The following is a 225086-nucleotide window of genomic DNA, read 5'->3' as shown; positions in this document are numbered from 1 at the left end:
AAAAGTTAGGTCATCATCGACGTTCCACCGCTACGTCGTTGACAAGAGGAACACTGACTTTGAGAATAGCCTTATCTTGGGTCAATACCAACGCCCGACGTTTCAGCGATGAGTTGATAATTAACATGGTTCAGTGGGAAAACCAGCTTCAGCAATTCACACGGCTAATGGAGACCTGCGGTACAGGCAGCCCAAGGAAGCCAAAGGGCCAGATGTCCTTTTCAGAAATTGCGCTTGGCGCAAATTTCAAACCTCGTGAAGCAATAAAGGCTCTTTCCGAACCTCCTGACACGTATCACTCTTTCCGGGAAGTGCTGTTTCTAGGCCTTTGCGGGTGGGTCACGTCTCCGTCTGATAGTTCCTACGGCCTCCTGCTGATGCGGCACGGGGTTATGGATCATCTTTCTGAACTTCAGGAAAACAAGGCGCTCAGCCACCTCAGCGATTTCGATGCTGATTTCGTCGCGCGGTATGTATTGGCGGGACCCGACTTTCTGTCGGATATTTTCCTCCCTCTTGGGGGCTATCGAGCTCTGTCCACTTCGATCTCACGAGACTATTTGCAAGATTGGTACTTTGGGCAAACTGATAATATTCGCAGACTCGCTTCCGCTTGCGGAGTTCTGCATTTTGCCCAAACGAATTTTCCAGACAGAAAGAAGTATCATCCAATCAGCCAGCAACGTGTTGCGGTCGCCCTTACAAAACTGAACAATGAGAGATCCGTGAGATCAACCCTTCTCAAACGCTGGGGTGACAATGGCGATTCGCTTGCACTGCTGTATGCTGCGTCAACGATAAGGCGCGGGGACAGCACCTTGTTAGATGCGGTTCTCTCCTCCGAGGTGCGGGCGAAGCAGTTTTTACCCCTGCTAGGTCAATGGTTCGGTCGCGCAAGATACTTTTGCGATGTCGTCCTAGCTAAGCTTGAGACCGAACATGATCATTATCAGACCAACCTCACTCTCCTCGAGCCATTCGAACCTCAAAAGTTCCGTGCTCCAAAATTTTCGGAACAGCACGAGAGCTTAGTACGAAGTGCGTTCATGCGGAAAAAAGCCTCTACAGTATAGACTTAGCGTCATCATAGTGTCCGACTAGGGTTAGGACACCATGTCCGAAGGCCGCTAGGCAAATACCTTTCAGGACTTCGTTGGACGACATTAGCCTCCGTGTTCAACACATCACACGGAGAAAACGATGACTAAATCGCTGACAAACCTGATCGCCGAAGACCGCAAGTGCGTCGATCCAGCATTTCCCACGACGGGCTACCTTCGCATCAAACAGATTCTCGGCCCGGAGGGGCCTCTGCCAATTAGCCGTTCTGGCTTCTGGGCGGGAGTGAAAGACGGCCGATTTCCTAGGCCGCGCAAGATTTCCGCGAGGGTGACAGTTTGGCGCGCGGAAGACATCTATGCACTGCTCGACCGCATCGAACACGGGGAGCTGTAAGATGGGTGTCGTTTCGCAAGTAAACAAAGGGCTTCAGATACCATCTGCATGGAGGAGAATTTTCTGCGCCCCAAGCAGTCTCAATCACTAGCCTGCTTCGAATACATCATGGAACGGCTCGGTGAGAGCAGTGAAGCTCTCAGAACGCTTGAGGACGATTACCGCAGACGACTGAACCGCATACTCGCCGATCTTTATGGGATCAGTTTAGAACTGATCGAAAATGAACAAGCATGGGAGCTCTTTCGTGAACACGATTCATGGGCTGGGATGGCTTTGCCCGCTGACGCAAAACGTCATGCACTGAGATACGTATTGAAGTGGGCTTGCAATCAATCGCGCGCAGGAAAACAAAAGGCTAACTTCTACCTTCGTGCCCTGAAAGCTGTCGCCAAAGAGGATACGAAGCCAGCAGACCTTCCTCAGAAAATTGAACGAGCCGGCGGCCTCAAGAAAGCAGCTTCGGCAAAGGTCATGGCTCCGAATAAAACAGAAGTCGCCATGTCTGACCGAGCTAAGCGCCCGCAGTTGCCCGACCACGCCGAAGGTGAAAACAAGAAGCAGATTATCGGGGCATTCTCTGAGGCGAAACAATTCCAAGCAATGATTGTGGGTGATCTCAACGCGACCCTGCAGCAGTGGGCCACAATGAAAATAGGAACCCGGTTCGTTCTCACCGGGGTCCTCGTCGAAATGAAAGCGCCGGCCAAAATCACGGTGGAGGCGCTTGAAATTCTCTAGCTATATGAGCTGGCGGCACGTGCTTTGATGCGTGCCGCCCTCTTTGTTTCTTCATCCTGCCGCATGAGGTCTCTTTCATAAGCGCTATAGCGCGTAATTTCTGACGGTGCTTTCGGCAAGACCAGCATTTCACCGGCGTCAATCCTTTTGCGGCGCAACGACTTTGTGGCGTAACCGATGACATATGCAGGATCCTTCTCGACTTCCCGTACATCGACCTGAAAAAATGCGTGTCCTGCACCGTGAATGCGCTCTTGATTATCTTCGACGTACGTCTGCAGCCCCTTCTTCATGCGACTGACCGGCGGCTGAAGTGCAATCGCATGACCATGAAGACCATCGTTCTGAACAATATTGAAAAGGTGATCACGGTTGAAACCTCCACCTTTTGGAACTGGGCAATCGTGTGCGTAAATCCACAATGGCTTCTCCAACGCGCCGACCTTAGCGGGATGGCGAAACGTGTAGTTAAGCAGCTTCGCGTAGAGCCTCTCAATCTCATCGATCATTATGCGCTTTTTCGTTTCCTCCGAACCGCCTATCGGATTGAACGTGAACGTCATCAGGTACAATTTGAATCCTAAAGCGATGCGCCACATCCCCATATCGATGTAGGCGTCGTTGAGGTTGGCATGTGTGTATTTCATGTTGTCGTCCATGTCGTTTGTTTCGATGATGTCGGTGTTGCGATGTCGGGTGCCAGTCGGCGTCTTCGGCTCAGGCAGTTGCCAGCGCCTTCATGCCTCCCACAGGCACAGTTCCCCATATGCTGGTGCTCATTTGCACCGTCACCGAGTCTCCGGATGTGGTCAGGCGATTGGCTTCGTAGGAAACGGCTGCGTCTCGATACTGACGTTGTAGTGACGCCTGATAAGGGAGATGCTTCTCAGCAGATCGGGCTGTCGAAACATAATTGGCTTCGATATGGCCCTTTACCGGACAGGCGAACTCGATCGTCTGCCGTCGCGGCGCATCTGAGTTTGTCGGATAATCCGACAGATTTTCGGTCTTTTCGCACCCTGCGAAGGGTTGCCCTGCTATCAAATTTCACGGTTAGGCAAAGGGTTCGGGTCTGGCGCCGCATGCGTGTCGTTGCCCGGAGAAAGATCTAACATATTGACAAGTCTGTATTTATTCGATACTTTGAGGCTGCCTACGATGCGCAAAGCCGCTTTCGAAAGGCAGCGAACCCAATCATTGAGCGCCCCCCGTGGCGCTCTTTTTTGTTTCAGGAAACCAACATGAATTTCGCGTCGTATCCTGCGCCTTCAGCCCCCAACATTTCGTTGCCCCGGGTTTCCATCCTCGGTCAGCCACCCCTGCAAGCCAGTGTGGTCGCCGCATCAGCCGACCACGACATAGATGCATATTCAAAGCACTCTCAACAATCACCGGCCTCAATCATGGTAGGATTGGATGATAAGGGAAAACCTCATGCGTCATGGTTCGCAGCCAGCCACGCCGACGCTGCAAGGCGAGCTGCCGACCTCATGGGCATGGCCCTCATAAGAGTCACCAAAGACATCGCCGCAATCGCTGCCGCCCTGCCGCAGGGCAAGCTGTTCGAGAGTGGCAAGGCGTTCGTGCCGTTCGTGAAGCGCTCGACGTACGACCTGTTGGCGGCGCACCTAAGCGACGACTATTTGGCCGCCGCCGCGCAACGCGTCGACGCCGCCGCAGCCAGCGCCGACTACGCCAAGGCCAGCAAGGGTGAAGTCACGCCGCGCAGCTACCCCGGCCATTGGTCGAAGATCGCTGTCGGCGACATAGTACTCGCCTCTGAAGGCCATGACGATGGTTGGTGGGAGGCGACGGTTGTCGGCGTGCAGGACAGCGATAACTACCTGCTTGCTTGGAGCGACTGGCCGGAGCTTGATCAGTTCATTCGTCATGTCACCCAGCTCGCACTGCTGCACCCAAAGTTCACGAGCGAGGCGTCGGAATGATCCCGGCTGCCACTGACCGAACCGCCGGTGGCCACTCCGGCCGGCACGATTCACAGTCGACGGCGCCCCCGACCCAGCCGCCGCTCGCCGCATCTGCACCCTCAATGACACGTTGCGCCGGACCTTCGTCGGCGGGCGCATCGTTATCACGGCGGGCGTCCAAGCGATGACTGAAGCCGACCGCGCCGAGCTGTGGCGCCGAGTGCAGTCATACGACCAATTCGATGCCGGTAATGATCCTTACGGCGAACACGACTTCGGTCGCGTCAATGTCGGCGGCGCAAGCTACTACTGGAAAATCGACTACTTTGATGCCGATCTCACCCATGGTTCGCCCGACCCAATCACACGCCGGGTCATGACCATCATGCGCGAGGACGAGTATTGATCATGCTCGCCGTGAAGCCCAACTCAACAAAACCAAGGCTGCGACATTCTCGCAGCCTTTTTCATTTGGCGCTCGGTTTGCGACCCGACCGCAACGGCGGCGGCTTTTCAGAGCCGTCTTCGAACTCTTGGAACAGCGCACCCAACGGCACCTCTAAGGCCGCCGCAATTGCCTCCAACACGCTGATTGTCATGTTTTCCTCACCACGCTCGATACGCCCCACGTACGAGCGGTCGATGTCGGCTTCGTGTGCCACTCGTTCCTGCGAGAGCCCGAGTTCCACCCGCAGCTTGCGGACGTTCCAGCCTATGAGTTTCCGTGCATCCATGATGACGCGAAAAGGCCATACAGAACGCTTGACAATCGACGGACTGACAGTCCCATATTCTACAACTTGCAGTGAATCGACGTGTACGCCGCCCGCGCCTGCGCTCGAGAATTTTAGGATTAATTCATGACCCCCTATTTTGATGGAATGCGCCGCTACTTCATCTTCAGCGGAAGATCGACCAGATCGCAGTATTGGCTCTTCTCACTCACTGTCATCGTGCTTGGCAGCATCGCTGTGATCCTCGACGCCGCCGTGCTTGGATCACCCAAACCGGCGGCATTCACGGCGCTTGTCTACATCGCCCATTTGATCCCAAGCCTCGCCGTTACGGTTCGCCGCCTGCACGACGCCGACAAGTCGGGTTGGCTGGCGCTGCTCCTGCTCGTGCCGCTGGTGAACTTGGTTTGCTATGTCGTGTTCGGCTTCCTCGCTTCCACGCCGGGTGCCAACCGGTTTGGTATGGCCGTCGGCGGCAATGGTTCACAGCAGGCCACAGGCGCCCCGGTAGCGCGAGACGCTGCATCGGGTGCGTCAACTGTCGAGCAGCTTGAAAAGGTCGCCTCATTGCGCGCCGCAGGCGCAATTGATGGCGCTGAATACGACCGGCTCAAGGCCGATGCGATCAAGGGTGCCCGCCAATGAAAATCGCGACAGGCATTATCGCCGTCATGCTCGGCCTGTTGGTTCTGCTTCAGTCCTGCACCATCGGCGCAGGCTCAAGCTTGCTTGGAGATCAGGCCACGGCTGATGCCGGTGCCGTTGGCATCATCGCTGGATTCTTCCTATTCGTCGGCGGCGCCTTTTCGTTCGGCTTGCCGATGATCGGCGGGATCGTGTTTTTGGCCGCCGCACTGGTCGCCTTCACCGGCGTCGAACAGTTTCCTGACCTTCAGGTCTGGGCCGTGCTGGCGCTGGTCCTTGCGGCGATGGCGCTGTTTGCGTGGTGGTCGGATAGAAAGAAACGGCAAGCCTCGTCGGCGAAGAGGATCGAAGCTGGTCAGCAGGAGGCAGGGCAATGACAGTGTTCGGCGGTTACGAGAGAAGCATCGACCGGCTTATGGTTATAGCACTTGGCGCGATAATGGCGTCGGGGCCTATGGCCGTGCCAGCCAACGCACAGGGCGACCTCAAGCTGACGAACGAGCAGCGATGGAAGATCCTTGATTGCTACACTGACATGACATGGGACTCTTCGGCCTGCCGCAAGGCGGGAGTGACAAAGCGCGGCGAATTCTTTTACGGGCCGCTCGGCACGAATGATCACCAAGACCCGGCTTTCAACCCCGAACTCGATGAGCTCTTAGTAGATTGCCGCGGCGTCAACGACGGGTACTGCGCCAAGGAAGAGGCCGACCCCGCTGAACCTGCCGCGCAAGCTAAACAACCCGACGCACCTGCCGAAAACGAATGGCGGTTCCACTCCAACTATGTGAAAGGCGGCACCTTATGCACCTTCGGTATTCGAAGCGGAGAAGTCGTCGTCGGCTTCACCGCCGTCAACACCAGCGAATACCGGGGATTTGCTGTAGGGCTTATCAAAAAATCGAAACGCGCAGCGTGGCGTGTCGATGACAACCTGCCGTACGCTGTTGATGGCGACATAGGAGGCGGTGGGGCTTGGCTGACCCAGCCGTTGCGGCCAGAGTTTTTGTCCGATGTCGCCGCTGGCCGAGAGTTGGCTGTCACCAGTGCTGATGGAGAGCGGATCGTTCTGAGCCTCAGCAACGCGGCCGACGCGATTGAAAGCTTCGATGTGTGTCGCAATGGTGGCGAGCCTAATGTCAGCGGAATAAAGCCGTCCACCGGCGCGCCAACTACTACGGATGCGGCGCAGCAGGCAGGCAGCAGTCACTACACCTGCGCATTTCGCATTCGCGACGTGGATGGTGCGAACGTCCCACGCGGCATGATGAGTGATCGGGCCTATCTGCGCAGCTTCGAGGTCACCCGCGTCTCCATCACCTTCAACGCTGATAGCAAGCAATTCTTCATTGGTGACCGGCCGGTACAGGGCGCCGAAGTAGCGCCGCCAAGCCGTGGTTTTGCGGAAGGATCTGCGGCTATGACATACACCGATTTCGCCACGGCTATTGGCCTTGCGTCATCAGCAGCGATGGCCCGGGGGCTGACAGGAAAACAGCAGAAAGAATGGGAAACTGTTATGAAGCAGTTCGGCGGCGGTGCGGCAAAGCTTATGGCCCCTAATCGTAAGGTCATCTTCAACGCGGATGGCAACGGCGCTTTGAATTTCTTTGACCTGATTGCTACCGGCGAGCCAGCAAATTTCAACTCCGTTGCATGCAGCAGGCAATAAGCTGCGATGGAAATCCCGGCAATGTCCATCCAAAGGCGTGAGGCCGCAAGTCTTTACGACCGTATTCGGCGAATTGAGAACATTCAGGGAAATGTCGAAAGACGACAGCCCTATGCGCACGACCAGTGCTTTGTAGATACAGCCTGCTGCTTGCACCCCGTTGGGTAGAGTCAATGTATCGAGCCGCAAAGCCGGGACGTTGATCAGTTTTGGGTTAGAGGCGGTTCCGGCCCTGCGTGTGACCGGCAGGCGGCACCTCAACTATCAATCTCAATGCTCAGCCAGTAGCTTGCAGGTATGCACCTCCGCTCAACTATTGTCCATGATCGGTGCGGTGATACAAGATGACCGGACATGTTTGCTTTCAGTACCGAAACTGAACGCGTACACCGTGTTCGTCTTCGATGTCCAGTGACGCATAGTTTATGACAACGTTTTTGAGATAGACCGTCGACGACCTATTGTGACCGCTACTAGCATAATAGCACCCGAGACCCGCACTAAATTCAAGTGTGTAATCTTCGTCAAACTGAATATAGCGGTCGTGAGCGTGCGAAGAGCTTGTCGCTACCTTGTTTGACCGCGCAATTAGCAATTTCGAGATGTCTATATGTTGACCTAGTGCATTATTCACGTCAGCTGCCGCCAAGTGGTCCTTTAGACCTGCGCCCACGTATATTTTCACATGGCCGGTAAACGCGCCAAATGCTGAACTGTATGCAGAGAAAAGTTCTGTAATCGAGGAAAGAGCGTCTCTTCCGAAGTATCGATCGTAGACTTGCACTCTTCCGACGTGGTGGACATATTCAAGGCAGTGATCTGACAGACGAGAATTGCCACCTTCGGTCAGACTCCAGTCTCTGACGACGTTCGATTTGTATTGCCCGAGAATGACCTGATATCCGATATTATTGTAGTTGTGGGCAGTGATGCCGAACCGAGTAAATTCAGCCAAGTCAGATTGAGGAAGTTCGCGTTTATAAACGAAGTGCTTCGAGCATTTCAGAGCCAATTCAACATATTCAGGCTTTGCTGCGGTAAAGCGAGGATTTAGGTTTTTCGTAAGAGCAGCACTTGGTACCGGCACCAAAAGTTGATCACGCAGAAGGCCCGTGAGAAGTTGCCCCTTAGTGGATGACGGATCAACATCCTCTTGAACAATTGCAAGTAATTCCTCAGCAAGCAGTGCGTACTGGACGAACTGCGACGGCGGCGCGCCTGAATCAATCAGAACATCGCGTACGAATGTCTCTTCAGACGCGACTAGCGGTATCATGCGAGGCGATTTTCCATAAGCGTGCGGTAGACCTGTATTGTCTGATCGAAGAAACCATCAGGCCAATTTGATTCGAACTCTCCAAATTCATTGAGCGAAATTCGGCGTATTTTGGCATCCTCTGAAATATATATTATCTGAACGTCGTCATGGGAAAGACCGTGGTATTTTCCTGCCCGAACATTACTTATATGCAGCTGCACACCGTGTATCACGTGCTCACTGTGAGTTTCGAGCACAACCCTTTTTTCGCCTCTTGCCGTTTCCTCACAAAGGATTTCACCTATGCGCGTCTGCGACCAAGGATACAAATGAAGCTCCGGCTGCTCGACAATCATCATAGTGTTATCGGGCATCGCGGCCAGCTGCACAAGAATTGGCGCTGCTTGTGAAAAGCCTACACCTACGTCAACGACGGAATCACTTTTGCTCGATCCTTGAGCAGTTTTTGTCCGAAGATCGATCAAATCGCGCCAACTGTTGATTTCAATTTCCGTTCCCAGTCGCAATCGTCTGAACCATTCATCGAGGCGACCAAAATCGTCCTTGATCCGAGAGTTTCGTTTGCCTGCCTTAACAGCACGTTGCCGTAAATAGTGATAAACTGCTGCGGTATGAGCACCTGTTGGCCCCACGGTCTGCCGCTCATCGGTCAGCGTCATGGATCGTACAGGCTTTTCACGAAGTGAGGCTAGAGCGAATGTATTTTCCGTCAACGATGTGAACAAAACGCTATGCACACGCGAAAGAAGAACGCGCTCTAAGGTGAACATAAACTGTATTACATCTTCCGGTATAGGATCGCGCTCATAGGATAGGGACATTCCGCGCTTATTGTCCCGCTTCGCTTGCACTCCACCAGTCTTAAGATGTTTGCATAGCTTACGGTACGTGAGATTTTCGCTAAGTCCGTGCCTGTAACGCTTCGATACCAAGTCAAACATTGCTTCCGAAAGGCTCATCCGGAAGCTTTCATCCGTTTTGTTCATTCGGCGAAAGCGGACCCAGTGTTCGCAATGTTCGTAGTCATCTATGACAACCCTAGAACTATCCTCTGACATAAACAATGCGTAAGAAACGACGCGCCCATGGCCGGTTTGCGGATCATTTTGGTGATTAATCTCTATGAAAACAGTAGATATATTTCGTGCAAAATACGCAACAGGCAGTTTAACTGCGAATGCGAACGTTATTTGACCATTTATATCATGATTTTTGGAGTATTCGACGAAATTACCTATGTCGACGTACTGACCTTGAGCGATAAAACCAGCGTGATCCGCCGGATCACCATAGGTTTGCTTAAAGGCGAGGAGGCCCTTGATTAGCGACGACTTTCCAGAGCTGTTCGGCCCGACTAAAATCGTTAGAGGTTTCGACAGGTCGAGAGTGGCATCTTCATATCGCTTAAATGATTTGTAGCGAACCGCATTGATCAACGTTCATCCCCCAATCGGATCTATGTAAAAAAGCTGGCTGATCATTTTTGTCAATAAAATCTTCGGGTGCCAATCTAGCAGACGATTGTTGCATCGAACTCAATCGCCGTTCGCACAACGGTCACTTAAGGGTATACCCTTGCGTGACATGCTGACCGTTACACCTCAAGCCGTAACATCCGGGTTGACGGCGGCTATTTGTGACAAGGTAGCGTTGGGCCTAAACCTTGAGGTTACACATGGCCCGCATCGGTTACGCACGCGTCAGCAGCATCGACCAAGACTTACAGGCACAGCACGACCGCCTTCAGCGTGAAGGCTGTGAGATTATTAGATCGGAAAAAGTATCGGGCGGCAGCCGGGAAGGTCGCGCCGAACTCGCAACCGTAATTGAGTTCGTACGCCAAGGCGATGAAGTGGTCGTCACCCGGCTCGATCGCTTTGGGCGCGATACTCGCGATGTACTTAATATAATTCACGAATGCCAAGAGCGTGGCGCGTTCGTGACCATCCTCGACCCACACGTCTCAACACGCGGAGAAATGGGCCATGTCATTATCACCGTTTTGGGCATGGTGGCTCAGATGGAGCGTAGGTTCATCAAAGAAAGACAGCGCGAGGGCATCAGTCGAGCGAAGGCTGCAGGTATCTACAAGGGCGGCAAAATCCGTATCGACCACGAAAAAATTCGCGACCTGTCTGCCTCGGGTGTCAGTGTAACGAACATCGCGAGGGAGGTCGGTTGTTCTCGGATGCAGGTGTATCGCGTTAAAAATTCGAATGAATAGCACGTCGTGAAGTTCGCCCCCGGGCTTAAGCAACTGCAGCATATTCGACGACTTCTTTCAACCATACACGCGTTTCGGCACCTCGTTCTACATGCCCACACTCCGCATCAAGCATGCGAAAAACTTCGGCTTTCAGAAAAGCGCGATCGGCCCATCCATCTTGAATAACATTACTGATGTATTCTGGGAGCGCGCTAGCCACCTCATCTGGCTGCAAGTCGATACCCTTTGAGGTTCGATACCAGACTGCGAAATGGCCGAGCCATGAAAGAAAGTCCGCATCAAGAATGTCCCGCTCATATCTCTCTCTGATTTTGAAGACCTTATCCCAAGTTTCGGCGTGTGAAGCTAATCCGCCTTGGAAATCAATCTCCCATCGAGGATACCGAATTCCGTTGATGTTATTGCCCATAAAAGGTTGGCTATTCGCCAAACTGATTCCGAAGGTGGGGCCACTGTAGGGGTCGGAACAGGGCCGCCTCATTCCGTCATCGTTGTACAAAATGTCGGCGGTACCTTTGAAATCCGAATTGCATTCGGAGCACATGGGCGGCAAGTTTCGAAGATCCGCGCCAGCAAACGGATACTTCGATACCAGCATATAGTGATCTAAGTCGTGCCTCGGGGCTCCGGGCGCCCGAAAATACCCCAAACCGCAAAAAGGGCAGATTTTCGACTTTTTAAATGTCTGATAAATCTTGTGATACTGGCTATCGCGTAACGAGAATGGTCCCGTTTTGATTTCGGATAGGAGATCAAACAGGAAGCGGAATAGACTTGTTATCGCCTGCCTGACAGGCTCAGGAAACTCTCCGATTTGTATACACACTACGCCATTAGAAAGTATCGTCGGCAAATCGGTTTGAGATTCGAGAGCCTCCTTTAGCCTTCCGCGGTCCAGATCGCCCAGCTTACGAAACTCGCGCCAGACCGTCTTTAGCCGATCACGAAGCCCGGGGCGACCTTGCAATGTAGCGCGATAAGCTTGAGGGATACATGACGGCCATTTAGGCGCCGCTCTTCCAGCAGCAATTTCGTCCATTCCATGCCGAAGAATATCGACAACGGCAGCGTTCAGCCAATTCTCTTCCAATGCTTCTGAGGGATAAGCAAACAACATCAGTTCTTCAGCTTACGTAAATGCTCTGCAACAAAGGCTTTTTCCACCGAAGGGCCAAGCTCGTTGAGCCCCTGTTGAACTTCCTCAATCTTCGATGAGTTAAGAAGCTCCTCAATGCGCTTCTCAGCAATTTTAGATATTGAGGGACGCACCTTGAAACAGGTCTCGAGAATCCGATCAAATGTAGCGCCGAAGGTCTCAATTGAGGGCTCTTCAACGAAAATCTTGCCGTCTTTTCTATCGAAAATCAGCACTTGTTCGCGCGGCATATCAGACGGGACGAAAGGCGCATGAGATGTCAGTAGAAGCTCCTGCCTGTTTCGGTTGCCAGTCAGCTCCTGCAGTCTTTGCACGAATTTCACTCGCCACTGCGGATTGAAGTGAGACTCAGGTTCATCCCACAGAAAAAGTGCATTAGGCTCGGAAATCATCGCATAAGTGCCGAGGATAAGGGCTTGCTGATGTTCTCCATCGGAGAGCGAAACGTAGTCGACTGGGGTCGTCCTTGACCCCGCAGGCCAGAAGCGAACCTCTTCAAAGCCAAATACCACGTGTTCTTGTTGAGGCTCTGGAAGCCTTGATGCAAAGCGACGCTCTTTCACCGCTCGCTCGAACCGCTTTCTTGCTGTTCGCGGTATAGCAAGGTCGTTTAACAATGCCAGTTTATGAAGTGCTTTGTATAAAGAAAGCGCATCTGGCCAGAAATGAGAAAATGCGTCACGTGTTGCGGCATCTATAAAAAAGTCGAAGGTATATGTTTCAGTTTTGTTGTCTTCCGTCCAACAAGTTGCAATGCGTTTTAAAGCATCGATCGTCCTTTCCAATTCCTCGGTGAGCTGTATCCCCTTTCGGCCTGTTACCTTTTTCTGGCGAGCGGGTGCTTTGGAAACAGCGGAATGGGCAAGGCGAACAATACACCGGCAAGATGCCAAATCCGACAGTCCAGCGTGACGTAATATTTCTTCGCGTGCCGATGATTTGCCGAGCATGAGGTTCGCGAACAAAACTTCCAAATTTGTCCCGTAGTCGATTAGCATTAGGCGGTTATCGGGAAGGTTTTGTTCTCCGGTTGCTTTAAGCGCCGCACGTGCGACGTCGTTGGCGTACCCACTTCGGCTGACGAGGAATGGCGAGCTGAGAGTTTCGTTGTCGCCGGACGTGTATCCGACCACTACGGACGGTAGATATCTACCGAACTCCGCCGAGCTAGAAAGAAGAGGCTTCACATGGCCCGTGCGAAATAATTCGATTCCGCTCAAGCCCTTACCCTTTCGAGCACGCCGTAGAGTCACAATCTCCTCGTGGTCGCCGCCATCAGACCTTATAGAATAGGAAACTTCGAAAGCGATTTCTTGATTGGCTGACGATCTCTCCTCCGAAGGGCTGTGCGCGTTCCATGCGGCCTGAAAGATCTCTGCGACAATTTGTAGGAACTGAGATTTACCCGAGCCATTTGGGCCGATTAGGCACATGGGGGCCAGTGCTGACGAGCTCTCTTCTTCACGCCCAAACCAAACGTCTAACCCGTCGAATACTCCTCCACCGGCAGCCGCACTATCGATTTTTATGCGGTGCAATCTCATTTGCCCGACAACCTCACCAACCTCATCTGAGCGCTATCCCGGTCAAAAACTTGAGCTAGCGAAGCGTCAGGTTGCATCAAACACTCGAAGATAATGTCTCGCATTGCATCATAGGGCACTGCAAGACGTTCATGGAGTTCGGCAAAAGTGATACCATCCTCTGGCCAAGTCTTGAGGTCCTCCTGCAATTTGTCGATTGGGTTCATTGTTGTAGCCCTTTTCTTGGCAGGAGGCGGAGGTGAGCGCTTCTCAATCACACTGCGCGCAGTCTGAATCCTCCCAAGTACGTCACTAATCGGTTCCTCGCTTGCGTCCTGCGGGAGAAGCTCACCGCGCAAAGCTCGAGATAAGATACTGCTCTCGAAGGCGGAGATAAGCTCGGAGGCAGATCCATACTCACATGTCACTTTTCTTGCCCACTCAAAGGCGGCGTCTATTAAACGCACCACCTCACGCTGCTCTTCAAGGCTTGGCAGTAACAAATTGAACGCAGCAAGCTTTGCAGCATTGATGTTGGACTGACTTACCCCGTCGCTTTTTACTTTCCGAGCGTACCTCCGTCCTTGAGGGGCGTTGAGGCAATATGCGAGATACTCGGGAATGATACGATCTCCACATCGGACTCTTATGATGTAACCGGCGAATATTGCTTGGCGAGTACCGCGGTAAACAGCTGTTTTGCCTACGAGCTCGGGGCTGTTTGTTCTGTTAAATAGGACGTCGCCATCACGAAGCTCATACTTTGATATTTCCTGTTTGTCTGACGTGAAAACGAGATCAGACCAATCCAGCAAACCGTTCTGTATATTCCCCATGCGCAAGACTGGCACTATGCCGTCGGGCTGTGACTTGGCGGAGGTGCCATAGTCAAATTGCTGTGCGACATCACTTAGGCGCACTTGAGCACCGAGATTTGTTCTATTCTCTTGACGCCATTTAGCGGTGAGCTGCCCGGAACAACCCGTCTCGAGAATATGCGAGCAATATTCCTCAAGCATTCTTGGCAGTTGATCGATAGCCGCACGAGCGCGGAGTATGCCGTCAAACAACCGATCCAGTTTTGCAACGATTCTACGCTGCTCCTCTAGAGGCGGAGTTGGCAACATTATTTGCTTTAAGTTCCTACCTGCAATTCTTTGCCGTGTTGTACCGCCGGCTTGTCTCCCGATTGCGTCTCTAATTGGCGGGCTGTTTACCGCATACATCAGCCATCTCGGTACTGCACCGTTAAGCTTCTCACCCGGTCGCCACACCAATACGTCAACAACTGTTACTGCTGCTTGCTCAAGTTGCGGCAAGATGCAGGCGCGCCCTAGTGGATTTGGCATGCGGGCGATCAGGACATCACCAGACGCCAGAAACGTGCAGCCCAGCTCTTGAGCTACGTCAAGGCTCATGAATCTTTTTGATTTCCCAACAAACTGTCCGTCGCCGATATCAGCGAGTTGGATCAACCGAACGGTTCCGTTGGCATCCTGATTCTTGCTTTCCACCCAATCCCCATCGGAAACAATACCGTCGGGACCTGCCAGCTCCTCGATAGAGGCATATGACCAGCCGAGTGGTAGGGCAGATAGGTGCGAGTTTTCCGTCGTGATGACCTCAGTCATGTGAATTCACGGGCTCTGCGAGCTCCTCCGATAAAGCTTCCACTTCGCTGACTGCAGTTTTTAGGTGGGTCAAAATAGCACCAACTATTGCTTCAGCGCTACCGAACCTCTCATGTTGGTCCGCTGAATCAGATTGGAGCCAAAATATATCGAGGTCATCATCGCGGTCTGCAATTTCATCGCGGCTGAACTTACGGAATCGACCGCTGATCGTATCAGGCTGACGACTGGACCGGCCGTAAGCGTCGTCGCCGTAGCATTTTTCAAATTCCTCGAAGTGGTGAGCGCCAAGTTGATTGGTCTTGCCGAACGTAGGCAAATTAGTCCGAAGATCGTAAAACCAAGTCGCCTTCGTGCCGTCGGAATTCGCTTGCCTCCGGTTGAAGAAAATCACATTTGTCTGGACGCCTGCACTCGTGAAAGTTCCGCGCGGAAGTCTCAGGATGGTATGCACTTCACACAATTCCATAAACTCGCGGCGTATCGAGCGACCGACACCCTCCTCAAACAACACGTTGTCTGGGAGCACGACGGCGGCCCGACCTCCCTCCTTCAAGCTGCGATAAATGTGTTGAAGGAAAACAAGTTGCTTGTTGGCGTTCGGATAGGAAAATTCTGACCGGACTGAGCGTTTGCTTCCGGCTTTATTTCCGAACGGGGATTCGCGAGAATTACGTCAGCCTCTTCGAGGCTTTGCCCATCGTCTGTGAGAGCATCGCCGTAGATAATTTCTGCTTGCAGTCCATTGAGGAACGTATTCATCAAGCAAATGCGCCGAGTATTTTTCTCAATTTCGGCTGCTTGATAGCGTGGAGGACGGTCTGCGTACATCGCGCGCGAGGTTGTCGACCGAATATACTGATCGGCAGCAATTAGAAAACCGCCACTACCGGCTGCTGGATCCTGTATAAGTTCTCCAACAAAAGGCTTGATCAATCAGAATCATCGAGTTCACCAGAGGCCTCGGCGTAAAATATTGCCCAGCGCCAGATCTCACGTCTTGGGAACTCTTTTCAATGAGCCCCTCATATATGCGGCCTACATTATCCTCGGAGACATCATGCCAACTGAGCTTTGAGATGCCGTCAATGACTGCTTTAAGATTCTCTTGATGTGAGAACACCGTTGTCGGAAATGCGTAGATTGAGCGGATTATTTCACTTTCTGCCGAAGTTCCTAAGTGGGTTAGCATCTCTTGGTAGAACCCTAAGAGATTCTCCTCTGGGTGCTGAGAGAGATTGGCCCAGCGGTATCCTTTTGGCAGCAGCTCCTCAAATTTATTCTCGGCAGCAATTTTCAGAAAGAGCAGGTATGTGAGCTCTGAAACGTATTGATGGTAACTGATGCCGTCACCTCTAAGGATATGGCAGAGGCTCCAAATTTTTTGAACAAGGTTGTCGTGCTTCATACTTCTTGTAGCCCAATCTCACATAGCCGAACGCGCGAGCGGTTCACGCGGTCTATCAGCCTAAGGTGCCCAATGCCACAGTTTCGCGAAACTGTGGCATGGACCATTTACCGAGGCTTCTTTACCGGCTTCCCATTTGCATCAGTCCGGGCCTACACTCATCCGTAGCATCAGCTGGTACCTCCAACTCAATCATATTCTCTCGACGTGCCCTGACATCGTCTAACGCCCTTGCGTCCAACGTGAACCGCCATCCGAAAATGAAGAGTGTGACAGTTTGCTAGTTCGCGCTTCGTCAAGTAAGTCCGCCCACCATTGCATCATCCGTACGCGCTCCTCCCAGTAGGTGGCGCGGTTGTAAACTCGACGGACCTTGGAACCATCCAAATGCGCAAGTTGGGCCTCGATGGCATCAGGCTTGAATTCGCCCGACTCGTTCAGGATGCTACTTGCTGAAGAGCGAAAACCATGTGCCGTATGCTCATCACCGCCGACCCCCATTCGCCGCAATGCCGAGTTCATAGAGTTTTCCGAAAGAAGCTTCTTTCCAGACATCATCGACGGGAACACGTAAACGCCCTCGCCGTACAGCTCCTGCATTTGCATGATTACTTCAACCGCTTGACGTGATAGCGGAATATGATGCTCACGGCGCATCTTCGCCTTCGCTGCGGGTATCGTCCAAATAGCACTGTTAAGATCGAGCTCGCCCCACTCCATCGAACGCGTTTCTCCGGGACGCGCAAAGCACAGCGCCTGAATCTTCAGTGCCGCCACCAGCGACGGCCACCCTTCGTAGCCGTAGATCGCTCGCATGACACCTCCAAGTTCGCGGTGTGTGGTGAAAGCTGGGTGGCTGGTAGGCACGTGACGCTGAAGCGCACCGCGTAGTGCCGACGTCGGATCCGCTTCGGCCCGCGCCGTTGCGATGGCGTAGCGGAAAACACGCCCTATCGTCGAACGTGTGGCCAACGCGCTTTCGATCCTACCGCTTTTCTCGATGCTCGTGAGCACCGAAAGAACGTCCTTCGCTGTAATCTGCGTGATCGGGTATGGCGCGAGTTTGGCTGCAAGAACCGTCAACATCCAAGTATTTTTAGCAATGGTGGGTTCTGCTCGCCTATCTCGGCGGAGCTTGTCGATGAATTCTTCAGCGATCAGGCCAAACGTGTTGCCAGCAGCCGCCTTTGCTTCCAGTTGCTGCCGCTTTTTCGCGAGCGAGGGTCGTGCCCCTCGGCCAGCTTTCTTTAGCGTCGTCTTTGCGACCACGCGCCTCGGCCAGCCCCACGGCAGGATACATGCCAAGCGTTAAGGTCTTTCGCTTGCCAAAGTAAGAGTAGTCAAACCGCCACGACTTGCCGCCTGCCTTGGAAATGAAGAGATAAAGGCCGCTCCCATCTGGCAATTTACGGGACGCATCTGATGCCTTCGCATTACGAACTTGGATGTCAGTCAAAGCCATTTTTCGGTATCGGCCCTCGCGTAGTTCGCACAATACCGAGTTTTTTACCGTGAAACCCGCTGGATGTCACGCGCGACAAAACGCAATATAGACAATCGACTAGCTACAGACATCGCATCAACAGCCATTCCATCCATTGTTTTCGTTCAGTAAAATCGACAATCTTGGATGACCTTGGACGAATGGCGCGTCTGAGGGAAGAAGGGCAGCTGGAGCGGGTGAAGGGAATCGAACCCTCGTATTCAGCTTGGGAAGCTGCTGCTCTACCATTGAGCTACACCCGCCTGTGCCGAGCAGGTTTCCAACAACGACCCGGTTCTGTCAAGGCCGCCGCCTGTGACTGATCCTGCAGGCAGCGGTCGTACGGGGTTTAGCCGCGGAAATGCTTTGAAAGCTTCAGGCCTTGGGCCTGGTAGTTCGATCCGAGGCCGGAGCCGTAGAGGCCCTGGGGGCTTCCAGCATGTGCTCGTAGACGAGGCGGCCGACGATCTGGGCGTCTTCGAGGATGAAGGGAACTTCGTGACTGCGCACTTCGAGCACGGCACGGCTGCCGCGGCCGCCTGCGGCCTCGTGGCCGAAACCGGGATCGAAGAAGCCGGCGTAATGGACGCGGAATTCGCCGACGAGCGGATCGAACGGGGTCATCTCGGCCGCGTAGAGCGGCGGGACATGCACGGCCTCGCGGGAGACCAGGATGTAGAACTCGTCCGGATCGAGGATCAGCTCGTTGCGGCCGCGGCTGTAGAGCGGCTCCCAGAAATCGAAGATGTCGTGCTGAGCCTTCTTGTCGACGTCGACGACGGCCGTGTGGTGCTTGCCGCGGTAGCCGATCAGGCCATCCTTGTCGCCGGCGAGATCGATGGAGAGCGCGATACCGCCGCCGGAGACGTTCGGCTTGGAGGCCGCGACCAGCGTTTCCGTGTCATGCAGGTTGAGCAGTTCCGGCTCGGTCAGCAGCGCGTTGCCGATGCGAAAGCGGATCTGCGACAGGCGTGAGCCCTGGCGTGCGACGATCGGGAAGGTGCGCGGCGAAATTTCCAGGTAGAGCGGGCCGGAATAGCCTGCCGGGATCTTGTCGAATTCCTGGGCGTAATCGGTGATGACGCGGGTGAAGATGTCGAGGCGGCCGGTCGAGCTCTTCGGGTTTGCCGAGGCGGACATTTCGGCCGGCAGGTCGAGGCGTTCCATCAACGGCACGATATAGACGCAACCGGTTTCCAGCACGGCGCCTTCGGAGAGATCCACGACATGCAGCTTCAGCCGATCGAGCTTGTCGGACACGAGGCTGTTCGGACCGGGCATGAAGGAGGCGCGGACGCGATAGGCCTTGGCGCCGAGACGCAGGTCGAGGCTTGCCGGCTGGATCTGGTCGCCATCCAGTTGCCGCTCGGATTTCAGCCGTCCGCTATCGAAGAGCGCCGCAATCGCGCGGTCCGCCAGAATTCCCGTCATCCTGTCCATCGTCATCGTCCCGTCTAACAAGTGCAACACAAAAACAAAATCGCGACCGTTGACGCAAGCAGAGAGCGGGATTAAGGCAGTGTTATCCCGTGGTGATTTGGCCGGTCGGCTTGCAGCCACGTTAAACAAGTGGCTAAAAAGACCGGGTTCGAGAACCGGTCTGCTTACGCGACCGGTTTTTTGTATCACGAAGGTGGTCAGTACATGAGCAAGATCCCGAACAAGAATTGGCGCCCCGCAACCACGCTCGTGCATGGCGGCACGCTGCGTTCGCAATATGGCGAGATGTCGGAAGCGATCTACCTGACGCAGGGCTTCGCCTACGACTCTTCCGAATCCGCCGAGGCGCGGTTCAAGGGAGAGACCGACGGCTATATCTACGCCCGCTACGGCAGCCCGACCAACGACATGTTCGAGAAGCGCATGTGCGCGCTGGAAGGTGCAGAAGAAGCCCGCGCCACCGCATCCGGCATGGCCGCCATCACTGCCGCCCTGCTCTGCCAGCTGCGCGCAGGCGATCACATCGTCGCAGCGCGCGCCCTGTTCGGCTCCTGCCGCTGGGTGGTCGAGACGCTCGCACCGCGCTACGGCATCGAATGCACGCTGGTCGATGGTCGCGACCTCGCCAACTGGGAGAAAGCGATCAAGCCGAACACCAAGGTGTTCTTCCTTGAAAGTCCGACCAACCCGACACTGGAAGTGATCGATATCGCCGGCGTGGCTGCGCTCGCGAACCAGATCGGCGCGCGTGTCGTGGTGGACAACGTGTTCGCCACGCCGCTCTTCCAGAAGCCGCTGGAACTCGGCGCCCATGTGGTCGTCTACTCGGCCACCAAGCATATCGACGGCCAGGGCCGCAGCCTTGCGGGTGTCATCCTCTCCGACCGCGAATGGGTGACCGAGCATCTGCAGGACTATTATCGCCATACCGGCCCGGCCATGTCGCCGTTCACTGCCTGGACGCTGATCAAGGGGCTGGAGACGCTACCGCTGCGTGTTGCGCAGCAGACGGAGAACGCGTCGAAGATCGCCGACTTCCTGGCCGAACAGCCACAGGTCGCCAAGGTGATCTATCCCGGCCGCAAGGACCATCCGCAGGCGGATATCATCGCCAAGCAGATGACCGGCGGCTCGACGCTCGTATGCTTCGAGCTGAAGGGCGGCAAGGAAGCGGCCTTCAAGCTGCAGAACGCGCTGGAAGTGGTCACCATTTCCAACAATCTTGGCGACACCCGCAGCCTGATTACCCATCCGGGCACGACGACGCACAAGAACCTGACGGACGAGGCGCGGACCGAACTCGGCATCTCGCCGGGCACCGTGCGCTTCTCGGCCGGCATCGAGGATGCGCAGGACCTGATCGACGATTTCGCCAAGGCGCTTGCCGCGATCTAGCAACCCCACAGGTTCTCAAAATGGTGGATCCCCGATATGCGGGATTCACCATATCAGTTATCCCTAATTTCAAGAACGGTTCACGCTTTGGCGCCTAAGCCGTGAGTTTTCTTGACGTTTGGGGCGCCCTGTACAATATCCGACACGAGTGAGTTGAGGTGTTGTCCATGTATCGCGCCCGGACAAGAGACATAGAAGTCGCCGTAGAGCCGTTCTATCTGGAGGAGCAATCCAGCCCGGAAGACAGCCGCTATGTCTGGGGCTATCGCATCGTGATCGAGAACCACTCGATGCTGACGGTTAAGCTCGTGCATCGCTACTGGCACATTACCGACGAGAACGGCCTGGTGGATGAAGTGGACGGCCTTGGCGTCGTCGGAGAGCAGCCGAGCCTGAAGCCCGGCGACAGCTACGAATATTCCTCCGGTTGCCCGCTCGATACGCCATCAGGCATGATGTTCGGTCACTACGACATGCAGACCGATGAAGGCGAGGTGTTCAAGGTCGACATCCCCGCCTTCTCGCTGGATTCCCCGGGCATCATCCGCGTCCTCAACTAAGAACGCTGAAAAGACGCCCGGCCTCGGCTCTTTTTAGGCCGCCACGAATTCCGATACATCGTAGCGATAGGTCGTCGAGCAGAATTCGCAGGTGACGGCAATCTCGCCGTTTTCCTGGGTTTGCTCGATCTCTTCCGCCGTGAAACCGGAAAGCACGCCCTTGATCTTCTCACGCGAGCAGCTGCAACGGTCGAAGACCGTCTGCGGTTCGTAGACCCTGACACCGCGCTCGTGGAAGAGGCGGAAGAGCAGCCGTTCGATGGCGACCTGCGGATCCGTCAGTTCATCGGTGTCGATCGTCTCCACCAGCGTGCGGGCCTCGTTCCAGGCGTCGTCGGCGAGATCGGTGTCGCGCTCGTCGCCATCGCCGCCATGCAGGTCCGGATGGCGCATGCGCTCCGGCGCCTGCGGCAGGAACTGGGCGATCAGACCGCCCGCCCGCCAGTTGTGGCGTGGCTTGCCGTCCTCGTCACGATCGAAAAGCTCGGCAACACCGAGGCGTACGCGCGTCGGGATCTGTTCCGACTGGCGGAAATAGACACCGGCGATCTCCTCAAGCGACGAGCCGTCCAGCGGCACGATGCCCTGATAGGGCTGCATGCCCTGGCCCTGGTCGATGGTGAAGGCGAGCACGCCCTGGCCGAGCAGTTCCGGCGGCGAGACCTTGCCATCCTTGATCGCAGCCTCCAGCGCTTCCTCGTCGAAACGGGCATAGGCGCGCAGCGCGTCCGGCGTCGAAAAATCGGCGACCAGAAGATCAACCGGACCGTCACCCTTCGTCTGGATGGTAAACTTGCCGTCGAATTTGAGCGAGGTTCCGAGCAGGGCAGTGAGCACGACGGCCTCGGCGAGCAGCCGAGCAACCGGGCCCGGATAGTCATGCCGGCCGAGGATCGCGTTCAGAAGCGGGCCCATCTGCACGGCGCGGCCGCGCACATCGAGCCCCTCCACCTGGAACGGCACAACGCGATCATCACCGGCAAACTGGAGATCCTTCAGTTCCACAGTCGCTTCCGCCATCATTCTCTCCTTCGCGCCGATCACCTGGGGTCTCGCCCCCGACCTTTACACAAACGGCAAGGCAAGCGGAACCGCTGGCCGCCGGAAAGGTATCGGCAATGTGTGTTGAAGCGCCGATTACACGAGTAAGGCGCAGACTGAAAGCCGACAGATGGTATCGGCTTCAGGTCAGTTCAAGATCGGGTGATTTCGCCGCTCAGACGACGCCGAAGCACCAGGCCAAGATCGACTTCTGTGCATGAAGGCGGTTTTCCGCTTCGTCGAAGACGACGGACTGCGGCCCGTCGATGACCTCATTGGTGACTTCCTCGCCGCGGTGCGCCGGCAGGCAATGCATGAACAGCGCATCATCATTGGCACGCTTCATCAGCGCCTCATTGACCTGATAGGGCTGGAAGATGTTGTGGCCGCGAGCCTTGTGCTCCTGGTTCATCGACACCCAGGTGTCGGTGACGACGACATCGGCGCCATCGACCGCACGCTCGGCATCATGGCACAGCATGATGTTGCCGCCATTGTCGCGCGCCCAGTTGAGGATCTTGTCGTCGGGCTCCGAGCCCATCGGCACCGCCATGTTCATGCGATAACCGAAACGCGCCGAACCTTCGACCAGCGAATGAAGCACGTTGTTGCCGTCACCGGTCCAGGCAATCGTCTTGCCCTCGACAGACCCGCGATGTTCCTCGAAGGTCATCAGGTCCGCCATGATCTGGCAGGGATGGGTGAGGTCGGTCAGCGCATTGATGACCGGCACGGTCGCATGCTCGGCCATTTCCATCAGGCGCGCGTGATCGGTGGTGCGGATCATGATGGCGTCGACATAGCGGGACAGGACCTTGGCGGTGTCGCCGATCGTCTCCGCCCGGCCCAGTTGCATTTCCGTGCCCGACAGGAACAGGGTCTCGCCGCCGAGCTGGCGCATGCCGACATCGAACGACACGCGGGTACGGGTGGAGGGTTTCTCGAAGATCATCGCCAGCATCTTGCCGGCGAGCGGCTTGTCGGCGGTGCCTGCCTTGGTGGCCTGCTTGCGCGTCTTGGCGTCATCCAGCATGACGCGCAGGTCGGCCGACGAGACGGCGGAAAGATCGAGAAAGTGCTTCGGTGATGCCATTGACTGGTTCCCTATCCGAGGGAACCGGAAAAGGTACCCTCTCTGATATCCGCTTAAGCGGTTTTCTTGAGCTGTTCGGCGGTGAGCGCTTCTGCAGCGCGCTCGATGCGTCGCAGCCCCTCGCGCGCTTCTTCCGCAGTGACGGTGAGCGGCGGCAGAAGCCGAACGACGTTGTCGCCGGCGGGTACCGCCAGCATGTGTTCGTTGCGCATGCCCGCCACGAGTTCGGCCGCCGGCGGCTTGGCCTTGATGCCGAGAAGCAGGCCTTCACCGCGGATGTCTTCAATCACTTCCGGGAAACGATCCTTGAGCGCGGCAAGGCCTTGGCGGAAGACGAGCGCGACATCGCGGACGTTTTCAAGGAAGCCATCCGCCAGAACGATATCGAGCACGGCATTGCCGCAGGCCATGGCCAGAGGATTGCCGCCATAGGTCGTGCCGTGAATGCCGGGTTTCATGCCGGACGCCGCCTCAGCGGTCGCGAGGCAGGCGCCGAACGGGAAGCCGCCGCCGATGCCCTTGGCGATCGCCATAATGTCGGGCGTGACACCGGACCATTCATGAGCGAAGAACTTGCCCGTGCGGCCAACGCCGGTCTGGACCTCGTCGAGGATCAGCAGCAGGCCCTTTTCATCACAGATGCGGCGCAGCTCGCGCATGAATTCTTTCGGCACGGGACGTACCCCGCCCTCGCCCTGGATCGGCTCGATGAGGATGGCCCCGGTGTTTTCGTTGATCGCCGCATTGAGTGCATCGAGATCGCCGAACGGCACCTGATCGAAGCCCTGGGCCTTAGGACCGAAGCCTTCCATGTATTTTTCCTGGCCGCCGGCGGCGATCGTCGCGATCGTGCGGCCGTGGAAGGCACCTTCAAAGGTGATGATATGAAATTTTTCCGGGTGGCCCTTAGAGAAATGGTAGCGGCGCGCCGTCTTGATGGCGCATTCCAGCGCTTCAGCACCCGAATTGGTGAAGAAGGCCTTGTCGGCGAAGGTCGCTTCCGTCAGGCGACGGGCGAGACGCTCCTGCTCGGGGATCTCGTAGAGGTTCGACAGATGCCAGACCTTCTCGGCCTGCGACTTCAGCGCATTGACGAGATGAGGATTGGCATGACCGCAGGAAGTCACCGCAACGCCGGCGCCGAAATCGAGATATCGCTCGCCGCTTTCCGTCACGAGCCAAACGCCCTCACCGCGCTCGAAGCGCAGGGGAGCCCGGGCAAAAGTGTCGAAAAGCGCAGATTCAGCCATGGCGACATCACTCCTGAGGCAGTCAATGTCCCTTTGGAAAAGGACATTCCAAAAATCAAAATGCCGCCCTCGGGGCGGCGTGGGCACTATCATCGCTCGGGGTCATAATGTCAACAAAACTCGCGGAAAATCAGGGCTACCGGGGCTTTGCGACACCACCGTCGGCTGTGACAAAAATGACTCTCCAGGGAAGCAAGTTGGGGAAAACCGAGAAATCGATTCAGGTCGATTCGCCCGACTCTTGCCACGGAGTCCGCCTGCTACTAGGTTAAAGATCAATTACTAGACTGCATGCGGCGGAACTAGTCACCAAAAGCATAGATATAGTGCCTGTTGCGGAATGAGTTCCGTAGCAACGGTGAGGGATTCTGCATGCCTAAACGTTCAAACGGCGGAGAACGGGCATGAACTGGACGGACGAGCGCGTTGAAAAACTCAAGAGACTTTGGTCGGAAGGCCTGAGCGCCAGCCAGATCGCGGCACAACTTGGCGGTGTAAGCCGCAATGCCGTGATCGGCAAGGTCCATCGCCTGAACCTTCCGGGCCGAGCGAAAGCCGGCGGCACCGTTTCTACCAACCGCGCTGCAAAGCGCCCGGCTGCAGCGCCGCGCCCGCAGACTTTTGCAGCCCGTCCGGCCACCCGCACGGTGGCTCGTCCGGTCGGCGCAACGGCGCTCAAGGAAGAGGTCGAGTTCGAGGCTTCGCAGGAACTGGTCTATCGTCCGGCATCCAACGTCGTGCTGCCGATCTCGCGCAAGCTGGCCCTGACCGAACTCACCGAACGCACCTGCAAGTGGCCGGTCGGTGATCCGCTGACCGATGACTTCCACTTCTGCGGCTGCGAAAGCCCGGACAATTCGCCCTACTGCACCTATCACGCCAAGCTGGCCTATCAGCCGGTTCACGATCGCCGCAAGGCTGCGGCAGCCCGGGCCTGATCCGAGCGATACGAGGATGAGATCGAAAGCCGCCAGCGCATATCGCAGGCGGCTTTTTTGTTTGATCCACGACGTCGGGGACACTTGATGATGCCGTTCGGTTTCTTCCGCCGGAAGCAAGAGTCCGGCGCCAGACATGCACCCGATGCGATCGACCTGCTGCAGGCGCATATCGACGCTCTTTGGCAGCGGACATCCAGATCTCCTCTGGCTCGGATCGAGCGCAGCCCGCGCGGCGACGGCTCGCTCTATGTTGAACATCGTGACGACACCTACGAGATCGCCTGCGAAGAGCGTGGCGTGGAATACTGGCGCGAACGCAACCTCTCGCCCGATGACGCAGCCTTCATCCTGATCTTCGCTCAGGCGTCCTTCATCTATGGCAAAGAAGAAGCCGAGGTGCGCCGTTCAGGGCATGGGACCCTCGGCTACTCGCGTTGGAACTGGATGTATCCGACGATCCAGACCATGGCGGGGATTTCAGAAGATTTCGGCGATCGCGTCCACTCGAACTACAGGCAGGTTCTGCAGCGAGCGCCGCTCGGCAAGGACGAAATCGCCAGCAACCGCTTCCCGATACCGCCTGACTGCCTGCCCGAAACTGACTGAGCTTATGCCTTGCGCGCATGGCGGCCATGCCAGCCAACCCTTGCCCATCAGAGACGGATTTCCTATTTAGGTGGTGTGAGGACGACCTCCCCCAGAATGGGCATCATCACCGGGACGACCCGGCAGAACCCACGGGGTCAGAGAATATGCGCACCGCACGCGACCGCATTCGTCACGCCATCAGCTTCGAGATCATTGGACTTGCTCTGTTCATTCCGTTCAGCGCATTCGTCTTCGGCGTACCGCTCGATCATATGGGTGTCATCGGCGTCGTCTCGTCGACGCTCGCGACGATCTTCAATTATGTCTACAATCTCGGCTTCGACCATCTGATGCAGAGGCTGCGCGGGAGCACGGAGAAGACGCTTCCCATCCGCGTCGTCCATACCGTCCTGTTCGAGCTTGGGCTACTGGTCGTGCTTTTGCCCTTCATCGCCTGGTATCTCGGCGTGACCCTCTGGCATGCGCTGGTGATGGATATCTCGTTTGCGCTCTTCTACCTGGTCTATGCCTTCGTCTTCAACTGGACCTATGACCGGGTGTTCCCGCTGCCGGAATGGCAGGAGAAGGCTGAAGCGTAGTCGGCCGTCCGCAGAAACAATTCAGCCCGGGAGCGACGACCTCTCCCGGGCTGAATTCATTGGAAATACGACTTCGAGGGATCAGGCTTCCATCGAATAGCCGGCACCGCGGACGGTGCGGATGACATCCTGCATGTTGGAGAAGTTCAGCGCTTTGCGCAGGCGGCCAACATGGACGTCGACGGTACGTTCGTCGACATAGATGTCGTGGCCCCAGACGCCATCCAGCAGCTGCGAGCGGGAGAAGACGCGGCCCGGCGAGGTCATCAGGAATTCCAGCAGTCGGAATTCCGTCGGGCCGAGGCGCACTTCGCGGGTCTTGCGGTGAACGCGATGGGTCTCGCGGTCGAGCTCGATATCGCCGCAGCGCAGGACGCTGGACAGGACTTCCGGCTTGGCGCGACGCAGCATCGCCTTGACGCGGGCCATCAGTTCCGGCGTGGAGAAGGGCTTGACCACATAGTCGTCGGCGCCGGTGGCAAGACCGCGCACGCGCTCACTTTCCTCACCGCGTGCCGTCAGCATGATGATCGGCAGGCGCTCGGTTTCGGGCCGCATGCGCAGGCGACGGCAGAGCTCGATGCCGGAAACGCCCGGCAGCATCCAATCGAGGAGCAGCAGATCAGGCGCCCGTTCCTGCAGCCTGATCTCGGCTTCGTCACCCCTGAGGATTGTCTCGACCTCATAGCCTTCGGCCTCAAGGTTATAACGGAGGAGGACGCTCAGCGCCTCCTCGTCTTCCACGACAGCAATTCTTGGCTGCATTTCGTTTCTGCTCCGTCACATTACCTGGGCCCGGGGGCCTTGGCGGGGACCTTGGAAGGCCCCTACCAGCACTTAGTCGGCGAGCGCGCCGACCGTGTTCGAGGTGTCGTCCTTCGGACGTTCGCCCTCCGGCTGCGCGCCGGTCGTCATGTAGTAGATGGTCTCGGCGATGTTGGTCGCGTGGTCACCGATGCGCTCGATGTTCTTGGCGCAGAACAGGAGATGGGTGCAGGTGGTGATGTTGCGCGGATCCTCCATCATATAGGTGAGGAGTTCGCGGAACAGCGAGGTGTACATCGCGTCGATCTCTTCATCGCGGGCGCGGATGGCTTCCGCCTTTTCGGCCGAACGGCTGGCATAGACGTCGAGCACTTCCTTGAGCTGCACCATGGCGAGGTCGGAGAGATGCTCCAGACCGCGAGCGAGCTTGCGAGGAACGCCGGTGCCCTGGACGGCGATGACGCGCTTGGCGGTGTTCTTGCCAAGGTCGCCGACGCGTTCCAGATCGGCTGCAATACGCAGCGAACCGATGATTTCGCGCAGGTCGCTTGCCACCGGCTGGCGGCGCGCGATGGTGACGATCGCCTTGTCGCCGATCTCGCGCTCGGCGTGATCGAGGATCACGTCGTCGGAGATGACCTTCTGGGCGAGAGCCGCATCGGAATTGACCAGAGCGCGCACGGCATCACCGCACATCTGCTCGGCCAGACCGCCCATTTCGGAAATGCGGCGGCGCAGGTATTTCAGTTCTTCGTCGTAAGCCGACAGGATATGCGATGAAACCATCTTCTTGTCCTCAAGATCCGTAGCAGGCGACCGTGCTGATCGAGCGATCAGCCGAAGCGGCCCATGATGTAATCCTGGGTGCGCTGGTCATCCGGATTGGTGAACATCTTGTCCGTATCGTTCTCCTCGACCAGCTGGCCGAGGTGGAACATGGCTGTACGCTGGGAAACGCGTGCTGCCTGCTGCATGGAGTGGGTGACGATGACGATCGTGTAATTGGCGCGAAGCTCGTGGATGAGTTCCTCGACCTTGGCCGTCGCGATCGGGTCGAGCGCCGAACAGGGCTCGTCCATCAGGATGACTTCCGGCGAAACGGCAACCGCGCGAGCGATGCAGAGACGCTGCTGCTGACCGCCCGAGAGACCGGTACCGCCTTCATGCAGGCGATCCTTGACTTCCGACCAGAGGCCGGCGCGCTGGAGCGATGCCTCGACGATCGCGTCCATGTCTGCCTTGTTGCGGGCGAGACCGTGGATGCGCGGGCCGTAGGCGATGTTCTCGTAGATCGACTTCGGGAACGGGTTCGGCTTCTGGAAGACCATGCCGACGCGGGCGCGAAGTTCCACGACGTCGATTTCCTTGTCGTAGATATCGTCGCTGTCCAGCGTGATCTTGCCGGTCACCTTGCAGTTCTCGATCGTGTCGTTCATGCGGTTCAGTGTCCGCAGGAAGGTCGACTTGCCGCAGCCCGACGGGCCGATCAGCGCGGTAACGGTGTTTTCGCGGACGTTGAGGTTCACGTCGAAAAGCGCGCGCTTCTCGCCGTAATAAACCGATACGTCCTTGCCAATCATCTTGTACGCAACGTCATTCATCTTCTTGTCCAGAGCCTTTTCAACTGCTGCTTCTGACAACATATTCATTGTGTCGATCTCCTACCACCGGCGTTCGAAGCGCCGCCGCAACAGAATTGCACCAACATTCATGACAACCAGGAACAGGAGCAGGATAATGATCGCTCCCGATGTTCTTTCGACGAACGCGCGTTCCGCCTCGTTCGCCCACATGTAGATCTGAACCGGCAGGGCCGTGGACGGGTCCATCGGAGTCGTCGGATAGTTGGCGACGAAGGCGACCATGCCGATCAGGAGGAGCGGCGCAGTTTCGCCGAGCGCGTGCGCCAGGCCGATGATCGTGCCGGTGAGAATGCCCGGCATGGCAAGCGGCAGGACGTGATGGAAGATGGTCTGCATCTTCGAGGCGCCGAGGCCGAGAGCTGCCGCGCGGATCGACGGCGGAACCGCCTTCAGCGCCGCGCGGGTGGCGATGATGATCGTCGGCAGGGTCATCAGGGTGAGCACCAGGCCGCCGACCAGCGAGGCCGAGCGCGGCAGGCCCATGAAGTTGATGAATACCGCAAGACCGAGCAGACCATAGACGATTGAGGGCACGGCCGCGAGATTGTTGATGTTCACCTCGATCAGGTCGGTGAACTTGTTCTTCGGGGCGAATTCCTCGAGGTAGATCGAGGCAGCGACGCCGATCGGCAACGAGAGCACCAGCACGATCAGCATCATATAGAAGGAGCCGATCAGGGCGACGCCGACGCCGGCCGCTTCCGGACGGCTGGAGTTGCCGTTGACGAAGATGCCGCCGTTGAAATGCTTGGCCAGCGCACCGCTTTCAGCAAGCTGGTTCATCCAGCCGACCTGCTGGTCGGAAATCTTGCGGTTGTTCTCCGGAACGGTGAGGTCGATCTGGCCCTTCCAGGCGCTGTCGATGTCACCGGCGGCAAGAAGCGAAACCGTCTGGGTCGTGCCGATGATCTGCGGGTTGGCGATAACCATGTCGCGCAGCTGGCCACGGACGCCGTCCGAGATCATCTGGTTGACGGCACGCAGGCCCTGTCGATCGTTTTCGGCAACGCCGAGCACCTTGGCCAAGGCGTTGCGGGCGACGACCGGATAATTGGCGGTCATTAGCTTGGTCGGATCGGTGGCACGCTCATTGTCCTTGTCGATGATCTGCTCGGAGAACTCGACCGGAACGGTGATCATAGTCTGCTGGAATGCGGTGTAGCCTTTGGAGACCACCGAGTAGAGCAGGATGAACAGGAAGAGGATGCCGAAGGAGAGCGCTGCGATGCCATAGGCACGGAAGCGGCGTTCTGCGGCGTAGCGGCGCTTGATGCCGATGTCGCGACGGGCGGGCTTCGCCAGGACGCCGGCGGGGAGGAAACCACGTCGGTCATTCGTACTGCTCCCGGTATTTGCGCACAATGAAGAGCGCGTAGATGTTGAGGCAAAGCGTGATGGCAAACAGCGTGATGCCGAGTGCGAAGGCGACGAGCGTCTGCGGCGAGGTGAATTCAAGGTCGCCCGTCAGCTGGCTGACGATCTTGACGGTCACCGTGGTCATCGGCTCGAACGGGTTGAGCTGCATGCGGGCGGCAACACCTGCGGCCAGAACCACGATCATGGTCTCGCCGATGGCGCGAGAGGCCGTCATCAGAAGCGCGCCGACGACACCCGGCAGAGCAGCCGGCATGACGACCTTCTTGATCGTCTCCGACTTGGTGGCGCCGAGACCGAGCGAACCGTCACGCAGGGCACGCGGCACGGCGGTGATGATGTCGTCCGACAGCGAGGAGACGTAGGGGATTAGCATGATGCCCATGACGAAGCCTGCCGTCAGAACCGACTGAGCCTGGATGAAGTTGGCGAAATCGCCGGTGGCGATGCCGTTGATGCTGGACGAAAGATCACGCAGGAACGGACCGACGGTGGTCAGTGCGAAGAAGCCGTAGACGATCGTCGGGATACCGGCCAGAACCTCAAGCAGCGGCTTGGCGATGGAGCGAACCTTCGGCGATGCATATTCGGCCATGTAGATCGCCGAGAACAGGCCGACCGGAACGGCGACGAGCATGGCGACGAAGCCGATGTAAAGCGTGCCGAGCAGGAGCGGGATCAGACCGAACTGGCCTTCCGACGCTGCAGCACCGGCAGCGGCAAAGCGCGGATCCCAAACCGTGCCGAAGAAGAATTCCCAGGCGGGAACGCGGCCGAAGAAATGGCCGGCTTCCGTCAGCATCGACAGGACGATACCGATCGTGGTGACGATCGCGATCGACGAAGCGAGCACGAGAGCACCAAGAACCACCCGTTCCACCCTGTTGCGGGCGCGGAAGCGGGGCGAGATGCGGGTATAAGAGAAACCGGCACCGGCGAGAGCGACGATCAGCACGAGGGCGGTCATCACCCGGTTGCTGATCTTGGTCATCGCGTTCAGATCACCAGCGGATTCGACCATATAGGGCTCGGGATCACCCGCCAGCGGCAGGCCCTTGGCACCGAGCGCTGAGCGCAGCTCGGCAGGGTTGGCGCCGACGCGATCGATTTCCTCGAGCGTCAGGACATCCATGCCGCGGGCGACGGAGCTGATCATGCCGAAAGCGAGGCCCTGCTCCGCCTCGGACTTGGCCTTCACGTCTGCCGGAAAGCCGTCACGGATGGTGGAATTGATGTAGAGCGGGCTGGCGATAAGCCAGGCGGCCAGAAGAATGGCCGCGGGCAGAACGGCGCAGAGCGCAACGAACGTGCCGTAATAGCCGGGTCGGGAATGCAGCTTGAGGACACGCCGCCGGCGATTGCCAGCGCGTGACGCGTCCCGACGACGTAACAGACGATCGCAATGATCGCCAAAATCAACAAGATCAATGGTGTGCTCATCACAATCCCCCGGCCTACCGCCATCGGCGGCAGCCACTACCGCACAAATCCCATCACCGGAACCGAATTATTCGCAAATGCCCAACTTAGGACTTGCCCTTGAGGCCTGCCTTGCGAGGGCAGCGGCCGTGAGGCCGAGAAACCGGCGCCGCCAAGGGCGGCGCCGGATCGTTCATTACATGGTCTTGCCGGCTTCGAAGTCCTTGCGGACTGCTTCGCGCTGGTCGTCCGGAGCGGCAACCAGGCCGTATTCGGCGAGCGGGCCTTCCGGGCCAACCATGTCGTCAGAGATGAAGAATTCTACGTATTCCTTCAGGCCCGGGATAACGCCCAGGTGAGCCTTCTTGACGTAGAAGTACAGCGGACGGGAAACCGGATAGGTGCCGCCGGAGATGGTTTCGGTCGACGGAACGACGTCCGAAACGGTCGCAACCTTCAGCTTGTCCATGTTGTTTTCGTAGAAGGCCAGGCCGAATACGCCAAGACCGGTCTTGTTGGCAGCAATACGTGCCAGGGTCTCGGTGTAGTCGCCGTCGATGTCTACAGCAACGCCGTCCTTACGGATGGCAACGCACTTGGCAGCAGCCTGCTTGGCGTCGGTGATGGCAGCCTTGATGACGTCAGTGGCGCCGGCTTCCTTGCAGCCTTCAGCCATGATCTTTTCTTCGAAGACTTCGCGGGTGCCGTGCTTGGAGCCCGGGATGTAGGCAGCAATCGGACCCTTCGGCAGGGTAGCGTTGATGTCCGACCAGTTCTTGTAGGGGTTGGCAACGAGCTTGCCGTCTACAACAACTTCAGCTGCGAGAGCCTTGTAGAGGTCCTTCGGCTCGATCTTCATGTCGCCGTTGGAGCTATCTGCAGCGAAGACGATGCCGTCGTAACCGATGCGGATTTCCTGAACGTCGGCAACGCCAGCAGCCTTACAGGCTTCCAGCTCGTCCTTCTTGATGGCGCGCGAAGCGTTAGCAACGTCGATCGTGCCTTCGCCAACGCCAGAGCAGAACGCCTTCAGACCACCGCCGGTGCCGCCGGACTCGACGACCGGAGCCTTGAAGTTCGGGAAGGTCTCGGCAAAGGTCTCAGCAACGATCTTCGCATACGGAAGAACGGTGGAGGAGCCGGCAACCTGAACCTGGTCGCGCGCAGCGGCAGCGCCAGCAAAGGCTACAGAGGCGACGAGGGCCGCTGCGGAAAGTTTCAACATGTTCATCGAAGTTCTCCCATGATGGGGTTTGTGAAAGCGTTTATCGCCGGCTTTCGCGCTTGCCGGCTTCGGCCCGCTCGTCATAGCGGCCGTTGGCCCTAGCTTTTATGTCACTTCGATGAAACATTTGTGACAAATTAAGTATCTGTTTTTGCTTTATAAATACTCAGCACAGCTGTGCAGCATCAATATTATATGTCAAAATCTTACGGTAAACTCGGAACCAGTCCCCAAACGCGACTTCACGATCAAGCGAGCGCGATGCCTCGTCAGGATATGTTTGACGATAGCAAGCCCCAGCCCCGTCCCCTTCTTGGAACGGCTGTCTGCAACACTAACCCGATAGAAACGCTCGGTTAGACGCGGAACGTGCTCGGCGGGAATACCCGGGCCACGATCGACGACGCTCACCTCGGCCGGCTGAGAGCCGCCACCGCGCAGATAGACATCGACGAACTTGCCCTCCTGTCCGTATTTGCAGGCGTTCTCGATGAGATTTTCGATGACCTCGATCAGCTCGTCCCGGTCGCCCATTACCTCGACGCCGTTTTCTGGCAGGTGAAGGCGGATTTCCACGCCGAGATCTTCAGCTAGCGGCAGCAGGGCGTCGCGGACATGGCCGATCAGTGGCTTCAGGTCGACACTTTGGTCGGGCGCGATATGGGATTTGAGCTCCAGCCTCGAGAGCGACAGGAGGTCGTCGACGAGGCGGCTCATACGAGTGGCCTGGTCGAACATGATGCCGAGGAAGCGGTCCTGGGCCGTGGGATCGGATTTCGCCGGCCCCTGCAGGGTTTCGATGAAGCCTCGCAATGACGCCAAGGGCGTGCGCAATTCATGACTGGCATTGGCGACGAAGTCGGAACGCATGCGGTCGATACGACGCAGCTCGGAAATATCCCGGAAGGAAAGAAGATAAAGCCTCTGCGAGACACCGGCAGGATCGGCATCCATCGGCGCGATCCTTACAATATAGACGCGCTCGGACGGAAGCCGTTCGGAATGCTCGATCTGGTTCGCCTCGCCGGTCGCGATCGTCTCGTTGACCATATCGAGAATGCCGGGAGAGCGCAGCCGGGCGGAAAGATGCGCATCGAGAGGCAGCGAGCCCAAAGCCCGTTCGGCGGCCTTGTTCTGCGACAGCACGATCGCCTCATCGTTGAGTACCAGGACAGGCATGTCGAGAGCGGCGAGTGCCGCGGCGATGGGCGGCAGCGGATCCACCGCAAGCTCTTCCTCATCTCCCTCTTCCGGCAACGGCTCCGGCGCCGGGACGACGATCGGCCTACGGGAGAGGCAGGCGATCACGATCACCAGCCAGCAGGACAGCACCGCGTACCATGGAACTCCGCCCACAAGCGCGATCAGGGCCACCAGCGACACGAGCAGCAGGATGGAGCGCTCGTGTCGAGCGGCTGCGATAATTTTTCCCGCGATGTCGCGCAGCTTCTCTTTCATGATATCCCGCCCGAATCCCGGCACTTTTTCCCGATGAACAGTTGGTCATATAAGCCTTACATGACACCTATGCATCATAGACTATGGAAAACTCGTGCTTCCGCACAGCCGTGCACTAGATAAGCAAAACCAGCGACTTCACGTCACATTCAAGAGGAGAGAAGAATGCCGGGCGCCAGCGAAAGCAGAGCAGTCGACCTTAAGATCAACGGCAAGCAGCGACGCTTCGACATCGACGATCCGAAGCTTCCGGACTGGATCGGCGACCGCGATCTCTCCTCGGGCGGCTATCCGTATGAGGACAAGCTGAAGAAGGACAAGTACGAGAAACAGCTTGAGGCGCTGCAGGTCGAACTGGTCAAGATGCAGTTCTGGCTGCAGGCCAGCGGCAAGCGGCTGATGGCCCTGTTCGAGGGCCGCGACGCCGCCGGCAAGGGCGGCACCATCTTCTCCATCCGCTCTTATCTCAACCCGCGCTCCGCCCATGTCATCGCGCTCGCCAAGCCGACGGAGCGGGAAGCGGGACAATGGTATTTCCAGCGCTACGCCTCACATTTCCCGACCAAGGGCGAGATCGTGCTCTACGACCGCTCCTGGTACAACCGCGCCGTCGTGGAACCCGTCATGGGCTTCTGCACGCCCGCTCAGTACGACAGCTTCATGAAGGCGACACCGCGGTTCGAGAAGCTGATCGTCGAGGATGGCGTCCATTTCTTCAAGTTCTGGCTGGATATCGGCCAGGAAATGCAGCTGAAGCGGTTTCACGACCGCAGGCATGATCCTTTGAAAATATGGAAGCTCTCTCCGATGGATATCGCCGCATTGACCAAGTGGGACCAGTATACGGAGAAACGCGACCGGATGCTGGAAGAGACCCATTCGAAGGATGCGCCATGGGCGGTCGTGCTTGCCAATGACAAGCGGCGCGCGCATTTGAACGCCATCCGCCATATCCTGCTTTCGCTCGACTATGAAGGCAAGGACAGGCAAGTCATCGGCGAAATCGACGACAAGATCCTGGGCTTCGGACCCAAGTTCCTCAAATAGCCCGAGATCACCTTCCGGGGCGTGGGATCACTGCCCCGGAAGCGCGCGGACCGAATAGATGAAGACAGGGCGATCACTACCCTGGAGGCCGGTGTTGAACACGAGGCGGCCCGGAGCATTCGGCGCCATGCTCCGGTCGAAGCTGACCTTGAACAAAGCATCGAGCTTTTCCTGCGTCGCCGTGAAGCGATGCCGCGAGCAGGTACCGAGGCTGCCGAAATCGCAGCGAACCGAAATCTGCGACGGCTGGTTGGTGGCCGACTGGATGGTCAGCGCCAGCGTCGAACTCTTGCCCGCGATTTCCCGCAGGATCTCAGCAGGTACTTCGATGGCGATATCGCCACCCGCTTCGGGCGTGGCGGAGGTGATCTTGAGCGCTTCGCCTTCCGAAGCAGGCGCGATCTGTGCCTGTGCCTGCGCGCCGGCGCGGAACGTCGTATGCTCCTCGGGGTCGAAGATATCCGCCCATTCTTCCGAGAAACCGCCCCGCGAGGTCAGCGCCGAAGGGCCTTGCCCCGACTGCTGCAATGTGGGCGGCCGCTGGGCGGATTCGATCGCCTCGTCGATGATCGACTGCACCATGCCGGATTGGTAGAAAATCCAGCATCCGAGTGCCACGACGCCGAGCGTGACCAGCCAGGTAATCAGATGAGACAGGAAGCCGCGACGACGACGCGGCTTGGCGGCGCGTTCAGCCGGAACGTCGAGCGATGATCTTGAGCCACGGCGCGCCTTGCGCCCCTTATCCTTTGCCTTGCCTGCAACGGGCGCCACCTCCGTCGGCCCGCTCTCGGCGCGCTCCGCGGCACCCGGTATGTCGACGCTGAAAGGGACGGCTTGGGCCTGCGAGGCCTGAGCTTCGGACCGGGTCACGCCTCCGAGGGCACCGGCATCGACGGCGGCGGGACGTGCATCAGCCTGCCGAGGCGCATCGACCATCACGGCAGGAGCAGGCGCGACTGGCTCGGGAGCGACACCGCGATCGGCATGTACGTCCCGAGCGCCGGCAACAGGCGCATCAGAAGGAACGTCGACGCTCGGCGCAGGACCACCGGCAGCCTGGCGCGGCGCATCCAGATCTGGCTGCGGCCAAGCGGCTTCCTCACCGCCGGCTGAGCTGACTGGGCAAGGCGATCGATTTCCTCGTTTTCGATTTCGCTGATCTTGTCTTCCAGCCGCTTGCGCTGCTGCATGATCACCAGATTGTCGGTGACGCCCTGCTTGCGCAGCCCGGCATCCAGTGCCTGGCGGGCGGACTGGTAGATGCGCGCGCGCACCTGACCGTCGCCCCGCTCCGAGCGATCCAACGCATTCCTGATGGCTGTCTCCAAGCCGCTCACTGCCGGTCCTTCCGGTTTCTCATGACTTTTCAGCGCGAATTAATTTCTCGGTAACGTCTCAATCGCCGAACTGCAAGAAGGCGAAACCCCTCGTCCCGCGTTGAATTGGCCGAAATATGTCCGTCATCCGGCAGGTGGACAAGCCGAAAAGACGCCTTTCCACGCAAGCCACGATCTGTTACTCCATCTTACGTAAAGGTAATTCGGGAGGTTTCCTTCATGCTGCCAGCCGTTCTGAAGAACGGGTTGCGGCTGCCTGTCATAGGCTCGCCGCTGTTCATCATTTCGCATCCGGAACTGACGCTCGCCCAATGCAAGGCAGGCGTGATCGGCGCCTTTCCGGCGCTCAACGCCAGGCCCGAAAGCCAACTGGACGAGTGGCTGGCCGAGATTACGGAAGAGCTGGCCAGGCATAATACGGCCCATCCCGAAAGACCGGCAGCACCCTTTGCCGTCAATCAGATCGTCCACACCTCAAATCGTCGCCTTGAGCACGACCTGATGATGTGCGTGAAATACAAGGTTCCGGTCGTCATCTCCTCGCTCGGCGCCGTGCCGGAGGTCAATGATGCGATACATTCCTACGGCGGCATCGTGCTGCATGACGTGATCAACAATCGCCACGCCAATTCCGCCATCCGCAAGGGGCGGACGGCCTGATCGCCGTTGCAGCAGGCGCCGGCGGCCATGCCGGCACACTTTCACCCTTCGCGCTGGTGCAGGAAATCCGCGAATGGTTCGATGGCCCGCTGCTTCTCGCGGGCGCAATCGCGACGGGCGGAGGAGTTTTAGCCGCACAGGCCATGGGCGCCGACATGGCCTACATCGGCACTCCGTTCATCGCCACGCGTGAGGCGCGTGCCACCGAGGGTTACAAGGAGATGATCGTCGGGTCCAATGCAGCCGACATCGTCTATTCCAACTATTTCACCGGCGTGCACGGCAACTATCTGAAAGGCTCGATCTCGGCCATGGGCATGGACCCAGACAAGCTGCCTGTCGCCGATCCGACGAAGATGGATTTCGACGCAGCCGTCTCCGGCCCGAAGGCGTGGAAGGAAATCTGGGGAGCGGGTCAGGGTGTCGGCGCGATCAAGGCCGTCGGCAGCGTGGAGGATCTCGTTTCGCGCATGGAGCGGGAATATGATGAAGCACGGCAGCGGCTCGCCATTTAAAGCCGAGCGGCGAGCTCTGCAGGAAAAACGAGACCATCTTTCAAAACCGGCTTGAAATCGCCATTCGTTGCCTGTATCAGCGCATCACTCGCAGCGGGCGCTTCGCCGTTGCTGACGGGCCGCTTTAGCTCAGGTGGTAGAGCACATCATTCGTAATGATGGGGTCGCAGGTTCGAGTCCTGCAAGCGGCACCATTTTTCCTCTTCAAGACAGATAAGTTTATTAGGCGCGAGTAGCCGCAGATCGGGTTGTCATCTCGAAGCCGTTGCGGAGCTCAGTTCACTCGTCTCGGTGCCTATCGTCATCATATTGCCGCGCCAGTCGAAGGACCCGCTGAGCCAGCTTCGGATCCAGATGGCAGGGCCGAGCGTGTCGCGGGCGATCATGGCCGGCAGGGTCCAGACGGAGAGCTGCCAGTTCTTGGCGAGGATCAGGGCCAGTTCCGGCGTATAGACGGCAGCGAAAACCGCGGCGGTTACGATGCCGAGGGAGACATCCGTGGCCGATGTTGCCACGGAGGCGAGCGCAAGCGTGAGAGGCGGCATGACGCCGAGCAGGATTTCCGGCGTGAAGAAGGCCGGGAAGGTCACGCGCCGAAGCCTTGCCCAGCGCGCCTGGCGCGACCAGATTTGGCTGAGCTTGCGCCGGCCGAGCGGCTGTTCGAACGGCGAGGCAACGAGATGCACGCGGCGGCCGAGACGGCGGACAAGCTTGGTCGCGGCGGCATCTTCGGCGATCTCGGCGCCGAGTGCGGCAATGCCGCCTTCGGCATCGAGCATGGGCTTATACCAGAGCATGCTCTTGCCCTGGGCAAAGCCGAGACCCAGCGCCTCGCCGACATATTGCCAACGGGCCTGCTGGGAATTGAGGAAGGCGCATTCCACCTCGGCCCAGAAGCCGTCGGGCCGCGAGCCGAGCGGCGTCGAGCAGACAAGGCCGGTATCGGGACGGCGGGCCGCCATCAGGTGGGCGATGTAGTCACATGGCATCAGGACGTTGGAATCGGCCAGCACGACCCAGTCGTGCCGCGCCGCCTGCCAACCCTTGACGCAATTGTTGAGTTTGGGATTGGCGCTAACGCGATCATCTCCGACCAGGATCTGCGCGACGACATGGGGGTGGCTTTCCATCGCCTTGCGGATCGCGGAGATGACCGGGTCCCTGGCGTCGGCGACGCAGAAGATCAGCTCATAGTCCGGCCAGTCGAGGACGAAGGCCCGTTCCAGCGTCAGAGGTGTGAAGTTCTCGATGCCGCAGGCGGGTATGACAAGCGAGACCGGCGGCTTTTCGGCAAATTCTGGCGCCGGATGGCCGTTGCGTGACAGGCGCCACATCGCAATGCCGATACTGATGCCGTTGGCGAGGATGAGCGCGCATGCAGCAAGGCCGAAAATAAGCGACAACGACATAAGCGAACGTCCTTTCGCCTCGACGCAAAGATTGAGAATCGCTTTCACGTAGCGCGGATCGTCGGGCTTGGCGCAGGAGGACACCATGCAGACGTGTCAGCCGGATGACAGGCGAAAGGCGGGCTAGCCCCGATGGGGCGTAACCCTCCGCGTGCCTAGTCCGAGATCAGGCGCCAAACCTCGTCGGCGATGGCGAGGGAAGCGGTAAGCCCTGGAGATTCAATGCCATAGAGTGCGACGTATCCTCCATGGCCGGTCTCAAGCGGCCCCTGGATGACAAAGTCGCCACCACCGCCGCCGTCCGGTCCGACTGTCTTCGGGCGGATCCCGGCATAGGCGGGCTGGAGCGCATCGTTCTTCAGATACGGCCAATAACGGCGAGATCGCCGCGTAGAATTTTTCGGCGCGCGCAGGGTCGACGTCATAGTCCAGCGCCTCGGCCCATTCGACATCCGGGCCAAAACGCGCCTGACCGGCGAGATCGAGCGTCAGATGCACGCCGAGACCACCCTGTTCCGGCACCGGATAGATCAGCCGACTGGCCGGAGACCTGCCCGAAAGCGAGAAATAGCTGCCCTTGGCAAGATGCCTTTGCGGCATCGTTGCGGGATCCAGCCCATGCAGACCCATGGACACGGACCAGGCGCCGAGACCGGCCGCATTGACGACCACGCTGGCCTTGGCCCGAAAGGGATCGCTGCCGCCGACGGAAAGCAGAATTTCATCCCCGGCCAGCTCGCCTTCCAGGACGGGAGAGTTGACCACGACCGTGCCGCCATGGGCTTCGATATCGGTGATATAGGCTTCCATCAGACCGTGACTGTCGATGATGCCGGTAGACGGCGACAGCAGTGCCGCATAGCCCTCGATCTGCGGCTCCAGCGTTCTCATCTCGCCCGCGTCGATCAGGCGGCAGTCTTCGACGCCGTTGGCGGAGGCTTGGGCGAGCAGCTTTTCCAGATAGGCAACCTCCTCGAGGCTGGAGGCAACGACGAGCTTGCCGCATTGCCGATGCGCCACATGGCGCTCGCGGCAATAGGCGTAGAGATCGTGCTTGCCGCGGACGCACAGCTCGGCCTTGCGGCTGCCGGTCGGATAGTAGAGCCCGGCATGGATCACTTCGCTGTTGCGTGAGGACGTGATGCTTCCCGTCAACGGTTCGCTTTCGAGAAGCACGACATCCCGCCCGGCGATGGCGAGCCGGCGCGCGATGGCGAGGCCCACGACACCTCCGCCGATCACCACACAATTGAGCTCGATCAAATCATCCATGCGATCCCCGTACCCTTTGCGCATCGGTCAGGCTTCGATTGTGTTCACCACCCTGGTCATGAATGCAAGGCTGTGCCGTGGAGCCGAACCTCGGCACTCGCCCGTGGGCGCGCAAGCGGATCTCTGTGGACACATTCGGGAGCTTTTCAAAAGCAAAATTTGAACTTAGCGAAACATTCAGGTCTTTACACCAAGGTCAAACTCGCGACGATGGCTGAACGCTTCTCGCGTGATCCTGAAGCGCTGTCTTGATGGGGGAGGCTTTGTTTGATGGCTGAACGGTTTAACGCAGAAATTCGCGAGTTCATTTCAGAGAATTTTCTTTTTCGCGCCGATGCGGAACTCGACAATGACCAATCTCTGCTCGAAAGCGGCGTCATCGATTCCACCGGCGTGCTCGAAGTCATCGCATTTCTGGAGCAGACTTACGGCATCTCTGTTGCAGACGAAGAAATCGTTCCGGAAAATCTCGACAGCATCAACAACATGACGCGTTATCTGGCGGCGAAGCTGCCCGCAGCGTCCGCTTAGAGGGCGGCGCTGGGCCATGCGACTGGAGGACCATCTTCGCGACAGCGCCAGGCGCTTCGGCACGAAGACGGCCCTGATCACGGCCGAGACACAGCTGACATACCAAGAACTCGACCGCCTGTCGGATCGCCTTGCGGGGCGCCTCGCCCAGACCGGTCTCGGCGAAGGCGACCGACTGCTGATCGTTGCCGAAAACTCGGCCGAGGTCGTCGTCTGCTTCTTCGCCGCCTGGAAGGCCGGCGCGGTGCCCTGCCCTCTCTATTCGTCGATCAAGGCCGATAAGCTAAAGGCGACCATCGCCAATACCGGGCCCAAGGTCATTCTCGCCCAGGCACGCTTCGTACCGGTGATCGACAAGGCTCTCGAAGGGTCAGGGGATGGCGTCCGGACAATCGCGTTCGGTGCTGCATCCGTGAATTCCGAACGAGACTGGTGCCGCTACGAACAGATGGTCACGTCGTGTGAGCAGCTCGCGCCTTTGCCCCGTGGCGACGACAGCTCCCTCGCGCTGCTGATCCACACCTCGGGCTCGACCGGCTTGCCGAAGGGCGTGATGCACAGCCATGCCAGCCTTCTGGCGGCCTGCGGCTCGATCGTTGCTTATCTGGAGAATACGCAGAAGGATGTGGTGCTGAGCGTGCTGCCGCTTTCCTTCGGCTATGGCATTACCCAGGTCGTCACCATGGTCATGGCCGGCGGCACCGTGGTTCTGGAAAAGAGCTTCGCCTTTCCGCGCAAGATCCTTGCCCGTCTCGTTGAGACGCGGGCGACGGGTTTTCCGCTCGTGCCTGCCATGGCGGCGCTGATTGCCGGCATGCAGGATCTGCAGCCCGCCTTCCTGCCCGACCTGCGCTACATGACCAATGCCGCCTCCGCCATGCCGCCTTCGGTCGCCCAGCGCCTGCGCGAACTCTTGTCGGAGACGCAGCTTTTCCTGATGTATGGCCAGACGGAATGTATCAGGGCGACCTATCTGCCGCCTCAGGAAGCAGATCGTCGGCCGCTTTCGGTCGGACGTGCAATTCCGGGAACCCAGGCCTATGTGGTCGACGAGGCGGGCAATCCGGCACCAGCCGGCGTGACCGGCGAACTCGTCATCGAAGGGCCGCATGTGATGCTCGGCTACTGGCGGGACGAGGCCGCGACACCTGAAAAGGTCACGCCCGTCGACGGCGGCCGACGGCTGCAGACCGGCGACCTGTTCAGAACCGACGAGGACGGCTTTCTCTATTTCGTCAGCCGCCGCGACGACATTATCAAAACGCGTGGTGAGAAGGTCAGCCCCCAGGAAGTCGAGGCGGTTCTCTACGCCATGCCCGGCATCCGTGAGGCGGCTGTCGCAGGCGTGGACGATCCCATCTTCGGGCAGCTGATCCGCGCCTATATTGCACTGGAGCCGTCCGCAGAACTGACGGAGAAAGAAATCATTCGCTACTGCGCCCAGCACCTCGAAGACTACATGGTGCCGAAGAGCGTCGAGTTCCGCGACGCGTTGCCGAAGACCAGCACCGGCAAGATCAGACTGACCGCAGAAACACCGGCTCCCAAACCATCCGGCCCAAAAAGCAAGGAAACCGCTGCATGACGAACGCTCCCGCCGCGAACAAGACCGAACCGTTTTCCGCCCGAGCGCTGGTTCTCGATGCCGAGGCTGAGATCGAACGGATCTGCGAATGGCTGCGCCTGACCGTGCTGAAGGACCTGCGCAAGCGCGGCGCCGTTCTGGGCCTTTCCGGCGGCATCGATTCCAGTGTCACGGCGGCGCTTTGCGCCCGCGCGCTCGGCACCGGCAAGGTCACCGGCGTGTTCATGCCCGAGCATGACAGCGATCCGGACAGCCTGAGGCTCGGCCGCGCCTTGGCCGAGGCCGTCGGGGTCGAGACGGTGCTGGAAGACATCGGTCCGTCGCTTGCCGCACAGGGATGCTACACGCGCCGCGACGGCTTCATCCGCCAGATTGTGCCGGAATTCGGCGAAGGATGGGGCTGCAAGGTGGTATTGGAAGATGCGCTCTCCAACCGCGGCTACAACATTTCCTGGCTGGTCGTCGCCGATCCGGACGGCAGCCAGAGCCGCCACCGCATGCCGCTCGACGTCTATCTCGGCATGATCGCCGCCGCCAACATGAAGCAGCGGACGCGCAAGCAGATGGAATATTACCATGCCGACCGGCTGAACTTCGCGGTTGCCGGCACGCCGAACCGGCTGGAATACGACCAGGGTTTCTTCGTCAAGAACGGCGATGGCGCGGCCGACTTCAAGCCGATCGCGCATCTCTACAAGACGCAGGTCTATCAGCTTGCGGAGGCGCTCGGCGTGCCGGAAGAAATCCGCCGCCGCCCGCCGACCACCGACACCTGGTCGCTGCCGCAGGGCCAGGACGAGTATTACTTCTCCCTGCCCTACGATCGGATGGATATCTGCCTCTATGCGCTGAACAACGGCATTTCCCGCGAGGACACGGCCAAGGCGGTCGATCTGACGCCCGACCAAGTGGACGCTGTGTGGCGCAACATCGCTTCGAAGCGGAAGGTTGCTGAATACCTGCACGCCCAGCCGGTGGCGATGGCTGACTGAACCGGAAACCTCAGTCGAAATCGTCGCCGATCAGGCGCGTCCAGTTTTCTCCGGCCAGGCCGCTGATCAGCCCCTGGCCGGCCTTGATCGGTTCGAGAAGGCTCTTGTCCTTGGCGTGGGCGACGAAGAAGGCGCGGCCATAGAAGAGCGTCTTGCGGCTGATGAGTTCCGGTGTCAGCCAGGGATGGCCGGCGCCGCGGATCGCGACGCAGCCGGCGGCATCCGCACGGGCAAACAGATCCTCGACCATCTCGCCCGCCACGTTCGGCGCGCAAAGCGCCTGCAGCAGCCAGCCGATACCGCCCGGCCGGCCGTAATAGGCGTAGCAGCCCACCAGTTCGCCGCTGCGGGTTTCTGCGATCCGCCAGCAGGGATCGCCGAACTGGCGCTTGGCCTGGGCCTGATCCATGAACCAATCCAGCGTTTCGCGGTCCCATTGCGGACGAAGGGGAAAGCGGTCGCCGAGCTTCAATACCGCCTCGGCAAAATCGTCGCGCGACGCATCCCAGAAATTTACCCGTCCCGGGCCTGACGCCGCTGGCGCACGGAAGGCCTTCAGCCCTGCCCGCTCGATGATGCTGTCGGTGAGTGATGCCACAGGGCGGATAAACCGTGCGGCCTTGAGCCCGCGTTCGGCGACCTGGATCGCGGTACCGGCCGGGCGCAGGATGCGGATCCAATTGAGGCTGTAGGCAATGTCGAGCGGCAAAGCGAGCTTCTGCCACATGCCGAGCGCCAGCGAATTTGCGGTCTCGGTAAGCGAAATGTCCTGAGGGCCTGCGAGAAAAGAGCGAAGTAACCTTGCACCGGCAAGCGGGTTCTGCTCCGGCTGGTCGACCATCATGGAGCCGGCAAAGGCTGCGCGTAGCGGACGACCATCGAGTTCCAGGCGCGATGGAAAGACGCCGATGAACCCCTCGATCTCGCCATCGGCTCTGACGAAAACCTTGGACCGGATCTCTTCGTCGTACCAGGGGTGATCAAAGAAGATTTCGCGGAAATAGCTGACCATCGATGGTCGGGTGGGCTGAGAACGGCGAAAGGTCTTCTGGAAGAGATGCACGACCGAAGGCAGATCTTCCGGTTCGAGATCGCGTACTCCGCCCGCCTTCTGCACCATGATCATTCATCCTTTCGGCAATCCTTGCCGTCCGGCGAGCCTGCCAGAAAGGACTTAATCAAACGAAAAGAGGCCCTCGCGGGCCTCTCTCGATCTAAGCAGATGTAACTACATCCAGTAAGGCGGGACGCCGTAGTAGTCATAGATCGTCCGGTCCTTGGCGCGGTAGAAGCTATCGTCCTCGAGATCGTGGTATTTCGGCGCACCGGTAATCTGGTCCTTGGTAAGGTCGATGCGATAGCCGTCCAGCTCTTCGTCATAGCGAAGCTTTTCCCAGGGCAACGGATAATAGTCGTCGCCGATACCCAGGAAGCCACCGAAGCTCAGAACGGCGTAGGCGACACGACCGCCGCGCTTCTCAAGCAGCATGCGCTCGATAGAGCCGATGCGCTTACCGTCGGCACCGTAGACTGCCGTACCATCCACCTTGTCACTGGCGATCAGCGACTGAGTTTCCTTGACATAGGGGTCCTGCCCCGCACGCGGTTCCTGATGCAACATGACGCACCTCCTTTGGGTTAGTCGTTCTGTCACATGTAAAAACTCTTCGCAGCGACGATCGTTCCCAAGGCGTTATATTGACGTTTACGTCAAGGTTATATAACCCATCTATGAAACAGCCGCTTTTCGGCGACCTGTGGATGACTTAGACTGCGACCATGGTGGAGGGAGGACTTCGCCATGGCATTGCGGTAGATACGTGCGAGCAAGGAGGAGAGCGCTCTCATGAAGGAAACGGCGGCGAAAGCCATCAGCAGCCCGGCAAAGATCTGGCTTGCATCCTATCCACCCGGCGTTCCGGAGATGATCCCGCCGCTTGTCCATCATTCGCTCGGGCACCTTTTCGAGGACAGCTGCGCGCGTTACGCGAACCGTCCTGCCTTCACCAGCATGGGCAAGAGCCTTACCTTCAAGGATCTGGAAGCAGAAAGCCGCAAGGTCGCAGCATGGCTGCAGGCTCAAGGCCTTTCAAAAGGCGACCGCGTTGCCGTCATGCTGCCGAACATCCTGCAAAACCCGGTGATCGTCTACGGGATCCTTCGCGCGGGCTTCGTCGTGGTCAACGTCAACCCGCTCTACACGCCGCGTGAACTCGCATACCAGCTAAAGGATTCCGGCGCGAAAGTGCTGTTCGTCCTCGAAAACTTCGCCCATACCGCGCAGCAGGCACTGCCTGAGACCGACGTCACCAAGGTCATCGTAGCAACGATGGGCGACATGCTTGGTCTCAAGGGCCATATCGTCAATCTGGTCGTCCGCCGGGTCAAGAAGCTCGTGCCGGATTGGTCGTTGCCCGGGGCCGAAAGCTTCCGCAAGGTGATATCAGAAGGCGCGCGGCAACCGCTTTCGGCCCCGGATGTGAAGCCGGACGACATCGCCTTTCTGCAATATACGGGCGGGACAACGGGCGTCTCCAAGGGCGCAATGCTGACCCATGCCAACCTGCTGTCCAACAAGGAGCAGATGGCGGTCTGGCTCGACTCGGCCTTCCTCGAAAAGCCGCGGCCCGAACAGCTGCAGTTCCTCTGCGCCCTGCCGCTCTACCACATCTTCGCGCTAACGGTGAATTCGCTGATGGGTGTCGCGACCGGTAGCAACAATATTCTCATCGCAAACCCTCGCGACATCCCGGCCCTCGTCAAGGATCTGGGCAAGTACCGGATCAACATATTCCCCGGTCTCAACACCCTGTTCAACGCGCTGATGAACAATGCGGAATTCCAGAAGCTCGACTTCTCGTCGCTTACACTCGTTTTTGGCGGCGGGATGTCCGTGCAGCGGCCGGTGGCCGAGCGTTGGCTTGCCATGACCGGCTGCCCGATCACGGAAGGCTACGGGCTTTCAGAGACCTCCCCCGTTGCGACCGCAAACCGCTGCAACAGGCTCGACTTCTCGGGCATGATCGGCATGCCGATCTCCTCGACGGATATCACGATCCGCGATGATGACGGGGTCGACCTCGATCAGGGCGATGTCGGCGAAATCTGCATCCGTGGTCCGCAGGTCATGGCCGGTTATTGGAAGCGCCCGGACGAGACGGCCAAGGTGATGACCGCGGATGGTTTCTTCCGTACCGGCGACATGGGCTACATGGATAGCCAAGGCCATATCAAGATCGTTGACCGCAAGAAGGACATGATCCTCGTCTCCGGCTTCAACGTCTATCCGAACGAGGTAGAGGAAGTGGCGGCCATGCATCCGGGCGTGCTTGAATGCGCCGCGATCGGCGTTCCGGACCAGCATTCCGGCGAGGCGGTAAAACTGTTCGTCGTCAAGAAGGATGCAGGCCTGACCGAAGCCGATCTGAAGGCCCATTGCATTGCCAACCTGACGAACTACAAGCGCCCCCGTTTCATCGAGTTTCGCGATCAGCTGCCGAAATCCAATGTCGGCAAGATCCTGCGGCGCGAGCTTCGGTAAGCGTTGCATCGTGGCGACAGGTCGGCAGCAAGCGCGGCTGATCCCGGGCGAGCGGCGCCATTAAAGGTGGACGCCGCCACCATGCTCCGTTAGCGATCAGATCGGAGCCGGGGAAAGCTGTTGGAGTTCGCTTGCAAGACCGTGCCGGATTTTCGTTTCGCCTCATCGCCGTCGTAACCCTGCTGGCCGCGCTTTCGAGTTGCGCCGGACGGCCGGAAGGCGTCTTGATTCCGACGACGGGCGCAACCGTCGCCGGCACCTCGAAGGTCGACGTCCTCGTTGCCACGACCCGCAAGACGAGCGAGGCACCCGGCGTGCTGTTTTCCGGCGAGCGCGGCAAGGAGCCTACGCTTACCGAGATTGCCGTGTCGATCCCGCCCGACAGCGTTCGCGAGGTCGGTCAGGTTCAGTGGCCGAAAAAACTGCCCGCCGATCCGGCGAAGGAATTTGCCACGCTTTCCGTCACGCCGATGACGCCGCAGACATCAAAAAGCTGGCTGAAAGGTCATCTGACCAAAAGCAGGCGAGTGATGGTCTTCGTCCACGGGTTCAACAATCGCTATGAAGACGCTGTCTACCGCTTTGCGCAGATCGTCCATGATTCCGGCGCCGACGTAGCGCCGGTGCTTTTCACATGGCCGTCGCGTGGGAGCATTTTCGCCTATAACTACGACAAGGAAAGCACCAACTATTCCCGCGATGCGCTGGAAACCATGCTGCACCGGCTGGCGAAGGACCCGGCTGTCGGCGAAGTGACGATCATGGCGCATTCCATGGGATCCTGGCTGACGGTCGAGGCCTTGCGCCAGATGGCGATCCGCGACGGACGCGTCGCGCCGAAGATCCAGAACGTCATCCTCGCTTCTCCCGATCTCGACGTCGACGTCTTCGGTCGGCAACTCGCGGAACTCGGGGCCAAGCGGCCGCACTTTACGCTGTTCGTATCACAGGACGACCGGGCGCTCAGCCTGTCCCGTCGGATCTCCGGCAATATCGATCGGCTGGGCCAGGTGGATCCGACCGTCGAGCCCTATCGAACCGAGTTCGAAAAGGCCGGGATCGTGGTCCTTGACCTGACCAAGCTGCAGGGTGGCGACCGATTGAACCACGGCAAGTTCGCGGAAAGCCCGGAAGTCGTGAAACTGATCGGCAACCGCCTGATTGCCGGACAAACCGTGACTGACAGCGATGTCGGGCTCGGTGAGCGGATCGGAGCGGTAGCACTGGGTACTGCGCAAACCGTGGGCGGAGCTGCGAGTGTCGCGGTCAGCACACCAATCGCCATATTCGACCCGGCGACACGCCGCAGTTATAACGACCAGGTCGGCCGGCTCGGCCAGGCGATCGGCAATACGGCAGAGACGGCAGTCGGACAGTAGCGCGAACAATTGGCTGGCCGATTACGCAAAAGACGCATGACCAGCGCTTGATTTGGACAAGAAAGCGAATAGGTTTCCGTTCATCATTCTGCAGAATGCGAGGAAATCATGCAGACCATCGTTCAAGAGCTCAAGTCCACCGCAGACGCAACCAAGGCGACCGACATCCGTGCCGCCTTTGCCAAGGATGGCAGCCGCTTCGAGAAATTCAGCGCCCGCTTCGATGATCTGACGATGGATTATTCGAAGACGGCAGTGAATGAGGACATCCTCGCCCTCTTCGAAAAGCTGGCCGATGCGGGCGGTGTGGCAAAGAAGCGTGAGGAGATGTTCTCCGGCGTTGCCATCAACTTCACCGAGGACCGCGCGGTCCTGCATACCGCGCTGCGCAACCGGTCCAATACGCCGGTTCTGGTCGACGGCAAGGATGTGATGCCCGATGTGAACGCGGTTCTGGCTGCGATGGGCAAGTTCGCCGACGGCATCCGCTCCGGCAGCCTGAAGGGCGCGACCGGCAAGAGGATTACCGACGTCGTCAATATCGGCATCGGCGGCTCCGACCTCGGCCCGGTCATGGCGACACTGGCGCTCGCCCCCTTCCATGACGGCCCGCGTGCGCATTTCGTCTCCAATGTCGACGGCGCCCATATTGCTGATACGCTGAAGACGCTCGACCCCGAAACCACCTTGTTCATCATTGCGTCGAAGACCTTCACCACGATCGAGACGATGACGAACGCGGCTTCCGCCCGCAAGTTCATTGCCGACAAGCTGGGCGATGCGGCCGTACAGCATCACTTCTGCGCCGTTTCCACCGCGCTCGACAAGGTTGCCGCCTTCGGCATCGACGCCGAACGCGTCTTCGGCTTCTGGGATTGGGTCGGGGGTCGCTATTCGATCTGGTCGGCGATCGGCCTGCCCTTGATGATCGCCGTCGGACCGCAGAATTTCGGCCATTTCCTCGATGGCGCCCATGCGATGGACAACCATTTCCGCACGGCCCCGGTGCGCGAAAACCTGCCGATGCTGCTCGGCCTGATCGGCTTCTACCATCGCAACGTTCTGGGCTATCCGACCCGCGCCATCCTGCCCTATGACCAGCGCCTGCTTCGCTTCCCGGCCTATCTGCAGCAGCTCGATATGGAATCGAACGGCAAGGGTGTCACCATCGACGGCACGCCGGTCGAGGGCAATTCCGGCCCGGTCGTCTGGGGCGAGCCCGGCACCAATGGCCAGCACGCCTTCTACCAGTTGATCCACCAGGGCACGAGCATCATCCCGGCCGAGTTCATGATCGCCGCCAACGGTTTCGAGCCCGAGCTTCGCCACCAGCACGATCTGCTGATCGCCAATTGCCTGGCGCAGTCGGAAGCGCTGATGAAGGGCCGCACCTTCGAAGAGGCCAAGGCACAGCTCACCTCCAAGGGTATGGACGACAAAAAGGCGGACTTTATCGCGCCGCATCGCGTGTTCACCGGCAACCGCCCGTCGATCACTTTCGTGCATGACAAGCTGACGCCCTTCGCCTTTGGCCGTCTCGTGGCTCTCTATGAGCACCGCGTCTTCGTCGAAGGCGTGCTCTTCCGCATCAACTCCTTCGACCAATGGGGTGTTGAGCTCGGCAAGGAACTGGCCACCGGCCTGCTGCCGGTCGTCGAAGGCAAGGAAAGCGCCGAAGGCCACGATTCTTCCACGCAGGGTCTGGTGAAGACGCTGGCCGGGCTGAAGAAGTAAGGCTCATAACCGAACCGAAGAAAAAGCCCTCGGGAACGACGTTCCCGAGGGCTTTTTTATTATGGGCTGGATCGGACTAGAGTCCGATCTCGTTCGCAAACGGCGGGTTCGCCCCCGCCCTGGACACTGTCACCGCCGCAGCCTTGGCGCCCAGCGCCAGTGCCTTGGCGATCTGGTCTTCGGTTAGGCTCCCCACCTGCGCCTTGGTCAGCAGGTTCTGCATTTTCAGCGACGCAAGAATGCCGGCATCGAACGTGTCACCGGCACCGACCGTATCGACCACCGTTACCTTTTCGCTCGGCACCGTGACCTTGTGATTGGCGGTATAGCCGACGGCGCCTTCCGCTCCGCGGGTAACGACGACGAGCTTGGCGCCGTGATGCAGCCAGTGGCGGGCAAGCGTATCTTCGTCACCTTCCAGCCCGAACCAGGCGAGATCTTCATCCGAGAATTTGACGATATCCGACATTGCCGCCATGCGGCGGATGCGGGCGAGATGAGCCGCCTTGTCCTTGATGAAGCCCGGACGGATATTCGGGTCGAGCGAGATCACACGCTTTGCATGCTCGCGCGCCATCAGCGCCTCGTAGGTCGAACCGCAGGGCTCCGGGATCAGGCTGATCGCGCCGAAATGCAAAGCCTCGCAATCGTCGCCGAGTGCCGGAAGGTCCGCCTCGGTGATCATCCGGCCGGCGGTGCCTTCGTCGTAGAAGGCGTAAGTGGCGTGGCCGTCGACCAGCTTGACAAAGGCGATCGTGCAAGGGCGGGATGCCAGTGCGCAATAGCTGAAGTCGACATTGCTCTTGCGCAGCGTGTCGCGCAGGATATCGCCCATCATGTCGTCGGCAAGGCCGGTGAAGAAGCCGGTGTCTACCCCAAGGCGGCCAAGGGCTATCGCCGTGTTGAAGACGGCACCGCCGGCATAGGGCGCAAAGCCCGTTTCACCGAGGGTCGTCTCACGCGGAAGCATGTCGATAAGGGCTTCGCCGCAGCACAGGATCATGGATTTCCTCCCAAGGAATTTTGCCTGTTTTAAACAGGAATAAGCGAGCTTTTGTCCGTTGACCAGAGCAAAAGCCCGCTTCTTTTATCGCTTACTTCGGCAATTCGCTGATGCCGCCGTTGCGGGCCGACCATGCAAGCGGCGCATCGAGGAAGGCCTCGACTTCCGACAGGGTCTTCTCGTCGAACAGTTTCTGGTCGCGGGCGACGGCCAGAACGTTGCGCCAGGTGGCAATGTGGTGGAACTGGACCTTGCCATCGGCAAAGCGCAGCGCGCCTTCATCGAAGATCCCGTAGTAGAACAGCGCCATGCCGTGATCGACGACACCGCCGGCCGCACGGATCGCGTCGATGAACTTGAACATCGAGCCGCCTGCCGTCGTCAGGTCCTCGATGACCAGTACGCGCGACCCTTCCGGCATGTTGCCTTCGATCTGCGCATTGCGGCCATGCCCCTTCGGCTGCTTGCGTACGTAGATCATCGGCAGCGACAGACGGTCGGCCAACAGAGCGGCGAAGGGAATGCCCGCGGTCTCGCCACCGGCGATGCAGTCGAACTTCTCGAAGCCCGCGTCACGCAGCAGGGTCGAGGCGGCGAAATCCATGATCGTCGAACGGACGCGCGGATAGGAGAGAAGCTTGCGGCAGTCGATATAGACCGGGCTCATCATGCCTGAGGCAAACTTATAGTGCTTCTCGGCATTGAAATGCACCGCACCGATTTCCCACAGCATCTTGGCCATCAGTTCGGCCATTACGTTACGGTCCGGAAATGTGGTCTGAATCATGCGCCCGCTCCTTGCTCGCTCTTTTTCAACGCAAGTCCGGACGCAAAACCGCTACGCACTTTTGCTGGACATTGCTTTAAACCACGCGCCGCAATAGCAGCATGGCAGGGGCTTAGCCAGAGAAAGAGCAAGGCCGCCCAAAGTTTTCGCGGGCCAAGGCCTCAAGCGGATGTGCGCGTCTCGGGAACGGCGGGAATGGATCTTAGATAGGACGCAAGTTCCACCCGATCGCGCCCCGACCGCTTGGCCTCATAGAGCGCACTGTCGGCAAGGCTCAGCACCGTCTCGAAGGGCTGGCCTTCCGGCAGGCCGACGGCAACGCCGGCACTGACCGTGCAGCGCAGGACAGCGCCAGCCGCCACGATGTCGCGGGCGGCGAAACGCTTCCGGATTTCGTTGGCGATGCGCTCTGCCCTACCAGGCATGATCTCGCTGACGATCATGGCGAATTCCTCGCCACCGAGCCTTGCGACGCAGGCGGCCGGCGTCACCTCGGCCAGCATGTCCCTGGCGAAGAGCCGCAGGACCTCATCGCCGGTGGAGTGGCCGTATTCATCGTTGATCGTCTTGAACCGGTCGATGTCGAAAACGATCACCGCCGTGGAGGCGCCGAAACGCCTCTCGCCATATTGGGCGAAGAGAGCCCGTCGATTGAGCAGGCCGGTCAGGGCATCCGTCATCGCCTCGCGCCGATGAAGGGCTGCCATCCGCCACTGGTGCAGGGCGAGCGACAGGGCACCGATACCGGTCATGCCGGCAATACAGATGCCGATATTGAGATTTTCCGCCCAGTTGGCTGGCGCGCGGCCGAGGGTCATCTCACCCTCGGCGAGCAGGACGGAAGCGCATAGTGCAAACGAAAGGCCGCTTACCGCGTAAAGCAGCACCATGCCGCCGAGCGGACCGGGGGCTTCGGCGCGCGCCGTCCAGTACTGGCCGGCGGTGCCGATCAAGAGGAGCGCAGTCAGGATGTTCATCATGATCAGGCCGAGGCCATCCAGGCCCGCCAAGAACAACGGCAGACCGAGCGCCAGGCAGGAGACGAATATCCCACCGGCCAGACGCCACGGTTTCTCGCCCGTGCGGAACTGGACCGATGCCGCATAGATGGTCGAGAAGCCAGCCATCAGGAAAGTATAGGCGATGATTGCAGGAACGATGCCGGACCGGGCGGTATAGGAACTGTATGCCACGATGCCAGCAACGACGAGGCACAGTGACGCTACCAGCGTCAGCAGGAAGGAATCCGTGCGACGGGAAAGCCAGGTCCCGAGCAACGTCACCATCAGGCACGCGGCCGACACACCGAGGGCAAGCAGAAGAGACTGATAATCCAGCATCATGCCTGAAATTCTCTTCAGTGATTTATTTTTAAAAAGGGCAATCAGAAAATAAGAACGAAATCTCTCCAAAGTTTTAGCATCGGAGAGATCCCATAGTAGTCGAAATTATATTTGAGAGTAAATCAGCCTTTAAGCGTATCGACGACTTCCCAGTGGATCGGGAAGCCCGGATCGAAGACCGTAATCAATCCCGCACCGGTGTCACGCTTAGCCGGGAATTCGACCTTGCTCTCCCGCTTTTCGAGCGTGATCGTCTCGGCGTTCGGCGCGACGCCATACCAGGCCGGGCCGTTCAGCGAGGTGAAGGCCTCCAGCTTGTCCAGCGCACCGTCGTCCTCGAACACATGGGCGAGGCAGTTCATCGTGTTGATCGAGGTATAGATGCCGGCGCAGCCGCAGGAGCATTCCTTCAACGGGTCGACATGCGGGGCGGAATCAGTACCGAGGAAGAAACGGCCGTCGCCGGAAGTTGCTGCAGCACGCAGCGCCAGGCGGTGGCTCTCGCGCTTGGCGACCGGCAGGCAATAATAATGCGGGCGGATACCGCCGACGAGGATGTCGTTGCGGTTTATGATCAGGTGATGGGTGGTGATAGAGCCGGCGAGGTTCTTGTCGGCCGACTTGATATAGTCGATGCCGTCCGACGTCGTGACATGCTCCATCGTGATCTTGAGCTCCGGCAGGCGGCGGCGCAGCGGATCGAGCACGGTTTCGATAAAGACGGCTTCGCGATCGAAGATATCGACCGACGGCGTCGTCACTTCGCCATGGACGCAAAGCGGCAGGCCGATCTTCGCCATGCGCTCCAGAACCGGCATCGCCTTTTCCATATCGCGCACACCGCCATGGGAATTGGTGGTGGCGCCCGCGAGGTAAAGCTTGACCGCCGTGATCAGGCCGCTCGCCTTGCCGGCTTCCACATCATCCGCGCTGGTGTGCTCGGTGAGATAGAGCGTCATCAGCGGCTCAAAGCTGTGTCCCGCCGGGAGTGCCGCCATGATCCGCTCGCGATAGGCCGCGGCATCCGCAGTCGTGACGACCGGCGGTACGAGGTTCGGCATGATGATGGCGCGGGCGAAGTGCCGGCTTGTGTCTGCGATGACGCCCGAGAGAACCGCGCCATCGCGCAGATGGAGGTGCCAATCGTCCGGGCGGCGAATTGTAAGCGTTTTCATGCAGCTGTTCCGATGAGACTTTTATTCGGCTTATCACCAAAGCGCGCGCGGAGACAATTGCGGAACGCAGAAACATCCAATCAAGGGAATTCAGGAGGGCGCAAGCTCACGAAATCGTGCAGGCATTTCGTGATGCCAAATGGGCTCCGCGAAAAGATTCTGCGGAACCAGCGCCGAGATCGGGCGTTCGTTAAACAATCTGAAAGAGATTTTGAGTCGGACGGAGCACACCATGAAATCCCGGACATCGAAAGTCAACAGGGGTTTTGCGATTACCACAGGCGCCGCTGTCGTGCTTTGCGCGCTGACAGTTTCCCCGGGTGCCGAGGAGCGCATGACCATCAACGTCGCTACGGCAATGCAGAGCGAATGCGATCGCCTTGCCGGTAGCCCCTTCGATCAGCAGCGCAACGGCGAGTTTTCGCCGGTCAATATCGCTGAAATCGGCGGTGGCGCCGCGGATGCATGCCGCATGGCTTTCGAGGCGACAGGCAATCCTCGCTTCGCCTACCAGCTCGGCCGCGCGCTTAATAAAGACGACCAGCCGGATCAGGCGATGAGCGCGTACGATGCTGCCGTCAAGGATGGTTATGCCGCCGCCATGGTGAATTATGGCATGCTGATGGGTCGCCTCGGTGACGAGACCGCAGAGTTCGGCCTCTATCAACAGGCAGCCACCAACGGCAATGTTCTCGCCGCCTATAATCTCGGCGTTGCCTATCGCGACGGCCTCGGCACCCAGCCCGATGTCAACAAGGCGCTGAACTGGTTCGAGAAGGCTGCGGCCGAAGGTGATGACACCGCCGCCTTCAACATCGGCGCCATCTATGATGAAGGCCAGCTTCTGCCGGCCGACGACCAGACGGCCGTCGCGTGGTACGATCTCGCAGCCCAGCGCGGCAATACCGACGCCATGATCAATCTCGGCATCATGTACGAGACCGGCGAAGGTGTACCGGCCAATGCCGAGAAGGCTGCCGACATGTATCGTCAGGCCGCCATGAAGGGCGATGTTTTCGGCGCCTACAAGTTCATGCAGTTCCAGGATATGGGCGTCGTCCCTGCTCCGTCGCAGGAAGGCATCGAAGGCGTGAACTCTCTGGTCCTCAAGCAGGGCGACATGGAAAATCCGGCCAAGGTCGGCCGCGAAATCTAAGCCCTGGTCGAAGCAGGCGACTTTAAATGATGTCGCCTGCCGACGGGCCCCAGACATCCGTCATGGCAAAACCATCCGCCAGTGGATCGAATGGGTCTAGCGCCACCTGATGAAGCCCGAATGTAAAGCCACGGCCGGCGATCGTTGGAACGATTGCCGGCTTTCCTGCGACCTGCGTTTCGCCGGCAAGTCCCACTTCGAACTGCGTGCCTATGATCGAGCGGGACAGAAATGTGTCGCCGACCTTCACCTTGCCGCGCGCATGCAGCGCCGCGAGGTTGGCGGAATTTCCGGTGCCACAGGGAGAGCGATCCGCCCTGCCCGGCCACATGGTGGTGCAGGTGCGAACGGTACCGTCTGCCTCCGTGTCGCGGAACATCACATAGGCGACGCCGAAGATTGCCGGAATTTCCGGATGGACGACCCCGATCTGCCGATTGATCAGATCCTTCAGCACCATTCCCGCCTGCACGAGCGCCGCCGCATTCTTCTTCTCGATGGTCAAGCCGATCTGCGAGACATCGACGAGGCCGTAGAAAATGCCGCCATAGGAAATGTCGAGCGTGATCTCACCCCATTCCGGCGTCTGCAGCTTCACGTCCAGCTGATGGACGAAGGACGGCACCATGGTGAGCTTGACTTTCTCGCAACGCCCGTCGCGGCAGGTGGCAACCGCCCTCACGAGACCGGCCGCAGTTTCCAGCGTCACGACCGTTTCCGGTTGCTTCATCTCGACGATGCCAGCCTCAAGCAATGCGGTGGTGGCGCAGATCGAATTCGATCCGGAGCTCGCATGCGCCTGATCGGGCTGAAGGATGATGAAGGCAGCATCCGCCTCCGGGTGCTTGGCCGGCAGGAGAAGGTTGACCGAGCCGATCGGGGTTCCGCGTGGCTCAAGGCAGAGAAAACGGCGCAGCTCCTGCCCCTTGGGATCCGAATTCATCCAGGCCAGCTGGTCGGCGACCGTATCGCCCGGGATTTTCGGAACGCCGCCAATCGCCACGCGGCCGATCTCGCCTTCCGCATGGACATCCAAAAGCTGGATCGTGCGTTTCCATCTCATCTGCCGGGACTCCACATGCTTGAAGACGCGACCACACGAGGCCGCAATCAGAATGACTCAATCTGTCTTCTGGATAGCGCAAGCATGTCATCCTGCCTATCGGCCCGACAGAGATAGTTGTCGATCCGATAACGCATCTACGAGTGCCGATTTATTCCAAGGCTTGATCGATGTGCTGGCGTCGGTGACACAGGCCACAGCACGCGGGAACGCAAGGCGCCGGACGACATCATTTTAGATGAAAGGAAAGAATGGCGCACCCGAAGAGATTCGAACTCCTGACCCCCAGATTCGTAGTCTGGTGCTCTATCCAGCTGAGCTACGGGTGCGTCTGCAACGGTGTGTTCCGCTTGCGTGGCGATCCTCTAAAGGCTGCCGGGAAAGATTGCAAGCGCTTTTCCGCTGTCTCATGTCATTTTGCTGTCACGCAGACATCAAGAGACTGTTTTATTTATAATTTTTCCATCATGCTCTGACGCGGTAATCGTCCAGCGCTACCGGACGGTCAGGAATTTCGATGCGGAACTGGGTGCCGGGGCCCGGCTTTTCGACCAGCGCGATCGTGCCGCCATGGGCAAGCACGAGCTCGCGGGCGATCACGAGGCCAAGGCCGGTGCCACCGGAGCGCGCCGAGCCACGGAAGGCAGAGAACAGGTTCTCTCGTGCCTTGCGCGGCATGCCCGGACCGGTGTCATCGATCGTGATGCTGACGACGCTGCCGAGCCGGTGGCCCGAGACTGTGACCCGGCGCAAGGCCTGCGGGTCGTCGGGATCATGGGCCAGCAAAGCCTGGACGGCATTGCGGCAGAGATTGTGGACCACGCGAAAGATCTGCTCGCCGTCACAGTCGACTTCCAGGTCCGTGGAAATCTGATCTGCAAACTCGACGCCCGAGATCGGGATCGATCGCCAGCATGTCCTTCACTTCCTGCGTCAGCTCGGAAAGATTGATGCGCCGGCGACGAGGTGCCGCTTCCGATGCCTGACCATAGGCCAGCACTTCGCTCGTATAACCCACCGCGCGATCGATGGTGCGCAACAGCTTCGGGGCGAAGCTGCGGACCATCGGATCCTCGACATCCGTCAGGCGGTCGGACATGAGCTGGGCGGAGGCGAGAATGTTGCGCATGTCGTGGTTGATCTTGGAGACGGCCAGCCCGAGATCGGCAAGGTTCTTCTGCTGCTTCAGCGTCCGCTGGAGTTCTATCTGCATCGCCGCAAGGTGGCGACCCGCAACCGCAAGCTCGCCGCGCGAGCGGTCGGCGGTGAACACACGCGCCGGATCGTCCGGCTGTTCGGAAAAGAGCTGCATACTGTGGGTCAGACGCCGGATCGGCAGGATCATCATGCGGTTGATGGCGACGAAGATGAGCACCGCCGTGATCAGCGAGATCAGGAGAGAGATGAGGAACATCATCTTCGAATACTTGAGCATGTCCTTGCGCAGCGCGTCGTCGGTCATGACCAGCTCGATGATCATGTCGCTTTCGCCGATCGGCCCGAAGACACGCATGACCCGGCCACCACCTAGGACCATCGTGTCCAGCGCGTCGCGCATGGAGCTGACGAAGGACGTGTTTGCCAGATCGTATTGGGCATCGATCTCAGGCGGGACCTCGGTCGCGGCGAGCAGGCGCGAGGTGCCGTCCTTGCGCAGGGCGATGACCTTGGTTCCGGTGGCAAGCAGAGTATCGTTCTGCACGGCGCGCGGCAGTTCCGCGGGCTGCAGGCCATCGATGACGATGCCGGCGGCGGCGGCCGTGTCGAGACGGTCGCGCAGCCAGTTCATTCGCATGCTGGCGATCGAGGGCATGAAGATCAGGATTTCCGCCAGCATGACGAAGATGACCGTCAGCCATAGCAGGCGCCCGGACAGGCCGCGGAACAGCGTCGGCATCGGTTCCGGTCCCGTCGCGTCCGGCCAGCTTCCCTGGCGGTCCGAGGTGTGAACCTCGCTATCCATTAGGATCTCCACTTCCATGCCAAGGACTTCACGAAATCCCGTGTGCAGCGCACATTTTAGCGCGTCACCAAAATATGAACAGTCCAGGAGACCACGCAAAAAGGCGGAAACCTGGGGTCTCCGCCTTAAATTTCGTTAATGTTGGGGCTTTGGATCAGAATTCTTCCCAATCGGACGCATTTTTTTCCGCGACGGCCGCGCTGCCACCGAACGCCCGACCGAGAGCCGCCGTCATCTTTCTCGCCGGGGACGGCTGGGGGCGATGCACGACATTGACCGCGACAGGCCGCACCCCGCGACCAGCATCATCGCCGATCCTGAAATGCGCAACGAGACGATAGAGGGCGTCGGCCTCGGAAGACAGCTTGCTGGTGGCCGCCGAGCTTTCCTCGACCATCGCCGCGTTCTGCTGCGTCACCTGATCCATCTGGTTGACCGCCGTATTGACTTCGGCCAGGCCCGTCGCCTGCTCCCGTGAGGCAACGGCGATCGAATGGATGTGATCGTTGATGCGGCTGACACGGGATTCGATTTCCGAAAGTGCGGCGCCCGTCTTCTGAACCAGCTCCACCCCGCCGGCAACCTCCTGGCCGGACTTGGCGATCAGGCCCTTGATGTCTTTCGCGGCGCTGGCCGAACGCTGGGCAAGTTCGCGCACTTCCTGAGCGACGACCGCAAAACCCTTGCCGGCTTCGCCCGCGCGGGCCGCCTCGACACCGGCATTGAGCGCCAGGAGGTTGGTCTGGAAAGCGATCTCGTCGATGACGTTGGTGATCTGCGCGATCTCGCGGGACGCCTGCTCGATACGACCCATCGCCTCGATCGCATTGCGAACGACAGCGCCGGACTGAACCGCACTCTCCTTCGCCTCGCCAACCATCACGGTCGCCTCGTTGGCTCGTTCCGTCGACGTCTTCACGACAGAGGTGATCTCGTCGAGTGCGGCGGAGGTTTCTTCCAGCGCGGCCGCCTGCTGTTCGGTACGCTTCGACAGGTCGTTGGAGGCGCTGCTCAGTTCGGCGGAGCCGTCATTCATCGCGCCGGTCGCATTACGGACCTGGCCCATGGTGGTGCGCAGCGTTTCCATCGTGCCGTTGACGTTCTGCTGGAGTTCGCCGAACGCGCCCTTGAAGTTGCCGCGCATGCTGTCGGTTAGGTCACCGTCGGACAGGCTGCGCACGACACGCCGCGTCTCGGAGACGCCCGCATCGACGCTTGCGACCAATTGGTCGATGTTGCGGGCGACGCGGTCCAGGCTCTCGACGCCCCATTGCTTGTCGATCCGGCGGGTGAAATCACCCTCGGCAGCGGCGGAGACGACAGCGGACATGCGGGTCTGCAGATCGTCGTTCTTCGCCTTCATGCCGGCCTCGACACCTGTCATGCGCGCCACTTCCTGGCCGTTGATCTTGAACACTTCGACTGCGGCCGCCATGTCGCCGATTTCGTCCTTGCGGCCGGCGAAGGGGACTTCGGCATCGTAGTCACCCTGGGCAAGGCGTCCCATGGAGGATGTCAGCTTCAGGATCGGCTGGCTGACTTGACTACGCCCGAGATAAAGGCCGAAGGCGAGCCCGCCGCCCACGCCGAGGATTGCGACGGCAAGAACGGAGTAGAAGATCATGTTCTCGAAGGACACCATCTCGGCGCTGATCCTGTCGAGATCGGCGCGGTCGGCGGCCACGACGGCATCGATATCCGCCTGGTAGGCCTTGCGGTTGGCGCGATTGGCCTCGTTGTTGCCCTGGACATTGGCGGCCTGTGGGCCTTCATTCGCGCCGAGGCGAACGGTCTCGCTGCGGAAAACCTTGAAATCTTTAAAGCCGGCCGTCAGCTTGTCGAACTGCGCCCGCTGCGCCGGAGGCACGACCGCCGACCAGTCGGCAATCAGTTTCTCCATTTCGCCGAGGCTCTTCGTGACGCCATCACCGAAAGGCTTGGCTGAAGCCACATCCTTGGCGGCATATATGCCGCGTGCATCCATGACGACCGCAGTAACGAGCCTGTTCAGTCGCTCGCCTTTATAGACTCGATCCGCGATATCCGCGTAAGCGGTCTGCTTGTCATGGTACTGCGCGACAGTAAATACAGACAAACCGGCAATTACGCACGCAACAAGGCTCATCAACCCTACGAGAAGGTTGATCTTTGCTCCAATTTTCACGACTATTCCCCTCCGAAGACGCAGCCATCGAACATAAAAACTTGCGCTTATTCTTTGGCTATCGTGAAAATTAGCATGAAGTTGTTAACAACCCCTGAGCACAACCCGCGCATAAGCGCTTGCGCAAGAAAGCAACGACGTTGCGCCACCAGCAAGAATACCTCAGAGATTTTTCAGGATCCTGGCCTCAACGGCAGCTACCCGAGAAATTCCTTCCCCGCGAACGCAACCAATGGATTTCTCGATCAGATTATTATTATTAATAATTGCATTCGATTTTTCTTAAATACGAATGCCGATTGGGCACGAGCGCCGCGAAAACGGTCAGGAGATTGACTTTCGGCCTGAACCTGACCTATATGCCCGCGCGCTCAAGCGGCAGGTTGCCTTTGCATTCCCGCACGCCGCGCATTTTCCGAAACGCTTTGCCTCGGAAGAGGCATACCCAAGAAGGGCCGCACACCGCGGTATTAAATAAATGAAGCGTACCTACCAGCCGTCCAAGCTTGTTCGCAAGCGTCGTCATGGCTTCCGTGCCCGCATGGCCACCAAGGGTGGTCAGAAGGTTCTTGCTGCTCGTCGCGCACGCGGCCGCGCTCGTCTGTCGGCCTAACGGCCGAATTGCCCGACCGGGGCATGACGACGACTGATACAAAGCGAAATACTGTCGGGCGGCTGAAAAGCCGGCCGCAGTTTCTGGCCGTTAGGGCGGGAGAAGCCCGCCGCGGCAAAGCGTTTCTTCTCGAGGTGCTCGACAGGAAGCAGCCGGATGAACCGCCGCGTGTCGGCTTCACCGTCACCAAGAAGCACGGCAACTCAGTCGAGCGCAACAGAATGCGCCGGCGCCTCCGCGAAGCCGTCCGCACCTCCGCCGGGTTTGCAATGAAGGACGGACACGACTATGTGATTGTCGCGCGCAGGGACGTTCTCACAATTTCCTTCCCGGAACTTACGGAACGGCTTGTCGAGCGCATCGAAGGCAGGCAGAAACCCAGGCCAGCCTCAGGAACACCCTCCAGGAAAGCATGATGGAAAAGAACCGCAATTACTTCATCGCGATCGGCCTATCGGTATTGATCGTCCTTGCCTGGCAGTTCCTTTATATGAACCCGCGCATGGAAGCGCAGCAGCGTGCCGCCGAAGCCCAGCAGGCGCTTGAGCAGCAGCAGGCGCAGAACCAGCAATTTACGCCGGAAAGCCCCGGTGCCGCGACGACGAGCGGAAACCTGCCCGGCGCGAACCAGGCACAGGCAACCGCCACCCGCGAACAGGCGCTGGCCAAATCCGAACGTGTCCAGATCGACACGCCCGCCGTCCTCGGCTCGATCAACCTGACCGGCGCACGCTTCGATGACCTCAAGCTTCGCGAGTATCACGAGACCGTCGACGACTCGAGCCCGATCATCACGCTCTTCTCGCCCTCCGACACCAAGGACGGCTACTTCACCGAACTCGGTTACGTCGGCAGCGAGACCAGCGGCCAGGCGCCGGGCCCCGGCACCAAGTGGACGCTCGCAAGCGGCGACAAACTGACCGCCCAGACGCCGGTTACGCTGACCTTCACCAATGACAAGGGCGTGGTGTTCAACCGCACGATCTCGATCGACGATCACTACATGCTCACCGTGACGGACAAGGTTGAGAACCCGGGCACGGAAGCGATCACGCTTTCCTCCTACGGCCGCGTGACCCGCAACAACAAGCCGGCAACACCTTCCGTATGGGTTATCCATGAAGGCTTCCTTGGCGTTCTCGGCGCCGACGGCAGCCTCAGCGAGCACACCTATTCCAACATCGAGGAAGAGGCGCTCACCAATCCGAAGGCGACCGGCGGCTGGCTCGGCATCACCGACAAGTACTGGGCCGCGACGATCGTGCCGCCGCAGGCGACGCCGTTCGAATCCCGCTTCACCCATTTCACAGATGGCCAGCCGCGCTATCAGGCCGACTACAAGGGCGATGCAGTGACCATCCAGCCCGGCCAGTCGACCGAGCTGAAGAACCTCGTCTTCGCCGGCGCCAAGGAAGTGCCGCTCGTCGATGCCTATGCTGAGAACAATGCGATCCCGCATTTCGACCTCTTGATCGACTGGGGCTGGTTCTACTTCATCACCAAGCCGATGTTCCAGCTGATGGACTTCTTCTTCCGTCACGTCGGCAATTTCGGTGTCGCCATCCTTCTGACCACCGTCGTCGTCAAGCTGATCTTCTTCCCGCTGGCCAGCAAGCAGTATGCATCCATGGCCAACATGAAGCGCATGCAGCCGAAGATGGAAGAGCTGAAGGCCAAGCACGGCGACGACCGCATGGCCATGCAGCAGGCCATGATGGCGCTCTACAAGGAAGAGAAGATCAACCCGATCGCCGGCTGCTGGCCGGTGCTGTTGCAGATCCCGGTCTTCTTCGCGCTCTACAAGGTCATCTACGTCACGATCGAAATGCGCCATGCGCCGTTCTTCGGCTGGATCCAGGACCTTTCCGCGCCGGATCCAACCTCGCTGTTCAACCTGTTCGGTCTGCTGCCCTACGACGTCCCGCATGCGCTGATGATCGGCGTATGGCCGATCGTCATGGGCATCACGATGTTCCTGCAGATGCGCATGAACCCGACGCCGCCGGATCCGACCCAGGCGATGATCTTCACCTGGATGCCACTCGTCTTCACCTTCATGCTGGCATCGTTCCCGTCCGGTCTCGTCATCTACTGGGCTTGGAACAACACCCTGTCGGTTTCGCAGCAGGCGCTGATCATGAAGCGACACGGCGCCAAGATCGAGCTCTTCGACAACCTCAAGGGCCTGTTCAAGCGAAAACCCGCGGCGACAAAATAGTTTATCGAGAACCCCGGCATTGTCCGGGGTTTTCTTTGGCTGCGATCCAATCCTGCTCCCAGTTGCCACTTGCCCGGGGAGGCACCGACGAAAACTTGACATTGCCGCCCAAAACCCGGATTCGGTTGGCTTGATCAGGACGTGAAGACAAAAAGAGCCGATGACCCTCAACCCGAAGCCACTATTCGGCAACCCCTGGATCTTCATCCGCGGCGTGCCCTCGATGAAATTCCTGCCGCCGGAAGGCCCGACTGAGATCGCCTTTGCCGGCCGGTCGAATGTCGGCAAGTCATCGCTGATCAACGCGCTTGTCGCCCAGAAAGGTCTGGCGCGTACGTCCAACACTCCGGGGCGCACGCAGGAACTCAACTATTTCGTGCCGGACGGCTATTCCGGCGCAGAAGGCGACCTGCCGCCGATGGCGATGGTGGATATGCCGGGCTATGGCTATGCCCAGGCGCCCAAGGAGCATGTCGACGCGTGGACGAAGCTGGTCTTCGACTATCTGCGCGGCCGCGCAACGCTGAAGCGCGTCTATGTGCTGATCGACAGCCGCCACGGCATCAAGAAGAATGACGACGACGTTCTGGACCTGCTCGACAAGGCAGCCGTCTCCTACCAGATCGTGCTCACCAAGACGGACAAGATCAAGGAACCGGCGGTGCCGAAGCTAATTGCCGAGACGCTCGAAAAGATCCGCAAGCGCCCGGCCGCCTTCCCGGAGGTCATCTCCACGTCGTCCGAGAAGGGCAAGGGTCTCGACGACCTGCGCGAAGCGATAGCGAGAGCGGTCTTCGAAAGCTGATCCGCGGCAATAAAAATCCGGCCACCCACGGGGAGTGGCCGGACCAGATGCAAGCCGGATGGTCGGGCGGACAACCAGAGCTTACATCTTGGGAAGCAGAACCTTGTCGACGACATGAATGACGCCATTCGACTGCTTGACGTCGGCGATCGTCACATGCGCCACGCCGCCCATCTCGTCAGTGAGCGTGATCTTGCCCATGCTTTCCTTGGCCTTGAGGATGCAGCCACCGACAGTCTTGACGTCATGGGTGCCCTTGTCGTCCTTGATCATCTTCTCGATGGTCTTGGACATCGCGTCGGCAGCCACGACGTGGCAGGTCAGTACCTTGGTCAGCTGCGCCTTGTTTTCCGGCTTCAGCAGGGTTTCGACGGTGCCCTTCGGCAGCGCCGCAAAGGCTTCGTTGGTCGGCGCAAAGACCGTGAACGGTCCCTTGCCCTGAAGTGTTTCGACCAGGCCGGCCGCCTTGACGGCGGCAACCAGCGTCGTGTGGTCCTTGGAGTTCATCGCGTTCTCGACAATGTTCTTGTCTTCAAACATGGCGGCACCGCCGACCTTCGGATTGGCCGCGTGGGCTGCGACGGCGACACCGGATACGGCGGCTGCGATGGCGAGCGTGCGAAGTGCTGATTTCAACATCGATCTGTCCTCTTCCTCTTCAGGATGTGGATCACCCCGGCGCGGTTGCGCGCCTCCCAAGGCACCACTCCTCCCCGTCAATCGGGAACACAGCAAGGGACGGAGCGCGGAGAGAAAGAGTTTCAGGACATTGCGGAAGAAATAGCAGGCTGCTGATTTCACTCAGATATTTCGACTAAATATCCTGCGCCTTACCTGAAGCGATGACCGGGCCTGTCGGCTGGCCGGTGGGAGACCCGCCAAAAGGCTCGACACTGACGGCAAAGGTGACGCCCTCCCTGAGGCGTGGACGCATGTCGGCGGGAATATCGACGGCGCCCTCCCCCGCCTGCGGCAGAATGCCGAGCGAGATCGGCGGCTGACCGCCATCGGGGACGAGCCAGAGTTCAAGGGAACGGGCCGCATCGGCAGAGGCTGCGACGGGAATGACCTGCATCCTGCCGCTTCCCGTATCGTAACGCGCCATGAGACCGACAGGTGAACTATCGCCGCCGCTCATCTGCGCGACAAGCACCCGAGATGGCGGCTGGCCACCGATCCATCCCGATTGAAGCGATGCATAGGTGATCAGCGCCGCCAGCGACGCGAATGCCAGCCCGCGCCACAGGAGAAGAGAATTCCACCAGCGACCAGCTGACGCCAGCTCCTGGCCAAAACTTCTGGTGGGGAAAAGCCTCGCCTCTATCCTGCCGAATGCCTGGGGCGGCGGCGCCTCATCCGTATAATCTCCGTTGAATCCGGAGAGATTATCCGACCAGTTCGCAACCATCGCCGCGAATGGCTTGTCCCGCAACATACGCTCCTCGACGCGGCGCCGATCGGCCTCCGACAGAACACCCAGCACGTATTCGCCGGCCAGAAGCTGGTCGCGGGAGCGATCTCCTTCGCTTTGATCCGGGTTGCTCATCTGTCCAGGCACTCTCTCAGTTTCAGAAGGCTGCGGCGCAGCCATGTACGCATCGTATTGATCGGCACGCCGTGACGCTCGGCCAATTCCTGGTATGTCAGTCCTTCGACATAGGCACTGCGAACTGCGGCGGCCCGATCAGAATCCAACTCCTCCATGCACCTGTCAATGCGCTTGCCCTCTCCCGTCAGCACCGCGTCTTTTTCCGGATCGGCGGACGGATCCTCTATCTGCCAATCCTCATCCAGAGGATCGGCAAACGGCCGGCGCGCGCGCAGCACATCGATCGAGTGGTAGCGGGCGACCGCCACCAGCCAGCCGATCGGGCTGGTGCCCGTGGCGGCAAAGCGATCGGCACGCTGCCAGATCTTGACGAAGACGTCCTGCAACGCATCTTCGGCCTCGCCGCGATCCTTGAGGATACGAAGGCAGACGGAAAAAAGTTTCGGCGCGACATGAGAATAAAGCTGCGCGAACGCGGCGCGGTCACGAAGTGCCACCCGCCCGATCAGGGCGGCGATGTCGCGATCTGTTGCCAAGTGACCCTCCCGACCAGTCGACCGATGGCATGCACGCAGCGATCGAACCAGTTACGTTCGAAACTTGCCACCGGATTGTTTGATCTGTCAAAAAGATACGTTAAAAGGCCCCACCTTTGATGCAGGGAAATTCCATGACCATGTCAGACAGCGAACTCCAGGCCCAACTCCTCGCCCAGGCTCTGCCTTACATGCAGCGCTACGAGAACAAGACGATCGTGGTGAAATACGGCGGCCACGCGATGGGCGATTCGACCCTCGGCAAGGCTTTTGCCGCCGATATCGCGCTTCTGAAGCAGTCCGGCGTCAACCCGATCGTCGTCCATGGCGGCGGCCCGCAGATCGGCGCTATGCTGACCAAGATGGGCATCGAATCGAAATTCGAAGGCGGTCTTCGCGTCACCGACGCCAAGACGGTCGAGATCGTCGAGATGGTTCTCGCCGGCTCGATCAACAAGGAAATCGTCGCGCTGATCAACCAGACCGGCGAATGGGCGATCGGCCTTTGCGGCAAGGACGGCAACATGGTCTTCGCCGAAAAAGCGAAGAAGACCATCGTCGATCCCGACAGCAATATCGAGCGTGTTCTCGACCTTGGTTTCGTCGGTGAAGTGGTCGAAGTCGACCGCACCCTGCTCGACCTGCTCGCCAAGTCGGAAATGATCCCGGTCATCGCACCGGTCGCCCCCGGCCGCGACGGCGCGACCTACAATATCAATGCCGACACCTTTGCCGGCGCGATCGCAGGCGCGCTGCATGCGACCCGCCTGCTGTTCCTGACCGACGTTCCGGGCGTCCTCGACCGCGACAAGAACCTGATCAAGGAACTGACGGTCGCCCAGGCCCAGGCGCTGATCAAGGACGGCACGATTTCCGGCGGCATGATCCCCAAGGTCGAGACCTGCATCGACGCGATCAAGGCCGGCGTCCAGGGCGTCGTCATCCTGAACGGCAAGACCGCCCATTCGGTCCTGCTCGAAATCTTCACCGAGCACGGCGCCGGCACGCTGATCGTGCCCTGATCAGACTTCAGCCCGCGGCGGAAAACACCGCCGCGGCATCCTCCTTCAGCTTGTCGATCATTGCGCGATAGGGACCCGGGCCGTAGCTGACCCGGCCGACGCCGAGTTCGGCCAGCCGCTTCGGCGAAGGAACGCCGGCAAACATCATGATGTTGACCGGCAGCGACGAAGCCTTGCAGAGCCTTTCGATAAGCCGCTCGTCCGCCAGGCCCGGCGCAAAGAAGCCTCTGGCGCCGGCCGCCGCATAAGCCTCGGCCCGTTCGATTGCCTTCTCGATCAGCCCCGCGTGCTTTTCCCTGTCACTCTCCTGCAGGAACAGATCGGTGCGGGCATTGATGAAGAAAGGGATGTCGCGGCTATCCGCCAACGCTGTTATAGCCCGGATGCGTTCGGCCTGTTTCTCAATCGGATAGACGCCGTCACCGCCCACAATTTGGTCCTCGAAATTGATGCCGATGGCACCCGCATCCATGACCTGCGCGACATTCTTTGCAACGTCGGCAGCCTCTTCCGCATAACCGCCTTCGAAGTCCACAGTGAAGGGCAGTTCGACCGCAGCGGTGATCGATCTCACCGTGGCAAGCAACACTTCCATCGGCAGGTTTTCGCCATCCGCATAGCCTTGCGCAGCAGCAACCGACCAGCTTCCAGTCCCCAATGCCTTGGCGCCCGCTCCCGCCACGGCCTTCGCGGTTCCGGCATCCCAGATATTGTAGATGATGACCGGATTGCCCTTCTGATGCATCGCGGCGAATGCCGCCGCCTGGTCCTTCTGAGACATGCTGTGTCCTCCCGTTGCTGTGTTGTCAGTCTATTCGGACTTTTGCCGTCACGTCGCCGAAAAATCCGGCGCCGACGTCGACTAATTCGAGTTCAGGAAAATAGCAGACCGAAGATGCCGCAGACGATCAGCAGGCAGCCGGCCACTTCCATCCTGTTGATCCGCTCGTGGAACAGGAAATAGGAGGCCATGAAGGTGAAGATCAGTTCGATCTGGCCCAGCGCCCGCACATAGGCCACCGGCTGCAGCGCCATGGCGGTGAACCAGCACGCCGAGCCGAAGACGCTGGCGAGCCCCACCAGCGACGACGTGCGCCAGGTCCTGATCACCTGGACGATCTCGTTCTTGTCCTTCCAGACCATCCAGATCAGCATGAAGACCGTCTGGAAGGTGGTGACGCAGGCAAGCGTCGTTGCCGCCTGTATGATCGGGTTCGGGCCGTTGAGAGACAAGGAAGCGCTGCGATAGGCGACGGCTGAAATGCCGAAGACAGCGCCGGAGGCTATGCCGATAAGCGCCGTCCGGCTGGCGAGCGCCGAAACGGTGTTTTTCCAGGACAGAGGCATGCGTGCCATGGAGATCAGCATCACGCCGAAAACGCCGACGATGATCGCGCCGACCGCGCCGATCGTCAGCTTCTCGCCGAGCAGGATCAGTCCGAAGATCGCCGCCTGTACCGGCTCGGTCTTGGAATAGGCCGTGCCGACGGCGAAATTCCTTAGCGAGAAGAGGTGGACCAGCATGATCGTGGCGAAGATCTGCGCAAGGCCACCGAGCACGGCCCAGAAGGCAAAAGTCCAGTTCAATGCCGGGAGGGCGAAGCCGCCGATCCGGTTGAGCAGCACGACATAAAGGATGGCGACCGGAAAGCCGTAGCCGAAGCGCACGAAGCTCGCGCCGCGCGTGCCGAGGGCGCCCTGCAGGTGCTTTTGCAGCGCAGACCGTAAGTTCTGCAGAAAGGCGGCGGCAATCGTGATCGGGATCCATAGTTCCATGATCAACGGCGGTATCATGCACGCCGATCGTCCGCCAAGCCAGATCAGGTGCCGAGCCGTCGCCTTTTTCCGTTTTCTTTGGCCGCCAGCCGGTGCATAAGCAGGGCATGGACAAGAAACCCAAGACCGCTCCCGACGCCGCCGATTTTTCCCATATCCGCGACTGGGTCTTCGACCTCGACAACACGCTCTATCCGCATCACGTCAATCTCTTCGCCCAGATCGATGCGAACATGACATCCTATGTGGAAGAGCTGCTACAGCTTGACCGGGAAGAGGCGCGCGTCCTGCAGAAGAGCTACTATCACAAGCACGGCACGACGCTGCAGGGGCTGATGCTGAACCACGGCATCGATCCGGACGGATTTCTCGAGCGGGCGCATGCGATCGACTATTCCGCGCTGCTGCCGAACCCGGAACTCGGCGAGGCGATCAAGGCCCTGCCCGGCCGCAAGTTCATCTTCACCAATGGCAGCGTTCCCCATGCGGAAGCGGCCGCCCGCGCGCTCGGCATCCTCGACAATTTCGACGACATCTTCGACATCGTCGCTGCAGGTTATGTGCCGAAGCCGGCAGGCGAGACCTATGACAAATTCGCCAGCCTGCACCGGGTCGATACGGCCCATGCCGCGATGTTCGAAGACCTGCCGCGCAACCTCGTCGTCCCGAAGACGCTTGGCATGCGCACCGTGCTGCTCACCCCGCGCAATCTCGACGAGGTGCTGATCGAGCGCTGGGAAACGCTGTCCGATGAGGACGATCACATCGACTATATGACGGATGATCTCGCCGGTTTCCTCAAGGGCCTGCGCGTCGCCTAAGCGCGCTCATCTCCTGCTTCCGGAAAAGTCCCCCTCTGGCCTGCCGGCCATCTCCCCCACAAGGGGGAGATAACCCGCGGCAACCTCTCACCCAACTAATCGCAGTTGGCTAGGCTGGGTTAAGCCCTCCCCTTGTGGGGGTCCGCAAGGACGGGTCGAGACCAGTGGCTCGACCCAGGTCGGTTGGGAGGGGTCTTGTTTCTCAGCACGTAGTCCCGCCGCATTACAAAGAATTCATCCACATTACGGGAGTTTAAGTGGTCGCCGGGGCTTGGCGGCCATACCTTGATGTCATCGCAACAAGGGAAAGGAACCCGTCGATGACCGCAAAGAAGATCGTTTTGGCGACCCTCGGTGCCGTTTTGGTCGCAGGAGCAGCCATCCCGGCATTCGCCGCACCGGAACGGCCTGATCGCGGCCCGGGTCGTGGCCCCCACGGCATGATGCGTGGTGCGATCATGCAGGACGTCACCTTCGTACGCCTGCTGAAGACCGCCGATACCAACAAGGACGGCAAGATCTCCAAGGAAGAGATGGCGGCCCGCCAGGAAGCCCTCTTCGGCGAGATCGACGGCAACAAGGACGGCAATATCACCCGCGGCGAGCTTCTCGACTATCGCATCGCCAAGCGCGAGGAGTTCCGCAAGAACAATCCCCGTCCGGAAATGGCCGAGAACGACGATGATGGTCCAGACAGTGATGGCCCGCGTGCCGAGCGTCCCGACCGGGATGGTCCGCGCCATGAACGCGCAGACCGTGACGATCGCCGCGACGGTTTCCGCCACAAGGCCCGCTTCGAACGTCATGGCGACGGCCCGCGCATGGGTGGTGGACGGTTCTTCCGCATGATCGACGAGGATCGTGACGGCAAGATCACCAAGGCCGAAGCATCCGCCGCCGGCGACAAGCTGTTTGCCCGCATGGATACCAACAAGGACAACACGATTTCCATCGACGACTTGCCGGACCGCCCCTCTAGTTCCTCGCCCCCCATTACGGAACTAGTACCGGCCGTCGTCGGAAAAGGGCCCGCTTCCTGGATTTCAGGGAGCGGGTCCTTTCATTTTCAGCAGCGCTTATTTCTCGTAGAAATCCTGGATGACCTTCCAGGCCTCGTCCGCCGTTTCGACGAAGTTGATGAGGCCGATATCCTCCGGCGCGATCGTGCCGAAATCGGCAAGCGCCTCGAAATTGATGATGCTGCGCCAGAACTTTTCGGCAAACAGGATGAGCGGAATGGGCTCCATGCGCTTGGTCTGGATCAGGGTCAGCGCCTCGAACATCTCATCCAGCGTACCGAAGCCGCCCGGAAACACCGCAACCGCCTTCGCACGCATCATGAAATGCATCTTGCGGATGGCGAAGTAGTGGAAGTTGAACGACAGTTCCGGCGTCACATAGGGATTGGGCGCCTGCTCGTGCGGCAGCATGATGTTGAGGCCGATCGTCGGCGCCCCCACTTCGGTCGCGCCGCGATTGCCCGCTTCCATGACGCCGGGGCCACCGCCGGTCACGACCACATATTCCTTGTGGTCGAACTTTGCCGAATACTCTCCGCAGAGTGCCGCGAACTTGCGTGCTTCCTCGTAATAGACCGAGGCCGCCTGCAAGCTGTTGCGCTGGGTCTCGTTCTTGGCCGCCCAAGGCGCCTGCCCGGGGGCTGGAATACGCGCGCCGCCGAAAAGGACGACGGTGGAATTGATGCCCATTTCCGACAGGATCATCTCGGCCTTGGCGAGCTCCAGCTGCAGCCTGAGCGGGCGCAGTTCCTTGCTGCAGAGAAAATCCTCGTCGGCAAAGGCAAGACGGTAGGAGGGCGACTGCGTCTGTGGCGTCTTGGGCTGGGCGGCGGCCGCATGCTTGTCCGCGGTGCTGTCCTTCAGCGGGTCCCAGCCTCGCTTCTCCTGTACCTGCCCTTGGCCGCGAACAGCGGATTTACTCTTTGCCATGCCTTGCTTCCTTCCCGCGCCGACTGTTGTCGACGCCAATGCACATTGACGCTTGAGTGGCGGTCGCTTAGAGCAAATGGAACCGATTGACCACCTCCCCAGCCATCACGATACCGCGTGACGTTTAAGGATATTCCATGAGCAGCTTCGACTTCGCCGCCCTCGAAAAGACCATCGAGACCGCTTTCGACAACCGCGACAGCGTCAACGTCTCGACCAAGGGCGAGGTTCGCGATGCCGTCGAAGAATCGCTGAACCTGCTCGACGGTGGCCAAGCCCGCGTCGCGGTTCGCGGCGAAGACGGTACATGGACCGTCAACCAGTGGCTCAAGAAGGCTGTTCTGCTCTCCTTCCGCCTGAACGATATGGAAGTCGTCAAGGGCGGCCCGGGCGCCTCCACCTGGTGGGACAAGGTTCCGTCGAAGTTCGAAGGCTGGGGCGAAAACCAGTTCCGCTCCGCCGGTTTCCGCGCCGTGCCCAATGCCGTCGTGCGCCGCTCGGCCTATATCGCCAAGAACGTCGTGCTGATGCCATCCTTCGTCAATCTCGGCGCCTATGTCGATGAAGGCACGATGGTCGATACCTGGGCCACCGTCGGCTCCTGCGCCCAGATCGGCAAGCACGTGCATCTCTCCGGCGGCGTCGGCATCGGCGGCGTCTTGGAGCCGATGCAGGCCGGCCCTACCATCATCGAAGACAATTGTTTTATCGGCGCCCGCTCGGAAGTCGTTGAAGGCTGCATCATCCGCGAAGGTTCCGTGCTCGGCATGGGCGTCTACATCGGCAAGTCGACCAAGATCGTCAATCGCGCCACCGGCGAAGTGACCTTCGGCGAAGTGCCTCCTTACTCGGTCGTCGTCGCCGGCTCGATGCCTTCCGGCAATGCCACGATGCCGAATGGCCTTGCCGCGCCGCATCTCTATTGCGCCGTCATCGTAAAGACGGTCGACGAGAAGACGCGTTCCAAGACTGGCATCAACGAACTGCTGCGCGACTAAGCGAGGCCCTGTTCGATGTCTGTTGTCGATCCGATTGCGAACCTGCAAACGCTGATCCGCTGCCCTTCCGTCACCCCGGCGGAAGGCGGCGCGCTTAGCGCACTCGAGGCCATGCTCACCCCGCTCGGCTTTACGGTCGAGCGGATGATCGCCACGGAGCCGGGCCTGCCGGACATCGAGAACCTCTATGCGCGGATCGGCACCGACGGGCCGCATCTCATGTTCGCCGGCCATACGGATGTCGTGCCCGTCGGCGACGAGGCTTCCTGGAGCCATCCGCCCTTTGCCGCCGAGATCGCCGATGGCGAAATGTTCGGCCGCGGTGCTGTCGACATGAAGGGCGGAATCGCCTGCTTCATCGCCGCCGTCGCTCGCCACATCGAGACGCATGGTGCGCCAGAGGGATCGATTTCCTTCCTGATCACCGGCGACGAGGAAGGCCCCTCCGTCAACGGCACGGAAAAGCTTCTGAAATGGGCCGCCGAAAAGGGCGAGCGCTGGGATGCCTGCCTCGTCGGCGAGCCGACCAACCCGGATGTGCTCGGCGACATGATCAAGATCGGCCGTCGCGGCTCGGTCTCGGGAAAGGTCACCGTCCTTGGCGTGCAGGGCCATGCCGCCTATCCGCATCTCGCCGACAATCCGGTGCGCGGACTGCTGCCGCTGGCAGGCTCCCTGATGGACCCGCCCTTCGATGCCGGTACGCCGGAATTCCCGGCCTCCAATCTGGAAGTGACCTCGGTCGATGTCGGCAATCCGGCGACCAATGTCATTCCGGCCAAGGCAACCTTCTCGTTCAACATCCGCTTCAACGACACCTGGACCGCCGAGACCGTGAAGGCCGAGATCATCCGCCGTCTCGACGCAGCTGCCGGCGATGAGGCACTGCGGCCCGATCGCGATCCGACCCGCTACGAAATCACCTGGGCCGAGCGTCCGAGCCATGTCTTCCTCACCCGCAACAATGCCCTGATCGGCTCGCTGTCTTCCGCCGTCGAGGCGGTGACCGGCAAGCAGCCGAAGCTTTCGACGACCGGCGGCACGTCGGACGCACGCTTCATCAAGGATTATTGCCCGGTGGTGGAATTCGGCCTTGTCGGCCAGACCATGCACATGGTGGACGAGCGCGTCGCCCTTGCCGACCTCGAAACCCTGACCCAGATCTACGGAACCTTCATTTCCCGCTGGTTCGGCGATGCCATCCCTTCATGAGCTAAAACATTCTCTCGGCGGCATCTGGCTGCTCTTCAAAGGCGATGCGCGGGGCCTGAGCGCCTTCGACATTTCCGACCGTGGAGTGCTGCGCTCCTTCTGGGCCTTCGTCTGGTGCCTGCCGGCACTCCTGTTACTGTGGCTCGACCAGCGAAACGAGCATCTGGCGGCCTTTCCGGATAGCCGGGAAACGACCGCGAGCTTTCTCGCCAAGTCTCTCGTCGCAGGCATTGCCGACTGGTTGCTGCCGCTCGCCGGCGTGTTCGTGGCGCTTGCGCTTCTGCGCAAACGTGCCCTGTTTCGTACGCTGGTGGTGATCTGCAACTGGGGCTCGGTGGCGGCGGTCTATATAGGAGCCGCGGTGCTTCTCGCCATCATTTTCGCACCGGACGCAACCGACGACCGATGGTGGGTGGTCAGTGCCTACAGTCTTTATGCGTTGCTTGTGCTGTACATTGCAGTCCTGTTCATCGCGACCTGGCGCATTTTGCGTATTGTCGTCGGTGGCAACCCGTTGGGACGGCTGACGATCATCGTCGCCATGAGCCTTGCCTGGGCGCTGCTGGAACCGATCGAAAAACAACTCGGCATCTATGTGCCCTGATCATACATAATCTGAACACGCCCCAAGATAGTCCGCGAGATCTCAATTGCCTTCATTTGCCGAGATAAAGCTCTACATTTCCGGCCTCTGGCTGATGGTCAAAGGCGATCCGCAGGGACTCCGCCTACTCGACCTGACCGATCGTGGCATGATGCGGTCGTTCTGGGCCTTCGTCTGGTGCCTGCCGGCCATGTTCGTCTACTGGGCCGGGATGCGCTTCGCCTTCCTCGCCGCCGGCCCCGAGGGCGCCAAGGCCGGAGCACCGTTCTTCCTCCGGCTGTTTCTCATCGAGGCGGTCAACTGGGTCCTGCCGCTGGTCCTTGTCGGCGGGCTATGCCTGCTGCTCAACGCCGAACGCAAGTTCACGGCGATCGTCGCATCGACAAACTGGCTGTCGGTTCCGGTCGCCTATGCCTATGCGGTGCTGACGGCGCTGCTGTTCCTGCTGCCCGGCGCTGCAGGCTTCATCGCCCTGCTGCAGATCATACTTCTGGCCTCGACGATCTTTGCCGTTTCGCGCATCCTGCGCCATATCTGCGGTCCGCAGGCGCTGGTTCTGACCGCCTTCATGCTGGTGCTGATGATCCCGAGCCTGATCATTTCGGATCTGCTCAGATCCTATCTCGAGGTCTCGCCCTACTGAGCGTCGCCCGGATAGTCGACCTTCAGGAAGTATAGCCCTTCCGGCGGCGCCACCGGGCCGCATTCCTTGCGGTCGCGCGCTTCGAGCGCCGCCCGCACGTCGTCCGGCGTCATCTTGCCGTCACCGGCGAGTTTCAGCGTGCCGGCGAAGGAGCGGATCTGGTTGTGCAGAAAGCTCTGGGCGCTGGCGCGGATCTCGATCAGGTCACCCGTCCGGCTCACATCCAGGCGATCGAGCGTGCGGACCGGGCTCGTGGCCTGGCAATGGGCCGAGCGGAAGGTGGTGAAGTCGTGATGGCCGACCAGCATCTGGGCTGCCGCATGCATCGCCTCATGATCGAGCGGCTTCGGCACCCACCACGCATGGCCAGCCTCGACCGCCAGCGGCGACGGACGGTTGATGATGCGATAGAGATAGTGCCGCTTCACCGCTGAAAAGCGCGCGTCGAATGTGCCGTCCACCTGCTGCACGTCGATGACCGAGACACGCTCGTTCGCCATCATCAGATGGGCGTTCAGCGCATTGCGCAGCTTGAAAGGCTGCCAGTCGCGCGAAAGATCGGCATGGATGACCTGGCCGAAGGCATGCACGCCGGAATCCGTTCTGCCAGCACCACGGATCGTCACCGTCTCGCCGGTGAGCGACAGGATGCCGTTCTGCAATGCGGCCTGCACCGAGTGGCCGTTTTCCTGCATCTGCCAGCCGACATAGGCGGTGCCGTCATATTCGACGGTCATGCGGAAGCGCGGCATCAGGCGGATCCGAGCGGCAGTTTCGTGCCTTTCGGCAGCGATGTTCCGCGCAGGAACTCGGCAGCATCCAGCGGCTTGCCGCCCGCCTTCTGCAGGCGTGTCAGCTTCACCGCACCATCGCCGCAGGCGGCCGTCAGCGCATCGTCGAGAAACTCGCCGGCTTCGCCATGCCCTTCGCCCATCGTCGAAGACAGCACCTTGATGCGTTCCGGCTTGCCGTTGATCTCTGCCTCGAACCACGCGCCCGGGAAGGGCGACAGGCCGCGGATGTGATTGTGCACGTCCCGCGCGGGTCTGGAAAAATCGATGCGGGTTTCCGCCTTGTCGATCTTGGCGGCGTAGAGCACACCCTCTTCCGGCTGCGGCGTCAGCGGCAGATCATCGGCCTCAAGCTTTTCCATCGCCTCGACCATGGCGCGCGCACCGACGAGCATGAGCTTGTCGTGCAGCTCACCGGCCGTCATCTGTTCGGAAATCGCGACTTCTCTCGTCAGCGCCATCGGGCCGGTGTCGAGCCCTTTTCCATCTTCATGACGATCATGCCGGTCTTTTCGTCACCCGCCATGATCGCCCGCTGAATCGGCGCGGCACCCCGCCAGCGCGGCAGGAGCGAAGCATGGCCATTATAGCAGCCGAAACGCGTGCCTTCGAGGATGGCGACCGGCAGCAGCAGGCCATAGGCGACGACCACCGCGACATCCGCGTTGAATGCACGAAACGTCTCCCGATCTTCCTCGGCCTTGAAGTTGAGCGGCGTCAGCACCGGGATCCCCAGCAGCTCGGCAGCCTGATGCACGGGCGACTTGGTGAGGTCGAGACCGCGGCGACCGGCCGGGCGCGGCGGCTGGGTGTAGGCCGCAACGATCTCATGGCCCGCCTGCTTCAGGTTCTGCAGCGTCGGCACGGAAAATTCCGGCGTGCCCATGAAGATGATGCGAAGAGACATGGACCTTCCACGCTTCAAAAGCGCGCCTTCCGGTTTCGGATCGCCGCAGCGCCGTGTTAGATCGCCTTGCCCTTGGCAGCCTTGGTGAACTTCTTGATCACCATCTCGCGCTTCAGGCGCGAGATGTGGTCGATGAAGAGCACGCCGTTCAGGTGGTCGATCTCGTGCTGCACGCAGGTTGCGAGAAGGCCGTCGGCCTCCATCATGTGTTCCTTGCCGTCGCGACCGACATATTTGACGTTGACGATCGCCGGACGCTCGACTTCGGCGTAATATTCCGGGATCGAAAGGCAGCCTTCCTCATAGACCGAAGGCTCGTCCGAGAATTTCAGGATTTCCGGGTTGATGATGACCTGAGGATTTTCTCTTCGTCCTCGCGCGACACATCGATCACGAGCATGCGCTTGGCTATGCCGATCTGGATTGCGGCAAGGCCGATGCCCGGCGCATCATACATGGTTTCCAGCATGTCGTCGGCAAGCTTTAGAACATCCGCGTCGACGGTCTCGATCGGGGTCGAAACCTGGCGCAGAAGCGGGTCGGGAAGAATGATAAGCGGCTTGATCGTCATTCCGCCCCCATAGCGCATCTTTTGCGGCATGAAAACAGGCAAGACATAGCTTTGCCGACATATGTTCACGTTTTGATCTTTCCATCCGCTCACGTTCTGCTAGATTGCCCGCATGATAGAGCCTTTGACCGCCCTTTTCCCGTCCGGTGACCCGTCGCAAACCCTGATCCTGGCCGGCGCCGCGGTCCTGTTTCTGCTCCTTGTCGCGATCCTCGTGCTGCGCCTGGGCGGCGGGCAGAGGGACGAGATGATGCGGCGCACGGCCGACGCCGAAGCGCGTCTCGCCGAGCTGGTGCGCATGCAGGGCGAGATGCACGGCCGCGTCGCCGCCATGGCGGAGACCATCACCACCCGCCAGAGCGAGCTGAACCAGGCCGTCAACCAGCGGCTCGACGGCATGACGCACCGGCTGGGCTCGACGATCACCGAGCAGACGAAATCGACCCATGAGAACCTGCGCAAGCTGCAGGAGCGGCTAGCCGTCATCGACGCGGCGCAGAACAATATCCAGACGCTGGCCAAGGATGTCGTCGGACTACAGGCGATCCTCTCCAACAAGCAGACCCGCGGCGCCTTCGGCCAGGGGCGGATGGAAGCGATCGTCGCCGACGGGCTGCCCCAGGGCGCCTATTCCTTCCAATCGCCGCTGTCCAACGGCACCCGCCCCGACTGCGTGATCCGCATGCCGAATGGCGCGCCGCCGCTCGTCATCGACGCCAAGTTTCCGCTGGAAGCGTGGAATGCGTTTCGCGAGGCAGCCTCGCCCGAAGCACGCCGCGCAGCCGGCCAGCAGTTTCGCCGCGACATGGAAGTCCACATCAAGGACGTGGCGGAGAAATACCTGATCGCAGGAGAAACGCAGGACACCGTCCTTCTCTTCGTGCCGTCGGAATCGATTTTCGCCGAGATCCACGAGCATTTTGACGCCGTGGTGCAGAAGGCGCAACGCGCCCGCGTCGTCATCGTTTCGCCGTCGCTGCTGCTACTATCTATCCAGGTCATCCAGGCGGTGCTGCGCGACCAGCGGATGCGCGAGCAGGCGCATCTCATCCAGGGTGAAGTCGGCCTGCTGATGGAAGATCTCGGACGCCTCGATGACCGGACACGCAAGCTGCAATCGCATTTCCTGGCCGCAGAAAAGGATGTCGAGCAGATCCTGACGTCAACGGAGAAGCTGACGCGCCGCGGCAACCGGATCACCTCGATGGAACTGGAAGCGCCGACCAGCCCGGATCCGGCAGCGGAGGCGCCTGCACAGAAGTCGGTCGAAAGCCGCACCGGTCTTCTGCGACTGCGGGTGGTTGACGAAGAGTAATGCTGTCGGGCAGTGTCCCGCAGCTTCATTTCATCAAACGGCAGGCTGCACATGATCACTGTCTTCGGCTCCATCAACATGGATCTCATCGCCAATACGGCAGTCCTGCCGAAACCCGGCGAGACGGTGCCCGGTACGAGCTTTGCCACTGCCGCCGGCGGCAAGGGCGCAAACCAGGCGCTTGCAGCACGCCGCGCGGGCAGTGAGGTAAAAATGTCCGGCGCCGTCGGTGGCGACGGTTTCGCGGAACCGGCGCTGCAATTGCTGAAGGACGCCGGCACCGATCTCTCGCTCGTCCAGACGGTTTCGGAACCGACCGGCACGGCGCTGATCCTCGTGGGCGGCGACGGCGAGAACATGATTGCCGTGGTTCCGGGCGCGAACGGCACCATAACAGCTGACGACGCGACGAAGACCGTCGCTGCCATGTCCTCCGGCGATATTCTGATGCTGCAGATCGAAACGCCGGTCGCAGCGGTCGAAACGGCTTTGAAGGCGGCACGGGAAAAAGGCGTCGTCACCTTGCTCAACACCGCGCCCTTCACATCCGATGCGGCGCGGCTTGCGAGCCTCGCCGACATCGTCGTTGCCAACGAGACGGAATTCGACCTGCTTGTCGGTACGCCGTCTGCAACGGCGCAAGATCGCATCGAGGCGCTGCGCAAATTCCACGGTGAGCGAAAGCAGACCTTTGTCGTAACGCTTGGCGGCGACGGGGTGGTCGCCATCCACAATGGTGAGATCATCACGGCGCAGGGCCTTAAGATCGAACCGGTCGACACTGTTGGCGCGGGCGATACGTTCTGCGGCTATCTGGCCGCCGGCCTTGATCAGGGACGAAATTTCGCCGAGGCACTCAAGAGAGCTGCCGTGGCCGGCTCACTCGCCTGCCTCAAGCGCGGCGCACAGCCTTCGATCCCGCTTGCTTCGGATGTCGACCAAGCGATCTGAGACATACCCTCAAAAGACCCGATTCCACCGCCGGGACGCAGCAGGCCGTTAAAGGCGGCCCACCCGTTCCGTCAGCAGCTCGAAGAAACCATCGGCGTCGACATTGCGCATGAAGGTTGCGTTCGGCTTGCGGTCCGTCACGCCCCACCAATCGGCAACCGTCATGCCGACGGTCAATTCGGACTGGGTCTCGATCTCGACATTGCAATGACGGCCGGAAAACAGGTCCGGCTTGAGCAGGTAGGCGATGACGGTCGGATCATGCAGCGGTCCGCCATCCGAGCCGTATTTTTCGATATCGAATCGTTCGAAGAAGGCGAGCCATTCGACAAGGACTTGCGCCGGGCGCGTGCCGATCGCGGCGATCTTCGCCACGCGCGCCTTTGTCGTCAGCAGTTGATGGGTCACGTCGAGCGGCATCATCACGGTCGGGATGCCGGCGTCGAAAACGATCTTGGCGGCTTCCGGATCGACATAGATGTTGAACTCGGCCGCAGGCGTGATGTTGCCGCCCTCGAAAAGGCCGCCGCCCATCATCACCAGCTCCTGGATACGACCGGCGATATCCGGCGCCTTGGTGAGCGCAAGCGCGAGATTGGTCAGCGGCCCGAGCGTGCAGATCGTCACCGTGCCGGCCGGTTCGCTACGCATCGTCTCGATGATGAAATCCACTGCGTGGGCGGGCTGTGCCGCCATTGTGGGCTCCGGCAGCTCGGCGCCGTCCAGCCCTGTGCGGCCATGGACGTGCTCTGCCGTTACCTGCGGGCGGTTCAGCGGCTTCAGCGCGCCCTCGTAGACCTTGGCATCCGGCTTGCCGCAGAGTTCGCAGACAATACGCAGATTGCGGCTGGTGAAAGAGAGCGGCACGTTGCCGGCAACGGCGCAGAGGCCGAGGACCTCCAGCTGCTCCGGGCTTGCAAATGCCAGCATGATGGCGGCGGCATCGTCCTGGCCCGGGTCCGTGTCTATGATGATCTTGCGCGGTGCCATGACGTCTCCCTCAACTTTACCGGAGTGGTGTAGCTACGGCGTCTTTTTGTCAAGCCGCCGACATTGCAGTCCGGATGGCGCGTCGCGGTCATCCGGATTGCCTTGCGATCAAGACAGGCAGCCCCCATATGAATGGCTCGTTCCGATGTGCCGCCAGGGCATCGGGTTGGTCGCTTGATGCAAGGACTGAACGATGAGCAGAATGACGCCGTTCGCGAGCCCGCTATTGCTGGGCTTCGACGCGATGGAAAAGACGCTGGAGCGCCTCGCCAAGGCGAACGAGGGTTATCCCCCTACAACATAGAGCAGAATCCGCGCGGACGTGCCGGATGGCGAGGAAAAGCTGCGAGATCACCCTTGCGGTAGCCGGCTTTTCGGAGGCCGAACTCGATGTCACGACCGAAGAAAATCAATTGATCATCCGTGGACGGCAGATCGACCAGCCGGAGCGCAACTATCTCTATCGGGGTATCGCAGCACGGCAGTTTCAAAGGGTTTTCGTGCTCGCTGACGGTATGGAAGTGGGCACCGCATCGTTAAGGAACGGTCTCCTTTCCGTCGATCTCACCCGCCCGGAACCCCAGCGCATAGTGCGAAAAATTAACATTTCCGTCTCAGAGTAGACCATCAGCATCAACGCTGATGCCCTCAATTCCGGAGGCTGGAATGCTACTGAAAGAAGCGAATACTCATTTGACGCAGTCGGAACTTGCCCATCTCGGCAGTGGCGAAGTCGGATACATTCGCAAGATGCGGTCTGAAGAAGTCACCCGCTGTTTCCCGGAAGCTCCCGATATCGATCCAAGCCTCGACCTATGGGCCCTGTTCGGCGCCGACGGCACGCCGATCCTCCTCACCGACAATCGTTCGAGCACCTTCTTCAAGGCTCAGGAAGACGATCTGAAAACGGTCAGCCTGCACTGACCGCCGATCGATCTAGACCTTTCTGAAGGTCAGGTAGGCAGAAGACCGCCCTTCGCGACGCGCCTTGTTCTCGTAGCGCGTCCCCGGCCAGCCCGCATAGGGCGTCAGCCAGTCAGACGATTGCCGCGCGGTCCATTCGAAACCGCCATGGTCGCGGCAATGGATCAGCGTCCAGTTCACATAGGTATCGATGTCCGACGCGAAGCAGAAAAGCCCTGCCGGCTTCAGCACGCGATGGAACCGCTCCAGGTTGACCTGCGAGACGAAGCGGCGCTTCCAGTGCTTCCGCTTCGGCCAGGGATCGGCGTAGAGCAGATCGATCTGATCGATCGAGCCGTCCGGCAGCCAGTCCAGCACCTGCGTCGCATCGTCGTCATAAAGACGGATGTTCTTCAGGTCGTGCTCTTCGACCTGGCCAAGCAGCTTCGCCATGGAATTGACGAAGGGTTCGACGCCGATGAAGCCGGTCGCACTATCCTCCTTCGCGCGATGGACGAGATGCTCACCGCCGCCGAAACCGATCTCCAGGCGCAGGCGTTCGACCGGGATGGGGAAAAGCTCGCGCAGATCGGCAGGTGGTGCCGAGGCAAGATCAAGCTTCAGAACCGGCAGCAGCGAAGCCAGTCCCTCGGCCTGACGCTCCCGCAGCGGCTTCCCCTTGCGGCGCCCGTAAAAGGCTTCGGTTGCCCGGGTCGGGTGCTGATCGTTGCTCATCCAAGTCTTCCGTACAGAATGGCAGGCAAAACAAAAGCGGGCGCCTGCGAAAGGCACCCGCTTTAACGCGTCAGAACCGGATCGGTAAAGCCCCGATCCGAAAAGCCTTACTCGGCAGCCGCCAGGAGGTCTTCCTTCATGGCGTCCTTCATCGGCTTGACCAGATCGGTCTTTTCCCAGGAGAAGGAACCATCGCGGCCCGCCTTGCGACCGAAATGGCCATAGGCAGAGGTCTTGGCATAGATCGGCTTGTTGAGGTCGAGGTGACGACGAATGCCGGTCGGCGAAAGGTCCATGACCTTGCGGATCGCGTTCTCGATCTGGCCTTCCGTCACGTTCTTGCCGGTCTGGTGCAGATCGACATAGATCGACAGCGGCTGGGCGATACCGATCGCGTAGGAGATCTGGATCGTGCAGCGATCGGCAAAGCCGGCGGCAACGACGTTTTTGGCGAGGTAGCGGGCAGCATAGGCGGCCGAACGGTCAACCTTGGTCGTGTCCTTGCCGGAGAATGCGCCACCACCGTGGGGAGCCGCACCGCCATAGGTGTCGACGATGATCTTGCGGCCGGTCAGGCCCGCGTCACCATCCGGGCCGCCGATGACGAACTTGCCGGTCGGGTTGATGTACCACTTGCAGTCCTTGGCGATCGGCAGATCGCCCAGCGCTTCGCGGATATAGGGCTCGACGACCTGGCGAACCTTCTTTGAATCCCAGCTGGCATCGATGTGCTGGGTGGAAAGAACGATCGAGTCGACCTCGACTGGCTTGCCGTTTTCGTAACGGACAGTCACCTGGCTCTTGGCATCGGGGCCGAGCTTGCCGGCATCGCCCTCGCCCTTCTTGCGGGCGGCAGCGAGCAGCTGCAGGATCTTGTGGGAATAATAGATCGGAGCCGGCATGAGGTCCGGCGTTTCCTTGCAGGCGTAGCCGAACATGATGCCCTGGTCGCCGGCACCCTCGTCGCCCTGCTTGTCGGCAGCGCTGTCGACGCCCTGGGCGATGTCGGCGGACTGCGAGTGCAGGAGCACGTCGATCTTTGCCGTCTTCCAGTGGAAGCCGTCCTGCTCGTAGCCGATGTCACGGATCGCCTTGCGGGCGGCGGACTTGAACTTCGACGGGTTGATGACGTCGTTGCCGTTCTTGTCTTTCTTCATCAGGCTCGGCGGCAAACGGACTTCGCCGGCGATCACGACGCGGTTGGTGGTCGCGAGCGTTTCGCAGGCGATGCGAACCGTCCACGGATCGACGCCGGTCTTGGCGGCTTCGCGGTAGACGAGATCGACGATTTCATCGGAAATACGGTCACAAACCTTGTCCGGATGGCCTTCCGCCACAGACTCGCTGGTGAACAGGTAATTGGCGTGCATGCGGGATTCCTCTCAAAGAATAGACGACAATTCTTTAGTGGCTTCCCACGTCAAAGACAAGCGTACAACGACATAAATATATCTTTATACGTAAAATCGGCCGTCTTTTGCGCCTTTTGCGCATAAAAAAAGCGGCCTCGATGAGGCCGCCTCCTACTCCTCCCCAGATCGAGCTCCCGCCTACTCGACCTCGGCTTCTGCGGCCAACGCCTTCACGAGATCAACGAGCCGGCGGCGAACCTTCGGATCAGCGATCTTGACGAATGCGCGGTTGAGCTGGAGACCTTCCGACGACGAAAGGAAGTCGACGACATAGTTCGAGCTCGAGGCTTCCGCCACACCCGCACCGTTTCCGGACTGGTCGCCCGGCGCATCCTCGAAGAAGAAGGACACCGGTACGTTGAGAATGCTCGAAATATTCTGCAGGCGGCTGGCGCCGACGCGGTTCGTGCCCTTCTCGTATTTCTGGATCTGCTGGAAGGTAATTCCCAAGCTTTCTCCGAGCTTTTCCTGGCTCATGCCAAGCATGGTACGGCGCAACCGGATCCGACTCCCGACGTGAATATCGATCGGGTTCGGTTTCTTCTTATTTTCAATCATAATGGGGGTCCTGACGAAGTTGTTGTTTCAATTCTCAACCCGGTCTGCGTATGGAGAATACGCTTCACGCTCAGGGACGACAGAACCAAAACATGAAGCATATGGCGAGACAGTAGGCATTCTCACTATGCAATTTTGGGGGTTTTTGGTCAATTCTTGCGCGTTTTAAAACTTAAGCGCGAAATTGCCCCAATTGCCGACATTACTATAAACAACAACCAGAAGTTACGCTGTTTCGTTTCACCTGCTGAAACCCCAGGAACACCACCTCCTATGGTAGCATCAATCACGCCCTTTTGATTGTAGTTCAAGCCGCTTACTACCCTGCCGAATGGGTCCACGACGGCGGAAATGCCTGTATTGGCGCCACAGAATCAGAAACAGCCCCGTTTCCACGGCACGGAGCCTTGCCTGCTGAAAGTGCTGGTAGGGCCCTGGGGTGGCGCCGAACCAGCCATCATTCGTCACATTAAGCAGCGCTGCGGCGCGCTCTACATCGCGGCCGATCTCGTTCGGGAAGATAGCCTCGTAGCAGACCAGCGGATAGAACAGGGCGCCGCCGGGCAGCGTCAGCAATGAGCGGCTAGGAGCGGCGGTGAAACCTCCCGGCATGGCGATTGCGTCGGTCACGCCCATGCTCTTCAGCAGGTTCTCATAGGGAACATATTCGCCGAACGGCACGAGATGGACCTTGTCGGCCGCGGATATGATCTGGCCGTCGCTGTCGATGACATAGATGGAATTATAGAAGCGCGGCGCCATGCCGGCGCCCGCGTTTTCCGAACGCACGGCACCGACGATCAGCACCTGGCCGTCCTGCAGCACGTCGGCAATGCGCGCCAGGGCATCCGGATTTTCGGTGAGGATGAAGGGAACTGAGGTTTCCGGCCAGACGATGATATCGGGGCGCTTGCCCTCGCCTTCTCCCTGCTCCTGCCCCTTCCCTTGCGGCGGCAATGCCGACAGCCGCAGATGCTCCTCGAAAATCTCGGCGCGGTTAGTATTGTCGAGTTTTTCGGCTTGGTCGATCAACGGCTGAACGAGCCGGACCGTCTTGCGTTCTCCCACGGCCGCCGCAAGGGCCGCATCGGCGCCGTGCAGACGCCAGGCACCGTAGGAGAAATGGGCCAGCAGCAGAAGCGCCGCGAGACCGAGGCCGGCGACCTTGCCCTTGCCCGTTCCGATGAGAGCCGGCGCCGAGAAGACGAAAACGGCGAGAACGCTGACACCGAATATGCCGATCGCCGCCGCCGACTGCATCATGAGAGGTGTCGGCATCGCTCCGTAGCCGACGGCATTCCAGGGAAAACCGGTCAGCACGAAGCCGCGGAGCCACTCGGCGAGACCGAAGGCAGCCGCCAGGGCCGCGATGCGTCCCAGGCCATCGGACCAGAGAATGCGCGCCAGTGCCGCCGCAAGCCCGTAGAAAAGCGCGAGAACTGCGGGCAGGCCCAGCACCGCCAGAGGCAACGCCCAGGCGAAATCGTCTGCCTCGACGAGCAGCGCATTGCCCAGCCACCAGAGGCTCGCGACGAAATAACCGAAACCGAAGAGCCAGCCGATGAAGAAGGCCGAGCGCAGGCGGCTCAGGACGCCGCCGCCAGGATTGCCGGTCGATCCATCGATCAGCCAGACCAGCAGCGTGAACGACACGAAAAGCGCCGCGAAAAAGCCGAAAGGCGGCAGGGCGAATGCGCCTACCGCTCCGGCAATGAATGCAAGGGCCACCCGGGGCATGCCCGACAGTAGCATGACCCTACCCGCCAGCCGCTCCATGGATGCCCCCTTTTGTCCCGAATCAGCAGGGGAGTGTTTCAAAAAAGCCCGCGATGTCGCGGGCTTTGCAGGATCCGATCAGCCTTCCGGCCTTGCTCCCCGGTCTTCCGAGGGCGCCGGAAGCAGCCCGGCAGGGACGGCCGGAGCCGGCAACGCCTCCTCGCCCTTCACCTGACGGCGACGGGCGAGTGCACGCTTGCGGAGTATCCGCACGCGCTTGATACGACGGGGATCAGCCTCGAGGATCTGGAATTCGAAGCCTGGGACGGCCTGGACGACCTCGCCCCGCACGGGGATGCGTCCCAATGCGGAGAAGATCAGTCCGCCGAGCGTGTCGACGTCTTCGAGACGATCGCGAATGTCGAAGTCCGACCCGATCGCCTTGGCGATCTCCTCGAGCTCGACGCGCGCATCGGCGACAAAGATGTCGTCACCGGTCTTGGAGAACATGACCTCGTCGGAATCGTGTTCGTCCTCGACATCGCCGATGACCATTTCCACGATGTCCTCGTGGGACACGAGGCCGTCGGTGCCGCCATATTCGTCGATCACGAGGGCAAGCTGGGTGCGCGCCGCCTGCATGCTGCGCAAAAGATCAGATGCCAGCATGGACGGCGGAACGAAGAGCAATTTGCGGATCAGCCCGGCTTCCGCGACCGTCTGTTCCAGGTTCACACGACCGAGATCGAAGGCCGCTTTCGGCGTCCGGGCAGGTTTTTCGGATTTCTCTATAGTATTTGCAACCTGCGCTGGTGAATTGGCCCTGGAGCTGGTCCGGCGTTTGTTGCGCGCCTGCTTGGCGAGGTAGGACAAAAGGTCGCGGATATGTACAAAACCGCGAGCATCATCGAGATTATCAACGTATACGGGCATGCGGGAGCGCCCGGTTTCCTCGAAATGGATCATCAACTCGCCGATGGTCATGTTCATGTCCACCGCTTCGATGTCGGCGCGGGGCACCATGATGTCCTCGACGCGGACTTCGCGGAAGCGCAGGATGTTGTGCAACATCGCGCGCTCGTCCGGCGAGAAGGCATTGCTGATATTGGTATCGGCCATCAGCGCGTCGGCGAGGTCCTCGCGGAGCTGTTCGCCTTGCGACGGTCGCAGCAGGCGCAGCGCCCGCGACCAGAAGGAATTGCCGGATCTGGATGAGTGTTCGGATCTCGCCGAACTACTGCCCTCGTCCGACGAGGGTGAGTCCGAACTGTCCTTGCCCTCTCGGGCGACATTGCTCGAATAATCGTTCATTGTTCCAAACTACATTATCGGGTCCTGCCCCGCATAGGGGTCAGATAGGCCAAGCACGGCCAAAATACGAGTCTCAAGTGCTTCCATCTCCTCCGCCTCGTCCTTCTCCATGTGGTCGTAACCGAAGAGATGGAGAAAGCCGTGGACCAGAAGATGGGTCAGATGATCGTCGAAACTCTTGTCGAGATCAACCGCCTCGCGCTCGACAGTTTGTCTGGCGATGACGATATCGCCCAGCATCGGGCCTGGCATGCCGCCGGGTTCGAGCGGAAAAGCGGGGAAAGACAAGACGTTGGTCGGCTTGTCCTTGCCGCGCCACTCGGCGTTGATTTCCCGGATGGAATCGTCGTCGGTAAAGACGAGCGACAGTTCCGGAGCCATGTCGGGAAAGGGCTGGGCTTCCTCGCGGGCAAGAAAATCGGCGGCGGCACCCAGCACCCTGCCGCTCAAAGCCTCCAGCACGGCCTCATCCGGCCAGCCGTCGTCTTCCACGCTGATCTGTATGTCTAGCTCGGGCATGAGTTCTGTTTCCGACCAGATTACCGGTCGGAAGCTTCCTCGCTTTCCTCGTGGACGGCATATTGCGCGTCATAGGCCTTGACGATGCGACCGACCAGCGGATGGCGCACGACATCGGTGTCCTTGAAGCGCACGACCGAAAGGCCTTCGACGCCCTTGAGGATCTGCAGCGCCTCGACAAGGCCAGACTTCACACCGCGCGGAAGATCGACCTGGCTCGGGTCGCCGGTGATGATCATGCGGCCGTTTTCGCCCAGACGCGTCAGGAACATCTTCATCTGCATCGATGTCGTGTTCTGCGCCTCGTCGAGGATGATCGCGGCATTGGAGAGCGTGCGACCGCGCATGAAGGCGAGCGGCGCGATCTCGATGACGCCGGCGGTGATCGCCCGATCGACCTTGTCGGCGGGGATCATGTCGTAGAGCGCGTCATAGAGCGGCCGCAGATAGGGATCGACCTTTTCCTTCATGTCACCCGGCAGGAAGCCGAGGCGTTCGCCCGCTTCGACGGCGGGGCGAGTCAGGATGATCTTGTCGACGGCACCGCGCTCGAGAAGCTGGGCAGCGTGGGCGCAGGCGAGATAGGTCTTGCCGGTACCGGCCGGGCCGACGCCGAAGACAAGTTCGGCGCGTTCCAGGGCGCGCATATAGGCGTCCTGGGTGGGTGTGCGGGCCTGGATGGTCTTCTTGCGGGTGGAAATCTGCGCCATGGATAGTTTTGCCTTGCGCTCCAAGGTCGGAAGCGTCAGCTGGTCGTCTGCGGCCTGCGCCATGCGGATTGCGCCTTCGACATCGGATGCTTCCACGGAACCGCCCTTCTGCAGTCGCTCATAAAGGAAATCGAGTGCGCGTCTTGCCTGATTGGTGGCAACGACATCACCGGAGATGGAAACGGAATTGCCTCGTGGGCGAGCGTCAATGCCGAGACGCTGTTCAAGAAGCTTGAGGTTCTGGTCGAACTGACCAAAGAGCTCGCTGGCTAACCTGTTATTCTCGAACGTCAAGACGAAGTGGTTGGCATCGGTCGCTGCGGATCGGGGTTGACGCGCTGTGGAAGAAACCAATTCTTGTGCGTTCAAGTAAACAAGCTCCTCACTTGCTGATCAGACCCTGATTAAACTCTCTGCCGGTTCGGCAAACAAGCTGTTCGGGCCAGTTCCGGTGATTCGTACACTGATAATCTCACCGATTTGCGATGTTTTTGCATCAACATTCACAGACTGGAGCCAAGGCGAGCGTCCGATCACCTGTCCCGGCATGCGGCCCGGCTTTTCCAGCAGCAGATCGATGGTCTTTCCAACGCAGGATGTGGCGAATTCGGCCTGCTGTTTCAAGAGCAGCGCCTGCAATCGCTCCAGACGTTCGGTCTTCACCTCCTCGGCCACATGATCCGGCAGATCCGCGCCCGGTGTGCCGGGGCGGCTCGAATATTTGAAGGAGAAGGCCGAGGCGTAATTCACATCTTCGACGATCTTCAGCGTGTCCTCGAAATCCCGATCCGTCTCGCCGGGGAAGCCGACGATGAAATCGCCCGACATGGCGATATCCGGCCGGGCCGCGCGGATGCGCTCGATCAGGCGCAGATATTCCGCGCCGGTGTGGCGGCGGTTCATGGCTTTCAGGATGCGGTCGGAGCCTGCCTGCACCGGCAGATGCAGATAGGGCATGAGATTGCGCAGATCGCGATGGGCCTCGATCAGGCGATCATCCATGTCGCGCGGATGGCTGGTCGTGTAGCGAAGCCGGGCAAGACCCGGGACATCGGCCAGACGGTAGAGAAGATCGGCAAGCCCGAGCTCCCTACCCTTTTCGTCTGCAGAGCGCCAAGCATTGACGTTCTGGCCGAGCAGCGTGATCTCACGGACACCGGCATCGACCAAGCGCTTGGCCTCATCGATGATCTGGCTGACCGGACGGGACACTTCGGAGCCGCGCGTATAGGGCACGACACAGAAGGTGCAGAACTTGTCGCAGCCTTCCTGCACGGTGAGGAAGGAGGTGACGCCGCGCGAGCGGATGACCTTCTTTTCGGTTGCGGGAAGATGGGCGAACTTGTCCTCGACCGCATATTCGGTATCGACGACGCGCTCACCGGCGCGGGCTTTTTTCAGCGCATCCGGCAGGCGGTGATAGGTCTGCGGGCCGATGACCACGTCGACGGCCGGCGCGCGGCGGATGATCTCCTCGCCTTCGGCCTGGGCGACGCAGCCTGCGACGCCGATCATGAATTCGCGGCCCTCGGCGGCACGGGTCTTCTTCATCTCGCGCAAGCGGCCGAGTGCGGAATAAACCTTCTCCGCCGCCTTTTCGCGGATGTGACAGGTGTTGAGCAGAACGAGATCCGCCTCATCCATGTCTTCCGTCGTCACGTATCCCTCGCCCGCCAGGGCATCGCCCATGCGGGTGGAATCGTAGACGTTCATCTGACAGCCGTAGGTCTTGATGAAGACCTTGCGCGCATTGCTGCGCGTGTCGGGACAGTTGACCGGCTCTTCGGTCGGTGCGGAAAGGAGACGTGTTCGTTCATGGCTGGCTCATACAGCAAGACGGGCGCGAGTTGAAGCATTTCATATGAGGCCGAATAGCCTGAGCGGTCACAGCTGTCGTGCGAAGCATCGTGCCTGGTTCAGCCGCTCGCAGGCATCTTTCGTCTGCGCCACCGGCGCCAGACCACGAAGGCCAAGCTTTCCACGATCATCAACACGATCAGCAGTTCAAGCGCCAGCTCCGAGACATTGCCGTCGAAGGAAAAGCGCGCGCAGACATAGCCGATGAAGAAGAAGAGCGAGTTCCAGACGGCGACGCCGAGACCAGCCGCCAGCGCAAACGGACCGGGCTTTACCTTGAGGAGACCCGCAATGGCCGGAGCGACCAGCCTGACGGTCGGCACGAGCTGGGCGGTGAAGGACAGTGCTGCCTGATTGGTACGGAAATAGGAGATCATCTTCTGCACCTTGTCCGACGAGGTTCCGAACAGGAGCGCAAAGCGCGTGAGGAAGCGGAACGAGCGCTCTTCGGACACGCTCGCGGCGCAGAAATAATAGATAGACCCGCCGATATAGCTGCCGGCGATCGCGGCGATCAGGGCGGCGGCGGGCGACCATGCGCCCGATTCCGCGCCGATGCCGACGGCCGCCATGATGGCGTAGGAGGGAAAGATCGGGATGATACGTTCCGAAAAACGATGAGAAAGACCCCGAACAGGCCGTATTCCGCCGACCAGTGTATCAGCTGTCCAAGTGGATCCATGATGCTTCCAGATGCCGTCAAATGCTTGAGATGCTGCCATGGCTGGACTTCAGGCCCGGCTGCCTTGAGGAAAGCCGCTCAGCCGCAAATGGCGAACGACACCTCTCACTCAATATAGGTTCACTTTATGCTGGCGCCATCGGCGTCCCCGTCATTCGCGTCGTATTCGCGCTGACGCAGATGGCGGATCAGCATGCGGCGCAGCTGGGCGGTGACGTTCTGGCTCAGATGCTTGCGGTTGTCGCCCGCCTTGAAATCGATCGTATCGCCGAAGGCGACGTCAACGTCGAGTGCGCCTTCCTTCATCACGCCGAGAAGATGCGGGGCAAGCTCGATATCCCCCGGCCACGCGGCAAGCGGGCGGTGGAAGCGCCCCATCGCCATGCCGTGAACGCGGGTATAGGCGAGCGTCACGGGCTGGACATGCACCAGATTGCCAGGCGTTGCGGGTGCAGCCGCCGCAGCAGCGCCGAACAGCGACGACTTCACCTCCATCAGGCGGTTGCCGTCGGACGTCGTGCCCTCCGGAAAGAGGACGACAATTTCGCCGGCATTCATGCGAGCGGCAATCTCGTTGACCTGATCACCGGTGCGGCGCTTTTCCTCGCGCACCACAAAGATGCATTTCTGCAGCTTGGCGAGGGTGCCAAAAATCGGCCAATCCGCCACCTCCGCCTTGGCGATGAAAATCACGTCGGCGACAGCGCCGAGGACGAGAATGTCCTTCCACGACACATGGTTGGCGGCGAGCATCAGCGGGCGGCGCCGCTCTAGATGGCCGTGGGTGCGGATGCGGATGCCGAGCAGCCAGCAGGCCGAACGATGCCAGAGCCGCGGCACGTAGCGGCGGATCTTGAGATCGAAGGCAAGCCCCACGAGCTGGAACGGCAAGAGGACCAGCGTGACCGCCACGAGACAGACGATGATCAGGCCGATCCGGATGTTGGTGATCACCGCAGGTCGTTCCTACTCGTCGTCCTTGTCGAGCGGGATGCCGTAAAGCTCCAACCGATGTCCGACCAGACGAAAGCCGTGTTCGCGGGCGATCCGCTCCTGCAGCGCCTCGATTTCCGGCGAGTTGAACTCGATGACATGGCCGGTGTTCAAGTCGATCATGTGATCGTGATGCTCTTCCGGCACGGTCTCGTAGCGGGACCGGCCGTCACGAAAATCGTGACGCTCGATGATTCCCTCGTCCTCGAACAGTTTTACCGTTCGGTAGACGGTCGAGATGGAGATGCGCGGATCAACCTTGGACGAGCGGCGATACAGCTCCTCGACGTCCGGATGGTCGTCGGAATCCTGCAGGATCCGGGCAATCACCCGGCGCTGCTCCGTCATGCGCATGCCCTTCTCGGCACACAATTCTTCCAGTGTCTTGGAAAGGTCCGTCATGACGTCCCGGCCCCCTTGAATGTTCGTTGAAAGTAGGGACTAGCGAAGAACTCGGCTCATGACAAGCGCCGCCGTCCGCCTGCCATCGGCCCCTGTGTAATAGGCCGGCCGCTCGGCGATCCGGGCAAAACCGAGCTTGCCATAGAGCGCCACCGCCGCCGCATTTTCCGCCTCGACTTCGAGAAACATGCTGTCTGCCCCGCGCGACGAAGCCTCACGCAATGCCGCCTGCATCAACCGCCAGCCGAGACCCTGGCGACCGAATTTTTCGGAGACCGCGACCGTCAGAATTTCCGCTTCCCCGCCGCCTCGCGGCTCAGGACAGAATCCGGCCATGGGCCTCGAAAAGAAGGCATTGGTCTGGCGGGCGACAAAGCCGAAGACGGTTTCCTGCATCAGGAGGTTCTGGAACTCGCCGTCGCTCCACTGGCGCGGGAAGCGGAACCCGTGCAGTTCCGAAATCTCGCGGCAATCGGCCCCTTCCATGGGCACGACCTCGAAGAACGGCTTCCAGCTCAGATAGTCGTCGAACATCGCCTACACTCTTGCCAGCGCAAATCCGGTCTGCGGCTTGGCATCCGGTCCGCGCAGATAAAGCGGCTTCGGCCTGCCCTCGCCCGCATCCTTGGCCGCTCCAATGCGTGCCACGGTGCCGATATCGAAACGGTCCGGCGTTGCCGGCTTGTCGGAGGCCTCGCCGGAGATGTTACCGCTCCACGAGCCTGTCGCCTGCGCCGAGATGGATGCCACGAGCTGACGGACACCATCGGCAGAAAGTGCCGCCGCTTCGTTGAGCGCCAGGCCTTCCGGCGAGAAAGCCTGAGCGTAGATTTCCTCGCGCTTGGCATCCATGGTCACGACGACAGGGTTGCCGGGATTGCCTGCCAGATAGCTGCCCGCAAGCGTTTCCAGCGTGGTGACGCCGACGCATTCGATGCCGAGCGACAGGGCAAAGCCTCGGGCCGCCGCCACGCCGACACGGATGCCGGTAAACGATCCGGGGCCGATGACCACCGCGATGCGGCCAACGCCATGGAGATCGACCGAGGCCTCTTCCAACGCGTGGTCGATGACGGCCATCAGGCGTTCGGCATGGCCCTTGCCGATCTCCTCGGAAACGGCGGAGAGCAACTTGTTCGACGAACCGTCGTAGACAGCCGCAGAACAGTCAATTCCCGCGGTGTCGATGGCCAGGGTGATCATGGATGCATTCGCCGGACGTCAGAGCGCCTCGACGGCCTGCACTTCGGGAACGAAGTGCTTGAGCAGGTTCTGCACGCCGTGCTTCAGCGTCGCCGTCGACGACGGGCAGCCGGAGCAGGCGCCCTTCATGTTGAGATAGACGGTGCCGTCCTTGAAGCCCTTGAAGGTGATGTCGCCGCCATCCTGCGCAACGGCCGGACGAACGCGGGTCTCCAAGAGTTCCTTGATCGTGGCGACGAGGGTTTCGTCACCTTCCTCGAAGAACTCGCCTTCCTCATCCAGATCTTCCGCCATGGACGAGCCACCGCCCATGATCGGCTGGCCGGACATGAAGTGTTCCATGATCGATCCGAGGACCGCCGGCTTCAGATGCTGCCATTCCGAATTGGACTTGGTGACGGTGATGAAGTCATAGCCGAAATAGACGCCGGTGACGCCAGGCACGTTGAACAGGCGCGCGGCGAGCGGCGAAGCGTCGGCTTCGTCGGCATTGCGGAACTCAGCCGTGCCTTTTTCGAGAACCACCTTGCCGGGGAGGAACTTCAGCGTCGCCGGGTTCGGCGTGGTTTCCGTCTGAATGAACATGGGTCGTGCTCCTGGCCGGCGAGCGGCACTAAGTTTAGAATTCTTCCAAAGAAGATAAACTTTCTCATCTTTGGGTTCAAGTGCGCCTTTGCAATCTCCCGGTCAATAGCGAGATCATGCCAGTGCGTCGATTTCCTCGTCGGACAGTGTATCAGGCAGAACGGTGACGGGGATGGGGAAAGCCGTGCCGCGACCGCCGATGGCGGAAACGAGCGGACCCGGGCCTTCCTTGGCCGAACCGGCGGCGAGAACGAGGACGGCGATGTCGCGATCCTCCTCCACCAGCGCATTGATCTGCTCGGTGGCGCTGCCTTCACGGATCACGATTTCGGGATCGATACCGATCGCCTCACGCACCTTCTGGGCGGACTTGGCCATCACGGCTTCGGCCTGTTCCATGGCCTCGGCGCGCATGATCTGCTCGACGCCGAGCCATTGCTGAAAGTCGCCTTCCGGGATGATGTAGAGAAGCACGAGGCCGCCATTGGAATTCTTGGCGCGGCGACCGGCATAGTGGACCGCCTTCTCGCATTCGGGCGTGCCGTCGATGACGGCCATGAATTTGCGCCTGTGTCCTTCCAGCCGCGAAAGTCTCTTGGAAACCATGGCGTCCCCTCATTGCCCGTATTTTCGGCCCATATGCCCGACCGAAGCGGTCGCGTCGCGGACCTTATACCAACCCGCAAAAATGAAAACCCGCCGCACCGGGCGGCGGGTCTCACATTCATTTCAATTGAAGATGCGGCATTTCAACTGAAGATCCGGCTTTTCACCGATCGCTCAGCGCAGGAAGCCGATGATGTCGAAGACTTCGTCCATGACCTTGCGGGCACGGGCGCCGGCCCGTTCACCGCCATCCTTGAGGATCGCGTCGATATGGGTCGTGTCGTCGAGAAGACGGCGCATTTCAGCGCTGATCGGGGCCAGGACCTCGACGGCGAGATCGGCAAGCGCCGGCTTGAAGACCGAGAACTGCTGGCCGCCGAATTCGGCAAGGACGTCCGCCTTGGTCTTGTCGGCCAGAGCCGCATAGATGCCGACGAGGTTGTCGGCTTCCGGGCGACCGGCCAGGCCTTCCAGTTCGCTCGGCAGGCCCTCCGGATCGGTCTTGGCCTTGCGGATCTTCTTGGCGATCTCTTCCGGCTCGTCCATCAGGTTGATGCGCGACAGGTCCGACGGGTCGGATTTCGACATCTTCTTGGTGCCGTCGCGCAGCGACATGACGCGCGGCGCCGGGCCACCGATCAGCGGCTCGACCAGCGGGAAATAACCGTGGATAGGCTCTTCGCCGACGACCATGTCGACGCCGGTGCCGGTCGTGCGGATCTTCTCCTGGAAGTCGATATTGAACTTCTGGGCGATGTCGCGGGCAAGTTCGAGATGCTGCTTCTGGTCGTCGCCGACCGGAACGTGGGTCGCGCGATAGACGAGGATGTCGGCGGCCATCAGGCTCGGATAGGCGAGCAGGCCGAGCGAGGCGTTTTCGCGGTCCTTGCCGGCCTTGTCCTTGAACTGGGTCATGCGGTTCATCCAGCCGATGCGGGCGACGCAGTTGAACACCCAGGCAAGTTCGGCATGCTGCGGCACGGCCGACTGGTTGAATACGATGTGTTTTACCGGGTCGATGCCGGAGGCGATGAATGCGGCGGCGATCGAACGGATCTGGCCGCGCAGGTCGTCATGCACGAGTTGGGCAGTGATGGCATGCAGGTCGACGACGCAGTAGATGCAGTCGTTGTTTTCCTGCAGGGCGACGAACTTGCGGATCGCGCCGAGATAATTGCCGAGATGGAGATTGCCGGTGGGCTGCACTCCGGAAAAGACGAGCGGCTTGAAGCTATTCATAATGTCCTCGAACAGGCGGTTGGAAGGCCCCAGGCCCTGGATTCCGCGATACCGAGAGGTGTGATGATCTCCGGCGGCCGCGGCCCGCGGGCCATGTAGCTAACGCCGCGCTCTAAGCACAGCCGGCGGGGCGGAATCAAGTGGCAGTTTCATCGGCATGCTGGATGAGATCCCAGAGATTGCCATAGAGATCGGCAAACACGGCGACCGTGCCATAGGCTTCGTGCCGCGGCTCCTCGATGAAGCGGACGCCCTTTGCCTGGAACGCGCCGTGATCGCGGGAAAAATCATCGGTCTTCAGGAAGAAGCCGACGCGACCGGCCGTCTGGTTACCGATCGCGGCCACCTCCTCGTCGCCATCGGCGCGGGCGAGCAGGAGTGCAGCACCCTGCCCGCCTTTCGGCCTGACCACGACCCAGCGCTTGCCCTCCGGCAGCGGCCCGTCGAAGGTGCAGTCGAAGCCCAGCACGTCGCAATAGAAGGCCTTGGCGCGGTCGTAGTCATCGACGATGAGGGTGACGAGAAAGATCGAATTGCTGGACATGAAAACTCCGGGGCTTCAAAGAGTCTGAACGGTAGTGATACGAGATGCGGAATATTGGGCAGAGTCCGCCCTTGGCGATCTTGGCATTTCGAATTTCGGCCGGGACACGTCGGGTGCCTCGAATTGAATTTTTATATGTGACACTCGGCGTGTCCCGTTCGGTGTGTTTTTCCACGCAACTCCGGTCCGTCTAGGGCGGCAGGTCTTATGTCCTTGCGGACTGCCGGCCGGTTTGTGTGCGACACACGCACGCCTCCTCATAAAAGGAGAGGCAGACCATTTTCTGCGCAGCCCCGGGTGTCCCGCTTGCATCACTGCGGTCCATCCGATCACCGATCCCACCTCGCCGGCAATGCTGACCGGTGTAGCCGAAGCGGAACGGGAGGATTGTAGGCATGGGGCAAAAGGGCGGGGATGAAGTGGGGGAAGATTTTCTGCGGCGCCTTCCTCTCCCTCCTGCGGGAGAGGAAGAAAAATCAGCATCTTAGCTCGAAGAGGTAAGTGCTAGATTTTTCAGGAGAGGGGCAAGTTCGTCCTCTGCAACCAGGCCCCTCTCTTGGAATTTCTAGCACTTAGCTGAAGCTAAGATGCTGAAATTCCATTCTCCCCCGCCAAGGGGAGAAAGAGCCGGCCCTACCGTACACCCCTTACAAGGACGAGATCTTGTCTGTCAGGGCGACCCAGCCGCCGGGTTCCATGATCAGGGCGGCGACGTCGTATCTGCCGAGGACCGCGAGTGCCGAGCGGCGGGTGAAGAGTTCGGCGACAAGTTTCGTCGCCGGGCCGGCGTCGCGGTGGAAATAAAAGCTCTGGCGGGCTTCGTGCACCACCCGGTCGAGTTCGGCCGATGGCAGGCGGCTGGCCGGCGGGTTATGGGCTTCGAGCGCTTCACGGGCGGCGGACAGGCCCTTGCCTTTCAGGCGCGGGGGCGGTCGTGTTCGCGCAGCATCTCATTGGCCTGCCGTAGATTCTTGCCGGTTAGGCGCGGCGGCTTGCGGCGGGCGAGATAGTTGTCGCGGTCGAGAAATTCTTCGGGATCGAGCCGGTGCATGCGGCACCAGGCCCGGAACTGCTCCTGGTAGGCGAGCCAGTGGATCTCCAGCGCAAGACTGGCGCAATCGCGGGCATGGAAAGCTTTGTCGAAGGTCTTTGCCGCAGACGTCGCACCATTTACGGCACCGGTGACGGCCGAAGTGATGATTTCGCCAAGCACCGGGATCGAGCCCGTCACAAGCTTGGTGCCCTCGATGCCCGACTTGTGGACTTTTACCTTGATGACTTCCCTGACCAGCTCCGACAGTGAGACGCCGGTCTGCGGACCGGGATCCAAGGCATCGATTTCTTTCGCCAGGATTTTCAGCTGGGTGAGATGCGCGGCTGTCGACCCGGTCGTGTTGGCCTGCTTGGCGATCGAAAGCGCGTTGACCGGGAGATGGCCCATGGAGGCGGCGACCGCCACCGAGCCGGCAATGCCGACGCCGTTGCCGCCGACTTCCTTGATCCGCCGGCGCTGCAGGTATTTCAGCGTTGCCGGGCTTTCCGTCGTGATGTCGCCCTTGCTGTGCCCATGAGCAACGAAACGGGGATTGGGGGAACCTCGATCTTGGCATTGCCCTTGGCCTTGTAGCCGTTTTGTGCGCCTTGGGCTGCATGCTGAGCAAGCCCGGCATAACCGACGCTCTGGCCGCCGTTCGCCGTGCCGAAGGCGACGTCGAGGCAGGTCATGACGATGTCGGTGATGGCGAGCGGCGCATCCTTCTTGTCGTACTTGCCCTTCTTGTCCGCAGCCGCCGCGACGGCGTCCTGGCCCCGCGAACTTGAAGCGCGCGAAAAGGGATTGGAGAGGGAAATGTCCTTGGAAAATCCAAACATGGTAACAGCCTCTTATGGAGGAGCTGGCACCAGTCGGGCAGTGCCACATCCGTATGAAATCATCTGATGTACCGCTGAACTATGGCCAGCCTCCGAAGGTGCGTCAACCTTGAGTTTTGCAACAATTTTCTAACAAAGAAAAACGGCGGTATACGCCAAATAGAAGCGTTACCCGCCACAGACTTGGTTAACGACTATTAAGACTTAAGATCAAGAAATCCCAATTTAGAGTAAATTGCTCCTTATTCACGTCACTTTTCAGAAAGAAATACCCCGACACACAAGTCGACCTGTTTTGAGGACAGGTCCTTTCCCAGGGGATTTCCATGCGCATCTTTTTCGCGTCGCGCTGGCCTGCCTTTTGGCATTCAGTTTGAACGTCAACGCCGAGGCCGCAGGCAAGAACGACAAACGCCGCGGCACCAGCTTCAAGCACGACTATTCCGCCTTCTATACCGTCCAGCGCGTCAGCGTTCGCACCGGCTGTTTTCCCGAAAAGCTGGAGGCGATCCTTGCCCATATCGCCAAGCAGACCGGCCACAAGCCGATGGTGACATCCGGCCACCGCCCGCGCTCCGGCACGTCACAACATAGCCGCTGTTACGCCGCAGACATCCGCGTGCCGGGTGTCTCAGAAAAACGCATCCTGGCGGCCGCCCGCACCGCGCCGGGCATCGGCGGCATCGGCCGCTACTGTAACGGCATCGTGCATGTGGATATCGGCCCAAGCCGGACCTGGGCCCATTGCGGCAAGAAGGGCAAGGGAAGCCTTGCGAACCTGAAGCGCAGGAACAAGAGCAAGGGCGGCGAGAGCTGATCAAGGCGGCGTTAAGCCGCCTTCGCCCTTATGCCGAGGCCTTCGGCTTGCGCTTGAGATTGCGGCGGATCATGCCGAGATCGGCGCCGCCGATCAGGAATGCCACGCTGAAATAGACGACCATCGCAATGGCGATGAGCACGCCGAGTGCGGCAACCTGGCTCAAGAGATGCGAGCCGGGTGACAGCCAGGGGCCGGCATAGGGCAGAGCGTAGATCAGCGCCGCGGCCATGATACCGGCCGAGACAATCAGCAGCACCGTGCGCTTTGCAAGCTGCCATTCCCAGGCGAGATGGCCACGCCAGACGAGCGTGGTGAACAGAAGAACGGTATTGATCCAGCCGGCGGTCGCCTCGGCGGTCGCGATGCCGCGTTCGGCCAGAAGCGGGAAGAGCGAAATGGCGAGGCCAGAATTGACGACGACCGCGAGCATGGTGAAGCGCATCGGCGTCCTGGTGTCCTCGCGGGCGTAGAAGCCCGGCTGCAGCGCCTTGATCATAACGAAGCCCGGGAGACCGAGGCCGTAGATGGCCAGAATGCCGGCGACGACCGCCGTATTTTCCGCCGAGAACGCGCCGCGCTCATAGAGCACGCGAATGATCGCATCCGACAGGACCCAGAGGCCGGCGGCGGCCGGCAGCGTCAGGAACAGGACGAATTCGATCGAGCGGTTCTGGATATTGGCCGCCTCCTTCAACTGTCCGCCCTTCAGCGCCCGAGACAGTTCCGGCAAGAGCACGACACCGACGGCCACGCCGACGACGCCGAGCGGTAGCTGGTAGATGCGGTCGGCATATTGAAGCGCCGCGATCGCGCCTTCCTTGCCGGACGCGATTGCCTGGCCGATGATCTGGTTGATCTGGGTGACGCCGCCGGTGACGGCGGCCGGCACAGCAAGCCAGAGCAGGCGCTTGACGTTGGGCGTCATGCGCGGGCGGCGGAAGCCGATATTGATGCCGGCATGGCGCACGCCGATATAGACGACGGCAAGCTGCAGCACGCCGGCGACCAGCACGCTCCAGGACAGGTACCAGGCGATATCCCGCGGATCGGCGCCGACCCACAGGCCGTATAGGAGCGCTGCGATCATTACCACGTTGAGGAAAACTGGGGCGATGGCGGCGGCGAAGAAATGATGCAGCGAATTGAGCATGCCGCTCATCATCGCCGTCAGCGACATGCACATGAGATAGGGGAACATGACAGCCGCCATGCGGATGGTCAGCGAAGTCTTTTCCGCATCGTCGGCAAAGCCGGGGGCGATGATCCAGCGGACCAGCCACGGCATCATCAGTTCCATGACGATCGTGATGATCAGAAGCGCCGAAAACAGGACGCCGAAGACTTCCTCGGAAAAGCGTTTTGCGCCCGCGACGCCGTTCGCCTCGATCTCCTTCGAAAAGAGCGGCACGAAGGCGGCGTTGAAGGCGCCTTCGGCAAACAGACGACGGAACAGGTTGGGAAAGCGGAAGGCGGCATAGAAGACGTCAGCCATCGGCCCGGTGCCGAGCGCTGCCGCCATGGCGGTCTCACGGGCAAAGCCGAAGATGCGACTGCCGAGCGTGGCCCCGCCGACGGTCGCGAACTTCTTGACGAGGCTCATCGGTTGCCACCCAGGTCCATGATCATGCGCTTGCCTTGCTTTTGCGGGGTGCCGGCGGTTCCGAGCCTGTCGGGACGATGCTCGCCCGCATGCCGTCCAGCGTCTCGAACTCGTCGTCCGACATCACTGCCTTGAGGCGCGCAGCGATGCTGTTCTGGCGGTTTTCGTTGGTGATCTTCTGGCCGACGAGATCGGTGACGTAGAAGGTATCGATGACCTTCTCGCCGAACGTGGTGATGCGCGCCGACTGGATGTCGAGCGAGAGGTCGGCCAAACCTGCCGTAACATCCGCCAGGAGGCCGGTGCGGTCGAGGCACTCGATCTCGATGACGGTGAACTTGTTGGACAGGCCGTTGGAGATGATGACCGAGGGCGGGATGTCGAAGGCCTTGGTCTTCTTCTTCGCCTTGGCGCGGGTCGCGATGACTTCCGGCAGGCGGCGCTTGCCGGAGAGCACGTCCTCGATCATGCGGCCGATCGTACCGGCACGGCGAAGCTCGTCCTCGTCGACTGCAAATTCGCGGTTGATGAGAATGGTGTCGAGCGCGCGGCCGTCGGTCGTCGTATAGACCTGGGCATCGGCGATGTTGGCGCCGGCCGCGGCGCAGGCGCCGGTGATGATCGACAGGAGGCGCGGATGGTCGGGCGCAAGCACCGTAATCTCGGTGATCGCGCGGAAAGCTTCGGTGCGCACCATGGTGGCAAGCACATGGCCGGCACGGTCGGTATCGCGGATGAAGCCCGCGTGGCGGACCTGATCTTCCAGCGAGACCGCCAGCAGATAGGGCTGGTAGTGCAGCTCCGAATAGGTCTTGGCGTCCGCCTCGTCCCAGTCCGACAGGGCTGTGGCGAGTTCACGCGCTGCGGCGGTGGCGCGTTCGCGGCGCGGCGCTTCGGAAAAGCCGCCGGAGAGAAGCAGTTCGGTCTCGTAATAGAGCGTGCGCAGCAGCTGGCCCTTCCAGCCGTTCCACACGCCCGGGCCGACGGCGCGGATATCGCAGATCGTCAGCACCAGCAGCAGCTTGAGCCTGTCCATCGAGCGCACGGCGTCGGCAAAATCTGTAATCGTCTTGCGGTCATGCAGGTCGCGCGTCTGGGCGGTCATCGACATGATGAGATGCTGTTCGACCAGCCAGGTGACGAGCTCGGTCTGCTTGGCATTCAACCCGAGCCTCGGGCACAGCTTCTTGGCGATGCGGGCGCCGGCGGTCGAGTGATCCTCCTGCCGGCCCTTGGCGATGTCGTGGATGAGGACCGCGACATAGAGCGCGTCGCGCTCCTCGATGCCGGGCATGATCTTGTTGGCGAGCGGATGGACCTCGCTCGCCTCGCCCTTGTCGATCTCCGACAGGGCCTCGACCGAGCGGATCAGGTGCTCGTCGACCGTATAGTGATGATACATGTTGAACTGCATCATCGCGACGACCTTGCCGAATTCAAGGATGAAGCGGCCAAGCACGCCGGCCTCGTTCATCCGCCGAAGCATCAGGGCCGGATCGCGGCGGGATGTCAGCATGGAGAGGAACAGGCGGTTTGCCTCCTCGTTCTCGCGCACCTCGGCATTGATCAGCGACAGCGACCGGGTCATGCGCTTCAAGGCGTCCGGGTGAAGTTCGAGCCCGTGGATATCCGCGACATGGAAGAAGCGGATGATGTTGATCGGGTCGCGGGTGAAGACATCCGGTGCGGCAAGCGTAATGCGGCCGCGATCGGTGACGAAATCGACCGTGCCGGGGATCTTGTGCAGGCGCTTGGTGAAGCGTGACATGACGCGGTTGGCGAGACCGGGTGCTGCCTTGGCCTGCTGTTCCTCCAGTGCCGCGCAGAAGATGCGCGTCAGGTCGCCGACATCCTTGGCGACCAGGAAGTAGTGCTTCATGAAGCGCTCGACGGCCGACAGGCCCGGGCGGGAATGGTATCCGAGGTTCGCCGCGATCTCGCGCTGGATATCGAAGGACAGACGCTCCTCCGCCTTGCCGGTGAGGAAATGCATGTGGCAGCGCACGGCCCAGAGGAAATCGTCGGCCTTTTCGAACTGCCGCAATTCGGTGCGGGAGAAGACGCCGAGCTTGACGAGTTCGGCCGTATCCTTGACCCGATAATAATATTTGGAAATCCAGAACAGGGTCTGCAGATCGCGCAGGCCGCCCTTGCCTTCCTTGACATTGGGCTCGACCAGATAGCGCGTGTCGCCCGCCTTCTGGTGGCGGAAGTCGCGTTCGGCGAGCTTGGCGGCGACGAATTCCGCACCGGTATCGGCAACGATATCCCGGTCGAAGCGGGTCTCCAGCTGGCCGACCAGATGCTCGGAACCGCAGATGTGGCGGCTTTCGAGGATCGCGGTGCGGATGGTCATGTCCGTGCGCGACAGGCGGATGCATTCCTCGATGGTGCGGGTCGCGTGGCCGACCTTGAAGCCCATGTCCCACAGGACATAGAGCAGGAATTCCACCGCCTTGCGCATGGCGTCCGAATTCTTTTCCGGCAGGAGGAAGAGAAGGTCGATATCAGAACCCGGCGCCAGCGTGGCGCGGCCATAGCCGCCGACGGCGGCAACCGCGATGTCGCGGCCTTCGGGATGCACGGCGGAGACGACCGTCTCGTGCAGGATGGAGATGATCTGGTCCTGCAGCCAGGAAATGCGTTCGGCGCAGTTGAGGCCGCTGCCATCGCGGTTGAGCAGCTCGCGCGCCTTTTCGCGTCCCTGCGTGCTTGCGCGGCGCATGACGGGCAGGATCGCGGCCCGCAATTCCAGATGCGGCCGGTCCTTCTTCATCAGCGCGCGGCACTCGGCCTTCAGGGCATCGATGTCGAGAAGTTCGGAGAAATCAATTTCGTGTCTGGCCATGTGTTCCTGCCGGTGCCAGTTTGCCGGGGAGGCTTTAGCGAATTTGGGGCACCTTTGCCACCGATTATGACGATCGGGTGTTTCAAAGTTGTTGCCGCGCGGCTTTGAGGTCAAGAGCGTCGGCTGACGCGGTGAGCTCCGGCACACTACCCTGAGCGCGCCCACGCCATTGGCGGGGGCTCATGCCGGTGACGCGGCGGAATTCTCGGTTGAAGTTGGATTTGGTCGAGAAGCCGACGTCGAGCATGATCGAGGTGGCGGACTGCTTGGTCTCGTCTAGCAGGCGGCAGGCTTCAGTGACGCGGCGGTTGTTGACGAATTGCGAGACGTTCTGCCCCGTTGCCCGATTGATGGCCGATGAGAGGTCGCGGGCCGGGATGCCGGCCTTGCGGGCGATCTTTGCGAGGCTGAGGTTTTCGTCGCTGAACAGGTCTTTCTCGTTCAGCGCTGCAGTGGCGCGGGCCACGAGGTCGTCGTCGCGAGGATCGGGTTCTGTTGTCTCGGCAATGCGTGTGGGCGCAGCATCGGCTTGCGGCCAGAAGTAATAGACCGCGACGACGGCGAGTGCGGCAATATTCATCACCGTGACGACGAGGGCACGCTGCCGGCACCGTGGAGCCGGGTATAGATGGCGAGCACAGCGTCGGTAGCGGCGAAGAGGAACATCAGACCGGCAGTCAGTCTTGCCGCGCGAAGGGCCGGTCGCATGCGCTGGAGGCTCGCCTCCGCCATGAGTTCGGCGCCTCCCGTCCGCGTCAACTGCAACAGGACCAGACCGTAGACGAGGAAGATCACGAGCAGCAGCGGATCGATGAGATCCTGCACGAAAGCCACGGCGATGGCGACCGCGAGCGGCGCCCAGAGATGGAGCCAGGGACGGGACGGTGGAAAGCCCGCCAGTTCCCGGAACGCCAGAAAGGCGAGCGGCGGCATGACGGAAGCCGTGACCGGCTGGACGAAGGCAAGGCCGGTGACGCCATAGCCGAAATGCAGGCCGACGATCAGCCCCTGCAGCGCATAGAGGATGAGGAAGGCCGCGAAATAGCGGCGGCTTCCGGGCGCTTCCACGCCCTTCAGGCTGTTGTGAAGAACCAGCACAAAGATCAGGCCCGCAAGAAGGGGCAAGGGAACGGTCAGCAATGGAGATCCCGCCGGATGCGGCAAAAGGCCTAAATCATGTTTCGGAACGGACTATATCATGTTCGAGGTCGAAGGGCAGACGGATTGGCGCTCTCATCCGCTCCATTCTCAACACGGCTGGAGACCGATCGACATGCCATTTCCCTTGCTCATTCCCCTCGTCTCGCCCGTCCTGGCACTTGCGGCCATGGGACTTTCCCTGATCCCTTCCGCCATGTTTCCTTTCGAGGCGGGAGCACCGTCGATCAAGATCTCTGCCGAGATGACGCCTTCCGCTGCCGAAGCCGCAGACAAGGTGGGTGTCCGCCGAATCCTGGCTCCCTCGGAGGAACGTGGCGAAGATATCGAGGTGACGGTCTGGTATACCGCCCGAACCGGCGGAGAGCCAGTTGTGCTTGGCGAGAGCGTATTCTTTGAAGGAACGTCGGCACAGCGCAACGCCCCGATGGCAGAGGGAAATTTCCGATCATCCTGCTCTCCCACGGCGCGGGCCTCGCGGGAAACCCGCTGGCCATGAGCTGGATCGCCGCTCCGCTGGCGAGCAGAGGCTTTGTCGTGGCCACTCCCACGCATCCGGGGAATTCCGGAAAGAAAAGATCGGCGGCGGAGACGATGAAAATCTGGTTGCGGCCCGGCGATCTGAGCGACACGCTCGATGCGATCGGGAAAGACCCGACTTTCAGCGCCCACATTGATCTGGGCCGGATTGGAACCTTTGGCCTTTCCATGGGTGGCGGCACGGCGCTGGCGATCGCGGGTGCCCGGATAGATCCGGGGCTTCTGGCTGGTTATTGCGATACCGATATGCGCAACGCCTCGCTTTGCGACTGGGTGAAGCAAAGTGGTGTTGACCTTCATGAGATGGACATGCAATCTGCCGGCCGCGACAACAGGGACGATCGGATCAGCTTTGCCATGACGATCGATCCGGCGCCGGTCGATGTGTTCGATGCCGAAAGCTTTGCAGGGATCGCGATCCCGGTCTCGATCATCAACCTCGGCGCACCCGGAGAAATTCCGGCGACTGCGGATGCGTTCGGGCTGGCCAAAACCATTCCGACGTCGAGCTATACGACGATCGACGACGCCAGCCATTACAGCCTGTTTGCGGAATGCAAGCCGGGCGCTGCCGAAATGGCTGCCGCGGAGCAGATCGGCGATCCGATCTGCATGGATGGCGGCGGGCGGTCACGGCATGAGCTTCACACCCAGATGATCGATATTACCGTGGCGGCCTTCGCTCAGGCGCTGAAGACGGAGGCGGCAAATCCATAAGATACGGATTTCCCCCGATCCGCTATTTCGCCGTAAGCTGCTTCTTCAGCGCATAGAGCGCATCGAGTGCTTCGCGCGGGCTCATGTCGTCGGGGTTGATGACCTTCAGGGCTTCCTCGACCTTCGACGGGCCGCGCTTGACGTCATCCTTGCGCACGGCGACCTGGAAGAGCGGCAGGTCGTCGATCAGCTGGCTTGCAGGGTTCTTGCGGTCGGAATCCTCCAGCTTGGTCAGGACGTCGCGGGCGCGGGCGACGACGCTATCGGGAAGCCCGGCGAGACGAGCGACCTGGATGCCGTAGGAGCGATCGGCGGCACCGGGGCCAACCTCGTGCAGGAAGATCACCTCGCCGTCCCATTCCTTCACCTTCATCGTGGCGTTGGAAAGCCGGTTCAGCTTTTCCGACAGCACGGTGAGTTCGTGGAAGTGGGTGGCGAAGAGGCCACGGCAGCGATTGCCTTCATGCAGATGCTCGACCGCCGCCCAGGCGATGGAGAGGCCGTCGAAGGTGGCGGTACCGCGACCGATTTCATCCAGGATGACCAGCGAACGGTCGGTCGCCTGATTGAGAATTGCCGCCGTCTCGACCATTTCGACCATGAAGGTGGAACGGCCGCGGGCGAGATCATCCGACGCGCCGACGCGGGAGAAAAGCCGGTCGACGATGCCGATATGGGCGGATGCGGCCGGGACGAAGGAGCCCATCTGGGCAAGGATGGCAATCAGCGCGTTCTGGCGCAGGAAGGTCGATTTACCGCCCATGTTCGGGCCGGTGAGCAGCCAGAGCGCACCGAACTCGCCGCCGTCTTTCGGCGACAGATCGCATTCGTTGGCGATGAACGGGCCGGAGGACTGGCGGCGCAGCGCCTGCTCGACCACCGGATGGCGGCCGCCTTCGATGGCGAACATGCGCGACGCATCGACCGTCGGGCGGCGGTAGTCCCATTCCTCCGACAGCATGGCGAGGCCGGCTGCGACATCGACCACCGACAGCGCGCGGGCACCGGCCTTGATCGCTTCGCCTTCGGCAGTGACAGCCGCAACCATGCGATCGAAGGCTTCGAGTTCGATGGTCAGCGCCTTGTCGGCGGCGTTGGCGATGCGGCTTTCGAGATCGGCAAGTTCGGTGGTGGTGAAGCGCATGGCATTCGCCATGGTCTGGCGATGGATGAAGCGGGCCTTGGCTTCCGGCGTATCGGTCATCGGCCCGGCATTGCCGGCCGTTACCTCTATGAAATAGCCGAGCACGTTGTTGTGCTTGATCTTGAGCGACTTGATGCCGGTCTCGTCGGCATATTGCAGCTGCAGGCCGGCGATCACCTTGCGGGACTGGTCGCGCAGCGCGCGGACCTCGTCCAGTTCGGCATGAGCGCCATCGGCGAGGAAACCGCCGTCACGCTTCAGCAGCGGCAGGTCTTCGGCCAGCATTTTGCCGAGCAGGGATCTGACCGTGACCGGCAGAGCCTTGAGGTCTGTCAGCGCTGCAGAAAGCTCGTCCGGCAGCATGGAGCGCTCGAGGAAGCTGACGACGCCGCGGGCGGCTTCGAGGCCGGCGAGGATGGCGCCGAGATCGCGCGGGCCGCCGCGGTCCAGCGCCAGCCTGGAAAGCGCGCGCGGCATGTCCGGCACATGCTTGAGCGAGGAGCGGAGATCCGAGCAGAGCGACGGCTCGTCGCGCAGGAAGGAGATGGAATCGAGCCGGCCGTTGATGCGGTCGGGATCGGTCAGCGGCGACATCAGCCGTTCAGCGAGCAGGCGGGCGCCGCCGCCGGTGACGGTGCGGTCGATCGCCTTCAGAAGCGTGCCTTCGCGCTCGCCCGACAGCGTTTTCGTCAGTTCGAGGTTGCCGCGGGTGGCGGGGTCGATGAACAGCGTCGAAGCGCCGCTCTCGCGCTCCGGCCGGCCGAGCGGCGGGCGCTCGGCAATCTGCGTCTTTTCGACATAGGAAATGGCCGCCGATGCCGCCGCAAGCTCGGCGCGGGAAAATGTGCCGAAGCCATCCAGCGTGCCGACGCCGAAATAACGGGCGATGCGGCCCTCCGACGTGGCGCTGTCGAACAGAACCGAAGGCTGCGGCACAGCGACGCGGCCGAGCACGTCGAAGACCGGTTTCAGCTCAGCATCATGGAAGAGCGTGTCCGGCATGATCAGTTCGCGCGGCTCGATGCGCAGGATGTCGGCAAGCAGGCGCGACTGCTCCGTCTCTGCCACCCGGAAGACGCCGGTGGAAATGTCGATCCAGGCGAGTGCCATCAGCGGCTCGGCCGCACCCTTGATGCGGGCAAGCGTCATCAGGTAGTTCGATTCCGAGGCGACGAGCAGCTTTTCCTCGGTGATCGTGCCGGGCGTGACAAGGCGCACGACATCGCGCTTCACCACCGACTTTCCGCCGCGTTTCTTCGCTTCCGCAGGGTCTTCCACCTGTTCGCAGACGGCGACGCGGAAGCCAAGGGCGATCAGTTTTTGCAGATAGTCGTCGGCCGCATGGACCGGCACGCCGCACATCGGGATATCCTGGCCCATGTGCTGGCCGCGCCGCGTCAGCGTGATGCCGAGGGCGCGCGACGCCTCGATCGCATCCTGGAAGAACAGCTCGTAGAAGTCGCCCATGCGATAGAACAGGATCGATCCAGGGTTGTTGGCCTTGATCTCGATGAACTGTTCCATCATCGGCGTGGCCGACGCGCGGCTCTCTTCCGAGGCCAGCTGGTCGGTTGTCAGGGCTTGGATGGAGAATCTTTCGAACTGGGTCACGGAACCGATTTTTGTTGCGCATGGAAAGTCGCGACACTATCGGTGATGACCCTTTGAAGACAACATCCGCAGCGGCCTCGCAGAAGGCTGCCCACAAGAAGCTGGAGAGGACACGCCCGTGAACGACAAGACAGGCCGCACGCGCACATCGGTAACCGAACAGGAGGCCCTCGATTTTCACGCCGACGGCCGTCCCGGCAAGCTGGAGATCACGCCGACCAAGCCGATGGCGACCCAGCGCGATCTGTCGCTCGCCTATTCGCCGGGCGTTGCCGTGCCGGTGCTGGCGATCGCTGCCGATCCTGCCAAGGCCTACGACTACACGACGCGCGGCAACATGGTGGCCGTCATTTCCAACGGCACCGCCATCCTCGGCCTCGGTAATCTCGGCGCATTGGCGTCGAAGCCGGTCATGGAGGGCAAGTCGGTTCTGTTCAAGCGCTTCGCCGATGTCGATTCCATCGACCTTGAAGTCGACACCGAAAATGTCGACGAGTTTATCAACTGCGTGCGCTATCTCGGACCGTCCTTCGGCGGCATCAACCTGGAAGACATCAAGGCGCCGGAATGTTTCATCATCGAAAGCCGCCTGCGCGAGCTGATGGACATCCCGGTCTTCCATGACGACCAGCACGGGACCGCGATCATTGCCGCAGCCGGCCTGATCAACGCGCTGGAACTGACCGGCCGTGACCTGAAGACCACCAAGCTCGTCTGTAACGGCGCCGGTGCGGCGGCGATCGCCTGCATCGAGCTGATCAAGGCGATGGGCTTCAACCCGGCAAACATCATCCTCTGCGACACCAAGGGCGTCATCTACCAGGGCCGCACCGAGGGCATGAACCAGTGGAAGAGCGCGCATGCGGTGAAGAGCGACAGCCGCACGCTGGAAGAGGCGATGAAGGGTGCCGACGTGGTGTTCGGTCTGTCGCAGAAGGGCGCGTTTACGGAAGACATGATCCGCTCGATGGCCGACAAGCCGATCATCTTCGCCATGGCGAACCCGGATCCGGAAATCACGCCGGAGGAAGTCGCCCGCATCCGTGACGACGCGATCATGGCGACCGGGCGTTCGGATTATCCGAACCAGGTCAACAACGTGCTCGGTTTCCCCTACATCTTCCGCGGTGCGCTGGACGTGCGGGCCCGGCAGATCAACGATGCGATGAAGATCGCCGCCGCCCAGGCGCTGGCCGATCTCGCCCGCGAGGACGTGCCGGACGACGTCGCCGCTGCCTATCAGGGTAACCGCCCGCGCTTCGGCGCTCAGTACATCATTCCGGTTCCATTCGATCCGCGATTGATTTCGGCCATTCCGGTTGCCGTCGCCAAGGCCGCGATGGAAAGCGGCGTCGCGCGTCGTGACATTACCGACCTTGCCGCCTACGGGCACGAGCTTTCTGCCCGCCGCGACCCGATCGCGGCAACGACGCAGGGCATCTACGAGCGCGTCCGCCGCTTCCCGAAGCGGGTCGTGTTTGCGGAAGCCGAAGAAGAGCAGGTCATGCGCGCCGCGATCTCCTTCTGCAACCAGGGCCTCGGCACGGCGATCCTGCTCGGCCGCGACGACGTGATCCGCGCGACGGCGGAAAAGGCCGGCATCGATCTCGACCGTCCCGGCATCGAAGTCGTCAACGCGCGTATTTCCAACCGCGTCGATGCCTATGTCGACCATCTCTACGGCCGTCTCCAGCGCCAGGGCCTGCTGCTGCGCGACGTGCAGCGCCTGATCCACAACGACCGCAACCACTTCGCCGCGACAATGGTGGCAACGGGTGACGCCGATGCGATGGTGACGGGCACGACCCGCAACTACGCCACGGCGCTTTCCGACGTCCGCCGCTGCATCGATGCCAAGCCGGGGCATCGCGTCATCGGCGTTTCGATCGTGGTCGCCCGCGGCCGGACGATCTTCGTCGCCGATACCGCGGTCCACGACATGCCGAATGCACAGGATCTGGCCGATATCGCGGTAGAGGCAGCGCGTGTTGCCCGCCGCATGGGCTATGAGCCACGCGTTGCCATGCTTGCCTATTCCACCTTCGGCCAGCCAGTCGGCGAGCGCTCGGAACGGGTGCGGGAAGCGGTGAAGATCCTCGACGGCCGTCGGGTCGATTTCGAGTATGACGGCGAGATGGCCGCCGACGTGGCTCTCAACCCGAGCCGCATGGAGCAGTATCCGTTCTGCCGCCTTTCGGGCACCGCCAACGTGCTCGTCATGCCGGCGATCCATTCGGCCTCGATCGCGACCCGCATGCTGCAGGAAATCGGCGCTTCGACCGTGATCGGCCCGCTGCTCGTCGGTCTCGACAAGTCGGTGCAGATCACACAGATGGGCGCCAAGGATTCGGAAATCGTCAACATGGCGGCGATCGCCGCCTACAATGCCGGATCGTAAGCTCGCTTGAATGCAATCCCCAAGTGGACTAAGTTCAGTGAACTAAGTCCACTTGGGGATTTGCCATGAAGACTGTCAATATTCACGAAGCGAAGACCCATCTGTCCCGCCTTGTCGAAGAGGCGGCTAATGGCGAAGGCTTTGTCATCGCCAAGGCCGGCAAGCCGATGGTGAAGGTGGTGCCTTTGGACGAGGCGCCGAAGCAGAAACGTCGCATCGGCTTTCTCGATGGGCAGTTCTCGGTGCCGGACGATCTGGACACGATGATGGCCAAAGAAATCGAGGAGATGTTCTACGGCAAATGAAGCTCCTTCCGGATTCTCATCTGCTCGTCTGGCTGGTTGGCGTATCCGCGAAGCTTCCGAATGCGGCTCGGCTACTGATCGAAGATCTCGGAAAACCAGCTATTCTTTAGTGCCGCGAGCATTTGGGAGCTGACGATAAAATACGCATCGGGAAGATCGGACTACACATTTCCGCCGGCAATCCTACGTGAGGCTCTTATCGGCAACGGATTTCAAGAATTGCCGATCACGTCGGAACACGGGCTAACAGTGGGTCTATTGCCGCCACTTCATAAAGATCCCTTCGACCGTATCCTTATTGCGCAAGCAATGAGCGAAGGCATGCTGCTCATCACCTCGGACGAAACGATCGCCCAGTACGACGGCCCGATCAGGCTGGTCCGTTAGTTCGAGAAGCGGTCAAAGTCCGTGCCGAAGTGGTTGATGTAGCGGCCGGCGATCGAGGAGATCGGCAGAACGATCAGGACATCGGTGGTGTTGAAGGCCTGGTCGACGACGGCGCCGTCGCCGATCATCGCGCCGAGGCGCAGATAGCCCTTGACCAGCGGCGGCATGGCCGACAGCGCCTGACGCGCATTGATGCCTTCCGACGGCATGAGGTCCATCTGGCGATAGAGCTCCGGCCGGGCCGAAACCATCCAGTCCTGCTTGACCAGCGAATTGTGGTGCAGGAAGGACAGGGCAAGCGCATGTTCTTCCGGCCGAACGCCGGGGAAAGAGGCGCAGCCAAACATGGCGTTCATGCCGTGCTTGACGGAATAGAGCCAGTTGCCCTGCCAGAGAAGCTCGACCGTCCGCTTGGTGCGATAATCGGGCAGCACGCAGGAGCGGCCAAGCTCCATGAACTGCTTGTCGGGATGACGCTCGAGGAGCGGCTTGATGTCGAATTCCGAGGCTGAATAAAAACCGCCATTCGCCATCGCGACTTCCTGCCGCAGCAGGCGGTAGGTGCCGACGATCTGCTCCTCGATCTCGCCCTCGATCGCATTGTCGACGACGAGAAGATGGTCACAGATCGCATCGTAGCTATCGAAATCCCGCTGCAGGCGCATGGCTTCCTGAGGCAGTCTTGCACCCATTTCCTCGACGAACACGCGGTAGCGCACGGACTGCGCAGCAACGATCTCGCGTGCGTTGCGCGCGAGCCGTGTCTCAAGCGAGCCGATGCGACCAAATACGTCGCCACTGGTGGTCGAAGGCGCCGTCTTCGAGGGAGTTTCGAGTGTCAAATTGCGGTTCAGGAGTTCGATTGCCATGGTGATTCACCCGTCCCGTTGGATCACCGTCTATAATCACGCTTCTACGACAGTAACGTGACGTCAGCTGTCACAATAGGAGCGTGTTCCCGAGCCGTCAACGGGCCTGACGCCGCATATGCCGATCAAGGAGTATGGCCCTGATTTCCTCGGAGAGCAGTGCCGGGTTCACCGGCTTCTGAAGGATTTTGCGCGCACCGGCCTGCAATGCAAGGCGTGTCGACTCTTCCCGGCTGTCGCCTGTCAGCACGATAAAGGGCCGCGACGGGCCACCGGCACCATTTTCCTGGACGCGGAATGCAGCAAGAATGTCCAATGGGTCGCCGCCTGGCATGTTCATATCGGTGATAATAAGGTCGGTACGCGCATCCGCCTGATGCAGCGCGTCGCTGAAACCCGGAACATCGGCCACCCAACGAACCCGGTGGCCTTCCCTTTGCAGCATCGCCCGGACGAGCATCGCGCTGACCGGATCATCCTCTGCAAGCACGATGTCGAGCGTCTGCCTGTCCAGATCCTCCCCAACCGTTTCGGAAGCCACTTGCGCGCGGCCAGTCTCTCTGTCGGTTTGATCCCGCGGCGCCACATTGCCGAACCCTCGCAGCCGCCCACTCAAGACATCGACCAGTGATTTCTCCCTCAACGGGCGGATCAGCCAGGCATCGAACAGCTCCTGCGGCTGCGATGCCCTCTCCTCAGGATTGACGAGGAGGATGCGGTGAAGCGGCTTGTGCAGTGGTTCGCAGGCATAGCTTGCGGCAAGGCGGTGGTCGACGATCAGGTCGGTGAACGGCATCGGACCGGCCGTCGAACGGTCGATCAGCGAATGCAGTTCCTCGGATGTGGCGAGATGCCGGCAGCGGCCGCCCAGAGCTTCGATGGTCGCAATCGTCGCCTGGGCCGCCGGTCCGTGAGGAGCAAGAAGCAGGACGCGCGAACGGCGGAGCAGAATGCTGCGATCGGTTTCGCCGGCAGGAGCATCCTCCGCGCGCTGAACCGGGAAGCGGATGGTGAAGACACTGCCTTCGCCAACGCGGCTCCTGACCGACAGCGAGCCACCGAATTCGGCAAGGATGCGCGCGGTGATGCTCAAACCCAGCCCCGTCCCGCCGCTGCGGCTGTCGGACGAGCCGAACTGTTCGAACTCGCCGAAGATGCGGACCTGATCTTCCTCGGTCATACCCGGGCCGGTGTCGCTGACGGCAATCTCTACATTGCCCTCGACAATCAAGCCACGGACGAGAACGCCGCCCTCGACAGTGAACTTGACCGCATTGCCAATGACATTGAAAAGGACCTGGCGCAGGCGGGCGGGATCGAAATCGAGCAGTTCCGGAAGATCGGCGGTGAAGGTCGCGGCGATCTCGATGCGTTTTTCGTGGGCCCGCGGAGAGAGCATCTCGACGACGCTTTCGAGCAGCTGCCGCAGGTTTTCGGCACGGGTATTCAGCCTGAAACGTCCGGCCTCCATGGTTGAGAGGTCAAGGATGTCATCGACCAGCTGCGCCAGCATATGGCCGGACTGGCGAATACCGCTCAGGTAATTCTGCTGCTCGGCCGTGAGCTTCGTCTGGCTGAGCAGGTGTGTCATACCGAGAATGCCATTCAGTGGCGTGCGAACTTCATGAACGACAGTGGCAATGCGGCGCGACTTGGCGGCACTGGCGGCTTCCGAAGCGGAAAGCCGATCCCTCAGTGACGAACGCGGCCAGCGCTTCAGGCCGACGAGCAGGTTGCGAAGAGGACTGGATCCCTTGTCATCAAGGATTTGCGGCGGCGCGACCACGGTTTCGCGCAGCAGCTCTGCCGGCTCTTTCGAGGCAGGCTGCGCGAATGCCTTTGCGATGATATCCTGCAGATCGGCGATGGTGCGCATGGGGAAAGACTACATGGCCTTTCCTTCGCAATCCTTAGGTCACGCCCCTAACAATGTCTTAATCGGGCTTTCGGGCACCAACCAGTTCATCGAGAATCACAAGTCCAGCGCCGATGGTGATGAAACTGTCCGCCAGATTGAAGACGGCAAACGACCAGCTCTCGGTATGGAAGAGGATGTAGTCGATGACGTGTCCATAGACGAGGCCATCGATCAGGTTGCCAATGGCGCCGGCGATGATCAATGCAAACCCGGTATGGGCGAAGGTCCGCGATGTCGGTGTGCGGCGCCACAGCCAGATGACGAAGGCGACGATGACGATGCGCATGCCGATGATGAATTCGCGCTCCATGCCTGAGAGAAGCGAGAAGGCGACGCCGAGATTATAGGTGCGAAACAGCGCCAGGAACGGCATGACCGGCACCGCCTCATGCATCGGCAGATAGTTTTCGACCGCAATCTTGATCGCCTGATCCAGGATGACGGCAATGATGATGACGACCACGGCCGTCAGCGGCCGCGAGAGATAGGCCACGCGTTCTGTCATTTCTTCTCGTCCAGGGTCAGGAGATGGCGGCGAGCCTCAAACAGCATCACGGCGGTGGCGACGGCAAGGTTGAGGCTGTCTGCCCTGCCCTGCTGGGGAATGCGGACGGTGCGGTTGGCAGCCTTCGCCAGATCATCCGGCAGGCCGGACTGTTCGTTGCCCATCAGGATAACGACCGGCTTCCTGGCATAATCGACGGTTCGGTAGTCGACGGCACCGGCGAGATGGGTCGCCACAACCTCGACGCCGGAGCGCTTCTGCCAGGCCTGGAATTCATCGGCAGAGCATTTGACGACAGGCAGGGCGAAAACCGAGCCCATGGTGGCGCGGACGGTTTCCAGCGAGAAGGGATCGGTGCAATCGCCGACGAGGATGACTGCCGAGGCGCCGGCCGCATCGGCGGTACGAATGATCGTGCCGAGATTGCCGGGATCGCGCACGCGGTCGAGGGCGACGATGGTCTCGCCCTTTTCCGGCGCAAGTTCATCGAGCCGCTTCCAGCGCTGCTCGAAAATGCCTACGACCATCTGCGGATTGTCGCGGCGGGTGACGGACGAGAGCACCTTTTCGCTGACTTCGAGAACCAGGCCGCCATTGGCGACGGTGCGGGTCGCAGCCTGCTCGACCAGCGGCTTGCCCTTGGCAGCCTTGGCATAGATCAGAGTGCGGATTTCCCAGCCGAGTTCCAGCGCGTCGATGACCAGCTTCAAGCCTTCCGCCATGAAGATGCCGGCGGCCTCGCGGTCCTTCTTGTTGGTGAGGGACTTGATGTCCTTGATGATCGGGTTGGCGAGCGAGGTGACTTCCTTCACCTGGCCGACCTTACGTGCACCGGGCTTTCTGTAATCGTCTGTCATTCTGAAACCCAGCGGCTGAAGAGAGATGTGGAAAGAGCGCGACCTCGGCCCTGGCCGTCCAGGCCCGTCTCGCGCAGCACGAGTTCACCCGATTCGATGGTTCCGCCGGCGCCGCGCATGGTCTCGCGCATCAGCTCGTGAATGGAATAGAAGCTTGCGCGGATCGAATAGGCCGTCAGCACGAGGCCGACCGAATTCTTCGACAGAAGCTCGCGGCAGACATCGAGCATGAGCGGCAGGTGTTCGAAAAGCTCCCAGACCTCGCCATTCGGGCCGCGGCCGAATTTCGGCGGGTCGGTGAGGATGATGTCATAGGTCGATCCGCGCCGTTCCTCGCGCAGGATGAATTTCATCGCGTCCTCGCAGATCCAGCGGATCGGCGCCTTGTCGAGCCGGGACAGTGCCTGGTTCTCGCGCGCCCAGCCGATCGCCTTCTTGGAGGCATCGACATGGGTGACTTCCGCACCTGCAGCAGCGGCAACCAGCGAGGCGACGCCGGTATAGCCGAACAGGTTGAGGACCTTGAGGGTGCGGCCTTTGGCCTTCGCTTCTTCGACGCGGTCCTTCACCCACAGCCAGTGGACGATCTGCTCGGGGAAGAAACCCATGTGGCGAAAGGCGGTGAAGCGGCCGAGAAAATCGATGTCGAGCAGCGTCAGCGGCCAGGTTTCGCCCAGCGCCTCGCGCGGAAATTTCCAGCGGCCCATGCCGTCCTCATCGGTATTGCCGGTGAAGACCGCCTCGGCCCGCTGCCAGATCTCGGGCGAGAGCGACGGCTGCCACAGCGCCTGCGCCTCGGGGCGGACGACGTGATAGGGACCGTATTTTTCGAGCTTCAGCCCGTTGCCGCTGTCTACGAGATGAAAATCGCCGGCATTTTTCGATTCCAGGATGAGCGGGACGTTTTCCTTCGGAAGATCGCCGGTGCGCGCCATCAGCGGGCGTGTGGGCGAGGCCTGCTCAGGTGCCGGCTTCTGTTCCCTGCTCCGGGTCTCCTTAACCCTGGCCTGTTCGGCCGCCCTCGCCTGCTGCGGGCCGCCGGCGGTTTTGGGCTTGCCTGGCGTGGCCTTTCGGTCGCCGGCATGGGGCGCCCCGCGCGGGGGCTTCTGCCCGCTCCGCTTGTCTCTATTCTTCAAAGGCTGATCCTTGGCTTTCATGACGAGCCAGATAGCACCTGACGCGGCTTCGGCAAAGCCCGTGCTGGCTAAGAGCGCGTTATCGTCCTATCTGAGTTCGATCGGCCAGAAGGCCGGCCAAGGGAGAAGCATGGAAATCGTCGGCGAAGAACGGATCGAAGCGCCCCGCGAGGCCGTGTGGGCCGCGCTCAATGACACCGAGGTGCTGAAACGCTGCGTTCCCGGCTGCCAGTCGCTGGAATGGACGTCGCCGACCGAGCTCCTGGCGCAGATCAAGCTGAAGCTCGGCATATTGTCGGTGGGGCTCACGGTCGAAATCGCCCTCTCGGATATCCGGCCACCGGAACACTATACGATCCATGCCGTAGGCAAGGGCGGCGTTGCCGGTTTCGGCAAGGCATCGGCGGATATCACGCTGGTCGAAGATGGCGACGCGACGATCCTGCACTATCGCACCGGCGCGGAGATCGGCGGTCGGGTGGCGCAGATGGGGTCGCGTTTCATCGGATCGGCCGCGCAGAAACTCGCGGCGCGGTTCTTCTCGCATCTCAATGAGGTGGTGCAGCAGAAGATCCGACAGCCATAGGCCGATTGCAACGGCTCAGGCCCAGGTCAGCCCCTTGGTGCGGCGATTGCCTTGTGCTCGTTCTGCCACTTCACCGCTTCCTTGGCCTCGACACGGGCCTGGCGGCGATAGCGCCCCTGCTTCCACCAGGTCACGCCCGCGCCGATGCCCATGCCGACGATCAGCGTGACGAAGATGAACAGGAAGAACGGTGCGGTGACCGACAGCACGCTGTCCTGCGGCGCAAACGGGTTGAGTGCGAGCGTGATCGGCTGGCGATTGGCGACCGCGAGCACGATCAGGATGATGCCAAGCGGCACAAAAACGACGAGCGACACAATGCGCTTCAGCTTTGCCATGGTTTTCTCCGGCAGTATCATTCTCGGGTGACAGATCGGGCCGGATGCGAGCCTTTCAAGGCCTCAGGCCTTATCAATCCTCTTCGTCCGCCATTCCCGGGTTCAGCCGCTCGCGCAGCTCCTTGCCCGTCTTGAAGAAGGGAACCCACTTCTCTTCGACGAATACGCTTTCCCCGGTGCGCGGATTGCGACCCGAGCGGGACGGACGGTTCTTGACCGAGAAGGCGCCGAAACCGCGCAGCTCGACGCGATTTCCGCCCGCAAGTGCATCCGTGATCTCGTCAAGCACCGCGTTGACGATGTTCTCGACGTCTCGATGGTAGAGATGCGGATTGCGTGCTGCAACGATCTGTACCAATTCTGACTTGATCACGTTTGCCCCCTGAAAAAATTAGATTTTCACCGTTCCCCAACCTGCCAAACGGAGACAAGACCGTCAAGGAACAACTTGCTCGGCCCCCAAGCCTCGATCGCATCCGGGCTGATGGGCAGCGTTATGCCTGCATAGCGGAAGACGCCGGCCAGCGCATGGGCAAACCAGAGCGATGACGAGCTTTCGGTATCCTTCCATTCGACGATCGGCAGATTGCGCGACACATCGCGCGTCTCGAGATAATCAAGAATCTCGTCGTCGCCGCCGAGCGTGTCTACCAGCTTGACGCCGAGCGCCTGGCGGCCGGTAAAGATCGTGCCATCGGCGAGCTTCAGAACTTCGTCGCGCGGCAGCTTGCGGCGATCAGCGACCAGATCGACGAACCAGCCGTAGCTGTCCATGATCATGTTGCGGATCATGGTCTTTGCCTCCTCGCTGGCCGGATGGAAGGGCGACGGCTCGGCCTTCAGGGGCGAAGACTTTATCTCTTCCAATGAGATACCGACCTTCTTCATCACCTCTTCAATCTGCGGATACTGGAAGATGACGCCGATCGAGCCGGTGATCGAGCTTTCGCCCGCGACGATCGTGTCGCCTGCGGTGGCGATCATGTAGCCGGCAGAGGCAGCCAGTGTGCGGATGTCGGAGACGACCGGCTTCTTTTCAGCGACCTTGCGGATCGCCTTGAAGATGCGCTCGCCGCCATAGGTCGTGCCACCGGGTGAGGAGATCGAGACGATCAGTGCCTTGGCCTGGCTGCTCTCGGCGATGCGATCCAGTCTTTCCAGCAATTCACGGTCATCCGTGATCATGCCGGCGATGCGCACGCGAGCGATGTGAGGCGCAGCCGAACCCGTCTGGTCGCTCATCAAAAAGGCGTAGGACACAAAACCGATGGCAACCAGAAAGATGAGTGCCGCGATGCGCCAGAAGCTGAGCTTGCGGCGCAACTGACGCCGATCCGCGATTGCCATAGGGTCCATGAACGTTCCTTCGAATGTCTTTTTCGCTTTAAATAGTAACCGCCGAACCGATTGCAGCGGCTCTTATCACGTTTTTATGTTGTCCATTATTGTTTGTTGAAGGATAAAAACCATATTTGAGGCCGACGACCACGGCCGCTCGCCCTATTGCGCGAGCCCGGACGGGTGTCGGAAAGGACCGAACGAACTTCAATGTTGCAGCATATCCGAAATACAGGCGGCTTCCTCGCATCGATGCAGGCGCCCGCCAGCGCCTACGATGCGGCGCTGGCTCATTCATCTCGCGTCGGCAGGCTCAGGGTTCTGCTGCCCGTGGTGGCGGCTGTGATTTCGCTGCTGTTTATCGGTGTCGCCATTATCCGCACATACCTGCCTGAGAATGTCTCGATTGAGAGCGCCAGGATCGAAGACGGCAAGATCGTCATGGAGAGACCGGCAATCTCGGGCCGCAACAGCGACGGCATCAGCTATTCCATGCTGGCCCAGAAGGCGCTGCAGGATATCGAGGACCCCAATCTCATCACGCTTCAGGATGTCACGGCTGCCGTTCCCATCAATGACGAACTGATTGCGCGCGTGACCGCAAAGAGCGCCGACTTCAATCGCGGCGCGGACGCGCTCAAACTGACCGCACCTTTCGACGTCAACATGAGCAACGGCATCACCGCCCGGTTCCAGTCGGCCCAGCTGGATATCCCTGGCGGTACGATGAATACGGCCGATCCAGTGAATATTTCGATGACCGAAGGCTCCATTGTTGCAGATTCCATGAAGATCACCGATAAGGGGCATACTCTCAATTTCACCGGCAAGGTTCGAGTGCATGTCGAACCCACCGCCATCCGCAACAAAGGCAAGTAGAGCCCGGTTGTCATGACGCATCGCTGCTTTTTCCCCCGCATGTCCGTCGTGACCGCGGCTGTATTTATTTCCTGTTTAAGCTTCTCCGCCCACGCCCAGACCACGACCAGCCAGGTGGAAGGCCTCAAGCTTTCCGGCGACGAGCCGATCCAGATCCAGAGCGATCAGCTTGAAATCAAGGATCAGGAGAAGAAGGCATATTTTACCGGCAACGTGAACGTCGTGCAGGGCACGACGACGCTGAAGGCCGGCAAGATGACCGTTCTCTACAAGGGTGACGGCGGCGCCGTGACGGCTGGCAATGCCGATATCGACAAGATCTTTCTCGAAGACACCGTCTTCCTGAGCTCGGGCACCCAGCAGGCGACCGCCGAAAAGGGCGAGTTCGACATGGCAAGCCAGACCTTCATGCTCTCCGGCAAGCAGGTCGTGCTGTCGGAAGGTCAAAACGTCTTCAAGGGCTGCAAGCTGACGGTGCAGATGGCGACCGGCCAGGCCAAGCTCGACAGCTGCGGCGGACGCGTCGAGATCATGCTCGACCCGAACTCGCGCAAACAGCAACAGAACTGACACGTGAAGCTTCCTTTTCTCCCCTCCTCGGCCGGGAAAACGCCCGCGCCCGAACCGTTCATGGCACGCGACAAGGCGCGCTATGAAGGGACACTCGTGGCGCATGGCCTTTCCAAGACCTATGACACGCGGCGTGTGGTGAACGGCGTTTCGCTCGTCGTCCGCCGTGGCGAGGCTGTCGGCCTGCTCGGACCGAACGGCGCCGGCAAGACGACCTGCTTCTATATGATCACCGGCCTCGTGCCGGTCGACGAGGGCATGATCGCGATCAACGGCAACGAAGTCACCCGTATGCCAATGTATCGCCGCGCCCGGCTCGGGGTCGGCTATCTGCCGCAGGAAGCCTCGATCTTCCGAGGACTGACGGTGGAGGAAAACATCCGCGCCGTTCTCGAAGTGCACGAACCCAATCGGGACAAGCGCGAGGCGAAGCTCGACGAGTTGCTGGAGGAATTCCACATCAGCCAGCTGCGCAAGTCAGCGGCGGTGGCACTTTCCGGCGGCGAGCGCCGGCGCCTGGAAATCGCTCGCGCTCTCGCAACTGATCCGGCCTTCATGCTGCTCGACGAGCCATTTGCCGGCGTCGATCCGATTTCGGTTTCCGACATTCAAAATCTCGTTCGTCACTTGACGGCACGCGGTATCGGGGTACTGATTACGGACCATAATGTTCGAGAAACGCTCGGGCTGATCGACAGGGCCTACATCATCCATGCCGGCGAAGTGCTGACGCATGGCCGGGCCTCTGACATCGTCAACAATTCCGATGTCCGTCGCCTTTATCTGGGCGACAAGTTCAGCCTCTAGGCGCCGATCCAAGCAAAGCGGCGCCATCGCAAAATCCCTTTCGCGCCGCTTGACCAAACCCAATAAAAAAGCAATTCTTGTGCCAGATGCAGTTCTGGCCGGCCGATCCCGCCTGGAAAATGCAAAAAAGTGCTGCCATGATCGCAGCGCTCTTGGGATTTCGGGAGTTTAGCGTCCACCATGGGTTTATCCGCCAGCCTTTTCCTGCGACAAACCCAATCGCTCGTTATGACGCCGCAGCTGATGCAGTCCATCCAGCTGCTGCAGATGACGCATTTCGAACTGAACCAGTTCATCGCCCAGGAACTGGAAAAGAACCCCCTGCTTGAAATCGCGCCAAGCGACGGCGAGAATGGCCAGGATTTAGGCCATTCACCCAGCCCTGATGCAGCCGACAACTCCGCTGCCGAACTCGATAGCTCTGCCGGAGCCGGCGAGTGGAACGAAGATACGGGCCTCGTGATCAACGAAACCTTCGGCGAAGGCCTGGACAGCGGTTTCGAGAACGTATTTCCCGACGACATCACGGATCGCCGCGCCGATGCGCCGGAACTTCTCGGTCAATGGAAGTCGATGCCGGGAGGAGATGCCGGCGAGGATTACGACCTTGAGGATTTCATCGCCGGGGACGTCGGGCTACGCGATCTCATCCACCAGCAGATTCCATTTCTTTTCAAGGATGCGCAGGACCGTCTGATCGCGCAGCAGCTGGCAGATCAGCTGGACGATGCGGGTTATCTGCAGGCAGACCTGACCGAATTCGCCGAAAGGCTCGGCACCGATGCTGTGCATGTCGAGTGCGTGCTGTCTTCATTGCAGACGCTCGATCCACCCGGCATCTTCGCCCGCACGCTGAGCGAATGCCTGGCGATCCAGCTTCGCCACAAGAACCGCCTCGATCCCGCAATGGAAGCCCTCGTCCGGCATCTGGACCTGTTGGCCAAGCGCGACTTTGTCACGCTTCGCAAGATCTGCGGTGTCGATGACGAAGACCTCATCGACATGTTGGCGGAAATCCGCAAGCTCAACCCCAAGCCGGGCGCCGATTTCGGTGGCCACGTCGCCGATGTCGTGGCGCCCGATATCGTCGTGCGTCCCGCCTTGAGCGGCGGATGGGTTGTGGAACTCAACCCCGATACGCTGCCGCGGGTATTGGTCAACCAGACCTACTTCCAGCAGGTTTCGAAGGGATGCCCGAAGAATGGCGAGGATTACGCCTTCCTTTCGGATTGTCTGCAGAACGCCAACTGGCTGACGCGCAGCCTCGACCAGCGGGCAAAGACGATCATGAAGGTCGCCACCGAGATCGTTCGCCAGCAGGACGCGTTCCTGATGCACGGGGTCGACCACCTGCGGCCGCTCAACCTGAAGACCGTCGCCGAAGCAATCAAGATGCATGAATCGACGGTCAGCCGGGTGACGTCGAACAAATACATGCTGACGCCGCGTGGTCTTTTCGAGCTGAAATACTTCTTCACGGTATCGATCGGCTCGGCCGAGGAAGGTGGCGACAGCCATTCCGCGGAAGCAGTTCGTCATCGGATCAAGGCATTGATCGCGCAGGAAGCTCCCGACGCGGTTCTGTCCGACGACGACATCGTGATCAGTTTGAAACAGGGTGGCGTCGAGCTGGCAAGGCGCACCGTCGCGAAGTATCGCGAGGCGATGAACATCCCGTCCTCGGTGCAGCGACGCCGGGAAAAACGCGCACTCGCCAAAGTCGCGGCAGCGTGAATTAGCAATTAGAAATATCTACGGTTCGGCGCGTTGACATCCCATACGAGGGCCTATAGAAGCCCGCCTCGACCGGAAGGATGCGACCGGAAACTCCGCGCACACGGGACAAAAGCGCAATTTTGCCTCAGCGGGCTCGAACGGCTTGGATGCTGGAGCGGCTTGGCGTAGACTGGAACATGCAAGTCACGACAAGAAGGAATAAATCCATGAGTGTTCGTGTTTCCGGTAAACATATGGAAATCGGCGATTCTTTCCGCCAAAGGATCGAGGACAACATCGGTGCGGCGGTCACCAAATATTTCGACGGAGGCTATTCAAGCCAGGTGATCGTGGAGAAATCCGGACCGAGGTTTTCCGCTGATTGCAAGGTGCATCTCGATACCGGGATCGTTTTGCATGCAGCTGGCGAAGCGAACGACCCTCAGGTCAGCTTCGATGCGGCAGCAGAGCGGATCGAGAAGCGCCTGCGCCGTTACAAGCGGCGCCTGAAGGATCACCACGCAGGCAATCAGACCAATGGGTTTGACGAGGTTGCCTACACGGTGATGGATGCAGTACCGGATGAAGGTGACGAGGTGCCGGAGGATTTTGCACCGACGATCGTCGCCGAAAGCACGAAGCCATTGAAGACCATGTCGGTGGCAACGGCCGTGATGGCCCTCGATATGACTGACGAACCTGTGTTTCTCTTCCGGAGCCCCGGCGACGAGAAGCTGAACATCGTCTACAGACGCCGTGACGGCAATATTGGCTGGATCGACTCCACCAATATGAAGAACTAACAACTTCGGGAAGCGTCGGAAACGGCGCTTCCCCTGCCCTGCGGCACAAAGGATCAAGAGAATGGCGTTGGCAGATCTGCTGCACCAAGATGCGATTATCCCTGCCCTTAAAGTGAATTCCAAGAAGCAGCTGTTGCAGGAATTGGCCGCGAAGGCATCCAAACTGACGGGTGTTTCCGAGCGCGAGATTTTCGACGTCATCCTGCAGCGAGAACGCCTGGGCTCCACCGGCGTCGGGCACGGCATCGCCATCCCGCACGGCAAGCTCAGCAGCATTTCCTCCATCAACGGCGTGTTTGCGCGCCTTGAAAGCCCAGTCGATTTCGAGGCGCTGGACGACGAGCCAGTCGATCTCGTGTTTCTTTTGCTGGCCCCGGAAGGCGCCGGCGCCGACCACCTGAAGGCGCTGTCGCGCATCGCACGCGTGCTGCGCGACCAGGATCTTGTCGCCAAGCTGCGACAGACGGATTCCGCCTCGGCGATCTATGCTTTTCTCAACGAAGAACAGGCCAACCACGCCGCCTGACCGGCACGCGATGGTTTAAGCGGATTTCATCGCACCCTCGCTCCGGGTGCGATATGCCCTCGTCATATCACTATTCGAGAATATATCCGCTTTCGGGCGCGTTCCGCCCCTTTGCTTTCTGAAATGGCGCCACATGTCTTCCGGATGCGTGGAGGCAAAACATGAACGAAGAAGCGCGCATCCGAATAGCCGCCAATGACAAACTGCTGAAAGCCGTGATCACCCTTCTGGCGATCAAGGACCCTGACCTGCTCGACGAGCTGGACACGATCTTCGCCCTTGCGGCCGACGAAGGACATAGTCTTGCCGATGCAGACCGACGAACGCGGCTGCAGCTGAAGCAGGAACTCGAATTCATCCGTTCACTGGCGAGTTCGGCTCTCGAAACCGCTCACTGAATTCCTGCTGGATGAAGCTCATTGAATATTGGACGGGCGCCTTAAAGCGTGAGCCGCGAACCGGTGGGTCGCGGCTCACGCTTTAGATCATTGCCCTACGCGCGTTGCGGGTAAGACGTTAGTTACCCGCCGCGCTGTCTTCGTTCGCGGCCGGGGCGGCATCGGTCTTCGGGCCTCCTTGGCGACGCCGACCATGGCCGGACGCAGGACGCGGTCACCGATGGTAAAGCCCGCCTGAACGACCTGGATGACCGTGTTGTTCGGCACGTTCGGGTTCGGAACCTCGAACATGGCCTGATGGAAGTTCGGATCGAACTTCTCGCCCTCGGGCTCGATCTTCTTCACCCCGTGGCGCTCCAGGGCCGAAAGCATCGAGCGCTCGGTCATCTCGACCCCTTCGAGCAAGCTCGTCAGCGTGGCGTCGGCCGCAGTGCGGGTTTCGACAGGCACGGCATCGATGGCACGGCGCAGGTTGTCGGACACGGCCAGCATGTCACGCGCGAAGCCTGATACGGAATAGGACTTGGCATCCTTCACATCGCGCTCGGTGCGGCGGCGCAGATTGTCCATTTCGGCCGCGAGCCGCAGGAAGCGGTCGCGCAGCTCGGCATTTTCGGCCTTCAATACGTCCAGCGGATCCGGCTCTGCGGCCACCGCCTCTTCGGCATTCTGATTGGCCGCGTCATCAAGAGCGGATGCCACTGCTTCTGCCGAGGTTTCGGCGGAGGCTGCGTCGGGTCCATTCTTCTTGGTTTCGTCGGTCATGACGTTCTCCGATTGGTCTTGTCTGGAAGTTGGGCTCGATATCGATGTTTGCCACCGAAAAATCAAGGCTAAGCGCGTATTCCGCTGCGATTAGGTTCAACTGCGTGATAGGCGGGCGAGCAGTTGGGCGGTATAGTCCACCATCGGCACGACGCGGGAATAGTTGAGCCTCGTCGGACCGATCACGCCGACGGCGCCGACGATGCGGTCCTCTCCGTCACGATAGGGCGCGACGATGAGCGAGGAACCAGAGAGCGAAAACAGCTTGTTTTCCGAACCGATGAAGATCCGGACCCCCGGCCCCGCCTCGGCGAGTTCCAGGATCTCGATCAGGCTGTCCTTCTTTTCCAGGTCGTCAAAGAGCAGCCGCAGGCGATCGAGATCGCCGATTTCGCCGAGACCTTCGAGAAGGTTGGCACGGCCGCGGACGATGAGCTGCGTCGGCTTGCCCTCTTCGTTATCGCCCGACCAGACGGCAAGGCCGCGCTCGATCAGATCCTGCGCCAGCGCGTCGAGTTCCGTCTGAACCTCTTGCTTCAGCTCCTTCAGCTGGCCCCGCAGTTCCAGCAGGGTCTTGCCGGTCAGATGGGCGTTGAGGAAATTCGCGGCCTCCGTCAGCTGGGAAGAGGTAACGCCCGCCGGAAGCTCGATGATGCGGTTTTCGACCTGATTGTGCTCACCGACCAGCACAGCAAGCGCCTTGGTCGGCTCCAGCCGGATAAATTCCACATGCTTGAGCACCGGATCGCTTTTCGTCGTGATCACAAGGCCCGCACCGCGGGAGAGGCCAGACAGCATCAGGCTCGCATCCGCCATCAGGTTTTCGAGAGGCTGGTCGCGATCGGCCGGTCGGATCTGGCGGTCGATGCTGGCGCGATCCTCCGGCGACAGGCTGCCCGTCTGCATGAAGGCGTCGACGAAGAAGCGCAGACCCGTCTGGGTCGGCAGACGCCCGGCGCTGATATGCGGGGAATAGATGAGCCCGAGCTGTTCCAGGTCGCTCATGACATTGCGGACGGAGGCCGGCGAAAGTGAGGTGGCAAGCAGCCGCGACAGGTTGCGGGAGCCGAGCGGCTCGCCGCTTTCCAGATAGCTTTCGACGATGCGCCGGAAGATTTCGCGCGAACGCTCGTCGAGCATCGAAATGCCATCCCTGCCGGCCGATCCCGAAATTGCCATCTATTCTTCACCACAGTCTTGATGCCTTGCCGAAATATAGTCAGTCGCATCAGCCTTCGCAAAAGGGAAAATCTTTGCAAAAGGCGCCCCTGCGCCTTAGAAGGCATGAACTTGAAATTCAGGGAGTATTCCATGCGGCCTTCAGGCAGACAGACAAACCAGATGCGCAAGGTCTCGTTTGAGCGCAATTTCTCCAAGCACGCGGAAGGCTCCTGTCTCGTCAAGTTCGGCGATACGCATGTGCTGTGCACGGCGAGCCTCGAAGAGAAGACGCCACCGTGGCTGCGCAATACCGGCAAGGGCTGGGTAACGGCCGAATACGGCATGCTGCCGCGCGCCACCGGCGACCGGATGCGGCGCGAAGCCGCTTCCGGCAAGCAGGGCGGCCGCACGCTGGAGATCCAGCGCCTGATCGGGCGTTCTCTTAGAGCTGTCGTCGATCTCGAAGCGCTCGGCGAAAAGCAGATCACCATCGACTGCGACGTCATCCAGGCGGATGGCGGCACGCGCACGGCCTCCGTCACCGGCGGCTGGATCGCGCTGCATGACTGCCTGAAATGGATGGAAACCCGCTCAATGATCAAGCTCGACAAAGTTCTGAAGGACCATGTCGCGGCGATCTCCTGCGGCATCTTCGCCAACCAGCCGGTGATCGATCTCGATTATCTGGAAGACTCGGCCGCCGAGACCGACGCCAATTTCGTCATGACCGGCACCGGCGGCATCGTCGAGGTTCAGGGTACGGCGGAAGGTAAGCCGTTCACCCAGGAGGAACTGCTGACGCTGCTCGGCCTTGCGAATGACGGGATCAAGGAACTGGTGGAAATGCAGAAGGCGGCGATTTCGGGCTGACCGAAGCCCGGCGGACCTTACGGAAAATCGTTGCCGGTACCGGTGACGATCGTGTTATTCGGTTCGTTTCTGTTGTCGAGCGCATCCGGAAGGAATGACCGACTGCCTTTAGGCCGCGGCCGGAACGACCACCAGATGCTCGCGGCGATCATCACCAGTGCGACAACCAGGCCTATGGCGACAGATATCCAAGCTGCCATGGGCGAACCTCCAGTGAGCGACGCAACCAATCCTAACAGAAGGGCTGGTCATGATCGACGGAATTCTCGAAACGGCCGTCTATGCCGACGACATCGATGCAGCGGAAGCCTTCTATGGCGGGCTGCTCGGGTTGGAAAAAGTGCTTCGCGCCGGTGATCGGCATGTGTTCTTCCGCTGCGGGCCGGGGATACTGTTGATCTTCAATCCTGCCGAGACAGTCAAGCCGCCGTCCGACGATGCCTTGCCGGTTCCGCCGCATGGTGCGACCGGACCCGGCCATGTCTGCTTCCGCATGGATGGCGAGGCGATTGACAGGACGGTGGAAAAGCTCAACAAGGCAGGGATTGTGATCGAGAGCGATTTCCGCTGGCCGAACGGCGCCCGCTCGATCTATTTCCGCGATCCGGCCGGCAACAGCCTGGAATGCGCAGAGCCGAAACTCTGGAACATCGAATAGGAATTTCATGCGCAAGCTCGACACAAAGACGATCGTCGTCGCCAGCCACAATGCCGGCAAGATCCGCGAGATCGCCGAACTGATCGGCCCGTTCGGCTTTTCCGCCAAGTCGGCGGCCGAGCTGAAGTTCGAGGAGCCGGACGAGACGGGCACGACCTTCGAGGAAAATGCGGCGATCAAGGCGCTCGCCTCCGCAAAGGCATCCGGCCTGCCGGCACTTTCCGATGATAGCGGCATCGTCATCGATGCGCTGGACGGTGCGCCGGGCGTCTATACCGCCAACTGGGCCGAGCGCGAGGACGGTTCCCGCGATTTCCAGATGGCGATGCAGAAGGTGGAAGACGCGCTTCAGGAGAAAGGTGCGACGACGCCCGACAAGCGGACCTGCCGCTTCGTCAGCGTGCTGTGCCTCGCCTGGCCGGATGGGCATACCGAGATGTTCCGTGGCGAAGTGGAAGGCACGGTGGCATGGCCGCCGCGCGGTACCGCCGGCTTCGGCTATGACCCGATCTTCCAACCGCAAGGTTACGACGTCACCTTCGGCGAGATGTCCGGCGAGGAGAAGCACGGATGGAAGCCGGGCGACGCCGAGGCGCTGTCGCATCGCGCCCGCGCCTTCAAGCTGTTCGTCGAAACCTGCCTCGAGGCCTGACCTTCCTTGAACGCCGTCGTCAACCTTTCGCGCGATACGCTGCTTCCCGATACCGGTGAACCCGGTTTCGGGATCTATGTGCACTGGCCCTTCTGTGCGGCCAAGTGTCCCTATTGCGACTTCAACAGCCATGTCCGCCACCAGCCGGTGGATCAGGCCCGTTTCACCGCCTCCTTCCTGAAAGAGATGGAGACGATGCGGAAGATGAGCGGTCCGAAGACGGTGACCAGCATCTTTCTCGGCGGCGGCACGCCATCGCTGATGGACCCGGCGACGGTCGAGGCGATCCTGAACGGCATCGCCAACACTTGGCATGTGCCCGACGGCATCGAGATCACCATGGAGGCCAACCCCTCCAGCGTCGAGGCGGAGCGTTTTCGCGGCTATCGCGCGGCGGGCGTCAACCGTGTGTCGATGGGCGTGCAGGCGCTCAACGATGCGGACCTGAAATTCCTAGGCCGTCTGCATGACGTGGCCGATGCGCTGAAGGCGATCAAGCTGGCGCGCGAGATCTTTCCGCGCATGTCCTTCGATCTCATCTATGCCCGGCCGAAACAGACCGTCGAGGCGTGGGAAGCCGAACTCAAGCAGGCGATCTCCTATGCGGTCGATCATTTGTCGCTCTATCAGCTGACGATCGAGGAAGGCACGCCCTTCTACGGCCTGCACAAGGCGGGCAAGCTGATCGTGCCCGACGACGACCAGTCGGCCTCGCTCTACGAGGCGACGCAGGAGATCACCGCCGCCCACGGCATGCCGGCCTACGAGGTTTCCAACCACGCGCGGCCCGGCGCCGAGAGCCGTCATAACCTCACCTACTGGCGCTATGGCGACTATGCCGGCATCGGCCCCGGCGCCCATGGAAGGCTTACCCGTGGCCGCAACAAGATCGCGACCTCCACCGAGCGGCGGCCTGAAACCTGGCTGGAACAGGTCGAGGCTCAGGGCCACGGCATGATCGACCAGGAAGTGCTGGGCTATGACGAACAGGCCGACGAGCTGCTGCTGATGGGCCTTCGCCTTACCGAAGGCGTCGATCTCGCCCGCTGGCAGGAACTTTCCGGCCGCGATCCCGATCCGGTGCGCGAGCAGACTTTACTGGAACACGGGTTTATCGAACGCCTCGGCAATTCGCGCCTGCGCTGCACGCCGAAAGGCATGCTGATCCTCGACGCGGTGGTTGCCGATCTGGCGTGCTGACTATGGTTTCACCGCCGTGACATGCAGCCAGTTGATCGGCTGATCGTCATAGCCGCCTCCCTTGCCGCCCTGCACCGCGATCGAGCTCCATGGCAACGTTTCATAAGCGGCGCGCAGCCACGCCTCTGACGGATAATTGTAATAGCGACCCAATCTGTCATGTCCTTCGGCGACGCCGCCCTTGTAGCTCGCATAGAAGATACCGCCCGGCCTGAGAGCCCGGTGGATGCGGGCGAGGATATCGGGAAGTTGAGCGCGCGGCACATGCAGCAGGCAGGCATGAGCCCATATGCCGTCGAAGGCCCCGACATGGTTGATATCCTCGAACAGTAGCACCGGGACGTCGATACCAAGCCGCTTGGCCGCCACGGCGGCCAGTTCCGGCGTGCCGTCCGTCGGCGTGACGCGATAGCCGCGTTCGAGCATGACGCCGCTGTCGCGGCCATTGCCGCAGCCGAGCTCCAAGATTTCGGCATTTTCCGGCAGCAGGCCAAGAAAATCGCCCAGACGCCGGGCGCTCGGCGTCAGCCAGTAATCCGCATAGGTTACGGCATTCTCGGCATAGAAGCGGATGGTCGGGTCGTCGTCACCTTCCATCCCCACCCGCCTATTTCTGCGAGAGAAGCAGCTTGGTGCCGAAGCCGACGAAGACGGTTGCTACACCGAGATCGATCTTCTGCTTGGCCTTCAGATAACCCGCCGCAACGCGTGGATGGGTGATCAGCGAGACGAGGCAGGTGTAATAGATGGTCGAGACGACCACCATGACGCCGATTGCCGCCGCGCCGTAGAGAAACGGCGTTCCGGCCGGCATGGTAACGGCAAACAGCGAGGCGACGAAGAGCGCCGATTTCGGATTGGCGAGATTGGTGGCAAGGCCCATGCGATAAGCAGTGCCCAGCGGGATATCGACCTTTGCCGGCACGAGATCCGGCGTCTTTCGCGCCTTTCGGATATCCATGAACACCCGCAGACCAAGCCCGACGAGATAAAGCCCGCCGGCGATCTTCAGCGCCACATAGGCGAAGGGTGCCGCCTGAAAAAGCACGTTGATGCCGAGCCAGCCGGCAACACCCCAGCAGAACGTGCCGGTGATCGTGCCCATGGCCGCGACGATCGCCACCTTGCGCGGTGCCGTCAGGCAATAGCGGATGACGAGAAGCGTATTCGGCCCTGGCGTGACGCAGGCCACCGCCCAGATGGTGGCGACGGAGAGAAGAAACATGAAAGCCCTCATGCGATAGCCATGAAGGAATGCGCCTTGCCGGCGGCTTGCGTCAAGACGCCGCGACAGAATTACGAAAGATCTACGGAGAGAGAGCCGATACGAAAAGGCCGCCCCGCAAGCAGGACGGCCTTCAACCTAGTATCCGACGATATCAGGCGTTGTTTTCGTTGATCAGGCGCTTCAGGAGTTCGACCTCGTGGCCGAGCTTCGTGTCGTCGCCGATCAGTTCCTCGATCTTGCGGACGGCGTGCAGGACCGTCGTGTGGTCGCGTCCGCCGAAGCGACGGCCGATTTCCGGGAAGGAACGCGGCGTCATGGTCTTGGCCAGATACATGGCAATCTGGCGCGGCTTGACGATCACGCGGGTGCGGCGGTTCGACACCAGTTCCTGGCGCGAGACATTGTAGTGGCGCGCGACGATGCGCTGGATGTCCTCGATGCGGACACGCCTTGCCTCGCCGGCACCGACCAGATGGGCCAGAAGCTCGTCGACGCGGTCGATCGACAGCGACGGCTCGAAGGAGCGACGGAACAGAAGCTGGTTGAATGCGCCTTCCAGTTCACGACCACTGCTCGCAACGTTGCGGGCGACGTGAGACAGGATTTCGGCCGGGATGTCGAGCGACGGATCGTCCTGCTTGGCAGCACGGAGACGGCCCTTGAGCATCTCGAGACGCATTTCGTATTCCGGCGATTCCAGTTCGATCGCCACACCGCCCTGCAGGCGCGAACGGACGCGCGGATCGAGCGATTCCAGTTCCCACGGTGCACGGTCGGCGGCGACCACGACCTGCTTGGCGCTGTCGAGCAGCGTGTTCAGGAGGTGGCAGAACTCGTTCTGGATCATCTTGCCCTGCAGGAACTGCATGTCGTCGATGATCAGGAGATCGATATTGCGCAGTGAATCCTTCAGCGTCAGCGCATCATTGTCGCGGATCGCGGTGGCGAAACGCCACATGAAATATTCTGCCGTCAGATAGACGACGCGTGGCGAACGGCTGCTGCCAACGGCGGCATTGGCGATCGCCTGCAGAAGATGGGTCTTGCCGAGACCGACATTGGAATGGATGAAGAGCGGGTTGAAGCGCACGGCGCCGGCGCCGGCTTCAGCGATCGTCTTTGCAGCAGCAAGCGCCACACGGTTGGACGATCCCTCGATAAAGGTGTCGAACGTGTAACGGCTGTCGAGCGGCGAGCCGAAAAGCGGACCGGACTGGGCGGTGCTGCGCGCCACAGCTGCGGCAGGTGCCGGAAACGCGGCGATCTTGCCGATTTCGCGGGCCGGCTGGCTGCGATTGACGTTGGCCGCGACATTGGTTTCGGCTGCCGCCGGGCGTTCCTCGACGAGCCCGGCCGGGCGAACGTTGCGGCTCGCGCTGCGCACCAGGATCTCTACCTTGAGGATTTCCTTGTCTTCCGCCTGCAGGATCGACGTGATCAGGTCGAGATAGCGGTTGTTGATCCAGGACTTAAGGAACGTGGTCGGAACCGTGAGCCGAACGACGCTCTTGGAAACCGAATGGAGCTTCAGTCGAGCAAACCAGCTTGCATAAACATCCTGACCTACCTGTGCCTTCAATCGCGCACTGAACCGCTCGAAAAGAGCATCATGCTTCATTTCCGCTGTTTCCCCTGCCGCTTGGGAGCAAACTGAATCGAGATCCCTGCCGCGCGTGGTCTTCGTTACCAACTGCACGCGCCGATACGGTATTCATATGCATTATTTGCCGCCTTTTTCGAAAAAGCCTGGCGAAGTTCTTCCGCCAGACAAACCTTGTTCAATGTCCCGCCTGTCGTTCCTCACCGACAAGCGCCCTAAATAAATGTTCCCCGTGTCCGGCTCCATCCGCCAGAATGAAGCCGAACTGTGCCGGGCCGCCTCGTGAACGGCCGACAGGTGCGGGTGACCCCACCATGGCGCCTCATCCTCGTCATGAGCCGCCTTATTCCAATGTCCCCTCGCTTGCCGTTACCAGCCAGCTGGGCGCAAAACGGCTGCATCCGAAAAACAGGATTTTTCGGTATACAACCTGCAGTTTATGGAGAACGGGAATTGCGATCCCGCCGCAAGGGGCATAAAGCACCGTTCACGCCTTCTTGGAAAAGCGTTCTGCGGAAGCTTTTGAAGATGTCCCCGCGCCCCTTGCTGGAGGCCATTTAGGCAGGATCACTTGGCAAGATCAACAGCGTTTTTACCCAAACTTAAGGCACGGCCGTTGACTCTTGCGGCGCGATTTGAATGCGGCGAAAGCTGTCATAAAGAATCGTAGTTGAATCAATGGGATTCAAATTTGGCCATCTCTGGCGAGCATGATTCACAGGAAAAATAAAAATTCGCTTGACTCGAATCCGGCTACCGGGCGCCGGCCAAAATTCCGAAAAAGATTCAAAAATGGCCCATAAGCAACTGATTAGGTTGAATATTCCATGTCACGCACTCGACATGAAATTGTTAATAAGCCGGGCAACGATCTATGAATAAGGCAGAATCACGAAAAGCCCGGTCGTGAGACCAGGCTTTTTGCAGATCAAAATTTCGTTAGCCGGATTAGGCCGACAGGGCCTTCACACGAGCAGCCAGACGGGACACCTTGCGGGATGCCGTGTTGCTGTGGAGGACGCCCTTGGTAGCAGCGCGAGCGATCTCCGGCTGCGCGGCCTTCAGTGCTGCTGCAGCAACCGTCAGATCACCGGTTGCGATCGCTTCCTCAACCTTACGGATGAAGCCACGGACGCGCGAACGGCGAGCCTTGTTGACTGCGGTACGGCGAGCGATCTTGCGGGTCGCCTTTTTCGCCGAAGTTGTATTGGCCATTTCATGCCTCTCTACGAATTCGAACCAACACTCCACCGTTGCCGCCGGTCATGCGACCCTTTATCCAGCAATTCGGGAGCAATAGAGGAAGCCGTGAAGAGGCTTTCCCAACTGTGGCCGGGCATATAGCGGGAATACCCGCACCAGTCAACGCGCTTTTTGGGCATTATCTGTTGGAGAAGCTGGGTTTGCGCTTCTCCACAAAGGCGGCCATGCCTTCCTTCTGGTCGGCGGTGGCAAAAAGCGAGTGAAACAGGCGCCGCTCGAAGCGCAGGCCTTCGGCAAGCGTCGTCTCGAAAGAGCGATTGACCGCCTCCTTGGCCATCAACACCGCCGCCCGCGGGAAGGCCGCGATCTTCTCTGCTGCGGTGACCGCCTCGTCCATCAGCTTTCCGCTCTCGACCACACGCGATACGAGTCCCGCACGCTCTGCCTCCGCCGCATCCATCATCCGGCCGGTGAGCACGAGATCCATGGCCTTGGCCTTGCCGACGGCGCGCGTCAGCCGCTGCGAGCCGCCGAGGCCGGGGATGACACCGAGCGTAATCTCTGGCTGGCCGAATTTCGCGGTGTCGGACGCGATGATGAAGTCGCACATCATGGCAAGCTCGCAGCCGCCGCCGAGCGCAAAGCCGGAGACGGCGGCGATCAGCGGCTTGCGGAAGGCGGCAACCGCATCCCAGCCGGAGATGAAGTCGCCGACATAGGCATCGACGAACGAGATCGACTGCATTTCCTTGATATCGGCACCGGCGGCGAATGCCTTTTCCGAGCCGGTGAGCACGACGGCGGCAATCGCCGGATCCTTGTCATAGGCTGCCAGTGCAGCGGTCAGTTCGGCCATGACCGTCGAGTTCAGGGCGTTCAGCGCCTGCGGGCGGTTCAGCGTGACGATGGCGACGGCGCCGCGCGTTTCGGTCAGGATCGTTTCATAGCTCACCGGGTGTTCCTCCTCATATGATTGTCGCCGGGACGTGTCCGGCCGTTATTTCTGGCAGGCGGCACAATAGAAGGTCGACCTGCCGGACTGGGTAATGCGCGAAACCGTACCGCCGCATCCCGGCGTGCGGCAAGCCTCGCCCTCGCGATCGTAGACGGAAAAGGAATGCTGGAAATAACCGAGCGAACCGTCGGTCTGGATATGGTCGCGCAGCGAGGAGCCGCCGGCGGCAATCGCATCGGCGATGACGGCCCGGATGGCATCTGTCAGCGCCAGAAGTTCCTTCTTCGGCCTTCCGGTCGGCGTGACCAGCGTGCCGGACTGGCGCTTGGGCGACAGATGCGAGCGCCACAGCGCCTCGCAGACATAGATATTGCCGAGGCCCGCGATCACCGTCTGGTCGAGCAGCGCGCCCTTGAGCGGCTGGTTCTTGCCTGCAAGCCTTGTCGCCAGATAGTCGGCGTCGAGCGCATTGCCGGTCGGCTCCGGCCCGAGTTCGGCAAAGGCCGGGTAGAGATCGAGCTCGCTGCGCTTCCACAGATGCATGAAACCGAAACGGCGCGGGTCATTGTAGATCACCTTGCGCGGCCCGGCCTCGCCGGTGAGATTAAAGACGACATGGTCGTGCTTCTCATCCTTCGAGCGAGGATGATGGAAATCGCCCTGCACTTCTTCCTCGATGCGGAAGGAGCCGGACATGCCGAGATGGCTGATGACGGTCAGGTCGTCTTCCAGGTCTATAAGAAGGTATTTTGCCCGTCGGCCGAGCGAGACAATGCGGCGGCCGGCGACACGATCGGCGAAGTCCTGCGGGAAGGGAAAGCGCAGGTCGGGGCGGTTGAGATCGAGCCTTTCGAGCCGGGCGCCCTCCATGACCGGGGCAAGCCCGCGTCTGACCGTTTCGACCTCTGGCAATTCGGGCATGGGTACCTAACTTCCTGTTTCAACAACGCCGCCATTGTTCTATAGACCGGGCAGACAAATATCACCCTCGGACCATCAACCGCGGGGCCATCACAATCGGGACCATGCACCACATAGCGATCCGGCACTGGTTTCGCTATGGTCCGGGCCTGAGGACAGACTTTAAGGAGTACTCGATGACCGAAGCCCGAACCGGAGCCGACGGCGGAATGGAAACCTCCTATGGTTTTCGCCAGGTCGCGGATGGCGAAAAGCAGGGTCTCGTCAACGACGTCTTCCACAAGGTGGCCAAGCGCTACGACATCATGAACGACGTGATGTCGGCCGGCATGCACCGCGTCTGGAAGGATGCGATGATCGCCGCGCTGAACCCGCGCAAGGATGAGGGCTACAAGACACTCGACGTGGCCGGCGGCACCGGCGACATCGCGTTTCGCATCGTCGAGGCATCCGGCCGCAAGGCGCATACGACCGTGCTCGACATCAACGGCTCAATGCTCGCCGTCGGCGCCGAGCGCGCGGAGAAGAAGAAGCTGTCCGGCAATCTCGATTTTGTCGAGGCCAATGCGGAATCCCTGCCCTTCGAGGACAATTCCTTCGACGCCTATACGGTCGCCTTCGGCATCCGCAACGTGCCGCGCATCGATGTCGCGCTGTCTGAAGCCTATCGCGTGCTGAAGCGCGGCGGCCGCCTGCTGGTCTTGGAATTTTCCGAGGTCGAGATGCCGCTTCTCGAGCGTTTCTATGAAGAATGGTCGTTCAAGGCCATTCCTCAGTTCGGCAAGATGATCACCGGCGATGCCGAGCCCTATCAGTATCTGGTGGAATCGATCCGCAAATTCCCCAACCAGGAGAATTTTGCCGCGATGATCCGCACCGCAGGCTTCTCCCGCGTGACTTATACCAACTATACCGGCGGCATCGCTGCCCTGCATTCCGGCTGGAAACTCTGACCGCATGAGCACGATCGGCGCCTATTTCCGGCTCGCCCGTGTCGGCTGGGTCCTTGTTCGCGAAGGCGTGGTCTCGGCCCTGCCGACCGAGGACATGCCGCCTGCCGTCGGCTTCGTCAAATCGCTGGTTGCGCCGCTGACCCGCTTTCGGGCCAAGAAACAGGCCCGCAGCGAGCGGCTGACCCGTGCGGTCGACCGGCTCGGCCCTTCCTATGTGAAGATCGGCCAGTTCCTTGCCACCCGTCCGGATGTCGTCGGCGTCGACTGGGCCGTCGATCTTGCCATGCTGCAGGACCGGATGGCCTTTTTCCCGACGGCGGCTGCGAAATCCGCGATCCAGACCTCGCTCGGTCGGCCGATCGAGGATCTCTACACATCCTTCGAGGAGCCGATCGCGGCCGCCTCCATCGCGCAGGTTCATCCGGCAATCGTCAACGGTAAAAAGGTTGCCGTGAAGGTCGTGCGTCCGGGTGTACGTCAGCGTTTCGCCCATGACATCGAGGGCATGTATGTGATCGCCCGCATGCAGGAACGCCTGATGCCCTCCAGCCGTCGTCTGCGGCCGGTGGAAGTGACGCGCACGCTGGAACAGACGACCAAGATGGAAATGGACCTACGGCTGGAAGCGGCCGCCCTTTCCGAGATCGCCGAGAACACCAAGGACGACCCGGGCTTCCGCGTGCCGACCGTCGATTGGGAGCGCACCGGCCGCGACGTCATCACCATGGAGTGGATCGACGGCGTTAAGATGAACGACATCGAGGCGTTGCGCGCTGCCGGACATAACCTGGAAAAGCTCGCCGAGGTCCTGATCCAGTCCTTCCTGCGCCACACGCTGCGCGATGGCTTCTTCCATGCCGACATGCATCCGGGCAATCTGTTCGTAGAGCGGGACGGCACGATCGTCGCCGTCGACATGGGCATTACCGGACGGCTCGGAAAGAAGGAGCGGCGGTTCCTTGCCGAGATCCTGTTCGGCTTCATCACCCGCGACTACATGCGCGTCGCCGAGGTTCATTTCGAGGCCGGCTATGTGCCCGGCCATCATGACGTCTCCGCCTTCGCCCAGGCGATCCGCGCAATCGGCGAGCCGATCCACGGTCAGCCGGCCGAGACGATCTCGATGGCGCGCCTGCTTGCCCTGCTCTTCGAAGTGACCGACCTTTTCGAGATGCAGACGCAGCCGCAGCTGATCCTCTTGCAGAAGACCATGGTCGTCGTCGAAGGCGTGTCGCGCATGCTCAACCCGCGCTTCAACATGTGGAAGGCGTCGGAGCCGGTCGTCGGCGACTGGATCCGCGACAATCTTGGCCCGAAGCGTGTTCTCTCCGACCTGAAGGATGGCGCCAAGGCCGCGGTGAAGCTTGCCGAAGCGCTGCCGGAGATCGCCGCCAAGACCGAGACGCTGCATCGCGAACTCGTGAATATGAGCGAGAACGGACTGCGTTTCGATGCCGACACGGCCGAAGCGATCGGCAGGTCGGAGGCACGCCACAGCCGCAGCGGCCGTGTGGCGCTGTGGATTATCGCGATCGCGCTCGTCTATATCGCGCTCACGGTCTGATCATGTCCCGAATAATGCCTGACGCGACGCATTTCAGGCATTGTGAAACCGTTCTCCTGCAATAGTGTGAGCCGCATGGGAACACACATATCCGATCCGAAAATCCATATCGAACTGAATGGCCAACCGCTGGGTTTTGCTGAGCTTCTCGTCATCGGCGAGGGCCGGGCGAAGGTTAGCGCAGACCCTGACGGCATGGGTCGTGTGCGGGCGGCCCGCGCTGTGCTGGAGCAGGCGATTGCCGACGGCATGCCCGTCTATGGCGCGACCACCGGGGTTGGCGCGATGAAGGACATCGCCTGGTCGAACGAGGAACTCGACCAGTTCAATCTCGGCCTCGTACGCGCTCACCATTTCGGCACGGGCGAGCCCTTCCCCACCTCGGTCGTGCGCAGCGCCATCGCGCTTCGGGTCAATACGGCCCTGACCGGCTACGTCGGCTGCACGACGGAACTGGTGGACAGCTATCTGGAGCTTCTCGCCGCTGACGTGATCCCGATCGTGCGGCGTACCGGCTCGATCGGCTGTGCCGATATCGGCCTGATGGGCCAGATCGGCGCCGTGCTGACCGGCGTCGGTGAAGCGGTCTATCAAGGCAAGCGGATGCCTGCGGCGCAAGCCTTCGCCGCAGCCGGGATCTCGCCGCAGAAAATGGCGCCACGCGACAGCCTCGCCTCACTCAGCGTCAATTCCGTCAGCTTCGCCGCTGCGGCACGCACCATGCGTGCGGCGGCGGGGGCGCTGCGCGTGCTTCTCGCCACCGGACTTTCAGCGGCGGGTGCGATGGGTGCTTCCCGCGATCCCTGGCTCGCCGTCACCCATGTGGGCACGGCGCGCGAGGCGATGATCGGTTCCTGGCTGCTCAACGCGTCCCAGGGATGGGACTGGCCGAGCGGCACCCATGTGCAGGATCCGCTCAGCCTGCGCATGATCCCGCAGGTTTTTGGCGCGGTCTTCGAAAGCGTGCTCACTTCCGGTCACAAGATCCTGGCGGCGACGGGACGCTCCGACGACAACCCGGTGATCGCGGAAGGCCGCGTGCTGACCTCCGGCGGATCGCTTCCGCTCGATGTCACCGTGCTGATGGAATCGGCCGTGCTGTGCATGGCCCATGCGGCGCGCAATTCGTTCAATCGCTGCGTCCTGCTCGGCAACGGCCAGCGGCGCGACCTGCCGGTCAATCTCGTGCCCTATGGCGCGATCGCCACCGGCTTCGGCCCGATCATCAAGTTGGCCGGCGAGATCTTTTCCCGGGTTCTGTCGATGAGCAATCCCGTCTCGGCGCAGTCGCTCGTCGTCGCCGGCGGCATGGAGGACGAGGCGGCCTTCCTGCCACTTGTCATCGAACGCTTCGAGCGTCAGGTCCGTGCGATCCGGCGCCTCGCCGGCCTCGAGGCGCTGCTTGCCGCGCAGGCCATGGACATCCATGGCGACCAGCCGGGCGGCGCGGTGGGACTGATCTACGAAGTGGTGCGCAAGCATGCGGCCTTCTACACGCTCGATCGGGCGCTTTCGGCCGAAGTAGAGGCGATCGAGGAAGAACTCGCTTCCGACGAATTCCTCGAACGACTGATCGCGATTTCGCCGATCCATGCGATCGACGACTTCTTCGCGCTCGGAGGTTACGGCCTGCAGGGTGTCGAGGCATAACTCCGTTTTGATCGAAAGCGCCGGTTTTCCAGCGCTTTCGCCACAGCGGCAACGCAACCGGGCCTTGATTCCGCCAGCTTCTTCCTTCCTTCTTGAAGGAATACTTTCCTTTACTCGTCTCTTTCGGGGAGATTGCCCATGGCGCTTGGCGCTTCGCAGCGGCTGAATGACGGCGTTACTGCCGTCGAGACGATGACCCGGTTCGCGCTTGCCGTGCTGGCATTGGCATCCGGCGTCTATACCTATCTGGGTGTGCGTTCGATCCTTGACGGCTCGCCGACCGCAGTCTTCTTCGCCGCAATCATCTACTCCGCCTCGGTCTCGGTCGGCATCTATGCCTTCTGGTCCTATATGGCGCGCTTCTATCCGCATGTGACATCCCATACCGGGCGCGCGGCGATGCTCTGCGTCATGGCGGCGGGTTCGGCGATGATCATCGCCATGTCGAGCTGGCTCAATGCCGCCGCCCTTGCAGGTTCGGCGGCGGTCGAACAGCATCTGGCGGAAACGGTCGAGGAGTACACGGCCGATCTAGACCGGGCGCATCAGAACGCGCTCTCCGCCCAGAGCCTGTTGCCGGACATCCAGCGGGCCGCAGAACGCTTCTCCCAGCTTGCCGCCGTCGAGCGGCAGTCGGGTTCGCTGACCGGCACGACCGGCTCCGGCAGCGTCGTGCAGCTGCTCACCCAGATGTCGGGCCAGATGCGTTCGCTCGAGGCCAGCATCAACGGCTCGCGCGAACAGGTGAGCGAACTTTTCGAACAGGGACAAAAGCGGCTGGAGACGATGCGATCGCTCGTCTCGGCACCCGGCCTGATCTCGCCGCGTTCCGACCAGTTCGGCAACGAAGCCGTCGCGCTGACCGGCATCATGACGTCGCTGGCACAGACCTCGATCGCGCCGTCCATCCGCCGCGCCGCCGACGACCTGTCGCTCGGCTTCATTGCGCCGGTTGCCGATGGCAGCGACGCCAATCTGGTCAATCGCCAGGAACAGGTGATGGAGACGATCCGCACCTCGGTCGCCGCCCAATCGAAGGCGCTGGCCAAGGCGGCTGACGAAATCCTTGCCAATCCGCCTGTCGGGGAGCGCCGCTTCGTGCCTCTCTCCTCAGCTGAAGCCGTGCTGACTTACGCGCAGGATTTCATTCCCGCCTGGGCCGGTGCGATCTCGATCGACCTTCTGCCGGGCGTGCTCGTCTTCATCCTCGCCGTCGTTCACGGCGCCATCCGCAGGCAGGAGGAGAGATTGCCCTTCGCCGACCGCATCACCGCCGGCGAATTGCTGCGGGCACTGGAAGTCCAGCGGGCGCTCGCCGCCAATGGCGTGGATCTGGAGAAGGCCCTAGCCGACGCCGAGAAAAAGGAGGCCGCAGCGGTCACCAAACCGGAGATCGGCGACACCAAGGCCGACAAAGTGAAGGCCGAGGAAACCGACAGCTCGGACGAGCCGAACAACATCACCAATCTCGACGCCCGATCGCGCGGCAGGGACCGGCTGCATGAAGATCGGTGACGCGTTGCGCCGCATCGACGACGGCATGGTGATGCGCTGTGCCTTCTACACCCTGCTTGCGGCATCGGCGACGTTTCTGGTGGTCGATGTCCGCGAGATGGTGGCAACGAATGCCGAACTGCCGGGCTTCGACCCTATGCACGAAGACCAGCCCGTGCTGCCGCCTGCCCTGACCGACGGACGGCCCGCGGCACCTCCCGTCGAGCCGGCGAGCCCGAGCGAAGTGCTGCGCCAGCCGATCAAGTTCGAACTGAAGCCCGGCGGCGTGATGATGGCGGAAGGGACGATCGATCCCGGTGCCGCTGCTCGCTTCGCTGAGGAGATCGAGGCGCGTGGGGAATATGTGAAGCGCATCGACCTCAACTCGCCGGGTGGCTCTGTTGACGATGCGATCGCCATGTCGAAGCTGATCCGCGAGAAGAAGCTTGAGACCAAGATTGCAGCGCGGGCGCTTTGCGCCTCGTCCTGCCCGATCGTGTTTGCCGGAGGGGCCGAGCGCGTGGCGGAAAAGGATGCCGTGATCGGCGTGCATCAGGTGTTCAACGGCAGCCGCGAGCGGCCGTCGGCGGAACAGGCCATGTCATCGGCCCAATCGACCACCGCACGCGTGGCGCGGCATCTGGAGGAAATGGGCATCGGATCGGGTCTGTGGCTGCATGCGCTGGAGACGCCGCCCGACCGGCTCTATTACCTGACGGAGAAGGAGATGACGGATTTCAGGCTTGTCACCAAGCCTATCTCGCCGGCACAGCAGAAGGCCGGGAGCTAATCGTCAGATCCTAGCCAGCCTGCGCGAGCCGAGTGCGGCAAGCAGTGCCAGAAGCAGCATGCCTCCGGTGAAGGCCGCGACAGCCCACCAGCCATCGGCGCTCCAGAAATGGCCGCCGAGGGAGCCGGCGACGCTGGAGCCCAGATAATAGCCGAGCAGGTAGAGCGATGAGGCATGGCCCTTGGTGCCGCGGGCAAGACGTCCGACCAGCGCGCTCGCCACCGAATGGGCGATGAAGAAGCCTATCGTGATCAGCACGATGCCGAATATGATAATCGGCAGCGGTGCAAAGATCGTTGCGATGACGCCGAGCAATGCCAACAGCACCCCTGCCGGCATGACAAGGAAATGGCCGAAGCGGTCGCCCGCCTGTCCCGCGATCCAAGAGGCCGCGACGCCGAAGAGATAGACCGTGAAGATCAGGCCGAGCTGGGTCTGGTTCAGGTGATAGGGCTCGTTCAAGAGGCGGAAGCCGATATAGTTGTAGATGGTGACGAAGGAGCCCATCAGCAGGAAGCTGACGGCAAACAGAAGCGCCAGCGCCGGATGCCTGACATGCCCGCTCCAGGCCGTGACATGGTAGCGGGCGGTCGAGCGCCGCGGCGTGAAATTGCGCGATGGCGGCAAAAGCACGAGGAACGCGATGGCTGCGGCAATGCCCATAAGCCCCATGCCGGCCATGGCGCCGCGCCATGAAACATATTCCGTCAGCATGCCGACGATGACGCGGCCCGACATGCCGCCGAAGGCATTGCCGGCGATATAGAGCCCCATCGCGGCGCCGAGCCCCTTCGGATCGATCTCTTCCGACAGATAGGCCATGGCGACGGCCGGCACGCCGCCGAGCAGCAGGCCTTCCAGCGCGCGGATGGCCAGGAGCGCGTTCCAGCCCGGAACGAGGGCGCAGGCAATGGTGCAGAGGAAGCGCCGAGCAGCGAGACGAACATCAGGCTCTTGCGGCCAAAACGCTCCGAGACGGCGGCGGCGCAGAAGATCGCGACCGCGAGGAAGCCGGTCGACAGGGAGAGCGAGAGCGAGCTTGCCGCCGGGCTGACCGAAAACTCTTCCGCGAAGATCGGCATCAGCGGCTGGACGCAATAGAGAAGCGCGAAGGTGGAGAAGCCGGACATGAAGAAGGCGAGGCTGGCGCGCTTATAGGCCGGCGTGCCCTTGACCAGAAACTGCCTCTCCTCCGGTTCCGGCTGTTGCACTTGAACGGAGGGATTTGAGGACGCGGTGGCGACCTTCAGCGAGGCGGTGGAGGGCATGTCTTGAAAACCTTTCGATACGAGAAAGGTAGCCAATCGGTGCATATCAGTCCAATATATGGGGCAGGCTTTCCTGATAGGTTCTACAGATACCGATGGAACTTAGGCACATCCGCTACTTCCTCGCCGTCGCCGAGGCGCATAATTTTACCCGGGCGGCGGAGAAACTTGGCATCGGCCAGCCGCCGCTCAGCCAGCAGATCCGCGATCTTGAGACGGAGGTCGGCGCGCAGCTGTTCCACCGGGTGCCCCATGGCGCGGAGCTGACGGAAGCGGGCCAGGCCTTCATGATCGATGCCCGGATAGCGCTTGCTGCAGCAGAGAATGCCAAGCTCGCCGCCCAGCGCGCCGCTCGTGGCGAGACGGGCAGGCTGGCGCTCGGCTTCACGGCATCAGCCGCGTTCAACCCGGCGGTTACCGGTACGATCCGCCGGTTCCGCGCCGAGTGGCCGGGCGTGTCGCTCTCGCTCTTCGAGATGAATAGCAAGCTTCTGGTGGAAAAACTGGCACGCGGCGAGATCGACGCCGCCTTTATCCGGCCCGGGCTGGAGGACCCGCAGGAAATGCGGCTGAAGCGCATGGAGGACGAGCCGATGCTGGTGGCGCTGCCCGCCAACCACCCACTTGCCGCTTCCGCCAGCATCCGGCTTGCCGAACTTGCTGAAGACCCGTTCGTGCTGTTCCCGCGCTTCGTCGGTCTCAGCCTCTATGACGATATCGCCAAGGCCTGCCGAGAGGCGGGGTTCGAGCTTTCCGTCTCCCAGGAAGCGCCGCAGATCCCTTCCGTCGTCAATCTCGTTGCCGCCGGGTTCGGGGTGTCGATCGTACCGGCTTCGATCGCCAAGATCGCTATCGAAGGCGTCGTCTTCAAGCCGATCGACGGGCCGCCGCTGATCGCGCGGTTGGGGATCGCCATGCTGAAAAGCCAGCGGTCCCCGGTCGCGCTCAACATGGTGGCACTGGCCTGATCAGCCCTTGATTTCCCGCTCGCAGAAGGTGATGCGGTTGTTGAACGGGTCGATGACCGTCACTTCAAGGCCCCAGGGCGCCTGTTCGAGACCCGGCCGCATATAGGAGTAGTTCTTGCCGATCAGCTCTTTCTGGAAGGCTGCGGCACCCGTGATCGGTACGAAGGCGCGGGCACCGGGCGAGGCGTCGCCCGCATGCTCCGAGAGATGCAGCAGCATGCCGCTGCGCGACACCTGGCAATAGAGGGAGCGTTTGGGCCGAAGCGGTGTTCCCAATCCACCGTGAAACCGAGGAAATCCCGGTAGAATTCCATTGCTTTCGCCACATCGAAGATTCGGAAGATCGGAATGGGCGGCTGGATGGAGATCTGATCTTTCCGTTCGGCCGGATCCGCCGCCTCGATCTTTGCAGCCAGAATATTCCAGTCGTCATAACCGAACTGGGCCGCGACGACTTCGAGAGCCTTGCTGTGGGGGATTTCAATCGCCTGTTCGGCCAGCGCTTCGCGCAGGCTCTTGGCCATCAGTTTCGCATCGCGGAAATCGCGCATGACATCATCCTTTCAATGGACGAACGATAAAGGGTCTCAACCCGATCAGGGCCCGCATTGCTGATCCGTTCGTCATCATTGGCCGGATGGCTTGCGATGAAGGTCGGGTGGATGCATTCACCATGGCGCTTGCGCGCTGCGGGCGGCTGGCCGCATCCGGCCATGGGCGAATGCTAGCGCAGCGCCGGGAGCCGCGCAAGCGCCCTCCTCGTTCACCACGCGGGCGGAAAGGCGATTGCAAGTTGAAGGGTGAAACCTTAGCTTCCGGCCAGTTTCGCAAGTGAGCAAAGTCATCTGAGCAAAGTCATGGAACTGAACGGCAAGCGCATTCTTCTGATCATTTCCGGCGGCATCGCGGCCTACAAGAGCCTCGACCTGATCCGCCGGCTGCGCGAGCGCGGCGCCGAGGTCCGGTCCGTCATGACCACGGGCGCGCAGGAATTCGTGACGCCGCTTGCCGTCGGCGCGCTGTCCGGCGGGCATGTCTATACCGATCTCTTCTCGCGCGAGGACGAGCAGGATGTCGGCCATATCAGGCTGGCGCGCGACTGCGACCTCGTGCTTGTGGCGCCGGCGACGGCGGACCTGATGGCGAAGATGGCCCATGGGCTGGCGGACGATCTGGCGAGCGCCGTGCTTCTGGCCACCGACCGGCCGGTGCTGATCGCGCCTGCGATGAACCCGAAAATGTGGAATGCCGCGCCGACGAAGCGCAATGCCGAGATGCTCAAGGGCGACGGCATAGCCTTCATCGGCCCGATGGTCGGCGAGATGGCCGAAAGCAGGGAAGCGGGTATCGGACGCATGGCCGAGCCACTGCAGATCGTCGATGCGGTGATCGCTCTGTTCGACAGCGCGCCGAAGCCGCTCAAGGGCCGCACGGCGATCGTGACCTCCGGCCCGACCCATGAGCCGATCGACCCGGTGCGCTATATCGCCAACCGCTCCTCCGGCAAGCAGGGACATGCGATTGCCGCCGCGCTGGCGAAGCTCGGCGCCGAGGTGACACTGGTCTCCGGCCCGGTGACGATCCCCGGTCCGGCCGGTGTGACGACCGTGCGTGTAGAAACGGCAAGCGAAATGCTGGATGCCGTCGCCTCTCGCCTTCCCGCCGATATCGCCGTGATGGTGGCGGCAGTCGCCGATTGGCGGGTTGCGAGCGAGGCCGGGCAGAAGATCAAGAAACAGCCGGGCGAGGCTCCCGCTCCGCTGCAGCTCACCGAGAACCCGGATATCCTGAAAACGGTCGGGCACCATGATAAGCGCCCCGCGCTGGTCGTCGGCTTTGCCGCCGAGACGGAGAATGTCGAGGCGAACGGCCAGGCCAAGCTGGAGCGCAAGGGCGCCGACATGATCGTCGCCAATGACGTTTCGCCGCAGACCGGCATCATGGGCGGTGACCGCAACCGCGTGAAGATCATCTCCACCGACGGCATCGATGAATGGCCGGATCTTTCCAAGGATGAAGTGGCCGACCGGCTGGCGGCGCTGATTGCGGCCAAGCTTTCTAACTGACGGAGGAGGCATGGGATGAGCCTGTTCACGCGGAAAGGGTTTGATGCCTTCGTGACGGCGCTGCCCGGCACATTCCTTGTCGATCAGTGGGGCTCGCATGTCGCCAAGGTCGGCGAGAAGGTTTTCACCCTGCTCAATGAAGGCGGTGATGCCCGCGTCGTCGCAAAATGCACGGAGGAGAGTTTTGAAATCTGACCGCGCTCGAAGGGATCAACCAGGCGCCCTATTTCGCCAAGCGCAAATGGGTGGAGATCCATGCGAGCGCACCGCTGTCGCAGGACGAAGTGGCGCATTATCTCACCCGGTCCTACGAACTGGTCGCGGCCGGGTTGACGAAAAAATTGCGGCAGGAATTCGGGATTACGCTTCCGGCGAAATGACGGCCGTTCGCTTTATGCTGCTTGCGACAGAAGCTTCGGCTGGAACAGCAGTGCCTGCATGCCGTCGGGGCAGACGCGAACTGCGCTGCCGTCGGGGATTTCCACCCAGGTATCGGCCTCATCGTTCAATGGCTCGGAGACCAGACAATAGCCGCTCTTGGCGCCCGCCGTGCCGCCCATCGGCGCGGCATAAAGCGTCGGCGGCTTGTGATCGGTCGCATAGCGCACTGCATAGAGCCGCTTGCCGTCGGAGAAACAGGCGGTGAACCGCACCAGAGCCTCGCCGGATTTTTCCATCGACAGCACCTCGACCGTCGCGATCGCCTGTTCCATCGCGCTGAGGGGTCGGCATCGAGGCCGAATTGCAGGGCAAGCATGAAGATCAGCTCGCTATCCGTCGTTCCCGTGCGGGAGCCGAAAAGCTCGTCCGACAGGAGGCTTTCGAGAGGGCGGCGGATGCGCTCGAAATTGGCGATCTGGCCGTTGTGCATGAAGGACCAGTGGCCGTGCACGAAGGGATGGCAATTGTCGCGGCGCGTGGCACCCGTCGTGGCGGCGCGGACATGGGCGAGAAACAGCGGCGAGCGGATCTGCCGGGCGATGCTTCTCAGATTGCAGTCGGACCAGGCGGGGAGAACATCGCGGTAGCGGCCCGGCTCCGGCCGGTCGCCATACCAGGCGATGCCGAAGCCGTCGCCGTTGGTCGCCGTCTTGGCGCGGGTGGCGCAATGGGATTGCTCTATGAGCGAATGGGCAGGAGACGAGACAAGCTCTTCCAGATAAAGCGGCTCACCGCGATAGGCTGCCCAACGGCACATCGGTCCAGTTTCTCCGAACGATGCCGGCGCAACGAAGCCGGCTGTTAAGGAAGGGTGGAATTATTCGGCTAATGAATGGTTAAGCTATCAGTATTCGCGACAAAATTGCGACGGTCATGACCCCACATTTTGCAACGCATAGTAAACTGTGGCGCATCCGCAACGGCTGCATCGCGTTGGGACGAAACCGTACAGAAGGCCCGATTTGCGGCCATTCCGTGGCGGCGAGGGTTGCCGGCGGCCTAGCGCGGACTAGATACCCTGTCATGTCGCAGCAAGCACAGTCCAGGCCAGGCCCGACCTCGGCCGGCCTCACATCGTCCGAAACATCGCTTTCGGACCTTCTCAACGATACCGATCGCTGGGCCCTCTTTCTTGATATCGACGGAACGCTGATCGACCTTGCGGAGACGCCTGATGGCATTGTGGTGCCGCCTGATCTGCCCGGCCATCTCGACGCCGTTTCGAAAAAGCTCGGCGGCGCGCTGGCGCTGGTGACGGGACGTGCCCTGCCCTATGCCGACAAGCTGTTCAAACCGTTCGAGTTTCCGATCGCCGGCCTTCACGGCGCCGAGCGCCGGATGGCGGATGGCACAATCGATCGCGTCAGCGTCACGCCCGAATTCGAAGCTCTGAAAACACGTCTCGCGACTGAGACCGCCGGATGGGACGGTGTGCTGATCGAGGACAAGGGTGCGGCCGTCGGCGCCCATTACCGGCAGGCGCCGGAGCGTCAGGCGGATCTCGAGCGCCTGATGGAAAAGGCGGCGACTGAGGCCGGCGACGAATTCAAGCTGCAGCGCGGCAAGATGGTGATCGAGCTTCGCCCCGCCCGCGCCAGCAAGGGGAGGCGCTGAAAGCCTTTCTGAGCGAGACGCCTTTGCGGGCCGCCTGCCGATCGCGATCGGCGACGACCTGACGGACGAGGCGATGTTCAAGGCGGCCAATGCGCTTGGCGGTCGCTCGGTGCGGATCGGTGAGGCCAGCCTTCCCGATGGAAGCCCGACGGAGGCAACCATGCTTCTCTCCTCCAGTGCCGAGTTGCGTGACATTCTGGCCGGTCTCTCCCGTTGACGGGGCCCGACAAGGGCCCAGCAACGGGTACAGCCGCACTATTGATACCTGAAAGGAATTTGCCTTGAGCCGCCTCGTGGTCGTTTCGAACCGTGTCACCGTCCCGAAAAAGGTCGGTGACGCCCCCGCAGGCGGGCTCGCCGTCGCCCTGCAGGCCGCTCTCGAAGAGCGCGGCGGCATCTGGATGGGTTGGTCGGGCAATACCAGTGGCGAGCGGGATCCGGAAAAAATGGATATCCGCGAACACGGCAACATCACCTATGCACTGACCGACCTGACGGACAGCGATATCGAGGAATATTACCACGGTTTTGCCAACCGGGTGCTCTGGCCTATCTGTCACTACCGACTGGATCTCGCCGAATACGGCCGCAAGGAAATGGCCGGCTATTTCCGCGTCAACCGCTTCTTCGCCCACAAGCTGGCGCCGCTTCTCAAAGAAGACGACATCATCTGGGTGCATGACTATCACCTGATCCCGCTCGCCGCAGAACTCAGGCAGATGGGTTTCAAGAACAAGATCGGTTTCTTCCTGCACATCCCCTGGCCGCCGGCCGACGTGCTGTTTGCCATGCCGGTGCACGAGCAGATCATGCGCGGGCTGTCGCAATATGACCTCGTCGGCTTCCAGACCGATTACGACCTCGACAATTTCGGCGGCGGTCTGGTGCGTGAGGGGATCGGCGAGCGGCTCGAAGGCGGCAAGAAATTTTCCACCTACGGCCGCACCTTCAAGGGCGGCGCCTATTCGATCTCGATCGAGACCAAGCCTTTCGCGCAGTATGCGGTGAAGGCTGCGCGCAATCCGATGGTGAAGAAGGCCCGCGAGAGTATCGAGGGCCGGGATCTCATCATAGGTGTCGACCGGCTCGACTATTCCAAGGGCATTACCCAGCGCATCGACGCGTTCGAGCAATTCGTGCGCCTGAATCCCGCCTATCAGAACCAGGTGACCTATCTGCAGATCACCCCGAAATCCCGCTCGGAAGTGCCGGAATACGAGCAGATGCAGCGGACGGTCGCCGAACAGGCGGGCCGGGTGAACGGAGCGCTCGGCCAGGTCGACTGGACGCCGATCCGCTACGTCAACCGGTCGATCGCACGGCCGCTGCTTGCCGGTCTTTACCGGCTGGCCAAGATCGGGCTCGTCACGCCTCTGCGCGACGGGATGAACCTTGTCGCCAAGGAATATGTGGCGGCGCAGGATCCGGAGGATCCGGGCGTTCTGGTGCTCTCCCGCTTTGCCGGTGCTGCCCGCGAACTGCAGGGCGCGCTGCTGGTCAATCCCTACGATATCGAGGGAACGGCCCATGCGATCGCCCGCGGCCTCAGCATGTCGCTGGAAGAGCGCAAGCAGCGCTGGCAGGCGATGATGGACCATCTTACCGAATACGACATCAATCGCTGGTGCGACGATTTTCTCAAGGATCTGACATCGGACTGAGGCGCGTCATATTACTTGAGTGACAGCCGCGGACCGGGTTGGTTGGCGGCTTCTCAGCAGCCTGTTCAAACCGGAGAGCCATCATGAAGATCAGCGCGCGCAACCGCTTCAAGGGCAAGGTCGTCGACGTCAAGAAGGGCGCGACCACGGCCCATGTCCGTATCGACCTCGGCAACGGCCTGATCGTCACATCCTCGATCACCAACGAGGCTGTGGACGAGCTCGGCCTCGCCGTCGGTGGCGACGCCTATGCGGTCATCAAGGCATCCGATGTCATGGTAGCCGTCGACTGAGATTGCAGACGGGGCGGAGTGTGTCCGCCCCCATCGTTCGCCTATAGAGTCTGAAAATCAGGCATAGACCTTGAGTGTGTGCTGCTTGAGCGGCTCGGCGAGGATTTGCCTATGGATCTCGGCCAGTTCCTGCAGATAGGGCTGGGCGAAATGGGCGTCGAGCGCCGCCTGATCCCGCCAGGTTTCGCGGATGAAGAAGGTGCCCGGCGCATCGACATCTTCCAGCACGACAAACTGGATGCAGCCTTCCTCCCGGCGGGTCGGCTCTACGATCGCAAGCGTTGCCTCGCGCAACTGGTCTTCCTTGCCCGGCTTGGCGCGGAAGGCGAAAATGGCTTCAATCATGTGATGGCTCCTGATCGATAAAATATTGGCCCTGGGGATATGGGGCCAAGAGGCGGGACGACAGTGTCGCGCCATCGATGGGAGCCAAATTATCCGGCGCATTCAAGGGACGGGAGGTTGCAAATCGCCTCTGGTCATCAGGCCTTGGCGCCGCGCTCACGCCTTCTGGCAGTAATGGGCAGTCGGCGCAGTCTCATCCGTCTGGAAATCGCCGGGCTGGGGCGGCGCGATGGGCTTGAACAGGGTGCGATCCGGTTTCAGATCGAGAAGCGGCGTGCCGTCGAGGCAATCCAGCCCGCGCACCAGCAGCACATTGCCCTCAACACCCTCTAACTTCACGATCGAGGTGCCGATCGGGTTCGGCCTGACCGGGGAGCGGAGCGAAAACGTGCCATGCACCTTGCCATTGCTCGCCGGGCTCTGCAGCACGAGATCGCGGCGGGACTGATGCAGCCAGTAGAGGATTTCCAGCCGCTCGAAGACCTCCACACCCTTCAGGGCCGGCACCCATGGCTCGTAGATCTCGATGCGGCAGATCGGCCCGTCATGACGGCCCTGGCGCGGCGTTTCCATGCGCGATGTCCAAGGGGTGGAGATGCGGCCGATAAAAGTGAGACCGGCATCGGTCGGTTCTGGCGCCGAGACCTGAACCTCGTTCTCGCGGACTTCGTTTTCGCGCACCATCATCATTCTCCCGTGTTGAGACGCGGCGATGAGACCTGGAAACTGCCGCCCGGCAGCACGCCCATCACCACATCGATATCATAAAGCCGTTTGACCGTCGCAGGCGTCAGCACCTCGGCCGGTGGTCCCAATCCCGCAAGCCTCCCCTCGTGCAGCAGCGCCACCTGATCGGCGACCATGAAGACATGGTCGGGATTGTGGGTGGAGAGCACGATCGCCATGCCCTCCGCCGCCAGTCGGCGGACATGGGAGAGCACCCGCATCTGGTTGCCGTAATCGAGGCTGGCGGTCGGCTCGTCCATGACGAGAACCTTCGGCTCCTGCGCCAGCGCGCGGGCAATCAGCGTCATCTGCCGCTCGCCGCCGGAGATTTCCGTATAGGGACGATCAGCCAGATGGGACATGCCGAGCCGGTCGAGCGCATCCGCGGCGATCTCGCGATCCCGCCTGCCCGGCGCGGAAAAGGGCGCCACCCTTGCCGCCCGGCCCATCAGCACAACGTCACGCACAGTGAAGGGAAAGAGAGCCGCATGGGCCTGTGGAACATAGGCGATCCGTTTCGCCCGCTCCGCGCGGCTGAGCGTCGCGAGGGAGGCGCCATCGAACAGCACATCGCCCGCCTGGGGCGGCAGAAGCCCGAGCATGGTCTTGAACAGCGTCGTCTTGCCAGCACCGTTCGGCCCGAGCAGCGCCAGAACCTCGCCGGGACCGAGCGTCAGCGAAACGCTGCTGCCGATGGTGCGGGCGCCATAGCCGAAGGAGAGGTCTCGCAGCTCCAGCATCAGGATCAGCCCCGCTTTCCCGATGCCAGCAGCCAGAGGAAGAAGGGCGCGCCGACGACGGCGGTGAGAATACCGAGCGGAATTTCCGTGAGGGCGATGCTGCGGGCGAGCGTATCGACGATCAGCATATAGCCGCCGCCGAGCACGATGGAGGCAGGCAGAAGGCGACGGAAATCCGGCCCGACGAGCAGCCGGGCGATATGGGGGATGACGAGCCCGACCCAGCCGACGATGCCGGCGATCGAGACAGAGGCGGCGGTGATCAGCGTTGCGCCGACGATCAGCGCCAGCCGCGTCACGCGCGTATCGACGCCCAGCGTCTGCGCTTCCTCGTCACCCAGCGTCATCACGTTCATGCGCCAGCGCAACAGAAAGAGCGGCAGAAGGCCGAGGACCATGGCGGGCAGGATGGAGGCGACATCGGCACGGTTGACCGCCGTCAGGCTGCCGAGCAGCCAATAGGTGATCGCCGGGAGCTGGTCATAGGGATCGGCAAGGATTTTTATCAGCGAGATGCCGGCACCGACGACCGCCCCGATCGCCACGCCTGCCAGCACCAGCGTCAGCACCGGATCACGCCCGCGCACCGCTGCGCCCACCGCATAAACCGCGCCGACGGCCAGAAGCCCGCCGCAAAAGCTCATGGCCTGGATCACCGGCACCGGCATGCGTAGAAAGATCGCCAGAACCGCGCCGAGGCTTGCGCCGGCGGAGACGCCGAGAATATCCGGCGAGACGAGCGGATTGCGGAACAGGCCCTGATAGGTGGCGCCGGCCGCCGCCAGTGCCGCGCCGATCAGCAGACCAGCCATGACGCGCGGCAGCCGGACGTTCCAGATCACCGTCTGCTGGATCGGATCGATATTTCCCTCGCCGCCCGTAAGACCTGCGGCCAGTGCCCGCAGGATGGTGCCGGGCGGCACCCAGTATTTGCCGATCGCCAGGGACCCCAGCGTCAGCAGCACCAGGCCGGTAACGCCAAGGGCGATCAGCTTCCAGTTTGCGCGCTCCATATCCGCTTCAGGTCTCATCCGGGATTAGCTGTGGCGCCCTTGAGCAGCGTGTCAAGCTGGGCGTCGGTCACGTCGACCTGATAGAAGAGCTTGAAGAAGGTTTTGACATCCGCCCTGAGATCGCCCGGAAAGGCCTTTGGATAGAGCAGCGCTTCCAGCCAGCGAATGCCGATCAGGCGATTGATGCCAGGAGGCGCATCGAACCAGCCGAAGGGCAGCGACGGCGTGGCAAACACCTTGCCATCCTTCACCGCTGTGACGCTGGCCCAGGACGGATCGCTTCTCACGCTGGATGCAAATTTGGGGCTCGCGGCGAGAATGACCTGCGGGTTCCAGCCGAGCACCTGTTCGAGCGAGACATTGGTGAGCCCGCCCTTGCCGGCGGACGCCGCGACATTGGTGGCACCGGCCGCTTCCAGGATTTCCAGATTGATGGAGCCGGCAAGCCCGGTCTCCAGTCCTTCCGGCCCACGTCCGTAATAGACCTTGGCGCGTTCGCCGGCCGGTACTTTCGCCAGTCCTTCATCGAGGGATTTCAAGGTGTTTTCCGCATAGGTGGCCAGTTCCTCGGCACGCGGCTTGACGCCCAGCAGATCACCCACCTGCCGCAAAGTCTCAGCCGAGTTTTTGAAACTGCCGTCGATCAGCACATAGGGAATGCCGGTCTGCTGCTGCACCTTGTCGGCAAGCGAGATATAGGTCGGGTTGACGCTGCCGACATCGATGATGAGATCGGGCTTAGCCGCGATCACCGCCTCCATATTTGCCGTGCCGCCCTGTCCGGTCAGCCGGCCGAAGGTCGGCAGGTCACGGACGGAGGGCGCGAGAAACTCCTTCTCGGCCGCGCCCGGCTCGCGCACCCAGCCCGTCAGCTTGTCCGGTGCCAGCACATAAACCAGAACCGAGGCAGGCGGCCCGGCCGTCAGCACACGGGTGACATTGTCCGGGATTTCCACTATCCGCCCGCCGGCATCGGTGAAAGGCCGGGCAAATACGGTGGCGGAGCAGAAGGACAGGAAGGCGATCGCGACGGCGCTGACCAGCTTCAGCATGAGGAGCCTCCAGGTGAATTGAAGCGCAGTATGGCATGACGAGATATCCGATGGAATATGTCGCCTCGGCACCACGCGCCGTTTCTCGTGATCGCCGCATGGAAGGTTCTTCCCTCCATGATCTTCCCATGACGACGATCAGCCGGTACCCATTGGGAACATGATTTGAGGAGCCGCCATGCTGATCACCGCCCCCGTCACTGCAGAGCACATTGCCCATGCGGAGGCGGTCATCCGACCGCATATACGCCACACGCCGGTGATGCGGGTCGACATGCAGGCCTTCGGCGGCCAGCCGATGCCGGTCGACCTGAAGCTCGAACTGCTGCAGCATTCCGGTTCGTTCAAGGCGCGCGGCGCCTTCACCAACCTTCTGACACGCGACGTACCGGAAACCGGCGTGGTCGCGGCCTCCGGCGGCAATCATGGCGCAGCCGTCGCCTATGCCGCCCATAAGCTGGGCGTGCCGGCGCATATTTTCGTGCCCAGCGTTTCGTCCAAGGCGAAGATCGACCTGATCCGCTCCTACGGGGCAGAACTCGTCGTCGGAGGTGACCGCTACGCGGACGCGCTGGCCGCCAGCGAGGCCTATGTCGAAAAGACCGGAGCGCTCGCTATCCACGCCTTCGACCAGCCCGAGACGCTGGCCGGTCAGGGCACGCTCGGCAAGGAGATCGAGGAAGACCTGCCGCATATGACCACGCTTCTCGTGGCCGTCGGCGGCGGCGGCCTGATCGGCGGCATTGCATCCTGGCTGCGCGGACGGGTGAAGATCGTCGCGGTGGAATCCGACGGCGCCCCGACGCTTTATGAAGCGTTCAAGGCAGGCCACCCGGTGGATGCGCCTGCGGGCGGTATCGCGGCGGATTCTCTTGCGCCGAAAAAGGTGGGCCGGCTGATGTTTCCGGTGGCGCAGGAATTCGTCGAGCCGCCGGTTCTCGTAACCGACGCCGACATCCTGAACGCCCAGAAGGCATTGTGGTCCGGCGCGCGGCTGGTGGCCGAGCCGGGCGGAGCCGCCGCCTTCGCCGCGCTGCTTTCCGGCAAATATGTTCCGAAGCCCGGCGAGCGGGTCTGCGTGCTGGTCTGTGGATCGAACACGACCGCCGTCAACTTCGGCTGAGACCGCTTCCTCGTCGCTTTTCGGGCGGTAAGGCTCCACCATGTTCCAGCTCACGCAAGCCGCCACATTCGAGCAGATCGTCAAGAAGAGCCGCTTTTTGGCGATCGCGCTTCCCGTCGCAACCGAAGAGGAGGCGAAGGCGGCACTGGCGGCGCATGGCGATGCCGGCGCCAACCACAATTGCTGGGCATGGCGGATCGGCGCGGCCTATCGCTTTTCCGATGACGGAGAGCCGAGCGGCACGGCGGGCAAGCCAATCCTCGCCGCGATCGACGGCCAGTCGCTCGACCATGTCGTCGTCATCGTCACCCGCTGGTTCGGCGGCATATTGCTGGGCAGCGGCGGGCTGGTGCGCGCCTATGGCGGCACGGCGGCCGCCTGTCTCAAGGTCGCACCGATGGTGGAACTGAAGCCGACCATCGAGGGCATGGTAAGCTTGGAGTTTTCCGACCTTGCGCGGATGAAGGCCAGGCTTCTGTCCGTCCCCGATCTGACGATTGCCGAAGAAGCGTTTACCGCGACCGGCGCCGACCTGATGCTCCACATACCGGAGGCGGAAGTCGGTACGGTGTCGCAACTGGTGACCGATCTTACGAGCGGTCGAGCCGAATTGGTTATCGACTGAGGTCAATCACGCCGCCTTGGCGACGTGATATTCCTTGATTGCGGCCATCTTGATCGACGGGTAGCGTTCCGCCTCGTAACGCAGCGAAAACGCATCCTGCGCCAGGAAGACCGGATCGCCGTCGAGATCCCGGGCGATATCGCCGCGCTTGACGGTGACGAACTTTTCCAGATCCGCCTTGTTGTCCGACGAGACCCAGCGGCAGACCGAGAAGCGCGACATTTCGAAGGTGACCGGCAGCGAGTATTCCGCTGACAGACGCTCCTTCAACACGTCGAGCTGCAGCGCGCCGACGACGCCGACGATGGCGGGCGAACCGTCTTCCGGCTGGAAGAGCTGTACGACGCCTTCTTCCGCCATACCGAGGCGCACGCGGCGCAGGATTTCCGGCGAGAAGTTCGGGACCCCTGGAAGACCAGCGCCTCGCCTTCGGTCAGCGTATCGCCGATCCGGAGCGTGCCGTGGTTCGGAATGCCGACGACATCGCCGGCAAAGGCGGTATCGGCCAGCTGGCGCTGCGAGGCAAAGAAGAATTGCGGCGCGGTGAGGCCGAGCTGCTTGCCGGTACGCGCCAGCCGCGCCTTCATGCCGCGCTCCAGCTTGCCGGAGCAGATGCGGGCAAAGGCGATGCGGTCGCGATGGTTGGGGTCCATGTTCGCCTGGATCTTGAAGACGAAGGCCGTCATCTTGTCTTCGGCGGCATGAACCGTGCGGATATCGGCAACCTGGTCGCGCGGCGGCGGGGCGAAATCGCCGAGCGCGTTGATGAGATCGCGGACGCCGAAATTCCTCAAGGCCGAGCCGAAGAAGACCGGCGTCATATGACCTTCGAGGAAGGCCTGACGATCGAATGGGCGGCAGGCCTCGATGGCGAGCTCCACTTCGTCGACAAAAGCGCTGCGCTCGTTTTCCGGCAGTCGGTCGGCGACGGCCTGCGGCCCGTTGACCTTGGTCGGCACCACTTCCGTATCCGACCCTCGCACGGTGTTGTCGGCCAGATTGTAGGAACCGCAGAAGCTCTTGGAGCGACCGATCGGCCAGGTGATCGGAGCGGTGTCGAGCGCCAGCTTCTCCTCGACCTCGTCGAGGATCTCGAAGATGTCGCGGCTTTCGCGGTCCATCTTGTTGACGAAGGTGATGATCGGGATGTCGCGCATGCGGCAGACTTCGAACAGCTTCAGCGTCCGCGGCTCGATACCCTTGGCAGCATCGATGACCATGACGGCCGCATCCACCGCCGTCAGCGTGCGATAGGTATCGTCGGCGAAGTCTTCGTGACCGGGCGTATCCAAGATGTTGAAGACATTGCCTTCATATTCGAAGGTCATGACCGAGGTGACGACGGAGATGCCGCGCTCACGCTCGATCTTCATCCAGTCCGACCGGGTCTGGATGCGATCCTTCTTGGCCTTGACCTCACCGGCGAGCTGAATGGCACCGCCGAACAGCAGCAGTTTTTCGGTGAGTGTGGTCTTACCTGCATCGGGGTGGGCAATGATCGCAAATGTGCGGCGGCGGGAAACCGCCTCTGCCAGTGTTTCGGCCATGGGAGCAACAATCCTTCGAGTTGCCGCGTATCTAACGACTTAGTGGATAACTTTCAATTCGTGTTTGACCCCCAAGGCACAGGACGGGCTAATGCGCCCATGAACGTTCACTCCGCCTCCGCTCCCCTGCTCAACCTCATCCGCCTTGCCAATGGCGACGGCCTCGACCTTCCCGCTTACGAGACTTCCGGCGCTGCGGGCATGGATATGCGCGCCGCCGTGGCCGAGGGCGAGCCCCTGACGATCGCGCCAGGCAAGCGGGCGCTGGTGCCGACCGGCTTCATCTTCGAGATCCCCGCCGGTTTCGAGGCGCAGATCCGTCCGCGCTCCGGCCTTGCCTTCAAGAACGGCATTACCTGCCTCAACACGCCCGGCACGATCGACAGCGATTACCGCGGCGAAGTGAAGGTGCTGCTGGTCAATCTGGGTGATGAGGATTTCGTCATCACGCGCGGCATGCGGATCGCCCAGATGGTGGTGGCGCCCGTGACCCAGGTGCAGGTGGCGGAGATCAGCGAGACGACCGAAACAACCCGCGGTGCCGGCGGCTTCGGCTCAACCGGCGTCTGACGCCGTCCTCCATCCTGCTTTCCCGCTGCCGAAAACGGCTTGAGCCAGCTGAACCGCCGCGACCAGGCCGGGCAGTTTCCTTGCAACTGTTTTCGCCAAATCCCGGGTGCCCGCGCAATGATGACGCTCTGGTCATAGAGTGATCGCAGCCCTATTCTCCCGACAAGAACGAAGGCATTCTAAGGGAGACGGTCATGACGGACACGAAGAAACCCGGACGCGGCAAGGTCTATGCGTCGATCACGGAGACGATCGGCGATACGCCGATCGTGCGGCTCGACAAGCTGGCGAAGGAAAAGGGTGTGAAGGCCAATCTTCTGGCCAAGCTCGAATTCTTCAATCCGATCGCTTCGGTGAAGGACCGCATCGGCGTCGCCATGATCGAAAGCCTGGAAGCACAGGGCAAGATCACGCCCGGCAAGTCGACGCTGGTCGAGCCGACATCCGGCAATACCGGGATCGCGCTTGCCTTTGCCGCCGCCGCCAAGGGCTACAAGCTGATCTTGACCATGCCGGAGACGATGTCTGTCGAGCGCCGCAAGATGCTGGCCCTGCTCGGCGCGGAACTGGTGCTTACCGAAGGCCCGAAGGGGATGAAGGGTGCGATCGCCAAGGCCGAGGAACTTGCCGCCTCGCTGCCCGACGCCATCATTCCGCAGCAGTTCGAAAACCCGGCCAATCCAGAAATCCACCGCAAGACGACGGCGGAGGAGATCTGGAACGATACGGACGGCGCGATCGACATTCTCGTTGCCGGGATCGGCACGGGCGGTACGATTACCGGCGCCGGACAGGTGCTCAAGGCCCGCAAGCCCGGCCTCAAGGTGATCGCCGTCGAGCCGGAAGAATCGCCCGTTCTTTCCGGTGGCGAACCCGGCCCGCACAAGATCCAGGGCATCGGTGCGGGCTTTGCGCCAAAATTCTCGACACGCATGTCTATGACGAGGTCGTCACCGTCAGCGCGCCTGAGTCCATGGATATGGCACGGCTCGTCGCCCGGCTCGAAGGCGTGCCGGTGGGCATCTCTTCCGGCGCCGCACTCACCGCCGCGATCGAAGTGGGCAGCCGCCCGGAAAACGCCGGCAAGACCATCGTCGTCATCATCCCCTCGTTCGCCGAGCGCTATCTTTCGACTGCGCTGTTCGACGGCCTGGGCGAGTAGCCCCCGGATACGCCGCAGCAGCGGCTTGTGATCCCCAAGCGCGCCCTTCATCCAAAAGCGGCGCGCTTCCTCCATGCGACATCCGCCTTTCCAGCAGCCAGCATTGCCGCTCAGTTGGAATGCCTCACCAACTGGAACCCACCACGCCGACCGGACCCCACTCCCCTTACGCTGCGGCAATCGCAAGCCGTTCGCTCGCCATGCGATAGGAGATCGCCTCGGCCAGATGCAGGCGCCCGACTGTCGGCTTGCCGTCGAGATCCGCGAGCGTCCGCGCGACTTTCAGGACGCGATGATAGCCGCGGGCGGAAAATTTCAGCTTTTCCGCCGCATCCCGCAGCAATTGCAGGCCGGATGGATCGGGCTCGGCAAAGCGCTCGATCATCGCCGTCGAACACCGCGCATTGGTGAGTGGGCCACGCGCTTCTGCCGTCTCATAGCGATCCCGCTGCAACTCTCGCGCCGCAAAGACCCGGCGGGCGACGTCGGCACTGCTTTCGGCCGGAGCCGGGCGAATGAGGTCGCTCGCCGATACCGCCGGCACGTCGATGCGGATATCGATACGGTCCATCAGCGGCGCAGAGATGCGGCCCTGATAGTCGGCGGCGCAGCGCGGGCCGCGGGCACAGGCGTGGCCCGGCTCGCCTGCCATGCCGCAGCGGCAGGGGTTCATGGCCGCGACGAGCTGAATATTGGCCGGATAGGAAACACGATGGTTGGCGCGGGCGATGACGCATTCGCCGGTTTCCAGCGGCTGGCGCAATGCATCCAGCACCTGCGGCGAAAATTCGGGAAACTCGTCGAGAAACAGCACGCCGTGATGCGAGAGCGAGGCTTCGCCCGGCCGCGCGCGCAGGCCACCGCCGACAAGGGCCGCCATGGTGGCTGAATGGTGCGGCGCGCGATAGGGCCGACGATCCGAGAGCTTGCCGCCCGACAATTGTCCGGCGATCGAATGGATCATCGAGACTTCCAGCAACTCGGCAGCCGAGAGCGGCGGGAGGATGGACGGCAGCCGCGCCGCCAGCATTGATTTTCCGGAGCCCGGCGGGCCGACCATCAGGAGGTTATGACCGCCGGCGGCCGCCACTTCCAGCGCCCGCTTCGCGCTTTCCTGGCCCTTTATCTCGGCGAGATCCGGCAGATTGGCGGGCAGAGCGCGGATCGCCGGCTGCGGCCGGGACATGACCTGCGTGCCGCGAAAATGATTGGCAAGACCGATCAGGCTGCGGGGTGCCAGAAGATCGATATCCGGCCCGGCCCAGGCCGCTTCCGGACCGCTGTCGGCCGGGCAGATCAGTCCCTTGCCGAGCGCATTGGCGCTGATCGCCGCCGGAAGCGCGCCGGCCACGGCCGCCAGCGTGCCGTCGAGGTTCAGTTCGCCGATCACCACATAGTCTGCGATCGCATCCGCCGGGATGGCGCCGAGGGCTGCCATGAGGCCGAGCGCAATCGCAAGATCGAAATGCGAGCCCTCCTTGGGGAGGTCAGCGGGGGCCAGATTGACCGTCACCTTCTTCGGCGGCATGGCGAGACCCGAGGCATGGAGGGCCGCCTGCACCCGCTCGCGGCTCTCGGCCACCGCCTTGTCCGGCAGGCCGACGATATGCATGCCCATCTTGCCCGGCCCGACCATGACCTGGACGTCGACGGAGACACCTTCTATCCCCTGGAATGCAACGGTACTGACGCGTGAAACCATGCGAACCGCTCCCAAACATCATGTCCGGAACGCAGCCTTGCCCCCTTGGCCTGCCTTCGCGCCAGCACAACCATAAGCTGACATAGTGCCATATTTTTAACAAGAACAAAAATCGAACATACGGAATAAAAAAATGGGCGCCCGGAGCGCCCACTGTCTATTCCTTGATACGCGAAACCTTAGTTCCTGGCCTCGATCGCATCCCACATAAGGCTTGCGACATCGGCGCCGCCGAATTTCTGCACCTCGCGGATGCCGGTCGGCGAGGTGACGTTGATCTCCGTCATATAGTCGCCGATGACGTCGATGCCGACGAAAATGAAGCCGCGCTCGCGCAGCGCAGGTCCGATGCGGGCGCAGATTTCCTTTTCGCGTGTCGTCAGTTCGGTCGGCTCGGCGCGACCGCCTACATGCATGTTGGAGCGGCTGTCGGTTTCAGCCGGCACGCGGTTGATTGCGCCGACCGGCTCGCCGTTGACCAGCAGGATGCGCTTGTCGCCCTTGCGCACCGCCGGCAGATAGGCCTGCGCGATGAAGGGCTCGCCGCGATACATCTGGCTGAACATCTCGATCAGCGAGGTGAAGTTGCGGTCGTCGCGAGTGGAGTGGAAAACGCCGGCGCCGCCATTGCCGTAAAGCGGCTTCAGGATGATGTCACCCATTTCCTGGCGGAAGGCGGCGATCTCGGTGACGTCACGGGAGATCAGCGTGGCCGGCATCAGGTCGGCGAATTCGGTGACGAAGATCTTTTCCGGCGAATTGCGCACCCAGGCCGGATCATTGACGACCAGCGTCTTCGGATGGATGCGCTCGAGAAGATGGGTCGAGGTGATGTAGCCCATGTCGAATGGCGGATCCTGGCGGAGCAGCACGACATCCATCTGCGAGAGATCGACACGCTGCTTTTCCCCGAGCGTGTAATGGTCGCCCTTGATGTCGCGGACCTGCAGCGGCTCGACCGCCGCGAAGATCTTGCCGTCGCGCATGGTCAGGCGATCGGGCGTATAGTGGAAGAGCTCGTAGCCGCGGGACTGCGCCTCCAAGGTCATTGCGAAGGTGGAATCGCCGGCAATGTTGATGCCGGAAATATGGTCCATCTGAATTGCGACCTTGCGAACATGCGCCATGTTTTATGCCCCCGGGGAAAAATGCCCGCCTGATGTAGGATAGGGGCCGGCCGAAAGCAATGCGGGCGGCGCAATCAGAGCCGCAATCGAGGCCGCTGCCGGATCAGGCGGCGAGGCCGAGTGCGGGCTTCGGTCGAAGCGCCTTCTTGAAGCGGAACATGGCGACAATCGGCGACGGGAAAGGCTTGCGCAGGAAGGCGATCTTGCGCACATAGGTTTCGACATGCCAGGTGGCCCAGGTGCCGCCTTTGAAATAGCCGATGTCACCCTTGCGCAATACGCGCTCGGTGCCGTCCTCGGCGGTCACATGGACCTCGCCTTCCAGGATGACGACCGTCTCGTCCCAGCCAAAATACCAGCGAAAGCTGCCGGCGGTGCAGTCCCATACGCCGGTCACAGCACATCCATCCTCCGCCTTGGAATGGGCGCCGGAGCGTGCCTGGGGATCACCGGACAGGATCCAGCTCGGTTCGATGGGAAGTGGCTCCATCACGATACTGTCCGGACAGGCGCCGACGAATACCGGCGCAGGCTGAGGCGCAGGCATGACGTGCTGTGCACGCGCGCGATATCCCACTGCCATGGCTGCCGCCGCGACGATCATGTGCCAGCTCATACTATCCTCAAGAGAAACAAGTCCAGTTTCGCCGGGATGTAGCAGAAAGAAATCACCAGTGCATTCAAGCGATCGTTAAAATATTAGCGATCGGCCAATGACGGCAATCAAGCCACCGGCTGTATCTTTCCAGCCACAGGAGCTGCCGCTGTCGAGGCGCGGCCTTCCAGCCGCTTGCCGGTCTCGGCGTTAAAGAAATGCAGGCGCGAGGCATCGATCGACAGATGCAGTTCCGGGCCAAGTTCGGCCTCGGAAGAAACCGCCACCGTGACGGGCTGATCCCCGATCAGACCATGGACGAGCCGCTGGGAGCCGAGTTCCTCGGCATATTCCACCTTGAACGGCAGGCTGTTCTCGCCGGCCGGTGCGAGACGGATGTCTTCGGCACGCAGGCCGACCGTGACGGCGCCGGAGGCCGGAGCAAAGCCGTTGAGGCCGAGCAGGCCGGGGCCGATTGCCAGGCGATCGCCGTGGACCTCGCCCTTGACGAGGTTCATGGCCGGCGAGCCGATGAAGCTTGCGACGAAGGTGGAGGCCGGGGTGTGATAGACGTCGAGCGGCGCGCCGACCTGCTCGATCTTCCCGCCGTTCAAAACGACGAGACGATCGGCGAGCGTCATCGCCTCCAGCTGGTCGTGGGTGACGTAGATTGAGGTTGTGCCGAGGCGGCGCTGCAGGCGCTTGATCTCGCCGCGCATGGAAACACGCAGCTTGGCATCGAGGTTGGACAGAGGCTCGTCGAACAGGAAGACGGCCGGCTTGCGGACGATGGCGCGGCCCATGGCGACACGCTGGCGCTGACCGCCGGAAAGCGCGCGCGGCTTGCGATCGAGATACTGGGCGATCTCCAGCATGCGAGCGGCTTCCGCCACGCGCTCGTCGATCTCGGCCTTCGGCGTCTTGCGGTTCTTCAGGCCATATTCCAGGTTCTGCCGCACCGACATATGCGGATAGAGCGCGTAGTTCTGGAAGACCATGGCGATATCGCGATCGGCCGGCTCCACCTCGTTGACCACGCGGTCGCCGATCTTCACCTTGCCTTCGGAAATCGCCTCGAGGCCGGCCACCATGCGCAGAAGCGTGGACTTGCCGCAGCCGGAGGGGCCGACGAGGACGATGAACTCGCCATCCCGAATATCGAGATTGATGTCGGATACGGCACGGACGCCGCCATTATAGATCTTGCCAACGCTGCTGATGTCGATCGCGGCCATTGTCTTGTTCCTTACTTGTCGCTTTCGGTCAGGCCCTTGATGAACCAGCTCTGGAAGAGCACCACGATAGCCACGGGCGGAAGCATGGCGAGAACCGCCAGCGCGAAAGCCTCGTTGTAATCGGGGATCTGCGAGCCGACCCAGACCTGCAGGATGGATTTGATGCCGCGCATCAGGGTGAAGAAGCGCTCATCGGTCGTCATCAGCATCGGCCAGAGATACTGGTTCCAGCCGTAGACGAACATGATGATGAAGATCGCCGCGATCATGGTGCGGGAGATCGGGATCAGGATGTCGATGAAGAACTTGAACGGGCCGGCGCCATCGATGCGCGCGGCCTCCAGCAGCTCTTCCGGTACCGACTTGAAGAACTGGCGGAAATAGAAGGTGCCAGTCGCCGAGGCGAGAAGCGGCACGATGAGGCCCGTATAGCTGTTCAGGAGGCCGAGATCCGACATGACCTGGTAGGAGGGCATGATGCGCACTTCGAGCGGCAGGAGCAGCGTGGTGAAGATCACCCAGAAGGAAAGCGTCGCCATCGGGAAGCGGAAATAGACGATGGCATAGGCGGCCATCATCGACAGCACGATCTTGCCGAGCGCGAAGCCGACGCCGAGGATCAGCGAATTCATCACCATGCGGGCGCCGGTGATCTCACCGGTAAAGCCGCCGCGCTGGGTCAGCACCTTCTCATAGGTTTCGACGAAATGGCCACCCCAGGAGAGCGACAGGCCGTTACTGTGAATGTCGGCCGCCGTATGGGTGGAGGTCATGAAGGCCACCACGACCGGCGTGCAGAGAAACAGTGCGCCGAGGATGAGGACGAGGTGATCGGAAAACCGGGTGCGATACATGGCCATCCCCTCTCAATTGTAATGGACGCGCTTCTCGATGAAGCGGAACTGGAAGATGGTGAGAACGAAGACGACGATCATCAGGATGACGGACTGGGCCGAGGAGCCGCCGAGATCGTTGCCGCGGAAACCGTCATTGTAGACCTTGTAGACCAGCGTGATCGGGTTGTTGGCCGGCTTGTCCTTCACCATCACGTCGATCAGGCCGAACGTATCGAACAGCGCATAGGTGACGTTGATGATCAGGAGGAAGAAGGCGGTCGGGGCGAGCAGCGGCAGAGTGACGGTCCAGAAACGACGCAAGCCGGAACTGCAGTCGATCGTTGCCGCCTCGCGCACCGAGACCGGCACATTCTGCAGGCCCGACAGCAGAAAGATGAAGTTGTAGGGGATCTGTTTCCAGACCGCAACGACGACCATGGCGAAGGCCGTGTCGTAGTAGTTCAGGCCCACCTGCATGTTCCAGCCGACATAGGACATCATCTTGACGAAGGTGCCGATATGCTGGTCGAAGAACATCATGCCGATCAGGCCCGCGACAGGTGCGGCGATAGCATAGACGGCAATCAGCAGCGTCTTGTAGGTCGAGCTGCCCTTGATGATCCGGTCGGCCTTGACCGCAAGCAGCATGCCGATCGCCAGCGAGAAGAACGTGACGAGCAGGGTGAATACTGCCGTGAACAGCGCGATCGACTGGTATTCGGAGCTGAACAGCGCGTCGGTATAGTTGCTCATGCCGACAAAGGTCGAGCCGAAGCCGAACGGGTCCTCGATATAGAAGGACGAGCTCAAGGCCTGGACCGAGGGCCAGTAGAAGAAGACGAAAATCACCGCGAGCTGCGGAAACAGGAAGACATAAGGGAGGATCGGCGACGTGAACTGCACGCGCTTCATCTCTTCTGCCTGGGCGGCAGGCTTGCGCGCCTTGGCGCCGAACCCGAGACGGGACAGGAAGCCGCCGGTCTGCGGCTGCGACGTCGTATAGGCCACGACACTCCCCTTTTCTTATTTGTGCAAAAGGCCCGCCCGCCTTCGAAAGGCGGACGGACCGTTACAGGAGGCGTTATCAGCCGGCGGTCTTGGCGAAACGGGCGAGGAGGTCGTTGCCTTCCTTCTCGATGGTTTCGAATGCCTTCTGGACCGTGGTCTCACCCGCGAAGATCTTGTTGTATTCGCGTTCCATGATGGAGCGGATCTGCGGGTAGAAGCCGAGGCGGTAGCCCTTGGACCATTCGCCCGACGGCAGCATCAGCTGCTTGATGCCGACTTCGGCAACCGGCTGCTTCTCGTAGTAGCCTTCCTTCTTGGCCAGCTCGTAGGCGGCCTCGGTGATGGCGACGTAGCCGGTGGCCTGGTGGTAGAACTTCTGGATTTCCGGCGAGGTCAGGAACTGGAAGAAGTCGGCGACGCACTTGTTTTCGGCTTCCGGCTTGCCGGCCATGGCGAAGAGAGCTGCACCACCGATGAAAGTGTTGGTGCCGGCGCCCTTGATGCCCGACCAGTAAGGCAGGAAGTCAGCCGAGAAAGGCATGGTCGCGGTCTTCTGCAGGCCGCCGAACGAACCGGACGAGCCGATCCACATGGCAACCTTGCCTTCTTCGAACGGCTTCTGGTTGTCGTTCCAGCCGGCGCCGTAATATTTGAAGTAGCCGTTGTCCGACCAGGACTTCAGCTTTTCGAACATCATGACCAGGTTCTTGTCGGTCAGGTTCATCTTGGTGTCGACAACTGTGTCGTAGCCGTTGTTGTTGGTGGCGAACTGGATGTTGTGACGCGAGAAGAAGTTCTCGGTGAACTGCCAGGTCAGCTGCGAAGCGGTCATGGCGATGTAGCCGGCTTCCTTGAGCTTCGGAGCAGCAGCTTCGAATTCTTCCCAGGTCTTCGGCACGGCGACGCCAGCCTTTTCGAAGGCCTGCGTGTTGATGTAGGCGATCGGAGCCGAAGAGTTGAACGGCATGCCGATGAACTTGCCGGTCGGATCGGCGTAGAAGTAACGGACGCCTTCGATGAAGGCTTCGCGGTCGAACTTGTAACCTGCGTTGTTGATCAGATCTTCAGCGGCAACGGTCGCGCCCTTGGCGTTGATGATGGTCGCGGCGCCGGCGTCGAAGACCTGCAGGATGTTCGGCTGTTCGCCCGAACGGAAGGCGGCGATGCCGCTGGCAAGCGCTTCTTCGTAGGTGCCCTTGGAGATCGGCGTCAGGGCGCAAGCCGTCTGCGCGGCGTTGAACTTCTGCGACACTTCGTTGATGACTTCACCGTTGCGGCCGCCCATGCCGTGCCACCAGGTGATGTTGGTTGCTGCGAGCGAGGACGTTGCAGACATAGCAACTGCCATCGCGGCCATCGAAATCTTCTTGATCATGGTTTCGTCCTCTCCGCCTTGGTTGGATCGAGGATCGAAATAGGGCCTGCCCGTGACAGGCTCTTAACAGTTCTGTTTCAGATTTGTGACGCGTGCACAGCTTTGCAAAAACTTCACAAGCTCGTCAGAAAGCATCGGGAAAATGGCGCGGAAGACGGCGGGGAAGCATGGCGATGATATCATAGCGGAAAGACAGAAGATGCGCGTCGCGGCGCCTGGAAATCCAGATCTCGCTCGCTGCTCTTATGCGCCTTTGCGCATCGAAGCCGACGGCGTCGATCGCATCGCCTTCGCGAACACGCGCCTTCACTTCGACGAAGACGACCAGAGCCTTCCTGCGGGCAACGATATCCACCTCGCCGACCCGTGTACGATAGCGGATCGCGAGAATGCGATAGCCCTTCATGACCAGTTAAAGTGCCGCCCAATATTCGGAAAGATGGCCGCGACGCTCCGCGCGCCGCCGCTTCTGCTGCCTGCCTTCCGGCATGGAGCCGCTAGCCGCCATCCCTGCCCTTCATGTCGGTGAGCCGCTGGTAGAGATCCCGCTTGGCAAGGCCGGTCAGGCGGGCAGCCTCCGCCGCGGCCTTGGCCGCCGGCATGGATTCCGAAAGCTCGGCGAGAAGCGCATCCACGTCGATCGCCGTCGAGATCTCATCCGCAGCCGGCGGGCCGACAAGGAAGACGATCTCGCCTTTGACCGTGCGCTCGTCAAAGGCTGCGGCCAGTTCGCCGAGGAAGCGCGGCTGACCTCCTCGAAGGCCTTGGTGAGTTCGCGCCCGACGCAGGCCGCACGGGCCGGCCCCAGAACATCGGCAGCAGCTGAAAGTGTCGCGGCGATACGATGGGGGCTTTCAAAGAAGATCAGCGTTGCCGGGATCTTCGACAGTTCCGTCAGCCGGTCGCGGCGCGCCTTGTCCTTGACCGGCAAGAAACCGGCAAAGAGGAAGGCATCGTTCGGCAGGCCGGACGCGACGAGTGCCGCGAGCGGCGCCGAGGCGCCGGGAATGGGCACGACGCGATGGCCGGCTTCGATCGCCAGCTGGCCGAGGCGGTAACCGGGATCGGAGACGAGCGGCGTGCCGGCATCGGAGACCAGGGCCACCGACTTGCCCTCCTCCAGCGCCGCAAGCAGCCTCGGCCCCATCTCGTCGGCATTGTGCTCGTGATAGGCATAGGGCTTGTTGGCGATGCCGTAACGATCGAGCAGCACACGGGTGACGCGGGTATCCTCACAGGCGAGCACATCCGCCCCGCCGAGCGTTTCCAGCGCGCGCAAAGTGATATCGCCGAGATTGCCGATCGGCGTCGCGACCAGATAGAGCGCAGGCTCGAGCGGGCGCGATGGTACGAAAGTGTTGGCCACGCGATAGCCGCGCGGCGCCTCAGATTGTCCGGCCAAGGGCATACATGCTCAATTGAGTGATCATGCCCCTTTATGGTCAAGCCCAGCCGGGCCCGCAAGCGGCGAAAGCCCAAGTTTTCTGTGAGAAGCGCGCCGGAGAGCATTGAAATGACGCAGCCGCCTCCCGTTCGCCTCTTGCTTTCAAAGGCCGATTGCTGCCATTTTGCCCGTCCACATCATACGGCTTGCAAAAAGCCGAAGAATATCCGGCGGCCTGCCTCCCGGGACGCCAAGGTCGAAAGCGATTGAGTCCATGCGTATTACTCTTGAGCGTTCCAATCTTCTGAAATCGTTGAACCACGTCCATCGCGTGGTCGAACGCCGCAACACCATTCCGATCCTCTCCAACGTCCTGATGCGCGCCTCTGGCGCCAATGTCGAGCTGAAGGCGACCGACCTCGACCTGGAGATCACCGAGTCCGTGCCGGCCATGGTCGAGACGGCAGGTGCGACGACGGTTCCCGCGCATCTGCTCTACGAAATCGTCCGCAAGCTGCCGGACGGTTCGGAAGTGCTGCTCGCCACCAATCCGGATGGCGGCTCGATGACGGTCCAGTCCGGCCGCTCGAAATTCTCGCTGCAATGCCTGCCGGAGACGGACTTCCCGGATCTGACCGCCGGCTCGTTCAGCCACACGTTCAAGCTCAAGGCGACCGACCTCAAGATGCTGATCGATCGCACCCAGTTCGCGATCTCGACCGAGGAAACCCGCTATTACCTGAACGGTATCTTCTTCCACACGATCGAAGCCGGCGGCGACCTGAAGCTGCGCGCCGTCGCGACCGACGGCCACCGCCTCGCCCGCGCCGATGTCGAAGCCCCTCGGGCTCCGAAGGCATGCCGGGCATCATCATCCCGCGCAAGACGGTGGGCGAGCTGCAGAAGCTGGTCGATGATCCGGAAGCACAGGTCACCGTCGAGGTTTCCGACGCCAAGATCCGCCTGACGATCGCCGACATCATCATGACGTCGAAGCTGATCGACGGCACATTCCCGGACTACCAGCGCGTCATCCCGACGGGCAACGACAAGGAAATGCGCGTCGATTGCCAGACCTTCGCCAAGGCCGTCGACCGCGTCTCGACCATCTCGTCGGAGCGTGGCCGCGCGGTAAAGCTCTCGCTGACCGACGGCCAGCTGATGCTTACGGTCAACAACCCGGATTCGGGTAGTGCTACGGAAGAAGTCGCCGTCGGATACGACAACGACCCGATGGAAATCGGCTTCAACGCCAAGTACCTGCTCGACATCACCGCGCAGCTTTCCGGTGACGACGCGGTCTTCATGCTGGCCGATGCCGGCTCGCCGACGCTGGTCAGGGACATGGCCGGCGACGACGCCCTTTACGTGCTGATGCCGATGCGCGTTTAGAACAATCGAGGCGGCCGGAAGTTCCGAGCCGCCTTTTTTGTGCCACCTTCCGAATGCGACATTCTGAATTGCATTTGCGCCATCCATCTTGCCTTTGCGGGATAGAAGGCAAGATAGGCATTAAGAACTGGGAGAGGATCACTAGATGGAATTGCGCCTGAAGGAACGGCTCGGCCGTAAGTTCGACGAGGAAATCCGTTTCTTCAAAGGCTGGATCGACGGACCGAAACAGGTCGGAGCGATCATTCCCACATCCTCCGTCACCGCCAAGCGGATGGCGAGCGTCATCGACACGACGTCGGGGCTGCCGGTTCTGGAACTCGGTCCCGGCACCGGCGTGATTACCAAGGCGATTTTGACGGGCGGAACGAAGCCGCAGGATCTGGTATCGATCGAATATTCGACGGATTTCTACCAGCACCTGCTGAAGGAATTCCACGGCGTCAACTTCATCAACGGCGACGCCTTCGATCTCGACCGGACCCTCGGGGCCTTCAAGGATCGCAAATTCGACAGTGTGATCTCTGCAATCCCGATGCTGAGCTTCCCGATGGAGAAGCGTATCGAGCTTCTGGAAGACCTGCTCGACCGCATGCCTGCCGGACGGCCGGTGATGCAGATCACCTATGGCCCGGTCTCGCCGATCATCGCCAACCCGGACCGCTACAAGATCAAGCATTACGACTTCGTCGTGCGCAACATCCCGCCGGCGCAGCTCTGGACCTATACGCGGGGCTAACTTCTTGATGCCGCGCGTGTCTTTCTCCCGAGATCGCTGAGCATTTTTCGGGAGAGAGACCGTCCTTCACACCAGCGTCAATCGAGTGCCTTAGTCGGACAGGATCTGCTGCAGACGGAGACTTCTCGCGACATGACCTTCGGCCTCTACATTACCCACCCGCAAGTCCGCATCGACCCTGACGTGCCGGTGCCGCAATGGGGCCTGTCCGATCTCGGTCGGGAACGCACCGAGAGGGCTGCTGCACTGGGATGGGCGAAGCAGATCGGCCGCGTCATTTCCAGCGACGAGACCAAGGCGATCGAGACGGCCGATATCCTGGCAGAGGCGGCGGGCGTGCCGATCGAGATTATCGAGGGCATGCACGAGAACGATCGCTCCGCGACCGGCTTCCTGCCGCCGCCGGAATTCGAAGCGGCGGCTGACTGGTTCTTCGCCAACCCGAGCGAAAGCTTCAAGGGCTGGGAACGCGCCGCCGACGCGCAGGCCCGGATCGTTGCGGCGGTCGACGCCATTCTTGCCGACCACGACCCGACCGTGCCGATCGCCTTTGTCGGCCATGGCGGTGTCGGCACCCTCCTGAAATGCCACCTGCGTCAGATCCCGATCTCGCGCGCCGAAGACCAGAAGGGCGGCGGCGGAAATCTCTATCGCTTCACCCTTGCGGATCAGGCCGTCTCGTGCGACTGGACCCCTATCGAAACATGGCAGGGAGACTGAAGCACATGCAAGCGCGTGACCGACTGATCGTGGGCCTCGACATCCCAACCATTGCAGAGGCCGAAAAGATGGTCGCCAGCCTGGGCGATACCGTCTCCTTCTACAAGATCGGCTATCAGCTCGTCTTTGCCGGCGGGCTGGAATTCGCCCGTGACCTGGCAAAGGACGGTAAGCAGGTCTTTCTCGACATGAAACTGCTCGACATCGACAACACGGTGGCGAAGGGCGTCGAGAACATCGCAAAGATGGGCATGACCATGCTGACGCTGCACGCCTATCCGAAGGCGATGCGCGCCGCCGTCGAAGCTGCCAAGGGCTCCGATCTCTGCCTCCTGGGCGTCACTGTCCTCACCTCGATGGATGCTGCCGACGTGACCGAGGCCGGTTATGCGCAGACACCGGACCAGCTTGTCCGCACCCGTGCGGCCCAGGCCCGCGAAGCCGGCATGGGCGGCATCGTCTGCTCGGCGGAAGAATCGCGCGCCGTGCGCGAGATTGTCGGCTCGGGCATGGCAGTCGTCACTCCAGGCATTCGCCCGGTCGGCGCCGATGCCGGCGACCAGAAGCGCGTCGTGACGCCGGGTGACGCCCTGCGCAACGGCTCGACCCATCTCGTCGTCGGCCGCCCGATCGTCGCAGCCTCCGATCCGAAAGCATCGGCCGAGGCGATCCTGAAGGAAATGCAAGGCGCACTCTGAACAGAGCGGTGCCGGGTATCGGGAGCACGCTGCTGCCGAAGGGCGTGTCGGCAAAGACGACACCTTCGGCTCAATGGCCGCCAAAGACCAGCGTTTGAACCGGCTGCAGCATCGCCTGCATGCGCAGGATCATCGCATGCACGATCGCAACCGCATCGACCGCGTGCAGAAAAAGCCAGCGCATCATGCCGATATCGGGATCGGATAGCGCCTCGTGGTTGCTTGTATAGGCATTGGCGATACAGCTGCTGCCTGGCGGAACGCCATCCAGTCCACCAGGAAAAAGCGGCTGCAGAAACACCGTCAGCGTTCCGGGCCTAGCCATCTGCTGCACGTCGAGCAACTGGTCCGTCGGCCGCAATTGCCCGGCCGCTATCACGTCCTGCACTTCGGTGATGACGAGCGGAATGATTTCGAACGGCTTTCCGACGCAGGTCGCTTCGGCGACCATGCCGGGCTTTACGACCTGCGCCTCGATCTGCCCGAACCCGGCGATCAATGTTCCCCGGCCTGCCTCGATGGGCACAAGAATGCCGGCCGGGCGCAGCATCGTGTTCAGTACGTCTCCCGGGCGTAAAGTGAACTGCTGCAGCGTGCCGGCCACGCCTGCCCTTACCATGGTCTTGTCCAGTTCTACCTGAGCCTGCGCTTCCGCGGCACGGGCGCTCGCCCTCTGGGCCGGCAGAAGAAGGTTCAGTTTGGCCTCCAGCGTCTGCTTCATGGCAAGGGCAGCGCTCACTGCCCCTTTCTGCTTTCGACCGTGTTGGTCAGGCGGTCGACCTCTCTGCGGGCCACGGCGTCGTTCTTCAGAAGCTGCGTTTTCATTGCCAATTCGTCGACAGCCACCTGGAGAGCACCCTCGGCCTCCTGGATCTGACCGTCGGCGCTTGCCAGTTCCGTCTCGGCCACTCTCGCCTCCGCATCGGCTTCGGCGATCTGCCGGCGGGCAGTTTCCAACGCGGCCTTCTGCTCGGCATCGTCTAGCCGGAAGAGCGGTGCTCCGGCTTCGACCCTGTCGTTTATACCGACATAAACATCAGCAACGCGCCCGGACGTCTCCGGCAGGACGGTGACCGTGCGAAAGACGGCCGTGACACTTTTCGTCGATGGATGGAAATAGAAGATCATCGTGATCAGCGCGATGGTGAGGACCAGACAGGCGGAAATGCCACAACGCAGCTCGTACCAGACGCTGTAGAGAGTGATCTCGCGACCGATCCGCTTGTCTTGCCGGTAGCGGCGATAGAGATAGTCCGGAAAAATGGTCACCAATGAACAGAGCAGCAGTTCGAGCACGATCAGCCCCCTCTTGCTTTAGGTTGCTCTTCGCCTGCGAAGGCATCCCAGGGGATGCTGCGCGATCCGTCACGGCGGGCGTACCGACGGTAGGCTCGGCACGACGTGCTGCAGCCGCCACCTGCTCGTCGATCTTGACCGGTTCGCGGCTGGAAAGCCTGACCAGCGAACGCGCGATCGAATAAAGCGGCGTTGCGAAATCGGGGATACGGATGAAGGCGAGCAGCAGGCCCAGGATCCAGTAGAGATGATTGTGGGTGAAGAGCGAGATCAGCGCGAGGACCGCGACGATCTCCATCTGCATTTTGTTCGTCCGATGAGCTATGCGTTCCGGCACCGCGTGCAGTTGGAAGTAGAGGTTTCCTATAACCAGAACGATCAGGACGAGAAGCACGACGACCGCGGTGAACAGATAGTCGGTCTCCCCGGCCCTGCGATGAATCCGGGCACATGGTCGGTAAGCGCGGCGTGATAGGACTGCTCCATCAGTATCCCCTCCATGTCGGCCGGTACCCGGCCTCCCGCCGATTGGTGTGATTGCCGGGCTGTCGCGACGCGGGCAGGGAATGCGCGAGCCGCAACGCCTTCGCTCCCTGCCTTATCAGCACAACAGGATCATGCGTGGCGACCGAGCGGGGAAGTACGCAACAGTAAATTTGACGTATAACGACCCAGTGTTACGCAACCCGAGTGCCATCCATGTCGACGACCGGATTGGATGCGGACCGTCTGGTCTTGACTTGTGGACCGATGCGACCGAACTCCTGGCGACATCACAAGGCAAGGAGGAAGAAGTCTCATGGCAAAGGGATACTGGATCGCCCGCGTCGATGTTCGCGATGCGGAGCGCTATAAGGATTACGTCGCGGCGGCCAAGGTGGCCTTCGACAAATACGGCGCGAACTTTCTCGCCCGTGGTGGCGCAATTACCGAGCTTGAGGGCAAGGCGCGTGGTCGCAATGTGGTGATCGAATTTCCCTCGATGCAGGTCGCGGTCGACTGCTACAATTCGCCGGAATACCAGATCGCCGCGAAGATCCGCCAGGAAGCGGCGGATGCGGAAATGGTGGTCGTCGAAGGCATCTGACGCCTCTCGCAACGACATCGATCCCGATGACACATTTGTTCGCGCTTGCGCAGGATCAAATCGTTGCGACCGATAAACGCTATGATAACCTGCGCTTTGAATTGCAGCCCAAGGCGGTGCACAATCATTTCCCGCGCACTTCACGCGGGACTGTGTTTCGGCTAATAGGTTGCGACAACCCGCCACAGGCCCACTCCGGAGCATGCCATGACCGTGAATAACCTTCCGCCGCTCGTCACCGTGTTCGGAGGCTCCGGTTTCGTGGGGCGCCAGGTCGTTCGCACGCTTGCCAAGCGCGGCTATCGCGTCCGTGTGGCGGTACGCCGTCCCGATCTCGCAGGCTTCCTGCTGCCGGCCGGTTATGTCGGTCAGATCTCGCTCGTTCAGGCCAACCTGCGCAATCGCCCGTCGATCGACCGTGCCGTCAAGGGCGCGTCGCATGTCGTCAATTGCGTCGGCATCCTGTTTGAAAGCGGCCGCAACACATTCGACGCCATCCAGGATTTCGGCGCCCGCGCTGTGGCGGAAGCCGCGCGTGATGCCGGCGCAAAGCTCACCCATATTTCAGCGATCGGCGCCAACGTGAATTCGGGCTCGTCCTACGCGCGCAGCAAGGGCCGCGCCGAGGAAAGCGTCCTGTCGCTGGTTTCCGATGCCGTGATCCTGCGTCCGTCGATCGTCTTCGGACCGGACGACAATTTCTTCAACAAGTTCGCCGGCATGGCCCGCCAGTTCCCGGCCCTGCCGCTGATCGGCGGCGGCAAGACCAAGCTGCAGCCGGTCTATGTCGAGGATGTCGCCGAAGTCGTCGGCCGTTCCGTCGATGGCACGCTCAAGGCCGGCACGATCTACGAACTCGGCGGATCGGAAGTCATGAGCTTCAAGGACTGTCTCGAGACGGTTCTGCGCGTCACCAACCGCGAGCGCGCGCTTGTCTCCCTGCCCTTCGGCATCGCCTCGATGATCGGCAGCATTGCCTCGCTCGTTCCGTTCATCGCTCCGCCGATCACCGCCGATCAGGTCGAGATGCTGAAGACCGACAATATCGTCTCGGACGCCGCGACGAAGGAAGGCCGCACGCTGGCGGGCCTCGGCATTCGCCCGGTGATCGCAAGCTCCGTCCTTGCATCCTATCTCGTGCGCTTCCGTCCGCAGGGCCAGTTCACCGGCAGCGGCAAGGCCGCCTGAGCAACAGTTTTTTCGGCTTCGTTTTCCTGCCCAGTCGTTGGGCAGGCTTCGCCATCGCATCGGGATTGTGCATTCCGATGCCGGTCGATGTGGCACAAAGAACGCACTCTGCGAGCTATCTCCGTTAACCGGGGGTTTAGCAAAAACCGATATTGAATTCGGTGGAGGCGCCCAATAAATCGATCGCACGAGATTGGTTCGTCTCGACCATCATTTTGTTTCGAAAGGCGTCTTCATGGGCAAGCCTATCGCCCTTTTCTTTGCGTGTGCGGCACTCGTTATTCTGGCAGGCTCGTTCATGGCTCCGCAGACTGCCGCAGGCGGCAAGTCGGATTGCGCACCGGCCTATGGTGTGGACCCCTGCAGCACGGCTGCAATCCCACACTAAAAAATAAGGCGGCCTTTTGAGCCGCCTTTTTCTTTGTCCTGTTCGTTGTCCCGCCTCAGGCGCCGGCCATCAGGGCGACCAGACCGATAACGCCGACAACGATCCGCCAGTAGGCAAAGGGCGCATAACCGCGGCTCGAGATGAAATCGAGAAGCGAGCGGACGACGAATACCGCCGTGACGAAGGATGCGATGAAGCCGATGGCGATCAGCGCACCATCATCGAAGGTCAGCAGATCGCGGTTCTTGATCAAATCGAGCGTGAAGGCGCCGACCATGGTCGGCATGGCGAGGAAGAAGGAAAATTCCGCCGCCGAGCGTTTGTCGGCACCGAGCAGCAGCGCACCGACGATCGTCGCGCCCGAGCGGGACGTGCCGGGGATCATCGCCACGCACTGGCAGAAGCCGATCTTGATGGCGAGCGACAGCGGGTATTCCATCACGTCGTGATATTTGGGCTCAAGCTTCATCCGATCGACGGCGAGCAGGATGAAACCACCGACGATCAGCATGACGCAGATCAGGATCGGCGTCTCGAACAGGACCGTCTTGATGAAGTCATGGGCCAGCGCGCCGATGATGGCCGCCGGCAGGAAGCCCGCGAGAATGACGAGAACGAAGCGGCGGGACTCCGCACTTGTCGGGATCGTCAGGGCAATCGAGATGAGCTTTTGGGCGTAGACGAGAAGGATCGCCAGGATGGCGCCAAGCTGGATCAACACGGCGAAGGTGTTGCCCGGGGAATTGAAGCCGAGAAAGTGACCGGCGAGGAGAACATGCGCGGTCGAGGAGACGGGCAAGAATTCCGTGAGCCCCTCGATGATGCCAAGCACGAGGGCGCTGATGATCGGTTGATCCACTCTTCTTAATCCTTTGCTGAGAAAATAACGGCAGTTTGCAGCAGACTTGCGAGATAAAGACTTGGGAGATGCAGGTTCGGGAGATTACGACCCCTTGCTTGTGTTGGCCCTACCAAATCCATATAGCTGACTTATGTCAGGCGGGCGCGCGACGCAGCCATGTCACTCCTTTACAATTCGACCGAAGCTTAAGCCACGATGCCCACCCTTTATCATCACCCCATGTCGTCCGCCTCGCGATTTGTACGCCTGATTTTGGCGGAATATGGATTCCAGGCCGAATTGGTCGAGGAGCAACCCTGGGAAAAGCGTCGGGAGTTCCTGAGCATTAACCCGGCGGCCACACTTCCCGTCTATGTCGACGACAGCATGCGCGCGCTTTGCGGCCCTTCGATCCTGATGGAATTTCTCGACGAGACCCATGGCGTCCTGAAGCGCGACCGCCGACTACTGGCCGAGGATCCTTGGCAGCGAGCCGAAATCCGGCGCCTGACCGAATGGTTCCTGCAGAAGATGGAGCAGGACGTCACCCGGCCGCTGACCCGCGAGCGCGTCTACAAGCTGCAGATGACGGCCGCGCAGGGCGGCGGTGCCCCGGATTCCAAGGTGCTGCGCACATCGCGCGCCAATATCCGCCAGCATATGAAATATCTTTCCTGGCTTGCCGGCTCCCGCCAGTGGCTGGCCGGTGAGCGGTTGAGCTATGCCGATCTTGCGGCTGCCGCCTCGATTTCCGTCCTCGACTATCTCGGCGAGATCGAGTGGTCGGAATTCCCCATCGCCAAGGACTGGTACCAGCGGCTGAAGTCGCGTCCGTCCTTCCGCCCCATGCTCGCGGAGCGCATTCGCGGCGTCACCCCGGTCTCCCATTATGCGGACCTCGATTTCTAGCCCCGCTTCAGCTGTCGACGACAAGGCGCTTCGCCGGCGGCAGAAGCTGACCGCCTTCATTCGCGAAGAGGCGGCAGCGCAGGGCTTCGATCTCTGTCGCATCACCCTGCCCGGCAGCATTCCGCGCGCTCCGGAGCGGCTCGCGACCTTTCTCGACGACAGCCATCACGGCACGATGGAGTGGATGGCGGAGACGCAGGAGCGTCGCGCCGACCCGAAAGTGCTGTGGAGCGACGTGCGCTCGATCGTGATGTTCGGTCTCAACTACGGGCCGGACGACGATCCGCGCTACCTCCAGTCGATGACGGACAAGGCAGCGATTTCCGTCTATGCTCGCAATCGCGACTATCACGATGTCATCAAGGGACGACTGAAGGAAATCGCCACGCGCTTCGCCGCCCGCGCAGGCGAGGACGTCAAGGTGTTTGTCGATACTGCGCCTGTCATGGAAAAACCGCTGGCAGAAGCCGCCGGGCTCGGCTGGCAGGGCAAGCATACCAATCTCGTCAGCCGCACGCTTGGATCCTGGCTCTTCCTCGGCAGTCTGTTCACCACGGCCGATCTTCTGATCGACGAGCCTGAGAAGGATCACTGCGGCAAGTGCCGCGCCTGTCTCGACGCCTGCCCGACCGCTGCCTTTCCGGCGCCCTACCGGCTGGATGCGCGCCGCTGCATTTCCTACCTGACGATCGAGCACAAGGGGCCGATCGACCTCGAATTCCGGCCGCTGATCGGCAACCGCATCTATGGCTGCGACGATTGCCTGTCCGCCTGTCCGTGGAACAAGTTCGCCGAGAGCTCATCCGAGATGAAGCTTAAGGCGCGCGAGGACCTGAAGGAACCGTCGATAGCCTTCCTGCTGACGCTGGATGACCCAAGCTTCCGCAGCTTCTTTTCCGGTTCCCCGGTTAAGCGTATCGGGCGTGACAGGTTCGTGCGCAACGTGCTGATTGCCGCCGGCAACTCCGCCGATCCGCTGCTCATTCCCCAATGTCGTATTCTGGCCGGTGATGCCTCGCCCGTCGTGCGCGGAATGGCCATATGGGCATTGAGGCGGCTAATGGACGATGATGCCTTCAGCGACTTTGCGCAGGCGCGAAGCGCCGAAGACGATGCCGAGGTTCGGCGCGAATGGCAGATGGCAGGAGTGGATTGATGACGGTGATGATCTTCGGATGCGGCTATTCGGGCAAGGCGATCGCCAAGGCCTTCGCGGCAGAAGGCTTTTCCGTCGCCGGCACGGTGCGCAGCCCGGAAAGCGCCGAGGCACTCGCCGCCCTTGATATAAGGCCATTCATCTTCGACGGCAGCGGCTTTGGTTCCGAGCTGGAGGCGGCGCTGAGAGAGGTCACCCATCTCGTCCAGTCGATCCCGCCCGGCAAGGATCACGATCCGCTGCTGAAACTCGTCTCCAGGCGGCTCAAGTCGCTTTGCCCGAAGCTGCAATGGATCGGCTATCTGTCGACCGTCGGTGTCTATGGCGATCACGGCGGCGGCTGGGTGACCGAGGAGACGCCCGGCAGCCCGATCCTTGGCCGGTCGATCGAGCGGGTCGATACTGAGGAGGCCTGGGCGGAGCAAGGTCGCGCCGCCGGCGTGCCGGTTGCGGCGCTACGGCTTTCCGGCATCTATGGTCCGGGCCGCAATGCCTTCGTCAATCTCGATCGCGGCACGGCGCGCCGCATTATAAAGAGAGATCAGGTGTTCAACCGCATCCGTGTCGAGGATATCGGCGCGGCCACCCTGTTCCTCGCGCAACGCCAGCTCGCCGGCATATATAATGTCACCGACGACGAGCCCTGCCCGCCCCAGGATGTCATCGTCGAAGCCGCCCGGCTTATGGGCGTAGAACCGCCGCCCGAACTCGATTTCGACACCGCCGAGATGACGCTGATGGCACGCTCCTTCTATGGCGCCAACAAGCGCGTCTCGAACGAAAAGATGCGTGCTCTCGGCTTCGCATTCGCCTTCCCGAATTACAGGAAATCGCTCGCCCAAATGTGGGCGGACGACGTTTGGCGCGGCTGAAATTTCCGTTTTGAAACGGTTGAAATTTCCATCCTGAGGCCATCCTCAGGTTAATATTTCTTAAGATATGAGGCTTTCCGCCACAGAAATTGTCCAATTTGGGCAGAAACCCTCGCGCGGCGATAAATTTTTTCGTGCATTTTCGTGAGCGGATGCCCGTGTACGATTCAGCAGAAACTGAATTTCACTTAACGGCTGATTCCTAAGGTTTTATTCCAGCTTCGATTAGCCGGCTCGTTAAAAATATCGATAGCAATGTAATCACGAATATTACATTCATTAATATTACGTGATGTCAAATCCCACTTTTCCGCCACTTTTCGCCTCGCCTAAGCCAAGTGCACGCAACGTGCAGGGACAATTCGACGGGGACGACCGACGTGAAAAAATTCGACGCTCGACTGCCGCCGCGGCCGCCATTGCTGCTTTTGCACTCCTCGGCTCCGCGCAGGCCAATGCTGCGCCCGGATGCGGACACGCATCCTGGTATGCTCTCACTTCCAAGACCGCATCCGGTGAACGGATGAACCCGGCCAAGCTGACGGCTGCCCATCGCTCGCTGCCTTTCGGCACCAAGGTGCTGGTGACCAACAAGCGTAACGGCAAGAGCGTCGTTGTTCGTATCAACGATCGCGGCCCGTTCATCCGCGGCCGGGTCATCGATGTTTCCAAGGCTGCCGCCGCCAATATCGGCATGGTACGCTCCGGCACGGCGCAGGTCTGTTATCAGATCATCACCGCCGATAGCCAGAAGGTTGCCGGCAAGGGCCTGAAGGACGGCTAAGGCCTTCTGACGACAGAAGTTCAAGGCGCAGGCCTGACGGCCTGCCCCTTGCTCTCCGGGACAATCACGGTTAGGACCGGCCCCATACGGGTTCAACCGAGACGGAGAGTGACATGCGACTGGGCGGGCGAGTAGCCGGAGCAATCGAGGTTCTGGCGGATATCGAAGCGCGCAAACGCCCGGTGGCGGATGCACTGAAGGACTGGGGCCTTGCCCATCGTTTCGCCGGCTCCGGCGACCGGGCGGCCATCGGCAACATCGTCTACGATGCCTTGCGCATGCGGCTTTCCCACGCATTCCTGATGGATGACGACAGCCCGACGGCTCTCGCCTATGCGGTTCTCCTGCGCCAATGGGGTTTCTCCAAGGACGCGCTCGACGCAGAATTCGCCGATGACAAGTTTGCACCTCCGGCTCTGACCGAGGCCAATCTCGCCGCCTTTTCCAGCCGCAATCTCGACGACGCACCCCTTCATGTGCAGGGCGATATTCCGGATTGGGTGCAGGCCTCGTTCGAAGCCAATTTCGGCGACGACTGGCTGGCCGAGGCGAAGGCGCTTGCCGATCGCCCAACGCTCGATCTGCGCGCCAACACGCTGAAGGCCAATCGTGACAAGGTGGTGAAGGCGCTGGAACGTGCCGGCGCCAAGCCCGCGAAGATTGCCCGCAACGGCATTCGTGTTGCCGCCGGTGAAGGTCCTTCGCGCCTGCCCAACGTCACGGCCGAACTTTCCTTCCAGAAGGGCTGGTTCGAAGTGCAGGACGAGGGTTCGCAGATCGTCGCCGATCTGGTGCAGCCCGGCGAGCACGATCAGGTGCTGGATTTCTGCGCCGGTGGTGGCGGCAAGACGCTCGCCATGTCGGCTGCGATGAACAACAAGGGCCAGGTTCACGCCTATGACGCCGACCGCAAACGTCTGGCGCCGATCATCGAGCGCCTGCGCCGCGCCGGCACCCGCAATGTCCAGGTCCATGACGACCCGCGCCAGCTCGATGCCCTGAAGGACAAGCTCGACGCGGTTCTGGTCGACGCCCCTGCACCGGCACCGGCACCTGGCGCCGTCGCCCGGATACCAAGTGGCGACTGACACAAAAGAACCTCGATGAACGCATCGCGCAGCAGCAGGACGCGCTGACCGAGGCGTCCCGTTTCGTCAAGCCTGGCGGCCACCTGCTCTACGTCACCTGTTCCGTGCTGCCGGAAGAGAACGACCGTCAGGCGGAGCGCTTCTGCGCCGACAATCCGGCCTTCTCCATCACGTCAGCTGCCTCGGACTGGCAGAAAATCTTCGGCAAGGACGCGCCGGCTCCACGCGCCACGGATGCAGGCACGGTTACACTGACGCCCGCAAGTACCGATACGGACGGATTCTTTTTCTGCCGCATGCAACGCAAGGTTTGATTTTGCGTCTTCTTGATCAACTAGAGCTTCAAATCGTTCTAAACTAGAACATTTGACACTAGTTTTGTTTCGCGCAAAGACATCTCTCTGGCGGCGTCGTGGGATCGACGCTGCGAAGGAGAGGGACATGACCCGCAAAACCCTGATCGGCGCCGCCCTGGCGCTGTTTGCCGCTTCGACGGCCTTTACCGCACTTCCGGCCCGCGCAGAGACGACGCCCGAGGCCGTTCTCAAACATTATGCCGAGCTGGCGCATGCGAAATACGAGGATCTGCTGACGACGGCGGAGAAACTCGACACGGCGATCGACGCGCTGATCGCAACGCCGAGCGAGAAGACGCTGAAGGCGGCCAAAGCTGCCTGGATCGCTGCCCGCGTGCCTTACCAGCAGTCGGAAGTCTATCGCTTCGGCAACCCGCTCGTCGACGAGTGGGAAGGCAAGGTCAATGCCTGGCCGCTGGATGAAGGCCTGATTGATTATGTCGACGCCTCCTACGGCACCGAGAGCGACGAGAACGCTCTTTATACCGCCAATGTCATCGCCAATCCGAAGATCGAGATCAACGGCGAGGCGATCGACCTGACCGAGATCACGCCGGAGACGATCCGCAGCCTCAACGAGGCCGGCGAGATCGAGGCCAATGTCGCGACCGGCTATCACGCCATCGAATTCCTGCTCTGGGGCCAGGACCTGCACGGCACGGAAGCCGGCGCCGGTGACCGCCCCTTTACAGACTATGACAAGGCGAACTGCACCGGCGGCAATTGCGACCGCCGCGCCGCCTATCTGAAGGCCGCATCCACCCTTCTGATCTCCGACCTGAAGGACATGGTGACGGCCTGGGCCCCGGATGGCGATGCAACGAAGAATGTCGAAGCGGATCCGAAGGCGGGTCTCACCGCCATCCTGACCGGGATGGGATCGCTCTCCTATGGCGAACTTGCCGGCGAGCGCATGAAGCTCGGGCTTCTGCTGCACGATCCGGAAGAGGAGCATGACTGCTTCTCCGACAACACCTATGCCTCGCATCTCAACGATGCGGTCGGGATCAAGTCCGCCTATACCGGCCAGTACACGCGCACCGACGGCACCAAGATGACCGGCCCGTCGCTGTCCGATCTCGTCACCGCCAAGGACAAGGCGCTCGATACCGAGATGAAGGGCAAGCTCGACACGACGCTGACCGCCATGACGGTGATGAAGGACCGCGCCCAGAAGGTCGAGGCCTATGACCAGATGATCGGCGAGAACAACGTCAAGGGCAACGAGGTCGTCCAGAAGGCGATCGACGGCCTGATCGACCAGACCAAGACCATCGAGCGCGTCATCGCGTCGCTGGATCTCGGCAAGATCGAGCTTGAAGGTTCCGACAGCCTCGATAATCCTGACGCTGTTTTTCAGTGAGTGAATGAGAAGGCGATAACGCCACTCCAATGACAAAAGACCCCTCCCAACCCCTCCCCACAAGGGGGAGGGGCTTAACATGACGCCCCCTCATCGCCTGGCATTTCCGGGCGGTGAGCGGGTGATCTGTGGGTACAATCCTCGCGGGCTATCCGCTGTGAATTGGGGAGAGCGCCTCTTGCCGATCTCCCCCTTGTGGGGGAGATGCCCGGCAGGGCAGAGGGGGTGTCTCCACACACTCCTCTTCCATTGAGTTCGCGGCGCTACCCCCTCTGTCACTTTCGTGACATCTCCCCCACAAGGGGGAGATTATCGGGCATACGCCGCACCGTCCGACGTGACATCGACTACGCCAAGGCGGAGATGGGGCTATGAAGCGCATCGGCCTCCATATCCTCCTTCCGCTTCTCTCCGGCGCCCTCGTCCTCGTGCCGCTGATCGCCACGGGCAGCGACAGCCTTTCGCCGCAGGCCCGCACCGACCTTAACCCGAAAGACCTGAAACGCGTCGAGCGCGTGACAAGGCCGACGGCGGATTTTTCCAAGGCCGAGCAGTTCGAGACCATGTCCGGCGGTGCGGCGACGACGAAGGCGATCGTCAATGGCGATGCTTTCTCGCATTTCTCGCCCAACATCACCTTCGAGGAAGAGCAGAATTTCAAGCTCGGCAATGCGCTGTTCACGAAGCTCTGGGTGTCGGCCCCTCCTCCACCCAGGCCTCGGACGGTCTCGGACCGCTGTTCAATGCGCGCGCCTGCCAGAGCTGTCACCTGAAAGACGGGCGCGGGCATCCGCCGGAAGGCGCGGCCGATGCGACCTCGATGTTCCTGCGGCTTGCCCGCCCCGCCCGCACCGACGAGGAGCGCGAGGCGGTTGCCGACTATCGCAAGATCAATTTTCCCGATGCCGTCTATGGCGAGCAGCTGCAGGATCTCGCCGTGCCGGGCCTGAAGTCCGAGGGCAAGCTGGAGATATCCTATGAGGAAACCTCAGTAACGCTTTCTGGCGGAGAAACGGTCAATCTCCGTAAACCAGCCTATTCCGTCGCCAATCTCGGCTATGGTCCGCTGGAGGGCGACGTGACGCTCTCACCCCGCATCGCGCCACCAATGCTTGGCATGGGCCTGATCCAGGCGATCCATCCGGCGGACATCCTCGCCAAGGCCGACCCGGACGACAAGGATGGCGACGGCATTTCGGGAAAACCGGCACTCGTGCGCGATCACCTGAGCGGCGAGGTGAAACTCGGCCGTTTCGGCTTCAAGGCGCAGAACGCCTCGGTCCGCGACCAGACCTCGTCGGCCTTTGCCGGCGACCTCGGCATCTCGACACCCGACGATCCGTTTTCCCATGGCGACTGCACCAAGGCGCAAGCCGACTGTCTCGCCATGCCGACCGGCGTGCAGGAGAGGCTCGGCCCCGTCGAGGCGCCGGATCCGGTTCTGCCGCTCGTCACTTTCTATTCGGAAAACCTTGCCGTGCCGGCCCGCCGCGACATCGACGACCCGGCCGTGCTGAAGGGCAAGGAAATGTTCTACGCGGCCGGCTGCACCGGCTGCCACACACCGAAATTCGTCACCCGCCGGGACGCCGGCAACAAGGCGCATGCCTTTCAGCTGATCTGGCCCTATTCGGATTTCCTGCTGCATGACATGGGCGAAGGCCTCGCAGATGGACAGCAGGTGGGCGTCGCCAACGGCCAGGAATGGCGCACCCAGCCGCTCTGGGGCATCGGCCTGACGAAGACCGTCAACAACCACACCTTCTTCCTGCATGACGGGCGCGCCCGCAATCTCACCGAAGCGATCCTCTGGCATGGCGGCGAGGCGGACAAGGCCCGCAACGCATTTGCGGCCATGGCGAAGGATGATCGCACCGCCCTTCTCACCTTCCTGGAGTCTCTCTGATGCGCAACATCATCGCCGCCGGCCTGGTCGCGCTGCTGCCCGCAGCCTTCGCCCACAATGTCCAGGCACAGGAAGCCGATCCGACACTGGCGGTGGAACTGCCGGAAGCCGTCGTCACCAAGGTGATGACCGCCGCGGTCGATGGTTATATCCGGCCGGGCTACGATGCCTTCCAAAAGTCCGCGGAAGATATGGCCGCGACGATGAAGACGCTCTGCGAAGAGCCATCGCAGGCCAATTACGATGCTGCAAAGACCGGCTTCGGCAAACTCGCGGCGAGCTGGGCGCGTATCGAAATCGTCCGTACTGGCCCGATCATCGAGCAGAACCGGTTCGAACGCATCCTCTTCTATCCCGACCGCAAGAGCACGGGGCTGAAACAGGTGCAGGCGGTGCTTGCCAAATCCGACGAGACGGCGACAGATCCGAAGACGCTCGCCACCAAGAGCGTCGCGACGCAGGGACTTGGCGCGCTGGAATATCTGCTCTTCGGCACCGGATCAGATACGCTTTCTTCCGGAAATGCCTTCCGTTGCCGTTACAGCGCGGCCGTGGCGCAGAATGTCGGCAATGTCGCCGCAGAGGTCGCCGGCATATGGGATGCACCGGACGGCATTCAAAAGGCTTGGGAGCAGCCCGGCCCGGACAATCCAGTCTTCCGCACCGGCGGCGAGGCGATCACCGGGCTGCTCGGCATTCTCGTTCATGGCGCGGAGGCCGTACGCGACCAGCGGATCGAGACATTCTACAAGGGGGCCGACAAGGCGAAGTTCCCCAAGCAGGCTCTGTTCTGGCGCTCGGAAAATACATGGCCGACGATCAAGGCCAATCTCGACGGGCTGTCCGAACTGCTTGTCACCTCCGGCATGGTCGAGCTACTGCCGGAAAAGGACAGACCGATCGTTACCGCCGCCGAGGCGCAGTTCAAGGCGATGGCGAAGCTCGCCACCGAGGTGACGCCCGATCTCGAAAAGGCCGTGGCGGATGAGGCTGAGCGCAGGAGGCTCGATACGCTGCTGGCCGACGGCAAGGACGTGATCTCCAAGCTGAACGACGGTTATGGCGGTGCGATCGGCCTCTCCTCCGGCTTCTCGTTCGCCGACGGGGACTAATCCCATGGTATGGAACGGCGAGGCGATCGACCGCCGGGCATTCCTGAAAGCCGCCGGCATCGGCTTTGCCGCTGCACTTGCGCCTGGCCAGCTCATGGCGCTGGAGCGGGCCGACGCCGTCTATGCCTCCGGCTTTCGCGCCGCCGACGGGTCTTTTGGCATCGCCACCGTGTCCGAGCGCGGCGAGATCATCGACCGCGTCGCTCTGCCCGCCCGCGCCCATGGCATGGCCTATAGCGCCGCCACCGGCCGCGCCGTAGCCTTTGCAAGGCGACCCGGCACGTTCGCCATGGTCTTCGATCCGTCGCGCCAGGCTGAGCCCGTCATGATCACCGCGCCCGAGGGCCGGCATTTCTACGGCCATGGGCATTTCTCCCTGACGGCATGACACTCTATGCCAGCGAGAACGATTTCGACGGCAATCGCGGCATGATCGGGCTCTATGATGCGCGCGACCGGTTTCGCCGCATCGGCGAATTCGAGGCGCATGGCATCGGCACCCATGACATGACCGTCTCGGATGACGGCTCGCTGCTCGTCATCGCCAATGGCGGCATCGAAACCCATCCGGATTTCGGCCGCACGAAGCTCAATCTCGACCATATGGAACCGTCGCTGGTCATGCTCGACGCAAAGAGCGGGGCGGTTATCCAGAAACATACCCTTCCCGCCTCGCTCCGCCAGCTCTCGACGCGGCATCTCGATATTGCCGAGAACGGTCGCGTCTGGTTTGCCTGTCAGTGGGAAGGCGCGCGCAACGAGACACCTCCGCTCGCGGGCTGGTTTTCCAAGGGCGAAGACATCGCGCTCCTCTCGCTGCCGGAAGAGACGACGGCGAAGCTTGCAAATTATGTCGGCGCGATCGCCGTCAACCGGCGCGACAACATTGTCGGCCTCACTTCGCCGATCGGCGGCACATCCGTCATTCTCGATGCACGGTCAGGCCTGGTGCTGAAGGAGGAAACGGTACGCGAGGCGGCCGGCGTGGCGGCGGCTCCCCATGGCATCGCCGTCTCCTCCTATGACGGTCGTTTCAACGGCACCCGCAGCGATGTTGCCTGGGATCAACATATCATTTCGCTAAAATGATCTTTACTCAGGTTGCGTAGCGTCCTAAGTCACACGGCATGCGTAAGGTTCTCAGTGCGATTTTCTTCGTTGTCGCATGCGTCACCATCGGTGCGCTCAGCGGCCTCGCCAATACACCGGGCGAATGGTACCAGTCCCTGGAAAAGCCATTCTTCAACCCGCCCGACTGGCTCTTTGCCCCCGTATGGGCAGGCATCTATATCCTGATCGGCCTGGCGCTCGCCGAGACATGGTTCGATGAGGATAACGGCCGCAATCGCCGGCTCTTCGTCTTCGGCATACAGGCGGTGCTGAATCTTCTCTGGTCGCCAAGCTTCTTCGGCATGCAGATGCCGGTCCTTGCTCTTCTCGTCATCGTTCCACTTCTGGTCTCCATTCTTGTGTTCATCGCGATCAGCTGGCAGCCGGATCGCAAGGCGGCGCTGCTCTTCGTGCCCTATGCGCTGTGGGTCGCCTTCGCCACGCTGCTCAATCTTTCGATCGTCATGCTCAACTGACAAATGTCATTCTTCGCCGCTTGCCCATCGTCCGGTGCCATGCCACTTTCGGCGCCGAACAAGGGCAGGCCATGACGATTACCGATCCGGGCGATTTTCACCAACGCATCCGCCGAAGCTTCCAGAACCAGAACGCGATGAGCATGCTCGGCGCGGAACTTTCCCGCATCCAGCAGGGCATGGTGGAGATCGAGCTTCCCTTCGATCCGAAGCTCACCCAGCAGCATGGTTTTCTGCATTCCGGCGTGATCTCCGCGGCGCTAGAAACCGCCTGCACCTATTCCGCCTATACGGTGATCGCGCCCGAAGTCTCGATCCTGACGATCGAGTTCAAGGTCAACCTGATGTCGCCCGGCCGCGGCGAGCGTTTCCTGTTTCGGGGCGAGATCACCAAGCCGGGTTCGACGATCATCGTCGCCGATGGCCGCGGCTATGCGGTCGGCGACGGGCCGGCCAAGCTGATCGCCTCGATGACCTCATCAATGATGGTCATCCGCAACCGACAGGATGTCGTCGAATGAGCTTTGAACTGAAGACGATTGCCGGACGCTCGGTGCTGTTCGTCATGGCCGTCGATGCCGAATACGGCCCGCACCTGAAATCCCGCATCATTCCGCTGATGACCGGCATCGGCCCGGTGGAAGCGGCGATCGTGCTGTCGCGCGCGCTCACCAAGCTGCAGGCGGAAAACCGGTTGCCGGGTCTCGTCGTGTCCTCGGCTCGGCCGGCTCGCGCGGCCTGGAGCAGACCGAAGTCTATCAGGTCTCCTCGGTTTCCTATCGCGACATGGACGTCTCGCCGCTCGGCTTCGAGAAGGGCGTCACGCCTTTCCTCGACCATCCGGCCACCATGCCCCTGCCCTTCACCATACCCGGCGTGCCGGAAGCGTCTCTGTCTACTGGGGGAAACATCATCTCGGGCGCCGCCTATGACCTGATCGAAGCTGACATGGTCGACATGGAGACCTTCGCGGTGATGCGTTGCTGCCAGCTTTTTGGCATTCCCCTGATCGGCCTGCGCGGCATTTCCGACGGCAAGGAAGAGCTGAAGCACGTCGAGAACTGGACCGAATATCTGCATGTGATCGACGAGAAGCTGGCAGGCGTGGTCGACAGACTCGAGAAGTCCCTTGAAAGCGGCGATTTGGGCCTCTGAGCAGTTGCAAAAAACGCGAAGCTTCATTAAAGGCTCGCCATGACCCAGATAGCTCATCCCGACAGCATCCTCATCATCGATTTCGGCAGCCAGGTGACGCAGCTGATTGCGCGCCGTATCCGCGAGGCCGGGGTCTATTGCGAAATCCATCCGTTCCAGAGCGCTGCCGAAGCTTTTGACAAGCTGCAGCCCAAGGGCGTGATCTTCTCCGGCGGTCCGGCTTCGGTCACGACCGAAGGCAGCCCCCGCGCTCCGCAGGCGGTTTTCGATAGCGGCGTGCCGATCCTCGGCATCTGCTACGGCCAGCAGACGCTCTGCACCCAGCTCGGCGGTGTCGTCGAAGGTGGCCATGCAGCCGAATTCGGCCGTGCCGATGTGGAAGTGAAGAAGGCGAGCCCGCTGTTCGACGGGTTCTGGGAACAGGGCGGACGTTACCCCGTCTGGATGAGCCACGGCGACCGCGTCACGAAGCTTCCCGAAGGCTTCGAAGTCATCGCGACCTCGGAAAACGCACCCTTCGCGATCGCAGCCGACGAAAGCCGCCACTACTACACGACGATGTTCCACCCGGAAGTGGTGCATACGCCGGATGGCGCCAAGCTGCTTTCCAATTTCGTGCACAAGATCGTCGGCCTGAAATCCGACTGGACCATGGCTGCCTACCGCGCCGAAATGATCCGCAAGATCAAGGATCAGGTCGGCGACGAGCGCGTCATCTGCGGCCTGTCGGGCGGCGTCGATAGCTCCGTCGCGGCGATCCTCATCCATGAGGCGATCGGCGACCAGCTGACCTGCATCTATGTCGACCACGGCCTGATGCGCCAGGGCGAGACCGAACAGGTCGTCGGCATGTTCCGAGACCACTACAACATCCCGCTCGTGGCCGTTGACGCGTCCGACCTGTTCCTGACCCAGCTTGCCGGCGAAAGCGACCCGGAAGTGAAACGCAAGACGATCGGCCGCCTGTTCATCGAAGTGTTCGAGGCGGAAGCGGCAAAGATCGCCGCCGACGGCAAGGGCGCTCCGCGCTTCCTTGCGCAGGGCACGCTCTATCCGGACGTCATCGAAAGCGTCTCCTTCTCCGGCGGCCCGTCGGTGACGATCAAGAGCCACCACAATGTCGGCGGCCTGCCCGAGCGCATGAACATGCAGCTCGTCGAGCCGCTGCGCGAACTGTTCAAGGACGAAGTCCGCGCGCTCGGCCGCGAACTCGGCCTGCCGGAGAGCTTCATCGGCCGCCACCCTTCCCGGGTCCGGGCCTCGCCATCCGCTGCCCGGGCGGCGTCACCCGCGAAAAGCTCGACATCCTGCGCAAGGCGGATGCAATCTATCTCGACGAAATCCGCAAGGCCGGTCTCTACGATACGATCTGGCAGGCTTTCGCCGTGCTTCTGCCGGTCCAGACCGTAGGCGTGATGGGCGATTACCGCACCTATGACTTCGTCTGCGCATTGCGCGCCGTCACCTCGGTCGACGGCATGACGGCGGATTTCTATCCTTACGACATGAACTTCCTCGGCCGTGCGGCGACCCGCATCATCAACGAGGTCCGCGGCATCAACCGCGTCGTCTACGACGTCACGTCGAAGCCGCCCGGCACGATCGAGTGGGAATGATCCCCGACATCGCCTGACGGGCTGATCCACATTGAAGTGCGGCGGGACTTATGCTCCGCCGCATTTTTCGTTTCAGGGCAATGATTGCCCTTACTTCTTCTTGCCGGCAGCTTCCAGAATCAGATCAGCGATCTTCTTCGGATGGGAGACCAGCGACAGGTGGCCAGAATCGAGCTCGACGGTCTTGGCATCCATGCGCTTGGCGAGAAACCGCTCCAGATCGGGTGACGTCGTCTGGTCGTTCTTGGAGACGGCATAGAAGGACGGCTTGTCGTGCCAGGCAGCTGCCGTGGTCTTGCCGGCAAACAGCGTCGAGGCGATCGGCTGCTGCACGGCATAGAGGACTTCCGCCTTCTTCTTCGGCACGCCATTGGCGAAATGATCGATGAAGGCCTTTTCGCCGATCACCTGGTATCCATCATGGGTTTCGACGCCGGCACGCACCGGCATGGTCGGAAACTTCTTCGACAGTTCGGTGAAATCCTCGCCCGCATCCGGCGCGCGGGCGGCGACATAGACCAACGCGCTGACCTTCGGATCGACGCCCGCCTCACTGATGACGGTGCCGGCATAGGAATGACCGACAAGCACGGTCGGGCCGTCCTGAAGCGCAAGCGCCCGCTTGGTGGCGGCGACGTCGTCTTCGACCGAGGTGAGCGGGTTCTGCACCGACGTGACCTTCAGGCCCGCGGCCTGGAGATAAGGAATGACTTCCGACCAGCTGGACCCATCGGCCCATGCGCCGTGAACGAGAACCACATTTTTGGCCTGCTCGACCGGCGCCTTCTGGTCCGAGGTTTGGGCGAAGGCCGGTGCGGCGGTGGCGGCAACCATTGTGCCGGCTGCAAGCAGGATGGTGGCAACGAAATTCTTCATCGTCTTAGCTCCTTTTCGTGATGAAGCACGCGCTTCACCGGAGTCTTTCGAACCGATGCGGGCCGATGTTACATGGCCGCCGCACGCCGTGCCGTTTTCTTCGCCGGATGAAACGGACAAGATTTTTTCCGTCGCCGCGTAACATCCTCCCTTCTCCAATCGAATGAGACATCATGAATACGCGCGAGCAATCATGGGCGAAGGCGATGTGTGCCGAACGCAGGGGCGAACGTCTTGTCTACGAAACATTCCTGCGGGAATTCGCCGTCTCTTTGCGCCACATCGCCCGAGCGCGGCTCGCCCGCCTGCATCTCAGCGCCGCCGAGGCGGAGGATGTGGTGCAGGACGTGCTGATTGCCGTGCACTCCAAGCGTGACCAATGGGACCCTTCACGTCCGCTGATGCCGTGGCTGAACGCCATTACGCGCTACAAGATGATCGACACGGCCCGACGGCTGCGACGGGACGTGCGCCTGCGGATCGAACTGACCGACGATGAATGGTCCGACCTGTCAGGATCGGACGGCACCGATCCCGTGCACAACGCTGCCGATGTCGAACGGATGATTTCGGCTCTCCCTCGGGCCAGCAGTCGGTGGTGCGGGCAATCGGCCTTGATGGCGCATCGCCTCGGGAAGCGGCGTCACAGCTGGGCATGAGCGAGGGTGCCGTACGGGTCGCATTCCATCGGTCGCTCAAGACATTGATGGCCGCCGCCCATAAGAGATTTGAAGGATGACACAGATGAAAACCGCCACTGCCTCCAATCTGATCAATCCGACCACAGACGACCTGATCCGCACACTGGCCGACGAAGCCGGCGGAACTCCTATTGCCCGTGGGCTGTTCGAGCGCCTGTCATTCCGCCTGGCCCTGCCCGTCAGCATCGTGATCGCCCTGCTCTGCGCATTTGCCGTCGTGGCGCTGGTGATCGGCCCGCGCCCGGAACTCATCGACATGGCCCTCACCTGGACCTTCCAGTTCAAGGTGCTGGCCATGCTGCTTCTGGCCGGCGGCGCAGGCCTTCTTGTCCGGAATGCCGCCATACCCGGACTGTCTACCGCACCGGTCAAGGCGCTTTTGCCGGCCACGCTCTTCCTGCTGGTCGGCCTCGCCTTCGATCCTTCAGGATTTCCGCTCACCGGCGCAAGAACACTGTCCATCCCCAATTGCGTGTCTGCGATCGTGCTTGCATCCCTGCCCGCGCTGTTGCTGCTGCTTTCCGCGATCCGTCGCGGCGCTCCCACACGGCCGATCCGCGCCGGAGCGCTGGTAGGACTGCTTGCAGGCTCGCTCGGAGGGCTCGCCTATACGATCGCCTGCGTCAATGACGGCGCAGCCTTCGTGGCGATCTGGTACACGCTGGCGGTTGCCATCGTCTCCGCGATCGGCGCCATGGTTGGCGGCCGGCTGTTGTCCTGGTAGCCGGCCGAAGTAGCGCCGAGGCTGCGGACAGCGCAACATCTGAGACACAGTTTACGCCGATCCGCTTTCTTTCCTCCCACGAACGATGACGTCGATCTCATTGCCGCCATAAACGGAGACAGGAATGCGTGGCGCTGTGCAAGACGATCGCGCCAGCCATTGATATTGTTCGGATAAACTCTCCATGCATCGTAGCCTCTACAACTGGACCATGGCGCTCAGCGCCCGCAAATCTGCGGAAATCTGGCTCGCCGTCATCGCCTTCGTGGAAAGCTCGATCTTCCTGATTCCCGCCGACGTGCTGTTTCTGCCGATGGCGCTGGCAAAACCGGAACGGGCCTGGCGTTATGCGATTATCGCAACAACCTTTTCCGTGCTGGGCGGCATTGCCGGCTGGTGGATAGGCTCCTTCGCCTTCGATGCGGTGGCAGTGCCCATCCTGGAATTCTGGGGCAAGCTCGACACGTTCAACGAACTCAAGGACGGCATCACCTACGAGACGATCCTGCTGATGCTGGTGACCTCGGGCTTCGCGCATCTGCCGCCGATCAAGGTCGTCACCATCCTGTCGGGCGCCGTGCATGTAAACCTCTGGCTCTTCGCCGTCTCAGCACTGGTGACGCGCGGCGCGCGCTTCCTGCTGCTCGCATGGCTGTTGCGCCGCTACGGCGAGGATATTCGTCATTTCATCGAGAAGCGACTCGGCAAGCTTGCGATGATCGGCGCGGTCGTGGTGATTGCGGCCTATGCGATCTATAAGCTCGTTCTGCACTAGTTCTTAGAACAACGACTGTTGCGCCGGCTCGGCAGCAGCGAGCACGACACCTTCCAGTTCCAGCATCCGGGCCTTGGATGTCGAACCGCCGGGTGCCGAAAAGCCGCCGATCTTGCCGCCTGCTGCCAGTACCCGGTGGCAGGGAATGATCAGTGCCACGGGGTTCTTCGCCATCGCCTGGCCGACATCGCGCGCCGCCTCCGGTCCGGCGCCGAGTTCCTTGGCGATCGTTCCATAGGTCGTCGTATGCCCCCAGCCGATGCGCCGGGCGGCCGTGTAAATATTCCGGAAGAAATCGTCCTGGTCGGCGAGATCGAGGCGGATGTCGGAAAAATCGATCTGTTCCCCGCAAAGTAGCGTTTCACGCGATCGATAACCTGCTGGATCCCGGCAGGAGGAGTAGCCTTTACAGCGTCCGGCACGCGGCGGAGAAGAAGGTTTTCGGTGGAATGGGCACTGCCTGTGGGCAGCTGGAAGCGGACGATGCCGGCCTCGCTCCAGGCGATGCCGCAAAAGCCGCCATCTGTTTCGAACACGGTGTAACGATGCTCAGCCATGATGTGCCTCCGCAAATGAGATGATCCGAAAATCGCGCTTCGCGTGGGCACAATCAACCCGTTTCTTGCGAGTGCGATCGGTTGCACAAGCAAGATTTTCGTTCACTTTTTGTTCTTTATCATTTCCCATGCCAGGAGTACACTCCCCGGCCAGACCATTGGAAATCTGCATCCATGGGAGTCCGAGATGTTGGAGTACCGGCAAACATCATTCCCCTTGTCGGAAGACGAACGAAGAATATCGAGACACCGCAACCAACGAGGCAGACGCCCGAGCGAGCTGTTTTTCGCGCTGAAGCCCGATCCCCAGCTCTCCCATGCCATGCATGACGCGGCATCAAGCCATGCGCAGAGCTACGGCAAAGGCGAGCCTCATCCGCCGCATCTGCTGCATGTCAGCCTGCTGAATGTCGGATATTACGATGAGCCGCCTTATGCGCTGGCGACGCAAATAAGGGATGCCGTCGACAGCCTTGCAGCTCGCCCGGTGCATGTGACGCTGGATCGCAGCGCGCTCTATGGAAACAACCAGCATCTGGTGCTGGCGAGCAGCCGGAAAAATCCGGATCTTCAGGCATTCGTGCGGAAACTGCACATCACGCTGACGAGGCACAACCTGCCGCGCGCTCCGCTCAAATCCGTCTCACCGCATGTCACGCTGATCTACGGGTATCGCGCGAAAGAACTGCTGACTATGGAGAAGAATTACATCTGGCTGTCGCGCGATTTCTCGCTCATCTACAGCCATAATGGTGAAACCCACCATGAGGAATTGGGCCGGTGGCGCCTTGATGTCGACGCCGTCCCCTATCCCTTGCCGCCGGAGCAATTGCGTCTTTTCAAATGACGCTACAATATCCGACGGCTTCCCGCCTCAACCCAAGGCTGCCATTCGATAACGGCGGCCGGGCATGCGGGAAAGTCTCAAGCCGATTAGCCGATGCGCTCGAAAGCCTTCGGGTCGATGCCGAGCGTGTTGAGGTCGCGGTTGCGCGGGCGACGGCCGTTTTCAACGGCTGCGGATGCGGAAACAGCGGCGCCGAAAATGGCGAATGCGCGGCTGAAACGGTTACCACGGTTGCTGTTCTGGACGGACATGATCAACTCCTTTGTTGTTGACTGATATATGATTTAGAGCCGCCCCTTGCACAACGCATAAGCCGACAGGGCAGCCATGCAGTTTTGGCACGCCATGATTTGACCCTGCACAAATTGTTGCCAGACGGGATGTGCTATTGCTATCGCTTCGCCACACGAGAGAAACCCTGAGGACCACGGAATGGCGATCACCATCTACGGCATCAAGAACTGCGACACGATGAAGAAAGCCCGCACCTGGCTGGACCAGAAGGGCATCGATTACACGTTCCACGACTACAAGGCTTCGGGCATCGATCGCGCCCACCTGGAAGCCTGGACCGAGGAGATGGGCTGGGAGACCGTTCTCAACCGTGCTGGAACCACCTTCAAGAAACTCGACGAGGCGGACCGCGCAAATGTCGATCGTGCGAAGGCAATCGAGCTGATGCTCGCCCAGCCGTCGATGATCAAGCGCCCGGTGCTTGAGGCAAACGGCGCGCTGGTCATCGGCTTCAAGCCGGAACTCTATGAAGCCGCGTTTTCGGTTGCCTGAACCATGTCGAAGACCACCCGCGCCACGCAGACGCTCGACCGGCTGAAAATCGCCTTCACCACCGTCACCTATGAATACGATCCGAATGCGGACCGGATCGGGCTGCAGGCGGCGGAGGCGATCGGCGAAGATCCTCGGCGGGTGCTGAAGACGCTGATGGCCGAGGTGGATGGTAAGCCGGTCTGCGTCGTGGTGCCGTCCGACCGGGAAGTGTCGATGAAAAAGCTCGCCTCGGCGTTCGGCGGCAAATCGGCCAGCATGATGAAGCCTGCCGATGCCGAGCGGCTGACGGGATACCATGTCGGCGGCATCAGCCCGTTCGGTCAGAAGAAGCTGGTGCCGACCGCAATCGAGATCACCGCACTCGACGAGAGCCATGTCTTCATCAATGGCGGGCAGCGCGGATTGCAAATCCGGCTGGCGCCCATGGATGCGAAGGATGCGCTGAAAGCAGTGGCTGCACCGCTGGTTGCCTGACGAAACAATACGGCCGCACTTCAATTTCGCCCAAAAGCTCTCTAAGTCTGGTTCACGCACGACATCAGAGAGGCAAGCCCATGACCATCGTTCCGAATTTCCAGACCGCCATAGATCCCGCCAAGCTCGAGAAGCTGGGAGAAGTCGCGGTGAAGGTGGGGCTCGGGCTGGAAAAGGGCCAGGACCTCGTGATCACCGCTCCGGTCGCTGCCCTGCCGCTCGTCCGCTTCATCACCAAGCACGCCTATATGGCGGGTGCCGGCCTCGTCTCGGCCTTCTATTCGGACGAGGAAACGACGCTCGCGCGCTACCGGCATGCGCCGGATGCGAGCTTCGACAAGGCTTCGAACTGGCTCTACGAGGGCATGGCGAAGGCGTATGAGAATGGCGCCGCGCGCCTGGCGATCGCCGGTGACAACCCGATGCTGCTCGCCGAGCAGGACCCGGCCAAGGTCGCCCGCGCCAATAAGGCCAATTCGATGGCCTACAAGCCGGCGCTCGAAAAGATCGCCAATTTCGACATCAACTGGAACATCGTCTCCTATCCCAACCCGTCCTGGGCAAGACAGGTCTTCCCCGACCTGCCGGAAGAGGCGGCTGTCGCTAAGCTGGCGGAAGCGATCTTCGCCGCCTCACGCGTCGATGTCGCCGATCCGGTCGCGGCCTGGGCTGAACACAATGCCAACCTGAAGAAGCGCTCGACCTGGCTGAACGGCGAGCGTTTTTCTGCGCTGCATTTCACTGGTCCCGGCACCGACCTGACGGTCGGGCTTGCCGACGGGCACGAATGGCATGGCGGCGCCTCGACGGCGAAGAACGGCATTACCTGCAATCCCAATATCCCGACCGAGGAAGTCTTCACCACGCCGCATGCGCTGAAGGTCGAAGGCCATGTGTCGAGCACCAAGCCGCTGTCACACCAGGGCACACTGATCGACAATATCCAGGTGCGTTTCGAGGGCGGCCGGATCGTCGAGGCGAAGGCTTCGAAGGGCGAGGAAGTCTTGAACAAGGTGCTGGATACGGACGAAGGCGCGCGCCGCCTCGGCGAAGTGGCGCTGGTGCCGCATTCCTCGCCGATCTCGGCAAGCGGCATCCTGTTCTACAACACGCTGTTCGACGAAAACGCCTCCTGCCACATCGCGCTCGGCCAGTGCTATTCGAAATGCTTCCTCGATGGCGCTTCGCTGTCGCCGGAGCAGATCAAGGCGCAGGGCGGCAATTCCTCGCTCATCCATATCGACTGGATGATCGGCTCCAACCAGGTCGATATCGACGGCGTGCGCGCCGACGGCAGCAAGGTGCCGGTCATGCGCAAGGGCGAGTGGGCTTAAAGCAATTCCAGCAAAAGTGGGAACCGGTTTTGCGTCCGGAATCGCGTAGAAACAAATAAATGGAGCATTCCCGCTTTTCGAAGAAGGGGAATGCTCCAGACTCACTCAGTCCGCTTTTTTCAGCGGTAATAGACGACCTTGCCGCCATTGCCGGCGGTTTCGACGCGAAGGACATTGTGGAGCGCGATGCCGCGAATGGCGAGCGCCTGCTGGAGCTGCGGGCTACGGCTCGCCTCAGCCTGCGCGGCGCGTATCGTCACACTGTTGGCCGAGCGCGGCGTGCGCTGATAGCCGTCGCCCTGGCCGTAGATCGGCGCGACCTGAATGGCGATGACGTTGTCGTCATAGGCCTTGCCGAAGATGATTTCCGAAGCGCGCGACTGCTCTGCGAGGGCAGCGCCTGAACCCGCGACGGTTGCTGCAAGAATGGCAAGCGAAGTGGCAAGAGCCTTTTTCATTGTTCTGTTCTCCGTTGCGCGCAGTGCAAAAGATCCTGTCTCAGCCTCTTTCAATGCGCCTTACCTATTACATAGGCATCCGGCGGCAGCTTTAAACGCCTTACAGCGGTAAGCGTTATCAAGATTGACCGCCTGCCGCGGAGAACGGAGACTGCGCGCTTCGGCAAGTTAATTTGCCGGCTAATGCCGACCCATCCATTTCAAGAAGGGATACAGCATGCTTGCTATTCCGCGCATAACGATACTTTCCGCATTTCTCGCAATCGCCGCAGCAGCTCCGGCCGCAGCCGAAGAGCCCGGCCTCTGGAGCGTCTATAATGACAGCCTCAAGGGCGCCAAATATGTCGACCTCACCCATACGATCACGCCGAACATCCCGGTCTGGGCCGGTTTTGCCAGCCCGACCTTCGGTCAGTCTTCCGCCGCCCGCGATCTCGAGGGTTTTGCCAAGAAAGGCGATACCTTTACCTACGAGACCCATGGCGTTGCGGCCTCGACCTACAACCTCACCACCGACCAGCTCGGCACGCAGCTCGATCCGCCGGCCCATTGGGCGCCTGAATATCCGGCGATCGACGAACTGCCGGCGACCTATGCGGTGCGACCGCTGGTGGTCATCAATATCGAGGACAAGGTGAAGTCCGATGCCGGCTATCACCTGCAGGTCGCCGATATCACCGAATTCGAGGCCAGACATGGCCGGATACCGGAAGGCTCGGTCGTCTTCGTCCGCTCCGGCTGGTCGAAGACTTGGCCCGACCCGGCGCTTGCCACAACGAGGTCCTTTCCGGGCGTCGGCCTGGAAGCGCTGAAATTCCTGCATTTGGAGCGCAAAATCCTGTTCCATGGCCATGAGCCCCTCGACACCGATACAACGCCGACGCTGGAGGGCGAACACTGGCTGATGCACAACGGCTATGCCCAGGCGGAAGGCGTCGCCAATCTGGACAAGGTGCCGGAAACCGGCGCGCTGGTGGCGATCGGCTATCCGAAATTCGGCGGTGGCGTGGGCGGTTATGCGCGCTACATCGCCATATGCCCGCCGGACTGGCAGCATGGCGTGGCGATCGGCTCGATCCCCGAAGCGCCGCTGCAGAAGTTCGACAAGCCCCTGCATTTCGATGAACAGGCCGGCATGCGCGTTCGCTAATCTATCGAAATATACAGGCCGCGCTCGCCCCGGCAAGCGCGGCGCAAGCTTGTTCGTCAAGCATCCGCAAATCATCATGATGGAAGCGGATAAGAAAAAGCCAAGTTAAACGGCTTTCCTCCGTGATGCTTATTCTCGAACGGAGGTTTCCATGCCAGTTATTACATTTGCGAATACGAAGGGCGGCGCAGGCAAGACGACGATGGCGCTTGTCACGGCCGGAGAATTAGCCAAAAGAGGCTTTCGCGTCGCCATGCTCGACGCCGATCCGCAGCAGTGGGTTTCCCGCTGGATGACACGGATGGCGAAAATGCCGAAATTCTCGATCGTCGCCAATGTCGATGCCGAGAATATCGAGCAGACGATCAAGGATCTGAAGAAGAAGACCGACTATATTGTTGTCGACCTGCCCTGTGGTCTCGGCGCGTTGCTTGCCAAGGGCCTTGGCCTGTCGGATCATGTCTTCGTTCCGGTCCAGGGCTGCGCGCTGGATGCCGCAGGCGGCGCCCAGGTTCTCGATATCCTGAAGAAGCTCGACAGCGAGTGCGACATCCGCATTCCGCATTCCGTGGCGCTGACGCGGGTCAGCTCGATCATCACCACGCGGGCGCTTCTCGCCGTCAAGGGCATGCTCGCACAGCAGGGCGTCGATGTGCTGAATGTGCCGCTGATCGAGCGCGCCGCCTATCGCGACATGTTCGACGCCGGTACGCTGATCGATGCGCTCGATCCGGAAGCCGTCAGCAATCTTGCCAAGGCGCAGGAGAACGCCCGCCTGCTGGTCGATGAAATCGCCCGGCTGGTGCCGGTTGCGGTCAAGGTACCCCGCGCAAAAGCACCGGCTGCCAAGGCAGCGGCGCCGCGCAAGGTCGCCACGAAGAAGGCGGCCTGATCAGACGAAGCCGGCTGGAGCCTTCGGGCTCCGGCCTCTACGCCCGAATACCGGAACAGGCGCTAGAACAGGCTGCCCTGTTTCGGTGGCTCGGACGAGACTTCCGGCTTCGGCGCCTTCCGTTTCGGCGAGGCGGGCGTCGGCCCGGAGACCGGAGCGGAAACGGGGACAGGCGCGGGATCGGTCGGAGCGCCGCCCTCACCCGCCACGGCCGAAACGCGGCCATCGGCGAACTGGATCGACAGGGCACTGCCCTCGGCCACACCGGCCGCGCGGGTCAGAGGGCGCTCATTGGCGTCGCGCACCACGGCATAACCACGCTTCAGAACATTCATGTAGGACAGGGACTGCAGCACGCGATCCTGGCCCGCAAGCGCCGAACGGCTGCGCGACAGTGTGTGGCTTATCGCTGTATCCGCGTGGCGCATGAGTGACGCGAGATGCTGGCCTTCCCGCTGCAACTGGCTCGTCAGCCGCGCCGGCAGCGTTTTCAGCGATGCGTCCAGACGAGCGACCCGCCCGCGCTCGCTCAGCAATTGCCGTTCCACGCAACGGTCGGCGCGTGACAGACGATCGGTGAGCGCCTGACGCTGCTGGCCGAGACGGTTGGTCAGTAGATCGAGCCGCAAACCGGCTGACGCACGCTCGAAGGAGCGGCGCTTGACGATGGTCGTGCGTTCCAGACCGCGGCCGAGCCCTAGTGCCGCCTCGTCGAAACGGCGGCGCGGCAGGGCGAGCAGCTGATCGAGCGACGGAAGCGCGCGGACAAGCGCCCGCACGGCCTGGCGGCGATGGTCCATCTGGCGCGAGGCGCTGCCGCGCAGGCGCGCTGCAAGGCCGGCGATCTGGGCATCGAGATCGGCCTTGACCGGCACCGCCATTTCGGCGGCTCCGGTCGGTGTCGGCGCGCGCATGTCGGCGGCATGGTCGATCAGCGTCCAGTCGGTCTCGTGGCCGACAGCCGAGATCAGCGGGATCGCGCTTTCGGCTGCGGCACGCACGACGATCTCGTCGTTGAAGCTCCAGAGGTCTTCGAGACTGCCGCCGCCGCGGGCGACGATCAGCACGTCCGGTCGCGGCGCCGGGCCATCCGGCGCAAAAGCATTGAACCCGCGAATTGCTGCCGCGACCTCCTCACCCGAGCCCTCACCCTGAACCTTGACCGGCCAGACGATGACATGGACGGGAAAACGATCGGTGATGCGGTGCAGGATATCGCGGATGACGGCACCGGTCGGCGAGGTCACGACGCCAATGACGCGCGGCAGATAGGGCAGCGGGCGCTTGCGCTCCTGGTCGAACAGCCCTTCGGCGGCCAGCTTGCGGCGGCGCTCTTCCAGAAGCGCCATCAGCGCGCCGGCACCGGCCGGCTCGAGGTTTTCGATGACGATCTGGTATTTGGATGAGCCCGGGAAGGTCGTCACCTTGCCGGTGGCGATAACCTCCATGCCCTCTTCCGGCCGGAATCTGAGGCGCGAAAACGTGCCCTTCCAGACCACGGCATCGATGCGCGCCCGGTCGTCCTTGAGGCTGAAATAGGCGTGGCCGGAGGAATGCGGACCGCGATAACCGGAAATTTCGCCCCTCACCCGCACATGGTCGAAGGCGTTCTCGACGGTACGTTTGATCGAGCCGGAAAGCTCCGACACCGAAAATTCGGTCAGGTTGCTGGGCGTGTCGGTGTCGAACATGCTGGCCATGCTTCCTTCTAACCCATCGACAAGCGGATTTCACCCGGCAGTACCGCGATTGATGTGGACGGTCAGCGCGAAAAGCCAAGTCGCATCAAGGGATGATGGCCGGATTCGTCCCCCTCTTCAGAAGGCGCGAAATAATTCCGGCCAGTCACAACCAGGAGACCACGCCATGACCGACCGTTTTGCCAATACCCAGTCTTCCCTTTCCAGCCCGGCCTCCGGTGGTACCGCTGTTCTACCGGATGACGACAATCTGTTGCCTGAAACAAGCCGAGCCCTTTACGTCGGCGCGGGCGGTTCGCTGCGCGTGCAAATGCTTTCGGGCGAAACCCTTGATTTTACGAGCGTTCCGACCGGCGCCCTGCTGCCCCTCAGAGTTACCCAGGTTTTTGCGACAGGCACGACGGCCCGCAATATCGTGGCGCTATTCTAACGAATTCTTTCAATTCGTCACAAAACGTGGAACCGAACGAAAGGTCGCCACGTTCCCTTCCCCGTGGAGGATAAGACTTAGGTCCGAAACGACCGGGCTTAAGTCTTAACAGCGAATGGAAAATCGTAGCGATTTTGCTCACCCGCCGTTAGGCATGCTGCTCAAGCATTCTTTAGAGGGTGTCGGGATATACGGTCTCCGTCGCAAAGGAAGGAGACAAGCCGTGATAATCTTGACGGCAGCAGCAATCGGTTTACTGGCAGGCCTGAGCCGCAACATCGTAACGGTGATCACGGCCGGAATTCTCATTTTTGCGACGTTTGTCGGAGCATCCCTTTTCAGCGGCTCCGCATCCTACATGGATCTTGTTTTTGCGATCCTGGGCTTTAACGCGGGCCTTATCAACCTTGTCATCGCCACCGCGTTTGTTGACCGGGCTCGGCACGCCTGACCTAATTCGACGCATCGGCGTTAACGCGATAGAGCCGCAGGCCCGCGCGCTCGTCGCCGACTGGTACAAGATAGGCAGGGACTTCGCCCCTCACCAAGGCGGCATAGAGGCCGTCCTTTTTCAGCCCTATCAGTTGCGACGTGCTCGGATCGCCCTTGCAGAAGGCGACGATCGTAACTCCCGCGCCCTTGATGAATGCCAGAGCTTCATCCGGCTTCGCCATGCCGATATGAAGCTCGGTGAGCATGCCACCCTGGTTGCGGTGGTAGGGGGCAGCAAGAACCCGATGCGCGGTAAAGCGCAATATTTCGGCACCGCTGTTTGAAGGCGAGACCACGATACCGGGCGGCAGAGCACGCAAGGCCTCGGCGCTCTGCGCGATATCGCATTCGCCGTCTTCCCCCGCGTTGATGCCGGAAACCGTCCTGATATCGACGGAACTTATCCCGAGATCCCATACCGCGCCGGAGAGACCCCAGACGGCCGGAACGGAAGCGAGGGTTGCGGCGACGAAACCGATGGACGCTGGAATGTCCTTGGCATTGTCTCGTACCCGCTGCTGAAGATCGGCGATCAACAGGGCAAGCGGCGGAATGCTCATCAGGTTGGCAAAAAGGATCCGCGGAGCTGAACGAGCGAGATCGCCCAGCTTGCCCCGACAAGCGCCAGGAAAAGGAGATGAAGCCCACGCTTTCTGCCCTGCGAGATACGGACGACGCAAACGACGATGGCGAAAAGGCCCACCGCGTAGAAGCCGCCGAGCATATAAGGCTCCGTCCTGAACTCGCCGACGATGGAACGAGCTTCGCTGACCTGGCGCAGCCAGAGCTCGACAAGCATCGGATCGAGGCTGGCCAGCGGCGAGCCGAGGCATTGCGGGGCAACGATAACCGCCACGGCGGCGAGGATCGCACCCAGCACAACGGATGCAGCCACGCGACCGGCAATGCCGACGCCGGCGGGGATATAGGTCAGCCCGAAAAGCCCGGCCCCGCCGATCGCTGCGAGCGAATAGAAGCCGAACGAGAGATTGTCGCAGGTCACGGCCGCATAGGCTTGCGGAGGCACGGTGGCGAAAAAGGCCGCGCTGATGGCGAGCGCCAGCGACAGACCGAAGGCGCGCGCCCCGCGGGCGAACGCCTCCCCTGCCAGAGCCAGCGTGCCGCGACGCAGAAACATGCGACGGCGACGAAGGGCACGGTCTCCGCGCCGATCGCGATCGCCAGCGCTGCGCCGATGCCGGCGCCCGCATGGTCCCGTGCCCTGCCTTCACGATCGGCAAGAAAGGCCGCGATCAGCATGGCGAGCGCCAACTGGACATTGTGATGATCAAGCGCGCCGGGAGAGAATTTTCCGCAGGTGAAGATGAAGAGCGCGCCGAGCCCCATGGCGATATGCATGACCCGGGAGCCGCCGAAGCGCAGTCCCGCCAGACCGAGCGCGACAAAGAGCGGGCCGGCCGTGATCAGCGGCCAGAGCGTGGCCGCAACATTTTCCGCCGTCTCTATCGGTAGGAACAGCGAAAAGAACCGGACGAGAAGGCCGATCGGCGCATCGATGAAACGCGACCAATGCATCAGGGTGCCGCCATCGAGACCCAGCCGGTACTGCATCATGTCGAACCAGCCCTGGCCCGCCAGCCAGTCGCGAACCTCGACGAGACGCATGACGTCGTCATTGTCGGGGCCGATATAATCCTTCGTATTCGGCAGATTGAACGCGGCCAGTGCCAGGGCCGTAACCAGCCAGTAAAGCATCGACGCAGGCAGTAGCCTGGACAGGCGCGGATGGCTGGAGGTCTCCTGTTCCGGCCGGGACACTTGCTCTGCCATCATGTCTGTCATTCTGTTCGTTTGTGCTGGCTGTTCGTTTTGTGCCGGCTGGATGTGTCGCAAACCTAAACTTAACCTTCCCAAGAAATAGTAAAGCGGTCAGGGCGGGCCGTTATTGCCCTGGGTTTTCCGTGTACCGAGTGAAAATCATGATCGACGCCCCCGTTGACCCCACAGCCGCATCCCGTTCCGGCACCCTTACCGGCGATCTCTCGGTTGCCGTGCTGCTGCCTTGCTATAACGAGGCGTCGACGATCGAAGGGGTGGTGCGCGGTTTCCGCGAGGCGCTGCCCGGTGCACGCATCTATGTCTACGACAACAATTCGACGGATGGCACGGCGCTTAAGGCGATGCTCGCCGGTGCCGAGGTGATGCGCGAGCGACGCCAGGGCAAGGGCCATGTGGTGCGCCGCATGTTTGCCGATATCGAGGCCGATATCTATCTTATGGCCGATGGCGACGGCACCTATTCGCCCAGGGATGCCGAGGACCTTATCCGCACGCTTCTGACCGAGCGCGCCGACATGGTGGTCGGCACCCGCCGCGGCGTGCATGACGATGCCGGGCGTAACGGCCATGCTGCCGGCAATCGCCTATTCAACATCCTCTACCGGACAATCTTCGGCCGCGACTTTACCGATATCTTCTCCGGCTACCGCGCATTCTCGCGCCGTTTCGTCAAAAGCTTCCCGGCGGTTTCCGGCGGCTTCGAGATCGAAACCGAAATGTCGGTCCATGCCTCGCGGCTGAAGCTTCCCATTACCGAGATCGAACTCGATTACGGCCGCCGGCCGGAAGGCTCGCATTCCAAGCTTTCCACCTTCAAGGATGGCGCGAAGATCCTCTGGATGTTTGCCATGCTGATGAAGGAGACGCGGCCCTTCGCCTTTTTCGGCGCGATCAGCAGCGCCTTCATGCTGGCGAGCCTCACCTTCATGACGCCCGTGCTGATCGAATACTTCCAGACAGGGCTCGTCGACCGCATGCCGACCTGGGTCTTCTCGCTGGTGCTGATGGTTTTGTCGTTCCTGATGTTCACCGCCGGCCTGATCCTCGATTCCGTCTCACGGGCGCGCGCCGAGCAGCTGCGCATCCACTATATGAGCCTGCCTTTGCAAGGGCGGTCGTCGGTTGCCGATGAAACCGCAGGCCGCGACAAAGATCCTGGCAAAAGCACCCGGCGCGGTGCACAAAGCGCCGCATGAAACGTATCTTCTGGTTCCTGGCTGCAGGCGGCGGCGGCTTCCTGATCGATATCGGCGTAACGCACGCGCTTTTGACGCTAACGCCGATCGGCCCCTTCTTCTCCCGCATCCCGGCGATCATGGGCGCAATGTGCTTTACCTGGCTGGTGAACCGCAGCGTGACCTTCGATCCCTCGCCGCATTCGCTTGCCAAGGAAGGGTTCCGCTACTGGGCTGTCGGCATAACCTCGGCACTGCTAAACTACGGCATCTATTCGGCGCTGATCGCGCGCATCCCTGAGCTGCAGCCGGTGGCGGCGATCGTCTTCGCCTCGGCATCGGCGACCGCCTACAGCTTCTTCGGCTATTCGCGCTTCGTGTTCCGCCACAAGCAGTAGCGGTCGCTCTTCCTCAAACCGTCTCCCAACCGTCATGCTCCCCGGCGCGGTAGATCGCGTCGATGAAACGCTGGCTCTTCGCGGAGCTTTCCAGCGACACGATCTCGGCCTGCTCGCCGGCAATCGCCCTGGCAAAGGCCTCCGCCTGGCGACGATATTGCCGGCTGTCGGGGAAGCGGAAGATCTGCGAGACAGTGTGCTTCTGGTTGGTGAGCTCGATTTCCTCGGCCCCATAGCGGTCGGCATTGAAGGGTGACTTCACCTCGATAAAACCTTCGGTGCCGTGGAAGACCATGACCTGCCGGTTGGCCATCTGGGTGGCGATGTAGAAGCTCAGCTCGAACGCGCCGAAATCCGCCTTCACGCTCGCATAGATGTCGGTGCCGAAATCCGGGTCGCGACGCACCACCGCCTGGACGCGCTGCGGTTCCGACCCTGTCGCGAAGCGGGTCGCGATCGTCGGGTAGCAGCCGATATCCGGCAGGGCACCACCGCCGAGTTCGGGAATGTTGCGCATATTGCCGGCATCGCGGTTGAAATAGCTGAAGGCGCCCTGGACGTGTTTCAGCTCGCCGATCGTACCTTCGCTCAGCAATTCGCGCACCTTCAGCCAGACGGGCGCATAGGTGACCATATAGGCTTCCGAGACGACGACCTTGTTGCGGTCGCGTGCCTCGATCAGCGCATCGATCTCCGACGCCTTCAGGGCGAGCGGCTTTTCCACCAGGACATGCTTGCCGGCATTGGCCGCCTTGATTGCCCATTCGACATGCTGGCTGGTCGGCAACGGGATATAGACCGCGTCGATGACGTCTGACGCGAGCATCTCCTCGTAGGAGCCGAAAGCATGGGGGCGCCGAACCGGTCGGCCAGTGCCCGCGCCTTCGTCACGTCACGGCTCGCGACTGCCGTCACGACGCAGTTCTCCGCATCCTGGATCGCCGGCATCACGGCATCCCTGGCAATCTTAGCGGTGGATATTATCCCGAAACGCAGCATCGTAGCCTCCCTTACAAATGTTCCAGGAAGCTTAGGGTCGGCGACCGTTCGCTTCAATCCTCGAAAAATCACGCTGCCCCGAATTAGGAGATTGTGATCTCCCGATATTGGTCTAGCCTGTCATTTCCCACCCAGACTGCCCTCAGACCAGAAAATTCGGAGAATACCATGGACCCGCGCAAGCTCGGCCGCACCGGCCTTTCCATTTCGCCTGTCGTCTTCGGCGGCAACGTGTTCGGCTGGACCGCCGACGAAAAGACCTCCTTCGACCTGCTGGACCGGTTCTTCGACGCGGGCTTCAACACGATCGACACGGCCGACGTCTATTCCCGCTGGGCGGAAGGCCATACGGGCGGCGAGAGCGAGACCGTGATCGGCAACTGGCTGAAACGCGGCAGCGTTGCCCGCGACAAGGCGATCATCGTCACCAAGGTCGGTCACCCCTCGATGGGCGACGACAAGAAGCTGAAGGCAAGCTGGATCACGGAGGCCGTCGACCTGTCGCTGAAGCGCCTGCAGACCGACTATATCGACCTTTATCTCTCGCATTTTCCCGATGACGGCACGCCGCATGAGGAAACGCTCGGCGCCATGGCGAAGCTGAAGGAAGCCGGCAAGGTGCGGTCGATCGGCTGCTCCAATTTCTCGGCCGAGCAGTTGAAGGCCGCACTCGATGTCTCCGCCCGGGACGGCCTGCCGCGCTATGACGTGCTACAACCCGAATACAATCTCTACACCCGCGACAAGTTCGAAGGCGCGATTGCCGATCTCTGCATTGCCGAAGACATCGGCGTGATCAGCTTCTATGCGCTGGCCGCCGGCTTCCTCACCGGCAAATACCGCAAGCCGGAAGACGCTGAGGGCTGCGCCCGCGGCTACCGCATCCCGGACTATCTCAACGACAAGGGCACGCGCGTGCTCGCGGCACTCGATCAGGTGGCCGCCGAAACGGGCGCAAGCCTCGCCTCGATCGCCATCGCCTGGGTCGCGGCACGGCCAGGCATCACCGCGCCGATCGCCAGCGCCACCAGCCTGAAGCAGCTCGATGCGATGATCGCCGCCGGCAATCTCAAGCTGACCGATGCGCAGATGAAGCTGCTCAACGAAGCCCACTAAATAAGCGAGCCCTAACAACTTCGTGACTGGCGGCCCGGTGTGATCACCCGGCCGCCCGACCTAGATGGAGAAGAGCTGGCCGTCGCTCGTCGGCCTTCTTCAGGCAATCGATATTGGAGCATATAATGGATCTGCGCGTACTCGGCCGGACCGGCCTTTCCATCTCGCCCGTCGTCTTTGGCGGCAACGTGTTCGGCTGGACGGCAGACGAGAAGACCTCCTTCGATCTCCTCGACAAGTTCTTCGATGCCGGTTTCGACACGATCGATACTGCCGACTGCTATTCCGGCTGGGTCGACGGCAATGGCGGCGGCGAGAGCGAGACGATCATCGGCAAGTGGTTGAAGCAGTCCGGCCGCTCGCGCGACAAGGCCGTCATCATCACCAAGGTCGGCTCAAACATGCAAGGTTCGGCCGCCGAAAAGGGCCTAGACAAGGCCCGCGTCATGGAAGCGGTCGAAGGATCGCTGAAGCGGCTGCAGACCGACTATATCGACCTCTATCTCTCCCATTGGCCGGATCCGCAGACACCGCATGAAGAGACGCTGTCGGCCTTCGCGACGCTGAAGGAACAGGGCAAGATCCGCGCTATCGGCTGCTCCAATTTCGATGCGAGCCAGCTGCAGGCATCTCTCGACGCCGCGGACAAGGCCGGACTGCCGCGTTATGACGTGCTGGAGCCGGAATATAATCTCTACGATCGCGCCGGCTTCGACGGCCCGCTCGCCGAGCTTTGCCGCAAGCAGGATATCGGCGTCATAACCTATTTCAGCCTGGCCGCCGGTTTCCTGACCGGCAAGTACAAGAGCAAGGCCGAGGCTGAAGCCAACAGGAACCGCGGCGGCAAGGTGGCCGGATATTTCGACGAGCGCGGCACGCGCATCCTGGCCGCACTCGACGAGGTCGCGGCGGAAACCGGTGCCCAGCCGGCATCGGTCGCGCTTGCCTGGATCGCCCAGCGGCCGGCGATCACAGCCCCGATTGCCAGCGCCACCAGTCCCCGCCAGCTCGAGACGATGATTGCAGCCGGAAACCTGAAACTTTCGCGCGATCAGATGCGGCAGCTGGACGACGCCAGCGCCTGAGCCATATTCCTGACGGGCCGCGCCATGCGGCCCGCCTGTCAGCCTGGATCATGGAGAGCTCACCATGCAGACACGCAAGCTTGGAAAAGACCTCACCGTTTCGGCCATCGGCCTCGGCTGCATGGGCATGAGCCACGCCTATGGCGGCCAGGACGAAGCAAGCTCGATCGCAACCCTTCACCGAGCCGTCGAAATCGGCGTGACCTTCTTCGATACGGCCGAGGTCTACGGTCCGTTTGTCAACGAGGAACTGGTCGGCAAGGCACTGAAGCCCTATCGCGACAATGTGGTGATCGCCACCAAGTTCGGCTTCAAGATCGACCCGTCGAAGACGGATTCCGCCGCCATGTCCGGCCTCGACAACCGGCCGGACCACGGCCGGGAGGTCGCCGAAGCCTCGCTTAAGCGGCTCGGTGTCGACGTCATCGATCTTTTCTATCTGCATCGCCACGACCCGGAAGTTCCGATCGAAGATATCGTCGGCGCGATGGCTGAACTGGTGAAGGAGGGCAAGGTCAGGGCGCTCGGCCTTTCGGAGACCGGAGCCGGCATCATCCGCCGCGCCCATGCCGTCCATCCGATTTCCGCGCTGCAGAGCGAATACTCGCTCTGGACCCGCGATCCCGAAGGCGAAATCCTCGATACCTGCCGCGAACTCGGCATAGGCTTCGTGCCCTTCAGCCCGCTCGGCCGCGGTTTCCTGACCGGCAAGATACGGAGCGCGGCCGATTTCGGCGACGGCGATCTTCGCCGCAACATGCCACGCTTCGAGGCGGACAACATGGCGGCGAACCTCGCGCTCGTGACACTGGTCGAGGAAATGGCCGAGGCCAAAGGTGTAACCGCGGCGCAGCTCGCGCTCGCCTGGGTGCTGGCCAAGGGTGATTTCATCGTCCCCATTCCCGGCGCCCGCAAGATCCCGAATCTGGAACAGAACGCGGCGGCGGCCGACGTGACGCTGAGTGCCGAAGAGGTGCAGCGGCTGGACGACATGCTGTCCCCGGAGAAGATTGCCGGGGCGCGCTATGGCGCCGCTGCAGCCTGGACGCCGAGGCGGTAAATTGTCGAAACACCTCCGCGCGCTGTAGGTCCGGGATTACGCCTCTGCTATAGTTCCGACAGGGAGGAACCTCGCGATGTCGGAAGAAAAATCGGTCGAATCCGTCGTGCATCTCTATGTGGAAGGCATGGCCCATGCCCATGAGGGCGCCCTGCGAAAGGCCTTCCACGCCAAGGCATCCATCGTCGGCAATTACGAGGGAAAGGTCGAATGGCTTTCCCTCGACGATTTCGTCGCCGAGGTGATGTCCCAAGGCGTGCCGCCAGCCGGAACCCAGCCGCTCATCCAGATCGAGACGCTCGACGTGACGGGCGATGCCGCCTCGGTGAAGATCGTCGACGACTATGCGGGCATGCGCTTTTCCGATTACCTGTCACTGCTCAAGGTCGACGGCCGCTGGGTGATCGTCCACAAGGTCTATCACCTGCATTCCTGAAACGCGGCTGCCAGACCGGTCAGCGCGCCGGCTTCGGAAAGCCCTCGTACCATCGCGAATGGTCACCCTCGTGGTTCTCCATGCCGGGCTTGGTCAAGACACCGCGCGGGGCGACATAGCTCATGATCCGCCGCACCGGCCGCTCGTGCCACTGGATGTTGAAAGCCCAGAGTTTCGGAAAGAAGCAGAGCGAGGCATAGGGCATATGGTCGTGGATCCACCATGCCATCCTCTGCCAGTCGCCTTCCCGATCGCAATTGTCGATCAGCCACGGCACGACGACACAGGCCGTCGCGCCCATGCAGCCATCCGCATCCCGCCGGTCCCAGATATGGTCGGCAGCCGTCGCGGCATTGGTCGAGCAGTTGAGATTGTTGCGATTGCCGAATTCGTTGACCTCTGACGACCGGTAACCGGAGCGGATATGCAGCCGCCCGAACGTCGCCTGCAGCGGCTCCAGCAGTTCCTCGCAAAGACGTTTTCCGGCCTCGACCGCCAGATCCGGGTCACCGGGAATGTTCGGGATGCGATAGAAATCCGCGATCTCCGAATGAAGGAAATCGCGCAGGAGGAAATTTTTCGACAACCGGACACGCCCCAGATTTTCCAGTCCCTTCATCGAGTTCGGCTTGCGCATTTCCTCTCCCCTCCTCCGTCATGCTCGGGCTCGTCCCGAGCATCTGCCGACGGTCCATTCTCTCAACGGTAGCAGATCCTCGGGACGAGCCCGAGGATGACGACGCGTTTGGGTTGACCCTTCCAGCACTACGAAGCCCAAGTCCAAATCCGAGGCTAACTCTCGCCACCACCACGCACCACCCGGTTTCATCCGTCCAGCAAATCGAAATTATAATTGCATATGCAATTATGTGTGCTAGGCTGTCCTCATGTTCGACCACTGCCTCTACTTCAACACGACAGCACTTGCCCGCCAGCTCGAGCGGGTCTGGACGGAAGCGTTCAAGCCTTACGACCTGACCCCCTCCCAGGCCTTCACCCTGCGGGCGGTTCTGGCGAAGCCGGGCATGCTGCATAGCGAACTGGCGGGCACCTTGAAGATCGCCCGCGCCACGGCGACACGCGCCGTCGACGGTCTCGTCGCGCGCGGTCTTCTCGAACGGCGCGCGACAAAACGGGACGGACGGGAATGGGAAATCCACCCCACGCCATCCGCCGCCGAATTGAAGGACGCGCTGAACAACGCCAGCGGCGCGGTGACCGCCCGGCTGAAGCAGGAACTCGGCGACGGCGTGTTTGCCGATTTCGTCCTGCAGGCCCGCGCGATCGGCGGCCATCTACCCTGAGCCAAACCCATATAGTTGCATAGCTAACCAATGGAGAGAGACATGCCTATCCTGAATGTGAAAGTAAGCGGCGAACGCTCCGACGAGAAAACCCGCGCCATCGCCACCATGCTGACCGAGCTGACTGAGCGCATCCTCGGCAAGGATCCGGCGGTCACCGCGATCGCCATCGACTATGTCGATCCGCGCGACTGGATTGCCGGCGGCAGGACGCTTGCCGAGCAGGGCAAGTCGAGCGTCTATTTCGATATCAAGATCACCGACGAGACCAATACGAAAACCGAGAAGGCCGCCTATATCCAGGCCGCCTTCGAAGGTTTCGAGCGCCTCCTCGGCAATCTGCACGAGGAAAGCTACATCTATGTCGAGGACGCCCGCGCCGCCTCCTACGGCTACGGCGGGCGGACGCAGGAATGGCGCTACCAGCGGGCCTCGTGAGCCCGCTCGGATATCACGGGCTGATGACGTCGATGACGATCTTGCCCCTAGCCACCTTGTCACGAATGAGGGCATGGGCGTCGTCGGCCTGTTGCAGCGAAAAGCGGCGATCGTCCAGGCGCGGCATGAGCTTGCCGGCTTCGGCCAGCCGTGCCGCTTCCGCCAGGATGCGCCCATGCGCCTCACGCCCCTCACCGGTCAGCAGCGGCAGGAGCGCGAACACGCCGCTATAGCTCGCCGCCTTGAAGGAGAGCGGCGCCAGCGAATGGCTGCCCCAGCCAAGCGAACTCGTGACATGACCGAACCGACCCACCGCCTGAAAAGCGTCATCCAGCGCGCCGACGCAATCATAGACGACATCGAACCCCTTGCCGCCGGTCAGTTCGGCAACGTATTCCGCAACCGGTTTGCGCCGGTCGATCGGCGTCGCCCCCAGCGATTGCAGATAGTCCGCCGCGTCCTCCCGATCGACACCGAAGACGATCGCGCCACGAGCACGGGCAATCTGCACCGCGACATGCCCGACGCCGCCCGCCGCACCGATGACGAGCGCAGTCTCGCCGCGCCCGACATCAACGCGATCCATCAGACCTTCCCAGGCCGTAATAACGACGAGCGGCAAAGCCGCGGCTTGGCGCATCGACAGATTGGCCGGCTTTCTCGCGATCAGCCTCGCATCGACCACCGCATATTCCGCGAGCGATCCCTGCACGCCCCCACTCCACCGGTCATGCCATAAACCTCGTCGCCGACCTGGAAAGCCTCGACCCCTTCGCCGATAGCCTCGACCACGCCGGCGAGATCGATACCGAGTATGCCGGGCAGCGGATGCCTGGCATGAGCCGCGGTACCTGCCCTGATCTTGAGATCAAGCGGATTTACGCCGCTTGCATGGACCCTGACCAGCACCTCGCCGGCGCCCGCCACGGGCCTCTCAATTTCCCTGAGTTGAAACGGGCCGTTTTCGGCCTCGACGATCAATGCTTTCATGTCTTCAAGCTCCTTTTTCCTGGGCGCGGAACTTGACCCTTTTTCATCTGCATGGACATCGTAGATACTGTTTGACGATCATGCATTTTTGTTTGGATGGTGATGATGGAGTGGTGCGATTTGCGCGTCTTTCTGGCCATTGCCCGGGAGGGGACCCTCGGCGGTGCGGCGCGCGCCATCGGGCAGACGCAGCCGACAATGGGCCGGCGCCTGCGTGCGCTCGAGGCGTCGATCGGCCAGACGCTGTTCCAGCGCACCAATGACGGCTTTGTCCTGACCGATGAAGGTCAGTCCGTGCTCGCCCATGCGGAGCGCATGGAATACGAGGCAATCGCGCTGGAGCGGGAACTGGCGGGATCGCAGGCTCGCTTGAGCGGCCTTCTCCGGGTCTCGTGCTCGGACTGGTTCGGGGTCTTCATGCTGGCCCCCATCCTTGCGGACTTCGCCAAGCTGCATCCGAATGTCGTCGTCGAGCTTCTTACCGATCCGCGGCTTTACAGCCTGCCGCGCCGCGAGGCGGATCTCGTCTTCCGCATCACGCCCTTCGACGAGGCGGAAGTCGTTTCACGGCGACTGCTGCACATTCCCTACGGGGTCTATTGCAGGGCCGGCACGCGACACCCCGTCGCCGGCGATGGTAAAGGCTCGCGCCTTGTTCTCATGGATACCGCATTCGGCGGCATGCCGGATGTCGTGTGGATCGAAGCCAGGCTGCCAAACGCCACGGTCATCAACCGCAGCAACAATCGGGAAGTACAGGCCCGTCTCTGCGCCGCGGGCGTCGGCCTTGCCGTGCTCCCAAGGCCATTGGGAGACAGTACGGAGGGGCTGGAACTGGTCGATCTCGGCGAGCCGCCACCAGGACGCGACACATGGGTCGGCTATCACCGCGACATGCGGCGGATGCCGCGCCTGCGTGCACTGCTGGACCTCGTGGTCGAGCGACTGGCGCACTGAGGCCATAGACGGCCGCCCCGAAACCAGTCGGGGCAGCCGTATTTCAACATTCAGGCGCGCAGGACGCCGCCTGTGGTCTTCTCGACATTGGCGACGATCTTGCCGGTGAGCGCTTCGAAATCCTCGTCCGTCAGGGTCTTGTCGACCGGCTGGATGAGCACCTCGATCGCAACCGACTTCCTGCCCTCGCCGAGCGACGCGCCCTCGAACACGTCGAAGACATTGACGCCGGCGATCAGCTTGCGGTCGGCGCTGGTCGCCGCCTTGATGATCGCACCGGCTTCCACTTCGGAACCAACAACGAAGGCGAAGTCGCGCTTGACGGCCTGGAAAGGCGAAAGCTCGAGACCCGGCTTGGTGCGGGTAGCCTTCTTCTTCGGCTCAGGCATGGCGTCGAGATAGATCTCGAAGCCGCAGAGCGCGCCGGAAACATCGAGCGCGCCGAGCGTCTTCGGATGGAATTCGCCGAACGTGCCGAGCACGACTTTCGGACCCATCTTGATCGTGCCGGAACGGCCCGGATGATACCACGACGGTCCGCCCTGCTCGATCTGGACATTGGCCATGGGCAGGCCGCAGGCTTCGATCACGGCCAGCGCATCGGCCTTGGCGTCATAGACGTCGACCGGCTTGCCGCCGCCCTTGGCCGCATTCGACCACATGCGGCCGGCGCCGTTGATCGAGGCCGTGCCGCGACGGATGCCGCCGGCAACGCGACGCTGGCCTTCCGGCGTGTCGGTCTCATAGGTGCCCGACACTTCGAAGATCGCCACGTCGCCAAAGCCCTTGTCGGCATTGCGCTGGGCAGCGGTCAGGAGGCCCGGCAGAAGCGACGGGCGCATGTCGGACATGTCGGCCGCGATCGGGTTGGCGAGCTTCAATGCCGCCGAACCTCCGCCGAAGAGCTTTGCCTGGTCTTCCGGGATGAAGGACCAGGTGACGGCTTCCAGCATGCCGCGCGAGGCGAGCGCGCGCTTGGCGGTGCGGGTGCGGATCTGCAGCGTGGTCAGGATGCGGCCGTTGACGGCCGACAGCTTTTCGAGCGGCTCCGGCTTGATCTGGTCAACGCCGTGGATGCGCATGACCTCTTCAACGAGATCGGCCTTGCCATCGACATCCGGGCGCCAGGACGGCACTTTGACGGAAACCTTCTCACCCGAGCCTTCGACGGTGAAGCCGAGGCGGGTCAGGATTTCACGGCTTTCATCGGCAGAGATTTCAAGCCCGGTCAGGCGCTTGACTTCAGCGAACGGGAACTCGACGGTCTTTGCCGCATAGCCCTTGTAGCCGACGATCTTTTCCTTTGCAGGCGTGCCACCGCAGAGGTCGAGAACCAGTTGTGTCGTACGGTCGAGACCCGGAACCATGTATTCCGGATCGACGCCGCGCTCGAAACGGTAGCGGGCATCGGTGATGATGCCGAGCGTGCGGCCCGACTTGGCGATGTTGATCGGATCCCAGAGTGCGCTCTCGATCAGCACGTCGACCGTGTTTTCGTCGCAACCGGAATGCTCGCCGCCCATGATGCCGCCGATCGACTCGACGCCGTTGTCGTCCGCGATGACGACGTTGTTCGGACCAAGCTTGTATTCGCGCGTATCGAGCGCCAGCACCGACTCGCCTTCCTTGGCGCGGCGAACAGTGAGGTCGCCCTTCACCTTGGCCGCATCGAAGACGTGCATCGGGCGGCCCTGGTCGAAGGTCATGTAATTGGTGATGTCGACCAGCGCGTTGATCGGACGAAGACCGATCGCCTTGAGGCGCGTCTGCATCCAGGCCGGGCTCGGGCCGTTCTTGACGCCGCGCACGAGGCGCAGGCCGAAGCCGGGGCAGAGCTTTTCATCGTCGAGATCGATCGTAAGACCTACAGAAGTCTCGCCTTCGAGCTTCAGCGCAGGCGCTGCCGGAGCCTTCAGCGTGCCGAGGCCAGAGGCTGCGAGATCGCGGGCAATGCCGTAGATCGAGGTGCAGTCCGGACGGTTTGGCGTCAGGTTGATCTCGATCATCGGATCGTCGAGACCTGCATAGGTCGCGAAGGACGTGCCAACCGGCGCATCTTCGGGCAGGTCGATGATGCCGTCATGGCTGTCGGACATGTTGAGCTCTTTTTCCGAGCACATCATGCCGTGGCTTTCGACACCGCGGATTTTTCCCACACCGAGCGTCACGTCGAGACCGGGGACGTAATCGCCCGGACGCGCCAGGGCCCCAACCAGACCGGCGCGGGCATTCGGCGCGCCGCAGACGATCTGCAGCGGCTTACCGCCATTGACGTCGGGACCGGCATCGACCGACAGAACCTTGAGGCGATCCGCTTCCGGATGCTGTTCGGCCGACAGAACCTTGGCGATGACGAAGGGTTTGTAGGCCGCCTTGTCGTCGACATCCTCGACCTCGAGGCCGATCGCCGTCAGGCGCTCGCAGATCTGATCGAGGGTAGCATCGGTTTCAAGGTGATCCTTGAGCCAGGAAAGGGTGAACTTCATCGGTTGTCTCCTGAAGGCCTCGGCGCGGTCATGGTTTCCATCCGTGGCAGGCCGTCATCGATATGGAAGAAAGGAAGCTGCTCGCGCACATAGCCGTGCACGCGCGGCGGATAATTCTCCGGCGCATCCATGGCGCCGAGCATGAAGAAGATCTGGTCGCCGATACGCTCGTCACGATAGGCGATCGGCGCACCACAGGTGCCGCAGAAACTGCGGCTCACCGGCGCCTTGCCATAGGTCGAGCCGGTCTCGCCCTCGAAGGTTACGTCTTCGGTATGGAAACCGACAAAGGCTGCAGCCGGCGCACCACTCGCCCGCCGGCAATCGCTGCAGTGGCAGTAGCTCGCATAGATCGGCTCGGCTTTGGCCTCAAAGCGGATGGCACCACATCGGCATCCACCGGTGTGGCTGGCTGTCGTCTCAATGCTCATGAGCTCATGCCGCCTTTTCCGGAGCCTTGGCGCCCGGGGCTTTCACACCGAGAAACATGCTCTTGACCGAAATGCCTTCGTCGATCGCAGTCCACCAGATGCCCTCGTACATCAGTTCGATGTCATTGAGTGCGCGATCATCGAGTTTCGCAAGAAAAGGATACCACCAGAGAGGCGTGGCAATGACACGGCCATCGGCAAGCGCGACGTGAACCTCACCATCGTCGCACCAAGCCCTAACGGGTCGCATTTCGTCGGTTTCAAAGACCAAAGAAGTCATCCCAAGCGCCTATCCATTCATTTCGATGTTCGGCAGCAACCTCCAAGAGCCTGCCGATCTCCTGTTCGTTATAACCGTTGTTCCGCGCGACTTCCAAATTCTTCAACCAGACCTTCAGCGACCTGCCATCCTTGACGATATGCACGTGCGGCGGTTCACCAATGTCCAGCGCATAGAAGCGGAACTTGTATCCGTGCCAGATCAACAGAGTCGGCATTTATGTCATGCTGCCTTTTCCGGAGCCTTGGCGCCCGGCGCTTTCCAGCCGGCCAACATCCCGCGAACGGACAGATCCTCATCCACATCCGGCCAATGAACCCCGGCAAGCATGAGATGCACGTTGTTGCGTTGGGCGGGCGACGCATTTAGCAGGCGTGGATACCACCACAACGGCGTCGATACATGGCGCCCATCGGCGAGGCGCACATGCACATCATGCAGATCGCACCACGCCTCAATAGGGCGCTCAGCTTCGGGATATGGATCATGCGAAATAGTCATTCCATGCCTCCAACATCTGCTGCCTGTGCTCCTCGACCACGTCCAATATACGTCTAAGGTCTCTTTGGCTAAAGCCCCCGGCCTCAGCCAATCTTACCTCGTTTAACCAAACCTTCGCTTCTCCGCCGTTTCCATCCACATGGATGTGAGGCGGTTCATATTTCTCTCCGGAGTAGAAGTGAAAACGGAAACCGTATTTGCGAAGGACGGTTGGCATCGTTTTACTGGCTCAAGCCTCCAAACAGCGTTGGCATGTCGAGCGGGCGGAAGCCGTAGTGGTTCATCCAGCGGACATCGGCGTTGAAGAAGTCGCGCAGGTCCGGCATGCCGTATTTCAGCATGGCGATACGGTCCAGCCCCATGCCCCAGGCAAACCCCTGGTATTCGTCCGGATCGAGCCCACCGGAGCGCAGCACGTTCGGGTGGACCATGCCGCAGCCTAGGATTTCCATCCAGTCGGTGCCTTCGCCGAACTTCACGATCGGGCCGGAACGGTCGCACTGGATGTCGACCTCGAAGGAGGGCTCGGTGAAGGGGAAGAAGGACGGGCGAAAGCGCATCGTCACCGACGGCACTTCGAAGAAGGTCTTGCAGAACTCCTCTAGCACCCATCGCATGTTGGCGACATTGGACTTCTTGTCGATGACGAGGCCCTCGACCTGATGGAACATCGGCGAATGGGTGGCGTCCGAATCCTGACGGTAGGTCTTGCCCGGAATGACGATGCGGATCGGCGGATCCTGCGCTTCCATGGTGCGGACCTGAACCGGCGAAGTGTGGGTGCGCAGCACCTTGCGCTCACCCTTTTCATCCGCCTGGAAGAAGAAGGTGTCGTGCATCTCGCGGGCCGGGTGGCCTTCGGGAAAATTCAGCGCCGTGAAGTTATAGTAGTCGGTCTCGACATCCGGGCCTTCGGCGATCGAGAAACCCATGTCGGCGAAAACGGCGGTGATCTCGTCGATGATCTGGCTGATCGGATGGATACGACCGCGCTCGGCCGGCGAGGAGCGGACCGGCAGCGACACGTCGAGCGTCTCGGCCTTCAGGCGCGCGTCGATCGCGGCGTCCTTGAGGACAGTCTTGCGGGTGGTGATCGCCTCGGTGATCTCATTCTTCAGCGCATTGATCGCGGCACCGCGGGTCTGACGCTCTTCCGGCGACATGGCGCCGAGCGTCTTCAGAAGCTCGGACACGGAGCCCTTCTTGCCCATGGCGTTGACGCGAACGGCTTCAATTGCCGCCTCGTCACTGGCTGCGGCGATCTCCGCCAGAAGAGAGGTTTTCAGATTTTCCAGATCGGACATGGTGTCTTCCGTTTGATGATCGGAGAGATGTATTCGGGCGTCGTGACGGACAAATGGAAAACCCGCGCCAGCCCATGCCAGCGCGGGTTTCCCAAAATCGATAAGCTTACAAGCCTGGGAAGCGCTGGTTAACGAACCGCGCTTTCAAACTCGTTCTTGGTGCCTGCGTCCTTGAGGTAGGACAGAGCCTTCTTGGCGGCTTCGACGAGCGCGCCGAATGCTGCCGGCTCATGGATTGCCATGTCGGACAGAACCTTGCGGTCTACTTCGATGCCAGCCTTGTTGAGGCCGTCGATGAAGCGGCCGTAGGTCAGGCCGGATTCGCGGACGGCAGCGTTGATACGCTGGATCCACAGAGCGCGGAAGTTGCGCTTCTTGACGCGACGGTCGCGGGTCGCGAACTGACGCGAACGATCAACAGCGGCCTTAGCGGCGCGGATCGTGTTCTTGCGGCGGCCGTAGAAGCCCTTGGCTGCCTTGAGGGTCTTGGTGTGCTTGGCGCGGGAAGTTACGCCACGTTTTACGCGTGCCATGTCATGATCTCCTTAAACTGTTCCAGAAAGCCGATTAGTCTCAGAGACCGTTGGGCAGGTAGTTCTTGATGACCTTCTTGCCATCCGGCTCAGCGAGGATCATCGTGCCGCGTGCATCGCGGATGAACTTGTTGGAACGCTTGATCATGCCGTGGCGCTTGCCAGCGGCGGCTGCAACGACCTTACCGGTGGCGGTTACCTTGAACCGCTTCTTGGCAGCCGATTTCGTCTTCATCTTGGGCATTTTGCTACTCCATATATGTTGTATCGAAGCAAACTGACGAGGTCTGCTTCAAGCATTTAGAACGGCCACGGCATGCCCTGCCGGACCGTTCGGACGCGCGCTTATAACCGCAGTCGGTCAAAAGCGCAATGGGGAAATCCTCCTCAGAAAACCGGCCAGATGCCGGCAAACCGCCCGACACGCGGGCGGAAGGTGTGGCGCTTAACGCGGCGCCAGCACCATCATCATCTGACGGCCTTCGAGCTTCGGCTCGGCCTCGACCTTGGCGATCTCCAGGGTGTCTTCCTTGACCTGAAGCAGGAGCTTCATGCCGAGTTCCTGGTGCGCCATTTCGCGGCCGCGGAACTTGAGCGTCACCTTGACCTTGTCACCCTCTTCGAAGAAGCGGTTCATGGCCTTCATCTTCACGTCGTAATCGTGCGTGTCGATGTTCGGGCGCATCTTGATTTCTTTGACTTCGACGATCTTCTGCTTCTTGCGAGCTTCGGCCGCCTTCTTCTGGTTCGCGTATTTCAGCTTGCCGAGGTCGAGGATCTTGCACACCGGCGGATCATTGTTCGGCGAGATTTCTACCAGATCCAGTCCCGCTTCCTCGGCCATGCGAAGGGCCTGGTCGGTGGGTACTGCACCGAGATTCTGGCCTTCGGCATCGATAAGCTGGACCTTGGGAACGCGAATTTCCCGGTTGGAGCGCGGGCCTTCCTTGACGGGGGCATCGGCTTTGAATGGTCTGCGAATGGTCGTATTCTCCTAGATTGTTTCGGGCTCCGGCGACGACAAAATCTGCGCGCGGCCCGGGGCCGAGCGGAATGTCGTGATCGCCGAGGCGAAGTCAATAGCATATCGACGCGAAAAAATCACCTCCTGACAACTGGTTTATATCTGATTTATAGCTCCAGCAGTTTGCAGGAGTGAAGTTCATGACCCAGGTCACAGCCCCGAACCCCACCACCATCACCATCGGAACCGGTTCCGACAGCCGCGAGATCGCCATTCTTCACCGGCCGGCCACGACGCGCCCGGACAAGCCGGCATTCGTCTGGCTCGGCGGCTATCGTTCCGACATGACCGGCACCAAGGCCGTTGCGCTCGATGCTCTGGCGGAAAGCCATGGCGTTGCCTGCATCCGCTTCGACTATTCCGGCCACGGCGCCTCGGGCGGCGAATTCCGTGACGGAACGATCTCGCGCTGGCTGGAGGAATCGATCGCGGTTCTCGCGGCATTGAAGCCGGAGAAGGTGGTGCTCGTCGGCTCCTCCATGGGCGGATGGATTGCGCTGCGACTGGTGCAGGAGCTGAAGAAACGCACTACGGGACCTGCGGTAGAAGGCATGGTGCTGATCGCGCCGGCACCGGATTTCACCGCCGAACTGATCGAACCCCACCTGACCGACACGGAGCGCCAGTCGCTTCAGGAGCGCGGCTATTTCGAGGAATTTTCGGAATACAGCCCGGAGCCGAACATCTACACGCGTGATCTGATGGAAGACGGAAAGCGCAACAGCGTGATGACCGGGATCATCGAAACCGGCTGCCCGGTCCATATCCTGCAGGGCATGGCCGATCCGGACGTGCCGTACAGCCACGCGCTCAAACTCGTGGAATTCCTGCCCGCCGACGACGTGGTTCTGACGCTGATCCGAGATGGCGATCACCGCCTGTCGCGCCCACAGGACCTGGAGAAAATGGAGGCGGCGGTCGCCGGCTTAATTATCGATGATCAAAAACTGGGCTGAGACACAAATGCCGCAGTCTTAACCATATTCGTAAAGACCTCCAGATTAACAAAAGCTGAACAATTGACTTACCCACCCGTCCCCTCTTAACTTTTCGTTAGGAATTTAAGGGACGGGTCCATGAATGTAGCCCTGATGGCACGGCGTGCAGCCGTGATCCTCGCAGCTGTGCTTGCGCCTGTTAGCGTGGCGATACCGGCACCGCAGGCAGCAACGTCGATGATGACGGGTGCCGTGACATCACAGCCGATAGGCCATTACGAGTTCTGCCAGCGCCTGCCGGTCGAATGCAATGTAAAGAGCCGTTCCGCACCGGCAGCCCGCCTCGACGAAAAGGCATGGCAGGCCGTTCGCGACGTCAACCGCGCCGTCAATGCCCGCTATATCGCCAAGACCGATATTGAAGCCTATGGCCGCGAAGAGTTCTGGACCTACCCGACCGTGTTCGCCGATTGCGAGGACTATGCGCTTGAGAAGCGCAAGGAACTCGCCGCTCTCGGCTTTGCCCTGTCCGACCTCCTGATCACCGTCGTCCGCAAGCCGGATGGCGAAGGCCATGCGGTGCTGACGCTGCGCACGACGGAAGGCGACTTCATTCTCGACAACCTCGATAACGAGGTGATGGTCTGGTATGAAACGCCCTACACGTTCCTGAAGCGCCAGGCGACCTTCAACACAGGCCGCTGGGTCACGATCGAGAACGGCCGCGACGTTCTGGTCGGCGCCCTTCGCTGACATAGGCCCAATTTGTTAAGCATAGAACCCGCCCTGCTTGCAGCGGCGGGCTCTTCTCTCTACTCTCCCGCGAGTCAAAAAAGACATTATCCCCATAAGCCTTTAGGTCTATGGGCCGCAAAGATCGGTTACAGGCTTGATACGTCCCCCGATACGCCCGCACGGGACCGCCCGACCGTCGCTTCCCCTATGGCTGGCCGGCGTGCTGGTTGCCGCCGTGCTCTGCGTCGGGGCGTTTACCGTCTTTGAGAATTACAACAGTG

214 protein-coding genes, 3 tRNA genes, 31 pseudogenes and 1 riboswitch (1 of these 249 only partly in view) are annotated in these 225086 nt (G+C 61.0%); of the genes and pseudogenes, 117 read left to right on the top strand and 131 right to left on the bottom strand.

Going from position 1 to position 225086, the window contains the following annotated elements; translation table 11 throughout:
- Window positions 1-212 precede the first annotated feature (212 nt).
- The 3 genes from N7E02_RS18380 (at window position 213) to N7E02_RS18370 (ending at window position 2196) form a co-directional block, all read left to right on the top strand.
- The gene (locus N7E02_RS18380) at window positions 213-1073 is read left to right on the top strand and encodes a hypothetical protein (protein ID WP_286579118.1); all 861 of its coding nucleotides are present in this window, start codon (window positions 213-215) and stop codon (window positions 1071-1073) included.
- 127 nt (window positions 1074-1200) lie between these two features.
- Window positions 1201-1455 carry a helix-turn-helix transcriptional regulator gene (locus N7E02_RS18375; protein WP_286579117.1) on the top strand — a complete coding sequence of 85 codons (255 nt, stop codon included), beginning with the start codon at window positions 1201-1203 and terminating at the stop codon, window positions 1453-1455.
- Between the two features lie 48 nt (window positions 1456-1503).
- Window positions 1504-2196: a hypothetical protein gene (locus N7E02_RS18370; protein ID WP_286579116.1), complete on the top strand. Its 693-nt coding sequence runs from the start codon at window positions 1504-1506 to the stop codon at window positions 2194-2196.
- Here the strand turns inward: N7E02_RS18370 and N7E02_RS18365 are convergent.
- Window positions 2193-2855, bottom strand: a complete 663-nt coding sequence (locus N7E02_RS18365) for a hypothetical protein (RefSeq protein ID WP_286579115.1) — start codon at window positions 2853-2855, stop codon at window positions 2193-2195. The genes N7E02_RS18370 and N7E02_RS18365 overlap by 4 nt on opposite strands.
- Before the next feature lie 582 nt (window positions 2856-3437).
- Here N7E02_RS18365 and N7E02_RS18360 point away from each other — a divergent pair.
- Together N7E02_RS18360 and N7E02_RS18355 are read left to right on the top strand one after the other, a co-directional pair.
- A complete protein-coding gene (locus N7E02_RS18360) occupies window positions 3438-4142 on the top strand; it encodes a tudor domain-containing protein (RefSeq protein ID WP_286579114.1) in 705 nt (234 codons plus the stop codon).
- Window positions 4143-4308: 166 nt separating this feature from the next.
- The gene (locus N7E02_RS18355; RefSeq protein ID WP_286579113.1) at window positions 4309-4530 is read left to right on the top strand and encodes a DUF3768 domain-containing protein; all 222 of its coding nucleotides are present in this window, start codon (window positions 4309-4311) and stop codon (window positions 4528-4530) included.
- A 61-nt stretch (window positions 4531-4591) separates the two neighbouring features.
- On the opposite strand, the gene N7E02_RS18350 is transcribed toward N7E02_RS18355, so the two are convergent.
- On the bottom strand, window positions 4592-4858 hold the full coding sequence (locus N7E02_RS18350) for a helix-turn-helix domain-containing protein (protein ID WP_286579112.1): 267 nt from the start codon (window positions 4856-4858) through the stop codon (window positions 4592-4594).
- Window positions 4859-4984: 126 nt separating this feature from the next.
- Here N7E02_RS18350 and N7E02_RS18345 point away from each other — a divergent pair, with 126 nt between their 5' ends.
- The 3 genes from N7E02_RS18345 to N7E02_RS18335 are packed head-to-tail and all read left to right on the top strand — an operon-like array spanning window position 4985 to window position 7175.
- The gene (locus N7E02_RS18345; protein ID WP_286579111.1) at window positions 4985-5503 is read left to right on the top strand and encodes a DUF805 domain-containing protein; all 519 of its coding nucleotides are present in this window, start codon (window positions 4985-4987) and stop codon (window positions 5501-5503) included.
- A complete protein-coding gene (locus N7E02_RS18340; protein ID WP_286579110.1) occupies window positions 5500-5880 on the top strand; it encodes a hypothetical protein in 381 nt (126 codons plus the stop codon). Before N7E02_RS18345 ends, N7E02_RS18340 begins: the two co-directional genes overlap by 4 nt.
- A complete protein-coding gene (locus tag N7E02_RS18335; protein WP_286583741.1) occupies window positions 5877-7175 on the top strand; it encodes a hypothetical protein in 1299 nt (432 codons plus the stop codon). Before N7E02_RS18340 ends, N7E02_RS18335 begins: the two co-directional genes overlap by 4 nt.
- 364 nt (window positions 7176-7539) lie before the next feature.
- Here the strand turns inward: N7E02_RS18335 and N7E02_RS18330 are convergent, their stop codons facing one another.
- Window positions 7540-8451, bottom strand: a complete 912-nt coding sequence (locus N7E02_RS18330; RefSeq protein ID WP_286583740.1) for a hypothetical protein — start codon at window positions 8449-8451, stop codon at window positions 7540-7542.
- Window positions 8448-9890, bottom strand: a complete 1443-nt coding sequence (locus N7E02_RS18325) for a DUF3696 domain-containing protein (RefSeq protein WP_286583739.1) — start codon at window positions 9888-9890, stop codon at window positions 8448-8450. Before N7E02_RS18325 ends, N7E02_RS18330 begins: the two co-directional genes overlap by 4 nt.
- A 239-nt stretch (window positions 9891-10129) precedes the next feature.
- Between N7E02_RS18325 and N7E02_RS18320 the strand changes: the two genes are divergently transcribed.
- Window positions 10130-10678 carry a recombinase family protein gene (locus N7E02_RS18320; protein ID WP_286583737.1) on the top strand — a complete coding sequence of 183 codons (549 nt, stop codon included), beginning with the start codon at window positions 10130-10132 and terminating at the stop codon, window positions 10676-10678.
- A 25-nt stretch (window positions 10679-10703) separates the two neighbouring features.
- Here N7E02_RS18320 and N7E02_RS18315 read toward each other — a convergent pair whose 3' ends face one another.
- The 9 genes and pseudogenes from N7E02_RS18315 to N7E02_RS18275 all read right to left on the bottom strand — a co-directional run bounded on the left by N7E02_RS18315 (window position 10704) and on the right by N7E02_RS18275 (window position 19322).
- Window positions 10704-11798 (bottom strand): hypothetical protein, encoded by a 1095-nt coding sequence (locus N7E02_RS18315; RefSeq protein WP_286583736.1) that lies wholly within the window; start codon window positions 11796-11798, stop codon window positions 10704-10706.
- Window positions 11798-13381, bottom strand: coding sequence for a restriction system-associated AAA family ATPase (locus tag N7E02_RS18310; RefSeq protein ID WP_286583734.1), 1584 nt, complete (start codon window positions 13379-13381; stop codon window positions 11798-11800). Before N7E02_RS18310 ends, N7E02_RS18315 begins: the two co-directional genes overlap by 1 nt.
- Window positions 13378-14991, bottom strand: coding sequence for a restriction endonuclease subunit S (locus tag N7E02_RS18305; protein WP_286583733.1), 1614 nt, complete (start codon window positions 14989-14991; stop codon window positions 13378-13380). Before N7E02_RS18305 ends, N7E02_RS18310 begins: the two co-directional genes overlap by 4 nt.
- A pseudogene (locus N7E02_RS18300) lies at window positions 14984-15927 on the bottom strand (HsdM family class I SAM-dependent methyltransferase). The gene N7E02_RS18305 and the pseudogene N7E02_RS18300 overlap by 8 nt, the downstream one beginning before the upstream one ends.
- Complete coding sequence (locus N7E02_RS18295; RefSeq protein ID WP_286583732.1) at window positions 15878-16399, bottom strand: type I restriction-modification system subunit M N-terminal domain-containing protein; 522 nt, start codon at window positions 16397-16399, stop codon at window positions 15878-15880. The pseudogene N7E02_RS18300 and the gene N7E02_RS18295 overlap by 50 nt, the downstream one beginning before the upstream one ends.
- A 222-nt stretch (window positions 16400-16621) precedes the next feature.
- A complete protein-coding gene (locus N7E02_RS18290) occupies window positions 16622-17668 on the bottom strand; it encodes a tyrosine-type recombinase/integrase (protein ID WP_286583731.1) in 1047 nt (348 codons plus the stop codon).
- Window positions 17550-17861, bottom strand: a complete 312-nt coding sequence (locus N7E02_RS18285) for an Arm DNA-binding domain-containing protein (RefSeq protein ID WP_286583730.1) — start codon at window positions 17859-17861, stop codon at window positions 17550-17552. Before N7E02_RS18285 ends, N7E02_RS18290 begins: the two co-directional genes overlap by 119 nt.
- Window positions 17862-18071: 210 nt before the next feature.
- Window positions 18072-18145: transfer RNA gene (locus N7E02_RS18280), tRNA-Gly, on the bottom strand.
- A gap of 86 nt (window positions 18146-18231) precedes the next feature.
- Window positions 18232-19322 (bottom strand): annotated as a pseudogene (locus N7E02_RS18275) (2'-deoxycytidine 5'-triphosphate deaminase).
- Window positions 19323-19401: 79 nt separating this feature from the next.
- Window positions 19402-19480: riboswitch (SAM riboswitch) on the top strand.
- A 46-nt stretch (window positions 19481-19526) separates the two neighbouring features.
- Between N7E02_RS18275 and N7E02_RS18270 the strand changes: the two are divergent.
- Window positions 19527-20717, top strand: coding sequence for an O-succinylhomoserine sulfhydrylase (locus N7E02_RS18270; RefSeq protein ID WP_286583729.1), 1191 nt, complete (start codon window positions 19527-19529; stop codon window positions 20715-20717).
- Between the two features lie 167 nt (window positions 20718-20884).
- Complete coding sequence (gene apaG / locus N7E02_RS18265) at window positions 20885-21277, top strand: Co2+/Mg2+ efflux facilitator ApaG/CorD (protein WP_286583728.1); 393 nt, start codon at window positions 20885-20887, stop codon at window positions 21275-21277.
- A 33-nt stretch (window positions 21278-21310) separates the two neighbouring features.
- Here the strand turns inward: apaG and N7E02_RS18260 are convergent, their stop codons facing one another.
- From N7E02_RS18260 to N7E02_RS18250, 3 genes are all read right to left on the bottom strand, one after another.
- Window positions 21311-22297, bottom strand: coding sequence for an Hsp33 family molecular chaperone (locus tag N7E02_RS18260; RefSeq protein WP_286583727.1), 987 nt, complete (start codon window positions 22295-22297; stop codon window positions 21311-21313).
- A gap of 196 nt (window positions 22298-22493) precedes the next feature.
- A complete protein-coding gene (argF, locus tag N7E02_RS18255) occupies window positions 22494-23411 on the bottom strand; it encodes an ornithine carbamoyltransferase (RefSeq protein WP_286583725.1) in 918 nt (305 codons plus the stop codon).
- Window positions 23412-23464: 53 nt separating this feature from the next.
- The gene (locus N7E02_RS18250; protein WP_286583723.1) at window positions 23465-24661 is read right to left on the bottom strand and encodes an aspartate aminotransferase family protein; all 1197 of its coding nucleotides are present in this window, start codon (window positions 24659-24661) and stop codon (window positions 23465-23467) included.
- A 404-nt stretch (window positions 24662-25065) separates the two neighbouring features.
- On the opposite strand from N7E02_RS18250, the gene N7E02_RS18245 reads away from it, so the two are divergent.
- The 3 genes from N7E02_RS18245 to N7E02_RS18235 all read left to right on the top strand — a co-directional run bounded on the left by N7E02_RS18245 (window position 25066) and on the right by N7E02_RS18235 (window position 26789).
- On the top strand, window positions 25066-25599 hold the full coding sequence (locus tag N7E02_RS18245; protein WP_286583721.1) for a GcrA family cell cycle regulator: 534 nt from the start codon (window positions 25066-25068) through the stop codon (window positions 25597-25599).
- Between the two features lie 87 nt (window positions 25600-25686).
- Window positions 25687-26208 carry a hypothetical protein gene (locus N7E02_RS18240; protein ID WP_286583719.1) on the top strand — a complete coding sequence of 174 codons (522 nt, stop codon included), beginning with the start codon at window positions 25687-25689 and terminating at the stop codon, window positions 26206-26208.
- 146 nt (window positions 26209-26354) lie between these two features.
- Window positions 26355-26789, top strand: a complete 435-nt coding sequence (locus N7E02_RS18235; RefSeq protein WP_286583718.1) for a PACE efflux transporter — start codon at window positions 26355-26357, stop codon at window positions 26787-26789.
- Window positions 26790-26870: 81 nt separating this feature from the next.
- Here N7E02_RS18235 and phoB read toward each other — a convergent pair whose 3' ends face one another.
- The 7 genes and pseudogenes from phoB to phoR form a co-directional block, all read right to left on the bottom strand.
- Window positions 26871-27554, bottom strand: a complete 684-nt coding sequence (gene phoB / locus N7E02_RS18230; protein ID WP_092996750.1) for a phosphate regulon transcriptional regulator PhoB — start codon at window positions 27552-27554, stop codon at window positions 26871-26873.
- A 72-nt stretch (window positions 27555-27626) separates the two neighbouring features.
- Window positions 27627-28340 carry a phosphate signaling complex protein PhoU gene (phoU, locus tag N7E02_RS18225; RefSeq protein WP_092996747.1) on the bottom strand — a complete coding sequence of 238 codons (714 nt, stop codon included), beginning with the start codon at window positions 28338-28340 and terminating at the stop codon, window positions 27627-27629.
- A 47-nt stretch (window positions 28341-28387) separates the two neighbouring features.
- On the bottom strand, window positions 28388-29203 hold the full coding sequence (pstB, locus tag N7E02_RS18220; protein WP_092996744.1) for a phosphate ABC transporter ATP-binding protein PstB: 816 nt from the start codon (window positions 29201-29203) through the stop codon (window positions 28388-28390).
- Between the two features lie 12 nt (window positions 29204-29215).
- Window positions 29216-30531: pseudogene (gene pstA / locus N7E02_RS18215) on the bottom strand (phosphate ABC transporter permease PstA).
- Window positions 30528-32011: pseudogene (pstC, locus tag N7E02_RS18210) on the bottom strand (phosphate ABC transporter permease subunit PstC). Before pstC ends, pstA begins: the two co-directional pseudogenes overlap by 4 nt.
- A 175-nt stretch (window positions 32012-32186) precedes the next feature.
- The gene (locus tag N7E02_RS18205) at window positions 32187-33221 is read right to left on the bottom strand and encodes a substrate-binding domain-containing protein (RefSeq protein ID WP_286583715.1); all 1035 of its coding nucleotides are present in this window, start codon (window positions 33219-33221) and stop codon (window positions 32187-32189) included.
- Window positions 33222-33413: 192 nt separating this feature from the next.
- Window positions 33414-34673 (bottom strand): phosphate regulon sensor histidine kinase PhoR, encoded by a 1260-nt coding sequence (phoR, locus tag N7E02_RS18200; protein WP_286583714.1) that lies wholly within the window; start codon window positions 34671-34673, stop codon window positions 33414-33416.
- 165 nt (window positions 34674-34838) lie between these two features.
- On the opposite strand from phoR, the gene ppk2 reads away from it, so the two are divergent.
- Entirely contained in the window at window positions 34839-35720 is an 882-nt protein-coding gene (gene ppk2, locus N7E02_RS18195; RefSeq protein ID WP_286583713.1) for a polyphosphate kinase 2, read from the top strand.
- A gap of 27 nt (window positions 35721-35747) precedes the next feature.
- Here ppk2 and N7E02_RS18190 read toward each other — a convergent pair whose 3' ends face one another.
- Window positions 35748-36593 (bottom strand): hypothetical protein, encoded by an 846-nt coding sequence (locus N7E02_RS18190; RefSeq protein ID WP_286583712.1) that lies wholly within the window; start codon window positions 36591-36593, stop codon window positions 35748-35750.
- Window positions 36594-36829: 236 nt separating this feature from the next.
- Window positions 36830-37060 (bottom strand): annotated as a pseudogene (locus N7E02_RS30210) (hypothetical protein); the annotation flags it as partial.
- Window positions 37061-37279: 219 nt separating this feature from the next.
- Between N7E02_RS30210 and N7E02_RS18180 the strand changes: the two are divergent.
- Both N7E02_RS18180 and N7E02_RS18175 read left to right on the top strand, forming a co-directional pair.
- Window positions 37280-38235 (top strand): annotated as a pseudogene (locus tag N7E02_RS18180) (NAD(P)H-dependent flavin oxidoreductase).
- Window positions 38236-38353: 118 nt separating this feature from the next.
- Window positions 38354-38429: transfer RNA gene (locus N7E02_RS18175), tRNA-Thr, on the top strand.
- 57 nt (window positions 38430-38486) lie between these two features.
- On the opposite strand, the gene N7E02_RS18170 is transcribed toward N7E02_RS18175, so the two are convergent.
- Together N7E02_RS18170 and N7E02_RS18165 are read right to left on the bottom strand one after the other, a co-directional pair.
- Entirely contained in the window at window positions 38487-39644 is a 1158-nt protein-coding gene (locus N7E02_RS18170) for a ceramide glucosyltransferase (protein WP_286583907.1), read from the bottom strand.
- A 155-nt stretch (window positions 39645-39799) separates the two neighbouring features.
- Window positions 39800-40916: pseudogene (locus tag N7E02_RS18165) on the bottom strand (NAD(P)/FAD-dependent oxidoreductase).
- A 270-nt stretch (window positions 40917-41186) separates the two neighbouring features.
- On the opposite strand from N7E02_RS18165, the gene N7E02_RS18160 reads away from it, so the two are divergent.
- From N7E02_RS18160 to nadE, 3 genes are read left to right on the top strand one after another with little or no spacing between them, the layout of a single operon-like run.
- Window positions 41187-41447: an acyl carrier protein gene (locus tag N7E02_RS18160; RefSeq protein WP_286583711.1), complete on the top strand. Its 261-nt coding sequence runs from the start codon at window positions 41187-41189 to the stop codon at window positions 41445-41447.
- Between the two features lie 16 nt (window positions 41448-41463).
- Window positions 41464-43032, top strand: a complete 1569-nt coding sequence (locus tag N7E02_RS18155; RefSeq protein ID WP_286583709.1) for a class I adenylate-forming enzyme family protein — start codon at window positions 41464-41466, stop codon at window positions 43030-43032.
- Entirely contained in the window at window positions 43029-44024 is a 996-nt protein-coding gene (nadE, locus tag N7E02_RS18150; RefSeq protein WP_286583708.1) for an NAD(+) synthase, read from the top strand. Before N7E02_RS18155 ends, nadE begins: the two co-directional genes overlap by 4 nt.
- Before the next feature lie 10 nt (window positions 44025-44034).
- Here the strand turns inward: nadE and N7E02_RS18145 are convergent, their stop codons facing one another.
- The gene (locus N7E02_RS18145; RefSeq protein WP_286583706.1) at window positions 44035-45144 is read right to left on the bottom strand and encodes a hypothetical protein; all 1110 of its coding nucleotides are present in this window, start codon (window positions 45142-45144) and stop codon (window positions 44035-44037) included.
- 108 nt (window positions 45145-45252) lie between these two features.
- Window positions 45253-45645, bottom strand: coding sequence for a PRC-barrel domain-containing protein (locus N7E02_RS18140; protein ID WP_286583704.1), 393 nt, complete (start codon window positions 45643-45645; stop codon window positions 45253-45255).
- Between the two features lie 225 nt (window positions 45646-45870).
- Here N7E02_RS18140 and N7E02_RS18135 point away from each other — a divergent pair, with 225 nt between their 5' ends.
- The 3 genes from N7E02_RS18135 (at window position 45871) to pgi (ending at window position 50678) form a co-directional block, all read left to right on the top strand.
- Window positions 45871-47565 carry a long-chain-fatty-acid--CoA ligase gene (locus tag N7E02_RS18135; RefSeq protein ID WP_286583702.1) on the top strand — a complete coding sequence of 565 codons (1695 nt, stop codon included), beginning with the start codon at window positions 45871-45873 and terminating at the stop codon, window positions 47563-47565.
- A 131-nt stretch (window positions 47566-47696) separates the two neighbouring features.
- The gene (locus N7E02_RS18130) at window positions 47697-48944 is read left to right on the top strand and encodes an alpha/beta hydrolase (RefSeq protein ID WP_286583701.1); all 1248 of its coding nucleotides are present in this window, start codon (window positions 47697-47699) and stop codon (window positions 48942-48944) included.
- Between the two features lie 108 nt (window positions 48945-49052).
- Window positions 49053-50678, top strand: coding sequence for a glucose-6-phosphate isomerase (pgi, locus tag N7E02_RS18125; RefSeq protein WP_286583700.1), 1626 nt, complete (start codon window positions 49053-49055; stop codon window positions 50676-50678).
- A 76-nt stretch (window positions 50679-50754) separates the two neighbouring features.
- Here pgi and N7E02_RS18120 read toward each other — a convergent pair whose 3' ends face one another.
- From N7E02_RS18120 to pyrC, 4 genes are all read right to left on the bottom strand, one after another.
- A complete protein-coding gene (locus tag N7E02_RS18120; RefSeq protein WP_286583699.1) occupies window positions 50755-51681 on the bottom strand; it encodes a carbohydrate kinase family protein in 927 nt (308 codons plus the stop codon).
- Between the two features lie 91 nt (window positions 51682-51772).
- Window positions 51773-52468 (bottom strand): orotate phosphoribosyltransferase, encoded by a 696-nt coding sequence (locus tag N7E02_RS18115; RefSeq protein WP_286583698.1) that lies wholly within the window; start codon window positions 52466-52468, stop codon window positions 51773-51775.
- A gap of 161 nt (window positions 52469-52629) precedes the next feature.
- Window positions 52630-53811 carry a GGDEF domain-containing protein gene (locus N7E02_RS18110; protein ID WP_286583697.1) on the bottom strand — a complete coding sequence of 394 codons (1182 nt, stop codon included), beginning with the start codon at window positions 53809-53811 and terminating at the stop codon, window positions 52630-52632.
- A 122-nt stretch (window positions 53812-53933) separates the two neighbouring features.
- Window positions 53934-54986, bottom strand: coding sequence for a dihydroorotase (gene pyrC / locus N7E02_RS18105; protein ID WP_286583696.1), 1053 nt, complete (start codon window positions 54984-54986; stop codon window positions 53934-53936).
- A gap of 232 nt (window positions 54987-55218) precedes the next feature.
- Here pyrC and N7E02_RS18100 point away from each other — a divergent pair, with 232 nt between their 5' ends.
- Window positions 55219-56142 (top strand): tetratricopeptide repeat protein, encoded by a 924-nt coding sequence (locus tag N7E02_RS18100; protein WP_286583695.1) that lies wholly within the window; start codon window positions 55219-55221, stop codon window positions 56140-56142.
- Between the two features lie 22 nt (window positions 56143-56164).
- Here the strand turns inward: N7E02_RS18100 and N7E02_RS18095 are convergent, their stop codons facing one another.
- The 4 genes and pseudogenes from N7E02_RS18095 to N7E02_RS18080 all read right to left on the bottom strand — a co-directional run bounded on the left by N7E02_RS18095 (window position 56165) and on the right by N7E02_RS18080 (window position 61332).
- On the bottom strand, window positions 56165-57205 hold the full coding sequence (locus N7E02_RS18095; RefSeq protein ID WP_286583693.1) for a 4-hydroxyproline epimerase: 1041 nt from the start codon (window positions 57203-57205) through the stop codon (window positions 56165-56167).
- A gap of 252 nt (window positions 57206-57457) precedes the next feature.
- Window positions 57458-57534: transfer RNA gene (locus tag N7E02_RS18090), tRNA-Arg, on the bottom strand.
- Between the two features lie 136 nt (window positions 57535-57670).
- Window positions 57671-59168 (bottom strand): annotated as a pseudogene (locus tag N7E02_RS18085) (ATP-binding protein).
- A gap of 154 nt (window positions 59169-59322) precedes the next feature.
- Entirely contained in the window at window positions 59323-61332 is a 2010-nt protein-coding gene (locus tag N7E02_RS18080; protein WP_286583692.1) for a methyl-accepting chemotaxis protein, read from the bottom strand.
- A 478-nt stretch (window positions 61333-61810) separates the two neighbouring features.
- Here N7E02_RS18080 and rpmH point away from each other — a divergent pair, with 478 nt between their 5' ends.
- From rpmH to yihA, 4 genes are all read left to right on the top strand, one after another.
- The gene (gene rpmH / locus N7E02_RS18075; protein WP_092996667.1) at window positions 61811-61945 is read left to right on the top strand and encodes a 50S ribosomal protein L34; all 135 of its coding nucleotides are present in this window, start codon (window positions 61811-61813) and stop codon (window positions 61943-61945) included.
- A gap of 23 nt (window positions 61946-61968) precedes the next feature.
- Window positions 61969-62361 (top strand): ribonuclease P protein component, encoded by a 393-nt coding sequence (gene rnpA / locus N7E02_RS18070; RefSeq protein WP_286583690.1) that lies wholly within the window; start codon window positions 61969-61971, stop codon window positions 62359-62361.
- On the top strand, window positions 62358-64163 hold the full coding sequence (gene yidC / locus N7E02_RS18065) for a membrane protein insertase YidC (protein WP_286583689.1): 1806 nt from the start codon (window positions 62358-62360) through the stop codon (window positions 64161-64163). The genes rnpA and yidC overlap by 4 nt, the downstream gene beginning before the upstream one ends.
- A 160-nt stretch (window positions 64164-64323) precedes the next feature.
- Window positions 64324-64968 (top strand): ribosome biogenesis GTP-binding protein YihA/YsxC, encoded by a 645-nt coding sequence (yihA, locus tag N7E02_RS18060; protein ID WP_286583688.1) that lies wholly within the window; start codon window positions 64324-64326, stop codon window positions 64966-64968.
- An 81-nt stretch (window positions 64969-65049) separates the two neighbouring features.
- On the opposite strand, the gene N7E02_RS18055 is transcribed toward yihA, so the two are convergent.
- From N7E02_RS18055 to N7E02_RS18045, 3 genes are all read right to left on the bottom strand, one after another.
- Window positions 65050-65607: a fasciclin domain-containing protein gene (locus tag N7E02_RS18055; protein WP_286583686.1), complete on the bottom strand. Its 558-nt coding sequence runs from the start codon at window positions 65605-65607 to the stop codon at window positions 65050-65052.
- Window positions 65608-65782: 175 nt separating this feature from the next.
- Window positions 65783-66514 (bottom strand): anti-sigma factor, encoded by a 732-nt coding sequence (locus tag N7E02_RS18050; protein ID WP_286583685.1) that lies wholly within the window; start codon window positions 66512-66514, stop codon window positions 65783-65785.
- Window positions 66511-67053, bottom strand: coding sequence for a sigma-70 family RNA polymerase sigma factor (locus N7E02_RS18045; protein ID WP_286583684.1), 543 nt, complete (start codon window positions 67051-67053; stop codon window positions 66511-66513). The genes N7E02_RS18050 and N7E02_RS18045 overlap by 4 nt, the downstream gene beginning before the upstream one ends.
- A gap of 134 nt (window positions 67054-67187) precedes the next feature.
- Between N7E02_RS18045 and argB the strand changes: the two genes are divergently transcribed.
- On the top strand, window positions 67188-68075 hold the full coding sequence (argB, locus tag N7E02_RS18040) for an acetylglutamate kinase (protein WP_092996646.1): 888 nt from the start codon (window positions 67188-67190) through the stop codon (window positions 68073-68075).
- A 7-nt stretch (window positions 68076-68082) separates the two neighbouring features.
- Here argB and N7E02_RS18035 read toward each other — a convergent pair whose 3' ends face one another.
- Both N7E02_RS18035 and N7E02_RS18030 read right to left on the bottom strand, forming a co-directional pair.
- Window positions 68083-68856, bottom strand: coding sequence for an isocitrate lyase/PEP mutase family protein (locus N7E02_RS18035; protein WP_286583682.1), 774 nt, complete (start codon window positions 68854-68856; stop codon window positions 68083-68085).
- A gap of 92 nt (window positions 68857-68948) precedes the next feature.
- On the bottom strand, window positions 68949-69851 hold the full coding sequence (locus N7E02_RS18030) for a DMT family transporter (RefSeq protein WP_286583906.1): 903 nt from the start codon (window positions 69849-69851) through the stop codon (window positions 68949-68951).
- A gap of 107 nt (window positions 69852-69958) precedes the next feature.
- Between N7E02_RS18030 and N7E02_RS18025 the strand changes: the two genes are divergently transcribed.
- Complete coding sequence (locus N7E02_RS18025) at window positions 69959-70672, top strand: pyrimidine 5'-nucleotidase (protein ID WP_286583681.1); 714 nt, start codon at window positions 69959-69961, stop codon at window positions 70670-70672.
- Window positions 70673-70992: 320 nt separating this feature from the next.
- Window positions 70993-71538 (top strand): annotated as a pseudogene (locus tag N7E02_RS18020) (EF-hand domain-containing protein); the annotation flags it as partial.
- 210 nt (window positions 71539-71748) lie between these two features.
- On the opposite strand, the gene N7E02_RS18015 reads toward N7E02_RS18020, so the two are convergent.
- The gene (locus N7E02_RS18015) at window positions 71749-72621 is read right to left on the bottom strand and encodes an LOG family protein (RefSeq protein WP_286583680.1); all 873 of its coding nucleotides are present in this window, start codon (window positions 72619-72621) and stop codon (window positions 71749-71751) included.
- Window positions 72622-72758: 137 nt separating this feature from the next.
- Here N7E02_RS18015 and dapD point away from each other — a divergent pair, with 137 nt between their 5' ends.
- The 4 genes from dapD to N7E02_RS17995 are packed head-to-tail and all read left to right on the top strand — an operon-like array spanning window position 72759 to window position 76078.
- Window positions 72759-73619, top strand: coding sequence for a 2,3,4,5-tetrahydropyridine-2,6-dicarboxylate N-succinyltransferase (gene dapD / locus N7E02_RS18010; RefSeq protein WP_286583679.1), 861 nt, complete (start codon window positions 72759-72761; stop codon window positions 73617-73619).
- 15 nt (window positions 73620-73634) lie between these two features.
- Window positions 73635-74831 (top strand): succinyl-diaminopimelate desuccinylase, encoded by a 1197-nt coding sequence (gene dapE / locus N7E02_RS18005; RefSeq protein WP_286583678.1) that lies wholly within the window; start codon window positions 73635-73637, stop codon window positions 74829-74831.
- A complete protein-coding gene (locus N7E02_RS18000) occupies window positions 74815-75435 on the top strand; it encodes a hypothetical protein (protein ID WP_286583676.1) in 621 nt (206 codons plus the stop codon). Before dapE ends, N7E02_RS18000 begins: the two co-directional genes overlap by 17 nt.
- A 46-nt stretch (window positions 75436-75481) precedes the next feature.
- Window positions 75482-76078 (top strand): hypothetical protein, encoded by a 597-nt coding sequence (locus tag N7E02_RS17995; RefSeq protein ID WP_286583675.1) that lies wholly within the window; start codon window positions 75482-75484, stop codon window positions 76076-76078.
- On the opposite strand, the gene truA is transcribed toward N7E02_RS17995, so the two are convergent.
- From truA to def, 3 genes and pseudogenes are all read right to left on the bottom strand, one after another.
- On the bottom strand, window positions 76072-76830 hold the full coding sequence (gene truA, locus N7E02_RS17990; RefSeq protein ID WP_286583674.1) for a tRNA pseudouridine(38-40) synthase TruA: 759 nt from the start codon (window positions 76828-76830) through the stop codon (window positions 76072-76074). The genes N7E02_RS17995 and truA overlap by 7 nt on opposite strands.
- Window positions 76830-77776 (bottom strand): annotated as a pseudogene (gene fmt, locus N7E02_RS17985) (methionyl-tRNA formyltransferase). Before fmt ends, truA begins: the two are co-directional and overlap by 1 nt.
- 56 nt (window positions 77777-77832) lie before the next feature.
- Window positions 77833-78347 (bottom strand): annotated as a pseudogene (gene def, locus N7E02_RS17980) (peptide deformylase).
- Between the two features lie 112 nt (window positions 78348-78459).
- Here def and N7E02_RS17975 point away from each other — a divergent pair.
- Entirely contained in the window at window positions 78460-79662 is a 1203-nt protein-coding gene (locus N7E02_RS17975) for a DNA recombination protein RmuC (protein ID WP_374730713.1), read from the top strand.
- A gap of 51 nt (window positions 79663-79713) precedes the next feature.
- The gene (locus N7E02_RS17970; protein WP_286583673.1) at window positions 79714-80613 is read left to right on the top strand and encodes a ribokinase; all 900 of its coding nucleotides are present in this window, start codon (window positions 79714-79716) and stop codon (window positions 80611-80613) included.
- A gap of 48 nt (window positions 80614-80661) precedes the next feature.
- Here the strand turns inward: N7E02_RS17970 and N7E02_RS17965 are convergent, their stop codons facing one another.
- On the bottom strand, window positions 80662-81603 hold the full coding sequence (locus N7E02_RS17965; protein WP_286583672.1) for a nucleoside hydrolase: 942 nt from the start codon (window positions 81601-81603) through the stop codon (window positions 80662-80664).
- Window positions 81604-81796: 193 nt separating this feature from the next.
- Between N7E02_RS17965 and N7E02_RS17960 the strand changes: the two are divergent.
- Window positions 81797-82226 (top strand): annotated as a pseudogene (locus N7E02_RS17960) (Hsp20 family protein).
- A 43-nt stretch (window positions 82227-82269) separates the two neighbouring features.
- Window positions 82270-82527 (top strand): BQ00720 family protein, encoded by a 258-nt coding sequence (locus N7E02_RS17955; RefSeq protein WP_286583671.1) that lies wholly within the window; start codon window positions 82270-82272, stop codon window positions 82525-82527.
- 12 nt (window positions 82528-82539) lie between these two features.
- Here the strand turns inward: N7E02_RS17955 and trmB are convergent, their stop codons facing one another.
- The 20 genes and pseudogenes from trmB to N7E02_RS17855 form a co-directional block, all read right to left on the bottom strand.
- Window positions 82540-83241, bottom strand: a complete 702-nt coding sequence (trmB, locus tag N7E02_RS17950; RefSeq protein WP_286583670.1) for a tRNA (guanine(46)-N(7))-methyltransferase TrmB — start codon at window positions 83239-83241, stop codon at window positions 82540-82542.
- A gap of 107 nt (window positions 83242-83348) precedes the next feature.
- Window positions 83349-84611: a methionine adenosyltransferase gene (metK, locus tag N7E02_RS17945; protein WP_286583669.1), complete on the bottom strand. Its 1263-nt coding sequence runs from the start codon at window positions 84609-84611 to the stop codon at window positions 83349-83351.
- A 180-nt stretch (window positions 84612-84791) separates the two neighbouring features.
- Complete coding sequence (locus tag N7E02_RS17940) at window positions 84792-85211, bottom strand: helix-turn-helix domain-containing protein (protein ID WP_286583668.1); 420 nt, start codon at window positions 85209-85211, stop codon at window positions 84792-84794.
- A gap of 149 nt (window positions 85212-85360) precedes the next feature.
- A pseudogene (gene lnt, locus N7E02_RS17935) lies at window positions 85361-86987 on the bottom strand (apolipoprotein N-acyltransferase).
- A 78-nt stretch (window positions 86988-87065) separates the two neighbouring features.
- Window positions 87066-88238: a hemolysin family protein gene (locus N7E02_RS17930; protein WP_286583666.1), complete on the bottom strand. Its 1173-nt coding sequence runs from the start codon at window positions 88236-88238 to the stop codon at window positions 87066-87068.
- A gap of 9 nt (window positions 88239-88247) precedes the next feature.
- Entirely contained in the window at window positions 88248-88757 is a 510-nt protein-coding gene (ybeY, locus tag N7E02_RS17925) for an rRNA maturation RNase YbeY (protein ID WP_286583665.1), read from the bottom strand.
- Between the two features lie 20 nt (window positions 88758-88777).
- On the bottom strand, window positions 88778-89836 hold the full coding sequence (locus N7E02_RS17920; RefSeq protein WP_286583664.1) for a PhoH family protein: 1059 nt from the start codon (window positions 89834-89836) through the stop codon (window positions 88778-88780).
- A gap of 24 nt (window positions 89837-89860) precedes the next feature.
- Entirely contained in the window at window positions 89861-91180 is a 1320-nt protein-coding gene (miaB, locus tag N7E02_RS17915; protein WP_286583663.1) for a tRNA (N6-isopentenyl adenosine(37)-C2)-methylthiotransferase MiaB, read from the bottom strand.
- Between the two features lie 203 nt (window positions 91181-91383).
- Window positions 91384-92046: a DedA family protein gene (locus N7E02_RS17910; RefSeq protein WP_286583662.1), complete on the bottom strand. Its 663-nt coding sequence runs from the start codon at window positions 92044-92046 to the stop codon at window positions 91384-91386.
- 80 nt (window positions 92047-92126) lie between these two features.
- Window positions 92127-92960, bottom strand: coding sequence for a lyso-ornithine lipid O-acyltransferase (gene olsA, locus N7E02_RS17905; protein ID WP_286583661.1), 834 nt, complete (start codon window positions 92958-92960; stop codon window positions 92127-92129).
- Window positions 92961-92972: 12 nt separating this feature from the next.
- Window positions 92973-93401, bottom strand: a complete 429-nt coding sequence (locus tag N7E02_RS17900) for a Fur family transcriptional regulator (RefSeq protein ID WP_286583660.1) — start codon at window positions 93399-93401, stop codon at window positions 92973-92975.
- A gap of 39 nt (window positions 93402-93440) precedes the next feature.
- Entirely contained in the window at window positions 93441-93935 is a 495-nt protein-coding gene (locus tag N7E02_RS17895; RefSeq protein WP_286583658.1) for a GNAT family N-acetyltransferase, read from the bottom strand.
- Between the two features lie 3 nt (window positions 93936-93938).
- Entirely contained in the window at window positions 93939-94604 is a 666-nt protein-coding gene (tsaB, locus tag N7E02_RS17890; RefSeq protein ID WP_286583656.1) for a tRNA (adenosine(37)-N6)-threonylcarbamoyltransferase complex dimerization subunit type 1 TsaB, read from the bottom strand.
- A gap of 18 nt (window positions 94605-94622) precedes the next feature.
- Window positions 94623-95189 carry a NifU family protein gene (locus N7E02_RS17885; protein ID WP_286583654.1) on the bottom strand — a complete coding sequence of 189 codons (567 nt, stop codon included), beginning with the start codon at window positions 95187-95189 and terminating at the stop codon, window positions 94623-94625.
- Between the two features lie 114 nt (window positions 95190-95303).
- Window positions 95304-95795 (bottom strand): universal stress protein, encoded by a 492-nt coding sequence (locus N7E02_RS17880; RefSeq protein ID WP_092996558.1) that lies wholly within the window; start codon window positions 95793-95795, stop codon window positions 95304-95306.
- A 174-nt stretch (window positions 95796-95969) separates the two neighbouring features.
- On the bottom strand, window positions 95970-97034 hold the full coding sequence (gene trpS, locus N7E02_RS17875) for a tryptophan--tRNA ligase (protein ID WP_092996555.1): 1065 nt from the start codon (window positions 97032-97034) through the stop codon (window positions 95970-95972).
- A gap of 136 nt (window positions 97035-97170) precedes the next feature.
- On the bottom strand, window positions 97171-97578 hold the full coding sequence (locus tag N7E02_RS17870; protein ID WP_286583653.1) for a VOC family protein: 408 nt from the start codon (window positions 97576-97578) through the stop codon (window positions 97171-97173).
- Window positions 97579-98225: 647 nt separating this feature from the next.
- On the bottom strand, window positions 98226-98405 hold the full coding sequence (locus N7E02_RS17865) for a hypothetical protein (protein WP_286583651.1): 180 nt from the start codon (window positions 98403-98405) through the stop codon (window positions 98226-98228).
- 89 nt (window positions 98406-98494) lie between these two features.
- Complete coding sequence (locus N7E02_RS17860; RefSeq protein ID WP_286583649.1) at window positions 98495-99019, bottom strand: hypothetical protein; 525 nt, start codon at window positions 99017-99019, stop codon at window positions 98495-98497.
- Between the two features lie 80 nt (window positions 99020-99099).
- Window positions 99100-99450, bottom strand: coding sequence for a hypothetical protein (locus N7E02_RS17855; protein WP_286583648.1), 351 nt, complete (start codon window positions 99448-99450; stop codon window positions 99100-99102).
- A 349-nt stretch (window positions 99451-99799) separates the two neighbouring features.
- On the opposite strand from N7E02_RS17855, the gene N7E02_RS17850 reads away from it, so the two are divergent.
- Window positions 99800-100267 carry a YcbK family protein gene (locus N7E02_RS17850; RefSeq protein WP_374730731.1) on the top strand — a complete coding sequence of 156 codons (468 nt, stop codon included), beginning with the start codon at window positions 99800-99802 and terminating at the stop codon, window positions 100265-100267.
- A 28-nt stretch (window positions 100268-100295) separates the two neighbouring features.
- On the opposite strand, the gene murJ is transcribed toward N7E02_RS17850, so the two are convergent.
- The 4 genes from murJ to N7E02_RS17830 form a co-directional block, all read right to left on the bottom strand.
- Window positions 100296-101870: a murein biosynthesis integral membrane protein MurJ gene (gene murJ / locus N7E02_RS17845; protein WP_286583647.1), complete on the bottom strand. Its 1575-nt coding sequence runs from the start codon at window positions 101868-101870 to the stop codon at window positions 100296-100298.
- 22 nt (window positions 101871-101892) lie between these two features.
- Window positions 101893-104718 (bottom strand): [protein-PII] uridylyltransferase, encoded by a 2826-nt coding sequence (locus N7E02_RS17840; protein ID WP_353622903.1) that lies wholly within the window; start codon window positions 104716-104718, stop codon window positions 101893-101895.
- Between the two features lie 82 nt (window positions 104719-104800).
- Window positions 104801-105298, bottom strand: a complete 498-nt coding sequence (locus tag N7E02_RS17835; protein ID WP_286583646.1) for a helix-turn-helix domain-containing protein — start codon at window positions 105296-105298, stop codon at window positions 104801-104803.
- On the bottom strand, window positions 105298-105858 hold the full coding sequence (locus tag N7E02_RS17830) for a hypothetical protein (protein WP_286583645.1): 561 nt from the start codon (window positions 105856-105858) through the stop codon (window positions 105298-105300). Before N7E02_RS17830 ends, N7E02_RS17835 begins: the two co-directional genes overlap by 1 nt.
- 133 nt (window positions 105859-105991) lie before the next feature.
- On the opposite strand from N7E02_RS17830, the gene N7E02_RS29795 reads away from it, so the two are divergent.
- Window positions 105992-106375 (top strand): hypothetical protein, encoded by a 384-nt coding sequence (locus N7E02_RS29795; protein WP_353622902.1) that lies wholly within the window; start codon window positions 105992-105994, stop codon window positions 106373-106375.
- Entirely contained in the window at window positions 106324-107133 is an 810-nt protein-coding gene (locus tag N7E02_RS17825) for an alpha/beta hydrolase family protein (RefSeq protein WP_353622915.1), read from the top strand. Before N7E02_RS29795 ends, N7E02_RS17825 begins: the two co-directional genes overlap by 52 nt.
- A gap of 22 nt (window positions 107134-107155) precedes the next feature.
- On the opposite strand, the gene mutS is transcribed toward N7E02_RS17825, so the two are convergent.
- Window positions 107156-109804, bottom strand: coding sequence for a DNA mismatch repair protein MutS (mutS, locus tag N7E02_RS17820; RefSeq protein ID WP_286583901.1), 2649 nt, complete (start codon window positions 109802-109804; stop codon window positions 107156-107158).
- Between the two features lie 202 nt (window positions 109805-110006).
- Between mutS and N7E02_RS17815 the strand changes: the two genes are divergently transcribed.
- The 3 genes from N7E02_RS17815 to N7E02_RS17805 all read left to right on the top strand — a co-directional run bounded on the left by N7E02_RS17815 (window position 110007) and on the right by N7E02_RS17805 (window position 112978).
- Complete coding sequence (locus N7E02_RS17815; RefSeq protein ID WP_286583643.1) at window positions 110007-112286, top strand: NADP-dependent malic enzyme; 2280 nt, start codon at window positions 110007-110009, stop codon at window positions 112284-112286.
- Window positions 112287-112351: 65 nt separating this feature from the next.
- A complete protein-coding gene (locus N7E02_RS17810) occupies window positions 112352-112591 on the top strand; it encodes a type II toxin-antitoxin system Phd/YefM family antitoxin (protein WP_286583641.1) in 240 nt (79 codons plus the stop codon).
- 84 nt (window positions 112592-112675) lie between these two features.
- Window positions 112676-112978 carry a type II toxin-antitoxin system VapC family toxin gene (locus N7E02_RS17805; protein ID WP_353622914.1) on the top strand — a complete coding sequence of 101 codons (303 nt, stop codon included), beginning with the start codon at window positions 112676-112678 and terminating at the stop codon, window positions 112976-112978.
- Here N7E02_RS17805 and olsB read toward each other — a convergent pair.
- From olsB to N7E02_RS17780, 5 genes are all read right to left on the bottom strand, one after another.
- A complete protein-coding gene (gene olsB / locus N7E02_RS17800) occupies window positions 112975-113847 on the bottom strand; it encodes a l-ornithine N(alpha)-acyltransferase (protein ID WP_286583640.1) in 873 nt (290 codons plus the stop codon). The two genes, N7E02_RS17805 and olsB, sit on opposite strands and share 4 nt — an antisense overlap.
- A 97-nt stretch (window positions 113848-113944) precedes the next feature.
- Window positions 113945-115723, bottom strand: a complete 1779-nt coding sequence (locus N7E02_RS17795; RefSeq protein WP_286583638.1) for an ATP-binding response regulator — start codon at window positions 115721-115723, stop codon at window positions 113945-113947.
- A 58-nt stretch (window positions 115724-115781) separates the two neighbouring features.
- The gene (gene lspA / locus N7E02_RS17790; protein WP_286583637.1) at window positions 115782-116270 is read right to left on the bottom strand and encodes a signal peptidase II; all 489 of its coding nucleotides are present in this window, start codon (window positions 116268-116270) and stop codon (window positions 115782-115784) included.
- Window positions 116267-117127: a TrmH family RNA methyltransferase gene (locus N7E02_RS17785; RefSeq protein ID WP_286583635.1), complete on the bottom strand. Its 861-nt coding sequence runs from the start codon at window positions 117125-117127 to the stop codon at window positions 116267-116269. The genes lspA and N7E02_RS17785 overlap by 4 nt, the downstream gene beginning before the upstream one ends.
- Window positions 117124-118263, bottom strand: a complete 1140-nt coding sequence (locus N7E02_RS17780; RefSeq protein ID WP_286583634.1) for a class I SAM-dependent methyltransferase — start codon at window positions 118261-118263, stop codon at window positions 117124-117126. Before N7E02_RS17780 ends, N7E02_RS17785 begins: the two co-directional genes overlap by 4 nt.
- Window positions 118264-118393: 130 nt before the next feature.
- Here N7E02_RS17780 and N7E02_RS17775 point away from each other — a divergent pair, with 130 nt between their 5' ends.
- Window positions 118394-118849 (top strand): SRPBCC family protein, encoded by a 456-nt coding sequence (locus tag N7E02_RS17775; RefSeq protein ID WP_286583899.1) that lies wholly within the window; start codon window positions 118394-118396, stop codon window positions 118847-118849.
- 26 nt (window positions 118850-118875) lie between these two features.
- On the opposite strand, the gene N7E02_RS17770 is transcribed toward N7E02_RS17775, so the two are convergent.
- The 3 genes from N7E02_RS17770 to sppA all read right to left on the bottom strand — a co-directional run bounded on the left by N7E02_RS17770 (window position 118876) and on the right by sppA (window position 120543).
- Complete coding sequence (locus tag N7E02_RS17770) at window positions 118876-119187, bottom strand: Z-ring associated ZapG family protein (RefSeq protein WP_286583633.1); 312 nt, start codon at window positions 119185-119187, stop codon at window positions 118876-118878.
- A 73-nt stretch (window positions 119188-119260) separates the two neighbouring features.
- A complete protein-coding gene (locus tag N7E02_RS17765; RefSeq protein ID WP_092996505.1) occupies window positions 119261-119560 on the bottom strand; it encodes an integration host factor subunit beta in 300 nt (99 codons plus the stop codon).
- 26 nt (window positions 119561-119586) lie between these two features.
- Entirely contained in the window at window positions 119587-120543 is a 957-nt protein-coding gene (gene sppA / locus N7E02_RS17760) for a signal peptide peptidase SppA (RefSeq protein WP_286583632.1), read from the bottom strand.
- Between the two features lie 192 nt (window positions 120544-120735).
- On the opposite strand from sppA, the gene lptC reads away from it, so the two are divergent.
- The 3 genes from lptC to lptB are packed head-to-tail and all read left to right on the top strand — an operon-like array spanning window position 120736 to window position 122781.
- Window positions 120736-121404: an LPS export ABC transporter periplasmic protein LptC gene (gene lptC / locus N7E02_RS17755; RefSeq protein ID WP_286583631.1), complete on the top strand. Its 669-nt coding sequence runs from the start codon at window positions 120736-120738 to the stop codon at window positions 121402-121404.
- 39 nt (window positions 121405-121443) lie between these two features.
- Entirely contained in the window at window positions 121444-121974 is a 531-nt protein-coding gene (locus tag N7E02_RS17750; protein WP_286583897.1) for an LptA/OstA family protein, read from the top strand.
- A 60-nt stretch (window positions 121975-122034) separates the two neighbouring features.
- A complete protein-coding gene (lptB, locus tag N7E02_RS17745) occupies window positions 122035-122781 on the top strand; it encodes an LPS export ABC transporter ATP-binding protein (RefSeq protein WP_092996493.1) in 747 nt (248 codons plus the stop codon).
- Here the strand turns inward: lptB and N7E02_RS17740 are convergent.
- Window positions 122778-122963 carry a hypothetical protein gene (locus tag N7E02_RS17740; protein WP_286583628.1) on the bottom strand — a complete coding sequence of 62 codons (186 nt, stop codon included), beginning with the start codon at window positions 122961-122963 and terminating at the stop codon, window positions 122778-122780. The genes lptB and N7E02_RS17740 overlap by 4 nt on opposite strands.
- On the opposite strand from N7E02_RS17740, the gene rpoN reads away from it, so the two are divergent.
- The 4 genes from rpoN (at window position 122962) to N7E02_RS17720 (ending at window position 126224) form a co-directional block, all read left to right on the top strand.
- A complete protein-coding gene (rpoN, locus tag N7E02_RS17735; protein WP_286583627.1) occupies window positions 122962-124515 on the top strand; it encodes an RNA polymerase factor sigma-54 in 1554 nt (517 codons plus the stop codon). The two genes, N7E02_RS17740 and rpoN, sit on opposite strands and share 2 nt — an antisense overlap.
- Before the next feature lie 209 nt (window positions 124516-124724).
- Window positions 124725-125300 carry a ribosome hibernation-promoting factor, HPF/YfiA family gene (hpf, locus tag N7E02_RS17730; RefSeq protein ID WP_092996484.1) on the top strand — a complete coding sequence of 192 codons (576 nt, stop codon included), beginning with the start codon at window positions 124725-124727 and terminating at the stop codon, window positions 125298-125300.
- Between the two features lie 61 nt (window positions 125301-125361).
- Window positions 125362-125826, top strand: a complete 465-nt coding sequence (gene ptsN, locus N7E02_RS17725; protein ID WP_286583625.1) for a PTS IIA-like nitrogen regulatory protein PtsN — start codon at window positions 125362-125364, stop codon at window positions 125824-125826.
- A gap of 161 nt (window positions 125827-125987) precedes the next feature.
- The gene (locus N7E02_RS17720) at window positions 125988-126224 is read left to right on the top strand and encodes a hypothetical protein (RefSeq protein WP_092996479.1); all 237 of its coding nucleotides are present in this window, start codon (window positions 125988-125990) and stop codon (window positions 126222-126224) included.
- An 87-nt stretch (window positions 126225-126311) separates the two neighbouring features.
- Here the strand turns inward: N7E02_RS17720 and grpE are convergent, their stop codons facing one another.
- The gene (gene grpE, locus N7E02_RS17715; RefSeq protein WP_286583623.1) at window positions 126312-126989 is read right to left on the bottom strand and encodes a nucleotide exchange factor GrpE; all 678 of its coding nucleotides are present in this window, start codon (window positions 126987-126989) and stop codon (window positions 126312-126314) included.
- A 96-nt stretch (window positions 126990-127085) separates the two neighbouring features.
- Window positions 127086-128168 carry a heat-inducible transcriptional repressor HrcA gene (gene hrcA / locus N7E02_RS17710; protein ID WP_286583621.1) on the bottom strand — a complete coding sequence of 361 codons (1083 nt, stop codon included), beginning with the start codon at window positions 128166-128168 and terminating at the stop codon, window positions 127086-127088.
- A 132-nt stretch (window positions 128169-128300) separates the two neighbouring features.
- On the opposite strand from hrcA, the gene rph reads away from it, so the two are divergent.
- Window positions 128301-129020, top strand: coding sequence for a ribonuclease PH (gene rph / locus N7E02_RS17705; RefSeq protein ID WP_286583620.1), 720 nt, complete (start codon window positions 128301-128303; stop codon window positions 129018-129020).
- Between the two features lie 17 nt (window positions 129021-129037).
- Here the strand turns inward: rph and N7E02_RS17700 are convergent, their stop codons facing one another.
- Complete coding sequence (locus tag N7E02_RS17700; RefSeq protein ID WP_286583619.1) at window positions 129038-129220, bottom strand: hypothetical protein; 183 nt, start codon at window positions 129218-129220, stop codon at window positions 129038-129040.
- Window positions 129221-129270: 50 nt separating this feature from the next.
- Here N7E02_RS17700 and N7E02_RS17695 point away from each other — a divergent pair, with 50 nt between their 5' ends.
- Genes N7E02_RS17695 through hemW form a run of 3 tightly spaced genes read left to right on the top strand, consistent with a single transcriptional unit; the run spans window position 129271 to window position 131530 of the window.
- Window positions 129271-129678: a VOC family protein gene (locus N7E02_RS17695; protein WP_286583617.1), complete on the top strand. Its 408-nt coding sequence runs from the start codon at window positions 129271-129273 to the stop codon at window positions 129676-129678.
- A 7-nt stretch (window positions 129679-129685) separates the two neighbouring features.
- A complete protein-coding gene (gene rdgB, locus N7E02_RS17690; protein ID WP_286583616.1) occupies window positions 129686-130330 on the top strand; it encodes an RdgB/HAM1 family non-canonical purine NTP pyrophosphatase in 645 nt (214 codons plus the stop codon).
- A gap of 6 nt (window positions 130331-130336) precedes the next feature.
- Window positions 130337-131530, top strand: a complete 1194-nt coding sequence (gene hemW / locus N7E02_RS17685; RefSeq protein ID WP_286583615.1) for a radical SAM family heme chaperone HemW — start codon at window positions 130337-130339, stop codon at window positions 131528-131530.
- Here the strand turns inward: hemW and N7E02_RS17680 are convergent, their stop codons facing one another.
- From N7E02_RS17680 to mutM, 6 genes are all read right to left on the bottom strand, one after another.
- Window positions 131531-132127 (bottom strand): class I SAM-dependent methyltransferase, encoded by a 597-nt coding sequence (locus tag N7E02_RS17680; protein WP_286583614.1) that lies wholly within the window; start codon window positions 132125-132127, stop codon window positions 131531-131533. It lies immediately after the preceding gene.
- A 10-nt stretch (window positions 132128-132137) separates the two neighbouring features.
- Window positions 132138-132755, bottom strand: a complete 618-nt coding sequence (locus tag N7E02_RS17675; RefSeq protein ID WP_286583612.1) for a LysE family translocator — start codon at window positions 132753-132755, stop codon at window positions 132138-132140.
- 154 nt (window positions 132756-132909) lie between these two features.
- A complete protein-coding gene (gene dnaA / locus N7E02_RS17670) occupies window positions 132910-134454 on the bottom strand; it encodes a chromosomal replication initiator protein DnaA (protein WP_374730712.1) in 1545 nt (514 codons plus the stop codon).
- Window positions 134455-135306: 852 nt separating this feature from the next.
- Window positions 135307-135573 (bottom strand): 30S ribosomal protein S20, encoded by a 267-nt coding sequence (rpsT, locus tag N7E02_RS17665; RefSeq protein ID WP_092996440.1) that lies wholly within the window; start codon window positions 135571-135573, stop codon window positions 135307-135309.
- 166 nt (window positions 135574-135739) lie between these two features.
- Window positions 135740-136513 (bottom strand): enoyl-CoA hydratase, encoded by a 774-nt coding sequence (locus N7E02_RS17660; RefSeq protein WP_286583610.1) that lies wholly within the window; start codon window positions 136511-136513, stop codon window positions 135740-135742.
- 45 nt (window positions 136514-136558) lie between these two features.
- Window positions 136559-137437: a bifunctional DNA-formamidopyrimidine glycosylase/DNA-(apurinic or apyrimidinic site) lyase gene (gene mutM, locus N7E02_RS17655; RefSeq protein WP_286583609.1), complete on the bottom strand. Its 879-nt coding sequence runs from the start codon at window positions 137435-137437 to the stop codon at window positions 136559-136561.
- Window positions 137438-137613: 176 nt separating this feature from the next.
- Between mutM and ubiE the strand changes: the two genes are divergently transcribed.
- The 5 genes from ubiE (at window position 137614) to N7E02_RS17630 (ending at window position 143888) form a co-directional block, all read left to right on the top strand.
- Window positions 137614-138390: a bifunctional demethylmenaquinone methyltransferase/2-methoxy-6-polyprenyl-1,4-benzoquinol methylase UbiE gene (ubiE, locus tag N7E02_RS17650; protein WP_286583607.1), complete on the top strand. Its 777-nt coding sequence runs from the start codon at window positions 137614-137616 to the stop codon at window positions 138388-138390.
- A gap of 4 nt (window positions 138391-138394) precedes the next feature.
- The gene (gene ubiB, locus N7E02_RS17645; RefSeq protein ID WP_286583606.1) at window positions 138395-139954 is read left to right on the top strand and encodes a 2-polyprenylphenol 6-hydroxylase; all 1560 of its coding nucleotides are present in this window, start codon (window positions 138395-138397) and stop codon (window positions 139952-139954) included.
- Window positions 139955-140029: 75 nt separating this feature from the next.
- A complete protein-coding gene (locus N7E02_RS17640; RefSeq protein ID WP_286583604.1) occupies window positions 140030-141604 on the top strand; it encodes an aromatic amino acid lyase in 1575 nt (524 codons plus the stop codon).
- A 138-nt stretch (window positions 141605-141742) separates the two neighbouring features.
- Entirely contained in the window at window positions 141743-143119 is a 1377-nt protein-coding gene (locus N7E02_RS17635) for a hypothetical protein (RefSeq protein WP_286583602.1), read from the top strand.
- Window positions 143106-143888, top strand: a complete 783-nt coding sequence (locus N7E02_RS17630; RefSeq protein WP_286583601.1) for a COG3904 family protein — start codon at window positions 143106-143108, stop codon at window positions 143886-143888. The genes N7E02_RS17635 and N7E02_RS17630 overlap by 14 nt, the downstream gene beginning before the upstream one ends.
- 3 nt (window positions 143889-143891) lie before the next feature.
- Here the strand turns inward: N7E02_RS17630 and N7E02_RS17625 are convergent.
- A pseudogene (locus N7E02_RS17625) lies at window positions 143892-145156 on the bottom strand (MFS transporter).
- 95 nt (window positions 145157-145251) lie between these two features.
- Between N7E02_RS17625 and N7E02_RS17620 the strand changes: the two are divergent.
- Window positions 145252-146124 carry a LysR family transcriptional regulator gene (locus tag N7E02_RS17620; protein ID WP_286583600.1) on the top strand — a complete coding sequence of 291 codons (873 nt, stop codon included), beginning with the start codon at window positions 145252-145254 and terminating at the stop codon, window positions 146122-146124.
- On the opposite strand, the pseudogene N7E02_RS17615 reads toward N7E02_RS17620, so the two are convergent.
- Window positions 146125-146675, bottom strand: a pseudogene (locus N7E02_RS17615) (glyoxalase superfamily protein).
- A 306-nt stretch (window positions 146676-146981) separates the two neighbouring features.
- Here N7E02_RS17615 and coaBC point away from each other — a divergent pair.
- Together coaBC and N7E02_RS17605 are read left to right on the top strand one after the other, a co-directional pair.
- Window positions 146982-148190 carry a bifunctional phosphopantothenoylcysteine decarboxylase/phosphopantothenate--cysteine ligase CoaBC gene (coaBC, locus tag N7E02_RS17610; RefSeq protein ID WP_286583598.1) on the top strand — a complete coding sequence of 403 codons (1209 nt, stop codon included), beginning with the start codon at window positions 146982-146984 and terminating at the stop codon, window positions 148188-148190.
- Window positions 148191-148205: 15 nt separating this feature from the next.
- A pseudogene (locus tag N7E02_RS17605) lies at window positions 148206-148570 on the top strand (MmcQ/YjbR family DNA-binding protein).
- Between the two features lie 12 nt (window positions 148571-148582).
- On the opposite strand, the pseudogene N7E02_RS17600 reads toward N7E02_RS17605, so the two are convergent.
- Window positions 148583-149388 (bottom strand): annotated as a pseudogene (locus N7E02_RS17600) (class II glutamine amidotransferase).
- 266 nt (window positions 149389-149654) lie between these two features.
- Here N7E02_RS17600 and otsB point away from each other — a divergent pair.
- The 3 genes and pseudogenes from otsB (at window position 149655) to N7E02_RS17585 (ending at window position 152199) form a co-directional block, all read left to right on the top strand.
- Window positions 149655-150462: pseudogene (gene otsB / locus N7E02_RS17595) on the top strand (trehalose-phosphatase).
- Between the two features lie 64 nt (window positions 150463-150526).
- Window positions 150527-151906: an alpha,alpha-trehalose-phosphate synthase (UDP-forming) gene (gene otsA / locus N7E02_RS17590; protein WP_286583596.1), complete on the top strand. Its 1380-nt coding sequence runs from the start codon at window positions 150527-150529 to the stop codon at window positions 151904-151906.
- A gap of 83 nt (window positions 151907-151989) precedes the next feature.
- Window positions 151990-152199: a TOBE domain-containing protein gene (locus N7E02_RS17585; protein WP_286583595.1), complete on the top strand. Its 210-nt coding sequence runs from the start codon at window positions 151990-151992 to the stop codon at window positions 152197-152199.
- 57 nt (window positions 152200-152256) lie between these two features.
- Here N7E02_RS17585 and N7E02_RS17580 read toward each other — a convergent pair whose 3' ends face one another.
- From N7E02_RS17580 to N7E02_RS17560, 5 genes are all read right to left on the bottom strand, one after another.
- Window positions 152257-152544: a putative quinol monooxygenase gene (locus N7E02_RS17580; protein ID WP_286583593.1), complete on the bottom strand. Its 288-nt coding sequence runs from the start codon at window positions 152542-152544 to the stop codon at window positions 152257-152259.
- A 156-nt stretch (window positions 152545-152700) separates the two neighbouring features.
- A complete protein-coding gene (gene tsaA, locus N7E02_RS17575; protein ID WP_286583592.1) occupies window positions 152701-153228 on the bottom strand; it encodes a tRNA (N6-threonylcarbamoyladenosine(37)-N6)-methyltransferase TrmO in 528 nt (175 codons plus the stop codon).
- Between the two features lie 2 nt (window positions 153229-153230).
- On the bottom strand, window positions 153231-154013 hold the full coding sequence (locus N7E02_RS17570) for an ABC transporter ATP-binding protein (protein ID WP_286583893.1): 783 nt from the start codon (window positions 154011-154013) through the stop codon (window positions 153231-153233).
- Between the two features lie 2 nt (window positions 154014-154015).
- Window positions 154016-155041 carry a FecCD family ABC transporter permease gene (locus tag N7E02_RS17565; protein WP_374730711.1) on the bottom strand — a complete coding sequence of 342 codons (1026 nt, stop codon included), beginning with the start codon at window positions 155039-155041 and terminating at the stop codon, window positions 154016-154018.
- Window positions 155038-156075, bottom strand: a complete 1038-nt coding sequence (locus N7E02_RS17560; RefSeq protein WP_286583590.1) for an iron ABC transporter substrate-binding protein — start codon at window positions 156073-156075, stop codon at window positions 155038-155040. The genes N7E02_RS17565 and N7E02_RS17560 overlap by 4 nt, the downstream gene beginning before the upstream one ends.
- Before the next feature lie 178 nt (window positions 156076-156253).
- Here N7E02_RS17560 and N7E02_RS17555 point away from each other — a divergent pair, with 178 nt between their 5' ends.
- Window positions 156254-157198 (top strand): threonine/serine dehydratase, encoded by a 945-nt coding sequence (locus tag N7E02_RS17555; RefSeq protein ID WP_286583588.1) that lies wholly within the window; start codon window positions 156254-156256, stop codon window positions 157196-157198.
- A gap of 40 nt (window positions 157199-157238) precedes the next feature.
- Window positions 157239-157823, top strand: coding sequence for an IMPACT family protein (locus N7E02_RS17550; protein WP_286583586.1), 585 nt, complete (start codon window positions 157239-157241; stop codon window positions 157821-157823).
- Between the two features lie 6 nt (window positions 157824-157829).
- On the opposite strand, the pseudogene N7E02_RS17545 reads toward N7E02_RS17550, so the two are convergent.
- A pseudogene (locus tag N7E02_RS17545) lies at window positions 157830-159370 on the bottom strand (peptide chain release factor 3).
- A 99-nt stretch (window positions 159371-159469) separates the two neighbouring features.
- Here N7E02_RS17545 and dut point away from each other — a divergent pair.
- Window positions 159470-159940: a dUTP diphosphatase gene (gene dut / locus N7E02_RS17540; protein ID WP_286583585.1), complete on the top strand. Its 471-nt coding sequence runs from the start codon at window positions 159470-159472 to the stop codon at window positions 159938-159940.
- A 194-nt stretch (window positions 159941-160134) separates the two neighbouring features.
- A pseudogene (cysK, locus tag N7E02_RS17535) lies at window positions 160135-161102 on the top strand (cysteine synthase A).
- A gap of 166 nt (window positions 161103-161268) precedes the next feature.
- On the opposite strand, the gene N7E02_RS17530 reads toward cysK, so the two are convergent.
- The 9 genes and pseudogenes from N7E02_RS17530 to rsmI form a co-directional block, all read right to left on the bottom strand.
- Window positions 161269-162804: a YifB family Mg chelatase-like AAA ATPase gene (locus N7E02_RS17530; protein WP_286583584.1), complete on the bottom strand. Its 1536-nt coding sequence runs from the start codon at window positions 162802-162804 to the stop codon at window positions 161269-161271.
- Window positions 162805-162983: 179 nt separating this feature from the next.
- On the bottom strand, window positions 162984-163931 hold the full coding sequence (gshB, locus tag N7E02_RS17525) for a glutathione synthase (RefSeq protein WP_286583583.1): 948 nt from the start codon (window positions 163929-163931) through the stop codon (window positions 162984-162986).
- Window positions 163932-164034: 103 nt separating this feature from the next.
- Complete coding sequence (locus N7E02_RS17520; protein WP_374730710.1) at window positions 164035-164547, bottom strand: cupin domain-containing protein; 513 nt, start codon at window positions 164545-164547, stop codon at window positions 164035-164037.
- 107 nt (window positions 164548-164654) lie between these two features.
- Window positions 164655-165761 (bottom strand): sn-glycerol-3-phosphate import ATP-binding protein UgpC, encoded by a 1107-nt coding sequence (locus tag N7E02_RS17515; RefSeq protein ID WP_286583582.1) that lies wholly within the window; start codon window positions 165759-165761, stop codon window positions 164655-164657.
- A gap of 11 nt (window positions 165762-165772) precedes the next feature.
- Entirely contained in the window at window positions 165773-166615 is an 843-nt protein-coding gene (gene ugpE / locus N7E02_RS17510; protein ID WP_286583581.1) for a sn-glycerol-3-phosphate ABC transporter permease UgpE, read from the bottom strand.
- 12 nt (window positions 166616-166627) lie between these two features.
- Window positions 166628-167605, bottom strand: coding sequence for an ABC transporter permease subunit (locus tag N7E02_RS17505; RefSeq protein ID WP_286583579.1), 978 nt, complete (start codon window positions 167603-167605; stop codon window positions 166628-166630).
- A gap of 76 nt (window positions 167606-167681) precedes the next feature.
- Complete coding sequence (locus N7E02_RS17500; RefSeq protein ID WP_092996345.1) at window positions 167682-168980, bottom strand: extracellular solute-binding protein; 1299 nt, start codon at window positions 168978-168980, stop codon at window positions 167682-167684.
- A gap of 124 nt (window positions 168981-169104) precedes the next feature.
- A pseudogene (locus N7E02_RS17495) lies at window positions 169105-169470 on the bottom strand (YraN family protein).
- Window positions 169471-169477: 7 nt separating this feature from the next.
- Window positions 169478-170388, bottom strand: a pseudogene (gene rsmI, locus N7E02_RS17490) (16S rRNA (cytidine(1402)-2'-O)-methyltransferase).
- Window positions 170389-170638: 250 nt separating this feature from the next.
- On the opposite strand from rsmI, the pseudogene dnaN reads away from it, so the two are divergent.
- From dnaN to pyrF, 4 genes and pseudogenes are all read left to right on the top strand, one after another.
- A pseudogene (gene dnaN, locus N7E02_RS17485) lies at window positions 170639-171756 on the top strand (DNA polymerase III subunit beta).
- Between the two features lie 145 nt (window positions 171757-171901).
- Window positions 171902-172495, top strand: coding sequence for a phospholipid N-methyltransferase PmtA (gene pmtA, locus N7E02_RS17480; RefSeq protein ID WP_286583574.1), 594 nt, complete (start codon window positions 171902-171904; stop codon window positions 172493-172495).
- A 132-nt stretch (window positions 172496-172627) separates the two neighbouring features.
- On the top strand, window positions 172628-173215 hold the full coding sequence (locus tag N7E02_RS17475; protein WP_286583572.1) for a histidine phosphatase family protein: 588 nt from the start codon (window positions 172628-172630) through the stop codon (window positions 173213-173215).
- Window positions 173216-173220: 5 nt separating this feature from the next.
- Window positions 173221-173913, top strand: coding sequence for an orotidine-5'-phosphate decarboxylase (gene pyrF / locus N7E02_RS17470; protein WP_286583570.1), 693 nt, complete (start codon window positions 173221-173223; stop codon window positions 173911-173913).
- Window positions 173914-173983: 70 nt separating this feature from the next.
- Here the strand turns inward: pyrF and N7E02_RS17465 are convergent.
- Window positions 173984-175209 (bottom strand): annotated as a pseudogene (locus N7E02_RS17465) (HlyD family secretion protein).
- A 247-nt stretch (window positions 175210-175456) separates the two neighbouring features.
- Between N7E02_RS17465 and N7E02_RS17460 the strand changes: the two are divergent.
- The 3 genes from N7E02_RS17460 (at window position 175457) to N7E02_RS17450 (ending at window position 177484) form a co-directional block, all read left to right on the top strand.
- Window positions 175457-175681, top strand: coding sequence for a hypothetical protein (locus tag N7E02_RS17460; protein ID WP_286583569.1), 225 nt, complete (start codon window positions 175457-175459; stop codon window positions 175679-175681).
- Window positions 175682-176008: 327 nt separating this feature from the next.
- Window positions 176009-176296 (top strand): DUF1330 domain-containing protein, encoded by a 288-nt coding sequence (locus N7E02_RS17455; protein WP_286583568.1) that lies wholly within the window; start codon window positions 176009-176011, stop codon window positions 176294-176296.
- A gap of 207 nt (window positions 176297-176503) precedes the next feature.
- Window positions 176504-177484 (top strand): complex I NDUFA9 subunit family protein, encoded by a 981-nt coding sequence (locus N7E02_RS17450; protein ID WP_286583566.1) that lies wholly within the window; start codon window positions 176504-176506, stop codon window positions 177482-177484.
- A 443-nt stretch (window positions 177485-177927) separates the two neighbouring features.
- On the opposite strand, the gene N7E02_RS17445 is transcribed toward N7E02_RS17450, so the two are convergent.
- Window positions 177928-178731, bottom strand: a complete 804-nt coding sequence (locus tag N7E02_RS17445; protein ID WP_286583565.1) for an undecaprenyl-diphosphate phosphatase — start codon at window positions 178729-178731, stop codon at window positions 177928-177930.
- Between the two features lie 198 nt (window positions 178732-178929).
- Between N7E02_RS17445 and N7E02_RS17440 the strand changes: the two genes are divergently transcribed.
- From N7E02_RS17440 to guaA, 14 genes and pseudogenes are all read left to right on the top strand, one after another.
- The gene (locus N7E02_RS17440) at window positions 178930-179622 is read left to right on the top strand and encodes a glutathione S-transferase family protein (protein WP_286583564.1); all 693 of its coding nucleotides are present in this window, start codon (window positions 178930-178932) and stop codon (window positions 179620-179622) included.
- Complete coding sequence (gene queG / locus N7E02_RS17435) at window positions 179603-180778, top strand: tRNA epoxyqueuosine(34) reductase QueG (protein ID WP_286583563.1); 1176 nt, start codon at window positions 179603-179605, stop codon at window positions 180776-180778. Before N7E02_RS17440 ends, queG begins: the two co-directional genes overlap by 20 nt.
- Window positions 180778-181650 (top strand): SDR family oxidoreductase, encoded by an 873-nt coding sequence (locus tag N7E02_RS17430; protein WP_286583562.1) that lies wholly within the window; start codon window positions 180778-180780, stop codon window positions 181648-181650. The genes queG and N7E02_RS17430 overlap by 1 nt, the downstream gene beginning before the upstream one ends.
- Window positions 181651-181999: 349 nt before the next feature.
- Window positions 182000-182434 (top strand): septal ring lytic transglycosylase RlpA family protein, encoded by a 435-nt coding sequence (locus N7E02_RS17425; protein ID WP_374730709.1) that lies wholly within the window; start codon window positions 182000-182002, stop codon window positions 182432-182434.
- A 113-nt stretch (window positions 182435-182547) separates the two neighbouring features.
- Window positions 182548-183836: pseudogene (locus tag N7E02_RS17420) on the top strand (RsmB/NOP family class I SAM-dependent RNA methyltransferase).
- 127 nt (window positions 183837-183963) lie between these two features.
- Window positions 183964-185241: an imelysin family protein gene (locus tag N7E02_RS17415; protein WP_286583561.1), complete on the top strand. Its 1278-nt coding sequence runs from the start codon at window positions 183964-183966 to the stop codon at window positions 185239-185241.
- Between the two features lie 371 nt (window positions 185242-185612).
- On the top strand, window positions 185613-186014 hold the full coding sequence (locus N7E02_RS17410; protein WP_286583560.1) for a hypothetical protein: 402 nt from the start codon (window positions 185613-185615) through the stop codon (window positions 186012-186014).
- A complete protein-coding gene (locus N7E02_RS17405; RefSeq protein WP_286583888.1) occupies window positions 185930-187147 on the top strand; it encodes a di-heme oxidoreductase family protein in 1218 nt (405 codons plus the stop codon). Before N7E02_RS17410 ends, N7E02_RS17405 begins: the two co-directional genes overlap by 85 nt.
- A complete protein-coding gene (locus N7E02_RS17400; RefSeq protein WP_286583559.1) occupies window positions 187147-188259 on the top strand; it encodes an imelysin family protein in 1113 nt (370 codons plus the stop codon). Before N7E02_RS17405 ends, N7E02_RS17400 begins: the two co-directional genes overlap by 1 nt.
- Window positions 188260-188263: 4 nt before the next feature.
- Window positions 188264-189348, top strand: a pseudogene (locus N7E02_RS17395) (DUF1513 domain-containing protein).
- Between the two features lie 38 nt (window positions 189349-189386).
- A complete protein-coding gene (locus N7E02_RS17390) occupies window positions 189387-189845 on the top strand; it encodes a TspO/MBR family protein (protein ID WP_286583558.1) in 459 nt (152 codons plus the stop codon).
- Between the two features lie 71 nt (window positions 189846-189916).
- On the top strand, window positions 189917-190366 hold the full coding sequence (locus N7E02_RS17385) for a PaaI family thioesterase (RefSeq protein WP_286583557.1): 450 nt from the start codon (window positions 189917-189919) through the stop codon (window positions 190364-190366).
- Window positions 190363-191000, top strand: a pseudogene (locus N7E02_RS17380) (5'-methylthioadenosine/S-adenosylhomocysteine nucleosidase). The gene N7E02_RS17385 and the pseudogene N7E02_RS17380 overlap by 4 nt, the downstream one beginning before the upstream one ends.
- Before the next feature lie 39 nt (window positions 191001-191039).
- A pseudogene (gene guaA, locus N7E02_RS17375) lies at window positions 191040-192616 on the top strand (glutamine-hydrolyzing GMP synthase).
- Window positions 192617-192706: 90 nt separating this feature from the next.
- On the opposite strand, the gene N7E02_RS17370 reads toward guaA, so the two are convergent.
- Complete coding sequence (locus N7E02_RS17370) at window positions 192707-193492, bottom strand: alpha/beta fold hydrolase (protein ID WP_286583555.1); 786 nt, start codon at window positions 193490-193492, stop codon at window positions 192707-192709.
- A 173-nt stretch (window positions 193493-193665) separates the two neighbouring features.
- Here N7E02_RS17370 and N7E02_RS17365 point away from each other — a divergent pair, with 173 nt between their 5' ends.
- The 4 genes from N7E02_RS17365 to N7E02_RS17355 all read left to right on the top strand — a co-directional run bounded on the left by N7E02_RS17365 (window position 193666) and on the right by N7E02_RS17355 (window position 195692).
- The gene (locus N7E02_RS17365; protein WP_286583553.1) at window positions 193666-194151 is read left to right on the top strand and encodes a sigma factor; all 486 of its coding nucleotides are present in this window, start codon (window positions 193666-193668) and stop codon (window positions 194149-194151) included.
- Window positions 194088-194231 (top strand): sigma factor-like helix-turn-helix DNA-binding protein, encoded by a 144-nt coding sequence (locus tag N7E02_RS29790; RefSeq protein WP_353622901.1) that lies wholly within the window; start codon window positions 194088-194090, stop codon window positions 194229-194231. The genes N7E02_RS17365 and N7E02_RS29790 overlap by 64 nt, the downstream gene beginning before the upstream one ends.
- 5 nt (window positions 194232-194236) lie before the next feature.
- The gene (locus N7E02_RS17360; protein WP_286583551.1) at window positions 194237-194917 is read left to right on the top strand and encodes an NrsF family protein; all 681 of its coding nucleotides are present in this window, start codon (window positions 194237-194239) and stop codon (window positions 194915-194917) included.
- A gap of 184 nt (window positions 194918-195101) precedes the next feature.
- A complete protein-coding gene (locus N7E02_RS17355; protein ID WP_286583550.1) occupies window positions 195102-195692 on the top strand; it encodes a YqaA family protein in 591 nt (196 codons plus the stop codon).
- 3 nt (window positions 195693-195695) lie between these two features.
- Here the strand turns inward: N7E02_RS17355 and N7E02_RS17350 are convergent.
- Window positions 195696-196249, bottom strand: a pseudogene (locus N7E02_RS17350) (methylated-DNA--[protein]-cysteine S-methyltransferase).
- A 43-nt stretch (window positions 196250-196292) separates the two neighbouring features.
- Here N7E02_RS17350 and N7E02_RS17345 point away from each other — a divergent pair.
- A complete protein-coding gene (locus N7E02_RS17345; protein ID WP_286583549.1) occupies window positions 196293-197096 on the top strand; it encodes a 2'-5' RNA ligase family protein in 804 nt (267 codons plus the stop codon).
- An 86-nt stretch (window positions 197097-197182) separates the two neighbouring features.
- Here N7E02_RS17345 and N7E02_RS17340 read toward each other — a convergent pair whose 3' ends face one another.
- On the bottom strand, window positions 197183-197347 hold the full coding sequence (locus tag N7E02_RS17340; protein WP_286584125.1) for a hypothetical protein: 165 nt from the start codon (window positions 197345-197347) through the stop codon (window positions 197183-197185).
- Between the two features lie 181 nt (window positions 197348-197528).
- Between N7E02_RS17340 and N7E02_RS17335 the strand changes: the two genes are divergently transcribed.
- The 3 genes from N7E02_RS17335 to N7E02_RS17325 all read left to right on the top strand — a co-directional run bounded on the left by N7E02_RS17335 (window position 197529) and on the right by N7E02_RS17325 (window position 199693).
- Entirely contained in the window at window positions 197529-197882 is a 354-nt protein-coding gene (locus N7E02_RS17335) for an ArsC family reductase (RefSeq protein ID WP_286583548.1), read from the top strand.
- A gap of 3 nt (window positions 197883-197885) precedes the next feature.
- Window positions 197886-198359: a Cys-tRNA(Pro) deacylase gene (gene ybaK / locus N7E02_RS17330; protein ID WP_286583547.1), complete on the top strand. Its 474-nt coding sequence runs from the start codon at window positions 197886-197888 to the stop codon at window positions 198357-198359.
- 80 nt (window positions 198360-198439) lie between these two features.
- Entirely contained in the window at window positions 198440-199693 is a 1254-nt protein-coding gene (locus N7E02_RS17325) for an aminopeptidase (RefSeq protein ID WP_286583545.1), read from the top strand.
- A gap of 119 nt (window positions 199694-199812) precedes the next feature.
- Here the strand turns inward: N7E02_RS17325 and N7E02_RS17320 are convergent, their stop codons facing one another.
- The gene (locus tag N7E02_RS17320; RefSeq protein ID WP_286583544.1) at window positions 199813-200151 is read right to left on the bottom strand and encodes a hypothetical protein; all 339 of its coding nucleotides are present in this window, start codon (window positions 200149-200151) and stop codon (window positions 199813-199815) included.
- 217 nt (window positions 200152-200368) lie between these two features.
- On the opposite strand from N7E02_RS17320, the gene N7E02_RS17315 reads away from it, so the two are divergent.
- Window positions 200369-201301, top strand: coding sequence for a cyclase family protein (locus N7E02_RS17315; RefSeq protein WP_286583542.1), 933 nt, complete (start codon window positions 200369-200371; stop codon window positions 201299-201301).
- 151 nt (window positions 201302-201452) lie between these two features.
- Window positions 201453-202193, top strand: a complete 741-nt coding sequence (locus N7E02_RS17310; RefSeq protein ID WP_286583541.1) for an AAA family ATPase — start codon at window positions 201453-201455, stop codon at window positions 202191-202193.
- Window positions 202194-202255: 62 nt separating this feature from the next.
- Here N7E02_RS17310 and xseA read toward each other — a convergent pair whose 3' ends face one another.
- Window positions 202256-203893 carry an exodeoxyribonuclease VII large subunit gene (gene xseA / locus N7E02_RS17305; protein WP_286583540.1) on the bottom strand — a complete coding sequence of 546 codons (1638 nt, stop codon included), beginning with the start codon at window positions 203891-203893 and terminating at the stop codon, window positions 202256-202258.
- 166 nt (window positions 203894-204059) lie between these two features.
- Here xseA and N7E02_RS17300 point away from each other — a divergent pair, with 166 nt between their 5' ends.
- Window positions 204060-204323: a spike base protein, RCAP_Rcc01079 family gene (locus N7E02_RS17300; protein ID WP_286583539.1), complete on the top strand. Its 264-nt coding sequence runs from the start codon at window positions 204060-204062 to the stop codon at window positions 204321-204323.
- A 223-nt stretch (window positions 204324-204546) separates the two neighbouring features.
- Entirely contained in the window at window positions 204547-204774 is a 228-nt protein-coding gene (locus N7E02_RS17295) for a hypothetical protein (RefSeq protein ID WP_286583537.1), read from the top strand.
- 1 nt (window position 204775) lies between these two features.
- Here the strand turns inward: N7E02_RS17295 and N7E02_RS17290 are convergent, their stop codons facing one another.
- The 3 genes from N7E02_RS17290 to N7E02_RS17280 are packed head-to-tail and all read right to left on the bottom strand — an operon-like array spanning window position 204776 to window position 206609.
- Window positions 204776-205375 (bottom strand): hypothetical protein, encoded by a 600-nt coding sequence (locus N7E02_RS17290; protein ID WP_286583535.1) that lies wholly within the window; start codon window positions 205373-205375, stop codon window positions 204776-204778.
- The gene (locus N7E02_RS17285; protein ID WP_286583534.1) at window positions 205375-205818 is read right to left on the bottom strand and encodes a hypothetical protein; all 444 of its coding nucleotides are present in this window, start codon (window positions 205816-205818) and stop codon (window positions 205375-205377) included. The genes N7E02_RS17290 and N7E02_RS17285 overlap by 1 nt, the downstream gene beginning before the upstream one ends.
- Window positions 205815-206609, bottom strand: a complete 795-nt coding sequence (locus tag N7E02_RS17280; protein ID WP_286583533.1) for a hypothetical protein — start codon at window positions 206607-206609, stop codon at window positions 205815-205817. The genes N7E02_RS17285 and N7E02_RS17280 overlap by 4 nt, the downstream gene beginning before the upstream one ends.
- Window positions 206610-206755: 146 nt before the next feature.
- Here N7E02_RS17280 and N7E02_RS17275 point away from each other — a divergent pair, with 146 nt between their 5' ends.
- Window positions 206756-207811, top strand: a complete 1056-nt coding sequence (locus N7E02_RS17275; RefSeq protein ID WP_286583532.1) for a glycosyltransferase — start codon at window positions 206756-206758, stop codon at window positions 207809-207811.
- Window positions 207808-208188, top strand: a complete 381-nt coding sequence (locus tag N7E02_RS17270; RefSeq protein ID WP_286583530.1) for a GtrA family protein — start codon at window positions 207808-207810, stop codon at window positions 208186-208188. Before N7E02_RS17275 ends, N7E02_RS17270 begins: the two co-directional genes overlap by 4 nt.
- 13 nt (window positions 208189-208201) lie before the next feature.
- Here the strand turns inward: N7E02_RS17270 and N7E02_RS17265 are convergent.
- Window positions 208202-209187, bottom strand: a pseudogene (locus tag N7E02_RS17265) (Gfo/Idh/MocA family protein).
- A gap of 168 nt (window positions 209188-209355) precedes the next feature.
- Between N7E02_RS17265 and N7E02_RS17260 the strand changes: the two are divergent.
- From N7E02_RS17260 to N7E02_RS17245, 4 genes are all read left to right on the top strand, one after another.
- Window positions 209356-210303, top strand: a complete 948-nt coding sequence (locus N7E02_RS17260) for an aldo/keto reductase (RefSeq protein WP_286583529.1) — start codon at window positions 209356-209358, stop codon at window positions 210301-210303.
- A 125-nt stretch (window positions 210304-210428) separates the two neighbouring features.
- Window positions 210429-211388 carry an aldo/keto reductase gene (locus N7E02_RS17255; RefSeq protein ID WP_286583527.1) on the top strand — a complete coding sequence of 320 codons (960 nt, stop codon included), beginning with the start codon at window positions 210429-210431 and terminating at the stop codon, window positions 211386-211388.
- Between the two features lie 64 nt (window positions 211389-211452).
- Window positions 211453-212448: an aldo/keto reductase gene (locus N7E02_RS17250; protein ID WP_286583526.1), complete on the top strand. Its 996-nt coding sequence runs from the start codon at window positions 211453-211455 to the stop codon at window positions 212446-212448.
- A gap of 76 nt (window positions 212449-212524) precedes the next feature.
- Entirely contained in the window at window positions 212525-212884 is a 360-nt protein-coding gene (locus N7E02_RS17245) for a nuclear transport factor 2 family protein (RefSeq protein ID WP_286583524.1), read from the top strand.
- A gap of 19 nt (window positions 212885-212903) precedes the next feature.
- Here the strand turns inward: N7E02_RS17245 and N7E02_RS17240 are convergent, their stop codons facing one another.
- Window positions 212904-213521 (bottom strand): hypothetical protein, encoded by a 618-nt coding sequence (locus N7E02_RS17240; protein ID WP_286583523.1) that lies wholly within the window; start codon window positions 213519-213521, stop codon window positions 212904-212906.
- A gap of 250 nt (window positions 213522-213771) precedes the next feature.
- Between N7E02_RS17240 and N7E02_RS17235 the strand changes: the two genes are divergently transcribed.
- The gene (locus N7E02_RS17235; protein ID WP_286583521.1) at window positions 213772-214188 is read left to right on the top strand and encodes a MarR family winged helix-turn-helix transcriptional regulator; all 417 of its coding nucleotides are present in this window, start codon (window positions 213772-213774) and stop codon (window positions 214186-214188) included.
- Between the two features lie 42 nt (window positions 214189-214230).
- Window positions 214231-214626 (top strand): tautomerase family protein, encoded by a 396-nt coding sequence (locus N7E02_RS17230; protein WP_286583520.1) that lies wholly within the window; start codon window positions 214231-214233, stop codon window positions 214624-214626.
- 13 nt (window positions 214627-214639) lie between these two features.
- Here N7E02_RS17230 and N7E02_RS17225 read toward each other — a convergent pair.
- Window positions 214640-215616 (bottom strand): annotated as a pseudogene (locus N7E02_RS17225) (zinc-dependent alcohol dehydrogenase family protein).
- A 105-nt stretch (window positions 215617-215721) separates the two neighbouring features.
- On the opposite strand from N7E02_RS17225, the gene N7E02_RS17220 reads away from it, so the two are divergent.
- Window positions 215722-216573, top strand: coding sequence for a LysR family transcriptional regulator (locus N7E02_RS17220; RefSeq protein ID WP_286583518.1), 852 nt, complete (start codon window positions 215722-215724; stop codon window positions 216571-216573).
- A 50-nt stretch (window positions 216574-216623) separates the two neighbouring features.
- Here N7E02_RS17220 and pheT read toward each other — a convergent pair whose 3' ends face one another.
- From pheT to infC, 10 genes are all read right to left on the bottom strand, one after another.
- A complete protein-coding gene (gene pheT / locus N7E02_RS17215; protein ID WP_286583517.1) occupies window positions 216624-219059 on the bottom strand; it encodes a phenylalanine--tRNA ligase subunit beta in 2436 nt (811 codons plus the stop codon).
- Window positions 219056-219490, bottom strand: coding sequence for a GFA family protein (locus N7E02_RS17210; RefSeq protein WP_286583516.1), 435 nt, complete (start codon window positions 219488-219490; stop codon window positions 219056-219058). The genes pheT and N7E02_RS17210 overlap by 4 nt, the downstream gene beginning before the upstream one ends.
- A gap of 4 nt (window positions 219491-219494) precedes the next feature.
- Window positions 219495-219770, bottom strand: coding sequence for a DUF2442 domain-containing protein (locus tag N7E02_RS17205; RefSeq protein WP_286583515.1), 276 nt, complete (start codon window positions 219768-219770; stop codon window positions 219495-219497).
- Window positions 219751-219975, bottom strand: coding sequence for a DUF4160 domain-containing protein (locus N7E02_RS17200; protein ID WP_286583514.1), 225 nt, complete (start codon window positions 219973-219975; stop codon window positions 219751-219753). Before N7E02_RS17200 ends, N7E02_RS17205 begins: the two co-directional genes overlap by 20 nt.
- Window positions 219976-219992: 17 nt before the next feature.
- Window positions 219993-220271 carry a DUF2442 domain-containing protein gene (locus tag N7E02_RS17195; protein ID WP_286583513.1) on the bottom strand — a complete coding sequence of 93 codons (279 nt, stop codon included), beginning with the start codon at window positions 220269-220271 and terminating at the stop codon, window positions 219993-219995.
- On the bottom strand, window positions 220255-220488 hold the full coding sequence (locus tag N7E02_RS17190) for a DUF4160 domain-containing protein (RefSeq protein ID WP_286583512.1): 234 nt from the start codon (window positions 220486-220488) through the stop codon (window positions 220255-220257). Before N7E02_RS17190 ends, N7E02_RS17195 begins: the two co-directional genes overlap by 17 nt.
- Window positions 220489-220492: 4 nt before the next feature.
- A complete protein-coding gene (gene pheS, locus N7E02_RS17185; RefSeq protein WP_286583511.1) occupies window positions 220493-221575 on the bottom strand; it encodes a phenylalanine--tRNA ligase subunit alpha in 1083 nt (360 codons plus the stop codon).
- Between the two features lie 128 nt (window positions 221576-221703).
- The gene (gene rplT / locus N7E02_RS17180; RefSeq protein WP_092996035.1) at window positions 221704-222108 is read right to left on the bottom strand and encodes a 50S ribosomal protein L20; all 405 of its coding nucleotides are present in this window, start codon (window positions 222106-222108) and stop codon (window positions 221704-221706) included.
- Window positions 222109-222148: 40 nt separating this feature from the next.
- Window positions 222149-222352: a 50S ribosomal protein L35 gene (gene rpmI, locus N7E02_RS17175; protein WP_046793986.1), complete on the bottom strand. Its 204-nt coding sequence runs from the start codon at window positions 222350-222352 to the stop codon at window positions 222149-222151.
- 201 nt (window positions 222353-222553) lie between these two features.
- Window positions 222554-223090, bottom strand: coding sequence for a translation initiation factor IF-3 (gene infC / locus N7E02_RS17170; protein ID WP_286583887.1), 537 nt, complete (start codon window positions 223088-223090; stop codon window positions 222554-222556).
- A 182-nt stretch (window positions 223091-223272) separates the two neighbouring features.
- Between infC and N7E02_RS17165 the strand changes: the two genes are divergently transcribed.
- From N7E02_RS17165 to N7E02_RS17155, 3 genes are all read left to right on the top strand, one after another.
- The gene (locus N7E02_RS17165; protein ID WP_286583508.1) at window positions 223273-224088 is read left to right on the top strand and encodes an alpha/beta hydrolase; all 816 of its coding nucleotides are present in this window, start codon (window positions 223273-223275) and stop codon (window positions 224086-224088) included.
- Between the two features lie 120 nt (window positions 224089-224208).
- Window positions 224209-224823 (top strand): transglutaminase-like cysteine peptidase, encoded by a 615-nt coding sequence (locus tag N7E02_RS17160; RefSeq protein WP_286583507.1) that lies wholly within the window; start codon window positions 224209-224211, stop codon window positions 224821-224823.
- Between the two features lie 136 nt (window positions 224824-224959).
- Window positions 224960-225086 carry the 5' end (the start) of a PDC sensor domain-containing protein gene (locus tag N7E02_RS17155; RefSeq protein ID WP_286583506.1) on the top strand. 455 nt of this gene lie beyond the right edge of the window, so 127 of the gene's 582 nt are visible here — the first part of the coding sequence; it begins with the start codon at window positions 224960-224962; its stop codon lies beyond the right edge, outside the window.

The sequence above is a fragment of the Terrirhizobium terrae genome (genome assembly GCF_030323265.1).
GTDB lineage: Bacteria > Pseudomonadota > Alphaproteobacteria > Rhizobiales > Rhizobiaceae > Neorhizobium.
Note: the sequence above shows the minus strand (reverse complement) of the source record. Positions and strands in the feature narration are given on the sequence as shown.

Excerpts from the sequence above, each read along its gene's own strand:
- lptC (WP_286583631.1), top strand. The coding sequence starts at position 120,736 with ATGTTGCAGCATATCCGAAATACAGGCGGCTTCCTCGCATCGATGCAG.
- N7E02_RS17785 (WP_286583635.1), bottom strand. The coding sequence starts at position 117,127 with ATGACAGACGATTACAGAAAGCCCGGTGCACGTAAGGTCGGCCAGGTG.
- N7E02_RS18240 (WP_286583719.1), top strand. The coding sequence starts at position 25,687 with ATGATGCCGTTCGGTTTCTTCCGCCGGAAGCAAGAGTCCGGCGCCAGA.
- N7E02_RS17360 (WP_286583551.1), top strand. The coding sequence starts at position 194,237 with ATGAAAACCGCCACTGCCTCCAATCTGATCAATCCGACCACAGACGAC.
- N7E02_RS17325 (WP_286583545.1), top strand. The coding sequence starts at position 198,440 with ATGACCATCGTTCCGAATTTCCAGACCGCCATAGATCCCGCCAAGCTC.
- N7E02_RS17640 (WP_286583604.1), top strand. The coding sequence starts at position 140,030 with ATGGGAACACACATATCCGATCCGAAAATCCATATCGAACTGAATGGC.
- yihA (WP_286583688.1), top strand. The coding sequence starts at position 64,324 with ATGACCCTCAACCCGAAGCCACTATTCGGCAACCCCTGGATCTTCATC.
- N7E02_RS17565 (WP_374730711.1), bottom strand. The coding sequence starts at position 155,041 with ATGAGACCTGAAGCGGATATGGAGCGCGCAAACTGGAAGCTGATCGCC.
- rplT (WP_092996035.1), bottom strand. The coding sequence starts at position 222,108 with ATGGCACGCGTAAAACGTGGCGTAACTTCCCGCGCCAAGCACACCAAG.
- rph (WP_286583620.1), top strand. The coding sequence starts at position 128,301 with ATGCGGCCTTCAGGCAGACAGACAAACCAGATGCGCAAGGTCTCGTTT.
- phoU (WP_092996747.1), bottom strand. The coding sequence starts at position 28,340 with ATGGTTTCATCGCATATCCTGTCGGCTTACGACGAAGAACTGAAATAC.
- N7E02_RS17210 (WP_286583516.1), bottom strand. The coding sequence starts at position 219,490 with ATGAGCATTGAGACGACAGCCAGCCACACCGGTGGATGCCGATGTGGT.
- N7E02_RS17700 (WP_286583619.1), bottom strand. The coding sequence starts at position 129,220 with ATGGCAGCTTGGATATCTGTCGCCATAGGCCTGGTTGTCGCACTGGTG.
- N7E02_RS17335 (WP_286583548.1), top strand. The coding sequence starts at position 197,529 with ATGGCGATCACCATCTACGGCATCAAGAACTGCGACACGATGAAGAAA.
- coaBC (WP_286583598.1), top strand. The coding sequence starts at position 146,982 with ATGGAACTGAACGGCAAGCGCATTCTTCTGATCATTTCCGGCGGCATC.
- ppk2 (WP_286583713.1), top strand. The coding sequence starts at position 34,839 with ATGCCGGGCGCCAGCGAAAGCAGAGCAGTCGACCTTAAGATCAACGGC.
- N7E02_RS17520 (WP_374730710.1), bottom strand. The coding sequence starts at position 164,547 with ATGAGCTGGCACATGATCGTCGCGGCGGCAGCCATGGCAGTGGGATAT.
- N7E02_RS18350 (WP_286579112.1), bottom strand. The coding sequence starts at position 4,858 with ATGGATGCACGGAAACTCATAGGCTGGAACGTCCGCAAGCTGCGGGTG.
- N7E02_RS17970 (WP_286583673.1), top strand. The coding sequence starts at position 79,714 with ATGATCACTGTCTTCGGCTCCATCAACATGGATCTCATCGCCAATACG.
- N7E02_RS17885 (WP_286583654.1), bottom strand. The coding sequence starts at position 95,189 with ATGTTCATTCAGACGGAAACCACGCCGAACCCGGCGACGCTGAAGTTC.
- N7E02_RS17440 (WP_286583564.1), top strand. The coding sequence starts at position 178,930 with ATGCCCACCCTTTATCATCACCCCATGTCGTCCGCCTCGCGATTTGTA.
- N7E02_RS17355 (WP_286583550.1), top strand. The coding sequence starts at position 195,102 with ATGCATCGTAGCCTCTACAACTGGACCATGGCGCTCAGCGCCCGCAAA.
- N7E02_RS18315 (WP_286583736.1), bottom strand. The coding sequence starts at position 11,798 with ATGTTGTTTGCTTATCCCTCAGAAGCATTGGAAGAGAATTGGCTGAAC.
- N7E02_RS18110 (WP_286583697.1), bottom strand. The coding sequence starts at position 53,811 with ATGATGCTGGATTATCAGTCTCTTCTGCTTGCCCTCGGTGTGTCGGCC.
- N7E02_RS17275 (WP_286583532.1), top strand. The coding sequence starts at position 206,756 with ATGATCGACGCCCCCGTTGACCCCACAGCCGCATCCCGTTCCGGCACC.
- nadE (WP_286583708.1), top strand. The coding sequence starts at position 43,029 with ATGACGAACGCTCCCGCCGCGAACAAGACCGAACCGTTTTCCGCCCGA.
- N7E02_RS18030 (WP_286583906.1), bottom strand. The coding sequence starts at position 69,851 with ATGGAACTATGGATCCCGATCACGATTGCCGCCGCCTTTCTGCAGAAC.
- sppA (WP_286583632.1), bottom strand. The coding sequence starts at position 120,543 with ATGGACCCTATGGCAATCGCGGATCGGCGTCAGTTGCGCCGCAAGCTC.
- N7E02_RS18340 (WP_286579110.1), top strand. The coding sequence starts at position 5,500 with ATGAAAATCGCGACAGGCATTATCGCCGTCATGCTCGGCCTGTTGGTT.
- N7E02_RS18330 (WP_286583740.1), bottom strand. The coding sequence starts at position 8,451 with ATGATACCGCTAGTCGCGTCTGAAGAGACATTCGTACGCGATGTTCTG.
- N7E02_RS17385 (WP_286583557.1), top strand. The coding sequence starts at position 189,917 with ATGACGATTACCGATCCGGGCGATTTTCACCAACGCATCCGCCGAAGC.
- ubiB (WP_286583606.1), top strand. The coding sequence starts at position 138,395 with ATGAGCACGATCGGCGCCTATTTCCGGCTCGCCCGTGTCGGCTGGGTC.
- N7E02_RS17965 (WP_286583672.1), bottom strand. The coding sequence starts at position 81,603 with ATGGCACCGCGCAAGATCATCATAGACACGGACCCGGGCCAGGACGAT.
- N7E02_RS17635 (WP_286583602.1), top strand. The coding sequence starts at position 141,743 with ATGGCGCTTGGCGCTTCGCAGCGGCTGAATGACGGCGTTACTGCCGTC.
- phoB (WP_092996750.1), bottom strand. The coding sequence starts at position 27,554 with ATGCAGCCAAGAATTGCTGTCGTGGAAGACGAGGAGGCGCTGAGCGTC.
- N7E02_RS17390 (WP_286583558.1), top strand. The coding sequence starts at position 189,387 with ATGCGTAAGGTTCTCAGTGCGATTTTCTTCGTTGTCGCATGCGTCACC.
- olsB (WP_286583640.1), bottom strand. The coding sequence starts at position 113,847 with ATGGCAATCGAACTCCTGAACCGCAATTTGACACTCGAAACTCCCTCG.
- N7E02_RS18245 (WP_286583721.1), top strand. The coding sequence starts at position 25,066 with ATGAACTGGACGGACGAGCGCGTTGAAAAACTCAAGAGACTTTGGTCG.
- N7E02_RS18170 (WP_286583907.1), bottom strand. The coding sequence starts at position 39,644 with ATGTCGTTGTCGCTTATTTTCGGCCTTGCTGCATGCGCGCTCATCCTC.
- N7E02_RS18360 (WP_286579114.1), top strand. The coding sequence starts at position 3,438 with ATGAATTTCGCGTCGTATCCTGCGCCTTCAGCCCCCAACATTTCGTTG.
- N7E02_RS17695 (WP_286583617.1), top strand. The coding sequence starts at position 129,271 with ATGATCGACGGAATTCTCGAAACGGCCGTCTATGCCGACGACATCGAT.
- N7E02_RS17365 (WP_286583553.1), top strand. The coding sequence starts at position 193,666 with ATGAATACGCGCGAGCAATCATGGGCGAAGGCGATGTGTGCCGAACGC.
- truA (WP_286583674.1), bottom strand. The coding sequence starts at position 76,830 with ATGCCGCGCTTCCGCATGACCGTCGAATATGACGGCACCGCCTATGTC.
- N7E02_RS17310 (WP_286583541.1), top strand. The coding sequence starts at position 201,453 with ATGCCAGTTATTACATTTGCGAATACGAAGGGCGGCGCAGGCAAGACG.
- N7E02_RS17975 (WP_374730713.1), top strand. The coding sequence starts at position 78,460 with ATGATAGAGCCTTTGACCGCCCTTTTCCCGTCCGGTGACCCGTCGCAA.
- N7E02_RS18320 (WP_286583737.1), top strand. The coding sequence starts at position 10,130 with ATGGCCCGCATCGGTTACGCACGCGTCAGCAGCATCGACCAAGACTTA.
- N7E02_RS17870 (WP_286583653.1), bottom strand. The coding sequence starts at position 97,578 with ATGTCCAGCAATTCGATCTTTCTCGTCACCCTCATCGTCGATGACTAC.
- tsaA (WP_286583592.1), bottom strand. The coding sequence starts at position 153,228 with ATGGTGCGCGAAAACGAAGTCCGCGAGAACGAGGTTCAGGTCTCGGCG.
- N7E02_RS18270 (WP_286583729.1), top strand. The coding sequence starts at position 19,527 with ATGAGCAAGATCCCGAACAAGAATTGGCGCCCCGCAACCACGCTCGTG.
- xseA (WP_286583540.1), bottom strand. The coding sequence starts at position 203,893 with ATGGCCAGCATGTTCGACACCGACACGCCCAGCAACCTGACCGAATTT.
- pstB (WP_092996744.1), bottom strand. The coding sequence starts at position 29,203 with ATGAATATGTTGTCAGAAGCAGCAGTTGAAAAGGCTCTGGACAAGAAG.
- dapD (WP_286583679.1), top strand. The coding sequence starts at position 72,759 with ATGAGCAGCTTCGACTTCGCCGCCCTCGAAAAGACCATCGAGACCGCT.
- phoR (WP_286583714.1), bottom strand. The coding sequence starts at position 34,673 with ATGAAAGAGAAGCTGCGCGACATCGCGGGAAAAATTATCGCAGCCGCT.
- N7E02_RS17515 (WP_286583582.1), bottom strand. The coding sequence starts at position 165,761 with ATGGCCGCGATCGACATCAGCAGCGTTGGCAAGATCTATAATGGCGGC.
- N7E02_RS17740 (WP_286583628.1), bottom strand. The coding sequence starts at position 122,963 with ATGGTGGACGCTAAACTCCCGAAATCCCAAGAGCGCTGCGATCATGGC.
- N7E02_RS17235 (WP_286583521.1), top strand. The coding sequence starts at position 213,772 with ATGTTCGACCACTGCCTCTACTTCAACACGACAGCACTTGCCCGCCAG.
- pheS (WP_286583511.1), bottom strand. The coding sequence starts at position 221,575 with ATGTCCGATCTGGAAAATCTGAAAACCTCTCTTCTGGCGGAGATCGCC.
- N7E02_RS17855 (WP_286583648.1), bottom strand. The coding sequence starts at position 99,450 with ATGTTTGGATTTTCCAAGGACATTTCCCTCTCCAATCCCTTTTCGCGC.
- N7E02_RS17770 (WP_286583633.1), bottom strand. The coding sequence starts at position 119,187 with ATGGCAAAGCTGAAGCGCATTGTGTCGCTCGTCGTTTTTGTGCCGCTT.
- N7E02_RS17450 (WP_286583566.1), top strand. The coding sequence starts at position 176,504 with ATGACCGTGAATAACCTTCCGCCGCTCGTCACCGTGTTCGGAGGCTCC.
- N7E02_RS17240 (WP_286583523.1), bottom strand. The coding sequence starts at position 213,521 with ATGCGCAAGCCGAACTCGATGAAGGGACTGGAAAATCTGGGGCGTGTC.
- murJ (WP_286583647.1), bottom strand. The coding sequence starts at position 101,870 with ATGAGCCTCGTCAAGAAGTTCGCGACCGTCGGCGGGGCCACGCTCGGC.
- N7E02_RS17230 (WP_286583520.1), top strand. The coding sequence starts at position 214,231 with ATGCCTATCCTGAATGTGAAAGTAAGCGGCGAACGCTCCGACGAGAAA.
- ptsN (WP_286583625.1), top strand. The coding sequence starts at position 125,362 with ATGGCGTTGGCAGATCTGCTGCACCAAGATGCGATTATCCCTGCCCTT.
- N7E02_RS17560 (WP_286583590.1), bottom strand. The coding sequence starts at position 156,075 with ATGCTGAAGCTGGTCAGCGCCGTCGCGATCGCCTTCCTGTCCTTCTGC.
- N7E02_RS17860 (WP_286583649.1), bottom strand. The coding sequence starts at position 99,019 with ATGGGCCATCTCCCGGTCAACGCGCTTTCGATCGCCAAGCAGGCCAAC.
- N7E02_RS17620 (WP_286583600.1), top strand. The coding sequence starts at position 145,252 with ATGGAACTTAGGCACATCCGCTACTTCCTCGCCGTCGCCGAGGCGCAT.
- N7E02_RS17835 (WP_286583646.1), bottom strand. The coding sequence starts at position 105,298 with ATGAATATTGCCGCACTCGCCGTCGTCGCGGTCTATTACTTCTGGCCG.
- N7E02_RS17675 (WP_286583612.1), bottom strand. The coding sequence starts at position 132,755 with ATGTTTCTTCTCTCCGTCGCCACCATCTGGGCGGTGGCCTGCGTCACG.
- rpmI (WP_046793986.1), bottom strand. The coding sequence starts at position 222,352 with ATGCCCAAGATGAAGACGAAATCGGCTGCCAAGAAGCGGTTCAAGGTA.
- N7E02_RS17245 (WP_286583524.1), top strand. The coding sequence starts at position 212,525 with ATGTCGGAAGAAAAATCGGTCGAATCCGTCGTGCATCTCTATGTGGAA.
- N7E02_RS18050 (WP_286583685.1), bottom strand. The coding sequence starts at position 66,514 with ATGAGCAACCCGGATCAAAGCGAAGGAGATCGCTCCCGCGACCAGCTT.
- grpE (WP_286583623.1), bottom strand. The coding sequence starts at position 126,989 with ATGACCGACGAAACCAAGAAGAATGGACCCGACGCAGCCTCCGCCGAA.
- N7E02_RS18380 (WP_286579118.1), top strand. The coding sequence starts at position 213 with ATGTCCTTTTCAGAAATTGCGCTTGGCGCAAATTTCAAACCTCGTGAA.
- N7E02_RS18115 (WP_286583698.1), bottom strand. The coding sequence starts at position 52,468 with ATGATTCAGACCACATTTCCGGACCGTAACGTAATGGCCGAACTGATG.
- N7E02_RS18310 (WP_286583734.1), bottom strand. The coding sequence starts at position 13,381 with ATGAGATTGCACCGCATAAAAATCGATAGTGCGGCTGCCGGTGGAGGA.
- N7E02_RS17630 (WP_286583601.1), top strand. The coding sequence starts at position 143,106 with ATGAAGATCGGTGACGCGTTGCGCCGCATCGACGACGGCATGGTGATG.
- N7E02_RS18285 (WP_286583730.1), bottom strand. The coding sequence starts at position 17,861 with ATGGCTTTGACTGACATCCAAGTTCGTAATGCGAAGGCATCAGATGCG.
- N7E02_RS17930 (WP_286583666.1), bottom strand. The coding sequence starts at position 88,238 with ATGAACGATTATTCGAGCAATGTCGCCCGAGAGGGCAAGGACAGTTCG.
- rpsT (WP_092996440.1), bottom strand. The coding sequence starts at position 135,573 with ATGGCCAATACAACTTCGGCGAAAAAGGCGACCCGCAAGATCGCTCGC.
- N7E02_RS17430 (WP_286583562.1), top strand. The coding sequence starts at position 180,778 with ATGACGGTGATGATCTTCGGATGCGGCTATTCGGGCAAGGCGATCGCC.
- pheT (WP_286583517.1), bottom strand. The coding sequence starts at position 219,059 with ATGAAGTTCACCCTTTCCTGGCTCAAGGATCACCTTGAAACCGATGCT.
- N7E02_RS17280 (WP_286583533.1), bottom strand. The coding sequence starts at position 206,609 with ATGATGGCAGAGCAAGTGTCCCGGCCGGAACAGGAGACCTCCAGCCAT.
- trpS (WP_092996555.1), bottom strand. The coding sequence starts at position 97,034 with ATGAATAGCTTCAAGCCGCTCGTCTTTTCCGGAGTGCAGCCCACCGGC.
- N7E02_RS17290 (WP_286583535.1), bottom strand. The coding sequence starts at position 205,375 with ATGAGCATTCCGCCGCTTGCCCTGTTGATCGCCGATCTTCAGCAGCGG.
- N7E02_RS17370 (WP_286583555.1), bottom strand. The coding sequence starts at position 193,492 with ATGAAGAATTTCGTTGCCACCATCCTGCTTGCAGCCGGCACAATGGTT.
- rpoN (WP_286583627.1), top strand. The coding sequence starts at position 122,962 with ATGGGTTTATCCGCCAGCCTTTTCCTGCGACAAACCCAATCGCTCGTT.
- N7E02_RS17455 (WP_286583568.1), top strand. The coding sequence starts at position 176,009 with ATGGCAAAGGGATACTGGATCGCCCGCGTCGATGTTCGCGATGCGGAG.
- pyrF (WP_286583570.1), top strand. The coding sequence starts at position 173,221 with ATGCAAGCGCGTGACCGACTGATCGTGGGCCTCGACATCCCAACCATT.
- N7E02_RS17260 (WP_286583529.1), top strand. The coding sequence starts at position 209,356 with ATGGACCCGCGCAAGCTCGGCCGCACCGGCCTTTCCATTTCGCCTGTC.
- N7E02_RS17795 (WP_286583638.1), bottom strand. The coding sequence starts at position 115,723 with ATGCGCACCATCGCCGATCTGCAGGATATCATCGCAAAGGCATTCGCG.
- N7E02_RS18235 (WP_286583718.1), top strand. The coding sequence starts at position 26,355 with ATGCGCACCGCACGCGACCGCATTCGTCACGCCATCAGCTTCGAGATC.
- ybaK (WP_286583547.1), top strand. The coding sequence starts at position 197,886 with ATGTCGAAGACCACCCGCGCCACGCAGACGCTCGACCGGCTGAAAATC.
- trmB (WP_286583670.1), bottom strand. The coding sequence starts at position 83,241 with ATGAGCAACGATCAGCACCCGACCCGGGCAACCGAAGCCTTTTACGGG.
- rdgB (WP_286583616.1), top strand. The coding sequence starts at position 129,686 with ATGCGCAAGCTCGACACAAAGACGATCGTCGTCGCCAGCCACAATGCC.
- N7E02_RS18250 (WP_286583723.1), bottom strand. The coding sequence starts at position 24,661 with ATGGCTGAATCTGCGCTTTTCGACACTTTTGCCCGGGCTCCCCTGCGC.
- N7E02_RS17810 (WP_286583641.1), top strand. The coding sequence starts at position 112,352 with ATGAAGACTGTCAATATTCACGAAGCGAAGACCCATCTGTCCCGCCTT.
- N7E02_RS18295 (WP_286583732.1), bottom strand. The coding sequence starts at position 16,399 with ATGAAGCACGACAACCTTGTTCAAAAAATTTGGAGCCTCTGCCATATC.
- dut (WP_286583585.1), top strand. The coding sequence starts at position 159,470 with ATGAACGTTCACTCCGCCTCCGCTCCCCTGCTCAACCTCATCCGCCTT.
- N7E02_RS17775 (WP_286583899.1), top strand. The coding sequence starts at position 118,394 with ATGGAAATCGTCGGCGAAGAACGGATCGAAGCGCCCCGCGAGGCCGTG.
- lptB (WP_092996493.1), top strand. The coding sequence starts at position 122,035 with ATGGCACGCGACAAGGCGCGCTATGAAGGGACACTCGTGGCGCATGGC.
- N7E02_RS17555 (WP_286583588.1), top strand. The coding sequence starts at position 156,254 with ATGCTGATCACCGCCCCCGTCACTGCAGAGCACATTGCCCATGCGGAG.
- gshB (WP_286583583.1), bottom strand. The coding sequence starts at position 163,931 with ATGGCGCATGTTCGCAAGGTCGCAATTCAGATGGACCATATTTCCGGC.
- N7E02_RS17270 (WP_286583530.1), top strand. The coding sequence starts at position 207,808 with ATGAAACGTATCTTCTGGTTCCTGGCTGCAGGCGGCGGCGGCTTCCTG.
- N7E02_RS18135 (WP_286583702.1), top strand. The coding sequence starts at position 45,871 with ATGAAGGAAACGGCGGCGAAAGCCATCAGCAGCCCGGCAAAGATCTGG.
- N7E02_RS18375 (WP_286579117.1), top strand. The coding sequence starts at position 1,201 with ATGACTAAATCGCTGACAAACCTGATCGCCGAAGACCGCAAGTGCGTC.
- tsaB (WP_286583656.1), bottom strand. The coding sequence starts at position 94,604 with ATGATCACCCTGGCCATCGACACCGCGGGAATTGACTGTTCTGCGGCT.
- N7E02_RS17460 (WP_286583569.1), top strand. The coding sequence starts at position 175,457 with ATGATTGTGGGTGAAGAGCGAGATCAGCGCGAGGACCGCGACGATCTC.
- N7E02_RS17840 (WP_353622903.1), bottom strand. The coding sequence starts at position 104,718 with ATGGCCAGACACGAAATTGATTTCTCCGAACTTCTCGACATCGATGCC.
- N7E02_RS18335 (WP_286583741.1), top strand. The coding sequence starts at position 5,877 with ATGACAGTGTTCGGCGGTTACGAGAGAAGCATCGACCGGCTTATGGTT.
- mutS (WP_286583901.1), bottom strand. The coding sequence starts at position 109,804 with ATGATGGAACAGTTCATCGAGATCAAGGCCAACAACCCTGGATCGATC.
- pmtA (WP_286583574.1), top strand. The coding sequence starts at position 171,902 with ATGGAATTGCGCCTGAAGGAACGGCTCGGCCGTAAGTTCGACGAGGAA.
- N7E02_RS17940 (WP_286583668.1), bottom strand. The coding sequence starts at position 85,211 with ATGATTGAAAATAAGAAGAAACCGAACCCGATCGATATTCACGTCGGG.
- N7E02_RS18140 (WP_286583704.1), bottom strand. The coding sequence starts at position 45,645 with ATGTTGCATCAGGAACCGCGTGCGGGGCAGGACCCCTATGTCAAGGAA.
- N7E02_RS17190 (WP_286583512.1), bottom strand. The coding sequence starts at position 220,488 with ATGCCAACCGTCCTTCGCAAATACGGTTTCCGTTTTCACTTCTACTCC.
- ubiE (WP_286583607.1), top strand. The coding sequence starts at position 137,614 with ATGACCGAAGCCCGAACCGGAGCCGACGGCGGAATGGAAACCTCCTAT.
- argB (WP_092996646.1), top strand. The coding sequence starts at position 67,188 with ATGACCATGTCAGACAGCGAACTCCAGGCCCAACTCCTCGCCCAGGCT.
- N7E02_RS18100 (WP_286583695.1), top strand. The coding sequence starts at position 55,219 with ATGAAATCCCGGACATCGAAAGTCAACAGGGGTTTTGCGATTACCACA.
- N7E02_RS17400 (WP_286583559.1), top strand. The coding sequence starts at position 187,147 with ATGCGCAACATCATCGCCGCCGGCCTGGTCGCGCTGCTGCCCGCAGCC.
- miaB (WP_286583663.1), bottom strand. The coding sequence starts at position 91,180 with ATGAACGTCTACGATTCCACCCGCATGGGCGATGCCCTGGCGGGCGAG.
- N7E02_RS17585 (WP_286583595.1), top strand. The coding sequence starts at position 151,990 with ATGAAGATCAGCGCGCGCAACCGCTTCAAGGGCAAGGTCGTCGACGTC.
- N7E02_RS17880 (WP_092996558.1), bottom strand. The coding sequence starts at position 95,795 with ATGGTTTCCAAGAGACTTTCGCGGCTGGAAGGACACAGGCGCAAATTC.
- N7E02_RS17250 (WP_286583526.1), top strand. The coding sequence starts at position 211,453 with ATGCAGACACGCAAGCTTGGAAAAGACCTCACCGTTTCGGCCATCGGC.
- N7E02_RS17550 (WP_286583586.1), top strand. The coding sequence starts at position 157,239 with ATGTTCCAGCTCACGCAAGCCGCCACATTCGAGCAGATCGTCAAGAAG.
- N7E02_RS17410 (WP_286583560.1), top strand. The coding sequence starts at position 185,613 with ATGAAGCGCATCGGCCTCCATATCCTCCTTCCGCTTCTCTCCGGCGCC.
- N7E02_RS17415 (WP_286583561.1), top strand. The coding sequence starts at position 183,964 with ATGACCCGCAAAACCCTGATCGGCGCCGCCCTGGCGCTGTTTGCCGCT.
- N7E02_RS17955 (WP_286583671.1), top strand. The coding sequence starts at position 82,270 with ATGCTACTGAAAGAAGCGAATACTCATTTGACGCAGTCGGAACTTGCC.
- hrcA (WP_286583621.1), bottom strand. The coding sequence starts at position 128,168 with ATGGCAATTTCGGGATCGGCCGGCAGGGATGGCATTTCGATGCTCGAC.
- N7E02_RS17580 (WP_286583593.1), bottom strand. The coding sequence starts at position 152,544 with ATGATTGAAGCCATTTTCGCCTTCCGCGCCAAGCCGGGCAAGGAAGAC.
- N7E02_RS17910 (WP_286583662.1), bottom strand. The coding sequence starts at position 92,046 with ATGGCAGCATCTCAAGCATTTGACGGCATCTGGAAGCATCATGGATCC.
- metK (WP_286583669.1), bottom strand. The coding sequence starts at position 84,611 with ATGCACGCCAATTACCTGTTCACCAGCGAGTCTGTGGCGGAAGGCCAT.
- N7E02_RS17750 (WP_286583897.1), top strand. The coding sequence starts at position 121,444 with ATGTCCGTCGTGACCGCGGCTGTATTTATTTCCTGTTTAAGCTTCTCC.
- N7E02_RS18035 (WP_286583682.1), bottom strand. The coding sequence starts at position 68,856 with ATGTCTCAGAAGGACCAGGCGGCGGCATTCGCCGCGATGCATCAGAAG.
- N7E02_RS18160 (WP_286583711.1), top strand. The coding sequence starts at position 41,187 with ATGGCTGAACGGTTTAACGCAGAAATTCGCGAGTTCATTTCAGAGAAT.
- N7E02_RS17315 (WP_286583542.1), top strand. The coding sequence starts at position 200,369 with ATGCTTGCTATTCCGCGCATAACGATACTTTCCGCATTTCTCGCAATC.
- N7E02_RS18145 (WP_286583706.1), bottom strand. The coding sequence starts at position 45,144 with ATGGTGCAGAAGGCGGGCGGAGTACGCGATCTCGAACCGGAAGATCTG.
- N7E02_RS18370 (WP_286579116.1), top strand. The coding sequence starts at position 1,504 with ATGGAGGAGAATTTTCTGCGCCCCAAGCAGTCTCAATCACTAGCCTGC.
- N7E02_RS18155 (WP_286583709.1), top strand. The coding sequence starts at position 41,464 with ATGCGACTGGAGGACCATCTTCGCGACAGCGCCAGGCGCTTCGGCACG.
- N7E02_RS17680 (WP_286583614.1), bottom strand. The coding sequence starts at position 132,127 with ATGGAAGGTGACGACGACCCGACCATCCGCTTCTATGCCGAGAATGCC.
- ybeY (WP_286583665.1), bottom strand. The coding sequence starts at position 88,757 with ATGCCCGAGCTAGACATACAGATCAGCGTGGAAGACGACGGCTGGCCG.
- N7E02_RS17720 (WP_092996479.1), top strand. The coding sequence starts at position 125,988 with ATGAACGAAGAAGCGCGCATCCGAATAGCCGCCAATGACAAACTGCTG.
- ugpE (WP_286583581.1), bottom strand. The coding sequence starts at position 166,615 with ATGTATCGCACCCGGTTTTCCGATCACCTCGTCCTCATCCTCGGCGCA.
- apaG (WP_286583728.1), top strand. The coding sequence starts at position 20,885 with ATGTATCGCGCCCGGACAAGAGACATAGAAGTCGCCGTAGAGCCGTTC.
- N7E02_RS18055 (WP_286583686.1), bottom strand. The coding sequence starts at position 65,607 with ATGTTGAAATCAGCACTTCGCACGCTCGCCATCGCAGCCGCCGTATCC.
- N7E02_RS18305 (WP_286583733.1), bottom strand. The coding sequence starts at position 14,991 with ATGACTGAGGTCATCACGACGGAAAACTCGCACCTATCTGCCCTACCA.
- N7E02_RS18345 (WP_286579111.1), top strand. The coding sequence starts at position 4,985 with ATGACCCCCTATTTTGATGGAATGCGCCGCTACTTCATCTTCAGCGGA.
- mutM (WP_286583609.1), bottom strand. The coding sequence starts at position 137,437 with ATGCCCGAATTGCCAGAGGTCGAAACGGTCAGACGCGGGCTTGCCCCG.
- N7E02_RS18365 (WP_286579115.1), bottom strand. The coding sequence starts at position 2,855 with ATGGACGACAACATGAAATACACACATGCCAACCTCAACGACGCCTAC.
- dapE (WP_286583678.1), top strand. The coding sequence starts at position 73,635 with ATGTCTGTTGTCGATCCGATTGCGAACCTGCAAACGCTGATCCGCTGC.
- N7E02_RS17160 (WP_286583507.1), top strand. The coding sequence starts at position 224,209 with ATGAATGTAGCCCTGATGGCACGGCGTGCAGCCGTGATCCTCGCAGCT.
- pgi (WP_286583700.1), top strand. The coding sequence starts at position 49,053 with ATGCAGACCATCGTTCAAGAGCTCAAGTCCACCGCAGACGCAACCAAG.
- rnpA (WP_286583690.1), top strand. The coding sequence starts at position 61,969 with ATGACGACGACTGATACAAAGCGAAATACTGTCGGGCGGCTGAAAAGC.
- N7E02_RS17530 (WP_286583584.1), bottom strand. The coding sequence starts at position 162,804 with ATGGTTTCACGCGTCAGTACCGTTGCATTCCAGGGGATAGAAGGTGTC.
- queG (WP_286583563.1), top strand. The coding sequence starts at position 179,603 with ATGCGGACCTCGATTTCTAGCCCCGCTTCAGCTGTCGACGACAAGGCG.
- N7E02_RS17320 (WP_286583544.1), bottom strand. The coding sequence starts at position 200,151 with ATGAAAAAGGCTCTTGCCACTTCGCTTGCCATTCTTGCAGCAACCGTC.
- N7E02_RS18355 (WP_286579113.1), top strand. The coding sequence starts at position 4,309 with ATGACTGAAGCCGACCGCGCCGAGCTGTGGCGCCGAGTGCAGTCATAC.
- N7E02_RS17220 (WP_286583518.1), top strand. The coding sequence starts at position 215,722 with ATGGAGTGGTGCGATTTGCGCGTCTTTCTGGCCATTGCCCGGGAGGGG.
- N7E02_RS17300 (WP_286583539.1), top strand. The coding sequence starts at position 204,060 with ATGACCGACCGTTTTGCCAATACCCAGTCTTCCCTTTCCAGCCCGGCC.
- pyrC (WP_286583696.1), bottom strand. The coding sequence starts at position 54,986 with ATGAAAACGCTTACAATTCGCCGCCCGGACGATTGGCACCTCCATCTG.
- N7E02_RS18025 (WP_286583681.1), top strand. The coding sequence starts at position 69,959 with ATGGACAAGAAACCCAAGACCGCTCCCGACGCCGCCGATTTTTCCCAT.
- argF (WP_286583725.1), bottom strand. The coding sequence starts at position 23,411 with ATGGCATCACCGAAGCACTTTCTCGATCTTTCCGCCGTCTCGTCGGCC.
- N7E02_RS17475 (WP_286583572.1), top strand. The coding sequence starts at position 172,628 with ATGACCTTCGGCCTCTACATTACCCACCCGCAAGTCCGCATCGACCCT.
- N7E02_RS18015 (WP_286583680.1), bottom strand. The coding sequence starts at position 72,621 with ATGGCAAAGAGTAAATCCGCTGTTCGCGGCCAAGGGCAGGTACAGGAG.
- N7E02_RS18120 (WP_286583699.1), bottom strand. The coding sequence starts at position 51,681 with ATGATCCTGTGCTGCGGCGAAGCCCTTATCGACATGCTTCCGCGTGAG.
- N7E02_RS17255 (WP_286583527.1), top strand. The coding sequence starts at position 210,429 with ATGGATCTGCGCGTACTCGGCCGGACCGGCCTTTCCATCTCGCCCGTC.
- N7E02_RS17340 (WP_286584125.1), bottom strand. The coding sequence starts at position 197,347 with ATGTCCGTCCAGAACAGCAACCGTGGTAACCGTTTCAGCCGCGCATTC.
- N7E02_RS17165 (WP_286583508.1), top strand. The coding sequence starts at position 223,273 with ATGACCCAGGTCACAGCCCCGAACCCCACCACCATCACCATCGGAACC.
- yidC (WP_286583689.1), top strand. The coding sequence starts at position 62,358 with ATGATGGAAAAGAACCGCAATTACTTCATCGCGATCGGCCTATCGGTA.
- N7E02_RS18000 (WP_286583676.1), top strand. The coding sequence starts at position 74,815 with ATGCCATCCCTTCATGAGCTAAAACATTCTCTCGGCGGCATCTGGCTG.
- N7E02_RS17900 (WP_286583660.1), bottom strand. The coding sequence starts at position 93,401 with ATGACGGACCTTTCCAAGACACTGGAAGAATTGTGTGCCGAGAAGGGC.
- N7E02_RS17205 (WP_286583515.1), bottom strand. The coding sequence starts at position 219,770 with ATGACTTCTTTGGTCTTTGAAACCGACGAAATGCGACCCGTTAGGGCT.
- N7E02_RS17195 (WP_286583513.1), bottom strand. The coding sequence starts at position 220,271 with ATGACTATTTCGCATGATCCATATCCCGAAGCTGAGCGCCCTATTGAG.
- N7E02_RS17895 (WP_286583658.1), bottom strand. The coding sequence starts at position 93,935 with ATGTTCGACGACTATCTGAGCTGGAAGCCGTTCTTCGAGGTCGTGCCC.
- N7E02_RS18095 (WP_286583693.1), bottom strand. The coding sequence starts at position 57,205 with ATGAGATGGAAACGCACGATCCAGCTTTTGGATGTCCATGCGGAAGGC.
- N7E02_RS17500 (WP_092996345.1), bottom strand. The coding sequence starts at position 168,980 with ATGATCAAGAAGATTTCGATGGCCGCGATGGCAGTTGCTATGTCTGCA.
- N7E02_RS18260 (WP_286583727.1), bottom strand. The coding sequence starts at position 22,297 with ATGGCGGAAGCGACTGTGGAACTGAAGGATCTCCAGTTTGCCGGTGAT.
- N7E02_RS29795 (WP_353622902.1), top strand. The coding sequence starts at position 105,992 with ATGCCATTTCCCTTGCTCATTCCCCTCGTCTCGCCCGTCCTGGCACTT.
- N7E02_RS18205 (WP_286583715.1), bottom strand. The coding sequence starts at position 33,221 with ATGAACATGTTGAAACTTTCCGCAGCGGCCCTCGTCGCCTCTGTAGCC.
- rpmH (WP_092996667.1), top strand. The coding sequence starts at position 61,811 with ATGAAGCGTACCTACCAGCCGTCCAAGCTTGTTCGCAAGCGTCGTCAT.
- lspA (WP_286583637.1), bottom strand. The coding sequence starts at position 116,270 with ATGACAGAACGCGTGGCCTATCTCTCGCGGCCGCTGACGGCCGTGGTC.
- hpf (WP_092996484.1), top strand. The coding sequence starts at position 124,725 with ATGAGTGTTCGTGTTTCCGGTAAACATATGGAAATCGGCGATTCTTTC.